224 protein-coding genes, 3 tRNA genes and 1 pseudogene (1 of these 228 running past the window's edge) are annotated in these 227,978 nt (G+C 60.6%); 88 read left to right on the top strand and 140 right to left on the bottom strand.

The annotated features are described in order from the left end of the window. Positions 1-454: the end of a M48 family metallopeptidase gene (locus H5P28_RS12630; RefSeq protein ID WP_185676068.1), read on the top strand. Its footprint begins 1,478 nt before the window's first position; the window shows 454 of its 1,932 coding nt (coding positions 1,479-1,932); its start codon lies off the left edge, out of view; the stop codon is at positions 452-454. A gap of 56 nt (positions 455-510) precedes the next feature. Here the strand turns inward: H5P28_RS12630 and H5P28_RS12625 are convergent, their stop codons facing one another. Next, positions 511-966 (bottom strand): abscisic acid-deficient protein Aba4 family protein, encoded by a 456-nt coding sequence (locus tag H5P28_RS12625; RefSeq protein WP_185676067.1) that lies wholly within the window; start codon positions 964-966, stop codon positions 511-513. A gap of 126 nt (positions 967-1,092) precedes the next feature. Beyond that, positions 1,093-1,704 carry a thioredoxin family protein gene (locus tag H5P28_RS12620; RefSeq protein ID WP_185676066.1) on the bottom strand — a complete coding sequence of 204 codons (612 nt, stop codon included), beginning with the start codon at positions 1,702-1,704 and terminating at the stop codon, positions 1,093-1,095. A 115-nt stretch (positions 1,705-1,819) separates the two neighbouring features. Here H5P28_RS12620 and cysE point away from each other — a divergent pair, with 115 nt between their 5' ends. Next, positions 1,820-2,599, top strand: coding sequence for a serine O-acetyltransferase (gene cysE, locus H5P28_RS19895; protein WP_185676065.1), 780 nt, complete (start codon positions 1,820-1,822; stop codon positions 2,597-2,599). Positions 2,600-2,709: 110 nt separating this feature from the next. On the opposite strand, the gene H5P28_RS12610 is transcribed toward cysE, so the two are convergent. Then, on the bottom strand, positions 2,710-3,546 hold the full coding sequence (locus H5P28_RS12610; RefSeq protein ID WP_185676064.1) for an AraC family transcriptional regulator: 837 nt from the start codon (positions 3,544-3,546) through the stop codon (positions 2,710-2,712). A 177-nt stretch (positions 3,547-3,723) separates the two neighbouring features. On the opposite strand from H5P28_RS12610, the pseudogene melA reads away from it, so the two are divergent. Then, a pseudogene (gene melA / locus H5P28_RS20170) lies at positions 3,724-4,998 on the top strand (alpha-galactosidase); the annotation flags it as partial. 1,272 nt (positions 4,999-6,270) lie between these two features. Then, on the top strand, positions 6,271-7,020 hold the full coding sequence (locus H5P28_RS12600) for a sigma-70 family RNA polymerase sigma factor (RefSeq protein ID WP_185676062.1): 750 nt from the start codon (positions 6,271-6,273) through the stop codon (positions 7,018-7,020). Positions 7,021-7,144: 124 nt separating this feature from the next. Here the strand turns inward: H5P28_RS12600 and H5P28_RS12595 are convergent, their stop codons facing one another. Continuing rightward, positions 7,145-7,522, bottom strand: a complete 378-nt coding sequence (locus H5P28_RS12595) for a pyridoxamine 5'-phosphate oxidase family protein (RefSeq protein WP_185676061.1) — start codon at positions 7,520-7,522, stop codon at positions 7,145-7,147. 239 nt (positions 7,523-7,761) lie between these two features. Between H5P28_RS12595 and H5P28_RS12590 the strand changes: the two genes are divergently transcribed. From H5P28_RS12590 to H5P28_RS12570, 5 genes are read left to right on the top strand one after another with little or no spacing between them, the layout of a single operon-like run. After that, positions 7,762-8,409, top strand: coding sequence for a CerR family C-terminal domain-containing protein (locus tag H5P28_RS12590; protein ID WP_185676060.1), 648 nt, complete (start codon positions 7,762-7,764; stop codon positions 8,407-8,409). Further along, positions 8,402-9,880, top strand: a complete 1,479-nt coding sequence (locus H5P28_RS12585; protein WP_185676059.1) for an efflux transporter outer membrane subunit — start codon at positions 8,402-8,404, stop codon at positions 9,878-9,880. The genes H5P28_RS12590 and H5P28_RS12585 overlap by 8 nt, the downstream gene beginning before the upstream one ends. 22 nt (positions 9,881-9,902) lie before the next feature. Beyond that, complete coding sequence (locus H5P28_RS12580; protein ID WP_185676058.1) at positions 9,903-11,135, top strand: efflux RND transporter periplasmic adaptor subunit; 1,233 nt, start codon at positions 9,903-9,905, stop codon at positions 11,133-11,135. Then, entirely contained in the window at positions 11,132-12,325 is a 1,194-nt protein-coding gene (locus tag H5P28_RS12575; RefSeq protein WP_185676057.1) for an MFS transporter, read from the top strand. The genes H5P28_RS12580 and H5P28_RS12575 overlap by 4 nt, the downstream gene beginning before the upstream one ends. Before the next feature lie 35 nt (positions 12,326-12,360). Beyond that, entirely contained in the window at positions 12,361-15,501 is a 3,141-nt protein-coding gene (locus tag H5P28_RS12570; RefSeq protein ID WP_185676056.1) for an efflux RND transporter permease subunit, read from the top strand. A 99-nt stretch (positions 15,502-15,600) separates the two neighbouring features. On the opposite strand, the gene H5P28_RS12565 is transcribed toward H5P28_RS12570, so the two are convergent. Then, on the bottom strand, positions 15,601-16,491 hold the full coding sequence (locus tag H5P28_RS12565; RefSeq protein ID WP_185676055.1) for a helix-turn-helix transcriptional regulator: 891 nt from the start codon (positions 16,489-16,491) through the stop codon (positions 15,601-15,603). A gap of 194 nt (positions 16,492-16,685) precedes the next feature. Between H5P28_RS12565 and H5P28_RS12560 the strand changes: the two genes are divergently transcribed. Together H5P28_RS12560 and H5P28_RS12555 are read left to right on the top strand one after the other, a co-directional pair. Beyond that, positions 16,686-17,927 carry an L-rhamnose isomerase gene (locus H5P28_RS12560; RefSeq protein WP_185676054.1) on the top strand — a complete coding sequence of 414 codons (1,242 nt, stop codon included), beginning with the start codon at positions 16,686-16,688 and terminating at the stop codon, positions 17,925-17,927. Between the two features lie 121 nt (positions 17,928-18,048). Then, positions 18,049-19,299 carry a zinc-dependent alcohol dehydrogenase gene (locus H5P28_RS12555; protein ID WP_185676053.1) on the top strand — a complete coding sequence of 417 codons (1,251 nt, stop codon included), beginning with the start codon at positions 18,049-18,051 and terminating at the stop codon, positions 19,297-19,299. A gap of 198 nt (positions 19,300-19,497) precedes the next feature. Here the strand turns inward: H5P28_RS12555 and H5P28_RS12550 are convergent, their stop codons facing one another. Genes H5P28_RS12550 through H5P28_RS12535 form a run of 4 tightly spaced genes read right to left on the bottom strand, consistent with a single transcriptional unit; the run spans position 19,498 to position 23,228 of the window. Continuing rightward, a complete protein-coding gene (locus tag H5P28_RS12550; protein WP_185676052.1) occupies positions 19,498-20,229 on the bottom strand; it encodes a PqiC family protein in 732 nt (243 codons plus the stop codon). A 3-nt stretch (positions 20,230-20,232) separates the two neighbouring features. Then, positions 20,233-21,261 carry an MlaD family protein gene (locus H5P28_RS12545; protein WP_185676051.1) on the bottom strand — a complete coding sequence of 343 codons (1,029 nt, stop codon included), beginning with the start codon at positions 21,259-21,261 and terminating at the stop codon, positions 20,233-20,235. Positions 21,262-21,321: 60 nt separating this feature from the next. Next, positions 21,322-22,095: an ABC transporter ATP-binding protein gene (locus tag H5P28_RS12540; RefSeq protein WP_185676050.1), complete on the bottom strand. Its 774-nt coding sequence runs from the start codon at positions 22,093-22,095 to the stop codon at positions 21,322-21,324. Then, entirely contained in the window at positions 22,092-23,228 is a 1,137-nt protein-coding gene (locus H5P28_RS12535; protein ID WP_185676049.1) for an MlaE family ABC transporter permease, read from the bottom strand. Before H5P28_RS12535 ends, H5P28_RS12540 begins: the two co-directional genes overlap by 4 nt. Before the next feature lie 132 nt (positions 23,229-23,360). Here H5P28_RS12535 and H5P28_RS12530 point away from each other — a divergent pair, with 132 nt between their 5' ends. The 5 genes from H5P28_RS12530 (at position 23,361) to thiC (ending at position 29,912) form a co-directional block, all read left to right on the top strand. Beyond that, positions 23,361-24,038, top strand: a complete 678-nt coding sequence (locus H5P28_RS12530) for an HAD family hydrolase (protein ID WP_185676048.1) — start codon at positions 23,361-23,363, stop codon at positions 24,036-24,038. A gap of 51 nt (positions 24,039-24,089) precedes the next feature. Beyond that, positions 24,090-26,333 (top strand): SF1B family DNA helicase RecD2, encoded by a 2,244-nt coding sequence (gene recD2, locus H5P28_RS12525; RefSeq protein ID WP_185676047.1) that lies wholly within the window; start codon positions 24,090-24,092, stop codon positions 26,331-26,333. Between the two features lie 326 nt (positions 26,334-26,659). Continuing rightward, positions 26,660-27,121, top strand: coding sequence for a hypothetical protein (locus H5P28_RS12520; protein WP_185676046.1), 462 nt, complete (start codon positions 26,660-26,662; stop codon positions 27,119-27,121). A 176-nt stretch (positions 27,122-27,297) separates the two neighbouring features. Further along, positions 27,298-27,954, top strand: coding sequence for a hypothetical protein (locus H5P28_RS12515; protein WP_185676045.1), 657 nt, complete (start codon positions 27,298-27,300; stop codon positions 27,952-27,954). 41 nt (positions 27,955-27,995) lie between these two features. Then, entirely contained in the window at positions 27,996-29,912 is a 1,917-nt protein-coding gene (gene thiC, locus H5P28_RS12510; protein ID WP_185676044.1) for a phosphomethylpyrimidine synthase ThiC, read from the top strand. A gap of 114 nt (positions 29,913-30,026) precedes the next feature. Here the strand turns inward: thiC and truA are convergent, their stop codons facing one another. The 3 genes from truA to H5P28_RS12495 all read right to left on the bottom strand — a co-directional run bounded on the left by truA (position 30,027) and on the right by H5P28_RS12495 (position 32,607). After that, positions 30,027-30,803 carry a tRNA pseudouridine(38-40) synthase TruA gene (gene truA, locus H5P28_RS12505; RefSeq protein WP_185676043.1) on the bottom strand — a complete coding sequence of 259 codons (777 nt, stop codon included), beginning with the start codon at positions 30,801-30,803 and terminating at the stop codon, positions 30,027-30,029. Beyond that, entirely contained in the window at positions 30,800-31,276 is a 477-nt protein-coding gene (ruvX, locus tag H5P28_RS12500; protein WP_185676042.1) for a Holliday junction resolvase RuvX, read from the bottom strand. The genes truA and ruvX overlap by 4 nt, the downstream gene beginning before the upstream one ends. 242 nt (positions 31,277-31,518) lie before the next feature. After that, positions 31,519-32,607 carry a mannose-1-phosphate guanylyltransferase gene (locus tag H5P28_RS12495; protein ID WP_185676041.1) on the bottom strand — a complete coding sequence of 363 codons (1,089 nt, stop codon included), beginning with the start codon at positions 32,605-32,607 and terminating at the stop codon, positions 31,519-31,521. An 80-nt stretch (positions 32,608-32,687) separates the two neighbouring features. Here H5P28_RS12495 and H5P28_RS12490 point away from each other — a divergent pair, with 80 nt between their 5' ends. Genes H5P28_RS12490 through moeB form a run of 4 tightly spaced genes read left to right on the top strand, consistent with a single transcriptional unit; the run spans position 32,688 to position 36,655 of the window. After that, positions 32,688-34,010 carry a C39 family peptidase gene (locus tag H5P28_RS12490; protein WP_185676040.1) on the top strand — a complete coding sequence of 441 codons (1,323 nt, stop codon included), beginning with the start codon at positions 32,688-32,690 and terminating at the stop codon, positions 34,008-34,010. 20 nt (positions 34,011-34,030) lie between these two features. Continuing rightward, positions 34,031-34,747, top strand: coding sequence for a hypothetical protein (locus H5P28_RS12485; protein WP_185676039.1), 717 nt, complete (start codon positions 34,031-34,033; stop codon positions 34,745-34,747). A gap of 4 nt (positions 34,748-34,751) precedes the next feature. Beyond that, positions 34,752-35,495 carry a hypothetical protein gene (locus H5P28_RS12480; RefSeq protein WP_185676038.1) on the top strand — a complete coding sequence of 248 codons (744 nt, stop codon included), beginning with the start codon at positions 34,752-34,754 and terminating at the stop codon, positions 35,493-35,495. A 5-nt stretch (positions 35,496-35,500) separates the two neighbouring features. Continuing rightward, entirely contained in the window at positions 35,501-36,655 is a 1,155-nt protein-coding gene (gene moeB / locus H5P28_RS12475; protein WP_185676037.1) for a molybdopterin-synthase adenylyltransferase MoeB, read from the top strand. Between the two features lie 232 nt (positions 36,656-36,887). Here the strand turns inward: moeB and H5P28_RS12470 are convergent, their stop codons facing one another. Next, the gene (locus H5P28_RS12470) at positions 36,888-37,583 is read right to left on the bottom strand and encodes a metal-dependent hydrolase (RefSeq protein ID WP_185676036.1); all 696 of its coding nucleotides are present in this window, start codon (positions 37,581-37,583) and stop codon (positions 36,888-36,890) included. Between the two features lie 142 nt (positions 37,584-37,725). On the opposite strand from H5P28_RS12470, the gene H5P28_RS12465 reads away from it, so the two are divergent. Then, on the top strand, positions 37,726-38,187 hold the full coding sequence (locus tag H5P28_RS12465) for an SRPBCC family protein (RefSeq protein ID WP_185676035.1): 462 nt from the start codon (positions 37,726-37,728) through the stop codon (positions 38,185-38,187). A gap of 54 nt (positions 38,188-38,241) precedes the next feature. Here H5P28_RS12465 and H5P28_RS12460 read toward each other — a convergent pair whose 3' ends face one another. From H5P28_RS12460 to H5P28_RS12420, 9 genes are all read right to left on the bottom strand, one after another. Continuing rightward, positions 38,242-38,646 (bottom strand): GFA family protein, encoded by a 405-nt coding sequence (locus tag H5P28_RS12460; RefSeq protein WP_185676034.1) that lies wholly within the window; start codon positions 38,644-38,646, stop codon positions 38,242-38,244. A gap of 70 nt (positions 38,647-38,716) precedes the next feature. Beyond that, positions 38,717-39,448, bottom strand: a complete 732-nt coding sequence (pgl, locus tag H5P28_RS12455; protein ID WP_185676033.1) for a 6-phosphogluconolactonase — start codon at positions 39,446-39,448, stop codon at positions 38,717-38,719. 117 nt (positions 39,449-39,565) lie between these two features. Beyond that, positions 39,566-40,564, bottom strand: a complete 999-nt coding sequence (locus tag H5P28_RS12450; protein WP_185676032.1) for a glucose-6-phosphate dehydrogenase assembly protein OpcA — start codon at positions 40,562-40,564, stop codon at positions 39,566-39,568. Positions 40,565-40,605: 41 nt separating this feature from the next. Continuing rightward, on the bottom strand, positions 40,606-42,150 hold the full coding sequence (gene zwf, locus H5P28_RS12445; RefSeq protein ID WP_185676031.1) for a glucose-6-phosphate dehydrogenase: 1,545 nt from the start codon (positions 42,148-42,150) through the stop codon (positions 40,606-40,608). A 111-nt stretch (positions 42,151-42,261) separates the two neighbouring features. Then, positions 42,262-42,678, bottom strand: coding sequence for a YraN family protein (locus H5P28_RS12440; protein ID WP_221773419.1), 417 nt, complete (start codon positions 42,676-42,678; stop codon positions 42,262-42,264). A 45-nt stretch (positions 42,679-42,723) separates the two neighbouring features. Further along, the gene (gene rsfS, locus H5P28_RS12435; RefSeq protein WP_343075478.1) at positions 42,724-43,098 is read right to left on the bottom strand and encodes a ribosome silencing factor; all 375 of its coding nucleotides are present in this window, start codon (positions 43,096-43,098) and stop codon (positions 42,724-42,726) included. Next, a complete protein-coding gene (gene nadD / locus H5P28_RS12430) occupies positions 43,091-43,699 on the bottom strand; it encodes a nicotinate (nicotinamide) nucleotide adenylyltransferase (RefSeq protein ID WP_185676029.1) in 609 nt (202 codons plus the stop codon). The genes rsfS and nadD overlap by 8 nt, the downstream gene beginning before the upstream one ends. Further along, a complete protein-coding gene (locus tag H5P28_RS12425) occupies positions 43,692-44,738 on the bottom strand; it encodes a sigma-70 family RNA polymerase sigma factor (RefSeq protein WP_185676028.1) in 1,047 nt (348 codons plus the stop codon). Before H5P28_RS12425 ends, nadD begins: the two co-directional genes overlap by 8 nt. 79 nt (positions 44,739-44,817) lie before the next feature. Continuing rightward, complete coding sequence (locus H5P28_RS12420; RefSeq protein WP_185676027.1) at positions 44,818-45,018, bottom strand: hypothetical protein; 201 nt, start codon at positions 45,016-45,018, stop codon at positions 44,818-44,820. On the opposite strand from H5P28_RS12420, the gene H5P28_RS12415 reads away from it, so the two are divergent. Both H5P28_RS12415 and H5P28_RS12410 read left to right on the top strand, forming a co-directional pair. Next, positions 45,017-45,682 (top strand): exopolysaccharide biosynthesis protein, encoded by a 666-nt coding sequence (locus H5P28_RS12415; protein WP_185676026.1) that lies wholly within the window; start codon positions 45,017-45,019, stop codon positions 45,680-45,682. The two genes, H5P28_RS12420 and H5P28_RS12415, sit on opposite strands and share 2 nt — an antisense overlap. A gap of 148 nt (positions 45,683-45,830) precedes the next feature. Then, positions 45,831-46,889: a LacI family DNA-binding transcriptional regulator gene (locus H5P28_RS12410; protein WP_185676025.1), complete on the top strand. Its 1,059-nt coding sequence runs from the start codon at positions 45,831-45,833 to the stop codon at positions 46,887-46,889. Between the two features lie 152 nt (positions 46,890-47,041). Here H5P28_RS12410 and H5P28_RS12405 read toward each other — a convergent pair whose 3' ends face one another. The 14 genes from H5P28_RS12405 to H5P28_RS12340 all read right to left on the bottom strand — a co-directional run bounded on the left by H5P28_RS12405 (position 47,042) and on the right by H5P28_RS12340 (position 64,708). Continuing rightward, positions 47,042-48,607, bottom strand: coding sequence for a sialate O-acetylesterase (locus H5P28_RS12405; RefSeq protein WP_185676024.1), 1,566 nt, complete (start codon positions 48,605-48,607; stop codon positions 47,042-47,044). 146 nt (positions 48,608-48,753) lie between these two features. Then, positions 48,754-49,593, bottom strand: a complete 840-nt coding sequence (locus H5P28_RS12400) for a hypothetical protein (protein ID WP_185676023.1) — start codon at positions 49,591-49,593, stop codon at positions 48,754-48,756. Positions 49,594-50,375: 782 nt separating this feature from the next. Continuing rightward, entirely contained in the window at positions 50,376-51,080 is a 705-nt protein-coding gene (locus H5P28_RS12395; protein ID WP_185676022.1) for a c-type cytochrome, read from the bottom strand. Positions 51,081-51,086: 6 nt separating this feature from the next. Further along, positions 51,087-51,797 carry a cbb3-type cytochrome c oxidase subunit II gene (locus tag H5P28_RS12390; RefSeq protein ID WP_185676021.1) on the bottom strand — a complete coding sequence of 237 codons (711 nt, stop codon included), beginning with the start codon at positions 51,795-51,797 and terminating at the stop codon, positions 51,087-51,089. Then, positions 51,798-53,294 carry a cbb3-type cytochrome c oxidase subunit I gene (locus H5P28_RS12385; protein ID WP_185676020.1) on the bottom strand — a complete coding sequence of 499 codons (1,497 nt, stop codon included), beginning with the start codon at positions 53,292-53,294 and terminating at the stop codon, positions 51,798-51,800. A 20-nt stretch (positions 53,295-53,314) separates the two neighbouring features. Continuing rightward, the gene (locus H5P28_RS12380) at positions 53,315-53,590 is read right to left on the bottom strand and encodes a cbb3-type cytochrome oxidase assembly protein (protein ID WP_185676019.1); all 276 of its coding nucleotides are present in this window, start codon (positions 53,588-53,590) and stop codon (positions 53,315-53,317) included. Between the two features lie 2 nt (positions 53,591-53,592). Then, positions 53,593-54,108: a hypothetical protein gene (locus H5P28_RS12375; protein ID WP_185676018.1), complete on the bottom strand. Its 516-nt coding sequence runs from the start codon at positions 54,106-54,108 to the stop codon at positions 53,593-53,595. 2 nt (positions 54,109-54,110) lie between these two features. Continuing rightward, complete coding sequence (locus H5P28_RS12370) at positions 54,111-55,430, bottom strand: hypothetical protein (RefSeq protein ID WP_185676017.1); 1,320 nt, start codon at positions 55,428-55,430, stop codon at positions 54,111-54,113. 1 nt (position 55,431) lies between these two features. After that, positions 55,432-56,088 (bottom strand): c-type cytochrome, encoded by a 657-nt coding sequence (locus H5P28_RS12365; RefSeq protein ID WP_185676016.1) that lies wholly within the window; start codon positions 56,086-56,088, stop codon positions 55,432-55,434. A gap of 1 nt (position 56,089) precedes the next feature. Then, complete coding sequence (locus H5P28_RS12360; protein WP_185676015.1) at positions 56,090-56,632, bottom strand: DUF3341 domain-containing protein; 543 nt, start codon at positions 56,630-56,632, stop codon at positions 56,090-56,092. Further along, positions 56,632-58,122, bottom strand: coding sequence for an NrfD/PsrC family molybdoenzyme membrane anchor subunit (gene nrfD, locus H5P28_RS12355; RefSeq protein ID WP_221773418.1), 1,491 nt, complete (start codon positions 58,120-58,122; stop codon positions 56,632-56,634). Before nrfD ends, H5P28_RS12360 begins: the two co-directional genes overlap by 1 nt. 50 nt (positions 58,123-58,172) lie before the next feature. Then, positions 58,173-61,661 carry a TAT-variant-translocated molybdopterin oxidoreductase gene (locus H5P28_RS12350; protein ID WP_185676014.1) on the bottom strand — a complete coding sequence of 1,163 codons (3,489 nt, stop codon included), beginning with the start codon at positions 61,659-61,661 and terminating at the stop codon, positions 58,173-58,175. Then, positions 61,658-62,311: a cytochrome c3 family protein gene (locus H5P28_RS12345; RefSeq protein WP_185676013.1), complete on the bottom strand. Its 654-nt coding sequence runs from the start codon at positions 62,309-62,311 to the stop codon at positions 61,658-61,660. The genes H5P28_RS12350 and H5P28_RS12345 overlap by 4 nt, the downstream gene beginning before the upstream one ends. A 342-nt stretch (positions 62,312-62,653) precedes the next feature. Continuing rightward, a complete protein-coding gene (locus H5P28_RS12340; RefSeq protein WP_185676012.1) occupies positions 62,654-64,708 on the bottom strand; it encodes a heavy metal translocating P-type ATPase in 2,055 nt (684 codons plus the stop codon). Positions 64,709-64,953: 245 nt separating this feature from the next. Here H5P28_RS12340 and H5P28_RS12335 point away from each other — a divergent pair. Continuing rightward, a tRNA-Ala gene (locus H5P28_RS12335) sits at positions 64,954-65,029 on the top strand. A 355-nt stretch (positions 65,030-65,384) separates the two neighbouring features. Here the strand turns inward: H5P28_RS12335 and H5P28_RS12330 are convergent. From H5P28_RS12330 to H5P28_RS12315, 4 genes are read right to left on the bottom strand one after another with little or no spacing between them, the layout of a single operon-like run. Continuing rightward, positions 65,385-67,793 (bottom strand): FkbM family methyltransferase, encoded by a 2,409-nt coding sequence (locus H5P28_RS12330; protein ID WP_185676011.1) that lies wholly within the window; start codon positions 67,791-67,793, stop codon positions 65,385-65,387. A gap of 25 nt (positions 67,794-67,818) precedes the next feature. Further along, the gene (locus H5P28_RS12325; protein ID WP_185676010.1) at positions 67,819-68,592 is read right to left on the bottom strand and encodes a tetratricopeptide repeat protein; all 774 of its coding nucleotides are present in this window, start codon (positions 68,590-68,592) and stop codon (positions 67,819-67,821) included. Next, on the bottom strand, positions 68,589-70,925 hold the full coding sequence (locus tag H5P28_RS12320) for a tetratricopeptide repeat protein (protein WP_185676009.1): 2,337 nt from the start codon (positions 70,923-70,925) through the stop codon (positions 68,589-68,591). Before H5P28_RS12320 ends, H5P28_RS12325 begins: the two co-directional genes overlap by 4 nt. Beyond that, positions 70,919-72,496 carry a methyltransferase domain-containing protein gene (locus tag H5P28_RS12315; RefSeq protein ID WP_185676008.1) on the bottom strand — a complete coding sequence of 526 codons (1,578 nt, stop codon included), beginning with the start codon at positions 72,494-72,496 and terminating at the stop codon, positions 70,919-70,921. The genes H5P28_RS12320 and H5P28_RS12315 overlap by 7 nt, the downstream gene beginning before the upstream one ends. A 148-nt stretch (positions 72,497-72,644) precedes the next feature. Here H5P28_RS12315 and H5P28_RS12310 point away from each other — a divergent pair, with 148 nt between their 5' ends. Together H5P28_RS12310 and H5P28_RS12305 are read left to right on the top strand one after the other, a co-directional pair. After that, on the top strand, positions 72,645-73,760 hold the full coding sequence (locus H5P28_RS12310; RefSeq protein WP_185676007.1) for a flagellin: 1,116 nt from the start codon (positions 72,645-72,647) through the stop codon (positions 73,758-73,760). A 178-nt stretch (positions 73,761-73,938) separates the two neighbouring features. Further along, on the top strand, positions 73,939-75,057 hold the full coding sequence (locus H5P28_RS12305) for a flagellin (RefSeq protein WP_185676006.1): 1,119 nt from the start codon (positions 73,939-73,941) through the stop codon (positions 75,055-75,057). A 204-nt stretch (positions 75,058-75,261) separates the two neighbouring features. Here H5P28_RS12305 and H5P28_RS12300 read toward each other — a convergent pair whose 3' ends face one another. The 50 genes from H5P28_RS12300 to H5P28_RS12055 all read right to left on the bottom strand — a co-directional run bounded on the left by H5P28_RS12300 (position 75,262) and on the right by H5P28_RS12055 (position 118,736). Beyond that, positions 75,262-75,585, bottom strand: coding sequence for a hypothetical protein (locus H5P28_RS12300; protein ID WP_185676005.1), 324 nt, complete (start codon positions 75,583-75,585; stop codon positions 75,262-75,264). Between the two features lie 38 nt (positions 75,586-75,623). Further along, positions 75,624-77,195: a hypothetical protein gene (locus tag H5P28_RS12295; protein ID WP_185676004.1), complete on the bottom strand. Its 1,572-nt coding sequence runs from the start codon at positions 77,193-77,195 to the stop codon at positions 75,624-75,626. A 32-nt stretch (positions 77,196-77,227) separates the two neighbouring features. Further along, entirely contained in the window at positions 77,228-78,229 is a 1,002-nt protein-coding gene (locus tag H5P28_RS12290) for a flagellin N-terminal helical domain-containing protein (protein WP_185676003.1), read from the bottom strand. A 20-nt stretch (positions 78,230-78,249) separates the two neighbouring features. After that, positions 78,250-79,710 (bottom strand): flagellar hook-associated protein FlgK, encoded by a 1,461-nt coding sequence (flgK, locus tag H5P28_RS12285; RefSeq protein WP_185676002.1) that lies wholly within the window; start codon positions 79,708-79,710, stop codon positions 78,250-78,252. A gap of 4 nt (positions 79,711-79,714) precedes the next feature. Further along, complete coding sequence (flgN, locus tag H5P28_RS12280) at positions 79,715-80,233, bottom strand: flagellar export chaperone FlgN (RefSeq protein WP_185676001.1); 519 nt, start codon at positions 80,231-80,233, stop codon at positions 79,715-79,717. Next, positions 80,230-80,559, bottom strand: a complete 330-nt coding sequence (locus tag H5P28_RS12275) for a hypothetical protein (RefSeq protein WP_185676000.1) — start codon at positions 80,557-80,559, stop codon at positions 80,230-80,232. Before H5P28_RS12275 ends, flgN begins: the two co-directional genes overlap by 4 nt. Next, on the bottom strand, positions 80,556-81,647 hold the full coding sequence (locus H5P28_RS12270) for a flagellar basal body P-ring protein FlgI (protein ID WP_185675999.1): 1,092 nt from the start codon (positions 81,645-81,647) through the stop codon (positions 80,556-80,558). Before H5P28_RS12270 ends, H5P28_RS12275 begins: the two co-directional genes overlap by 4 nt. Positions 81,648-81,668: 21 nt before the next feature. Continuing rightward, the gene (locus H5P28_RS12265; protein WP_185675998.1) at positions 81,669-82,307 is read right to left on the bottom strand and encodes a flagellar basal body L-ring protein FlgH; all 639 of its coding nucleotides are present in this window, start codon (positions 82,305-82,307) and stop codon (positions 81,669-81,671) included. Further along, a complete protein-coding gene (flgA, locus tag H5P28_RS12260) occupies positions 82,294-83,130 on the bottom strand; it encodes a flagellar basal body P-ring formation chaperone FlgA (protein WP_185675997.1) in 837 nt (278 codons plus the stop codon). The genes H5P28_RS12265 and flgA overlap by 14 nt, the downstream gene beginning before the upstream one ends. Beyond that, on the bottom strand, positions 83,127-83,915 hold the full coding sequence (gene flgG / locus H5P28_RS12255; protein WP_185675996.1) for a flagellar basal-body rod protein FlgG: 789 nt from the start codon (positions 83,913-83,915) through the stop codon (positions 83,127-83,129). The genes flgA and flgG overlap by 4 nt, the downstream gene beginning before the upstream one ends. 29 nt (positions 83,916-83,944) lie before the next feature. Then, positions 83,945-84,676, bottom strand: a complete 732-nt coding sequence (locus H5P28_RS12250; protein ID WP_185675995.1) for a flagellar hook-basal body protein — start codon at positions 84,674-84,676, stop codon at positions 83,945-83,947. Continuing rightward, positions 84,673-84,984 carry a hypothetical protein gene (locus tag H5P28_RS12245; RefSeq protein ID WP_185675994.1) on the bottom strand — a complete coding sequence of 104 codons (312 nt, stop codon included), beginning with the start codon at positions 84,982-84,984 and terminating at the stop codon, positions 84,673-84,675. Before H5P28_RS12245 ends, H5P28_RS12250 begins: the two co-directional genes overlap by 4 nt. A gap of 8 nt (positions 84,985-84,992) precedes the next feature. Then, positions 84,993-85,724: a flagellar motor protein MotB gene (locus tag H5P28_RS12240; protein WP_185675993.1), complete on the bottom strand. Its 732-nt coding sequence runs from the start codon at positions 85,722-85,724 to the stop codon at positions 84,993-84,995. A gap of 13 nt (positions 85,725-85,737) precedes the next feature. After that, positions 85,738-86,601 (bottom strand): motility-associated protein, encoded by an 864-nt coding sequence (locus H5P28_RS12235; RefSeq protein WP_185675992.1) that lies wholly within the window; start codon positions 86,599-86,601, stop codon positions 85,738-85,740. Between the two features lie 24 nt (positions 86,602-86,625). Next, positions 86,626-87,447: a sigma-70 family RNA polymerase sigma factor gene (locus H5P28_RS12230; protein ID WP_185675991.1), complete on the bottom strand. Its 822-nt coding sequence runs from the start codon at positions 87,445-87,447 to the stop codon at positions 86,626-86,628. Then, the gene (locus H5P28_RS12225) at positions 87,437-87,658 is read right to left on the bottom strand and encodes a hypothetical protein (protein ID WP_185675990.1); all 222 of its coding nucleotides are present in this window, start codon (positions 87,656-87,658) and stop codon (positions 87,437-87,439) included. The genes H5P28_RS12230 and H5P28_RS12225 overlap by 11 nt, the downstream gene beginning before the upstream one ends. Then, positions 87,655-88,749: a hypothetical protein gene (locus H5P28_RS12220; protein WP_185675989.1), complete on the bottom strand. Its 1,095-nt coding sequence runs from the start codon at positions 88,747-88,749 to the stop codon at positions 87,655-87,657. Before H5P28_RS12220 ends, H5P28_RS12225 begins: the two co-directional genes overlap by 4 nt. Before the next feature lie 12 nt (positions 88,750-88,761). Continuing rightward, positions 88,762-90,948, bottom strand: coding sequence for a flagellar biosynthesis protein FlhA (gene flhA / locus H5P28_RS12215; protein ID WP_185675988.1), 2,187 nt, complete (start codon positions 90,946-90,948; stop codon positions 88,762-88,764). Between the two features lie 2 nt (positions 90,949-90,950). Continuing rightward, positions 90,951-92,045 carry an EscU/YscU/HrcU family type III secretion system export apparatus switch protein gene (locus tag H5P28_RS12210; protein ID WP_185675987.1) on the bottom strand — a complete coding sequence of 365 codons (1,095 nt, stop codon included), beginning with the start codon at positions 92,043-92,045 and terminating at the stop codon, positions 90,951-90,953. Beyond that, positions 92,045-92,821 (bottom strand): flagellar biosynthetic protein FliR, encoded by a 777-nt coding sequence (locus tag H5P28_RS12205; RefSeq protein ID WP_185675986.1) that lies wholly within the window; start codon positions 92,819-92,821, stop codon positions 92,045-92,047. The genes H5P28_RS12210 and H5P28_RS12205 overlap by 1 nt, the downstream gene beginning before the upstream one ends. A 2-nt stretch (positions 92,822-92,823) precedes the next feature. Then, a complete protein-coding gene (locus H5P28_RS12200) occupies positions 92,824-93,093 on the bottom strand; it encodes a flagellar biosynthetic protein FliQ (RefSeq protein WP_185675985.1) in 270 nt (89 codons plus the stop codon). A gap of 4 nt (positions 93,094-93,097) precedes the next feature. Next, on the bottom strand, positions 93,098-93,865 hold the full coding sequence (fliP, locus tag H5P28_RS12195) for a flagellar type III secretion system pore protein FliP (RefSeq protein ID WP_221773417.1): 768 nt from the start codon (positions 93,863-93,865) through the stop codon (positions 93,098-93,100). Beyond that, positions 93,862-94,140: a FliO/MopB family protein gene (locus tag H5P28_RS12190; protein WP_185675984.1), complete on the bottom strand. Its 279-nt coding sequence runs from the start codon at positions 94,138-94,140 to the stop codon at positions 93,862-93,864. The genes fliP and H5P28_RS12190 overlap by 4 nt, the downstream gene beginning before the upstream one ends. Before the next feature lie 107 nt (positions 94,141-94,247). Next, positions 94,248-94,523 (bottom strand): FliM/FliN family flagellar motor switch protein, encoded by a 276-nt coding sequence (locus H5P28_RS12185; RefSeq protein WP_185675983.1) that lies wholly within the window; start codon positions 94,521-94,523, stop codon positions 94,248-94,250. Then, positions 94,513-95,547, bottom strand: a complete 1,035-nt coding sequence (locus tag H5P28_RS12180) for a FliM/FliN family flagellar motor switch protein (RefSeq protein WP_185675982.1) — start codon at positions 95,545-95,547, stop codon at positions 94,513-94,515. Before H5P28_RS12180 ends, H5P28_RS12185 begins: the two co-directional genes overlap by 11 nt. An 8-nt stretch (positions 95,548-95,555) precedes the next feature. After that, positions 95,556-96,131: a flagellar basal body-associated FliL family protein gene (locus tag H5P28_RS12175; protein ID WP_185675981.1), complete on the bottom strand. Its 576-nt coding sequence runs from the start codon at positions 96,129-96,131 to the stop codon at positions 95,556-95,558. Between the two features lie 3 nt (positions 96,132-96,134). Beyond that, positions 96,135-97,517, bottom strand: a complete 1,383-nt coding sequence (locus tag H5P28_RS12170; RefSeq protein WP_185675980.1) for a flagellar hook-basal body complex protein — start codon at positions 97,515-97,517, stop codon at positions 96,135-96,137. Between the two features lie 13 nt (positions 97,518-97,530). Then, entirely contained in the window at positions 97,531-97,959 is a 429-nt protein-coding gene (locus tag H5P28_RS12165) for a flagellar hook capping FlgD N-terminal domain-containing protein (protein ID WP_185675979.1), read from the bottom strand. Between the two features lie 20 nt (positions 97,960-97,979). Further along, positions 97,980-99,041, bottom strand: a complete 1,062-nt coding sequence (locus H5P28_RS12160; RefSeq protein ID WP_185675978.1) for a hypothetical protein — start codon at positions 99,039-99,041, stop codon at positions 97,980-97,982. Next, positions 99,038-99,601, bottom strand: coding sequence for a MotE family protein (locus H5P28_RS12155; RefSeq protein WP_185675977.1), 564 nt, complete (start codon positions 99,599-99,601; stop codon positions 99,038-99,040). Before H5P28_RS12155 ends, H5P28_RS12160 begins: the two co-directional genes overlap by 4 nt. A 41-nt stretch (positions 99,602-99,642) precedes the next feature. Continuing rightward, positions 99,643-100,089, bottom strand: coding sequence for a hypothetical protein (locus tag H5P28_RS12150; RefSeq protein ID WP_185675976.1), 447 nt, complete (start codon positions 100,087-100,089; stop codon positions 99,643-99,645). Beyond that, positions 100,086-101,411 carry a FliI/YscN family ATPase gene (locus tag H5P28_RS12145; RefSeq protein ID WP_185675975.1) on the bottom strand — a complete coding sequence of 442 codons (1,326 nt, stop codon included), beginning with the start codon at positions 101,409-101,411 and terminating at the stop codon, positions 100,086-100,088. The genes H5P28_RS12150 and H5P28_RS12145 overlap by 4 nt, the downstream gene beginning before the upstream one ends. Continuing rightward, on the bottom strand, positions 101,408-102,007 hold the full coding sequence (locus tag H5P28_RS12140) for a FliH/SctL family protein (RefSeq protein ID WP_185675974.1): 600 nt from the start codon (positions 102,005-102,007) through the stop codon (positions 101,408-101,410). Before H5P28_RS12140 ends, H5P28_RS12145 begins: the two co-directional genes overlap by 4 nt. Beyond that, entirely contained in the window at positions 102,000-103,016 is a 1,017-nt protein-coding gene (fliG, locus tag H5P28_RS12135; RefSeq protein WP_185675973.1) for a flagellar motor switch protein FliG, read from the bottom strand. Before fliG ends, H5P28_RS12140 begins: the two co-directional genes overlap by 8 nt. Continuing rightward, positions 103,006-104,580, bottom strand: coding sequence for a flagellar basal-body MS-ring/collar protein FliF (gene fliF, locus H5P28_RS12130; protein WP_185675972.1), 1,575 nt, complete (start codon positions 104,578-104,580; stop codon positions 103,006-103,008). The genes fliG and fliF overlap by 11 nt, the downstream gene beginning before the upstream one ends. A 15-nt stretch (positions 104,581-104,595) precedes the next feature. Continuing rightward, positions 104,596-104,997, bottom strand: a complete 402-nt coding sequence (gene fliE / locus H5P28_RS12125; RefSeq protein WP_185675971.1) for a flagellar hook-basal body complex protein FliE — start codon at positions 104,995-104,997, stop codon at positions 104,596-104,598. Between the two features lie 36 nt (positions 104,998-105,033). Continuing rightward, a complete protein-coding gene (gene flgC / locus H5P28_RS12120) occupies positions 105,034-105,438 on the bottom strand; it encodes a flagellar basal body rod protein FlgC (RefSeq protein WP_185675970.1) in 405 nt (134 codons plus the stop codon). Positions 105,439-105,457: 19 nt separating this feature from the next. Further along, complete coding sequence (flgB, locus tag H5P28_RS12115) at positions 105,458-105,841, bottom strand: flagellar basal body rod protein FlgB (protein WP_185675969.1); 384 nt, start codon at positions 105,839-105,841, stop codon at positions 105,458-105,460. Between the two features lie 439 nt (positions 105,842-106,280). Beyond that, positions 106,281-108,422 carry a chemotaxis protein CheA gene (locus H5P28_RS12110; protein ID WP_185675968.1) on the bottom strand — a complete coding sequence of 714 codons (2,142 nt, stop codon included), beginning with the start codon at positions 108,420-108,422 and terminating at the stop codon, positions 106,281-106,283. A gap of 33 nt (positions 108,423-108,455) precedes the next feature. Continuing rightward, complete coding sequence (locus H5P28_RS12105) at positions 108,456-109,556, bottom strand: response regulator (RefSeq protein WP_185675967.1); 1,101 nt, start codon at positions 109,554-109,556, stop codon at positions 108,456-108,458. Positions 109,557-109,564: 8 nt separating this feature from the next. Continuing rightward, entirely contained in the window at positions 109,565-110,116 is a 552-nt protein-coding gene (locus H5P28_RS12100; protein WP_185675966.1) for a chemotaxis protein CheX, read from the bottom strand. Positions 110,117-110,149: 33 nt separating this feature from the next. Continuing rightward, positions 110,150-110,431 carry a hypothetical protein gene (locus H5P28_RS12095; RefSeq protein ID WP_185675965.1) on the bottom strand — a complete coding sequence of 94 codons (282 nt, stop codon included), beginning with the start codon at positions 110,429-110,431 and terminating at the stop codon, positions 110,150-110,152. A 106-nt stretch (positions 110,432-110,537) separates the two neighbouring features. Then, positions 110,538-111,221, bottom strand: coding sequence for a hypothetical protein (locus H5P28_RS12090; protein WP_185675964.1), 684 nt, complete (start codon positions 111,219-111,221; stop codon positions 110,538-110,540). Then, on the bottom strand, positions 111,139-113,337 hold the full coding sequence (locus tag H5P28_RS12085; RefSeq protein ID WP_185675963.1) for a two-component system sensor histidine kinase NtrB: 2,199 nt from the start codon (positions 113,335-113,337) through the stop codon (positions 111,139-111,141). The genes H5P28_RS12090 and H5P28_RS12085 overlap by 83 nt, the downstream gene beginning before the upstream one ends. Before the next feature lie 23 nt (positions 113,338-113,360). Continuing rightward, positions 113,361-114,434, bottom strand: coding sequence for a protein-glutamate methylesterase/protein-glutamine glutaminase (locus tag H5P28_RS12080; RefSeq protein ID WP_185675962.1), 1,074 nt, complete (start codon positions 114,432-114,434; stop codon positions 113,361-113,363). Next, positions 114,431-115,234, bottom strand: coding sequence for a CheR family methyltransferase (locus tag H5P28_RS12075; RefSeq protein WP_185675961.1), 804 nt, complete (start codon positions 115,232-115,234; stop codon positions 114,431-114,433). The genes H5P28_RS12080 and H5P28_RS12075 overlap by 4 nt, the downstream gene beginning before the upstream one ends. A gap of 451 nt (positions 115,235-115,685) precedes the next feature. Then, positions 115,686-116,048, bottom strand: coding sequence for a hypothetical protein (locus H5P28_RS12070; protein WP_185675960.1), 363 nt, complete (start codon positions 116,046-116,048; stop codon positions 115,686-115,688). Further along, a complete protein-coding gene (locus tag H5P28_RS12065; protein WP_185675959.1) occupies positions 116,045-117,454 on the bottom strand; it encodes a tetratricopeptide repeat protein in 1,410 nt (469 codons plus the stop codon). Before H5P28_RS12065 ends, H5P28_RS12070 begins: the two co-directional genes overlap by 4 nt. Further along, entirely contained in the window at positions 117,454-117,894 is a 441-nt protein-coding gene (locus tag H5P28_RS12060; RefSeq protein ID WP_185675958.1) for a hypothetical protein, read from the bottom strand. The genes H5P28_RS12065 and H5P28_RS12060 overlap by 1 nt, the downstream gene beginning before the upstream one ends. 317 nt (positions 117,895-118,211) lie before the next feature. Next, entirely contained in the window at positions 118,212-118,736 is a 525-nt protein-coding gene (locus H5P28_RS12055) for a chemotaxis protein CheW (RefSeq protein WP_185675957.1), read from the bottom strand. 328 nt (positions 118,737-119,064) lie between these two features. Here H5P28_RS12055 and H5P28_RS12050 point away from each other — a divergent pair, with 328 nt between their 5' ends. The 12 genes from H5P28_RS12050 (at position 119,065) to H5P28_RS11995 (ending at position 134,422) form a co-directional block, all read left to right on the top strand. Then, complete coding sequence (locus tag H5P28_RS12050; RefSeq protein ID WP_185675956.1) at positions 119,065-121,161, top strand: PAS domain-containing hybrid sensor histidine kinase/response regulator; 2,097 nt, start codon at positions 119,065-119,067, stop codon at positions 121,159-121,161. Between the two features lie 160 nt (positions 121,162-121,321). Further along, positions 121,322-122,593 carry a P-loop NTPase family protein gene (locus H5P28_RS12045; RefSeq protein WP_185675955.1) on the top strand — a complete coding sequence of 424 codons (1,272 nt, stop codon included), beginning with the start codon at positions 121,322-121,324 and terminating at the stop codon, positions 122,591-122,593. Next, positions 122,586-123,281, top strand: a complete 696-nt coding sequence (locus H5P28_RS12040) for a hypothetical protein (protein WP_185675954.1) — start codon at positions 122,586-122,588, stop codon at positions 123,279-123,281. Before H5P28_RS12045 ends, H5P28_RS12040 begins: the two co-directional genes overlap by 8 nt. Beyond that, a complete protein-coding gene (locus H5P28_RS12035) occupies positions 123,274-124,200 on the top strand; it encodes an HDOD domain-containing protein (protein WP_185675953.1) in 927 nt (308 codons plus the stop codon). Before H5P28_RS12040 ends, H5P28_RS12035 begins: the two co-directional genes overlap by 8 nt. 125 nt (positions 124,201-124,325) lie before the next feature. Then, positions 124,326-125,198 (top strand): flagellin N-terminal helical domain-containing protein, encoded by an 873-nt coding sequence (locus H5P28_RS12030; RefSeq protein ID WP_185675952.1) that lies wholly within the window; start codon positions 124,326-124,328, stop codon positions 125,196-125,198. Between the two features lie 3 nt (positions 125,199-125,201). Beyond that, the gene (locus H5P28_RS12025) at positions 125,202-125,591 is read left to right on the top strand and encodes a flagellar biosynthesis repressor FlbT (RefSeq protein WP_185675951.1); all 390 of its coding nucleotides are present in this window, start codon (positions 125,202-125,204) and stop codon (positions 125,589-125,591) included. Further along, positions 125,581-126,006, top strand: coding sequence for a flagellar biosynthesis regulator FlaF (locus tag H5P28_RS12020; RefSeq protein ID WP_425504459.1), 426 nt, complete (start codon positions 125,581-125,583; stop codon positions 126,004-126,006). The genes H5P28_RS12025 and H5P28_RS12020 overlap by 11 nt, the downstream gene beginning before the upstream one ends. A gap of 16 nt (positions 126,007-126,022) precedes the next feature. Beyond that, positions 126,023-126,532, top strand: a complete 510-nt coding sequence (locus tag H5P28_RS12015) for a chemotaxis protein CheD (protein WP_185675949.1) — start codon at positions 126,023-126,025, stop codon at positions 126,530-126,532. A 2-nt stretch (positions 126,533-126,534) separates the two neighbouring features. Then, positions 126,535-128,439: an asparagine synthase (glutamine-hydrolyzing) gene (gene asnB / locus H5P28_RS12010; protein ID WP_185675948.1), complete on the top strand. Its 1,905-nt coding sequence runs from the start codon at positions 126,535-126,537 to the stop codon at positions 128,437-128,439. A gap of 24 nt (positions 128,440-128,463) precedes the next feature. Next, a complete protein-coding gene (locus tag H5P28_RS12005) occupies positions 128,464-129,918 on the top strand; it encodes a sigma-54-dependent transcriptional regulator (RefSeq protein WP_185675947.1) in 1,455 nt (484 codons plus the stop codon). A 211-nt stretch (positions 129,919-130,129) separates the two neighbouring features. Further along, positions 130,130-132,379 carry a methyl-accepting chemotaxis protein gene (locus H5P28_RS12000; RefSeq protein ID WP_185675946.1) on the top strand — a complete coding sequence of 750 codons (2,250 nt, stop codon included), beginning with the start codon at positions 130,130-130,132 and terminating at the stop codon, positions 132,377-132,379. A gap of 666 nt (positions 132,380-133,045) precedes the next feature. Further along, entirely contained in the window at positions 133,046-134,422 is a 1,377-nt protein-coding gene (locus tag H5P28_RS11995; protein ID WP_185675945.1) for a hypothetical protein, read from the top strand. 261 nt (positions 134,423-134,683) lie between these two features. Here H5P28_RS11995 and H5P28_RS11990 read toward each other — a convergent pair whose 3' ends face one another. Both H5P28_RS11990 and H5P28_RS11985 read right to left on the bottom strand, forming a co-directional pair. Continuing rightward, entirely contained in the window at positions 134,684-136,495 is a 1,812-nt protein-coding gene (locus tag H5P28_RS11990) for a DUF1858 domain-containing protein (protein ID WP_185675944.1), read from the bottom strand. A gap of 57 nt (positions 136,496-136,552) precedes the next feature. After that, positions 136,553-137,002 carry an Rrf2 family transcriptional regulator gene (locus H5P28_RS11985; RefSeq protein ID WP_185675943.1) on the bottom strand — a complete coding sequence of 150 codons (450 nt, stop codon included), beginning with the start codon at positions 137,000-137,002 and terminating at the stop codon, positions 136,553-136,555. A 107-nt stretch (positions 137,003-137,109) separates the two neighbouring features. On the opposite strand from H5P28_RS11985, the gene H5P28_RS11980 reads away from it, so the two are divergent. From H5P28_RS11980 to H5P28_RS11970, 3 genes are all read left to right on the top strand, one after another. Further along, a complete protein-coding gene (locus H5P28_RS11980; RefSeq protein ID WP_185675942.1) occupies positions 137,110-139,479 on the top strand; it encodes a nitric-oxide reductase large subunit in 2,370 nt (789 codons plus the stop codon). A gap of 45 nt (positions 139,480-139,524) precedes the next feature. After that, the gene (gene ric / locus H5P28_RS11975; RefSeq protein WP_185675941.1) at positions 139,525-140,250 is read left to right on the top strand and encodes an iron-sulfur cluster repair di-iron protein; all 726 of its coding nucleotides are present in this window, start codon (positions 139,525-139,527) and stop codon (positions 140,248-140,250) included. 303 nt (positions 140,251-140,553) lie between these two features. Then, the gene (locus H5P28_RS11970; protein WP_185675940.1) at positions 140,554-142,143 is read left to right on the top strand and encodes a sulfatase family protein; all 1,590 of its coding nucleotides are present in this window, start codon (positions 140,554-140,556) and stop codon (positions 142,141-142,143) included. 223 nt (positions 142,144-142,366) lie between these two features. On the opposite strand, the gene H5P28_RS11965 is transcribed toward H5P28_RS11970, so the two are convergent. The 3 genes from H5P28_RS11965 to H5P28_RS11955 all read right to left on the bottom strand — a co-directional run bounded on the left by H5P28_RS11965 (position 142,367) and on the right by H5P28_RS11955 (position 145,008). After that, positions 142,367-143,734 carry a purple acid phosphatase family protein gene (locus H5P28_RS11965; protein ID WP_185675939.1) on the bottom strand — a complete coding sequence of 456 codons (1,368 nt, stop codon included), beginning with the start codon at positions 143,732-143,734 and terminating at the stop codon, positions 142,367-142,369. Positions 143,735-143,959: 225 nt separating this feature from the next. After that, complete coding sequence (locus H5P28_RS11960) at positions 143,960-144,697, bottom strand: hypothetical protein (RefSeq protein ID WP_185675938.1); 738 nt, start codon at positions 144,695-144,697, stop codon at positions 143,960-143,962. A 62-nt stretch (positions 144,698-144,759) separates the two neighbouring features. Next, positions 144,760-145,008: a hypothetical protein gene (locus H5P28_RS11955; protein ID WP_185675937.1), complete on the bottom strand. Its 249-nt coding sequence runs from the start codon at positions 145,006-145,008 to the stop codon at positions 144,760-144,762. Between the two features lie 206 nt (positions 145,009-145,214). Between H5P28_RS11955 and H5P28_RS11950 the strand changes: the two genes are divergently transcribed. Together H5P28_RS11950 and H5P28_RS11945 are read left to right on the top strand one after the other, a co-directional pair. Continuing rightward, the gene (locus H5P28_RS11950; RefSeq protein WP_185675936.1) at positions 145,215-148,811 is read left to right on the top strand and encodes a hypothetical protein; all 3,597 of its coding nucleotides are present in this window, start codon (positions 145,215-145,217) and stop codon (positions 148,809-148,811) included. An 85-nt stretch (positions 148,812-148,896) separates the two neighbouring features. Beyond that, positions 148,897-149,604: a hypothetical protein gene (locus H5P28_RS11945; RefSeq protein ID WP_185675935.1), complete on the top strand. Its 708-nt coding sequence runs from the start codon at positions 148,897-148,899 to the stop codon at positions 149,602-149,604. Between the two features lie 413 nt (positions 149,605-150,017). Here the strand turns inward: H5P28_RS11945 and H5P28_RS11940 are convergent, their stop codons facing one another. From H5P28_RS11940 to H5P28_RS11900, 9 genes are all read right to left on the bottom strand, one after another. Continuing rightward, positions 150,018-151,472, bottom strand: a complete 1,455-nt coding sequence (locus H5P28_RS11940; protein ID WP_185675934.1) for a hypothetical protein — start codon at positions 151,470-151,472, stop codon at positions 150,018-150,020. A 47-nt stretch (positions 151,473-151,519) separates the two neighbouring features. Then, entirely contained in the window at positions 151,520-152,992 is a 1,473-nt protein-coding gene (locus H5P28_RS11935) for a sulfatase family protein (protein ID WP_221773416.1), read from the bottom strand. Between the two features lie 67 nt (positions 152,993-153,059). Next, entirely contained in the window at positions 153,060-153,848 is a 789-nt protein-coding gene (locus H5P28_RS11930) for an alpha/beta hydrolase (RefSeq protein ID WP_221773415.1), read from the bottom strand. Positions 153,849-154,001: 153 nt separating this feature from the next. Further along, entirely contained in the window at positions 154,002-154,667 is a 666-nt protein-coding gene (locus H5P28_RS11925; RefSeq protein WP_185675931.1) for a hypothetical protein, read from the bottom strand. Between the two features lie 119 nt (positions 154,668-154,786). After that, positions 154,787-156,244, bottom strand: a complete 1,458-nt coding sequence (locus H5P28_RS11920; RefSeq protein WP_185675930.1) for a sulfatase-like hydrolase/transferase — start codon at positions 156,242-156,244, stop codon at positions 154,787-154,789. A gap of 23 nt (positions 156,245-156,267) precedes the next feature. Further along, positions 156,268-157,659, bottom strand: coding sequence for an MFS transporter (locus tag H5P28_RS11915; protein WP_185675929.1), 1,392 nt, complete (start codon positions 157,657-157,659; stop codon positions 156,268-156,270). A gap of 189 nt (positions 157,660-157,848) precedes the next feature. Beyond that, entirely contained in the window at positions 157,849-160,179 is a 2,331-nt protein-coding gene (locus H5P28_RS11910) for a glycoside hydrolase family 2 TIM barrel-domain containing protein (RefSeq protein WP_185675928.1), read from the bottom strand. A gap of 195 nt (positions 160,180-160,374) precedes the next feature. Then, complete coding sequence (locus tag H5P28_RS11905) at positions 160,375-161,364, bottom strand: LacI family DNA-binding transcriptional regulator (protein WP_185675927.1); 990 nt, start codon at positions 161,362-161,364, stop codon at positions 160,375-160,377. A 311-nt stretch (positions 161,365-161,675) separates the two neighbouring features. Further along, complete coding sequence (locus H5P28_RS11900) at positions 161,676-162,806, bottom strand: 6-phosphofructokinase (protein WP_185675926.1); 1,131 nt, start codon at positions 162,804-162,806, stop codon at positions 161,676-161,678. Positions 162,807-162,914: 108 nt separating this feature from the next. Between H5P28_RS11900 and H5P28_RS11895 the strand changes: the two genes are divergently transcribed. The 3 genes from H5P28_RS11895 to H5P28_RS11885 all read left to right on the top strand — a co-directional run bounded on the left by H5P28_RS11895 (position 162,915) and on the right by H5P28_RS11885 (position 164,899). Beyond that, positions 162,915-164,246 carry a PQQ-dependent sugar dehydrogenase gene (locus tag H5P28_RS11895; RefSeq protein WP_185675925.1) on the top strand — a complete coding sequence of 444 codons (1,332 nt, stop codon included), beginning with the start codon at positions 162,915-162,917 and terminating at the stop codon, positions 164,244-164,246. A gap of 185 nt (positions 164,247-164,431) precedes the next feature. Beyond that, positions 164,432-164,508, top strand: a tRNA-Arg gene (locus H5P28_RS11890). 139 nt (positions 164,509-164,647) lie between these two features. After that, the gene (locus H5P28_RS11885; RefSeq protein ID WP_185675924.1) at positions 164,648-164,899 is read left to right on the top strand and encodes a hypothetical protein; all 252 of its coding nucleotides are present in this window, start codon (positions 164,648-164,650) and stop codon (positions 164,897-164,899) included. A 34-nt stretch (positions 164,900-164,933) separates the two neighbouring features. Here H5P28_RS11885 and H5P28_RS11880 read toward each other — a convergent pair whose 3' ends face one another. The 31 genes from H5P28_RS11880 to H5P28_RS11735 form a co-directional block, all read right to left on the bottom strand. Next, positions 164,934-165,188, bottom strand: a complete 255-nt coding sequence (locus H5P28_RS11880) for a hypothetical protein (protein WP_185675923.1) — start codon at positions 165,186-165,188, stop codon at positions 164,934-164,936. A 40-nt stretch (positions 165,189-165,228) separates the two neighbouring features. Further along, a complete protein-coding gene (locus H5P28_RS11875) occupies positions 165,229-166,746 on the bottom strand; it encodes a hypothetical protein (protein WP_185675922.1) in 1,518 nt (505 codons plus the stop codon). 348 nt (positions 166,747-167,094) lie between these two features. Further along, positions 167,095-168,054, bottom strand: coding sequence for a hypothetical protein (locus tag H5P28_RS11870; protein WP_185675921.1), 960 nt, complete (start codon positions 168,052-168,054; stop codon positions 167,095-167,097). Positions 168,055-168,057: 3 nt separating this feature from the next. Beyond that, positions 168,058-168,663 (bottom strand): hypothetical protein, encoded by a 606-nt coding sequence (locus H5P28_RS11865; RefSeq protein ID WP_185675920.1) that lies wholly within the window; start codon positions 168,661-168,663, stop codon positions 168,058-168,060. Positions 168,664-168,746: 83 nt separating this feature from the next. Then, the gene (locus H5P28_RS11860) at positions 168,747-170,195 is read right to left on the bottom strand and encodes a phage capsid family protein (protein WP_185675919.1); all 1,449 of its coding nucleotides are present in this window, start codon (positions 170,193-170,195) and stop codon (positions 168,747-168,749) included. A gap of 36 nt (positions 170,196-170,231) precedes the next feature. After that, a complete protein-coding gene (locus tag H5P28_RS11855) occupies positions 170,232-171,416 on the bottom strand; it encodes a hypothetical protein (protein ID WP_185675918.1) in 1,185 nt (394 codons plus the stop codon). Between the two features lie 38 nt (positions 171,417-171,454). Then, on the bottom strand, positions 171,455-171,619 hold the full coding sequence (locus H5P28_RS11850) for a hypothetical protein (protein ID WP_185675917.1): 165 nt from the start codon (positions 171,617-171,619) through the stop codon (positions 171,455-171,457). Beyond that, positions 171,616-171,897 (bottom strand): hypothetical protein, encoded by a 282-nt coding sequence (locus H5P28_RS11845; RefSeq protein WP_185675916.1) that lies wholly within the window; start codon positions 171,895-171,897, stop codon positions 171,616-171,618. Before H5P28_RS11845 ends, H5P28_RS11850 begins: the two co-directional genes overlap by 4 nt. Further along, complete coding sequence (locus tag H5P28_RS19890; protein WP_281398185.1) at positions 171,894-172,016, bottom strand: hypothetical protein; 123 nt, start codon at positions 172,014-172,016, stop codon at positions 171,894-171,896. The genes H5P28_RS11845 and H5P28_RS19890 overlap by 4 nt, the downstream gene beginning before the upstream one ends. After that, entirely contained in the window at positions 171,995-172,588 is a 594-nt protein-coding gene (locus tag H5P28_RS11840; protein WP_185675915.1) for a hypothetical protein, read from the bottom strand. Before H5P28_RS11840 ends, H5P28_RS19890 begins: the two co-directional genes overlap by 22 nt. 12 nt (positions 172,589-172,600) lie before the next feature. Next, positions 172,601-173,125 (bottom strand): hypothetical protein, encoded by a 525-nt coding sequence (locus H5P28_RS11835; protein WP_185675914.1) that lies wholly within the window; start codon positions 173,123-173,125, stop codon positions 172,601-172,603. Between the two features lies 1 nt (position 173,126). Next, positions 173,127-173,339 carry a hypothetical protein gene (locus H5P28_RS11830; RefSeq protein WP_185675913.1) on the bottom strand — a complete coding sequence of 71 codons (213 nt, stop codon included), beginning with the start codon at positions 173,337-173,339 and terminating at the stop codon, positions 173,127-173,129. A 96-nt stretch (positions 173,340-173,435) separates the two neighbouring features. Continuing rightward, positions 173,436-175,109 carry a hypothetical protein gene (locus H5P28_RS11825; RefSeq protein WP_185675912.1) on the bottom strand — a complete coding sequence of 558 codons (1,674 nt, stop codon included), beginning with the start codon at positions 175,107-175,109 and terminating at the stop codon, positions 173,436-173,438. A gap of 18 nt (positions 175,110-175,127) precedes the next feature. Then, complete coding sequence (locus H5P28_RS11820) at positions 175,128-175,466, bottom strand: hypothetical protein (protein ID WP_185675911.1); 339 nt, start codon at positions 175,464-175,466, stop codon at positions 175,128-175,130. A gap of 48 nt (positions 175,467-175,514) precedes the next feature. Further along, positions 175,515-175,829: a hypothetical protein gene (locus H5P28_RS11815; RefSeq protein WP_185675910.1), complete on the bottom strand. Its 315-nt coding sequence runs from the start codon at positions 175,827-175,829 to the stop codon at positions 175,515-175,517. Continuing rightward, entirely contained in the window at positions 175,826-177,889 is a 2,064-nt protein-coding gene (locus tag H5P28_RS11810; RefSeq protein WP_185675909.1) for a portal protein, read from the bottom strand. Before H5P28_RS11810 ends, H5P28_RS11815 begins: the two co-directional genes overlap by 4 nt. Before the next feature lie 38 nt (positions 177,890-177,927). Beyond that, complete coding sequence (locus tag H5P28_RS11805; protein WP_185675908.1) at positions 177,928-185,019, bottom strand: LPD38 domain-containing protein; 7,092 nt, start codon at positions 185,017-185,019, stop codon at positions 177,928-177,930. Between the two features lie 189 nt (positions 185,020-185,208). Then, positions 185,209-186,396: a hypothetical protein gene (locus H5P28_RS11800; RefSeq protein ID WP_185675907.1), complete on the bottom strand. Its 1,188-nt coding sequence runs from the start codon at positions 186,394-186,396 to the stop codon at positions 185,209-185,211. 50 nt (positions 186,397-186,446) lie between these two features. Then, complete coding sequence (locus H5P28_RS11795; protein ID WP_185675906.1) at positions 186,447-189,311, bottom strand: LAGLIDADG family homing endonuclease; 2,865 nt, start codon at positions 189,309-189,311, stop codon at positions 186,447-186,449. Then, positions 189,312-189,698, bottom strand: a complete 387-nt coding sequence (locus H5P28_RS11790; protein WP_185675905.1) for a hypothetical protein — start codon at positions 189,696-189,698, stop codon at positions 189,312-189,314. Between the two features lie 383 nt (positions 189,699-190,081). Beyond that, positions 190,082-190,540: a hypothetical protein gene (locus tag H5P28_RS11785; RefSeq protein ID WP_185675904.1), complete on the bottom strand. Its 459-nt coding sequence runs from the start codon at positions 190,538-190,540 to the stop codon at positions 190,082-190,084. A gap of 927 nt (positions 190,541-191,467) precedes the next feature. Continuing rightward, positions 191,468-191,671, bottom strand: coding sequence for a hypothetical protein (locus H5P28_RS11780; RefSeq protein ID WP_185675903.1), 204 nt, complete (start codon positions 191,669-191,671; stop codon positions 191,468-191,470). Continuing rightward, a complete protein-coding gene (locus tag H5P28_RS11775) occupies positions 191,668-191,850 on the bottom strand; it encodes a hypothetical protein (RefSeq protein WP_185675902.1) in 183 nt (60 codons plus the stop codon). Before H5P28_RS11775 ends, H5P28_RS11780 begins: the two co-directional genes overlap by 4 nt. 71 nt (positions 191,851-191,921) lie before the next feature. Continuing rightward, on the bottom strand, positions 191,922-192,143 hold the full coding sequence (locus H5P28_RS11770; protein WP_185675901.1) for a hypothetical protein: 222 nt from the start codon (positions 192,141-192,143) through the stop codon (positions 191,922-191,924). Beyond that, positions 192,140-192,697 (bottom strand): hypothetical protein, encoded by a 558-nt coding sequence (locus H5P28_RS11765; RefSeq protein WP_185675900.1) that lies wholly within the window; start codon positions 192,695-192,697, stop codon positions 192,140-192,142. The genes H5P28_RS11770 and H5P28_RS11765 overlap by 4 nt, the downstream gene beginning before the upstream one ends. Positions 192,698-192,699: 2 nt before the next feature. After that, the gene (locus H5P28_RS11760) at positions 192,700-192,918 is read right to left on the bottom strand and encodes a hypothetical protein (RefSeq protein ID WP_185675899.1); all 219 of its coding nucleotides are present in this window, start codon (positions 192,916-192,918) and stop codon (positions 192,700-192,702) included. After that, complete coding sequence (locus H5P28_RS11755; RefSeq protein WP_185675898.1) at positions 192,911-193,273, bottom strand: hypothetical protein; 363 nt, start codon at positions 193,271-193,273, stop codon at positions 192,911-192,913. The genes H5P28_RS11760 and H5P28_RS11755 overlap by 8 nt, the downstream gene beginning before the upstream one ends. Beyond that, a complete protein-coding gene (locus H5P28_RS11750; protein WP_185675897.1) occupies positions 193,270-193,704 on the bottom strand; it encodes a hypothetical protein in 435 nt (144 codons plus the stop codon). The genes H5P28_RS11755 and H5P28_RS11750 overlap by 4 nt, the downstream gene beginning before the upstream one ends. Next, positions 193,701-194,309: an ATP-binding protein gene (locus tag H5P28_RS11745; protein ID WP_185675896.1), complete on the bottom strand. Its 609-nt coding sequence runs from the start codon at positions 194,307-194,309 to the stop codon at positions 193,701-193,703. Before H5P28_RS11745 ends, H5P28_RS11750 begins: the two co-directional genes overlap by 4 nt. Next, positions 194,245-195,339: a hypothetical protein gene (locus H5P28_RS11740; RefSeq protein ID WP_185675895.1), complete on the bottom strand. Its 1,095-nt coding sequence runs from the start codon at positions 195,337-195,339 to the stop codon at positions 194,245-194,247. Before H5P28_RS11740 ends, H5P28_RS11745 begins: the two co-directional genes overlap by 65 nt. A 28-nt stretch (positions 195,340-195,367) precedes the next feature. Continuing rightward, on the bottom strand, positions 195,368-195,991 hold the full coding sequence (locus H5P28_RS11735) for a hypothetical protein (protein WP_185675894.1): 624 nt from the start codon (positions 195,989-195,991) through the stop codon (positions 195,368-195,370). A gap of 99 nt (positions 195,992-196,090) precedes the next feature. On the opposite strand from H5P28_RS11735, the gene H5P28_RS11730 reads away from it, so the two are divergent. Both H5P28_RS11730 and H5P28_RS11725 read left to right on the top strand, forming a co-directional pair. Continuing rightward, positions 196,091-196,492 carry a hypothetical protein gene (locus H5P28_RS11730; RefSeq protein WP_185675893.1) on the top strand — a complete coding sequence of 134 codons (402 nt, stop codon included), beginning with the start codon at positions 196,091-196,093 and terminating at the stop codon, positions 196,490-196,492. Positions 196,493-196,497: 5 nt separating this feature from the next. Then, positions 196,498-197,124 carry a hypothetical protein gene (locus H5P28_RS11725; RefSeq protein ID WP_185675892.1) on the top strand — a complete coding sequence of 209 codons (627 nt, stop codon included), beginning with the start codon at positions 196,498-196,500 and terminating at the stop codon, positions 197,122-197,124. Between the two features lie 108 nt (positions 197,125-197,232). On the opposite strand, the gene H5P28_RS11720 is transcribed toward H5P28_RS11725, so the two are convergent. The 3 genes from H5P28_RS11720 to H5P28_RS11710 form a co-directional block, all read right to left on the bottom strand. Further along, a complete protein-coding gene (locus H5P28_RS11720; RefSeq protein WP_185675891.1) occupies positions 197,233-197,691 on the bottom strand; it encodes a hypothetical protein in 459 nt (152 codons plus the stop codon). Then, entirely contained in the window at positions 197,691-197,897 is a 207-nt protein-coding gene (locus H5P28_RS11715) for a hypothetical protein (protein ID WP_185675890.1), read from the bottom strand. The genes H5P28_RS11720 and H5P28_RS11715 overlap by 1 nt, the downstream gene beginning before the upstream one ends. A gap of 175 nt (positions 197,898-198,072) precedes the next feature. Further along, positions 198,073-198,753 (bottom strand): hypothetical protein, encoded by a 681-nt coding sequence (locus tag H5P28_RS11710; protein WP_185675889.1) that lies wholly within the window; start codon positions 198,751-198,753, stop codon positions 198,073-198,075. 128 nt (positions 198,754-198,881) lie between these two features. Between H5P28_RS11710 and H5P28_RS11705 the strand changes: the two genes are divergently transcribed. From H5P28_RS11705 to H5P28_RS11695, 3 genes are all read left to right on the top strand, one after another. Next, positions 198,882-199,223 (top strand): hypothetical protein, encoded by a 342-nt coding sequence (locus H5P28_RS11705; RefSeq protein ID WP_185675888.1) that lies wholly within the window; start codon positions 198,882-198,884, stop codon positions 199,221-199,223. A gap of 389 nt (positions 199,224-199,612) precedes the next feature. Further along, positions 199,613-199,792, top strand: coding sequence for a hypothetical protein (locus H5P28_RS11700; protein WP_185675887.1), 180 nt, complete (start codon positions 199,613-199,615; stop codon positions 199,790-199,792). Beyond that, a complete protein-coding gene (locus H5P28_RS11695; protein WP_185675886.1) occupies positions 199,785-200,195 on the top strand; it encodes a hypothetical protein in 411 nt (136 codons plus the stop codon). The genes H5P28_RS11700 and H5P28_RS11695 overlap by 8 nt, the downstream gene beginning before the upstream one ends. A 43-nt stretch (positions 200,196-200,238) precedes the next feature. Here H5P28_RS11695 and H5P28_RS11690 read toward each other — a convergent pair whose 3' ends face one another. Continuing rightward, positions 200,239-200,424 carry a hypothetical protein gene (locus H5P28_RS11690; RefSeq protein ID WP_185675885.1) on the bottom strand — a complete coding sequence of 62 codons (186 nt, stop codon included), beginning with the start codon at positions 200,422-200,424 and terminating at the stop codon, positions 200,239-200,241. A gap of 277 nt (positions 200,425-200,701) precedes the next feature. Between H5P28_RS11690 and H5P28_RS11685 the strand changes: the two genes are divergently transcribed. The 34 genes from H5P28_RS11685 to H5P28_RS11520 all read left to right on the top strand — a co-directional run bounded on the left by H5P28_RS11685 (position 200,702) and on the right by H5P28_RS11520 (position 223,842). Next, a tRNA-OTHER gene (locus H5P28_RS11685) sits at positions 200,702-200,782 on the top strand. Positions 200,783-200,954: 172 nt separating this feature from the next. Continuing rightward, a complete protein-coding gene (locus tag H5P28_RS11680) occupies positions 200,955-201,164 on the top strand; it encodes a hypothetical protein (protein WP_185675884.1) in 210 nt (69 codons plus the stop codon). Between the two features lie 3 nt (positions 201,165-201,167). Continuing rightward, positions 201,168-201,368, top strand: coding sequence for a hypothetical protein (locus H5P28_RS11675; protein WP_185675883.1), 201 nt, complete (start codon positions 201,168-201,170; stop codon positions 201,366-201,368). Positions 201,369-201,431: 63 nt separating this feature from the next. Next, on the top strand, positions 201,432-202,472 hold the full coding sequence (locus tag H5P28_RS11670) for a recombinase RecT (RefSeq protein WP_185675882.1): 1,041 nt from the start codon (positions 201,432-201,434) through the stop codon (positions 202,470-202,472). Positions 202,473-202,509: 37 nt separating this feature from the next. Then, positions 202,510-203,799: an AAA family ATPase gene (locus H5P28_RS11665; RefSeq protein WP_185675881.1), complete on the top strand. Its 1,290-nt coding sequence runs from the start codon at positions 202,510-202,512 to the stop codon at positions 203,797-203,799. Then, complete coding sequence (locus H5P28_RS11660) at positions 203,796-204,233, top strand: hypothetical protein (protein ID WP_185675880.1); 438 nt, start codon at positions 203,796-203,798, stop codon at positions 204,231-204,233. The genes H5P28_RS11665 and H5P28_RS11660 overlap by 4 nt, the downstream gene beginning before the upstream one ends. Continuing rightward, complete coding sequence (locus H5P28_RS11655; RefSeq protein ID WP_185675879.1) at positions 204,212-204,538, top strand: hypothetical protein; 327 nt, start codon at positions 204,212-204,214, stop codon at positions 204,536-204,538. Before H5P28_RS11660 ends, H5P28_RS11655 begins: the two co-directional genes overlap by 22 nt. Beyond that, positions 204,535-205,695 carry a DUF2800 domain-containing protein gene (locus tag H5P28_RS11650; protein WP_185675878.1) on the top strand — a complete coding sequence of 387 codons (1,161 nt, stop codon included), beginning with the start codon at positions 204,535-204,537 and terminating at the stop codon, positions 205,693-205,695. Before H5P28_RS11655 ends, H5P28_RS11650 begins: the two co-directional genes overlap by 4 nt. A 5-nt stretch (positions 205,696-205,700) precedes the next feature. Further along, positions 205,701-205,916 (top strand): hypothetical protein, encoded by a 216-nt coding sequence (locus H5P28_RS11645; protein ID WP_185675877.1) that lies wholly within the window; start codon positions 205,701-205,703, stop codon positions 205,914-205,916. A 23-nt stretch (positions 205,917-205,939) separates the two neighbouring features. Beyond that, positions 205,940-206,617: a hypothetical protein gene (locus H5P28_RS11640; protein WP_185675876.1), complete on the top strand. Its 678-nt coding sequence runs from the start codon at positions 205,940-205,942 to the stop codon at positions 206,615-206,617. Between the two features lie 6 nt (positions 206,618-206,623). Beyond that, complete coding sequence (locus H5P28_RS11635) at positions 206,624-207,172, top strand: RuvC family protein (RefSeq protein WP_185675875.1); 549 nt, start codon at positions 206,624-206,626, stop codon at positions 207,170-207,172. Positions 207,173-207,190: 18 nt separating this feature from the next. After that, positions 207,191-207,928, top strand: a complete 738-nt coding sequence (locus H5P28_RS11630) for an Acb2/Tad1 domain-containing protein (protein WP_185675874.1) — start codon at positions 207,191-207,193, stop codon at positions 207,926-207,928. 86 nt (positions 207,929-208,014) lie between these two features. Beyond that, entirely contained in the window at positions 208,015-208,218 is a 204-nt protein-coding gene (locus H5P28_RS11625) for a CopG family ribbon-helix-helix protein (protein WP_185675873.1), read from the top strand. 3 nt (positions 208,219-208,221) lie between these two features. Then, a complete protein-coding gene (locus H5P28_RS11620) occupies positions 208,222-208,383 on the top strand; it encodes a hypothetical protein (protein WP_185675872.1) in 162 nt (53 codons plus the stop codon). 2 nt (positions 208,384-208,385) lie between these two features. Further along, the gene (locus tag H5P28_RS11615) at positions 208,386-209,135 is read left to right on the top strand and encodes an RsmD family RNA methyltransferase (protein ID WP_185675871.1); all 750 of its coding nucleotides are present in this window, start codon (positions 208,386-208,388) and stop codon (positions 209,133-209,135) included. Between the two features lie 2 nt (positions 209,136-209,137). Next, a complete protein-coding gene (locus tag H5P28_RS11610) occupies positions 209,138-210,433 on the top strand; it encodes a hypothetical protein (protein WP_185675870.1) in 1,296 nt (431 codons plus the stop codon). After that, positions 210,430-211,059, top strand: coding sequence for an ASCH domain-containing protein (locus tag H5P28_RS19610; protein ID WP_221773414.1), 630 nt, complete (start codon positions 210,430-210,432; stop codon positions 211,057-211,059). Before H5P28_RS11610 ends, H5P28_RS19610 begins: the two co-directional genes overlap by 4 nt. Then, positions 211,056-211,424 carry a hypothetical protein gene (locus tag H5P28_RS11600; protein ID WP_185675869.1) on the top strand — a complete coding sequence of 123 codons (369 nt, stop codon included), beginning with the start codon at positions 211,056-211,058 and terminating at the stop codon, positions 211,422-211,424. Before H5P28_RS19610 ends, H5P28_RS11600 begins: the two co-directional genes overlap by 4 nt. Continuing rightward, positions 211,421-212,086: a hypothetical protein gene (locus H5P28_RS11595; protein WP_185675868.1), complete on the top strand. Its 666-nt coding sequence runs from the start codon at positions 211,421-211,423 to the stop codon at positions 212,084-212,086. The genes H5P28_RS11600 and H5P28_RS11595 overlap by 4 nt, the downstream gene beginning before the upstream one ends. Further along, complete coding sequence (locus H5P28_RS11590) at positions 212,079-213,074, top strand: phage Gp37/Gp68 family protein (RefSeq protein WP_185675867.1); 996 nt, start codon at positions 212,079-212,081, stop codon at positions 213,072-213,074. Before H5P28_RS11595 ends, H5P28_RS11590 begins: the two co-directional genes overlap by 8 nt. 107 nt (positions 213,075-213,181) lie before the next feature. Further along, positions 213,182-213,472 (top strand): hypothetical protein, encoded by a 291-nt coding sequence (locus H5P28_RS11585; protein WP_185675866.1) that lies wholly within the window; start codon positions 213,182-213,184, stop codon positions 213,470-213,472. Further along, positions 213,465-214,112, top strand: a complete 648-nt coding sequence (locus H5P28_RS11580) for an HD domain-containing protein (protein WP_185675865.1) — start codon at positions 213,465-213,467, stop codon at positions 214,110-214,112. The genes H5P28_RS11585 and H5P28_RS11580 overlap by 8 nt, the downstream gene beginning before the upstream one ends. A gap of 1 nt (position 214,113) precedes the next feature. Further along, positions 214,114-214,482 carry a hypothetical protein gene (locus H5P28_RS11575; protein WP_185675864.1) on the top strand — a complete coding sequence of 123 codons (369 nt, stop codon included), beginning with the start codon at positions 214,114-214,116 and terminating at the stop codon, positions 214,480-214,482. Next, positions 214,475-214,714: a hypothetical protein gene (locus tag H5P28_RS11570; protein ID WP_185675863.1), complete on the top strand. Its 240-nt coding sequence runs from the start codon at positions 214,475-214,477 to the stop codon at positions 214,712-214,714. Before H5P28_RS11575 ends, H5P28_RS11570 begins: the two co-directional genes overlap by 8 nt. Continuing rightward, positions 214,707-215,201: a DUF1643 domain-containing protein gene (locus H5P28_RS11565; RefSeq protein WP_185675862.1), complete on the top strand. Its 495-nt coding sequence runs from the start codon at positions 214,707-214,709 to the stop codon at positions 215,199-215,201. Before H5P28_RS11570 ends, H5P28_RS11565 begins: the two co-directional genes overlap by 8 nt. 3 nt (positions 215,202-215,204) lie before the next feature. Next, complete coding sequence (locus tag H5P28_RS11560; protein ID WP_185675861.1) at positions 215,205-217,136, top strand: DNA cytosine methyltransferase; 1,932 nt, start codon at positions 215,205-215,207, stop codon at positions 217,134-217,136. A 184-nt stretch (positions 217,137-217,320) separates the two neighbouring features. Continuing rightward, positions 217,321-217,800, top strand: a complete 480-nt coding sequence (locus H5P28_RS11555; protein ID WP_185675860.1) for an XF1762 family protein — start codon at positions 217,321-217,323, stop codon at positions 217,798-217,800. Continuing rightward, a complete protein-coding gene (locus tag H5P28_RS11550; protein WP_185675859.1) occupies positions 217,797-218,837 on the top strand; it encodes a DNA-methyltransferase in 1,041 nt (346 codons plus the stop codon). The genes H5P28_RS11555 and H5P28_RS11550 overlap by 4 nt, the downstream gene beginning before the upstream one ends. A 73-nt stretch (positions 218,838-218,910) precedes the next feature. After that, the gene (locus H5P28_RS11545) at positions 218,911-219,204 is read left to right on the top strand and encodes a helix-turn-helix domain-containing protein (RefSeq protein ID WP_185675858.1); all 294 of its coding nucleotides are present in this window, start codon (positions 218,911-218,913) and stop codon (positions 219,202-219,204) included. Further along, a complete protein-coding gene (locus tag H5P28_RS11540) occupies positions 219,204-220,565 on the top strand; it encodes a replicative DNA helicase (protein ID WP_185675857.1) in 1,362 nt (453 codons plus the stop codon). The genes H5P28_RS11545 and H5P28_RS11540 overlap by 1 nt, the downstream gene beginning before the upstream one ends. 48 nt (positions 220,566-220,613) lie before the next feature. Further along, positions 220,614-220,973 (top strand): DUF3127 domain-containing protein, encoded by a 360-nt coding sequence (locus H5P28_RS11535; RefSeq protein WP_185675856.1) that lies wholly within the window; start codon positions 220,614-220,616, stop codon positions 220,971-220,973. 3 nt (positions 220,974-220,976) lie between these two features. Next, on the top strand, positions 220,977-222,218 hold the full coding sequence (locus H5P28_RS11530; protein WP_185675855.1) for a hypothetical protein: 1,242 nt from the start codon (positions 220,977-220,979) through the stop codon (positions 222,216-222,218). Positions 222,219-222,313: 95 nt separating this feature from the next. After that, entirely contained in the window at positions 222,314-222,772 is a 459-nt protein-coding gene (locus H5P28_RS11525; RefSeq protein ID WP_185675854.1) for a hypothetical protein, read from the top strand. A gap of 146 nt (positions 222,773-222,918) precedes the next feature. Continuing rightward, positions 222,919-223,842 (top strand): hypothetical protein, encoded by a 924-nt coding sequence (locus tag H5P28_RS11520; protein ID WP_185675853.1) that lies wholly within the window; start codon positions 222,919-222,921, stop codon positions 223,840-223,842. A 202-nt stretch (positions 223,843-224,044) separates the two neighbouring features. Here H5P28_RS11520 and H5P28_RS11515 read toward each other — a convergent pair whose 3' ends face one another. Beyond that, positions 224,045-225,433: a tyrosine-type recombinase/integrase gene (locus H5P28_RS11515; RefSeq protein ID WP_185675852.1), complete on the bottom strand. Its 1,389-nt coding sequence runs from the start codon at positions 225,431-225,433 to the stop codon at positions 224,045-224,047. Between the two features lie 578 nt (positions 225,434-226,011). Here H5P28_RS11515 and H5P28_RS11510 point away from each other — a divergent pair. The 3 genes from H5P28_RS11510 (at position 226,012) to H5P28_RS11500 (ending at position 227,928) form a co-directional block, all read left to right on the top strand. After that, entirely contained in the window at positions 226,012-226,296 is a 285-nt protein-coding gene (locus H5P28_RS11510; RefSeq protein WP_185675851.1) for a hypothetical protein, read from the top strand. Between the two features lie 76 nt (positions 226,297-226,372). Further along, complete coding sequence (locus H5P28_RS11505) at positions 226,373-227,461, top strand: hypothetical protein (RefSeq protein ID WP_185675850.1); 1,089 nt, start codon at positions 226,373-226,375, stop codon at positions 227,459-227,461. Between the two features lie 200 nt (positions 227,462-227,661). Continuing rightward, entirely contained in the window at positions 227,662-227,928 is a 267-nt protein-coding gene (locus H5P28_RS11500; protein WP_185675679.1) for a hypothetical protein, read from the top strand. Positions 227,929-227,978: the final 50 nt, after the last annotated feature.

Genomic DNA, 227,978 nt, shown 5'->3' with positions numbered 1-227,978 from the left:
GGTGGAGATGGACGGCAAGGTGACGGTTTTCGAGTTCGTGGTCACGCGGCTGGTCCGCCGCCACCTCACCCTGCGCAACACACCCAAGGCCCCCCCCTCGACCTACATCTGGAGCGCTTCCGTGCTGGCCGCGCCTTTTTCGCAGTTGCTCTCCGCCGTCATTTACCTGAGCACGCAGAACCCCGCCGAGGCCGAACGCTTCTTCACCGAAGCCGCCCGCACGTCCCCCGTTTTCAAGGACCACCTGAAGCTCGTTCCCGCCGCGCAGCTCAACTTCGCCGGGCTAGACCAGTCCCTCGACCAACTCGCCCGTGGCGCCTACGGCCTGCGCAAGCAGGTGCTCACCGTCTGCGCGCACGCCATCAGCGCCGACGGTAAAACCAGCACCGACGAGGCCGAACTGTTCCGCGCCATCGCCGTCTCCCTCGACTGCCCGATGCCCCCGCCCGCTTGACGCCGGGGCGAGCGTGCTCCGCCCGCGTTGCCACAAGCAATCCCGGCCTGACAAGATCAGCCCCGCTTGAGCCGATAGACCAGCAGCCGCCCGAGGTAGGGCAGCAAGCCGACCGGCCCGAGCACCCAGCAGACGATCAGTTCGACGGGGATGCGCAGCCCCAGCCGGGAGGCATGCTGGTAGATGACCAACCCGAGAAACAGGTGCATGATCTGGATCTGGCACCACAGGATAAGAAAGCCCATCGGATGCAACACGACCGACTGCGCCTCGGTGTAGCCGATCCCGCCCGGCCAGACAAAGCCGCCCAGCCCCCAGGCTTGGTAGTACAGATACAGCAGCGCGAAAACCAGAATCGTGGGGGCCACCAGCGGCTGGCAGATGTGCCGCACCACCCGCGCGGACGGGAAAAAGATCACCGCCAGCCAGAACGGCGCGGGCAGCGCGAGAATGATCCAGAAGGCGCGGGTAATCCGCTCCCCGGCCAGTAATTCTATCGTCCACCCCGGCATGATGCCCCTGACAATACCCTGCCCCTTCCCTCTGAAAACAAAAAAAGCCCCCGGAACATGCGCTCTGGAGGCTTTTGAAAAATTGAGCGGCGCAACGTTTTTCGATGCGCTCCTGATCCGTAACAATCAGTTCGGATACTTCACGCCACAGCCGTAGGGCTGGGTACTGGCCTGGGAAACGGGCTGCCCGGCTTTCGCTTCGGCCATAGCGGCGTTGACGTAGTTCTTGGCGTCCTTGATGTCGGCCTGGCTGGCCGAGCTGATGCTGTCAATCGCCCCGTGGTAAACAATCTCGCCTTCCGGGTTGATGATAAACATCTCCGGCGTGCGCTTCGCCCCGTACTCCTTGCCCACCTTGCCGGTCGGGTCGAGGAGGATGGCGCTCGCCTTCGAGCCCTTGGCCTCGGCGGTCTTGAGCGTTTGCTCCGGCGTTTCGTAGCCCTGCTTGCCGGGCGCGGAGGAGACGATGCTCAGCCAGACCACGCCGTCGGCCGTCTGCTTGGCCTGGGTGGCGGGCATGTTGCCGCTGTCGTAGTGCTTTTTCACGTACGGGCAGCCGTGGTTGAGCCATTCGAGGATTACATACTGGCCCTCATAGTCGGAGAGCGTGTACTCCTTACCGTCGGCTCCTTGCAGGGTAAAGTCCGGTGCTTTGTCACCGGGCTTGGGCGCCCCCTGCGCCGCGAACGCGGCCCCAAGGAAGGCGATAACAATCAGAGGATAGGTCAGGATTTTCATAGTGAATAAGGATGAGAGGGTTACCTTTAGTTTGTCGCAGGGGGCAAAGGTTCCCCGGAAAAACTTTGCTGTCAAATCCCTTGCTCAATCCGCAAAGCGCGTTTAGCTAGCCCACATGGAAAACGATCAGGTCTGGGAACAGATGCGAACAGAAGCCGAGGAAGCCGCCCGCAAGGAGCAGGCCCTGGCCAGCCTGTTCGAGGAAGTCGTGCTCAGCCAGGACAGTCTGGAGAGCGCGCTGGCCGTGCGCCTGTCCCGCAAACTCGCCTACCACGCCACCCCGGAGGGTTACCTGAAAGAAGTTTTCTGCGAGTGCTTCCGCTCCAACCCGAAGATCGGCCAGAGCATCCGCCATGACATCCTCGCCATCAAGCAGCGCGACCCGGCCTGCAGGAACTACCTGGCCCCCCTGCTCTACTTCAAGGGCTTTCAGGCCATCACCTGCTACCGCGTCGCCCATGAGCTGTGGACCAACGGACGCGAAGAGCTCGCCCTTTACCTCCAGAGCCTGATCTCGGAGGTGTTCGCAGTGGACATCCACCCGGCAGCCCGCATCGGCTGCGGCATCCTGCTCGACCATGCCACCAGCTTCGTCGCGGGCGAGACCAGCGTGATCGAAAACCACGTCTCCATCCTGCACGAAGTCACCCTCGGCGGCACCGGCAAGGTCGCGGGCGACCGCCACCCGAAGGTGCGCCACAACGTGCTCATCGGGGCCGGGGCCAAGCTGCTGGGCAACATCGAGATCGGCCAGGGCGCGCGCATCGGCGCAGGCTCCGTCGTGGTCGAAGATGTGCCCCCGCACGCCACCGTGGTCGGCGTGCCCGCCGTCGTCGTCGGCTTTACCAAAGACCCCGACCCGGCCGAAAGCATGGACCAGTGCATCCGCTCCTGACTCCGGCTGGAGCAGCCATCATGGAGCTGCGCTCCGGCTGGAGCAGCAATCATGGGGCTGCGCCCCATCGGAGCCAGAAAGGCTCCTGCCCCCTTGGGAAGCGATGACTCTCAACGCGACCGCAGCGTGGGATCGCTTGGGGTGGGCCTGTGGCCGGGCATAGCGAACTGCTGGAATTGTTGAGGCGAAACCCCGTTTCGGCGGCGAAAGGCGCGGGCGAAGCTGTTGGCGTCGGTGTAGCCGCAATTGGCCGCGATCTGCGAAACGGACCGGAATTGCAAACTGAGTAATTCGCGGGCCTTGCCCATGCGAAGATCTTCGCACAGCCGGGCGGGAGTCGTCCCGAAGCGCTGCCGGAAGGAGCGCGTCAGGTGCTCCCGGCTCAGCCCCACGTGCGCGGCGACTTCCTGCTGGGTGAGCGGCTCGCTGTAGTGGTTTTTAATGTACTCACGGGCGGCTGCCACCGGGTCGTGCAAGAGGTCGCCCGTCCATGCCTGCCGCAAGAGCGCGATCAGTAGTTCGTACCCGCACAGCGATTCGTGAAAGCGGTCCCTGAAGCGGTGCTCCCGCACATGGAACGCCAAAGCCTGAAACGCCGCCAGCGATTCCGAATGCGCCGCGAGTGCCACCCGCGAGCCGGCCTTTTGCCGCACGGCGTCAAACAGCGACCGCTCCCCCGTCATGGCCAGAAACTCCAGTTCGTAAGGCTCGGTCGCATCCTCGGGGTAGCCGTAGCAGGAGTCCTCCCCGTGGCAAAAGAGCATGGCCTGGCCCGGCCCGACGCGCACATGCTCCCGCCGGTCCCGGTAAAAAGCCGCCCCTCTGATTGTCCGCTGAATCACAAACACCCCATCCGATCCGTCGCCGCGCGTCTTATTGTCGTAGAAGTAGCGGTTCGATGAGTAGCTCTCGACACCGTAATAAATGCACTTCAGCAGGTCTGGCATGCGGGTACTTTCCTGCGATCCGTTGAAAGCGTCCATCACAAATTGCATATCATTGGTCACAACCGACCGCTTGATAAATGGCCTCAACCGAGTCTTAATGTCAGGCAGTGAATTCATGACCAACCGGCACCCTGCCGCCCATATTTTCTTTTAAACCAGCAATCCATTCCCAGACCCATGTCCTGCAAAATCACCCTCATCGGAGCCGGCTCCGTCGTCTTCGCCAAGACCCTCATCGGCGACATCCTGCGCTTTCCCGAACTGGCCGACGCCACCATCTGCCTGATGGATATCTCCCCCGAGCGCCTCAAGGTCGCCGACATTATGATGCGCCGCATCGCGAAGAAGCTCGGCGTCCCCGCCCGCATCGAGGCCACCCTCGACCAGAAGGCCGCCATCCGCAACGCCAACTACGTCATCTGCACCGTCCAGGTCGGCGGCTACAAGCCCTCCACCGTGCGCGACTTCGAGATTCCGAAAAAGTACGGGCTTGAGCAGACCATCGCCGATACGCTCGGCGTGGGCGGTGTCTTCCGCGCCCTGCGAACCATCCCCGTCATCAACGGCATCGCCCGCGACATTGCCGACCTGGCCCGCCCCGGCTGTCTCCTGCTCAACTACACCAACCCGATGGCCATGAACTGCTGGGCCGTGGAGGAAGCCGTCGGCATCCCGCACGTGGGCCTGTGCCACTCGGTCTTTGGCACGGCCAACCTTCTGTCCCGCTTCGCCAACCTCCCGCCCGAGGACGTCAGCTACCTCGTCGCCGGGATCAACCACATGGCGTTTTTCCTAAAATTCCAGTACAAGGGGCAGGACGCCTATCCGCTGCTGTTCAAGGCGCTCGAAGACCCTGAGCGCACGCACGAGCTTGTCCGCTTCGAGATGATGCGCCGCACCGGGTACTTCGTCACTGAGTCGAGCGAGCACCAGAGCGAGTACGTCCCGTATTTCATCCACCACGGACGCGAACTGATCGAGCGTTTTAACATCCCGATCGACGAGTACATCCGCCGCTGCAAGGCCATCATCGGCTCCTGGCAGGAGACCGAGGCCGAGCTGCTGGGCAAGGACGGCGACATCGACCTGCGTCCGCAGTCTCACGAGTACGGCTCCTACATCATCCACTCCATTGAGAGCGGTCAGCCGCGCACCGTTTACGGCAACGTGCCCAACCGCGGCACCATTTCCAACCTGCCCGCCCGCTGCAATGTCGAAGTCCCCTGCCTCGTGGACGGAACCGGCCTGCACCCGGTCCGCATCGGCGACCTGCCCCCGCAACTGGCCGCCCTCTGCATGACCAACATCAACGTGCAGGAGCTAACCGTCCGCGCCGCTCTCACCGGCAAGCGCGAACACATCTACCATGCCGTCATGCTCGACCCGCATGCCGCGGCCACGCTCCCCCTTGACCGGATCTGGGCCATGTGCGACGAGTTGATCGAGGCGCACCAGCAGGACGGTTTTCTCGGCGAGTTCAGCCCCGTCCTCAAGAACACCGGACGCGGTTTCGCCGGGCTGGGCGACCGCTTCATCGCCCGCCTCCAGGGCAAGGGCGCTTTCGCCATCGGCGAGGGCGAGAGCAACACGCTGCGACTCAGCGTCGAAAACCCCACCGCCCAGCCCGCCGAGCTGACCTTCCGCCTGCGCCCACAGGACGAACGCCTCAGTCTGCCCTCTGGAAACGAGCTGACCCTCTCTGTGCCTGCCAACGGCACTGCCGAGGTCGAGCTTGTCGCCGTCAACAACGCAGCCTTCGAAAACGAATACCGCGTCTCCCTGGAATGCGACACCGATCAGGTGCTGGCCATCGGCGCTGTCCTCCGCCCCCGCCACCAGCTTGATAAAAACGCCGCGGGCGAGGTCCTCTTCGCCATGAAGCTGGCCGGTTTCGACGCGATGGAAGGAGCCCTATCCAGAGAGGGCGATAGCCTGCGCATCCGCGTAAAAGTCAACGACTCCGACATCAAGCGCAACCCGGACGAGGTCACCTACGGCTCCTGCGTGCACCTGTTCTTTGCCGCGCCCGAACACCCCGAGCGCATCCAGGAAGTCGTCCTCCAGCCCGCCCGCAACGACTGCGAAGAGGCTGTCCTTTATCAGCGTGGTAAGCCTGTCCCCGGCTCCAATGTCACCCAGCGTACGACCCCGATCTACTACGAGGCCGACATCACCCTGCCCTTCGCCGCTCTCCGCCTGGAGCCGGACGCCGGAGCCCTGCTCTTCGATAGCGCCTGCAACATCGGCGCGCTCGGTGACGCTCACTCCGGCGGTAAAATCAGTCTCTCCGCCGACAGTGGGCAGTTCGCCTGGATCGGCTGGTAAAGGTAGCCCGTGAGCACATAACATCTACCGGAGTCCTGCCTCAAGCCTCACGCTGACGGCCTGAACAAGGCCAGGCACTGTCCGACATCTCTGGTTACAGACAAAAACAAGGTCCGCTTCAGGCCCGTGGCAGAACCGAATGGTCCGGTTTTCACCACGGGCCTTTTACCTATAAACCAGAAAGTTTTTCCCTGCCCAACAAATAGCATTATAAATGCAATGCAAAATACACAATTTGCACTGCAAAAGAATAGCAAACACTTAGGGCTCAATCTTTTGTTTTTTATATTTATATATATATTCCTAACAGACAGATACTTACAAAACACAAAAAACAAATGGCACGGCATGTGGTTCAAGAACAAGCGAAACAACGCTACTCTTCTACAATACAACGCTATGAAACCACACACCACCGCCTCCAAGAACAAGCCCCGCGTCATGGATGTCATCCAGAGCGAGCTGCTTGAGGAGCACTACCCGCTCGTCAATACCGTGGTGAAGAGCATGCTTTCATACCTGCCGCGTTGCGCCGATTTTGAAGAACTTCACAGCGTCGGGCTGACCGGCCTGATTGCCGCTGTCCAGAAGTTCGACCCCGAGCAGTCCGGCACCTTCAAGGCCTATGCCTCCCTTCGTATCCGCGGTGCCATCCTCGACGAACTCCGCCGCATGGACTCCCTCCCCCGCACCCGCCGGGCCAAGGTCCGCGAACTGGGTAAAGTGGTCGAAGAACTTGAGCAGAAGCTCGGCCGCGCCCCGCGCGATGCCGAAATCGCCGATGCCATGGGCCTGACCCTGGCCGAACTCGAACGCTACCAGCAGAAGGCTCGCCCGGTCGTCCTCGTCTCTCTCGACGGAGCCCCCGGCCAGGACGACGACACGGACGCCAACCTGCACGAATCCATTCCCGATCAAAACAGCCGCCCGTGCTACGAGGATCTGGAAAAGAGCGAATACATCGATCTCATGGCCGACATGATCGCCGAACTCCCGGACCGCCAGAAGAAAGTCCTCGCGATGTACTACTACGAGGGCATGCGCCTGGCCGAAATCGCAGAAATCTTCGGTGTCTCCGAAGCCCGTATCTGCCAGATACATACACAGGCTCTCGGCATCCTGCGCCGCAATATCCAGCGCGTAAAATAATTTTTCAAGAGGTCAATACGAACAGCAGCAGTAGAGCCCGGATGCGTTAGCGCGTCCGGGCTTTTCTGTCTTCATGAACCATCAACGAAGATCTGTTCGCGCCCCGCGCCGCCCAAACGGCCCCTCAGACCAGTTGCTCGGCTCCGCTGTAGATCGATTCGACGGTGAAAAGCGCTGCCGAGTGGCCGGGGTACTTGTCCGGGTTGATCGCTTTCATCGCGTCATAGACTGGCCCCTCGGTGTGGAAGCTGACCGTCCCCTTGATCTGATAGGCCTTACGCTCCTTGGTGAGAAAAAGCAGCGACGCGTGCGGGTTGGCCTCCAGGTTTGTCTTTGTCTTGTTAAAATAGTTGTTGGCCACAAAAAAGCCCTCCGCGCAATGCCCCACGATGCCCACGTAAACGACGTTTGGGACGCCTTCGGTGCTCGCGGTAGCCAGACAGCAGACCCCTTCGCGGTCTTCGGCGAAGGCTTTGAGTATGGTCTCGGGAATTTCTTTCATGGGCGCTTTGGATAAATCATGGCGGTGGGTGGCAGTCGCCGCCCTTCCGGAAAAAGGATTCTGGCCACGGCTGGACGGACTTGTCGAGAAACCAGCCCAGCCGAGCCGCCGTTTTAAGCGCAGCCACAGCCGGTTAACAGTTCCGCTTAAGCGGTGTGCGCGGCGCGCTTTATTAAAATAAAAATTTCAAATGTTTATTTGAAACCTTTATTGGAATCTGGCGTTCTATCCCGCAGGACATGAGCCAGCATGTAAAAAAAGCCTGCGAAACCCGCGAACGCCTGCTCAAGGCGGCAGCGGAGACTTTCGCCGCGCACGGGTACAACCGTGCCACCCTGGCCGTGATCTGCCAAGAGGCCGGGGCCAACCAGGCGGCGGCCAACTATCACTTCGGGGACAAGCTCGGGCTCTATGCCGAGGCGCTCCGCTACGCCTTCGCCGAGGCCCAGCGCGAGTATCCCCTGCCCGACATGGGCGAAGCGCCTGCCGAGGATCGCCTCCGCGCCTACCTCGCCACCCACTGCCGCCGTATTTTCGACACCGGGGCCGGGAGCCTTTTCCCGCGCATGTTCGTCAAGGAAATGGCGGACCCCACCGAGCAGTTGGAGTATATCTTTTCCGAAGTGATCGAATGCGAACGCAGCGCGCTGATCGACATCGTCCGCGAACTGCTCGGCGAACAGGCCACGGAGGAAGACCGCGCCCTGTGCCGCCTGTCGATCATAGCTCTGTTTCAATTCTTTAATTTCAGCCGGGCCATCCGCGAAATGGCGATCCGCACGAAACGCCACCGCCCGTTCAATGTCGATACCGTGATCGAGCACACTGTCCGCTTCGCGCTGGCCGGTGTCCGTGAAAAACAAAAGGAGATCAGAGACCGTGAATAGCTTGTTCCGCATGGGAGTGACACTCGGCGCCGCGCTGGCGCTGGCCGGTTGCCAGTACACGGCCCAGACCCCGTCCGCCGACACCACACAGCCGCTTCCCTCCACCTATGGCGATACCGACGAGGTCTCCGCCGCAGCCAAACAGGAGCAGTGGTGGACCGCTTTCAACCGGCCCGACCTCAACGCCCTCGAAGACCAGGCCATGAGCGGCAACCTCGATCTGGCCTCTGCCTGGGCCCGCCTGCGCCAGGCGCAAGCCGAGGCGGTCATCGCCGGAGCCGACCTCTACCCCTCCGTCGATGCCAGCGGGTCCTGGAGCAAGACGCGCACCTTTGGGAGCGGGTCGGCCACTACCGACGGCTGGGGACTCGGGACCGGCATCGGCTACGAGGTGGACCTGTGGGGTCGCATCCGGGCTGGCTCCGAAAGCGCCCAGGCCCAGGCCGAGGCGAGCAGCTTTGACGTGCAGGCCACCGCCCTCACCCTCAGCGGGGATATTGCCTCGACCTGGATCGGGCTGCTGGCCTACCGCGAAGGCCTGCGCCTGCTGAACGACCAGGTAGCCACCAACCGCACCCAGCTTGAACTGATCCTCCTGCGCTTCGCCAACGCCCAGTCGAACGCCCTCGCCGTTCTCCAGCAACGTCAATTGCTCGCGGCAGCAGAGGCCCGCCTGCCCGAAGCCGAGCGCCAGATCCGCCTGCTCCAGAACCAGATGGCGCTCCTGCTCGGCGTCCCCGCCGATCAGGTTTACGATCTGGACGGCAACCACGAACTTCCCGCGCTGCCGCCGACCCCGTCGACCGGCATTCCCTCCGACCTGCTGACGCAGCGGCCCGATGTCCGCGCCGCTTACTTGGAGTTGGAATCGGCCAGCTGGAACGTGGCCGGAGCCAAGGCCGACCGCCTGCCGCGCATTTCACTTAGCGCGGATGCGACCAGCACCGCTCAGGCCTTCAGCGACGTGTTCGACTCGTGGTCCGGTTCGTTCGTCGCCTCGCTTGCGCAGCCGCTTTTTGACGCCGGAGCGCGCCAGGCCGAGGTCGAGCGCCAGCTCGCGCTCGCCCGCCAGGCCATGCTCCAGTACCGATCTATCGTCCTGACCGCCTACAAGGAAGTCCGCGACGCGCTCGCCAACGAGTACTGGTACACGCAAGCGCTGGCCGCGCTCGATGTCGAGCTGGTGGCCGCGAAGCAGGAATTCACCGAAGCACAACTGCGCTACATCAACGGCCAGACGGACTACCTGGATGTGATTTCCTCCCTCTCGACTCTCCAAGGGCTCCAGCGCGAGCGCATTGATGCCGTCTCCCAGGTTCTCCAGTCCCGCATCGACCTCCACCTCGCCCTCGGTGGCAACATCCCGCTGGAAAACCCGCAGCCCGGCCCGATCCTTTCACCGGAAGACACCATTCCCTTCGTCCCCGCCATCGCCGAAGTTTTCAATGGCGACAGTTCAGACGCCCAGTAACCAAGACTTTCCCACCACACCCATGTCAGACGAACAAGCATCCCGCGCCGAACGCCGCTTTCCCTGGCGGCGAACGATTGCCCTCCTCGTAGTGGCCCTGATCGCCGTTGGCGGCAGCTTTCTGTTGATAGAAACCGGGCCGGCGACTTCCCGCCGCCCTCCCGCCCCGATGCAGGCCAACGTCGAGGCGATAAAACTCGCCCGCACCGATGCCCGTGTTGTGGTCGAGGGCATGGGCGCGGTCATCCCGCAAAAGTCCGTGGAAATCCGCGCCCAGGTCGGAGGTGAAGTGGTTGAGATGGGTGAGCACTTCTCCGAAGGCAGAATGCTCGAAAAAGGCGAACTACTCCTGCGCCTGGACGACCGTGACTACCAAATCGCGCTCCAGCAGGCCGAGGCCAATCTCCTCCAGGCCCAGAGTTCCCTCGCCATCGAAGACGGCAGCCAAACCATCGCCCGTCGCGAGTGGGAGCTAATCAAGGAAGCGGCCGAAGTCTCCGGTGCCAACTCTTCGCTCGCCCTGCGCGAGCCGCAGCTCCAGTCGGCCAAGGCGACGGTCGCCACGGCTCAGGCCAACCTCGACGACGCCAAGCTCGACCTCGAGCGCACCCGTATTGTCGCCCCCTTTAACGCCATCGTGCTGGAGAAAAACGCCGACATGGGCTCCTACATCCCTCAGCAATCGACGGTGGCCACGCTGGCCGGACTCGACACCTACTGGGTACAGGTGGCCGTGCCCGAGTCCCAACTCGGCTGGCTGACCATCCCGGCTCCCGGTGAAACCAGCGGCAGCCGTGCACGTGTGTATCCAAACTCCACTACATCCCGCTACCGCGAAGCCTATGTCGTGGCCCTGCTGGGCGACCTCGACCCGGCCGGGCGCATGGCCCGTCTGCTCGTGGCGGTGGAAGACCCACTCGCGATCAAGCCCGAAAACCGCGGCCAGCCCGCTCTCCTGCTGGGCGATTACGTACGGGTGGAGATCGACGGCACCGAGTTGAAGGACATTTTCCAACTGCCCCGCGAAAGCTTCCATGAAGGCAGCCGCGTGTGGATCGTCGGAGACAACGACCAACTGGAGATCCGCCCCCTCTCGCCAGTCTGGATGGGCGACGAATCCGTCATCGTGGCCGACGGGCTAGAAGTGGGCGAGCGACTCGTATTAAGTAACCTCTCCATGCCCGCCCCCGGACTCAAGCTGCTCGTGGCCGAAGTGGAAAACCCGCTCTCCACGAACGGGGAGGCCGCCCCGTGAACGAAGCTCAACAGCAACAGCAACGCCCCCGGCGCCTGCTGGTCCTTTTTCTGGCCATGCTGAGCGCGACGCCGCCCTTGTCCACGGACATGTACCTGGCAGCGATCCCCCACATCGCCGAGCAGTGGGACGCTCCCATCAGCCAGATCAATCTCTCGCTGGTGCTCTGGTTTGTCGCCTTCAGCGTGAGCCTGCTCTTCTTCGGCGCGCTCTCCGACCGCGTGGGCCGGCGGCCCGTCCTGCTCGGCGGGCTGTTGGGCTTTTCAATCGCGTCCGCCCTGTGCGCCATGGCGACCGGACCGGTCTGGTTTATCCTCGCCCGTATCCTTCAGGGGGTGACGGCAGCGGCCCCCTCTGCCATGACGATGGCCTACTGCCGGGACTGCTTCGAGGGACGCGTACGCCAGCAGATGCTCGCCTGGATCGGCATCATCATTTCCATCGCCCCGATGGTCGCCCCCAGTGTGGGAGCGCTCATCCTGCGCGTAGCAACGTGGCGCATCATATTCCTGTTGCTGTCGCTGGTCGGACTCGGACTGCTGGCGATTGCCGCGTTTTATTTTCGCGAGAGCGCCGCCAAGCTCGAAGGCGGCGGCGTGGTGGCGGCAGTGAAGCGCTACGCCCGCCTCGCCCGCAACCGCAACTTCGTCCTGGCCAACAGCAGCATGTGCCTGCTGGCCGCCCCCATGCTGGGCTACGTCGGTATTGCCGGAACGGTTTACATGGAAAGGTACGGGCTGAGCGAACAGACCTTCGGCCTGCTCTTCGCGGTGGCTCCGCTCCTGTCCATGAGCGGGGCGTTTACCTGCACCCGCCTGCTCCAGCGCTTCAGCGACCGGCAACTGATCTTCGCCAGCCTCTGCGGCAGCGTCACCATGTCCTTCATCCTCCTGGCCCTGGGCAACTGGCACTTCGCGTTCTTCACGCTGGGGGCCTCGGGCTTCGCGTTCTTCGCCGGGCTGAGCCGGCCGCTCAGTAACCACCTCATCCTTGAGCAAGTGCGCGAAGACATCGGCGCGGCCTCCTCGACGATCATTTTCACGCAGTTCATGGCCGGGGCCATTTGTATGGCGATCACCACGGCGGGCTGGTCCCGCCCTGTCATGGCCTATGCCCTGTGCATCCTTTTCATGCCCGGCCTGATCCTGGCTCTGTGGCCCTTCCTGATGAAGCGCCTGCGTTTCCAGTAAGCGAAAAAACCCACCAACCACTTTAGTATCCAAACATGAATACACCTGACAAACTCCGCCGTCGTGGCACCATCGCCTGGATGGCCGGGCACTCAGTGACGGCGAACCTGCTCATGGCGGTTTTCATCGTGGGCGGGCTGATCTTCGCCCTGCGGGCGAAACAGGAAATATTCCCAGAGTTCGAGCTGGACATAGTCAACATCAGGGTGAGCTATCCCGGCGCCAGCCCTGAGGAGGTCGAGCAGAGTATCATTCTGCCGGTGGAAGAGGCCGTGCAGGGGCTCGACGGGGTCAAGGAAGTCACCTCCACCGCCAGTGAAGGCAGCGGCTCGGTCCAGGTCGAGCTGATCGAGGGCGAGAACCTCCAGCAACTCGCCGCCGACATCAAAAACGAAGTTGACCGCATCACGACTTTTCCCGACGAAGCCGAAGAACCGACCGTGTCCATCGTCAGCCGCAAGCGCGATGTGGTCACGCTCGCCATCCACGGCAACCTGGACGAGTGGACACTGCGCTCGGTAGCGGAAACCGTCCGCGACTCACTCTTGTCCAACGGCGGCGTCACCCAGGTCGAGCTTTCGGGGGCGAGGGACTACGAGGTCACGATCACCGTCCCGCGCGAGACCCTGCGCCGTTACGGGCTGACGCTCGGCGACGTGGCCGACGCGATCAATAATTCCGCGCTCGACATGGCCGGGGGCGGGGTTGACACCGTTTCGGGGGAAATCCTCGTGCGCCTCAAGCAGCGCCGCGACTACGCCCGGGAGTTCGCGGATATCCCCATCGTCAGCGGCAACGACGGGGTGCGCGTCCTACTCAAGGATATCGCCACGATCGAGGATGGTTTTGAAGATACCGACCAGTACGCCTACTACAACGGTGACCGCGCGGTGCTCATCGACGTGTACCGCATCGGCGACCAGACCCCCATCGGCGTGGCCAGCGCGGTGAGGGACGAGGTGGCCAAGCTGAAGGAAACGCTCCCCCACGGCGTTTATATCGATGTGCTCGACGACCGCTCCGAGATCTACTCCCAGCGCGCCGAGTTGTTGTTGAAAAACCTCATGATGGGCCTCGTCCTGGTGCTGCTCGTGCTGGGCGTTTTTCTCGAAGCGCGGCTGGCCTTCTGGGTCATGCTCGGGATTCCCATTTCGTTCCTGGGGGCGTTCCTGTTCTTCCCCATGTTCGACGCCACCATCAACATGATTTCGATGTTCGCGTTCATCATCACACTGGGGATCGTGGTGGACGACGCCATCGTGGTGGGCGAAAACATCTACAGCCACCACCAGTCCGGCAAGCCCTTCTTCCTGGCCGCCATCGACGGGACCCGCGAAGTAGCCATGCCCGTGGTCTTCAGTGTGCTGACCAACATCGCCGCCTTCATGCCGCTGTTCTTCGTGCCCGGCATGATGGGGAAAATCTTCGGCGTCATCCCGGTGGTCGTCATCTCGGTTTTTTCCGTCTCCCTGATCGAGTCGCTCTACATCCTGCCCGCCCACCTCAGCCACCAGAAGGACATCCACCCGCACGGCATCGGCGGCAAGCTCCACCACCTCCAGCAGCGCTTCGGCAAAGCCTTCACCCGTTTCGTGAACAACCGCTACCACCCGTGGCTGAGCCGTACCCTGCGCTGGCGCTATGTGGTTTGCGCCATCGGCCTGTGTGCCATGTCGCTGATCTTCGCCTGGGTGGACAGCGGACGCATGCGGATGATCCTGATGCCGCGCGTCGAGCAAGACTTCGCCTACGCCTCGGTCGAGCTGCCCTATGGCTCCCCCGTGTCCCAGACCGAACGTATCCGTCAGCAAGTGCTTCAGGCCGCCGAGGCCGTCGTTGCCGAAAACGGCGGCGACCAGTTGAGCAAGGGCATCTACTCCGTGGTCGGGAGCGGCGGCAGCCACATTGTCACCTTTCGTGTTTACCTGACCGACGCCGACACCCGGCCCATTTCCACACTGGAGTTTACCCGAAAATGGCGTGAAAAAGTCGGCACCCTCTACGGGGTGGATACCTCCTCCTTCGCCTCGGACCGGGGCGGTCCGGGCTCCGGCCAGGCCGTCACCGTGGAACTGAGCCACCGCAACATCCCCACCCTGGAGGCAGCCGCCGAAGACCTGGCCAACACCCTGCTCGAATACCCCGAAGTCACGGACGCCAACGACGGCTTCCAGCCGGGCAAGGAGCAGTTCAACCTGCGGCTAAAACCCGAGGGCCAGAGCCTCGGCCTGACCGCCCGCAACGTGGCCCGGCAGGTGCGCGGATCGTTCTACGGCTCAGAGGCGCTGCGGCAGTTGCGGGGCCGCCACGAGATCAAGGTCATGGTCCGGCTGCCCGAGGCCGAACGCAGTTCGGAAGCCGATGTGGACTCGCTCATCCTGATGACGCCCAGCGGTGGTGAAGTTCCCCTGGCCGATGTCGTCACCATCGAGCGCGACCGCGCCTTTACCAGTATCTCGCGCCGCGACGGCCGCCGCGTGCTCTCCGTCACCGCCGACACGGCGGACCCTGCGGACGCGCCGCTGATCACGGCGGACCTCTCCGCGCATGTCCTGCCCGACCTGGTGGCCCGTTACCCCGGACTGAGTTATTCCTATGAGGGCCGTCAGGCTGACATGAACGACAGCGTACAGGCCATGATTATCGGCCTCGCAATGACGCTGCTGGCGGTTTACGCGCTGCTGGCCATCCCCTTCAACAGCTACCTGCAACCGGCTATCGTCATGCTCGCGATTCCGTTCGGAATCGTCGGGGCTGTCATCGGGCACATCATCATGGGCTACAACCTCTCGCTCATGAGCCTGTTGGGGATCGTGGCCCTGAGCGGCGTCGTGGTCAACGACTCGCTCGTGCTGATCGACTTCACCAACCGGCTGCGCAAAGAGGGTCGTAACGCCGCCGAAGCCGTCACGGGCGCGGCCACCGCGCGCTTCCGCGCCATCGTGCTGACCACCCTGACCACCTTCGGCGGGCTCTTCCCGATGATTCTGGAAACCTCGCGCCAGGCCCGGTTTATGATCCCGATGGCGATTTCACTCGGTTTCGGCATCCTCTTCGCGACTCTCATCACGCTTGTGCTCGTGCCGTGTTTTTATGTCATCCTGGAGGACCTGCGGGGCCGCACCCATCACCGCCCCGGCGAGATCGATGGCGAAGCTCCCGCCAAGACGGTTTAAGTTTTATTTTAACCGCAAAGACGCAAAGGCACAAAGGCTTGAGCAAGCAAAAGTCTTTGTGCCGTGGTGCCTTATTCGCGCCCGTTGCGACTGAATTGCTTAACTGACCATGCCCCGCCGCTCGCGCCACTGCTGCGGAGCTTGGCCGAACTGCCGCTTGAACGCCCGCGAGAAGTAATGCACGCTGGCGTAGCCGAGGTTGGCGGCGGTGGCGGTGACGCTTTCGCCCGCCGCCAGCAAATCCCGCGAACGGTTGAGACGGATCAAGTTCTCGAATTGCCGGGGCGAATGGCCCGTGTGCCGCCGGAACAACCCCCGCAGCAGGGAGTAGCTCACGCCCAGCTCTGCCGCCAGCGCGGGCAGGTCGGCGCGTTCAGCCGGATCGGCCATGAGACGCGCACGCACGGCCATGACAAGCTCCTCCTCTCGCCCCCGATGCGTGCCCGTGCCCGCACTTCCGGCCCGGAGCAAGGCCAGCAGTTGCGGAATAAAGCTGGCCGTCACCTGCTCCCCGCCGGGGCGGGGGTGGCGCAGCCAGTCCATCAACTGGTCAAAAATCCGGATCGCCTCGGCGGTGTAGGCCCCCGGCTGGACTGGCTGACTGCGGCTGAAAAAAGTTTTCATGATGCGGGCCGCCTCCTCCCCTTCGAAACCGAGCCAATACTCCGTCCACCCGGTACGCGGCGAAGGCCCGTAGCGGTGCCATTCGCCGGGAAAAAGCAGCAGCGTATCTCCCGCGCCAACGGTGCGCTCCGGACATGACCGCGACTGAAAATGCCCGCTCCCGGCGGTAATCATCACGAGCTGAAACTCTGGCAGCGTGCGGCGACCATTTTTATCAAAAAAGTACGCCAGCGGATGTCCGGCCAACGGATAGTCCCCGCCCGCAGGAACCTGCTGCCGTCCGGCGTCGATCAGTCGCCAGCCCCAGCGGGTGGACTGAGGGTCGGGCGGCAGGTAACGGCTGAAAGTATCCAGGCGGGCGGGCATGGCGTGAGAACACCCTCCGAAATCCTGTCAAAAAGTGCAAACAAGAAGTCAGCCCGTGCATGGCGATTTCCGGCCTTACCTGCTATACTGCCCGCCATTCCCCCTCCCCCAACTCATCCCCCAAAAAACTCTCAAACCCCAAACTTTCAAACTCTCAAACTCCCAACCCCAACCCCTTAAACTTACGGATACCCATGTTTGACCAGGTAAAAGACAAATACGCCAGCCTCGGCGTCGATGTGGAAAAAGCGCTCGAAGCCATGACTTCGACCCCGATCTCGCTGCACTGCTGGCAAGGGGACGACGTGGGCGGTTTTGAGGGCGGCGACGGCACGCTGGGCAGCGGCCTGGCCGTGACCGGTAACTACCCCGGCAAGGCCCGCTCCATCGACGAGCTGCGTCAGGACCTGGAACAGGCGCTTTCGCTGCTGCCGGGGAGTCACCGGCTCAACCTGCACGCCATGTACGGCGACTTCGGCGGCAAGAGCGTGGACCGCGACGCCATTGAGCCCGCACACTTTCAGAGCTGGATCGACTGGTGCCGTCAGCAGGGCTTGGGCATGGACTTTAACCCGTCCTGCTTCTCCCACCCCAATGCCGATGCGGGCTTTACGCTGAGCAGCCCGGACCAGGGCATCCGCGATTTCTGGATCGCCCACTGCCGCGCCAGCCGCCAGATCGGTGCCGTCATCGGCGAGCAGCTCGGCAGCCCCTGCGTGACCAACATCTGGGTTCCCGACGGCATGAAGGACCTGCCAGCGGACCGCCTCGGCTTCCGCCAGCGTCTGGAGGCCAGCCTCGACGCCGTGCTGGAGGAGAAACTCTCCCCCGCCCACAACATCGACGCCGTCGAGTCGAAGCTGTTCGGCATCGGATCGGAAAGCTTCGTCGTCGGCTCGCACGAGTTCTACATGGGCTACGCCTTCAAGAACCAGACGGCCCTCTGCCTGGACGCCGGGCATTTCCACCCGACCGAGAGCATCGCGGACAAGATTTCCTCCGTCCTGATGTTCGTGCCCGAACTGCTCCTGCACGTCTCCCGCGGCGTCCGCTGGGACAGCGACCACGTCGTGCTCTTCGACGACGCCACCCAGGCCATCATGCAGGAGCTTGTCCGCTGCGACGCCCTGCCCCGCACCCACATCGGGCTGGACTTCTTCGACGCCTCCATCAACCGCATCGCCGCCTGGGCCATCGGCACCCGCGCCGCCCAGAAGTGCTTGCTGCTCGCCCTGCTCGAACCCCGCGAAAAGCTGCGCCAGGCCGAACTCGAAGGCGACTACACCTCCCGCCTGCTGCTGCTGGAGACCGCCAAGGCCCTGCCCTGGAGCGTGGTTTGGGAGGAGTTCTGCCGCCGAAATAATGTCCCGGGAGAGCTTGCCTTGGCCGATTCCATCCGGCAATATGAGCGCACAGTTCTGGCCGGGCGTGCTTGATTTTTTGCATAACTAAGCCTGATCGTGGACTTCGGTGCGCCTGTCCCACCGTGGAGAGGCGCGCCGGAGCACCACTTTCAAAATCTGGCATCCGTTGCCGCTTTTTTCGCTTTCTTTGCCCATGCAGTTCACCCGAGATGACATCGACCGCATCGTCCGCGAGGTCGTAACCCAATCCCGCCCGGCCACCACTGCCGGAACACAAGCTGCGGCCAGTGAGCGAACTTCCGCTCCAGCCAAGACACGGGGCACCGTCCCGGCTTACGCGCGGGCCGCTGTCCTCACCGGACCCAAGCAGGTCGAGATACGCGAGTTCCCGCTCCGCGCCATCGGGCCAGACGAAATTCTGGTCAAGGTCGAAGCCTGCGGCGTCTGCGGCACCGACGTGCACTGCTACAACTCCGACCCTTTCGGCCTCGCCCCGGTCGTGCTCGGGCACGAGGGCACCGGCGTGGTGATAGAAGTCGGCAAAAACATCAAAATGGACAGCGTGGGCAAACCCATTGTGCCCGGTGACCGGATCGTTACCAGCCTGATGGAGACCTCCGAGGCCTGCATGATCGCCAAGTACAACCCGCTCAAGGCGAACTTGTGCGACGACATGCGCATCTACGGGCTGCTACCCGACGAGCCCGACAACCATTTCAACGGCTACTTCGGCGAGTACCTCATCATCCGCCCCGGCTCCTCCGTCTTTGTCGTCAACGACATGAGCCTGGAGCTGCGCACCCTGATCGAGCCCGCCGCCGTCGGCTGCCACGCCCTGGAACGCGCCAAGAGCTGCGGGGCCACCCTGAATTTCCGCACACGGGTCATCGTGCAGGGCTGCGGCCCCATCGGGTTGATGATGCTCGCGGTTCTGCGCACCTATGGGATCAACACGCTCATCGCCATCGACGGCAACCCCGGACGCCTCGAACTGGCCCGCAAGATGGGCGCGGACGAAACGCTCAACTACCGCGACTTCGCCGGGATCGACGAGCTGGCCGATGCCGTCAACGGCATGACCAAGGGCGTAGGCGCGCACTTCGGCTTCCAGGTGACGGGCGTGCCCGCGGCTTTTTCCAACCTCTTCAAGTGCATCCGCCGGGGAGGCGGCATTTGCGAGGTCGGGCACTTTGTGGACGGTGGCGAGTGCAAGATCAACCCGCATCTCGACATCTGCCGCAAGGAAATCACCGTGACCGGCAGTTGGGCTTACAACAGCTTCGAGTACCCGAACGCCTACCACTTCCTCCAGCGCGCCGAGCGCATCGGCCTGCCCATGAGTTCACTCATCACGCACCGGTTCCCGCTCGACCAGATCGAGGAAGCCTTTGCCACCAACATCCGCCAGGAAGGCGTCAAGATCATGGTCGAAGCCGGGTCTTGAACCTCGCCCAGAAACGGCACAGACCGTTCACAACAAGACAAATAACGAGCCGGTAAATAAAGAGCCTCACACGGAGGCACAGAGGCACGGAGTTTTGTGTAACAGGAAGACCGGGAAGTGAGAAAGGAACGAAGTTCCGTTTTCAAAACGACTTAAAGCCGGTAATAAATCTCTGCTCCCCTGGCGGGAAAAGCGGGACTACTCCTTATCCAGACCACGGAAGTGCGGCTGAAGCATGCCCTTGCCTGCTTCGGTCGTCTCGGTCTTGGGCGCGTCGGCGGACTTGTTTTCGCCTTCGGTCTCGTCCTGCTGCTGTTCGAGCTTCTGGATTTCGGCGGCAATGTCCTGGCTCAGACGGGCCACGGTCTTGCTGAGGGCATCGACGATATCATCGAAGTTCTGCGTCTCCCCGGCGATGGGCTGGTTATAGACGACTTCCGCCACAAATACCGTGTCACGCTTGCCCTTGCCCACTTCCTCGATCCGGTACACGGCGCGGAGGATGACTTCGTTCAGATAGGTGTAGGGACCGAACTCCTGCACGATAATCTGCACGTTGTAGTCACGCGGAAAGGTCTGCATCCACGGGAACGCGGACACCTTGCCCGGCCCCATGAGCACAAGCAGATTGCGGCGGACGGTCTCGCCGATGCCTTGCGAGAGCGGCTCGCTCCAGCGGTTGAATTCGTTGTAGTTGACCTCGTTGGGGGCCGTAAAGACAACCATCTGCGGACGGTCCAGCGTGGCCGGAATCTGCACGCGAGTCAGGCCAACCGAAGGTGCCTCGCCCTCGAAGGAAACCGGCTGGGTCCCCTCGGGCAGGGGGGTCAGCACGTAGAAGCGCGAAGGCGAGGAAGACTCGCCGATGGAGCAGCCGGACAGGGCGAGCAGGCAGGCAAAGAGCAGCGGTGCAAGGATGAGTTTACGCATGGTTTACTTGTCTGAAGATGAATTATTCTGCTTACCGATGAGCAGCGCACTCGGATTACGCTCCAAGTAGTCGGCCAGCACACGGATCGAGCGCAGCGCATCAGACAGTTCGCTCAGCGAGCTTTCGAGCTGGTAGCGCAACGGGGATTCCGGTTCGAGCATGTTATTCAGGTTGTCGGCCACCACATCGATCTGCCCAAGCGTGCTGCGGGCACCGTTGAGTGTGATTTTCAGGTCGGAAATCACACCGTCCATGCTCTTGTCGAGGGTGGCGATGAACTTGCGTCCGTCATCAAGAGTAGCATTGAGGTTACCGGGGAGCTTCTTGAACTCGGGATCGCCGCTGATGCTGTCGAGATTGTCGAGCAGGGCGACGGCCTTGTCGTTGATTTCCTTGAACTGGATTTCGGCCATCCCGTCGTCAAGCCGGGTCAGGATGTCGTTGGCCTTTTCCCCGATGGACTGGAAGTCGATCTTGCTGATCTTGTCCACCATACCGGTGACTTTCTTGATAACTTCGGTCAGGCCGGAGGAGACGGTGGGGATTTCCTTGTAATCATAGTCGTCGTCTTCGTTCTTCAATTGAACGAAGTAGGCCGGGCCAGCGTTGGGATCATAGTCAAGCTCGATGAAAAGCATCCCGGTGACAAAGCTCGCCTGCTGCAGCTTACCCCGCAACCCGAGGATATCGACCTGTTCTTCGAAGATCTTGTCGTTGCTCAGGTCAACGTCCACGCCGAGCGAGTTCTGGAGCCGGTCGATGTCAATTTGGATAAAGACCGGCACATGCGGCGACTCGTCGTCCTGGTTGAAGCGAATGCGGATGTCCGTCACTTGGCCGATACGAACGCCCTTGAACTTGACCGGAGCGCCGACCTCCAGCCCGTTGATCGAGTCCTGAAAGTACAGCAGAAAGGTCTCGGTCTTGCGAAAGAGCGTGCCGGAGCCGAAAATGACCAGAGAGACGACTGCCAGGATGACGGCCCCCACCACGAAAACCCCAATGGCGGCTGGATTGGCTTTTTTGCTCATACGGTTTATTAGAAACGTTAGTGGATTAAAAAGGTTGGGCAATGGCTTTTTTCATGCCGTTCAGACGACCTCGGGGATCTCCTCCTCGCCCCGGCGCAGAAAAGTGCGCACAGCCATGTTCTCGGTCTGGTCCCGCAAGTCGTGCGGGTTGCCGATCGCGCCCTGGGTGCGCGTGGCGGCGTCGAGAAAGATCGCCTTGTCGGCAATCGCGAAAATACTGGCCAACTCATGCGTGACCACCACGACCGTCGCCCCCAGGCTGTCGCGCAGCTCCAGGATCAGGTCGTCCAGACGGCGCGAGCTGATCGGGTCCAGTCCGGCGGAGGGCTCGTCGAAAAAGAGCACGTCGGGGTCGAGCGCCATCGCGCGGGCCAGGCCGGCGCGCTTGCGCATCCCGCCGCTGATCTCTGACGGGTAAAAGTCCTCGAACCCGCGCAGTCCGACCAGCGAAAGCTTCAGGGTGGCGATGTCGCGGATTTCCTTCTGCGAGAGCGAGGTGAACTCGCCCAGCGGCAGCGCGACGTTCTCGGCCAGCGTCATCGAACTCCACAGTGCTCCGCCCTGATAGAGCACGCCGAACTTTTGCAGCATAAGGAGCTTTTGCTCCGGCTCGGCGTGATTGAAGTTCTCCCCGTCGTAGTAGATTTCGCCTTTCGCCGGGTCTTTCAGCCCGATCAGGTGCTTGAGCAGGGTGCTCTTGCCGCAGCCCGACCCGCCCATGATGACGAAGATCTCCCCCTTTTTGATCTCGAAATTCAGGTCGTTCATGACCACGAACGAACCGTAGGCCATGGTCAGGTGCTCGACTTTGATCTTTGGCGGCTCCTGGCTCATATCCCGAGAATGTTAAAGATCACGGCAAAAACCGCGTCCGCCACGATGATGCAGGTGATACCCGTGACCACGGCGGAAGTGGCGGCCACCCCGACCGCGGCGGAACTGTCCCCGCACTGCATGCCGCGCAGGCATCCGGTCGAGGCCACCAGCACGCCGAAGAAGACGGACTTGATCAGACCGCTGGAGAAATTGGCCAGGTCGATGGCCGCGATAGTCCGGTTCACAAACTGCTGGAAGGAAATATCGAGCGTGGTGATGCTGACCACCAGCCCCCCGAGGATGCCGATAAAGTCGGAAAAGAGTACCAGCAGCGGGAGCATGCAGCACAGGGCGAGCATGCGCGGCAGGACCAGGAACTCCATCGGCGAGATGCCGAGGGTCTGGAGCGCGTCAATCTCCTCAGAGACCTTCATCGTCCCCAACTGAGCAGCAAAGGCCGCCCCCGTCCGCCCGCACATGACAATAGCCGTCATGATCGCGCCCATTTCGCGGACCATGGCCAGGCCGACCAGGTCGGCCACGTAGATGGTCGCCCCGAACTGCGCCAACTGCACCGCCCCGACATAGGCCAGGATCAGGCCGACGAGAAAGCTGATCAGCGCGACAATGGGCAGGGCCTCGGCCCCGGTCTGCTGGACCACAACCCACAGGTCGCTCCAGCGAAAGCGCGCCCTTCCGGTAAAAAAGCGAAAGAAGGCAATAACCGCCTCGCCCAGAAACGTAAAAATCTCCTGCGCCTCCTCGGCCAGCGCGATGCTCTGTGAGCCGACCCGGTAAAAAAGCGAGCGCGTGGTTACCCCGCGTCCGGTGCCTTCCTTCTCGGGGACGGCGGTGGCGAGCTTCATCAGGCCATTGACGCCTTTGGGCAGCCCCTCGGAGTCGATCTGGATTTTGTTCGCACCCGCCAGGTCCCAGCAGCGCAGCAGAAAGGTCATCAGGCCGCTGTCCCAACCGCTTACGCCCTGAGCGTCAAAGGCCAGCCGGGACAGTCCCGGGGCCAGCTCCTGCTGCACACGGTCGGAGTCCGGAAGTTGCTGCTGCATCTTCCAGGTACCGCGTAGAACAATCGTCAGGCAGTCGGAGCCATCACGACGAAAGTCCAGTTCGGGAGGTGCGTCCTGTTCCGGCATAGTTTAGCGAAGAGGGGAGACGGATATTATATCCGGCAGGTCTGAAAGTCGGGGGACAATCCCCCCGGGTCAAGCAAAAGGCTGGCCATATTGCCCCGGATGGGCAAATTCTATGCTACTTACGCTAGAATTATGGGGCAGGATACACAGACCATTCTCTTCGATCTGGACGGAACCCTGATCGATCATTTCATGACCATCTACCGATGCTACCGGTACGCACAGGACGTGCTCGGGCTCGAACCGGCGTCCTACGAGACGGTCCGGGCAACCGTCGGCGGCTCCGTGCCGATCACAATGGAACGGCTCGTGGGCAAGGAAAACGCCGAGCGGGCGGTCAAGCTCTTCCGTTCGCACTACGCCGAAATCTGGAAGGAGGATCTGGTCGCCCTCCCCGGCTCCCTCGAACTGCTCAAAGCCCTCCACGAACGCGGTTTCAAGCAGGCGATCTTTACCAACAAGGAGGGCAACAACGCCCGCCTCGTCGCCGATTACCTCGGCTACACCCCTTACCTGGAGAAAGTCTTCGGCACCGGCGACACCCCCTGGCGCAAGCCGCAGCCGGAGTTCACCCGGCATGTCATGGAGACGATGCAGGCCGACCCGGCCACCACTCTCATGATCGGCGACTCCCCCTGGGATATTGCTTCCGCCGCCACCGCCGGGCTGCGCTGCCTCGTCGTGGCCACCGGCAGCCACTCCATCAAGCAACTCTCCGCCAACGACCCCGCCCCCCTCGGCGCCTACGCCGACCTGGCCGAACTGGGCCTCGAATTCTTCGGGGTCGAGATCGAAGCCTGCCCGGCCTGAACGCCGCCGCAAGGCCGGATTTCCACGGAGGTAAAAACTCTCACCACGATTTTGCCCGACCCCAACGACAGTCCCGACACCCTGACCGGCACGCTGGAGCGGATCGTCTTCGCCAACGAGGAGAACCACTACACGATCGGCGAATTCCGCCCCAACGGCCAGCGCCAGTGCGTGACCATCGCCGGGAACCTGCCCGGCGTCCAGTGTGGTGAGACCCTCGAACTGCGCGGCGAATGGCAACGCCACCCCGTCCACGGCCCGCAGTTCAAGATCAAGGGCTTCACCAGCAAGCTGCCCTCCACCGTCCACGGGATCAGAAAATACCTCGGCTCCGGCATGATTCCCAATATCGGGCCGAAGTTCGCCGAAAAGATCGTCGAGCACTTCGGGGTTGAGACCCTGAAAGTCATTTCCGAGGAGTCGGGCCGCCTGCGCGAAGTCCCCGGCGTGGGCAAACAGCGGGCCAAGGACATCAAGCTGGCTTGGGAATCCCAGCAGGCCCAGCGCGAAATCATGCTCTTTTTGCACACCTACGGGGTCAGCACCGCCCTGTGCACACGTATTTACCGCAAGTTCGGCAACGAGGCCCGCACCATTCTTGAGCGCGACCCCTACCGCGTCGCCCGCGACATCCAGGGCATCGGCTTCAAAACCGCCGACCAGATTGCCCGCAACCTCGGGCTCCAGAACGACAACCCGCGCCGCCTGGAGGCGGGGCTGATCTTCGCGCTGGAGGAGGCCGAGAGCGAGGGGCACACCGCCTTTGCCACCCCGGACCTGATCGAGCACGCCACCCGTCTGCTCGACGTGGACCCGCACCTGCTCAACACCCCGCTCAAGAGCCTCGTCGAACAGGGCGCGCTCATCCCCTCCGGCGCGGCGGCGACGGATCCGGCCGAGCTTTACTCCCCGCAAACGATCCTCCAGCTTCCGGCCTCTCACCGGGCCGAAGTCGTCGTCGCCCACGCCCTGCGTGACCTGCTCGACACCCCTTCCTGCCTGCCCCCCATCCTCATCGACAAAGCCGTCGAATGGGCGCAGGAGCGGGCCGGGTTTGAATTCGCGCCCGAGCAGGCCGCCGCCATTTCCGCCGCCCTCGCCCACAAGGTTTCCATCCTCACCGGCGGCCCCGGCACCGGCAAGACCACTATTCTCAAGGCCCTGACCGAAATCCTCCGGGCCAAAAAAGTCCGGCTCCTCATGGCCGCCCCCACCGGGCGGGCCGCCCAGCGGATGGGTGAGACCACCGGCGCGCAGGCCCAGACCATTCACCGGCTGCTCCAGTTCGACCCGGCGGCGGGCGGCTTCAGCATCAACGCCGACAACCCCCTGCCCTGCGACTTCGTGGTGGTGGACGAGGCTTCCATGCTCGACAGCAAGCTGGCCGCCTGCCTCTTCCGGGCCATCCCCTCGCGGGCTCACCTCCTGCTCGTGGGCGACGCCGACCAGCTCCCCAGCGTCGGCGCGGGCAACGTCCTGGGCGACCTCATCGGCCTGGCCGAAAAAAGCGGCGGCCTGCCCCATGTGCCGTCCGTCACGCGACTCTCGCAGATTTTCCGCCAGCAGGCCCGCAGCCGGATTGTCCTGACCGCGCACGCCATCCTCCACGGCGAGGCCTCGCCGCCCGGCCCGGCGGAAGACCCCGCCCACGTCGATCCCTCGGAGGATTTGCACTTTATCGCCGCGCCCGAGCCCGAACGCTGCGCCGAGGCCGTGGTCAGCCTCTGCCGCGACTGCATCCCGCGCTGGTATCCGCACCTGGACCCGGTCATGGACGTGCAGGTGCTCCCGCCCATGCACAAGGGAGCGGGCGGCACGCTCAATCTCAACGCCGTGCTCCAGTCCGCGCTCAACCCCGGCCAACCGGGCGTGACGCTCGGCCCGGTCCGCTTCCACCGGGGCGACAAGGTCATCCAGCAGCGCAACAACTACGACAAGAACCTCTTCAACGGCGACCTCGGGCGCATCAGCCATATCAACGCCGAGGCCGGAACCATCGCCGTGCGCTTTGACAACGAGATCCACGACTTTACCCGCACGGAGATGACGGACCTCTCCCTGGCCTACGCCATCAGCATCCACAAGAGCCAGGGCAGCGAATTCCCCATCGTCATCATCCCGCTGCTCAAGCAGCACTTCGTCATGCTCCAGCGCAACCTCCTTTACACCGCCATCACCCGCGGGCGCAAAAAGGTCTTCCTCGTCGGAGACCCGGCGGCCTACTCCATGGCCGTGCGCAACCGCGAAAGCGCTCGCCGCCTCACCGCCCTGCGCGACAAGATGGAGCAACGCTGAACAAAGCATCCAAATGCATTGCAAGAAATATCACAGCCACAATATCGCATGGTTAAATGCCTGATTTCTAATGGTTTAATATTGACCCCAGGAAACAACCATTAGCCATTTTAACCATTTTCTCCCCTCCGTGCCTCTGTGCCTCCGTGTGAGCCTCTTTTTCTTAACCACGGATGACACGGATACGATCCTTCCCGGTAGAATAAGGCCACTAAATACCCTCAACAAGGGTTACTGCAAAACACGGTTCCTTCTTGTAAAACAACTGAAGAAAACCCGCCATAGGTTATAAAACAGGCGAACATACCCTTTACCCCATCACCCCGATGAAGAATAAAAACCCGCTCCTCCTGCTGGGTCTGCTTGGCATTCTCCTGCTCGTCGCTTTTTCCACCCCGGACATCACCCAGGCGTCTTCCCCCGCCACCGCCGCCAACCGTGGCACCATCGTCGGCCATCCGGACCGGCCCTCCGAGTTCATCAAGCACGACCCCGACGGCAACGTCATCCTGCACGGCTACTACGAGCGCAACGCGCAGGGGCTCGCCACCCGCTACACCGTTTACGACGGCAGCGGGGAGTTGCTCTACACCATGCTCCCCTACCCGGGCCTCGATAACCGCTACCTGCGTTGCGACCAGTTCTCCCCCTCCGGCCAACTCGAAAAGGTATTCGTCGGCATCGGTGACAAAATCGTTGTCCTCGGCCCCGACGGTAACGTCCTCGAAACCATGCCCGGTAACACCGACTTCGCGCCGGAGACCTTTTTCGAAGTCACCGCTCAGTAAAAAGCGCTTCCCCCCTTTCGCCTTATCCCCCGGCGCACACCTGAGGATAATCGCTTTAAGGGGTTGCGAAACACGGGTTTTTCCCCTTTAGTGCGCTTCACAAACGGGGGGCTCCGCGCGCGGGGCTGAGAGGAGGGCACGAAACGGCCTTCGACCCGAGGAACCTGCTACGGGTAATGCCGACGAAGGGACACATGCACGTTTTTTCCACGCTTTTTCGCAGACACAGAGGACTCAGGAGCACGCGGACTTTATTTTCCGCTCTCCTGCTGGCGCTTCCGGCGATCACCTTATGCGCGGTTGATGAGAGAATTCAAAATCCACAGGATGCAACCGCTATACGCACGGTTCCCGACATACCAGACCCTTCTGGCTCCCCCGCGATCAACCATGCCGGCGAGACAGTCGAACGCTATCGCTTCGTCGTAGACCTCGACCAAGACGGCGATAACGACCTGCTGCTCTCGGGCGGCCCCGAAACGTTTGGCACAGGTGGGGGTTATTTCTGGTGTTTTCTTAATGATGACGGCACCTATCGCCACATCGGAAGCATAGATGGACACCCGAAGGCTGTCGCGCTGGAACCGCTATATAAACGCACCCGAATTTGGGTCTATCTCCATGGAAGCGCAACCAGTGGAGTCGTCGGCTATTACGAGATCAAAGACGGAGCAATCAGCGAGCCCCGATTTATTGAAATCAACCCCGAGCCACTACCTGGTAATCTCAGCAATCAGATTTACACATCCATCTTTCAACCGCCATATCTGCTGACAGCGGAAATGTCTACCACCAGAGAAAATGGGGTCACTTGGGGACCTCTGCCTTTCTGACCAACTTAGCCACCACCACATAACCACCCACCAAATTTCTTATGAGCGACACACCCACCACCGGCCAACTCTTCCCCAAATCCACCCGCGTGACCATCCCCGGCAGCCGCGAAGACATCCGCGTGCCCATGCGCGAGATCGCGCTCTCGCCCACCCGCCTGCCCGACGGCACGCTGGAGGAAAACGCTCCCATCCGCGTTTACGACACCTCCGGCCCCTGGGGCGATCCCGAGTTTCACGGCGACGTAACCAAGGGCCTGCCGGAAATCCGCGCCGCCTGGATTGACGAGCGCGGTGACACCGAAGCCTACACCGGACGCGACGTGCGCCCCGAGGACGACGGCTACCTCTCCGCCGTCCACGCCGAAAAGGCCCGCCACCGTGACGGCAAGAACCAGCTTTTCGCCTTCAACCGTGAGGGACGCCAGCCGCGACGCGCCAAGCCCGGCGTCAAGTCCGTCAGCCAACTGCACTACGCGCGCCAGGGCATCATCACCCCGGAAATGGAGTACGTCGCCATCCGCGAGAACCTCAAACGCCACCAGATTCGCGAGGAGGCGCTCTCCTCCGCCGAGGCCGCCGGCCTGCCCTCCAACGACATCCGCAAGCAGCACCCCGGCCTGTCCTTCGGCGCATCCGTCCCCGAGGAGATCACGCCCGAGTTCGTCCGCGACGAGGTGGCCCGGGGCCGCGCCATCATCCCGGCCAACATCAACCACACCGAACTGGAGCCGATGATTATCGGCCGCAACTTCCTCGTCAAAATCAACACCAACATCGGCAACAGCGCCGTCAGCTCCTCCATCGACGAGGAAGTCGAAAAGATGCGCTGGAGCGTCAAGTGGGGCGGCGACACGCTGATGGACCTTTCCACCGGCAAAAACATTCACCAGACCCGCGAGTGGATCCTGCGCAACTGCCCCGTGCCCGTGGGCACCGTCCCGATCTACCAGGCGCTGGAAAAGGTCAACGGCAAGGCCGAAGAGCTGACCTGGGAGCTTTACCGCGACACCCTGATCGAGCAGGCCGAGCAGGGCGTGGACTACTTCACCATCCACGCCGGGGTGCTCCTGCGCTACATCCCGCAGACCGCCCGGCGCATGACCGGCATCGTCAGCCGCGGCGGCTCCATCATGGCCAAGTGGTGCCTCTCCCACCACAAGGAAAACTTCCTCTACACCCACTGGGACGAGATTTGCGAAATCTGCGCCGCCTATGACATTTCCTTCTCCATCGGCGACGGCTTGCGCCCCGGCTCCATCGCCGACGCCAATGATGCCGCCCAGTTCGGTGAGTTGAAAACGCAGGGCGAGCTGACCACCCGCGCCTGGGAGCACGGCGTGCAGGTCATGAACGAAGGCCCCGGTCACGTGCCCATGCACATGATCAAGGAGAACATGGAAAAACAGCTTGAGTGGTGCCACGAGGCCCCCTTCTACACGCTCGGGCCGTTGACGACCGACATCGCCCCCGGCTACGACCACATCACCAGCGGTATCGGCGCAGCCATGATCGGCTGGTACGGCACAGCCATGCTCTGCTACGTCACCCCGAAGGAGCACCTCGGACTGCCCGACCGCAACGACGTGCGCGAAGGCGTCATCACCTACAAAATCGCCGCTCACGCCGCCGACCTCGCCAAGGGCCACCCCGCGGCCCAGGTCCGCGACAACGCTCTGTCCAAGGCCCGCTTCGAGTTCCGCTGGGAGGACCAGTTCAACCTCTCACTCGACCCGGAAAAAGCCCGTTCCTTCCACGACGAGACCCTCCCCGCCGAGGGGGCCAAGACCGCGCACTTCTGCTCCATGTGCGGGCCGAACTTCTGCTCCATGAAGATCACCCAGGACGTGCGTGAGTACGCCGAGAAAAAGGGCATCACCGAGGAGCAGGCCCTCGAAGAAGGCATGCAGGAAAAGGCCGACGAGTTTAAGCAAAAGGGCGCGGAAGTTTATTCGTAAACTTCCCGGGCGTGTTTTTGTTAACCGCAAAGGCGCAAAAGGCGCGGAGTTCTCCCCTGAACCTCTGTGGCCTTTGTGCCCTCTGTGGTTAAAAGAAGGCCAACCCGTAATGGGCTACTTTCGCTTGCGCTCGCCGGTGTAGTACACCCGCTCCATCCACAAGCCTTTGGCCGGGGCGGTGGCGACCTGCTCGACCCGGCGACGGTTGGCCAGAATCGCGGCCAATTCGTCGGGACTCATTTTTCCCAGCCCCACTTCGACCAGCGTACCGGCCATGCTGCGGGCCATTTTGTATAAAAAACCGCTCGCCTCCAACGTGACGGTGATGCGCGGCCCCCGCCGGATCACGTCGGCCCGGCGCATGTCCTTGACCGGGTTGTCGGCGGAGCCGTCCCGTCGGTTGGCCCCAAAGGCGGTGAAGTCCTGCTCCCCGACAAAGTACCGGGCGGCCTCGGCCATAGCGGCGGTGTCCAGGCGGCGGTTCCCCAGTGACCAGCAATAGCGGTTTTCCCAAGGCGGGGCGTAGCCTTCAAATAGGCGGTAACAGTAGCGCTTGCCGGTGGCCGAGAAGCGGGCGTGAAAGTCCGGCGCGGCGCGACTGAGGCGGCTCACCTGGATGCCCGCCGGGAGGCCGCAGCGCAGGGCTCGCAGCAGATGCGCGGGCGGGTGTTCCCAATCGGCCTCGAAGTGGAAAACCTGCCCCTTGGAGTGAACCCCGGAATCCGTCCGTCCGCTGCCGTGGATGCGCGTCGGGGTTTTTAAAATAGCCGCCAGCCGCGCCTCGATAAAGTCCTGCACCGTGTTTCCGCCCGCCTGACTCTGCCAGCCGAAAAAGTCCGTCCCGTCGTAGGCACAGACGGCCTTGAACTTTTTCAGGGCCGGGGCGGTCATTCCTCGTCGTCCTCCTCGGGGAGAAACCCACCCTCCCCCACGACCCGGCTATCAAGGTAATCCTGAAGGATGAGGGCGGCGGCGCGCGAATCCACTTCGCCGCTGGCGCGGGCGGCGCGCTGCGCCTGCGGGGTACGGCGCTTGCGACCGGGCATGGCGGCCATGCCGCGCTCGACCTGCTGCGAGGTCAGGCGCTCGTCGCCACGGGTGACGGGCAACCCGAAGGCCGCCTCCAACTCCGCGATAAAAGCGTCGACTTCCTTCGCCTTGAAACCGACCGAGCCGTCCATGTTATACGGATAGCCCACCACGAGCGCGTCGATCCGGCGGCGCTTGATCTCCTCGCCGATCCGAGCCAGACGGGCCTTTTTCGAGGGTTCGACTGCCGCCGGAATGGGCACGGCCACACCGATGTCGTCGCCGAAGCTCAGTCCGACACGCTTTTCGCCATAATCAATGCCGAGAAAATTCACGGGATTTTGGGTTAATGGTTATTCAGTTCTCAGTAGGTCGGTAAAGGCCACACCGGGCACAACCGGCAACCTGCCACGGATCGGCTATGCCTTCCCGGCCCGACCAATGAACATCCCCAATCCGCCCCCGGCGGCAACCTCAAAGCGTCGCCCACTTCAACTAACATTTTTGTTAATAACAGAATTGTAACTCAAAAAATCACCAATCCCGCCTCCTCAAACAGACCAGGTCTCAGTATGGCTCAGGTCAGACGCTTGAGGGCTTCGTCGGCGCCGAGGCGTTTGACGAGGGCCTTGATTTCCTGGGCGCGGGACTTGGGACAGACGAGGGTGGCGTCGTCGGTATGGACGACGATCAGGTCGTCGGCCCCGACAATGGCGGTCAGGTGCCCCTTGGAGCTGACGATGATGTTGTTCGCCCCGGCCTCGACCATGGCCTCGCCCTTGAGGACATTGCCGTTGGCGTCGGCCTCGTGGTGGCGGGCGATAGCGGGCCATTCGCCCACGTCATCCCAGTCGAAGGCCGAGGGGATCGTGACCACGTTGTCGGCCTTTTCCATCAGGGCGAAATCGACCGAGATTTTTTCCATCTTCGGGTAAAAACGCTGCATGGCCGCGTCGAGGGATTCGCCCGCGTCGAGCGCCGCGTTCATGGCGGAAAAGTCCCGGAAGTGGCCCGGGGAGTGTTGTTCAAAGGCGGCCTCGACCGTCGGCACCGCCCAGATGAACATCCCCGCGTTCCAGAAATACTCGCCGCTGTCCACATAGGAGCGGGCCGTCTCCAGGTCAGGCTTTTCGACGAAGCGGCGCACGCGGTAGGCGGGCAGATCGTCGAACTGCGTCCACTCCTGCCCCTTGTGGATGTAGCCGTAGCCGGTGGCGGGAAAGGCCGGCTGGATGCCGATGGTGACGAGCACGGGCTCGGCGGAGGCGGCGTCAAACCCGGCCCGCAGCACCCGCTGAAAGCCGGCCGCGTCGTGGATCACGTGGTCGGCGGGCAGGATGGCAAAGACGGCCTGCGCGTCGCGGCGCTTGACCAGCAGCGCGGCCAGGCCGACTGCCGGGGCGGTATCGCGCCCGACGGGTTCGCCGATGACGTTCTCCGGTTTGAGCGCGGGGCAGACTTCCAGCACGGCGTCGCGCTGTTCGGCGTTGGTGATGACAAAGACGTTCTCCACCGGGACCAACCCCTCCAGGCGGTCAATGGTCTGGCTGAGCATGGAGGTTTCACCCACGATGGGCAGGAGGTGTTTGGGCTTGCGCAGGCGGCTTTGCGGCCAGAAACGCTCACCGCGCCCACCGGCCATAATGACAACGTATTTTTCCGGCATAGGCGGAACATGTTTGATTTTTAGGCTCCGGACACAATAGTGAATATCACCGTTGTCCAATTAACCCCCGAAAAACCGCCATGCCTACCGCTGTCCGCCAGTACCTGCTCCTGTGCCTGCTGACTGCGTTCCTGCCCACCGCCCGGGCCGCTTACTCGCCGCTCACGCTTCCGGAGACCTGGACTTTTACTGTCGCCACCCCCGCCTATAACCCCGAAACCGGTGAACAGCTCGGCGACTTCCAGCCAGGGATCAAGGTCAACGTCGTCAGTGAATCAACATCCGCCAAGGGACGCTTCTGGGATGTCGAATATGTCCGCTACGGCGCGCCCCCCATCCAGGCGCAGATCCACGTCCCCGACCTGTCCAAGGTCCACCCTCGCGCTTACGCCAGCGTGCGCGAGGACATTGACTCCTTTCCCCTGCTGAAAAAGCAGCTCGAAGCCGAGACCCCCTGGAGCATCGAACTGCTTGAGCTTCGCAAGCGCCTGCTGGGCAAAAAAGCCATCCTCATGGACGGCACCGAGGACGACCCCATGAGCATTGCTTCCAGCCAGCCCCGGCAGGACGGGTTCGCCTGGGACCAGATGCCGGTCGAAGTGCGCCTCTCGAAAAACACCGCCCGCTCGGCGCGCATCGTGATCAACTTCTGGAACAAGGGCGACCGCCACAGCGTGGTGGACCCCCGGCGCGCCTACCCGATTCTTCGCGACAAGCTCGCGCGGATCGAGAAGGCGTTTGGGACAAACCAGTTCGGCTCCGACCACGACTCCGGGCCGGGTATCAATGCCCTGCGCTACGGCGAAGAGCTTTATTACCTCCCCAACGAAACGGAGGCCCGCCTGCGTTACAGCTCCGACGAGTACCTGATTCTCGAACTGAGCGAATACGGGATTCGCCAAGGCAATTCCCCGGCCTCCGGCCAGGACCTCATCGGGCATGTCAAAACCTCCGAAAACGGCGAGCTGTACGTCGCCGACATCCCCATGATCTCGCAGGGCGAAAAAGGCTACTGTGTGGCGGCCACCCTCGCCCGCGTCTTGTCCTACTACGGCTACCCGGTCGATATGTACAGCGTGGCCAAACTGGCCGAAACCGAGCGCTACGGCACCTCGCTGGACAACATGACCACCGCCATGCGGCGAGTCAGCGGCACCGCCCCACTGCGGGTGAAAGAGCTCGGCAGCAACGAGCCAGCCAGCATCCGCTCCGTCATCGAGCAGGGCTTGCCCATCGTCTGGCTCGTGCCCGGCCACTGCCGCCTGATTATCGGCATCCACCCCGACACCCGGGAGATTGTGTTCTCGGATTCGTGGGGCCCGGATCACGCCTACAAGACCATGCCCTACGACGAGTTCCTGTCTTTGAACCGGCACATGTATGTGCTTGAACCCGCGCAATAACCGAAAAAACTCAATACGCCATGCCACTGTATCGACTATTCCCCGCCCTGTTGTTTTGCCTCGCCGCCGCGCTCGCGCACGCCGAGTACCGCGAGTTCACCGCCAAGGACGGGCGCACAATGAAGGCCGAGCTGATCAACGTCGTCGGCGACAAGATCCGCATCAAGCGCGAGGACGGAAGCGCCTTCAACGTCTCCCCCTCCGCCTTTAGCAAAGAGGACCAGGAATACATCACCCTGTGGATGCTCCGCGAACTGAGCGGACGTGACTCTTTGCTCGACATCCAGGCCAAGTCCTCCGGCACCACTCCCAAGGAGGTCAACGTCGGCACGGGCATCCTCGCCGAACGCTGGGACGGGTACTACAAGATCAAATTAACCAATAAAAGCGACCTGCCCCTGGAAGGCATCCAGATCATGTACGGCTTCTGGGCCTTTCACATGGAGCTCGGCGCGGACCGTCGCCGCGAGGGCAAGACCGAGATCGTCCAGGGCGAGCTAACCATCCCGCAGATCAAGGCGCGCAGCGATTTCGAATTCGACTCCGTCAAGGCCGACATGCTCTCGACCGAACTGGCCAGGGGCTACGTCTGGGCCGACGGCGGCAAGGACAAGAGCCTCGACAAGCTTGAGGGCATCTGGATCCGCGTTTACTACGATGACCAGCTCATTCAGGAATGGTCCAACCCCTCCAGTCTTAAGGAAAAAAACGACTGGTCCAAAGTTTATAAAAAGTAATCCCGTGCCCCTCCTGCGCACCAGCCTCATTCTCTTTTTTCTCGGGTTCCTGAGTTTGGCCCGGGCGCAGGAGTTCCGCACGTTCAACCTGACCGACGGGCGCACCATCGACGCGCGTATCATCGAGATCACGGACGGAAAAATCGTCCTCCAGCGGGCGGACAAGCTCACCTTCAAGCTTCCCGTGGAGGCTTTTTCCAAAAACGACCTCGCCGTCATCCGCGAGTGGCAGCTCGCCGACATGCAGGAAAAGGGCACGCTCATCAAGCTGGCCGGGAACAGCGCCACCGCCGACCTCCAACGCCAGCCCGAGGACGGGCTCGTGCTTTTCACCTGGTGGCACGTTTACAAGGTCACCGTTACCAACCAGTCCCCTTACGAACTGGCCGACCTGGAGATCGCGTACACTTTTACACGCACACCGGCCAAGCTCGCCCAGGCCAAGCCGAAAGCCGAAACCGAGACGCCTCAGCCGCTCCCGCAAAGTGAACGCAAGAAGTTCACCCTCCCGGCGGGCGAGCATTTCACCCTCAGCAACAGCAGCCAGCTCCGCCGGACCGAATTGGAACCCGGCTGGACCTGGCCCGATGGCGGAAACGCCCCCCTCTCCGACACGCTCAGCCCGTTGACAGCGACCGTCACCTTCAAAGGGGAAATTATCGCCACGCTGACGATCGAGCCCACGGCCCCGGATTTCTCAAAAGCCAAAGACAAGACCTCGACAGCGCCCACCGAAGCTGAACAATAGACGGAATGGGCAACGAGTCACTTTCTCCTCAAGAGCTGTCCCGCTACTCTCGGCATATCCGCCTGCCGCAAGTCGGCATCGACGGGCAGGCCCGACTGCGCAAGGCGCGCGTCCTCATCATCGGTATGGGCGGGCTGGGCAGCCCGGTTTCGCTCTACCTGGCCGCCGGGGGTGTCGGCACGCTCGGGATGGCCGACTTCGACAAGGTCGAGGAGCACAACCTCCAGCGCCAGGTCCTGCACACCCAGGCCGCTGTCGGGCGCCCGAAGCTCGACTCTGCCGCCGAGCGCCTGCACGCGCTCAACCCAAGCTGCAACCTGGAGCTTCACCGCGGTGGCATCACCCTGGACAACGCCGTCGAACTGATCTCCGGCTACGATATCGTGGTGGACGGCTCGGACAACTTCCCCACCCGCTACCTGGTCAACGATGCCGCCTTCTTCGCCGGACGACCGCTCGTTTACGGGAGCATTTTCCAATTCGAGGGGCAGGTCTCGCTCTTTAACCCGCGGGCCGGAGGCCCCTGCTACCGCTGTCTTTTTCCGCAAATCCCCGCCCCCGGCACCGTCCCCAACTGCGAACAGGCCGGGGTCTTCGGCGCTCTGTGCGGGATCGTCGGCAGCCATCAGGCGATGGAAGCCCTCAAGCACCTGCTCGGCGTCGGCGAGAGCCTCCAGGGGCGCTTGCTGGTGATCGACGCGCTCAACGCCCGTGTGCGCACCCTGAACGTGAAAAAAGATCCGCAGTGCCCGCTGTGCGGGAGCGAGCCCGCGATTTCAGGGTTGCACCAGCACAACTACGAGTTTTCCTGCGAAACTGACGAACCGCAGACTGAAGAGACCCTGATGGAAATTGATATTCACACCGCCAAGGCTAAAACCGAATCCGCCGACAAGCCCGTCCTGCTCGACGTACGCGAAGGCTTTGAACGCGAAATTTGCCGCATCGACGGCTCCGCTCACATCCCGCTGAGCCAGCTCCCCGCGCAGGCCGACGCCCTCCCCCGCGACCAGGAGGTCATCGTCTATTGCCACCACGGCGCCCGCAGCCTGCGCGCAGCCAAGTTCCTGCGCGAACGCGGCTTCGACAAGGCCGTCAGCATGTGCGGCGGCATCGACCAGTGGGCCCGCGAAATCGACCCCGCCATGACCCGCTATTAGAGCAAGCGTTTCAAAGTAGCTTTGAGGGTTTTATGCGAGAGGGTGTTTTTTGAAAAAAACACCCTCTCGCGCTCTCCCTAAAAAACTTTTGAGACATTGAACCAGCAATCAGGGGTAGCGGCCTTTTTGGACGCGTAGGGGCAGCGCCCCTCAATGTCCAGTGCGGTCACGCACCGGGGCTTGGGGGTGCAGAGCCCCCAATATTTTGTGCAAGGACTTAGCTAGCACCACACTAGAACCGGAGCGACTCGCCGGGAGCGAGCACGTGGCCTTCGCAGACGATGTCCTCGGTTTCGGCCAGTTTGCTGACGAAGGCCATCGGATCGGTCTCGATGGGCGGAAAGGTATTGTAGTGGCAGGGCACTACACGCTTCGGCTTGAGGAAGCCGACGGCCTTAATCGCCTCGAATATCCCCATCGTGAAGTGGTCGCCGATCGGCAACAGCGCAAGGTCGATCTCGTGCAGTTCGCCGGTCAGCTTCATATCCATCGTCAGGGAGGTATCCCCGGCGTGATAAAAAGTCTGCCCTTCGGACATGACGAGGATGCCCGCCGGTTCGCCCATATAGATAGGCAGTCCGTTCGGCCCCGGATAGCTGGAACTGTGGTGAGCACTGGTCAGCTTGACCCGCCCGAAGGGGAACTCTGCCGAACCGCCGATGTTCATGGGAACGGTTCGCAGCCCCTTGGAGCCGCAGTAGGAGGCCAGCTCGAAGGTCGCGATGACAGGGGCGTCATTAGCCCTGGAAATACTCTCGGTGTCGCCGTAGTGGTCGCTGTGGCCGTGCGTGAGCAGGATGTAGTCGCACTGGATATCTTCGAGTTTGACTGTGCACAGGGGGTTGTCGGAAATGAAGGGGTCGAACAGGAGCTTGTGCTCCTCGGTTTCAAGCAAGCAGGCGGAATGGCCGAAATACGTCAGTTTCATGCTGCCCAGTTTAGAAAGCCTAACCACACTTGAACAGGAAAAAGGAAAGCCGCCCCGCGATCATCACGCCCGGACGGAAGAAAATCCTGATGAAAAAGAGCCCGCCACTTTATTTCGGCGGGACAACGGTATAGGCTACCCCATGAAGCACCGTCTGCACGCCGAGCTGGAACTCCCCCTCCCTGTCGAACGAGTGTTTTCGTTTTTCGCGGACGCCCGCAACCTGCAACGCATCACCCCCGACAACCTCGGCTTTGAAATCCTCACCCCGGAGCCGATCACCATGTGCCCCGGCACGCTGATCGACTACCGGCTGCGGATCTCCGGGTTTCCCATGCGCTGGCGCACGCGCATCCCCGTCTGGAACCCGCCGCACCACTTCGTCGATGAGCAACTGGCCGGGCCTTATAAAAGCTGGGTCCACCATCACCATTTTGAGTCGTTTGACGGCGGCACGCGAATCATCGACGATGTGACCTACGAGCTACCACTCACCCCGCTGGGCGACCTCGCTTACCCGCTGATCCGACGACGGGTCGAGGCAATCTTCTCCTACCGCAACACGGCCATCCCTGCCCTGCTACTGGCTGACACCGAGGCCTGAAGCCGCCCGACTGCCAGCCAAACCGTACCAGGCAGCCGACGTTCCTTGTCGGGCTCAGCCCTCCGGCAGTCCGTCCAGCATTCGGACCTTTTCCAGCGCCTCGTCCCAGTTCGCCCGGTCGGCCATGCAGATATGCGCGTCGGGCCGCAGCGGGACATCCGTATCCAGGCTCCCCGCCGGAACCACCAGCAGCGCTCCGTCCTCTTGCAAACACGGCAAGGCCGAGCCGCAGTCCGAGCAAAAGCTTTTCATGTGCCGCGTGCCCGGAAGATGAAAGGTCTTCACGCGGGTCTCGCCCGTCAGCCATTTCATCCCGGCCTGCCAGGCAAACAGGTTAGCTGCGTGCGCCGATCCGGTGTCCTTCCGACAACGGTCGCAATGGCAAAGGAAGAAGTGACCGAAGTCGCCTTCGATTTCATATGTAACCTCTCCGCAGAGACAGGAACCGTAGTGCTTCATGAATACATAGCTCTGGAGAGCATCCGAGAGCGGCCTCGCAGCCCCCTTCCCCTCCGCCACAAACCTGGCCTTAAAGCAGGGCGGCAGCGGCCTCGTCCACCAGCCAGACGGTCTTGTCGGCGTGGGCGCGCAGGAGCTGGATCGGTTTGCTGGTCGGGTCGAAATCACCTCGCAGGGCGGCCTTGAGCGCCTCGGCCTTACCCGCGCCGGGGCAGGAAACCACAATGCGCTTGCACAGGCTCAGGCCGTGCGGAGTCAGGGTCACGCGCCAGCCGCGTTCGGGCCAATTGGTGGCGGCAAAGCTCTCCGTCAGCCCCGCACCGATCAACGGGCAATGGGGGAAAAGCGACAGGGTGTGGTTATCCCCGCCCATCCCGACGAAGCACACATCGTAGGCGCGGTCCTTGCCCACGCGCTCGTTCCAGGCCTTGGTGTAGGCGTCGGCGCAGGCGGCAGGTTCCAGCTCGGTCGGCCAGGGGAGCTTGTTCTCCGACGGTACGCCGAGCGGGCTGAGCATCTCGCGGTCGGCGTGACCGAAGTTGCTGTCGTCGTCACTCTGGGGGACGCAGCGCTCGTCGCTGGTCGTCCAGAGAATCTTCTTCGCCACGTCCAGCGAGAGGGCTTTCTTCTCCGTAACCCACTGGTAAAACGCCTTCGGGGTGGAGCCGCCGGTCAGCCCGATGGGGGCCAGCCCGGAGCCCGCATTTTCCGCCGCCTGGCGGATGTAGCGAAGCGTTTCGAGATAGAGTTCTTCTTCGCCGACGATGTGAACCTGGCCGTAATCAGTGGGGATGGACTTCATGAGAGCGGTTTGAGCGTTTTAAAATTTGAGAGATTGAGAGTCGGGGAAAATCCGAAAAAGCGTGCGTTCTTCCTGCCCGCCAAGACCTGAGCCGGACGGGCAGGATACGCATAAATCCTAGTTGAAGAACAGGGCCTCGGCCAGGGCGTTGACCGGTTCGAGGAAGCCGACCTGCATGGGCGAGCTGACCCGCCCCGCGCCGAAGTCGGCCGTGACGCGGGCGTCGAGCCCCTTCGACTCGTGCGTCCACAGGAAGTGCCGCGAGTCATCGTAGCTCCACTCGATTTCGAGGCAGTGGTCGCAATCCGCCTTGTGCAGCGTAAACTCCGCGTTGAGCGAAAGTTTGGCGTCCTTCGCGCAGGCTTGCAGACAGGACTCGGTCCACTTGAGCAGGTTGCGGGCTTCGCCCTCGCGCCCTTCGGTGTAGCGGACCTGCACCGAGAGGAGCCCCCCGGCGAGCTTGGACGTGTCGTAACGACTGAGGAACTGCCCAAGCGACTGCCGGATGGGCAGGATGCGTGCATGAGCGAGGTCCACCGCCGCCTCGGGGCGCGGCCACTTCACGTTGAGAATGTCCGCCTCCTCGATGTCGGAGTCGTAGATGACACGGCGGCAACGCTTCACGAAGTCCATGTGCATGGTCGTGATGCGCTCGGCCGGGATGCGGTTGAACCAGTGGTAGGTCGGCAGGTCGTTCTCCAGCCAGATCGAGACCTGGTTGGAGAGGAAGCCCGCCTCACGCGTCGGGTAGCCGAGCATGAGCGCCTCGCAGCAGCACATCTCGCGCATGCTGGAGCCGACGTAGCACTGGGCGAAGAGCTTGCCCTGGAGCAGCCGGTCGCTTGACTCCCGCCCCATCGGGCACAGGACCACGATGCGGCACGGATAGCGCTGAGCAAAGGCAATGGCGGTATTGAACCGGTCGAAAGCCTCGTCGGGCGAGGTTTTCAGGCCGAAGTGCAGCACGATGTTCATCTGCGAGGCCCGGAACTCGGAGGGAGCCTCCTGATCGAGGCTGGGCGTACCCGCCCACATCTGGGTGAGCGAGTGCGTCACCTCGGAGACATCCATGAGCTGTCCCGGCAACGCGTCGAAAATGGTCATATCCTCTGTCATAAAACAGCCTTTGTTTGGTGATTTTCCGGCAGGGTGCGAACTCAGGGACCGGCGCGGCGCCACTCGTGGTTGCTCTCCCACAGCAGGCGGTCGGCCGAAAGCGGTCCCCACGAGCCGCAGGCGTAGGAGTCGAGCCCCTTGCGCCCGCATTCCTCCCAGTACTCAAGCAGCGGCGTGTAGAGCTTCCACGAAGTCTCAGTCTCGTCCCCGCGAATGAACAGCGTGGAGTCGCCGACCATGGCGTCGAGGATGAGTCGCTCGTAAGCCTCCGGCGTGTTCGAGCCAAAGGTCGTGGCGTAGCGGAAGTGCATCTTGACCGGCTGAGTACGCGTTTCCAGGCCAGGAATTTTCGAATTGAGCAGGAAGGTCGTGCCTTCGTCCGGCTGGATCTGGATGACGAGGGTGTTCGCGGCCATGTCGAAGCGCGACGGGTCCGTGAACAAGCCGCCGGGCGGCTGCTTAAACTGGATAGCAATCTCGGAGACGCGGCGCGCGAGGCGCTTACCCGAGCGCAGGTAGAAAGGAACCCCCTGCCAGCGCCAGTTGTTGATCGACATGCGCAGCGCGGCAAAAGTCTCGGTCGAGGAAGTCGCCGGGATGTCCTTCTCCTGCAGGTAGCCGGGCACCTTCTCGCCGCCGATCAGGCCCTCGGCGTACTGGGCGCGCACGGCGTCGCCGTCCTTCGGATCGAGCCTGAGGGGCTGGATGGACTTGAGCAGCTTGACCTTCTCATCGCGGATGTCCTCGGCCCCGAGCGAGACCGGGGCCTCCATCGCCGTGAGAGCGAGAAGCTGCATGGTGTGGTTCTGGAGCATATCGCGGGTCGCCCCGCTGGTGTCGTAGTAGCCCCCGCGCGTTCCCACACCGAGGTCTTCGGCCACGGTGATCTGCACGCAGTCCACGTAGCGACGGTTCCAGATCGGTTCAAAGATAGTGTTGGCAAAACGCAGCACCATGAGGTCCTGCACGGTTTCCTTACCCAGGTAGTGGTCGATGCGGAAGACCTGATGCTCGTCAAACTGGTTGGCTATGATCTGGTTCAACTCCTGAGCGGTGGCCAGGTCGCGCCCGAAGGGCTTCTCGATAATCATCTTCGAGGCCAGCGGGGTGCCCTTGCCGTGAGCGGCCAGGCCGCTGGAGCCGAGGTTTTCGAGGATCGGCTTGAAAACCGAGGGCGGGGTCGAAATGTAGAACACGAATTGGAGGTCGCGCCCGGCCTTTTTCTCGATGTCGAGGCACTTCTCGCGCAGCTCGGCGAAGGCCTTGGGGTCGTCGTAACCGCCCGCGTGGTAGTGGATGTTGGCCTTGAGCTGGGGCCAGATGTCGGGGTTGAGCGGGCGGCGGGAGAACTCGTTAACGTCCTTCTCCGCGTCGGCCTGGAATTCCTCGTCGGGGATCGGTTTGCGTCCGTAGCCGATGAGGTGGAAATCGCCCGGCAGCAGGTTGTCCAGGCCGAGGTTGTAGAGGGCGGGGATAAGCTTGCGGGCGGTCAGGTCGCCGGAGGCCCCGAAAATCACGATAATCGTGGGCGGCGCACCGCGGTGCTTGCTCAATCCCTGAAGGAACGGGTGACGGTCTTCGCTCATAAAATCAATGCTGAGGTTAATCCGCACGCACGCAAGAGCCGACTCCACCCACGAGCCGGAACAGCCCGGTGGATCGGTTGGGACAGCCTTGCGAGCATGTGAGAGTCAAATCTAGGTCTGGTTAAACAGAGATACGTTCGGGTGATGGTATAAAGCGAAATCCCCCCGCTGGCCAAGCCTAAGTTCCACAATATCAAAACGTGTGTGGGCGGGATGTTTCCGAAGTTGCTTCAGATAAGCCCGGCAGGCACGCCGCAGGCGCGTTTTTTTCTCCTCTGTGACGGAGTGGAAACCGCCCACCAGCGCCGACTCGTCCCGCGTGCGCACCTCGACGAAGACCAGCACCTCGCCCTCCTGGCAGACCAGGTCGAGTTCGTCATGGCCGGCCCGCCAGTTGCGCACGAGGACACGGTAGCCCTTTTTGCGTAAAAACGCCGCCGCCTTGCGCTCGCCAAAACGCCCCCTGCCCGCCCGGTCAGACGGTGCCCGCAGGCCAAGTTTTTCAAGCATCATGCGCCGCAGGTCCATGATTTGTCTGCTTGCGAGGCGGTAGGCCTCAGGGCGTCAACCGCCTCAGATCTCGACTTCGACCGCGTCTTTCCAGAGGGACTCGAGCCGGTAATTACCGCGCTGCTCGGTCGTAAATAAATGGACCATAATGTCATAGGCGTCCACCACGAGCCAGCCGCTTTCGGGGATGTTGTCCACCCCGAGCACGTCCGCCCCCTGCTCCTTGAAGGCTTTTTCCGCCGCTGTGCGCAGGGCACGCAGGTGCGGTTGGGAATTGCCCGTGGCCAGGATCAGGTAATCGGTTACGGTGGATTGCCCGCGAACATCGAGGACTTTCAAGTCCTCCGCCTTGCGGTCTTCGAGCGCGTCCAGACATTGCCGGATGCGCGATTTGTCCCCTGCGGGGATGGATTGGGTGTCAGTTGCGGATTCAGTCACAATAAAGTCTGTGAGTTTCGATATAGGCCTCAACCGTGGGCGGCAAGAAAAACCTCGCACTCTTCCCATCGGCAAAACGCTGGCGGATTTCGCTCGAACAAACCGCGAAGGGATGCCCCAGGACCAGGTGGAAACGCTCGGAGGGGAACCCTTCCGGCACGGCCAGTTCGTCTCCCGGCCGGGACACGACAATGATCTCCGCCAACTCCAGCAGTCGCTGTGGTTCGTGCCAGCGGGCGAACTTGGCCACATGGTCCGCCCCCACGATCCAGAACAACCGGGCATCGGCATGCTTGCGGCGCAGGCGCGTCAGGGTATCGACCGTGTAGGAGGGTTCTGGCAGGCGGATTTCACATTCCTCGACCTGCAGACGCTCGTCCCCCTGCAGGGCCAGGTCGAGCATAGCCACGCGGTGAACACTGTCCACCGACGGGGCTTCATCCCGCAAGGGCGTATGCGGCGAGGGCACGAAGTAAACTCGGTCCAGGGCCAACTGCTCCTGAGCGTCCTGAGCGATCAGCAGATGCCCGTAATGAACCGGGTCGAAACTGCCGCCAAGAAATCCAATGCGTCGGGGTTGGGGGGCTTGCGCCTCAATCATAGATTTCTTGATACACCGGCTTGAGCGCGGATTCAAGCTTCTGTAGTGCCCGTTTTTCACGCATGCTCACCTGCTGGTGCGAAATTCCCACCTCCGAGGCAATACTGGCCAGGGTGCGCGGATCGGTCCCCGGCTCCAGTCCGAAGCGCAGGGCCAAGACTTCGCGCTGCTTGTCCGTGAGCCCGTCGAGCACCTCCAGAAGCGTGCGGTAAAGGTCTTTCTCGGTCAGCGAATCCGAAGGGGCCACCGCCTCCTCGTCGCTGAGGTGGCGCGGGGTGTTGCCCTCGGAATCGTCCGCCATGTCGTCGAGCGAGAGGCGCGGCTTGAGCAGGCCCTCGTACTTGGAGGGTTCGCGCGCCTTTTCCTGCTCGGGGGTGGCCCCGCCCTTGCTCGATTCGGTCAGGATGCGGGAGGCAAGGTTGATCGGCACATGCACCGGGAAGTGCTCTTCCATCAGGTAGTTGCGGATGTGCCGGGAAATCCAGGTGCGGGCGTAGCTGCCGAAAGAGGCCTTGTTGTCCTCCACCTTATCGATGGCGTGGATGAGCCCGATGCTCGCCTCCTGAAAGGCGTCAGGACGCAGGTTCGGGTCGAAGACCTGGCGGTTGACCAGCTTGTGGGTCAGGGACTGGTAGCGGCGGAAAAGCACCGTCTGCGCCCGCTTGTACTGGCGGTGCCGGGTGCTCATGGTAAAGAGAACCTTTTCGCGGAACTCGGCCCACTGGGCCTGGCTCAGGTACACATCCAGCGAGCGGCTGCTCCACAAGTCCAGGGCAAAACGGTCATCAAAGGCCAGCGCGACCTTCGAGGGGAAACGCCCCTCGAAGCGCTCCATCAGCCAGTTGATCAGCTCATGCTTGTTCTCCAACAGGAGCGAATCCACCACCGCGCGCAGGTTAATGCCCCGTCTCGGCTGCGGCAGCCCGAGCTCGCGCAGCCCTTGCTCGTCCAGTCCTTCCCAAAGGGGAAGATGCAATACCCAGTCCAGACTGCGCCGGTACGCCGCGATAATTCCCCGGCAGGCTCTTTCGCTAAGCACACGATCTTTCCCCGTGATTCGCGGTAATGCAGAATCGTTTTTTCGGGAATAAACTGTGGCGTCCTGAGCCATAGGCGATTTATTCAGTTAATGAACTAAGACTGCAAAAGTTAATGATTTTTTGCGACTGCGCAAAGAAAAATTTATGCTTATTAGCAGTAATATGCACAAAAAAGCCCGCCCACGCTGCCTCCGCATGGACTTTAGCGTCTTTTTTACCGGGGTAGAACGCCACTGTCTTGTAATTATCCCCTTTTTCTCCATTTTTCAAGGCCAGCATGACAAGCGCTGACCACCAGGAACATTCCAGCCTCTCCGCCAATCTCCAGTCCATCGTCTCCGGCCAGAGCGAAAAGGTCAGCCTCGGCGAGATCGTCGATGCCATCAAAGACAAGCAGTTCGGGATGCTTCTTGTCCTGCTCTCCATCCCCAGTGCGCTCCCCTTGCCCGCCGCCGGGTACAGCACCCCTTTTGGCATCGCCATCCTCATCCTGGGCCTGCAAATGCTCCGGGGGCGGCGTACGCCGTGGCTGCCGCAGAAAATGCGCGACAAGAGCTTCACTCGCGCGAAGCTGGCCGGTATGGTCGGTAAAGCCAGTGTCTTTTTCCGCTGGGTCGAGAAACTCGTCCGCCCGCGCCTGCGCTGGATCAACAGCAGCGGCGGCTACCGCCTGATGGCCGTCCTTGTCATCTTCATGAGCTTGCTGATGTGTCTGCCGATCCCCTCCACCAATACCGCCCCGGCCATGGTTATTTTTCTGATCGGTGTCGGGCTATGCGAAGACGACGGGCTGTTCGCCATCGGCGCATGCGCCCTGGGGCTGGTGGCGGCACTGATCTATGCTGTTGTTATCTACTTTGTCATCTTGCTGGTCCGCGAGCACGGCTGGGAAGCCCGAGACCAGATCGTGAGCTTCATCAAGCAACAGCTGGGCCTCGAATAAACACCGCCACCGGGCTGCTTGCCACCACAGGCCCCAGGGATCACTCATCGCGTCGGCCTGTTGCGTGCTTTCGGGCATCTCCCTTCTTGCCTGCTACGTGTTTTTGTTTAATAAGTATTTATAAAAATAGAACCGCAAGCTGGAGAGTATGGGAAAGAGACTATCGCAGAAAAAAATCGCGGAGGACCTGGGCGTCTCCCAAACCCTGGTCTCGATGGTGCTGAACGGGCGGACGGAAGGGATTGCAAAATCTTCCTACGAGAAGATCTGGGAATACGCCTTGTCGCAGGGGTACTCCCCCCGCGGGATGAAGATGGAGGTGGATATCTCCAGCCAGATGCAAATGGGGCTGCCGACCGTCGGCTACATCTTGCGGGCTCCGCTAAGGCTCGCCAACAAAAGTAACTTCTATAGCCACGTCCATCAGGGACTCCACGATTACCTGACCGAAAGTGGAGCCAAGACCGTCTTCCTCGGCTCGGAGGATTTGCTCACGGATGAGGACTTCGCCCAATTCAAAAAGATCCGTTTGAGTATGCGCGGCCTCGTCATCATGGGGGAAATCAATACCGAGCTCGTCCGTCGCCTGTCGGATATTTTCGGGCACGTTGTTTACATCGCAGCGCGCCTTCCCGGTGTTTGCCACTCGATTACTTCCAACGATGTGGACGCTACCCGCAAACTCGTCGAACATCTCAGTGATCTGGGGCACCGCTCCTTTGCCTGGATCGGCGGCTCGCCCGGTACCATGCGGCACAAAAGCCGCCTCGAATCGCTGGAAGCCGCGCTCGCCCAGCGCAACCTCCCCCTCCTGGCCAAGCAGCTTCCGGCCATCGGCGGTGCCGACTGGAAAGAAGGCTACGAGTGCGCCGAACAACTCCTGGCCAACAAGAAAAACAAACCGGCCACCGCCTGGGTCTGCTTCAACGGCCTCATGGCCCGCGGCACCATCGCCTATCTGCACAAGCAGGGCTACGAAGTGGGCCGCGACATCAGCGTGTGTGCGGTGGACTGCACCCGCGTGCGCGACTCGGAGTGGCCGACACTGACCGCCTCCGGAGCCATCCCTGAAGAGATGGGGCGTCTCGCCGGGGAGTTAATCATGGCTGAAAAACAGCCCTCCTTTTTTCAGGACATTGTCGTCCCCGCGAGCTTCTTTGACGGCCAGAGTACCGGTCCCGCGCCTGTTAATACCCGGAAGCGGTAAAGGAACGCGCCGTCGGTCGTGACATGCCCGGTGTCGGCTCCGGCGAGAACCGATACCACCCCTGCGGTATCACCACCCCGGTCTAATAGAAAATCAGATATAAGATGAAATGACCCTGGGTTGCGTACATGGCACTAAGTCGTGTCTTCAAATTATCTCACCTCGTCCACTTTCGCACGAAATGGAGTTACCGGCAATCCCCCAACCCAGTCACGGAGGTTGCCATCAGGGTTGTTCCCCCAGGCATAGCGTACTTCCGTTGGGTGCGGAACCTCCGGGTGGGACACAGTAACCTTGTCTTTGCCGGTTATCTTTGCCTCTGCCCAATAAAATTTACCATCAGCGCCGGCGATGGAAAAGCCCTCTACTTCGTCGACATCGAACGTGTACAGCCCGCGCTTGCCCACATTATCAAAGCTGACCAAGACCTTTCCGTCCTTCACTTCTAAGGATTTAAAGCGGGGACTCTCCGTCGCCATCGGGATGCCGTAGTCTTTGGCGAGGGCATGGCGGGCCAGGCGGTCAGCAACCGTCTGTTTGTCGCGCGGGTGAATTTCTTTGACCTCACCGGTCTCGAAGATAACAGCTTCTCCGGTATTTGGCAGCGAGAGCGTCTCAGTCTGAGATTCCCTCAGTACTGCCCAACTACGCGCGGGCGGCTCCCCTTCCGGTTCTTCCAGCTTCGGGCCAAAGCCTGCAAGCTGAACCCAATAGAAAGGAAAATCTCCCTGCCCCCAGATGTCGCGGTAGTACTCGATCAATGCGGGGAAAAGGCGCCTGTACTCTTCAGGGCGGTCAGCCATGGCATTGGACTCCCCCTGATACCAGATCATACCGCGCATGCCGTATCCAATGGTTGGATACACCATGCCATTAAAAATCGTCCCCGGCCGGCGCTGGCAGTTACGCGGATCAAAAGATGGGTTGGGGCGCACTCCCTGTTCACCGTTTTCCTGCCAAATCGCAAGGCGGCGCTCGTACTCTTCGGCCTCTTTTTGCACCCGTTCATCGGTGTACTCGGCCGCCAACTTGTCCCATTCTTCGACGACTTCGGCGCTCTCCGGGTCGGCTTCAAGAAATTCCCGGGGCAACCAGGCCTCGGCCGAAGAGCCTCCCCAACTGTTGGACACCAGCCCGACAGGAACTCCGAGTGCATTATGGATACGACGCCCGAAATAATACCCAACCGCGGAAAACGGCGGGACCGTTCGTGGGGAACAAACGAACCACCTGCCTTCAAAATCATCCGTGGGTTCAAGCGTGCCACGGCGCGGAACCGTTAGCAGCCGGATCTCAGGATAGTTCGCCGTCGCGATATCCAGATCCGCATCATAGGCATGGACGACGGGATTAAACATATTGGACTGCCCCGAGCAGAACCAGACTTCCCCCACAAGGACATCCTCAAACCGCTTGGTATCACTTTCACCCTCGACCACCATCTCGAAAGGCCCACCAGCGGCAAGCGGATCAAGCTTGAGCTTCCAGTTGCCAGCCGCATCGGCTTGTGTCTCGTGCCTCTGGTCCGCAATCGTCACCGAGATATGCTCACCAGGGTTGGCCTTGCCCCAGACGGGGTTATCCAGGTCTCGTTGCAACACCATGTGGTCACCGAAGATACTCGGCAGCGTCAACTCGGCACCCGAGAGATCCTTGCCGGGCAACATTAATACAAGCCCCAAGACAAGGCTAAGAAACAACGATGAGGTATCTTTCATGACAACAAGCGGTATAATAGTCTTTCTTTGCACAACGCGGGCCGATATTCACCCGAAAGGGCTGCCCCAAAAGTCCCGGACAGACCCCGCGCTTTTGTGCCGGCAAATTCGGCAGGCAAAAGCAGGGGGCCGTCCATCAATGCGGACTAGGATTGTCGCGGAGCCTTGCCTTGACGACGCGCAAAACAGACAAAGCCGATCAGCAAAACCCCACCAATAATACCAAACGTCGCAGGCTCCGGCACTGAGTTGACCGTCACTGTCAACGGGCCGTGATAGCTGCCATCCAGGGTGCTGGTGTCATAGTCGATCAGACGCTGTGTGATACCAATAGAATCGACATTGTAACCTCCCTCCGGGTCCTCTCCCATCGCATAATCCGAAATCACGATAGTCCCATTGAGGCTGAGTGAAATTTGCTTATTCACGGTATCCCAAATGAATTCATAGCTAACAACCTCGTTCCCCATAATGCTGGGGCTGGTATAAGTCACGAGGTTGTTGGTGCCGAGCGTATTAATCCGTACCGACATTTGGTTCGCAGCATTAGCAAAGAACTGAAGGCTGGGTGCATAGGATGTATAAGTACTGAGGATAGTGCTATCCGTGAATCCGACGAAAATAAACGCTCCCTGCTCTGGAGTTGTCAGCGTAGCGACTCGCACCGTCCCGCTGACGGTAACCACATCCGTCCCGAGGTTGACCGGGCTGCTCAGAGGTGCATAGGCACGAAGATTTGCAGCAGGCGCGCCGGGATCGCTGGAATTGACGAATACCTTACCCTCGCCGTCAAAAGTACCATAGGAAATGGGCGCATTGGTAGAGTTGGAAAAGGTCACCCAATCTCCCCCGACTATAGGGCTGCGACCTTGTATGCTCTGGGCACCGGTCCCGGCAAAATCATCGTAAAAGACCGTGGTTTGGGCAGACACATGGGACATTACTGCCAGGAGAATGAACGCGAGGATCACAAAAGGATTTTTCATAGGTATATAGGGTTACGGAAACAGGATGAAGAAGAAAGCCACGTAAATGGCCGCTAAATATGACGGTGGAAAAAGTAGATAAAGAACCAGGCCTCAGTCAAGCATAAATGACCATAAATGATATTTTTATAAAAAAATAATGCTCGATTCTAAAAAAATCCATGACCGTAAACATATCATGCCCAAAATTGGCGTGAAAGCCACTGAAACCAATGAATCAGTACAGGACTAGTCGAGGTTTACAGCCATGAAACTTCATGCGGTCATCAAGATTGATCTCACCCGATCATGCAAATTCCTTGATCAGGAAACGTTGAATTCTCGCCACACAAAAATCATTAAAACACTAACTGAAAACAACTTACTCAACAAAATCCTGAATTAGCTATTCAATCCCGTCCGGCGGGAAAATCATACCCTACATTGACACGCCAAGCTCAAATCAGGATCAAAAGTGAGCATTTTAACGCTAATTCGTTCAAACGCGTGTCAGAGAAAGACACATATTCGCCCAATTGCGTAATCCCCTAAACTGCAATGTCTAAGCTCACGAGTACGACGATTTCCAAAGGCCAAAGCAAATCTCCAGGCCATGCCTTCAAGCTACGGAAGGCAACAGCTCAGACAGGTTTTAAGGTCGTTATTCAACTGCCGGAGCGAGACCAATCTTAGAGTTGTCGAGCTGAGGAAACGCAAAAGAGCCAAACTCTGGTCACATGAGGCGACCAGAGACAACTTGGAGACATCGACTGCCTGAGCCCAACAAGCGGACCGTTCGGCCCTTATTCCATCGGGTGCATGTCGAGAAGTTCCTGCGAGCTCCAGGCTCCGGACTTGTCTGCAATGGATGAGCGGACTTCAGCCACGAGTTCCTCGGCTACAGCAGGGGCCTCGTTGCTCCAGGACTGGCGCACGTAAGTCGTGATCGCGGCAATGTCCTGGTCGCTCCAGTCGAGACCGTTCTCGCCGTACGAGGGCATATTACCGTTATAGGTGTTGCCATTGACTTCAACCGGTCCTTGCAGGCCCCGCATGACAATCTTTACAAAGCGCTCAGGAGCACCGACTACCCAAGGGGAGCCGTCCAGCGGGGGGAAGGCCCCCGGAACGCCCTTGCCATCGGCCTGGTGGCAGGCAGCGCAATTATTGCGGAAAAGCCGGTCGCCACGCTTGATCGGGTCAAAGGCCACTTCGGCCTGTTCACCACCACCGCCGGGGGTCCAGTCCGGGTTGAATACGTCAGGGCGGAAATCGCCGTTGTACTTGTTGAAGTACATGCCGGCCCAGAAAAACAGCAGGCCAAAGCAGACCATGAGCACCATCGGCACGGGCGTGAAGCCTTCTTCGGGCTCGCCGTTCTCGCGCTCAAGCTGCTTGTGGACGTGCACGATTTCCTCGTCTCCGTAAGCGGCCGCCTCATGCTGCACGTGCCCGGGCTTGCTGGCCGGGTCATCAGGATGGGATAAAGATTTTTCCAGGTCGCTCATGGACGGCTATTGGGAGAAACGGGATTCGGGAAGTTCGTAGTTGAGTTTAAGACTCAGCATGTAAGCGACAAGTGCTTTGCCACGGTCGGTCGGGACAATCTCGTAGCCGGGCGGCGGCTGGTCGTCGGGAAACTCGTCGGGGATCTTGAGCGCGTCCGGCGAGGGTGTGTCGCCGATCTTCTGTGTGCGGTACAGGAAACGAAACGGCGGCATGATTGAACCGGGCGAGGTGATCTGCGGATTAAACAGGTGCAGGTTGTGCCATTCCGCGCTGGGCTGACGCATTCCGATGGACATGAGGTCCGGGCCGGTGCGGCTGGTGCCCAGCAGCACGCGCTCCTGGAGGATGTAGTCGCGGGGAACCGTTTGGCGCTCGCCCCAGCCGCGCTCGAAGTCGGCCCCGAAGCCCTTCCGGCGCACCTGCTGCGAATGGCAGTACAGACAGCCCATCTCGATGTAGATTTGCTTGCCCTGCTGGGCCAGGCCCACGCTCGGGATCGGGAAGGTCTGCTCGTCGGGCTGATTGACGCCCTCGACCCAGTGGCCGCCGATTTCGACGAAAGCGCCGGGGATCTGTTCTCCGCTGTCGGGATGGTTGACAAACTCGGTGACGGGCTCCAGGTGCCCGTACTGAATGAGGCTACTCAGGATCAGCCCGCTGAAGGAAAAGGCCAGGCAGAAGAAGATCCCGGTGAAAAGGAGTGGCAGGTTTTTCATTTAGCGAACCTCCTCCTCATTTTCCTTAAGCAGGAGGGTCGGCCCCTCCTGAGACTTGGCCGAACGGCGGCCAGCCAGCATCCAGAAGAAGTTCACCAGAAACGCCAGGTGACCGATGGCCAGGAGCATCCCCGAGACCGAACGCGAGAACAGCCACGGCACGAGCATGGCCACGATTTCGAGGAAGGCGTACTTGGGGTTCCCGTCGGCGTCGAGAGCGATCATCATTTCGCCCTGAATCCAACCGCCCACGTGCAGCGCGACCATCATGATGGTGATGCCAATCGCCGCGCACCAGAAGTGCGTGCGGATGAGCGCGGCCGAGGGCCATTCGCGGTTGAGGATGCGGGGCATCATAAAGTAAATACCGCCAAACATCGTCATGGTGAAGAAAGCGTATACCCCGTGGTGGGCGTGCCCGATCGTGAACTGCGTGAAGTGCGTGATGACGTTCACGTCGCGCAGGGCCATGGCCGAACCGGCCAGCGAGGCCAATGTGTACGACATGCCGCCAAACACGATGAACCGCAGCGTCGGGCTGCACCAGACGGCACGCCAGTTACCAGCGGCGGTCATATGGTGATTGATGGCCGTGACCACAACGGGGATGACCATCATAATGCTGCCTACGATACCTGCCGAGACGAGCCAGACCGGAATCGGCCCGCCGATCAGGTGGTGGACACCGGCCCAGTTGTAAAACAGCGCCAGCGACCAGAAACCGAGTACCGACAGGTAATAGCTGTGGATCGGACGCCCCAGCACTTTGGGCAGAAAATAGTAGATCGCGCCGAGCCCCATCGGGGTCAGCCACAGACCGAGCACGTTGTGCCCGAACCACCAGTTGGTGATGGCCTGGACCGTGCCGCGCGCGGGCACCCACAAGATCAGGGTCTGGGCGATGATGTAGAGCCAAGGGAACCAAAACAGCGCCCCGAGGATGTACCACTGGGAAACATAGACATGCCCCATCGCGCGGAAGCGGAACATGATTACGCCCCAGACCGCGACCAGCACGTAGGAAATCCCCAGCAGCGGAGCCACCTGTGGCGGCATTTCCAGCCACTCAACCGAGGTCAACCCGCCGGTCAGGATGCCGACGATCCCGGCTGTAACTCCAATATTCCAGAAAGCTCCCGCCACCACGAGAATGCCCCCGTGTTTGACGGAGACCTTGCTCAGCCGCGCCATGATCCACAGGGCAACGGCGAAAATCGCGTTGTTGCCCCAGCCAAAGGCCATGGCGTTGAGGTGGGCCGAGCGGGCGCGCCCGAAGGTCAACCACTCAAAGCCCTGAAGGAACTCCGGGTTGTGCAGCTTGATCGAGGCGATCATGGCGAAGATCGTCCCGACCTGGAGCCAAAGAATGGCCGAGGTGACAAAGAGCACGACCGGCACGCGCATCTCGCGGTCGATCTCACTCAACTGCACCTTGAGCGGCACCCCGGTTTTGGGCCGGGGGTCGATGGAGGTGAAAAAGGATAATAGCGGGCTCATTGGGCTGTGATCCGAAGCGGTCAGGCGTTCAGGCGGGGGGCGTTGGATTGGCCGGTCTTTTTGGCCTTTGGCTTGCGGCTGCTGGCGAGTTTGCGGCGCATTTTCTCGGCTTCGCCGGGGAAGTAGTCCGTGTGGACGCCTTCGGGCTCCTCCTCATCGAAAATCTGTCGCGAGGTTTTTTCCAGCTTTTTAAACTCACCGTGCCGAACCGCCCAGTACAGGGCTCCGACCGCAGTGAAGAAAAATACGCACCCCAGCGCCGCGATAAAGATCAGATAACCGCTCCACTGCTGCATTTTTACTTGGCCTCCTGGGCGCCCTCCCCGGACGCGCTCTGGGCGGCCGTGTCAGCAGCCGGTTTATCCCCGGAGGTTTCCTCGGCGGCGGACTTGGACTCATCGGCGGGTTTCTCGTCGCTCGAGCCTGCGTCGGCGGATGCCTGCTCAGCGTCGGCGGACGCCTTGTCATCGGAGGCGGGCGCGGGAGGAGTGGCCTCAGCCGGGGGGAAAATACCGTCGGGCTTGGCGGCGATTTCCTTCACCGCGAGCTGCATCGCCAAGTCAACCGGGACACGCACGATGCCTTCCTTCTGGTTCACCCAGGCGTACTGCGTGGTCAGCGCCGTCTCCTTGGCGGTGACGTCGGCGAACTTGGCCAGGCGGTTGTCAATCGTCTGCTGATCGACGGGCGAAGGCCGCTGCATGTACACATACGCGATCAGGATGATGATGAAGAACAGCAGCATGCTCCCCAGTGCCCCGAAGATGGAGAACAGGTAGTTGGAGTGGCTGGTTTCCGGTGCCGTGTTGGACATGATTACTGAACGCTGGCGATGGACTCGCGGATGCGCGGGTCGTGGATAGGAATGGGATAGGTCGTGGCCATGCTACGCAGGGCGGCCCACAGGACGATCCCGCCGACGCCGATCAGCGCGGCCAGGTCGAAGAACATGTAACCGCTCAGGAAGGGCGTGACGTAAAAGCCGAGGATGTTATCCGCGGGCTTGGCCGTCGGGACGATGTTAAAGTACAAGTCCACCACCGCAAAGACCAGGATCCACACGCTGATGAAGACCATGTTACGCGGGATGACCTTGTTCTTGTAACGCAGCAGGAACAGGAACGGGAACAGGAACATGCAGAAGATCAGGCTCAGGCCGACCCACCACCACTGGTTGTAGGTGCCATCCGCGTTGAGCTGGCGCATGTTGTACCAGAAGGTTTCTTCCGGGATGTTCGCGTTGTAGATCAGGAAGAACTGCGAGAAGCTGATGTAGGCCCAGAAGATCGTGAAGGCCAGGAAGATACACCCGAGCATGTAGAAGTGGCTCTCATTGAGAATGCCCTTGAGGCGGCCCCGGGTGCTCAGGAAGTATAGCGTGATTACGATCACGGCCAGCGCGATGCGCATCGACACGGCGAAGAACCACACCCCGTACATGGTCGAAAACCAGTGGTAACTCAGGCTCATCAGCAGGTCGAAAGCCGCGAAAGTCAGCGCCATCGGCGTCAGGAACAGACCCGCGCCCGACCACTTGCGGCAGGCGATGTAGTGCTTCGGGTCCGGATGCAGGTCGTTGGTGAAGGAGTGCTTGCGCAGGACACGGGACAGCCCGCAGAAAATCGCGAAGTAGATGCACAGCCGCACGATAAAGAACGGTAGGTTGAGCAGCCCGGCCTTGTGCAGGTAGAGCGGGTCATCCCCCACCCGCACCGGATGGGCACCGGGCAGGATGTTGTCGAGGTTCATCCACTTCCACAGCGCGCCGGGGTTGTCCCCGACGAAGAAGGGCAGCGCAACCATCGGGATCAACAGCAGGAACATCCACGGGAACGCGGCCAGGAAGTGCTCCAACTGGCGGCGGATGATGGTGGACCAGCCCGCATCGAAGATGTAGGAAATCTGCACCAGCAGGAGCATGCCGATAAGCATGCCGAACCAGAAGGTGTAGCCCACCAGCCAGCTCATCACGGGACGGCCGTTGGGGGTGTCCTCACTCAGGCCCATGACCATGCCCACCAGGGCGACGACCAGGCCGAGAATACCGATGATAAGGAAAATCGTAGCCAGAGGCTTGCGACCGCCAGAAGCGGCCGCCGCGGCAGGCACGGATGCTGTTGCGGCGTTACTGCTCATATTACAATCCAAGCTCCGGTTTAAATTGTTCGGGCACGTCCTCGATGCTGACCTGGTGGGAGAGCTGGAGAGCGCGCACGTAGGCGATGACGGCCCAGCGCTCCTCGGGGCGCAGCTTCATGCCGTAGGCGCCCATCAGGTTCTTGCCGTGCGTAATGGTGTTAAAGATTTCCCCTTCGGCCATGCCGCGGATGCGGTCGTCGTGGTAAGTCGGGGTGGCGGCCATACCAAACTGCTTGGTGATGCCGTTACCATCACCGCCGGCACCGTGACAGACGGCGCAGAAGATGGTGAACTTCTGCTGGCCCAGGTGCATGACCTCGTCCGTCACCTCAATCGGGAAACCGCGATGCCATTGGCCGTCCGCATCCTTGCCGGAGTACAGGGTCGGGTTCAGGCTGACCGGGTCGGTGTAGTCGGGGCTGAAGACCTCTTTAATGTCCCAGCCATAACCACGACCAGCGGTACCGGGGATGACGGGACGGTCGTTGCGACCGTCGGCGAAGAACTCGTTCTGGCCCTGGGGCAGATACTTGGCCTGCCAATCCATGTCCGGAAAGACATAGATCGGGTTGCGGGTACTTTTGTCCCCGCGAAAGCCCAGGATCGAGACCACGGCCACGATCGAGAAAATCCATATGGCGAAGAAGTAGCGCATATCAGGCTTTCAAGACCTCCACTTTGGTGCTCCCGAGGCTTTCGACAAAGGCGAGCGTTTGCTCAAGGTCGAACTTGGGATCAGCTTTTTCAATCACGAGAAAGAAGGTGTCGTCGCCGCACTTGATGTAGTCCTCGTACTCGAAGACCGGGTGGTTGTGGCGCGGCAGCAGGTTGGTCGCGAACATCCCGAAGAGCGTGCCGAAGGCGGCCAGCAGGATAGTCAGCTCGTACATGATCGGGAACGGGAAAATCGGGCTCCAGAACGGCTTGCCGCCGACGATCAGCGGGTAGTTGAAGCCGTTCATGTACCAGGTGATGAGCATCCCGGTGCAGAAACCGGTCACCCCGCCGATGGCGGTGAAGATCGGAACCTTCGAGCGGCCAATGCCCATCTGGCCATCCAGCCCGTGAACCGGGAACGGCGTGAAGCAGTCGAATTTCTTGTAACCGGCATCCTTCACCTTGCCCACGGCCTCGTAAAAGGCGGGCGTCTCGGTGAACTCGGCCAGGATACCGTAAGTGTCGCGCTTGTGCTCTGACATTAGTGGTGCCCTCCCCCGGTGGTTGAGTGCGGAACGGCCTGCGTGCCGGTGCCGTGCCCGTGGGCGTCGCCCGCCTTCATCACGGCCTTGATTTCACCCATCGGCATCATGGGCAGGAAGCGGATGAACAGCAGGAACAGCACGGAGAACAGCCCGAAGGTGCCGAAGAAAGTAAAGATGTCGATGATCGTCGGCGAGTAGTAGCCCCAGCTCGACGGCAGGAAGTCGTTCGCCAGCGAGGTGACGGTGATGACGAAGCGCTCGAACCACATCCCGACGTTGACGAAGCCGCAGATGATCCACACCAGGGCGGTGTTTTCGCGGACTTTCTTGAACCAGAACAGGTGCGGGGTGATGACGTTGCACCCGACCATGATGTAGTAGCTCCAAGCGTACTGGCCGAGTGCGCGGTTGATGAAGGCGAAGCCTTCGTAGGGGTTCGCGCCGTACCAGGCGATGAAGAACTCCATCATGTAGGCGTAGCCGACCATCGAGCCGGTCGCCAGGATGATCTTACACATGCAGTCGATGTGGTACTGCGTAATCAGGTTGTGCAGCCCGAAGAGCGCCCGCAGCGGCAGCATCAGGGTCAGCACCATGCCGAAACCGGAGAAAATGGCCCCGGCCACAAAGTACGGCGGGAAAATCGTCGTGTGCCAGCCCGGTAACTGCGAGGCGGCGAAGTCGAACGACACGATCGTGTGCACGGAGAGCACCAGCGGGGTGGACAGACCGGCGAGCAGCAGGTAGGCCATTTCGTAGTTGCTCCAGTGGCGGTTGCTCTGCCGCCAGCCCATGGCGAAAGCGCCGTAGGCCCAGGCTTTGATCAGTTTGCCGGCCTTGAAGGCGCGGTCGCGCATCGTGCCCAGGTCGGGGATCAGCCCCATGTACCAGAACAGCACCGAAACCGTCCCGTAGGTCGAGACCGCGAACACGTCCCACTCCAGCGGGGAGCGGAACTGCGGCCAGATCCAGTTCGCGTTCGGCAGCGGGAACAGCCACCAGGCGAACCACACGCGGCCGACGTGGAAAAGCGGGAAGATACCCGCGCAAACCACGGCGAAAATCGTCATCGCCTCAGCCGCCCGGTTAATGGACACGCGCCACTTCTGGCGCAAGAGGCATAGAATGGCGGAAATAAGCGTCCCGGCGTGGCCGATACCGATCCAGAACACGAAGTTCACGATGGCCCACCCCCAGTTGATCGGGTTGGCCAGGCCCCAGACACCGACGCCGGTTGAGACCAGCCAGACCAAGCCGAAGAGCGTGAAGGTGGCCATACAGCCCGCGACACAGAAGCACACCCACCACCAGCGGGGGGTCTTGCTTTCGGGGATGCCGCAGATCTTTTCCGTGACCCAGTGGAAGTCCTTGTCGCCGGTGACAAGCTCCTTCCGCGGCACGTCCACCGGCTTGACCTTGGCGAGCAACTGCTCGCGCGAGGCCGCGTCGGTGGCGGCAAAGGACATGTCTGGTGAGATTTCGGCCATTCCTAGAAGTTTGAGAGTTTCAAAGTGTGAGGTTCCTTACAGTCGATAGATCAATGGTGCGCGGGAGGCTCGGCGGCACCGTGGCCACCGGAAGCGCCCTGCGGGGCTGCCACCCCGGCGGTGTCATGGCCGGTCGGGAGCGTGTCGTGCGAGTCGCCGTGCGCGGAGCCGTGCCCCTCGTCATGGTGACCGCCGCCGTGGCCGTAGCGCGCCTCGTAGTCAGCGCGGCTGAGCGGCTGCTTATAGGCGTCGGGCATGGCCGGGTTCGGGTTACGCAGACGGGCCAGGTAGGTGGTGCGCGGACGCACGTTCAGGTAGCCCAGGACCGAGTAGTTGCGGTCGTTCTCTGTCTTGATCTTGGAAACCTCGGAGTTCGGGTCGGCCACGTCGCCGAAGACAATCGCCTCGGTCGGGCAAACCTGCTGGCAGGCAACCTTGATCGTGCCGTCGGGCACCTTGACATTCGGGCTGGCACCGGCTTTGACCTTCTGGTCGATCTTGGCCTGCTCGATGCGCTGCACGCAGTAAGTGCACTTTTCCATCACCCCGCGCATGCGGACGGTGACGTTCGGGTTCTTCTGCATGCGGGTGAGCTGGGAGGCTTCCGTCTTGTTGCGGTCGGTCCCGAGCGGGCCCTTGTAGAGCTCGCCGCGCTCGCGCTTGTTGTAATCAAAGAAGTTGAACCGGCGGACCTTGTACGGGCAGTTGTTCGCGCAATAGCGCGTCCCCACGCAGCGGTTGTAGGCCATGACGTTGAGCCCCTGCTCGTCGTGGACGGTCGCGTTGACCGGGCAGACGCTTTCGCAGGGAGCTAGTTCGCAGTGCTGGCAGGCCACGCCCATGAAGGAAACCTGTGGGTCCTCGGGGATTTCGGTCGTCGGGTAGTCCGGCTCGACCGAGTAGTAACGGTCAAGGCGCAGCCAGTGAAGTTCACGGCCACGCAGGACCTGATCCTTGCCGACAATCGGAATGTTGTTTTCGCTCTGGCAGGCAATAACGCAAGCGTTGCAGCCGGTGCAGGAGTTGAGGTCGATGCTCATCCCCCACTGCTGTTCGGCCTTGAACTCCGGCGTCTTGTACATGGAGCCGCCGCGCGGGATTTCGCGAACCACCTCGGCCAGCGGGTCCTTGCGGGCGTTCCCCAGAACGGGCGGCGAGTGCGCCTCGGCCCCCATGCGGCTGACGAACTTCGGGTCGTGGGCGAACTCGTCGGCGGTGCCTTCGCGCAGAATGGCGCGGCCTTCCATCGACCAGTGCTGCTGGGTATTGGCCAGCGGGTAAATCTCTCCAGTCACGCCGATGATGCCGCCCAGCGCGAGCGCGCGGGAGGCCAGCGTGGTCAGCGGGTAGGCGTCGAAGCCGATACCGGGGCCGAAACCGGGATAATCCGGCAGGCGGGTGCCGACGCGGCCCGTCTTGCGGCGGCCAAAGCCGAGCGCAATGACGACGGTGTAGTCAGCCAGTCCGGGCTGGATGTGGATCGGGCCGGTAATTTTCTTGCCGCCGACGCTCAGCGTGGCGACGGGAGCCTGCTCCTGGCCGCGCTTGAACTGGTTGGCGTCCATGTGAAGCTGGCCGATCTTGTCCATCGTGATCGGCTTCGGCGTGACGCCGAGGTGCTTGGCCAGCTTCGGGCTGATGGAAATCGTGTTGTCCCAGGTCAGCTTCGTCATCGGGTCCGGCGCTTCCGCCAGCCAGCCGTTGTTGTTGTAACGGCCGTCGTAGAAGTGCGAGCTGGGAACGATGCGGACTTCGAGCGACTCGGCGCTCAGGACCGGGGCCTTGAGCTTGCCGCCGCTGGCGGCGGTGCCGACGGCGACCCAGAGTTTTTCTGAGGCGGGGAGCTTGGCGGTCTTGAACGCGCTGTCCTTGAGCACGCCCTCGGTCAACCAGGCGTTGAAAGAAACGTCGTCCGTCTTGCCGGAAAGCTCTGAAAAAGCCTTGCGTACGCGCCCATAGCCCTGATCGCCCGTGCTCTGGCCGGTGGCGACGATTTCGAGTATCTCGAGTTCGCTGAAGCCGTCAAAGAGCGGCAAGATCATCGGCTGGACCGGCACGTAAACGCCATCCAGCGTGCGCCCGTCACCCCAGCTTTCGAGATAATGGGCAGCGGCCACCGTCAGGTCGGCCAGCTCCGAAGTCTCGTCGGCATAATAGCCGTAGCGGACGACCTTGCCCGCCTTTTGCTGGAGCGTGGGCCAATCGAGGTCGGCCGGGGCGTCGTAGGCGGGGTTGCCGCCGAGAATGACCAGCGTCTTGACTTCGCCCGCGTTGAGCAGGTCGGCCACTTGCTTGATGTCGGCCACATCTTCCTGCGCGGGCAGTTCGACGTAGTTGACGGTGTGGCCGGAGGCCTTGAGCAATTCGTTGATCGCGGCCACCATGGCGTGAACGCCCACCGGCAGGTGTGAACCGGCCACGACGAGCGACTGATGCCCGGCGGAAGCGGCCACCAGGTCCTTCACGCACTCGGAGATCCAGGCCGGGTCAACTTCGACCCCGGCGGCCTGCTCACGCAGGGAGCTGGCAATATCGTTGGCGCCGTCGGTTTGCGTAAGCACTTCGGCCAGAATGAGCGCCGTGATGGCGGGCATCTGGCTGGTGGCGGCACGCAGGCGGTGGTCAGCCTGGCCGCCGGTGACGGTGAAGTTCGACTCCACCGCGTAGAGGCGGCTCATTTTCTCGGCCTCGTCCTTGGTCTTGACCTTGCGGCCCTTGGCGAAACCGCGGGAGTTGCCAAGGTGGCCGGGCTCGGAGCCGAGAAAGTCGGAATCCAGCGCCAGCACGCGCTTGGCTTTAGAAAGATCGTAAACCGGGCGCAGGTTTTTGCCGGAAATATCCTTGAGCGCGCGAGCCGGGTTTTCCGTATCGACGGCCTCGTACTCGGCCCAGACGGCTTCCGGCATGGCCTCGCGGATCTGTGCCACAAGCTTGGCGCGGCTGGGCGAGGTGGACGGCTCAGCCAGGAAGACCAGCCCCTTGCCCTTGTTCTTTATATAAGCCTTGTTGACTTCGGACAGGGAGGTGACGACCGAAGCTTTGTTGAGCTGGCGTCCGTCCTTGGCCTGACTTTTTTGCAGGCGGTCCGGGTCGTAAAGATCAAGCACGCTCGCCTGGGCGTAGCCCGTGGTGCCACCGCCGTAGGGGAGGTAGCTGGGGTTGCCCTCGATCTTGGTCGGGCGGGCGTCGTGGGTCTCGACCACGAGCGGGATGTTCCCGTGCGCCTCCGGCTGTGAGCTGGCGTAAAAGATCGGCACGCCCGGCACCATGCGCTCCGGTGACTTCGAATACGGCAGGATGTGCTGGGTGGGCTGGCGGCAACCGGTCAACCCGAGGCCGGCGAAGGCGGCGGACGCCCCCATCAGCTTCAGGAAGGTGCGGCGGTCGGCTTCGGTCGTCTCGGAAGCGCCTTCGGGAAATTCACGCTCCAGCAACACGCGGAACTCGGGCGTATCGGCCAGCTCGTCCGGGCTGCGCCAGTAGCGCGGTCCGGCCAGTTCGCGTGCGGTGGGCTCGGGGTGCTGTACTTTGCGTTTCATCGGTGGCAGCCGGAACAGCTCTCAGGCGGCTGAACCTTCCAGTCGTGGACAAATTTTTCGCCCATTTCAAGCTGGGCAGTGGTGTTTTCGGGCTTCCAGTTGAGGTTGTAGACCTCATCCGGGGGCCGGAGGAAATTCTCGGGGTTGCGGTGGCAGTCCAGGCAGAAGGCCATGCTCAGCGGCTGGCGCTGCTCGACGATCTCCATCTCGTTGACCTGCCCGTGGCACTCCACGCAGCTCACGCCGCGGTTCACGTGTACGGAGTGGTTGAAATAGACGTAGTCCGGCGTGTCGTGAACACGGACCCACGGCACCGGCTGGCCAGTGTCGAAGCTCTCACGCACCGGGGCCAGGCGGTCGTCGTTGGCCAGCACCTGGTTGTGGCAGTTCATGCAGGTGTTCGCTCCGGGCACATTCGAGTGCTCCGAGCGGTCCACATAGGTGTGGCAGTAGCGGCAGTCCAGGCCGATCTGACTCACGTGAAGGTTGTGGCTGAACGCAACCGGCTGGATCGGCTGATGACCGACCTCGGTCCACTTCGGTGTAGCGTAATAGGTGACGCCAAGCACCACCGTCCCCAGAACCAGCAACGCGCACGCTGCGATTTTAAGGGGCGCCGTATTCGTCCACTTGGGGTAAATATTGGCCATAGTCCCGTACTGATGACAACCGTAACGAACTTCAGGCCCGGGTCCTGCCGCGAGATACGGCCTTTGGCGCCTTGTGGGCGGCCATCGGCAGTTTCACCTCACCGTTACCTTTTTCCTCGCGAGCCTGCAGGCCCGAACGAGGAAACAGGGCAGTCGCAAGTGCGGCAAGTCCCAATCCCTTCAGAAAAGTCTTACGTGTCGTTGATGTGTCCCTCATTTCAACGCTGCTTATGAAAGGTGAAAGCCCTGCTTTAGCAAAGAAAAAAATGGAACAAATTCATAAAACTTATTTTTCGGCTTTTTCATAAGTATTTGTTTTGTCGGCCATTAGAAAATCGAATGCTATTTGTCATCTATTTCGATCATGGCTGCGGGTTCTTCAATACGGGCCGAACGGGCCGCCCGCCACGAAACAAAAACGCTCGACCCAAGCATAAGTAGGGCGGCCACAACGGGATGCAGGACGCCCGCCGCCGCCAGTCCCATGCCAAGCACGTTGTAGGAGAAGGCGAAAACCAGGTTTCCGCGCACCGCCTGGCGGATACGACGGCAGACGCGGATCGCCGCCGGAAGCGCCCGCAAGCTTTCCCCGGCCAGCACAGCCGAAGCGGCCGCCTTGGTCAAATCCGCCCCCGCGCCCATGGCAATTCCGCCCGAGCTCACCGCCATGGCGGCAGCGTCGTTGACCCCGTCTCCGATAAAAATAACCGGCTCATGGCGAGCTTCCAGCTCCTGCACAAAGCGTACCTTGGCCTCCGGTAACATCCCTCCCATCACCGTGACCCCAGCCAGGTCTTTCCAGCGCGGCTGCGGGTCCCCGCTGACAATGGCCAGACCCGTGCCGAGCTCGCGCAGCTCCCCGATCATGGCCTCGGCGTCGGCCCTAAGCTTTTCCTCCAGCGCGATGATCGCCGCCGCCTGTCCATCACAACTGACAAAAACCAGCCGCTTGGCCTCAAAATCCACTGCCTCTTTATTAAAGACCGCGCGCGCGGCCTCGGACATCAACTCCAGGGTGCCTATTAACAGTGAATGCACCTTCCCGTCCGGCCCGTTCACCACGGCCTTCAGCCCGAGCCCCGGCACAACCTGCGAATCCGCCACCGCGCAGGCCGCCACCAATTCCGGCGACGCGCCCAACTCCTTGAGTGGCTCGGCTACCGGATGGCGAATGGGCCGCTCGGCCGCTTCAATCAATGCGCGCAGGCGTTGCTCGTCCGCCCCGCCCAGCACCCGGAACGCCGCCAGCGAAAGGCGTTCTCCCGAGAGAGTGCCGGTCTTATCAAAGACCAGATGCCGCGCCCCCGCCATGACATCGAGAAAATCACCCGAGCCACAGACCAGCCCGAGCCGGGACAGATTCATCAGGCCGGTCCAGACCGCAATGGGCGTGGCCAGCCCGAGGGCACAGGGGCAGGCCACAAGCAGGACTGCCATCGAGTCAAAGAGCGCCTTTTGCCACGAAACATACGCCGACCAGCCCAGAAAAGTCCCCACCGCCACGGTCAGCACGAAGGGCACGAAGTAGCGGGTCAGGCGGTCAGCCTGGGCCTGGAGCCGCGACGGACGCAGGCGGGCGGATTCAATCGTGGCCAGGATCGCGTCGAGCTTGCGCGCCCCGACCAACCCGTACGCCTCAATCTCCAGCATCGCGTCCACCGCGTAGCTGCCCGCGAAGACCTCCTGCCCCACCCCGCGACGGACCGGCTCGGTCTCGCCGTTGATGGCGGTCTCGGCCACATAGCCCCCGCCCCGGACGATGTGGCCGTCCACCGTGACTGGCTCGCCCGGCGCGACCAGCACGCGCTGGCCGGGCTTTAATTGCGCCAGCGGCACCCGGCGACGGCCTTCCGGCCCGCAGGCCGCGATCCAGGCGTGGTCGAAATCCGTCCGCAGACGCTGCGCCGCCTCCAGCGCCCGCTGCCGTGAGCGGGCGCCCAGCGTCTTCCCTATTGTATATATAGACAACACGATGGCCACGACCTCGTAATAGAGGTTCCCCTCGCCTGTCAGGGTGGACAGCAGCGACCCGCCAAAAGCCCCGAGCATGGTCAGGGTAAAGAGTGACTCTACCGTCAATCTCCCCCGGCGAAGCGTTTGCCAGGTCTCGGCAAAAAGCGGCGGTCCAAGCAGGGTCATCACCACCACTGCCGAGAGAAAAAGCCCGCCATTGAGCAGCCAGTAGACCGGCGTCCCGAACTCCGGACGCGGGTCGGCGGTATTGTAGCCGAGCCCGAAAATCATCCCCTGACCGGCAATAACAAGTGCAATCGCGACCTTCAGCCAGGTCCGGCTCCAACGCTCGTCAGACACCCCTAGCCCGGGCGCGGCATCATCATGACAGCAGCAGGATGTCGTGGTGCCGGTGGGCGAAGCGATTTGAACGGTAGCAGGCAAAACAGGCCGCAGTGTAAACACCCGCCCATAAATTTCAAGCGGGATGACAATTAGTCTCCCTCCCCAGCCCGTCCACTCGCAACAAATATTCAGCGGGAGCAAACAACCGCACCACATCAGTCCCCAGAGCCCATGCCTACGGGAAAAACAACCTAGCCAAAGCCCGCCCTGTTTTTTTCAAAAAAGTGCGGCATATAAGGTTGACTAGAGGCGGACAGATGGTTTGCCTATCCGCTTTCTCTGATGGGGCCGTAGCTCAGTTGGAAGAGCGCTTGCATGGCATGCAAGAGGTCGTCGGTTCGATCCCGATCGGCTCCACCATCACTTTTCGCCCTCCCTGCCCGGGAGGGCTTTATTTATGCCTAAATGTCAGGATTTGAGCGGGTTACGGTAGGTTTTTCCAGACGCTGCTTCGCAGTCAACTCCAGCCGGTTACAGCGAGTTTCAAGGATTTCTTGGAATTAAACCACAACGTTGCGGGATACGCCGGAGGAGGCGAATCGGTTCGTAACTATTTCCCTGCAGCCCGAGCATGTGCTTCGCGTAGAAGTAAGGAAATATCACCACCTCCCAGGTATTCTCGGCGATAGGCAACTGCGCATGGCGGTTTCCTGCGGCGCTGCTCTCGCCCTTCCATCACGTCACCTGTCCTCCAACCTACCCAGCTGGCTATTGCTCAATGGCCTTCGTTTGCCTCCAGCCACGCCCGGTAAGCGGAAGCACTGCCGGGCAAGGGCTCGCGCTGGTCCAGAATCTGGAGGACTTTGTGGCACAGATTGTAAGCGCGATAAACATCATGAAGGATCAGCGCGAGTTTCTTTAACCGGGTTGGCGGCAGTCCCCGTAACCGGCGGAAATCGCGAACGTACAATGCGTCCGACCATAGCGCCTGCGTAATGCCTTTGGGGACTTGCGGACGAGCAAGCGGGGCGAAATAGCCCGGTGCGATATCCACAAACGTGTGCAAGAGAAAACCCTGCCCACGCAAGAAAGTATCGATGTCCGCGAACAGCGGCTGCCCCTCGTAAAGGGGAATAAACTCGACCTCAACCTGAATCACCAGGACATCGGAAAGCACGCGCACCCCGTGCCGCAGAGCGTCCAGCTCGCCCCCCTGGATGTCGAGTTTGAGCAGGTCGATCTCACCGAGATCGGGCAGATCATCGAGCGCGTGCGTCGTAACGGGATGGGTTTGCTTGAGCTGAACGAGCTCACGCAAGCCGAACGCATCGATGATTTCGGCGTCCGGCCGATAAAGCGAACCCGTCTGTACCCAGTGGGTCTCGTGGTAGGTGGCCGGACCACCCGCCCCGATAAAGTAAGGCAAAAAGCGGTGGCCGTCACCGTGGAGCGCCTGCACTTTGGCGCACTCTTCCGGGTTCGGCTCAAAGCCGGTCACAACCGCCAGGGAGCGCTTCACGAGCGGAGCATAGGGTTCAGTGCCTTCGCCGTGACTGCACGCGCCGACATCGACCACACGAACGGTTTCCAGTGGGGCGGGCAACAGCTCGGCCAGGCTCTCGAAACTTCGGGGCGCGGCTGGCGGCCTCGGCGTTCCGGCGGAGGTTTTTCTCAGCGCGGAGGACTTCCACGTTTTCGCCAGCCATTCCCAGCTCGCGGCGTTACGGTGCTCCGGGCCGACCTTCAAAAGGCGGCTGTCGGGACGCACATGGATGGATCGCCCGGACAGGGCTGAGCGCAGGGCGAAGCGGCGCTCCATCTCCACCCCCCTGCTCTCTTCGCGCAGGACCTTTTCCATTAGGCCGGTATCCGGCGTGAAATAACTGGAGAGCGTACGAATACGCTCAAGGAATTGGAGGCACTGCGTGCGGAACCAGGATTCGAGCGAGCCGGCGGGAACGGCGACATCACTGGCCGGGTCCGGGGGCAAAAACGGCTGAGTCAGGTCCGCCGGCATCACCTGCATGAGTCGCTCAAGGCTTCCACCCATCACGTTGACTGCCCCGGTGCGGTAGCCGAGGCTCCGAAGCACCCGCGAGTACGTGGCGACCATCGTCACCGTGCCCTGACCGGCGGCGAATTTCTTCTCAAAAGCCAGTTTCGCCCGCCTCCCCGCCTCCAGGCGGTAGCCGAGGTCGAACTGCGGGTTTTCAAAATCCAGAGCGAGGGCCAGCGTCTCCGCGTGGAGAGCGAGGGCGGCACGGTCCTTCAGCGTCCGGGCCCATGCGGCGGCCATCGGGCGGCCGAAGGGCTTGCCCAGGAGCTGTTCGCTCCAGTCAGGCCGATCTCCTTCCTGCGGGCCGACCACCGTGTCGCCTTCGTACAGAAGTCCCTCTCTGGCGAGCTGCGCGGCACGTTCAGGGCGCGCGGCAAAGAGGTTGAGCACATACCCGTCGAGAGTCTGAGCGTCCTCCACCGGGACGAGCGCCCGGAGTCCGGGCAGGTATTGATAAACGGTCATCCCGAGAGCCTTGAAGGCATCGATCAGCCCCCAGTTGATCGTGGACGAGTGCTTCAGCTCGAACATGACCAGCGGCGAATGGCGAGCGAAGAACTCCCGGCCTCCGGCCAGCACCCGTAACTCCTCACCCTCGGCATCCAGCTTCATAAAATCGATCGGCTGATCGCCAATATCCGGCAGCAGCGAATCCAACGTTCGCAGCGCCACCGTTTCGGTTCGGCGTCCGCCGCCATTGCCTTGCAGGCTGTTCAACTCGCTGGAATCCCCCAGAGTCAAAGTTGCCTCACCTTCGTGGTCGGAGAGTGCAGCCCGAACCCAGCTCATCACCATCCCGAATCCATTCTCCCCGATGCTCTGCTGGAGCAGCGAGCCCGGCTCGGAAGCCGGCTCGACCGACCAGATACGCCCTTCCCCGTTGAGCTGACGGGCTACCGTGAGGCTGTAAACGCCGTGATTGGCCCCGACATCGAGCATCCGCATGCCCGGTTTGGCCAGGCGCCGGACGAAGGCCATCTCGTCTTCGAACCAGTCCTCCTGCTCCAGGAGGACGAAGGTCGTCATCTGGCGGATGTCCGCGCGAACGCAGATCTTGACATCGCCGGGCAGAGTGAGGGTCAGCGTTTTGGCCGGGGTTGCTGGGCCGGGAGGACATGGAGGTTTCATAGGGCAGACATGTTCGGCGGTTAAACTAGAGGACGACGTCGTATTGAGCTTCAGCAGCTTCTTTCTCGGCGGCGAGCGAGGCCAGCGCCGCCTCAGCCTTGAGATGGCCATGCGCGGCGGCGGCGGCAAAAAGTTCCTGTGCCCGATCACGGTCTTCGGGTAACCCGCCCTGGCCGTAGTAATAGTAAAGGCCGAGGTTGAAGGCGGCATTCACCTCGCCGCCAGCGGCGGCTTTTTCGTACCACGCAACCGCCTGAACCTCGTCTTGTTCCACGCCGTGGCCGAGACTATAGCACACGCCGAGGCTGTAGCAGGATTTTATATGCCCGGCATTGGCCGCGTTTTCAAAAAATACCGCCGCCACCGCATGGTCCTGCTCCGCTCCGCAGTCGCCGCTGTAGTGGAAAATGCCGAGATTATAGAGCGCGTCCGGGTGGCCCATCTGAGCCGCCTTGCGGTAGAGCCCCAGCGCCGTGGGCAAGTCCTTTTTGACACCGCTGCCGGCGACATAAAAACGCGCCAGGTTAAACATCGCCTGTGGCAGCCCCTGCTGGGCGGCAGCCAGGAAATAGCCGGCGGCCTTGGCATGATCGACGGGCACGCCGTCGCCAATGGTGTGGAGGAATCCCAGGTTGCACTGGGCCATGGGGTGACCCGCTTCGGCCGCCTTGAGAAAGAGTGCGGCGGCTTCCTCGATCTTGCGGGCATCGCCGCTGGCGCGGGCCAGGGCCAGACCTTGCTCGTAAGCTTCTACGGCTTCAGCGGGTAACCCGCTGACAGTGTTATTATCGGTTGTCATAATTTATCAGCTTTAGGGGTGTGAGGGTCCGTGGATACAGCCTCGCACCAGCGACGCCACATCCGGCGGTAAGCAAATTCGAGGTCCCGCGCCATCGAGGCTCCGTCGCTCAGCGGGGAGGCCAGGAACCGGGCTCGCAAGTCCTGCCGCAACTGAGCAAGAGCCTCGGGGTTTTGCGCAGCAAGGGCCCCGATCTCGATAAAGTGCTCCTCATCGCGTGCCACCCACCCGTCGAGACCGACGCGGTGCATCAGGCTGGCCGACACGCGCGAGGCATGCGTACGACCGGGCAAGGTCAGTACCGGAACGCCCATCGTCAGCGCGTCGCAGGTCGTGGTCGTGCCGTTGTAAGAGAGCGGGTCAAGGGCGATGTCGATCTCCTCATAGGAGCGCAAGTGTTCCTGATGGCCGGCGGTGGTCTCTCGCAGATCGACGCGCCAGGCCTGGATCCCATGCATGGCGAAAAGAGAGCGCAGAGACTCGCGGTTGTCCAGGACGGCCAGGGTCGAGTGCTTGATCAGGATGCGCGAGCCGGGCGTTTTCTTCAACAGCCGCGCCCACAGCTCCACGCTGGCCGCGCCCAGCTTATTCATATTGTTGTAAGTGCCGAAGGTTACGTAGCCCCGTTTCAGGCAAGGCGGCGACGCAACCTCGGGCGTGTGCGCGGGTAGTGCAAAGACGTGAAAGCCGTTGGGCAGTCGGTAGATTTCCTCCGTGCTGCGCTGGTCCGCCTCACCCGGGGGCTCGACGATGGCGTCGGAGAAGCGGTAGTCCACGCGGGTCAAGCCGGTCGTGTTCGCATAACCGAGCCACGAGACCTGAACGGGCGCGGCCCGGCGGGCCAGCACGTCCAGCCGCGAGTGCGAGGTGTGCCCGGCCAGATCAATAAGAATATCTATACGGTCACGCCGGATACGGCGGGCCAGACGCTCGGCTGAGAGGCCCCGCGTCCACAGCCAGTGGTCCTCACCCGCGATCCGACGAAACTCCTGCGAGCGGGGATCGTCCCCGTCCTGCGCGTACCGGTTGGAGTACAGGAAAACTTCCACCGCTGCGGAATCGTGCTGAGGGAAGATGTTGATGAAAAAGGTGCCGACCGGATGGTATCCCAGGTCCGGCGAAAGGTAGGCGATTCGCAACCGCCGCTCCGGGTCGCGGTCATTTTCGAACGGCTCGTCCATCACGGGGTTCGCCTCCTCAAATCGCTCGCCCCAACTGCGGTGCGCCTCGAAGATTTCCTCGGGGCTGCGAGCGTCGTCATAGTTGAGGCTGAACAGGCGGGACGCGCGCAACGGGTGATCGGGATTTTTTTCAATGAGCCTGTCGTAATACGGCAGGGCCAACTGGGGCCGGGACGCGCCCATAAGCACGTTGCCCATCGTGGTCAGGGCATCGGGGTCGTCCGGATTACGCTGAAGAAGGATACGCGCCAGATCGCGGGCTTCGTCGAACTTGCGCGGGGTTTCGTTCTTGGCCTGCAGGAGCAGGTTCTCGATCAAGCGGCGCAGACGGGCATCGTCGAGCGGGGCCTTCTCGGCCTCGGCCCGCAAGAACGGCTCAGCCGCTCCGGCCAAGTCCTCTCCTTGAAGGATGAAGCCCAGGTTCTCCGCTTTGAGAAGCGTCTGTGTCGGGTGGAGCCGGCCCAGCCGCTGGAACGCGGCGATGGCTCCGGCGGGGTCTTTTCGCCGCGCGAGGGCGCGGATGTAGAGGGTCTGTCCGCGCGCGTCCGGCAGTGTATCCATGAGCGCGAGCAAATCGTCGCCCGGCGTACGGATGAGATGAAAGAGGTCTTCAAAATAGCGGAGAGCGTCCGCCTGCCCCGGATATTCGACGAGGAATCGCACGCACAGCAGCATCGCCTCGGGCGCGCGGTTCATTTCCTTGAGCGCGCGGATGCGGAAGCGGAGGATCTCCGCGTCGTCCGGGTGCTTGTCCGCCGCCTCGTCGGCGAAGACCGCGAGCGCTTCCCAATCGCCCTCAAGCTCAAGGATAGCGGCGCTACCGCGGGCGGCAGGAAGGGAGTTCGCATCGAGCTGAAGCGCGTGCGCATAGGCGACGTGCGATTCTTCGTACCGCTCGAGCCCCCCCAAGGCTTCGCCCAGAGCGCACCAGGTCGGGGCATGACCGGGACGCTGCCGCCGCATTGTTTCCAAAGGTTCCAGCGCTTCGGCCTCCTGACCGCTTTGGATCAAAGCTACACCCAGCAAATACGGCGCGTGCGGATGCGCCTGGTTCGCCAGCAGTTGCCGGTAGCCGGCGATAGCACCAGCGATATCGCCGCTCTGGTGCAAGAGCCGCGCTTCTTCGAAAAGATCCGGTTTCGCCACTAACATCCGTCGCCCTCCTTTGTGCTTTTGCGTTTAAATTCCAAGAGGTAGCGATCCTCGTCGCACATCCCGAGGGTTCGCTCATGAGTGAAGCCGGGAAACAGCCGCTCCAGTTCGTCCACCAGTGCTTCCGTGTCCGGGAACGCCCACGGCTCCAGTTTCACGAAGCCTTGATTGACCCACTTGTAGCCGTCTTCAGCCAAAGCGGCCTCGACGATCAGCCGGTGCGTGGTGGCGGCAGCCAATTTAGCACAGGCCTCTTCACGCCGGCGCAGATGTGGCAGCAGCCCCAGGGCGAACGTGGTCCGGAACGCCCCCGGCACCTCGTCGTAGTCAAAATCGACTTCGAGATACGTAACATCGAGTCCGGTGATGTTTGCGACCATCTGGCAGCCGTGCATCAGCCGGCGGTCCACATCAGCGGCCACGACACGACACCCCCGACGCGCCAGCCAAACGCTGATCTGGCCACCGGCACAGCCCGCGTCCAATACGCTTTCGTCCGGCTCAAATGCGATCTGCTCAAGCAGCGCCCGCCGCTCCACTGACAGCTCGCGCCCGCCGGTAATGGCCACGTCCCGCTCGGTCACCGTATGATAAACCCGGCGCGGGCAGCCCGTCGTCCATTGCGGGACGAAAGCATGGGTGCGAAACAGGTCGAGGGCGTCGGCGGCAAAATATTCCGCCCATCGTCCGTCCTGCTCGATGCCTTGCAGGGTGGCACTGAAACTTTCCTGTGAGCACTCCGAAGCTTGCCGGGCCAGCTCGCGGAAAAATTCCCGGGCAGGCAGTGAGCGAAGTTGCTCCGGAGCCTGCTGCGCGCCGGCGAATCCCGCAAAGCCGCAAACACCGGCCTCCGCATCGTAGCGGATATCGGCGGCGGTAAGGCCGGGATTGATAATTCCGCAAGCGCGTAGTTCGAGCATCGCCAGGGCAACATCCGCGAAGTTCCAGCCCGCGTCCTGTTTCTGGAAGCTGTGGATAAGAAAGGAAAACTTTTCCGTACCTGCCGTCCGCAGGATTGCCCGGCAGGCCTCGTCGAGGGTGTCCGGCAACTGCGTGCCGGAAACTTCTCCCACGGCTAACAGCCGAGGGGCCGCCAGGACCTCCGCACGGTTGAGGATTTTCAGAGTCCTGGCCTCGCGAGTAACTGTTTCGCGACCTTCGGGATTCAAATAAAGTTTGAGCAAGGCCTGTCCGTCAGCACTTCGACCTTCGAGGATGAGCCCGCCTGTATGGTGGATCAGGAGCCTCGGGAACGCATAGCCACCAAGCGTCAAAACCTGACCGGGAGTGCGCGCGGCTGCTTCAAGGTCCATGAGTCTGGCCGCTCCGTCCGAGAGCTTCCGCTGGACGGAGTACTCCTTCAACTGCAAAGCGCGCTCGAAGGCTACGATAGCTTCGCCCAGGTGGCCGGCCTGCTGCCAAGCCTCGCCGAGTTCCGCGAAGGCGACGTGATCGAGAGACTCGTGTGTGATCCTCCGCTGCAGGCCGGTCACAGCGGCATAAGTGTTCTCCGCATCGGCAGACACTGCCGAGTCTTCCGGAAAATTTTGCCTCTCTTCGCGTTTAATCATCTGCATGGCCCTACTAATCAATTCCCATGCCAAAAACTTTTTTCGGGCTTTCCGCATTCGTTCTAAAGCCTCCTGAACGCCCGTCGTAGAGGGATGTGTCGGCCGAAGAATTCAGCCGGCATCAACAAAAAACCAGAAAGGTATCACCATGTCAGAAATCTCAATCACCGCGGGGATTCGTTCGAATCTTACCCGTCTGCAACAGAGCTCCAAACTGTTCGACCGCACGGCTGACCGCCTCGCTTCCGGCAAGCGCGTTAACTCTGCTATCGATAACCCGACCAACTTCTTCGCCTCGGTCAATCTTCAGGACCGGGCCAGCAGCTTGAACGCGCGCCTCGACGGCTTGGGCCAGGCGGTCCAGTCGATCAAAGCCGCCGACAACGGTATCTCGACCATCCGCAGCTTCGTCAGCTCGATGAAGGGTGTGGTCAACAACGCGATTGGCAACACCGATGCCAGCGCCCGCGACGACCTCGGCAAACAGTTCAACGAACTGCTGGTGCAGACCAGTGAAATCGCCAAGGACTCCGGCTACCAGGGCATCAACCTGCTGGAGCGTAATGAAACCCAGACCGTACAGTTCGGCGAAAACCACGACGACTCCGTCCTGCAGGTCAAAGGGTTCAACCTCCAGGGTGCCGGCACCGACGGGCGCGGACGCCTCGACACCAACGGCGAAATCGCCTCCAACAACCTGACCGCGAGCGTCACGGTCAACTCCACCAGCTCGGTTTCGGCCAGCGGCTACACCGCGACCTCCGCCGGGAACACGACCGTCTCCTTCAACGGAGCGAGCGGTTACAGCGCACTGGCTGCGACCGAATCGGCCGAGATTGGCACCGCCCAGAACACCAACACCACGGTGTCCGAAGGCTACGCCATCGCGATCGAAGACCAGGACGGCAACATCAGCGGCATCAAGGGCGCCAAGTCCGGCGGCGGCGACGGCATGATCGACTGGGGTGGCGATGATTACCAGAGCTCCCTGGCCGGCCTGACCAAGGACCTCGAGCAGTTCGACGCAGCGCTCAAGAGCCAGGCCAGCGACCTCGCCCAGAACCTCGCCACGATCACCGCGCGCGAAGACTTCTCCAATGAGATGATCAACACGCTGGAAGAAGGCGCGGACAAGCTGACCCTGGCAGACCTCAACGCCGAAGGTGCCAACCTGCTCGCCCTGCAGACCTCCAACCAGCTCGCGACGACCTCGCTCTCGCTGGCCTCGCAGCAGTCCCAGACCGTGCTGTCTCTGGTCGGCTAAAAAAGCTGATTTCACACTCAACCCACATGCAAGGGCCGGGCAACCGGCCCTTTTTTTTATCTCTGGCACGATTTTTGATTAGAAGGGGGTGAAACAACAAAACAGGCCACAGGTAGGCAAAAAATTCCTCCGGCCTGATTTCCCCATACCCACCGATAATCTCAACACAGGATAAGCAATGGCAGAGATATCCCTAAGTGCCGGCATTCGGGCCAACCTGAATCGACTGCAGCACTCCTCAAAACTGTTCGAGCGTACCGCCGACCGCCTCTCGACCGGTAAGAAAGTCAACAGCGCGGTCGAGAACCCCACCAACTTTTTCGCAGCTGTGAACCTCCAAGACCGGGCCTCGGCCCTGAGTTCCCGACTCGACGGGCTTGGACAGGCGGTGCAACAGATCAAGGCCGCTGACAACGGCATCAGCACCATCCGCAGCTTCATCAGCTCGATGCGGGGGGTGGTCAACAATGCGCTCGGTGACTCCGATGCAAGCTCACGCGAAGGCCTGGGGCAGCAGTTCAACGAATTGCTCGTCCAGGTCAGCGAAATCGCCAAGGACTCCGGCTACCAGGGCATTAACCTGCTGGAGCGTAACGCCGTGCAGACGGTGCAGTTCGGTGTCCACTACGGTGACTCCGAGCTGAAGGTGAAGGGCTTCAACCTTCAGGGCGCCGGCACCGACGGGCGTGGACGTCTCGACAGTAATGGGGAAATCGCTTCCAATAACCTGACCGCGAGCGTTACCGTCAACTCCACCGCGGCGGTTTCCGCCTCGGGCTACACCGCGACCTCCGCCGGGAACACCTCTGTCGCCCTCACCGGCGGAACGGGTTACACCGAACTCGGTGGCGACACCAACTCGGCCGTCATCGGCACAGCCGCCAACTCCGCAAGTAGCGCGTCGGAAGGTTTCGCGATCGCTATTGAGGACACCCAGGGTGCCATCTTCGGCATCAAGGGGGCGAAAGCTGGTGGCGGGGACGGCATGATCGACTGGGGCGACGACGACTACATGGCCACGCTCACAAGGCTGACCGAAGAGATTGAGGCCTTTGACGCGGCGCTCAAGGCACAGGCCACCGACCTGACCCAAAACCTCGCTACGATCAGTACCCGCGAAGACTTCGCCAACGAGCTCATTAACACCCTCGAAGAAGGCGCGGACAAGCTGACGCTCGCCGACCTCAACGAGGAAGGTGCCAACCTGCTTGCCCTGCAAACCTCCAACCAACTCGCCACGCAGACGCTCTCGCTGGCCTCTCAGCAGTCCCAGCAGGTGCTTCAGTTGCTCGGCTAGTCATCAGGGTAATCAAACATTCCTCATTAGTTCGCCCTTCCAGCGCTCAGGCGTTGCTTAAGAAGGGGCAGCATCACCGTGACCCGGCTGGATGCGTCAGCGAATCGTCTGCCGCAAACCTGCCGGCATGAAGGCGCATCTGTTATGGTGCACAGCTCTATTCATCCCGTAATTGGGATGAGAGCTTTCGCGCGTCCCTGCACGCTATTCGCCGCGATGGGGAGCGATCAGGGCATGGTCCAGGCGGGCACGAGCATCCCAGAGACCCTTGAGCGATTCCAGGCTATGCGCCGCTTCCGCATATTGACCGGACCGGGCGGCGCGCTCGATATCGCCGTATAATTCGTGCAGGCTGAGCGCCAGGTCGAGCCCGGCGATTGGGTTCAGCCCCGCCCGTAGAATATCCAGGCAATGCACCAAGTCGTCGCACCGATGTTCCTCAGCCGCACGGATGGCTAATGCGTACAGACGCAACAAACGCTTTTTACGGGCCTCGGGCTTGTCGGCCTGATGGCGGCGGTAAATCATAGAAGCACGTTGCGAATTTTCCTGTCCCATGAGTGATCTCAGCCGCTTGCGAACCACCTGCCATTGGCCGCGGAATTTTCCAACTGCGCGAGTGTGGACTCATCGAGCCCGCGCTGCACGGCGAAGGCGGAGGCCGCGCTAAAAATCTGATCGCTGATAACGCCGAGTCGCGCCTGAGAAGTGGTGGAGGCAAAAAAGCTATCGGCGCTCGCCCCCCCGAGGATAGTCGAAATCCCCGATAGATTAAGCGGAAGCACCTGCCCTCCGGCCCCACCCGAATTACGGGAGCTGTAGCTTTGCTCGATCTGCGCCTTGGCGGTATCAATCATCTCGCGCTGCGCCTGAATAATCTCGATCGCGTCCGCCAACTGATCGGCGTAGGCCTTGAAATCAAACTCTTCCACCGGGGGCTTCGCCAGCCGGTAATCGAGGAAAGCGGTCAAGCTCGCCTTCTGATCGCCAAAGCCCGTGTTCTTCCAGTCGAAGGCCAGGCCGTTGCCGAAATCGACCTCAGTCGTGCCCTCGGCTGAAAGGTCCACATCGAAGAGGTATCTCTGCAATCGACCCAGTTCGTCCTTGAGGCGCACCCGCGACTGCGCACCGTTGTAGTCCACCTCCACGGTGTAGCGTCCGCCCTCGGCAGCCGTGACCCCGGTGGCGATCGGGTTCATGTGCGGGGCGAGCGCCTCCAGGCTGGTGCTGCCGATTCGGATTCTGCCCGGAAAGGACATAGTAACCGAGTCTTCAGGCGGTTCATCGCCGGTGCGCAGGATGTACTCGTCGATGCGCCGGTAGTTGAGCGTCGCCGAAAGCTTCGCCGGCCCGTTGCGCTCGTAATCGTATTTATCGTAGGTGGCGAAGAGGTTGAATTTTTCAAAGGAAAGGCGTATGCCCGCGTCAAAATCCACCCACTCCCGCCCGTCACCGGAGAGGTCCACCCCGTCCTGCTTTTCGATCAGGTTCCCTTCGAGGTCGCGCAACTCGACACTGGAGTTCGCCCCCTGATAGGTGATGCCGAGCTTGTAGGCGCCGCTCTCCAATTCCAGAGCGGGATTTCCGCCGGGCAGGAAAGCGGCGCTTTCGATGTCCAGACCGACGATGTCATAGGCCTGGTTGACGATCGCGTCCTCCAGCCCGTAGCTAACCGCGACTTCGGCCCCGACCCGGGTCTGGGAAAGGTTCAGCGAGTCCTCGCCGTACGTCAGGAGCTTGTCGGGATTGAGCTGGATATCTGAAAAACCCTCCCCCAGGCTCAGAGAGATGGGGTCGCCGGTGAACACCGCCCGGTCATTGAACCGGATCGCTTCCACCACCTGGTCGAAGCCCGCGCCCAGGCTGCGCAATTGCCCGTAGATATCCTGCCGCGCGCGTTCGGTACGGGCGGACGCGCCCTTTCCCGCCAGCTCCAGCATGGTGAACAGATTCCCCTCAAGCGTTTCGAGACGCGTGGAGGCCCCGGTAACCAGCCGATACGAAGCCTCGATATCCGGACTGCGGATCGTGCCGGTCTCTTCTCCCAGTTTCGACTGTCCGACACGGTTCTCCCGCGTCCGGGCAAATGCCAGCGGATTGAGAAAATCGGCGATTTGCGTCGATGAGAGAGAGTCCATCGTCGGTTTCTACGGTTGCGGGGACAAAATATTTAGCGCAGATAATCAAGCAGCGAAAGACCCATGATCCGTGAGCTGGAACTGAGAGCCGCCTCATAGGCGCTCTGGCTGTTTCGAAAGCGGACGATTGTCTCCGCCAGGTCGATATCGAGTTCCTTTGAGACGGTATCCTCCAGTTGCTGAAAACGGCTCGCGTTGATGCCTTCGAGCGTTTCGATCCCGTTGATAAGCGTGCCGGTTTCGAGCATGCCGAGGTTCAGCGCCTCCTGCCCATCGTCAAGGCTGTCGGCCATGCCTTCCAGTGCCGCGTGGTCTTCCTGAAAGCCGGCGTCGCGGGCGGCAATCATCCGATTAAAATACGCCGCCTGCTCCTGGCTGGCGGTCACGTCTGGAAAAGGTGAAAGCTCCGAGCGTTCCCCCACCCGGTAGGTCAGTTCCTGCCCGGCCTGCGCGGTGCCGGTGAAACGCACAAAGGCGATCCGCCCCACCAGTTCGTCCGGCACGGTAACGGGCCCCGACTGCGCTGGTGGCAGCCCGGTGGCCGGGTCCACTGGTTGAGTCGCGTCCACAAGCACGTCACCCGCCTGATAACGTACCACCGTGTAAGGTGGTACGGACGCGTGCCCGCCGCCGAAAACATACTGGCCATCGACATCGGTATTGCCGAGAGGAATAGCCTGCTCAAGCAGTTGGTCCATCTGCGAAGCCTGGCCCGCCAGTTCGGTGGCGTCCGTCATTTCGGCCATGCGTTGCAAGCTGCCGATAGCCTTGTCCGCCACGGACTTGAGCTGCTCCATCGCGAACAAAGCTCCCTCTGCGACACCGCGGGCTTGGTTCAAGTTATTGGATAAGGCCTGCAACTGTCCCTTGCGGCTGGAAATGCCCATCACCCGGTCGGCTGTGGCGGGCGCCTCAGCTGCGCTCTGGATGCGCTGACCACTGCTGAGCTGAATCTGTAAACGGTTCTGCTCCTGATTGAGCCGGCTGAGCTGGCCGATCAGTTGGTTATTGTTCTGGTTGTAAGATATTCTCATGGGCAAGAGAGGCTGGAGAGTCAGCTTCTAAGCTGGTTAATGACGGTATCGAGCATTTCCGAAAGGGTGTTGAACACGCGCGAACTCGCCTGAAAGGCCTGCTGGTACTGCACGAGGTTGGCGACCTCCTCGTCCATGGAGACACCGCTTTCACCCGCCCGACGAGACAGCAAAAGCTCTTCGATGTCACCTTGGGCATTCAGGCTATCCTGCAACTGGGACGTCTGCACGGCGAGCTTGCTCACCAGGCTACGCGGAAAGTCTCCCAGGCTGTTCCCGCCCAAGGTCGATGGCCGGGCATCGCGCAGGTCCGCGAGGGCTCGGGCGAGGTCGTTACCGCTCTCACCGGTGGCGCTGCGCAGGCTGGACGCGCTGAGGGCCTCGAAGGCCGGCGAGTCGCTATGCTCAAAGAGTGCGATCGAGGCGGCGGTAACCGCGGTTCCAACGCCGGGCGGCGTGGGCTGGCCAAAAAAGTTGGCCTCGGAAACCTCGCCAGTGGCCGGAGGTCCGGCGGTGGCGGCCGCATACGGACGATGGTACAGAGTGTTGACCTGCTCCGCCACCGAAGCGGCCAGCGCGTCCAGGTCCGAGCGGGCCTGGCCTGTCACTTCTTTCAGCGAACGCGAAAGGGCCCCCAGCCTGCCCTGTTCGGGCTGAAAAGCCTCCCCCCCTCCCGGAAGCTGGTAACGGTCAGACTCGGCATCGTAGCTCAGAGTCCGGGGGCCAGCCGCGTCCAGCAGAATCCGGTCCTCGCCAACGGAGGTCGTCAGGCTGAGAGTGACGGTCCCGTTGGCCTGCTCGTTCGCATGGATCCCCGCGCTCTGGGCCAGGTTCTCCAGCAGTTGCTGTCGGCGGTCACGCAGGTCCGCGGCCGTTTCCCGCCCGCCGCTTTCCACGCGGGCGATGCGCAGATTCAGCTCATGGACTTCGGCGAGCTGCCCGTTGAGCGACTCCACCTCCGAAGCCGCGCTCTGGCGTGCGTTTTTCTCGATCTCTCCAAGTTGCTGATCGACGCGGTGAAAAGTGTCCACGAGGGTTTCGGCGCTTGCCATCACCTGGGTGCGACGGGCGGCGTCCCCGGGGTTGGACGACCACTCCTCGAACGCGTTGAAAAAACCATCCAGGGCGCTACGGATACCGTTCCCTCCCTCGGCGGCATCATCAATGAACTGCGGATCGTCGAGCCGGTCGATGGATTCCCCCAGAGCCGTCAACGTCTGCGAGGCGATGTCCGCCCGAACCTCCAGCCCGGCCCGGGTGCCACCCTGGGCCGCGATCTGGGCATCCAGCAACCTGTTGCGGACCTGCTCGATGGAGACGGATGCCCCTCCGGTGTAAACATTCGCCCCTGTCGTGACCCGCTGCCGCGCGTAGGCGGCGTTGTTGACATTGGCGATGTTCTTGCCCGTCAGTTCAACCGCCAGTCCGTGAGCGCGCAGAGCACCTGCGGTCGATGACAAACTGGAGAAGAGGCCCGACATAGGTTTAAGCGTGTTGGTTGGTTAAGCTCCCCGCTGCTGCCTTTGGGGCACTGGCGACGCCTCCTTGCGAGTAGAGGGAGAGCGACTGTTGCTGGAAACCGGCGGCAGCCAGAACCGCCTGCCCGATTTCCCAGGCCTTACGATAAAGCACACGGCTAGAAGAAAGATAGCGGCGAGTCTCCCGAATCAGGCGGTTGACCTCGCGCAGCCGCTCCTCGATCAAGGGGGCGTTTTCAGGGAGCGCCGCCTGGGTCATCTCGATAATGCCCATCTCGCCGGACAGCCCGAGATCCTCCCGCAAAGCAGTGACCAACTCCCCGCGCCGTTGTTGTAATTCGTTGAGCACGACGGCCTGTTTTTCCAGTTGCACGTTTAATTCGAGAATGGCGGGTGGGTCCTGAGCGATCAGGGCGGCGCGTTGATCTTCGAGGTGCCGAAAAAGCCGCCCGTACTGAGCCACTTCTTCACGCAACAACTCTGCCAGCTCATCCCAGCCGGCGATACATACCTCATTATTGTTCATTGGTTGTTCTGGTTAGATGGCGATGGGTCCTGTTCGGCAAATCCGGAAAGCTGGTGCTGGAGCAGTGTGGCCAAGCCGAAGACCTCGCGTTCCGCGAGACTGTCGGATAATACTTGGGTCACCATGTACTGGTACACGTGCGCATTGCCGCCCTCGCCTTCCGGGGTGGCCGAGAGCAGGGGCTTGAGCGCGTCCCCGAGAAACTGGCGCAGGAATACGGCCTCGAACTGCTGGGAGGCCTCGGCCAAATTGGTTACAGGTGGCCCGTCACCCGGCTGAGAAGCCGGAGCGGACGACGCGGTGACACTGGGTGTGACAGGGTTCATTCGATGATAAGTTCGGCCTGGAGGGCGCCGGCGGTTTTCAGGGCCTGGAGGATAGACATCATGTCGCGGGGACTGACGCCGAGCGAATTCAGAGCCGTCGTGAGGTCTTGAAGGGTCGGCGCTTTATCCAGATAGCGGAATCCACCGGCACGCTCGGTTACGTTCAGGTCCGTGGAACTGGTGACAACCGTCTTGCCGTTGCTGAAGGCATTGGGCTGGCTGACGACCGGCGTACGCGCCACCGACACGGTGATATTGCCGTGGTTGATGGCGACCTCCGAAAGGCGCACCTCCGCCGTCGCCACGATCGTCCCGCTGCGCTCGTTAACCACCACCCGCGCGACCGTGTCCGGTTCGACTTCGATCGACTGCACGGAGGCGATAAACGTCATCTCCTCGCCCTGGTACTGAGCGGGCACCTGCACCCGAATCGCGTTGGGAGAAAGCGCACGGGCAGCAGCCGGAAAATACGTGTTGATTTTTTCAGCCATCGATACGGCTGAGACATAGTCAGGATTTTGCAGAAAAAGGGTGAACGCCTGGTTATCGAGCACGCGCGTCTGAATCTCCCGTTCCACAATCGCCCCTCCGGGAATAATACCCACCGTGGGATGATTCTGCTGGACGGATGCCTGCTGGTCACCGACGGAAAAACCGCCCACCAGCACCGCACCCTGCGCAACCGCGTACACCTGCTCATCCGCACCCAGCAGCGGTGTCTGCAAGAGCGTGCCGCCGTAAATACTGTCGGCGTCACCGAGCGAGGAAACGAGAACATCGAGCCGCTCGCCCGGCTTAACGAAGGCGGGAATGTCCACCGTGATCATGACCGCGGCCACATTCTTGGACCGGAGTTTGTCGGCGGGCACGGACACTCCGAAGCGCTGGAGCATGTTGGCAATGCTCTGCACGGTAAAGGTGGACTGCTGGCTGTCGCCATCCCCGGCCAGCCCAACGACCAGCCCGTAGCCGACGAGCTGGTTCTCGCGGTCTCCCTGCAGCGTGGTGACGTCCTTGATGCGCGAGGCCCCGGCGGAAGCCGTGCCAGCCAGCATCAAAAAGAGGAGGATGTACAGGCGCTTAACCATGGTGAGAGTTACACGAATCGGTTAAAAGGGGCTGAGGTAATCGTAGATGCGGTTGAGCCAACCCTCGCGCTGGGCCTCGGTAAGCGAACCCTCGGCGACAAACTCGACCTCAGCGTCGGCGATGCGCGACGAGCTCACCATGTTATCCGGGGAAATGTCATCCGGACGAATCTGGCCGCGCAGGACCGCGTAGTTGATCTCGTTGGCGAGAACGACGCGACGCAATCCCTCGACCACGAGCACGCCGTTGGGCAAGCGGTCAATCACCACCACGGAAATATGAGAGTCCACCCGCTGCTGATCGGTGATCGAACCGCCGCCGGAGAATTCGCGGTTGGCCCCCCACCCCAGGGCTGGCAACTCGCCTCCCATAGTCAGAGCCGGGTAAACGGCGGGCGAGTAAAAGAAGCGGGTGATCCCGTCGTTGACCGAACTGCTCTTGTCCACGTTGCTTTCCTTCTTCGAGGATATGGCGGCCCGCTCCTCGATCACCACCGTCACGATGTCGCCGATGTTGCTGGCGATGCGGTCGGCAAACATATTCCTGGCGCCCACGCGGGCGTTCCAGAGCGAGCCCGTGCGCCCGTCGATAGCAATCGCGGAGACCGGCAGGCAAAGTAGAACCAAGGCTGAAGCTGTAGGGATATCAGGGAGTTTCATGATTTTTCCGAAGCTGGATGTTTACTTTTTGCGACTCTGTGACGGTACCTGAAATCTCGCGGCTGGTATCGATGTTGCGCAGGCGGACCTGATCGCCGACCTGGCCGTCCTCCAGCGCTACCGCCGGCATGCGGATGGACAGGGCGCCGTGGTTGACATTGACCTGCACAATATCGCCGCGCCGGATTGCCGGGCGCACCCGCACATCGTCCCAGGTCAGGACGCGGTTCACGGACACCGGACGGGCCAGCTCATAGCCGCTGAGGTCAGTGGACGCGGCGATGGCCTTGTCCGGCAGGCGCGCATCCAACATCTCGACCGTGTAAATCTGCGGGGAGACGGGCACGGCCTCGCGCCCCAGGCTTTCGCCCGCCATCCAGACCTTGCGGGTATGCGTCGTCTGCATCGGCAGCCGCCAGTTGCCTACGGCCTCGCCGTCGATTTTGATTCCGAAGTGCGCCGTCCAAAGGCCCTGATAGCTGGGCGCGTACGAGTTCTTTAAAGACAGCTCCCAGGCCGCGTCGGGCTCCAGGGGAAGCGGCGTCCAGGCTGCGGTGCTACTCATCTCGATACGCTCGTCCTCCGACAGGTTCCGGTTCAGCGCGCCGGTCAATGCCTCCACGACATCGGCCAACGCGATGACGCGTCCCGGTGCCTTCGTCGGCTCAACCGGCGGTTGTGGCGGCTCCGGCGCGGGCGTTTCACGCTGGATCAGCGGACGCAGAATCTCAGCCAGACTCGGAGGGGCGACGGATTCGGCGTAAGCCGAAGCCGCCAGTGCCACGACTGACGCCGCGGCAAGAATCGGGCAGGCGTATCTCATCGCTTCAACTGGCTGACGATTTTCATCATTTCTTCAGAAGTCTGGATGGCCTTGGAATTGATTTCGTAGGCCCGCTGCGCCGTGATCATGTTCACCATTTCCTCGACGACGTTGACGTTGGAGCTCTCCACGTAGCCCTGGAGCAAGCGGCCGTAGCCGTCCTGCGCGGGTGTTCCCTGCACCGCTGTGCCGCTGGCCTCCGACTCTTCGTAGAGGTTCCCGCCGATGCTGCGGAGTCCGCCGGGATTGTTGAAGCGGACCAGTTGGAAAGTGAACAGCAGGTTCTGGTTACCCTGGCCATCGGTCACCGTGACCTCTCCGGTCGGCGCGATCGTGACCGCTACCGTCCCCTCCGGGATGGCGGCGGCACCGCTGAGGATGGGGTACCCCTGGCTGTTGGTGATCTGGCCGTCCGAGGAGACTTTCAGTGAACCGTCACGCGTGTAGGCGGTACTGCCGTCCGGCATCTGGACTTCGAGGAAGCCCTGCCCGTCGATGGCAACGTCCATGCGCTCACCGGTTTCACGCATGGTGCCCTGCGTGAAGACGCGGGAGGTGGCCACGACCTGAGCGCCGTTGCCCATCTCCACGTTGGAGGGCAAGACACCGCCGTCGGCAGTCTGGCTCCCGGCCTCGCGCTGGCGCTGGTAGAGCATGTCCTGAAACTCGATCTTACCGCGCTTGAACCCCGTCGTGTTGGCATTGGCGAGGTTGTTGGCAATGGTGTTGAGCTGGAGCTGCTGGGCCTCCATCCCACTGGCCGAACTGTGCAACGAGAGTAACATGGTCTGTCCTTTTTTTTGGGGGGGTAAAGTTATTCTGAGAACGTGCGGATCGCCTGCTGAGCCCGCTGGTCTCCCTCTTCAATCAGCTTCTGGATCAACTCGTAGGAGCGGGCGGCATCAATGAGCCCCACCATCTCCTGCATGGGCTGCACCTGGCTTCCGGCCAGGCTTCCCTGGACCACGGAGGGGTACTCCACCGGGAAGGCCCCGGCCTGCCCGGAGGCATCACTGAAGAATCCTCCGCCCTGAACCAGGAGCGCGTCGGGATTCTTGAAATCGGTGACTCTTAATTTTCCGACCAGTTCGTCGTTGACGGTAATGGCGCCGTCTCGCGAGACGGAAAAAACCGCCCCGTCCGGCGGGATTTCGAGCGGGCCGCCGTCACCGAGTACTTTGTATCCAAATTTGTTCACAAGGAAGCCGTCGGCGTTGATGTGAAACTCCCCGTCGCGGGTATAAAGGGTCTTGCCGCCACCGTCCTGCACGGCAAAAAAGCTCCCGTCCTCCAGGGCGAAATCGTACGGGCTGCCCGTGGCCCGCATCGGCGATGGACCCTCGGTGATGCGGGTGAGCGTATGCATCGGCAGCAGCGCCTGCGGGGCATTCGCCCCCATATCGGCCTCAAGCGCCTTGCCTTCCACCACAAAAGTTTCCGGCCGGTAACCGGGCGTGGTGAGGTTGGCCAGGTTGGTCGCCAGCACTTGCTGGTAGCGCTCCAGGGAATAGAGCCGATAGGCGCCGGTATGGAGTCCGATATTCATTGCTCCTGCATCTGAGCATCCGCCGTACCATTCTGCTGAACCAGGTCGTAGGAACAACGAATCTCGGTGACTTCACCGCACGCGCACCGCACGCGAATGAGTTCTATTACGCCATTCTTTTCAATGACTTCCAAATCCTTCTTGCTATCGAAAGAACAGGCATTGGCCAGCGGCATGGGCGGTTCATTTTCATTGTTTTTTCCGGTCAGGTAAGTCGCCAGGCTCTTGAACCTGGAGGAATATTCTGCCGGCACGGAGGAGGTTTTTTCCGCGATCTTTTGCGATGAATGAAGGGGGTAGCTATCCATCTTGGTAACTATTTATTGTTATCTTTTTCGGGCTTATTATCGTTCAAAGAGAGCGACAGGGAAATACGCTGCGGACGGGTATCCGGGTTGCCATCCGCCGGCAGTTTGCTGTCTCCGTAACCGCTCACGCGCGAAAATTTCAGATCGCCGCCGGAGTAAAAGTCCAGCGCCCGGCGGATCGCGTTAGCCCGGTCGGCGGACAACTCCCAAACGCTGTAGCCCTCCTGCCCGGGCTTCATGTCGGCGGGGACCACATGTCCATCGATGACAATGGAGAAATTGTAGCGAACCAACAGCCAGGCCAGGTTCTGGACCAGGAACGTCCCCCAGGGAGTCAACTCGTCGGTGCCTTGTTTGAAAAGCGAGACCTCTTCGCGGTCGAATATTTTCATGCGCAGGCCGTCATCGGTCAGGGAAATCTCGACCGGGGATTTCTCCAGCTCGCGATCGATCTCCAGCGCGCGATAGAAGTCCCGCACGATGCTTTTGAGGATGGCTGGGTCCACCCGGTCGAAGAATGCCTCTTCATTCATCCGCTGGCCGCGTCCGTCGTAATCTCCCAAGTCTATCTGCGAGCGCCCGGACTCGCGGTCGAAGGGGCTGGGAGGATTTCGGAAGTATTCTTGCAGATGTTCCAGCAAATCTTGCTCGGAGCCCAGTATCCACAGCACCATGAACAAAGCCATCATCGCCGTGATAAAGTCGGCGTAGGCCACTTTCCATGCTCCACCTTTTGCCATCGAAATATCCTCTTTAACGTGCGCTCATCATTTCCTTGAGCCGGACCTCAAGGTCGTCCGCCTCCGGGCGCTCAGAGCTGAGCAGCGCGCGTCGGGCCATTTCCACCGACATCAGCGGTGCCAGTCCGTTGGCAAAGCCGACGAGGCCATTGCCGATGAGGCGGTAGTAGCGCAGTTCGGTCTCGTTATTGGTTTCGATCAGGGTCGTCAGCGGGTTGATAAAGCCGTAGGCGCCCAGCACTCCCAGAAAGGTTCCGGTAAGCGCGGCTGCCACCTTATGACCGACCGTCTCGGCCCCTTCGGCCACGCTGCCCATGGTCAGGATGATGCCAAGCACCGCCGCGCAAATCCCGATGCCCGGAAACGAGTCGCCGACCATCTGGAGAATGTGTACCGGTTTTTTCTGCTCTTCGCGGATGGTCTCGATCTCCGCATGCACCATTCCCTGGACCTGCTCGGGCTTGATGCGTCCATCGACGATCGGGCGCAAGTTGTCGAACAGGAACTGAACCGCGCGCGGGTTCTTGTAGAATGACGGATACTTTGAACAGATACTGCTTTCCTCCGGGTTGGCCAGATGCTCTTCCAGCGCCAGGAGCCCGTCTTTGCGTGCCAACATGAAGAACTGATAGAGCATCTTCATGATGTCGTCGAATGCGCGCTTGGGGACCGGACCACCCCTGAAAGCCTGGAGCACCTTCACCATGATTGCCTTGAGGACGGACAACGGACTGGCGATGATCATCACTCCCAGGCAGATCCCCAGCACCGTGATGAACTCGCTGATGTGCCAAAGGACCAGTACGTTCCCGCCCCCGATGGACAGGCCCGTGTAGATCGAGCCGAGCACGACGATGAAACCGATGATGACAATCATATCAAATGGGATGTTGGGGGTTCGCTAGGAAGCTTTGAGGTCCGCCTTTGTCAGGTCGTTCATGTAAACGCGCAGGCTTCGGATCGCCTTGGTGTGAATCTGACAGATCCTCGATTCGCTCAGCCCGAACGCCTCCCCGATTTCGGACAGGCGGAAGTCTTTGAAGTAATACATGTGCAGGATCTTCCTCTCCAGATCGGGCATCTGATCGAGGCGTTGGCGTAACAGCTTGATGAAATCGTCTTTTTCCAGACGCTCTGCCGCCGAAGTCTCGTTGGGGTCGTCGATCGTCTCGCCGATGGTGCCGCCATTGGAGTGATCACTCAGCGGCTGGTCGAAAGAAAGGAAACTGACCGGCCGCAGTTGGTCCAGCAAGACATTGAAGCTTTCGCGGTCCAGCGATAACTCGGCGCGGATCTCCTCCTCTGTCGCGGGCCGCCCGTGGTGCTGCTCGACTTGGAGGACGGCGGCGTCGTACTGACGTTTCTTTTTGCGAACCGAACGCGACATGACGTCGAGTCGGCGCAGTTCGTCCACAATGGCGCCCCGCACGCGCAACCGCACGTACCCGCCGAAGCTCTCGACCGTGTCGTCGGCCTTGAAGCGCTTGAAGGCCTTCATCAAGGCGCATACGGCGACGCCGTTCAACTCCTCGCTGTCGATGAAGTCGGGCAGATAAACACGGGCGCGGGTAATCTCCTCACGCACGATGGGCAGGAAATCTACTGCATAACGACGCGCGTCGGGAGAGTCGCCAGGCAAACAGGTTTTACTCTGATAGGCCTGCGTCACACTGTGGGCCAGTTGGCCGCTACCAGCGGTATTCTGATATGTCTTACTGCTCATCTACCTGCTCCTTTCTCTTGTGACGTTTCTGGGCCACTTCTATCAACGCCTGCATGAAGACGCGTTGGAGGTTTTTAAATAAAAAGGCCATCACGAGACATCCGATCATCCCATCCCGGAGCGCGTCATCGATCTGACCGCTGCGAAAGAAAACGACGAGGAAGCTCATGCAAAACCCGATCAGGCCACCGACTAGGAAAAAATTGCTCATAGGGGAAAAGTTTTGGATAAAAGGTAATCGAAACGCTCATCCACGTAATCGGCCGCTACGTTGGGCCCGGTGGAGAAGAACAAGATCGGACGCTCGATATCCAGAAGCGGTGTCCACAGGTCGCCAAAGTAGACCAACTCGTCCAGGTGTGTATAAACCTGGTGCGTCACATTGAGGAGTCTGCCCACCTCGCTGAAACGCTTGTGCACGGAAGGGCCGTAGGCAGCGTTTTGCACGAAGATGCGCCCAGTGATCCCAAAGTCGTCGAGCACCTCTCGAATCCGCCCCTGTTCGGCCTCGGATTGCAACGCGAAGCCGGGAATATCGATATAAACGGGCTCCTGCCCCTGGGGATCGATGTCCGCCGGGGAGGGCAGACACTCGACGCCGAAGATGTCGGCGTAGAGGTTAAGGCCATTGTCCAAATGCGGCTTGTCCACTTCGAGGCGCACGACCTGCGGCTTGATACCCTTTTCGAAGACATCACGCGCGAGCAGCTTACAGATGGCTGTCGTCTTTCCCGCGCCTGCTCCACCGATAAAGGCCAGCACGCGTGGCACGCGCGGACGCCCCACCCGCTCAGCATACCGCCGCAGCCAGGCCGCCGCCTTCGGAAGCCCTTCCTCCGGCGAAAGTTCTTGCAGACTGCGCCACTCGGGCGCCCCCTCCAGCCGGGCCAGTAACTCAGGGGCGAAGCCCGCCTCTTCCAGAAACTGGCGGCAGGACCTGGCCGTCTTCCGGCGTCCGTTCATCCAGGGCTTCCGATCAATGGCGGGAGAGGTTTCGCCCTCGCTCCTGCGCGCTCGTCCATCGGCGTCTTCACGCGAAATCTCAAGGGCGGAGGCCTCCGCGGAGGGGCCGGTCTCCGCGCGGCTCAGCGACGGTGCAGAAGGTGCAGCCGGACGGCGCCGGGCGATGACCTCCAACTGTGGAGCTGTCAGGAGCGAACGCAGTCCGCTGGAGCGGACCTGCTTGACCGACAGGACCTCGCCCTCCTCGCCGAAGCGTTCCCGCAGGCGGGCGACGGCTTCCTCGGCGTTGCGCACGACAAACCGGATTTTCTGGTTCTCTTCTATTGGGGCAAGGCTCATGGCATTTTCGCGTTAAGCGCTGGCGAGCATTTCCTCTGCGGGGATTTTGAGTCCGGCTGAGCTGATCAGCCCGTAGCTCTCCAGCTTGGTTTCCGGCGGAATCTCCTGATAGGCGAGCACGGCAAGCCGACTGATCGAGGATTCGAAAAAGTTTTTCAGCGCCAGGCGCAGTTCCTGCATGGTGACGAGCACCGGCTCGTATCCCTCCCGTGTCAGTTCAGATGCGAAGTGTTCCAACTGCCCGAGTACGTGCTGGGCGGTGGACGGGTCGAGGGCGAGCCCGACTTCAAACTTCGTACGCTGGATACGGGCGCAGAGGTCACGTTCGAGTCTGGGCTCCAGCGTCATGACTTTCATCCGGCCCGGTTCATATTCAAAGCGCTGAATGAAGTATGGGGCCAAACGGCGGCGCGCGTGCTCGGCCAGCTCGTGCGGAGCTTGTGTGTGCGGTGCCAGGTCGCAGATCGCCTCAAGGATCAGCTCCAGGTGGCGGATGGAAATCCCTTCCCGCAGCAGAAGCTTCAAGACCGCCTGCACGGTGCCGAGCGAGATCTGGCCGGAGAGCGTCTCGTTCACCAGGACCGGGTGCGCTTCCTTGCGCTCGTCGATCAATGACTGCGTCATCTGACGATCGATCAGCTCGTGCGCGTGTTTACGGAAAACTTCGGAAAGGTGCGTGCACAGGACCGTCGCCGCATCGACTACGGTGTATCCGTTCATCTCGGCGGTGGCGCGGGTCGCCTCATCTACCCAGGTTGCATCCAGTCCGAAGACGGGCTCGCGTGTGCGCTCGCCCGGCAGCTCGACTTCACTGCCGGAGACGTTCATCGCCAGGAAGCGGCTTGGCGCCACGCTGCCACGGGCTACGGCCCGCCCGCGCAGGAGGAAGCGGTAGTCGTTCGCCTCCAGTTCGAAGTTGTCGCGCACGGCGACCGTGGGAAGCAGCACGCCCAGCTCCTGGACAAAGCTCCGTCTCAGGCCAGCGATCCTATCCAGCAAGTCTCCACCCTTGTTCTTGTCCGCCAGCCGCAAGGCCGAGTAACCGAGTTCGACAGCGAAGACATCCTCCCGCAGATGCTCGGTCAGCTCTCTGCCTGGCTGGGAACCCTCGGCCTTGTCTGCTCCCGGGGCAGTCTGCGCGGCACCGGTGGCAGCGTCCGCGAGCTGCTTGTCCTCGGGCCAGAGCAACTCCTCGGAATCGTCAAGCAAGCTCTCGAAGTTGACTGCGTCGAGTTTCGCTCGCTTGAGCATCACGGCGAAAAATCCGCTGGCCACGGCCAGGACGGAAAAAGGCAACAGGGGCATTCCCGGCAGGAGTCCGAAAACCAGCATGATGGCTGAGATCGCCGCGAAGGCCCGAGGGTAAAAGCCCAACTGGCGCCCCATGCTGCTGCCCAGGTTCTGGCTATTGGAGGCGCGCGTGGTCAGCAGACCGGCTGCCAGCGACAGGACTAGCGCCGGGAGCTGGGAGACCAAACCGTCCCCGATAGACAGGAGCGAGTACCAGCGCAGGCTGTCGGCCAGCTCCATGCCACGCTGCAGCATGCCGATGGAAATTCCCGCCACGACGTTGATCAGCGTGATCAGGATACCGGCTACCGCGTCGCCGCGAACAAATTTGCTGGCCCCGTCCATCTTGCCGTAAAAGTCGCTCTCGCGCTGAATGCGCTGGCGCCGCACGGTGGCCTTGGCCTCGTCGATGATGCCGGCGTTGAGCTCGGCATCGATAGCCATCTGCTTGCCCGGCATGGCGTCCAGTGTGAAGCGGGCGGCCACCTCGGCGATGCGTCCGGAGCCCTTCGTGATGACGACGAAGTTGACGATGACCAGGATCAGAAAGACGACCGCGCCCACAATGTAGTTTCCGCCCACTACAAATTCACCAAACGAGGCGACGACCTTTCCGGCGTCGCCATTGAGCAGGATGAGCCGCGTCGTAGCGATATTGAGGGAGAGCCGGAACAAGGTCGCGATCAGCAAAATAGAGGGAAAAACCGTGAAGCTGATCGGGTCGCGCACATAAACGATGACCAGCAGGACGAGCGCCGAAAATGCCAGGTTGAGCGCGAGCAGGCTGTCCATGACAAAGGTCGGCACGGGCAGGATCATGATCACGACGACCATGAAGAGCACCCCCGCCAGGACAAAGTCGCCGTTGCGGATCAGGCGCGGGATCACGTTGTTTGAGGCCGCTTGCATGGTCAGACGTTCTCCATCCTTCCTCTGACCAGGCCCCGGCGCTTAAGCCGGTAAACCAGGGACAAAATTTCCGCCACGGCCTGGTAAAGCGCGGGAGGGATCTCCCGCCCCGGCTCTCCGACCTTGAAGAGCGCCCGGGCGACGGGTTTGTTTTCGATGATAGGGACGGCGTGCTGCCCGGCTATCTCGCGGATACGCCCCGCCACCAGGTTCATGCCCTTGGCCAACACGATGGGGGCGGCGTGCCGCTGACGGTCATAGCGCAGGGCCACTGCATAGTGGGTCGGGTTGACGATGACCACGTCGGCGCCGGGGACTTCCGTCATCATCTGACGCTGGGCGAACCGCCGCGCCATTTGTCGCCGCATCTGCTTCATATGCGGGTCGCCCTCCTGCTGCCGGTGCTCGTCCTTGATCTCCTGCTTGCTCATCCGCAGGCTCTGCCGCGTGCGGTGCTTCTGAAAGAGGAAATGCAGTCCGCCGATAGCCCCCAGGCCGAAGATCAGGAACGCCAACATCGTAAGCGTCGAAGAAAGCATAAACTGCGGAATCCGCTCGGGCTCGACTACGGTGAAGAAAATTGGATCGTGGGAGAGGCGCTCAAAGCCCTCGTAAACGACCCCGGCGACCACGAACAACTTGAGCAGATTGAAAGCGAAATTCGCCAGCGCCTGCCCCGAGTACTTCTGCTTGAGGCCGTTGACGGGGTGGAGCTTTTCGAACTTCACCCCGAACGCCTTCGGGGTCGGGCGAAAGCCACTCTGCAATCCGCCTGCCAGCAGCGCGGCAACCAAAGCCGCCCCCAACAGCGGTGCCAGCAGCCCGCCCATGTAACCTAGCCCCGCCCAAGCCTGATCGACGACGAGACTCGGCGTGATCTCGATCTCTCCGCAGTGACTGAACATCCAGACGGCCATCCGGCGTATCGAGATCGCCGCATCCTTACCGTACAGAACGAGCACGGCGAACGCTGCCGCTAACCCCAGCACCACTCCGATCTCCTCGGCCCGGGCGAAGTTTCCCTTTTCGTGGGCGTCCCGCAGCCGCTTGTAGGTCGGCTCTTCGGTTTTTGAGGACTTGTCTTCGTCACCAGCCATTACTCAGCCCTCCCGTTGTGCTCGACGTTGATCAGCCGGATCATATCACCGGGCACGTTTTGCAAGTGCATGAGGATTTGCCGCCCCAGGAAAGGCGTCAGTGCGGCCAGCAGCAATAGTCCGACCAGCAGACGCACCGGAAAACTGACAAAGAGGACATTGATGGCGGGCGCCGCGCGACCGAGCACACCAAAGGCCAGGACGACAATGAAGTTCATCGCGATAAAGGGAGCGGCCATCTGCACCGCTGATAAGAACAAGCGACTGAGCGTTTTGAGCACCTCTTCGGCGGCACCCGAACCGAGGATATTCATGGGAGGCAGCAGCCGCAGCGACTCAAGAAAAGCCGAGATAACCTCCCGGTGCAGTCCAAGTGAGAAAAGCAGGACGATCGCCAGCAGGTTCATGCCGGAGCCCACCAAACTCTCCTGCTGGCCCAGCAAGGGATTAAAAACGCCCCCCTGCATCAGCCCGATCTCCTGCGCGATCATGATGCCGGCGATCTGACAGATGATGAAAATTTTCTGAACCGCGAAGGCCATGGCCAGACCGATAAGGGCCTCCACCAGCACGAGCGGGAGCAGCGACAACAACGGCCCCTCAGGAACCGACATCCGCGGCAGGGTCGTCAGCGCCACGATGGCCATGAACAGCGCGAGGGCCACGCGCACGAATACCGGGACCGGACGCCCCGTGAACGGCACGAAGGCGAAGAACGCACCGGCCCGCAAGAAGACCGCGCCGCCGACCAGGATCATTCCGTTGACGTCGCCCATTTTCAAAATCCTCCGGCGGCAACGCGATCGAACATCGCCTGGGTGAACGCTAAAATCTTCTCGATCGTCCAGTAGGCGGTAAACAGCATGACGCCCACCACCGCCAGCAGCTTGGGGACGAAGGAGAGTGTCTGCTCCTGCAGGCTGGTGGCCGCCTGCACGACGCTGATCAGCAGCCCCACCGCCATCGCCGTGAACAACAGTGGCGCGACCATGACCAGCGCGGTGTAGAAGGTCGCCTGAAGGAGTTCGACTGCTGCTTCGATGCCCATAGGATTAAAAACTGGAAGCCAGACTGCTCAGGACGAGGAACCATCCGTCAGCCAGGACGAAGAGAAGGATTTTAAACGGCAAGGAGACGATGACCGGGGGCATCATCATCATGCCCATGGCCATCAGCACCGTGGCCACGACGAAATCGACGACCAGGAACGGCAGGAAAATCAGGAAGCCCATCTGGAAGGCCCTCCGCAGCTCTCCCACCACGAAGGCTGGAATCACCACCCGCATGGGGAGATCTTCGGCCATGGTCGGGGGCATGCTCGCCAGTTGCATGAAGTATTCAAGATCATCGGCGGAAGCCTGCTTGAGCATGAACTCGCGCAGTGGCTCCTTGGCCAGCTCCAGGGCCTCCGTCGAGCTGATTGCTTTATTTTCCAGGGGAATGAGCGCCGTCTGGTTGATCTTCTCGGCAATCGGCATCATGAGGAAAAACGACAGAAAGACCGCGATCCCGACCAGGACCTGGTTCGGCGGGGTGGACTGGAGGCCGAGCGCGTTGCGCAGGAAGCCCAGTACGATGATGATCCGCAGAAAGCTCGTCGTCAGCATGACCAGGGCCGGTGCCACCGCCAGAAGCGTCATCACGATCACGATCTGAATGGCCACGCCGATATCGAGGTCGCCGGCTTCGTCTCCCAGGCGCAGGCTCAGGTTCAGCCCACCGGGGTCAGTCGCTGCCTGGGTCTGGGCCTGAAGCGTGCCGGGCAAGCCAATCAGACAAACCAGAATAACCATCCCGAGGATGTACCGCCAGCGGTTCACCGATGTTCCTCCCCATAGAGCCGCCCGGTGGGCGGTATTGTTTCGGATGGCTCGACGTCCTCCGGTGATTGCAGTGTCCCCAGATAATCGATACGTCCGGGACACACGCCCAGCAGGAAGCGCTCGTTGCCGTAGGCAGCAACCACGATGAACTGCCGCCCGCCCAGGCTGCGACTCTCCAGCAGCTTGAGCTGCCCCGGGCGTGTAAGCATGCTGCCGCGGCGCTTGAAGAGCCAGATAGCCAGCGCACCGATAAGAATCAGCCCCAGGAACATGAACGGCAACCCCAGCGATGCGGAAGGGAACAGCGGCGCCGCCTCTTTCGCGCCTCCCTCCCCCAGTAGTTGAGCGAGTGACACCAGTGTATATTCGCCGGATTGCATCATTCGCACAGTTTGGTGATTTTGATTCCGAAGCACTCATCCACGACGACGACCTCGCCGTGGGCGACCGCCCGCCCGTTCAGACAAATGACGATGGGGTCCGTGGCCCGTTGCTCCAGTTTCAGGATGGTGCCCGGCTTAAGCTCCAGCACGTCTCGCATGGCGACCTTGCATGTACCCAGCAGCGCGGTGACTTCCACCTGAACATCCATAATGATGCCCCAATTTTTATCTTCAGCGCTTCCGGGCGCTCCAACTGATGCTTCATCGGACATGGCTCGTCTCCTTAATCGTATCTTTTAAAGCTACTGCTACCGCTCCGTCCTGGACACCGGCTTCCCCCTGGAAGAGCGCGACATTCGAGAGCCATAGCGTGACATCTTTCAAGGCCTTCGCGTCCAGCGGGATAAAAGTGCCGGGCTGCCACCGGGCGCAGTTACGGGCCGGCATTTTACCCACCTCGAAGGACGCCTTCACGGTAACGGGAAGATTGCTGTACCCGCGGCGCCAGGTGATGACTTTTTCCCCGGTGTCGAAGTTCTCCTCCCGGCGGCGCTCCTCCTTGAGGTGCCGAACCATCGGCTCGATCATGTAGAGGGGGACGCCGACCTGGATCTGGCCGGAGCAGCCGCGCACCTCCGCCTCCATGACCAGCAGGAAGAGCACCGTGTCGGGCTCGCAAATCTGAAGCACCGAGGCGACCACCTCGTGGCCTGTGATCTGCGGTTCCAGATGCTGCTTAAACTTCCACTGCGAGCACCACTCCTGCAGGAAGATAAAGAGAAACTCCTCGATCAGATCGATCTCGATCTTGGTCAGGAATCGGGCCTCGTTGGGTGCCTGGCCCTTGCCGCCGAGGATGCTGCTGGCGACCGTCAGGGCCAGCCGCGGGCTGATCTCCAGAAAACCGATCCCCGGCAGCGGATTGGCGCGAAAGAGCGCGAGGTGCGCCGGGCTCTCAATCGTGTCCAGCGCGCGGGTGTAGCTGAGGGTTTCGAGCTTGAGCATTTTCAGGCTGAAGTCCTTGCGCAGAAACAGCGACAGGCGGGCCTCCAGAAACCGGATGAAGTCCTCGTGCATCAACCGCAGGCGGCGCATTTCCGTCTCGCCCATAAAGGTGGGCTGCCGGAAGTCGTAGACCTCCACCGTCGAGGCGGGCGTGCTCTTGCCGATAATGCGCGTCGAACGCCCGGCCTCCACCGCCTCCGGACTGAAACGCTGGAGCAGCAGGGAATCGATGTCGTCCTGGCTCAGAATCTCGCCGGGATCGTCGAGGTTGAATTTGTCGTCGTTGTCCACAACTACGGTTATTGAATGATGAATTCGGTAAAATAGAGATGGTCGGCAACCTGTTCGCCCAGAGCTTCGTTGATAGCGCCCATGAGGGCCAGCCGGAGGCCGTCGCGTCCGCCGACCGCCTCGATCTGCTGAATCGTGTGGCTGGAGAGCGTGGTAATGATGGCGTCCTGCACACGCGGACGGTGCGCGGCGACCAGTTCGCTCAGCCGTTGATCGCTGCTGCTGATCTCGAAGCTGACCTTGATGAAACGCGTGCCCATCGTTCCCGACAGGTTCGAGATCATCTCCTCAAATGTCACTGTTCCGCCTTTGTTTTTACCTGTGGAGTGATCACCGGTTTCGGCAGATTCGGTTTTGGCGGCATGAGCGTCGCTGCTTTCCTCCTCCGCAGCCGGAGGCTCGGGGGCTTCCGCCGAAGCGGGCCTGACCTCGGCGACGAGGCTGGACTTGAGCCGCGGAATGACGAAGAACTCGGTCAGCAGCAGTGTGATGACGGGGATAATCAAGAGCACCAGTCCAAGAGGTAGCCAGGGGATCGGTGCCTTAGCGGGCGCGGGGGGCGGATTTTCTGTGTCTTCTGCCATGACTTATCGTTTGAGGTTCACCGTTTCCTGCATCATTTCGTCGATGACGGAGATGATCCGAGACCCGGCCTGAAAGGCCCGCTGGGTGGTGATCATGTTGACGAACTCACGCGTCAGGTCCGTATTGGATTGTTCGAGCGATTGGGCCTTGATCACGGCGTTGCCGCCGGTGTCGGGCAGATGGTCGCGCAACTGATCGGCGCTGACCGACGATCCGACTGCCCAGTCGGTCATGCCCAGCGCGCCCGCCTGAGCGATCGCACCGAACTGGTTGTCCCCGAGAGTCTGAAGCATCTCGGGCGCCTGTACCTGTTGCAGCAGGACTTGCCCGCTCTTGAAGCTGGTCCCGTCGCTCAGGTTCATGATCAGCGAACCATCCCGGGTGAAGTTCCAGGAGTCCAACGAGAGGACCACCTGGTTCGTGTCGGTCGGGTCCGGCAGGGCGGCGGCCTGCCCTGCGAGGGGGTTCGCCGGGTTCCAGGTGGCGGCGGAGGCCACGGCATCCGTGGCGACGGCGGCCGGAAGGTCGAACGAAGACCAGCCCACTCCCTGCCCCGCGAGTGAGACCGTGGGGTCGAAGGCAAGAGCCTGCGCACCCGCCGTCGCGGAGTCCGCATCGAGTTCGGCCCCGTTGGCATCGACGAGATTGCCGGCCAGGTTTACCAGGTAGCTGGTTCCGTCGAGTTCGTGGTAAACGGCCCGCAAATCGTTACCCGAAACCGGGCGCAGCACCACTGCGTCACTCGGGGCGAATGTCCCTGTGGTGTCGAGCAGGTGACCGTCCGCATCCGAGCGGAAGTAGCCGGTGGCCGATGACGGACTGGCCAGCGCCCGCGAGCCATCCGCCAGAACGAGGCGGTTGGAGCCGTCGATGGGTTGGCCGTTCGCGTTAACTTTAACCTGATCGGTGTAGCTGACCCGCATGCGGTCCAACTGCGCGGGATCGGACAGCGGCGTGCCCCCCGTCAACCCAAGGAGATAGCCCCCGCTCTGCGACACCAGGTAGCCCTCCGGATCGACCCGGAACGAGCCGTCCCGGGTCAGGTACTGCACGTTGTTCGTCTCGTCCAGCAGCCGAAAGAAACCGTCACCGGCGATGGCGAGATCCGAGGAGACGCCCGTATAGTCGATCGGGCCTTGTTTAAAGAACTGCCGGGAGGCGGTGACCTTGACCCCGTCGCCGATCTGGATGCCGCCGTGGGCGGTGCCGTTTCCGTTCACAGTGGCGTCGCGCAGGGCTTCCCCGAAGGAGTCGCTGTAGTGCACGTCCTGCTTTTTATAGCCGATCGTCTTGGAGTTGGAGATGTTGTTGCCGATGGCCTGCATCCCGTTGGTGAAGGACTGCATGGCGCTGGCGCCGATGTATAAATTGTCTGTCAATCCCATGATGTTTGCGGGGTTAAGCTTCTGATTGCACGGGGGCATTTCCCACCGCGACGAGTTCGGCGTAGGAGAATGAAATGTCGCCGATGAACGGGCGCGGCTCGCCGTCCACCCACTCCACGTGGTCCACGACGCCCTGGATATAGGCGCCACCCGCCGTCAGGGCGGTAACGTCGCGACCGATCAGACTCTGGACGGCGAGTCCGTCCTGCTGACTGCGGAGAGCCTGAAGGTTGTCCGAGACCGCTTCCATCTGCGAGAGGCTGCTGAAGTTCGCCATCTGGCTGATGAATTCGGTGTCCTCCATCGGCCTGAGCGGGTCTTGCGCGGTGAGCTGCGCGGTGAGTAATTTAAAGAAATCTTCGATCTGAAAAGCGTTGCCGGTCGAAGCGGCCTGGGCGGAGGAAGCCCCGGCGGCTGAGGAGGAGGTCGTTGCGTCGATCATGGTAGGGGTAGGAGTTAAAATTAATGGAACACGGGTGAGCGGACGGAGAGTCCAGAGGTTGAAAGTTTGTCTTCGAGTTCCTGCCACCCGCGACGGAAGGCGGACTCGAGCGCGGGCGAGGTCTCGGAAAATACCGCGTGCAGGACATTGCGCCGCAGGGTAAGCGTCACGCGGCCCTGGCCCCCGTCGAGGGAGGAGAGGTCCAGCTCGGCGCGGTTTTGGCCGAGCTTGCGCAACCGGTCCGCATGATCGAGCAAGGGCGCGATCACCATCTGCTGCCGAAGGAGGGACGAAGCGTCAGTCACCGGGCGACCCGCCCTGCCCTCGGCGGGCGAGACAACAGCCCGCAAAGGCTCCACCGCTGCGGCTGTCTCGGCCCCAGCGGAATCAACGCTCCGGGCTTGGAGCATCGAGGCCGAGGTCGTGGCCGTCGGTGACGAGCCGGAGTTTTTCAGTGAAGACGACTGGCTGGCAGAAATCCGGGCGGCGGCGTTACGCGGGGACAAGCTGCCGCTGGTGACAGCTTTCGGCGAGGGTTGCCGGATGGACCAGGCAGGGGAAATATTTACCCCGGTCGAGGCGCGAGCCGCTCCCCCCGAAACGTTCTGTGCGGGTTCATCTGACCGGACGGCAGGAGTCGAACGGGGGGCGGCTGATGAGTCTGCCGGGGCCTGCATTTTTTTGCCCCCCGGCGACTTGGAACCTGTCGCACTGGAGGCTCCTTCATCCTGGCTGCCACGGACCGGAGTATCAGCATCGCGGCGTGACGCGGCGGAAGCCATTTCCGGGGTGCCGGGCTGGAAAAATTGTTCGTCTGGAGGCATGGCTGGATACTTAGCACCGGCCATGACATATCCATAACCACCTGACCCCAAGCATTTTAAGAAACCAACCTGAATGTTGGTCAGCCAAGACGCACATCCATCGGCAAAAATTTCCGGCTGTTTCCGGTCTCGCTTTTCCTGGTTAAGGAAATGCTCGAAGTCGTCCGCCGGGGCGTCCTTGTCGGGGGCGCGGCCAGGGTTGCCACCGGCGGGGCCGGGGCGATCAGGCACCGGGCCTGTGGAATTAAGGGGGTTCATGGCTTCAGCCTCCGGATTTCGTCGCTGATTTCCGCCGCGCGTTGGGTGGATGCTTCGCCCCCGGTCACCATGACGCCGAGAATGCGTGAGGAGACATCCTCGGGCATGAGGGCGATGATCTTGACGGCAACAGGAATCTCCAGCCGACTGATAATCTGTTCGGCCTCGCTCGCTTTCATGCCGGCATATACCTGGGCAAGCTTCTTCAGGTTGTCTTTTTCTCCGGCTTCGATCACGACGAGGTGTTTGCCGATGTCGTCCTGGAGTTGGCTGATGTCCTGACGGATGCGTTCAAGGTCTTCTTTTTCGGCGCGAATACGGGCAGCTTCCTGGGCGAGCCGGGTTCGCTCAGTTTCCAAGGCGGCTCGCTCCTCCTCCATCTTTTTCCGGAGTGCCTCGACCTCGGAGACATGGAAGTCCCATTCGGTAAAAGCCATGGACATACCCGGCAGCGGTTCCTTCGGCAGGGCGGTCGGATCTGTCGTACCGGGAACGGGCACCGGGGGCATCCAGGCCTCGCGACGTAACCAGAGCAGACCGGCTGACCCGGCAATGCTCATGAAGGTGGCCAATAGTAAAATGGGCCAATATCGGAGCAGCATCATTGTTTATCCTCCGCGTTTGCCCGATAATACAGGGCGTTGACAAAATCATCGGCCGCCAGCCGGTCCACCGCCTCCTGGTTGCTCAGAAAAAGGACGTGCTCGCGCGCCTGGAGCTTTTCCAGTGATTTCTCCCGGCGCCACGCTTCCTTGACTGCTTCGCGGGCTTTTTTCTCGGTCTCATGGGCTTCTTCCAGCCCGGCGCGCGCCCGCTCGCCCCGCTCACGCAGCACCACCAACGCCTGGCGATGACGGAGGGCGTCCGCCGCCGAGGCCGCCCTCGCGGCCAGCTTGTCGTCCTGCTCAAGCTGGTCCCGGAGGGTCTCGAATGTCCGGCAGGCCGCAAGCGTGGCGCAGGAAGCCTCCGCCAGCTTCTGGGCCTGAAGCATCTTCTCGAAACGCCGGACCCTTAACACAGACTCAAGACTGAAGCGGTAGCCTTTCATGCCAACACCTCCGCCATCTTCTTGAAGGCTTCCATACGGTCGCCTTTTTCATGGACGGCTTGCCGGAGGAACTCCTCCAGCGCCTCGCGTTTGGCGATGGCTTCATCGACGCGGGGGTTGCTGCCCGCCACATAGGCCCCGATGTTGATCAGGTCCTCGTGGCTGCGGTACAGAGACAAAAGATTACGAGCCCGGGCCATAAGCGTTAGCTCCTTTTCCGAGCAGACCCGGGTGGTCAGGCGGCTCACGCTTTCGAGCACATCGACCGCCGGATAACGGTTGGCGCTGGCAATCGCACGGGAGAGCACCACATGGCCGTCGAGAATCCCGCGGACGGCGTCGGCAATGGGTTCGTTCATATCGTCGCCATCCACCAGTACGGTGTAAAAAGCGGTGATGGTGCCCTCGGCCGCATTGCCGGTGCGCTCTAATAATCGTGGCAACAAAGAGAAGACCGACGGTGGATAGCCGCGGGTGGCCGGAGCCTCGCCCACCGACAGGCCAATCTCGCGCTGAGCCATGGCGAAGCGCGTGACCGAGTCCATCAGGAAAAGCACGTTCGAGCCGCGGTCCCGGAACCACTCGGCAATGCCGGTGGCCAGGTAGGCGGCACGCAGCCGCACCATCGCGGGCTGATCCGACGTCGAGACCACAATAACGGAACGCGCCCGAGCCTCGGGCGTGAGACAGTGCTCGATAAACTCCCGCACCTCGCGTCCGCGTTCGCCGATCAGCGCGACGACATTCACGTCGGCCGCGCCGCTCTGCATCAGCATGCCCAAAAGGGTGGATTTACCAACGCCGCTGCCGGCAAAAAGTCCCAGCCGCTGGCCCACACCGACGGGTGTAAAGCAGTCCAGCGCCCGCACACCCGTTGCGAACACACGCTCGATCGGTCGGCGCGAAAGCGGATCCGGCGGGGGCCGGCGCAGGGGCAGGCTGTAGTCGTAATCAAGCGGAGGCCCTGCGTCGAGAGCGCGGCCCATGCCGTCGATGACGCGCCCGAGCACACTCTTGCCCACGGGCACAGCTTCAGCATGCGGAGCCGGCACGACCTTGCAGCCCGGCCCGATGGACCGCAACTCGCCCAGCGGCATGAGGAGCATGCGATTTTCGCGGAAACCGACGACCTCGGCCAACACCGGCTCCTCTCCTGTGTCACTGAGGAGGTGGCAAAGTCCGCCCAGCGAAGCCTGCGGACCGTGCGCCTCGATGATAAGCCCGCGCACCTCGCTGACCGCGCCCGCATGGGCGACCGTCTCGGCTTGGCGCAGCCGATGCCGCAGACGGTCAAAGTTCAAAACTGTCGGGGAAGGAATCATACAAGGACTTTGCGCAGGTTCTCCACTTTCGTCTCGAAGCGCCCGTCGGTCTGGCCAAAGCGGCTTTCCAGCACAAATTCACCAGAACGCAGTTCGGCGTCGGCGAGGAGGGTCAGATTCGGATAGGACTTGCGCAGCGAAGCGTCGGCGGCTTCGAGCAGATCGAGATCGCGCACGGATATCCACAGCCGGGCAGCCTGGTGGCTCTCTGCGTGCTCAGCCAGAATCTCAACCACGAGTTTGCGAACGGTGTCGGCGTCTGGCTGCCAGGCCTTCAACACCCGCCCCACCCCTTCGATAATCAGCTCAGGCAAAACCGCTTCGACCTGGCCGGCCAAGTCGGCCTCGACTTCAGACAGCCGGGCCAATAGCCCCTCGCGCAGGGCGTTCAGCGCCTCGCGCTCGTTCGCCAACTCGGCCTCGACCTGGCGGCGCTCCTCCTCCCGGGCCTGCTTAACGGCGGTCTCCAGACGCAGCTGCGCCTCGACCTCCGCAGTTGAGACCTCGTTGGTCGTCGGGCAATCGGACTGGTCCTGCGGTGCCGCAGCCAGCCAGGCACCGCGCAGCGGAAGCCTGAAATCAAGCGTCCTAGACATAGGTAGTGGCCTCCCCAACTCCGAGGTTGATCTCTCCCTCTTCCTCCAGCCGGCGTACGGCCTGGATAACCACATCCTGCGCGGCCTCGACTTCCTTCAGGCGAACTGCTCCGAGGAAATCCAGCTCCTCGCGCAGCGAGTCGCCGGCACGTTTCGAGAGGGCGGAGAAAATCTTTTCCTTCAGCGTCGCCGAAGCCGGTTTCATGGCGAGTACCAACGTCTGCGAATCGATCTCGCGCAGGATGCGCTGCATGTCCACAACGTTGACGTTAACCAGGTCGTTAAAGGAGAACATCTTCTGACGGACGAGGGCGCCGAGCTTGGGATCGCTTTCCTCCAGTTCCGCCAGTACGTTCTTGCTGGTGGTCTTGTCCACCAGGTTCAGCACCTTGGCCACGCGCGCGGCCCCGCCGAAATGCGTGATCGGCTGCTGTCCGCGGGAGTCGAGGTGGCGTGAGAGGTTCTTGACGACCTTGTTGAGGATGGCCTCGGGCGTGGGTTCCAGGGAACCCATCCGGCGAACGACCTCCCCCCGGACCGACACACTCAGCAGTTGCAGAATCTCGGCGGCCTTATGGACATCCATCGCCCCGAGCAGGAAAGCGATCGTCTGCGGCTGCTCGGCCTTGATCAGGTTCGCGATCTGGCGGGCCTCCATCTCTGTGATCTCCTGGATAATGTCCTGGGAGTCGCGGGCGGGCTCCATCTTGCCGACCAGGTTACGGGCCAGGTACGGACCTTTGGCCTGCTCCAGCGTGCGCAAGGCGGCCTCGTAGCCACCACGCACAGAAGTGATGCCCTCCACCAGCAGTGAGGCGAACTCATCCGAAACGGCCTGTTGAAGATCCTCGTGGACCAGGTCCAGCGCCACCATTTCACGACTGATCGCTTCGAGTTCCTGCTCGTCGAAATCCCGTAGGAGCATCGCCGCCGTCTCCGGCTCGATCATCAGTAAAAAGATGGCCAGCCGCTTGATCTTCGGGATTGAGTCGTAACTGTCACGATCCATTGCCGTTGGGGGTCTTGCTTTGATTTTCGAGCCAGTTACGCAGCATGGCGCTGGCGTTGGCGGGTTTCTGCTTAATCATTTCGTTGAGCAGTTCGGGCGTAACCGTCTGGTTCTGGTAACCCTCCGGGATATTCGGGGCGTCCTGGGAGCGCTGAAACTCAGCCCAAGGGTTGGGCTCATGGCGCATGCGCTTGAGCAGCCGCAGAAAAACCAGAAACAGGACGATGGCCAGGATGGTACCACTGAGTTCGCGACCGAAAGAGAGCAGGCCGGATAAGCTGAAGTAATCCAGCCAGCCGGGCTCCGGCGGGGGCTCCTCCGAGACGAACGAAACCTCCTGCACGGTGACCGATCCCGCTTCCGGACTGTCCAGCTTGATGCCGAGGGCGTCCGCCACGACCTGACGCAGGCGGTCAATCTCCTCTGGGGTGCGCGCGCGGGGGGCGGCGACACCATCCGCACCCGCTTCCATCCGGGGCTCAACCAGAACGGACACCGTGAGGCGCCGTATCGAGCCCGCCGGGCGGGTGATACTGGTCACGGTGCGGCCGACCTCGTACTGCTGCTGCTTCGTAATTGTCTCCTGGCGCGAACTGCCGGAGACGCCCGGCGCTGTCGTGCTTGCCTGCCCGGCCTCCATCGACACCGCCTGCACGCTCTTGGCCGGATCAACGCTCTCGTCCGTCGCCTCCTCCGTGGTTTGTGAGCGCACGACCGTCCCATCGGGATCAAAGCTTTCTTCCTGCCGCGAGACAGCCTCGGCGTCCACGTCGGCGGAGACCCGCACGACCACCCGGTCTTCTCCGAGAACCGCTTCCAGCATGGATTCGACCTTCTTGGAAAAATAATCCTCCAGCATCCGGCGGTACTCCACCGCCCGCGCCGAGGCCGTGAGCGGCCCGCTCTCGTCCTCGCGTCGGGAAAGCATCTGACCGTGGTTGTCCACGACGGCCACGTTTTCGCGGGAGAGACCCTCCACCGAACTGGCGACCAGAGCCTGGATGGCCTGAATAGCCGACGGACTGAGCGACTGCCCCCCCACCTCGACAAAGACCGAAGCCGTCGTCTGGACATCCTTATTGCGCAGAAGCATGCGGTTGTCGGGCATGACGACCATGACCCGGGCCTGGCGGACGCCGCTGAGCTGCATGATCGTCCGCGCCAGCTCGCCCTGAATCGCACGTACATAGTTCGTGCGCTGGATAAAGTCGCTGGCTCCGAACGAAGAATTATCGAAAAGCTCGAACCCAACCTGACCACCGCTGACCAGTCCCTCCGACGCGATGCCCATCCGCGCCGGGTAAACCTGATCCGCCGGAACATAGATAGCGTGGCCCCCCGAGCGGATCTCATAGGGCGTCCCACGCCCTTCCAGGTACTCGACAATGCCGGCGGCGTCTTTCTCCGAAAGCGAATTATACAACAGGCGCATCTGAGGGCGCTGAGACCACCACAGTAATAATCCGGCTCCCGTCAGGACGACCACCAGGGCCAGAATAAGGGTCAGCTTCTGCCCCTGCTCCAGCTCTCGCCATAAATTCAGAATTTCATTTTGTTTGGTCATGTCGGGAAGTCGGTGTTAAACTTGCAGACGCATGAGTTCCTGATAGGTCTCGAGGACCTTGTTGCGCATTTCCACCATGAGGGAAAAGCTGACGTTGGCCTCCTGGGCGGCGATCACGGCCTGATGCAGGCTGGTGGCGTCTCCGGCGATAACCTGCTGACGCAGCTCGGCACTGACCTTGTCCTTGTGGTCCACCTCCCGGACGAAATCACCGATGCGGGTCAGTATTCCGCTCTCCCCCGTCGGCTCCGCTCGCGCCGACTCGGCGGCGGCAGTCGTGCGCTGGAGGCTCTCGGCGAAGGGCTGGCCCGCCTCGGCGGCGGTGCCGCTATTCTGCTGGCGCAACCGGGCCAGGAGCTTTCCCGGGTCGTAGCTCTGGGTGATTTGCGAGTTGAAAGATACGGGGGACAGAGCCATCGGGAAGCGGGGTTAGTAAATTGGCGGTCCGAGCGTTCAGGCTCGACCGATCTCCAGGGTTTTGAGCGCCATTTGATGGGCAGTTTTGGCCACGGAAAGATTGGCCTCGTAAGCCCGCGAGGCAGCGATCATATCGACCATCTCAATGGAGGGGTGCACGTTGGGCATCTGCACCATGCCGTTCTCATCGGCGTGAGGGTGGCCGGGATTGCTCACCAGAGTGCCCGGGCTCCGGTCCGACTCGACCCCGGCGATTTTCACACAGGTCTGGCCAAAGGCGTCGAGTTCGGACTCGAATGAAACCATCTGGCGTTGATAGGGTTTGCCGTCGGGGCCGCGGGTTGTGTCGGCGTTGGCGATATTCTGAGCGATCGTTTCCAGCCGCACGGTGTGCGCCTGGAGGGCGCTGGCGGTGGCGGAACTGCCGGGGATGAGGTTCATGGGTCAGGGGTGTTGAGGGTTAAATTTTTCCGGAGATAGCGGTCTTCAGGCGCTGCAGGGAGCCACTGACGAATTGCCCCATCGCGGCGTATTCCAGCGCATTCTCACGAATCAGCATCAGTTCACGGTCAAGGCTAACGGTGTTACCGTCGGGCCGTGTGGGCGCCAGCCCACGTTCCGCGCTGACGGGGATGGATTCCGGGATCAGGGACTCAGACCTATTACCGGTGCGGATCTGCGTCTTCAGCTTGGCCAGAAAGTCGCTGTCAACATCCCGGCGCTGGAATCCCGGCGTATCGACATTGGCAAGGTTTCCGGCCATGATCCGGTGCCGAAACTCTGTGACATCCAGCATCGCCTTGGCCGTCTGGTAATTACTTCCGCTAAACAAGGACTCGATCATGCTGGCTGCATAGCAGTGCAGATGCCAGAAACGCTACACCATCCATAAGCAGCTCATCTCCAGTGCTTTGAAAACAAAAAACAAAACAAAAAAAACCTATATATGCCGCCCGGACAGGCTGTGACGGAAATATTTTCCGCCACAGGCGGAGCTCACGCTGGGTGCGGCGATTTCAAGCGCCTGATCTTCCTCGAGTGATGCCGGACTCATAGGCCAAAGATCGCTGAGTTGATCCCTGAAGTTTCCATCCTGAGCGAGCGTGCGAGTCAAAGGTTCTCCCGACCCGAGGCAGCGCGGATTTTCACCACAAGCTCGCGGCCGGAGATACTTCGATACGCCAGCCAGGGGACGCACTGCGAATGACAACGGCAACAAGCGACAGCTTGCTGAAGTCTTGATGCGCAAGGATTCCTGTAGCCTGGCAACTTGAAGCCACCGCCTATGCAGTCCGCTTGTCCCTGACACGGTCGCCCAGGGGGCCGGGGTCGATGACCAGGGCCACGGAACCATCTCCGAGGACGGCGCCACCGGATACACCATCGGGGTTGGCGAAGCAGCCGACGAGTTTTTTGATGACGATCTCCTGCTTGTGCATGAGTTCATCGGCCACGAGGCCGAACTTGAATCCGTCCGACTCGACCAGAATCACGACGCCTTCGGTCAGCGACTTGCGCGCGGTCCTGATCTGAAAATAGGTGGCCAGATCGACAAGCGGGTAAAGCGTCCCGTGGTGCTTGAGGAGCCGTCCCTGCCCCGCGATCGAAAAGATGTCTTCGGCCTTCGGCTTGACGGTGAGCAGGACGCTGCCGATCGGCAGGACATAGCGTTCCTCTTCGACGCGCAGGAGCAGCCCATCGATAATCGCCAGCGTGAGCGGAAGATTGATCCTGACGGTTGTGCCTTTGCCGCGAAGGGTGGAGACATCGATGGTTCCGCGCAGCTTGGTGATGTTCTTGCGCAGGACATCCATCCCGACACCACGCCCGGACAGCTCGGTGATGTTCTCCGCCGTGGAGAAACCGGGTTCGAAAAGAAAGTCGAGAATCTCGCGCTCCGAATATTGCACGCCGGGACGGGCAAGCTCCCGCTCGATTGCCTTCTGCAAAACACGATCCGTATCGACTCCGCGACCGTCGTCCTTGAGTTCGATCACGATGGAGTCACCATGATAGCGTGCGCTGAGGCAAATTTTTCCGCCCGCATGCTTGCCGGCTTTGATCCGCGCCTCGGGCATCTCAACACCATGATCGATCGCATTACGAATCATGTGGACCAGCGGGTCGTTGATCTCCTCGACCACGTTGCGGTCCATTTCCGCATCCTCCCCGATGCATTCCAGCTCGACCTGCTTACCGTTCTTGACCGCCAGATCCCGGACCAGCCGCTGCATCTTCTGGAAGAGCCCGCGCAGGGGGACCATGCGGAGGGAGAGACCCGTACGCTGAAGCTCCCGCGTGACCCGACCCAGCTGCCCGAGGCTCCGCTCAATAAAGGCACTGGGGATACCGCTTCGATCCAGCGATTCGCGCAACTGGCTCTCGACGATCACCAGTTCCCCGACCGCGTCCACGATGGAGTCGAGCTTGTCCGCATTGATGCGGATAAAGACATTCTGCGCCGCTCCGGAGCTTTTCTTGAGCAGGGATTCCACCGCGACATTCTGGACAGCGTCCGCGCTTTCCTCGGGGGCACTTGCCGGAAGGCTGCCCGGCATGGGAAACGGCAACATCTGCGACGCGTCGGCTGGGTCGCTCACATCGTCCGTGCCGGTCTCGTCGGCGATTGCTTTGGCCCGATTGATCAGGTCCTCTACGGGGATCTCCGACGACGGACGCCGCCCACTGGCCATGAACTCCGCCAGCGCTGCCAGCAATCCCTCCAGACGATCCCGGCTCTCCAGTACGAGGCTGGCCAGTGCGGGCGTAAAGGCAATGTAGTCGCTGCGTAGCAGATCCAGCACCGTCTCAACCTGATGAGCAAGGCCCTGGATCGGAAACAAATCCAGAAACCCCGCCACGCCCTTGATGGTATGAAAGGAGCGGAATAGAGCGCTGATCGCCTCGCGGTCTTCGGCCGCTTTTTCCAGCGTCAGCAAGGCGCTTTCGATCTGATCGAGGTGTTCCTGCGCCTCGGCGAAAAACTCTTCGAGAATGTCGCGGTTTTCTTCCAGATGCGGTCCGAGCCAGTCCGCTTCCTGCGCATCAGGAGCGGGAGCCGGTCCTTGGGGGATCGTCTCCGCCGCAGTCGCCGGAGGAGTCCACTCAAGTTCGCTCCAGGGCACTTCGATATCGGCCCTCAAAAAGCGCAACACCGTGCGGATCGTATCAACGAAGGCGGTCAACTGGACCATCAAGTCCATAGAGGTGACACCGTTGCAGTCGAGGAGCCTACTGATGCGCTCTCTGAGGGCTGTCAAGGGGGTCTCTACCTGCGGATAGTCGTTCATGGCTTCCGCCAGTTCGCTCATCAGGCTGTAAGCCGGAACCAGCCCGTCAGCGGAACCGCATTCCATTAACGCGAGCTCGGCGGCGAGACTTTCCACCAATGCCTGAGCGGTGTCCAGCGGATCGGTTGCATCCATGATAAGTTCCGTGTGTAGATCGACGGGCGCAGCCTACTCGGCCGCAGCCAGGATCGTTTCATCCACAAATTTCCATGATTTCGACTCTTCGAAGCCGTCGCACTCCTTGCGCAGGCGCTCGCTGGCCAGGATCTGGCAGTTCATGTCGATGCGCTCACAGGCGTTCATCAGTTCGATGAGGAACTTGATGAGATTGACATCCATTTCCGTGACCTGCGAGCCATCAATGAGGACAGAGGTGTGGCCGGAGTCCACCGCCTCGGTTACCTTGCGCTCCATAAAGGACCGCATCTCGATCACGCGGGCCTGCGTACAGACATCGGGCGCGACCACGCGCATGCGTCCGTTCTCGAAGAGGTAATACCTCGGCGAGGTGTCGATACCCATAGAGCGGCAGGCGCGCGTTTCCAGCTCGGCCTGATCGATCGGTTTGGTGATAATGGAGTCGAAGCCTGCCTGGAGCGCCTTGTGCTGGCGGTCGGTGTCCGTCTTGACCACCAGGCCCACGATGGGAACCTTGCTGTTGTGCGCCTTCATCTTTTTGAAAACTTCGAAGGAGATATCGCCATCGAAAGAGAGGCTGATGATGACCAGGTCGTACTCACGATCCACAAAGCGGTCGATGGCGTCGTAGGCGCTGCCGGCGGCCATGATTTCCCAGGGAGTCCCGGCCAGCCCCTGGCGAACCGCCTCCACGATGGCCGGCTTGTCCTCCACAAGCAAGACCCGGGCGGGATCGAGAATGGTCTTGCGGCGGCTGTCCTTGCTCAGGTCGATGATGCGGGAGACCTTATCGATGAGGACGCCTTCCTTGAAGGGCTTCACGATGTAGTCGCGGATGCCGAGCTTGGCGATGCTCATGACCTTCTCGCGTCCGCCTTCGGCCGTCAGCATGATGACGGGGATGCCCTTCAGGGCGGGGTCGCCCTTGAGGCGGGTGAGCATTTCCACCCCGTCCATAACGGGCATGGTCACATCCAGCAGGATCAGATTTGGAATCTCCTTGCTGGCCGCCGAAAGACCCTCCACTCCGTTGGGAGCCTCGATAATGTCGATTTCAAAGTTGCTGAAGGCCTTCTTGACCAGAGCCCGGACGGCCTTGGAGTCATCGACTGAAAGAATCTTCTTTTTCATGAGAGGAATCAGGAAGCTGGTTTTTGACGCTCTTCCGGTGTGGTACGCATCAGCAGCTCAAGGCAGATGAACTTGTCCATGCACCGGAAACGGTAAAAGTGGCGAAGGGTGGCCTTGGCGGCCTCCACGATGAAATATTTGCCGCGGATGATCGAGGGGATCGTCAACCGACAGGAGTAGTTAAAGGAATCAAACTGGTTTTTAATCGTGCCCGCGGACATGTTACTCAGCTCGCCAATGACATCGTTGATCATTTCGTGGTCCTCCGAAAGATCTTCCAGGGGCAAGCCGAGCATCCGGTGAGAGATGAGGGCGGCCATGGAATCGGGCATGATCAGGTAAACCATCCCGGTCACATCCCCGACGAACCCGACATTGCCGACGACAACGCCCTCCTCGATCTGGGCCAGTGGCGAAACTGCGTCAGCCTCTTCGGGCTCGCGGGCACACGCCTCGAAATCGGGTTTGATCGATACCATCGTCGAAAACACATTCTGGATGCTCTCCACGACAATATCCTGGATAATGTCGTGGCTAAGGTTGGCAGGGGCTTCTATCATTGGGCTGAGATGAAGGATTAATCGTCAGTCGGTTCACACGTCCGTCTCTTTATCCGAGGCGGCCAACAGATGCGCGAGATCATCAAGATCCTGCGAAGACGGATAGGCGGGGTCATTGGCCAGGCGCCGGGCTTCGAGTACCTTATCCGGGCGCGGCGTAGCCGTATCTCCCAGTTCCGCTGCCAGCTTTTGCGATAGATTTGCCGCCACCGCATCCCCGCTCACAGGCCGGGGAGGAGGCTTGGCGGTGGATTTCCCCGGATGGGCATCCGGGGAGGCGAATTGCTGAGGCGGAACGTATGGATTGATTTGCATGGCGTTATGGTGTCTTGCCCACTACCTACGGCCAGCCCGGACCCGCCTTTAATGAAAAAATGCACTTGTTTTTTCACCACCCGCAATCGGAAAAACACGCCCGGCGTCACGGTTCTTGCGGCTCGCGCTCCGGTAAGGTCGAATAAAGCGAATGGGCGACATAGGCCGCGAAGCGGCGGGGGCTGATCAGTACGCTGTAGCTGCGCTGCAGCGGATACTCCTGCTCAAGATAGCGCTCGGCATACCGGCGGGCCCCCACCTCGACCGCCTCATTTCCGGCATCATAAACCTCGTCACAGGCCCAGATCACTTCCTGGTCACGCAGGCTGACCAGGCGGGAGCGAACCCCGAGCATGAAAGGTTTGTAGGGGCGGTAACTGGTGATGTCCGTCAGCAGGACGGCGTCGGCCCTCCACTGCTCCCGCAGGCGAGCGGCAACAGCGGGCGGAATCATGTCCATCGAGGCAAACGTCGGCCTGCCCGCCAGTTCCATCACTTCCCCACGCTCGAGCGTGACGACCTCGAAACGACCGGTGGACAGCAGCGAGGGCAGCATGGCCTTCTCCAGCGTCGCCGCCTCGGCCTGGTTATCCGGCTGGGTGTGGAAAGGAAAGACGAGCACCCGCCGGATGTCCGGGGATAAGGGCTCAGCATAGACATTGTCCGGCTGAAAGGAGGGGCCGAGCGGAATGTCTTTCAGCTCGCGTTCAAGCCGGGGACTGGTGCAACTGCTCACCAGCAGCATGCACAAGCCGGTAAGGACAGGTGTGATAAGGGCAATGGGCTTCATGGGATAAGTGGTGTTTGAGGCAATTGAGCCGGCAAGCCGGATCGTGGGTCGCACAGTGATACATCCGCTCAATCAGCGGAGAGTGGTCACCCAGAACGACGGGAGCATTTCGCCCGGAGCGGTCTTCGAGTAGATCATGCGCTCCCTTCAGCAGAACCATCCGACGCGTTGAGTTCGGCGTGTTCCTCAACAAGTCTCGCAGTTGTGACGGCACAGGATGCTCCATGTCGCTCACGATCAGCAGCAACCGCTCCTGGTCCGCATCGTGTGCGAGCCAGGCCTCCAACTGGTCAAAGGAGTCAAGTCGATCCACCGCGGTACCGAGAGGCGTCGGCGCGAATTGCTCCTCCGGCACCAAGCTGTAGATGCCGATATGAGGAACCGGGGCCGACTGGCCGGGAACCGACTGCCCTGCCCTGGAGTTAGCCTCCTCGATCACGGCACCATCTTCGGCCTCATTAAAGGGGATCAGCAGGAAAATCGTCGTGCCGGAGCTGGGCGTGCTGCGGACACCAAAATCGATGCCATTCTCCTCGGCGAACTGAACCAGGCTGTAGAGTCCCAGCCCGGTACCCCCGGAATGCTGCTTGGTGGTAAAATAGGGCTCGAATACCCGCTTCAGGATTTCGGCGGGGATGCCGCACCCGTTATCCCGCACGCTCAGCTCAGCCGCCCGGCCTCTACGGGGGACGCGGCTGGAGATCAGGTGATCGCGGGTGTAATTTTCCAGTTCCACGTGCCGGAGCTCAAGCGTCACCCTCCCGTCGGTCGAGGGAAAGCCGTCTTCCTTTTTGAGCGCGTCCCGGGCATTGCTGATCAGATTGAGCAAGACCCGCCGGAATGAAATCGAATCGATCATGACAGGGTATTCCGCCTCTGGCAGCTCCACGTGGAGCTGGGCCTGCTTGGGAAGAACGGCCCGCATCAACCGCTCCTGATCGCGCACCAGGCCGATCAGATCCTGGAGCCGCTTCTGGCCGGAGCTGTCGCGATTGAGCGCCATAAGCCGGTCGGACAAATGCTGGGCCTCGTCGATAGCGTGGCGGATCACTTGAAAATCTTCCCGGCGCTCGGAGTGCTGCGGCTCAGAATCCATGAGCAACTGGGACAGTGCCCCGATGCCGGAGAGCAGGTTGTGAAAGTCATGCGCCAGCGTCGTGGAAATGTCCGCCATGTCCTGGCGCCAGGCGAACTGGAAAAGCTGCTGGCGCTCACGCTCGTGAGCCGTCATGTCGAGCCAGGCACAATCGTAGCCCTCCATTTTCCCGGAATCGTCGTAGAGCGGATGCCGCATCTCCAGAACGTGGCGGGACCGTTCTTCGCCGGGCAACTTGATCCGGTAGCGCACGGATACCGATGTGGCGCTGTTCTGACAGTCCGCCAGGGCCGCCTCGAAGGTGGGTAGATCTCTCGGGTCAATCCAACTCAGCCAGTCCGCCCCATCCTTCAACAGAGCGGCCGCCTCCGCCGACAGGAAATTGCGCAGGTCCGGATTGATCACCTCGAAATCCAGGTGGGGGTCCTGAATAAAGTGGACCCCGGGCAGCTCCTTGGAGCTTTTCAACCCCCGAGATCCAACACTCATCTCGCCCTGGAGCTGGAGATATTCATGGTGTTGCTCACGCACGGGCGAAGATGCCTCGCCTCCGGACCAGGCAGGCCGCGGCACAAAGTCCGACGGAGAGGACATGGCCCTGTCCGACGGAGCCACACAACCGACAATACGCACGAAGACCGGCGCACCCGGCTCGGCACTGGAAGAAAAGCAGCTCAGACTCCATTTATCGAAGACGGGGGCTCGATCTTCACCGGTCTGTGTGCATCTGCAGCCTTTGCCAGCTATGCGGGGCAGCACGCTCTCCAACTCCGGATCGAGCTTGACCAACAACTCGCGCAGCGACCGCCCGTTCAGGTTAGCCGGACCGTCGGGGTCCAGGACATAGGCTTCGGCGCAATGATTGATAATGCACCAGTCGGGCTGCACGCTGAAATGCAGAATCTGCGGCTCGCAGTGCAAAACGGGGTTGGATTGGCCGGTGCCATGAAGAAAAGGACCGGCGGGGGTGGAATTGCCCGCATAGCAGGCTAATCTCAAAGAGTTGTCAGGGTGGTTCATAAGAAAGTAAAAGTGGATAGTGGTTATCGCAAGGTGGGTTTGGAAAGTTGGGCAACAAAGGAGTCCAGCATGGCCGGAGCGATTCCGTGCAAAGGCAGCGCACGATCCGTCCCGCCGCACTCAAGCGCCATCTTCGGCATGCCGTAGACCACACTCGTGGCCTCGTCCTGAGCAAAGGTCACCGCGCCCTTCTGACGAAGCTCGCGCAGGCCCTCGGCACCGTCCCGGCCCATGCCGGTCAGCACGGCGGCCGTAAACTGCCCGCGCGACAGCGACGCTGCACTGCGGAAAAGGACATCTACGGAGGGACGCTGATACCAGATTTTCGGGCTCTGGCGCAGGCGGATGAAAAAGCCATGCCGGTCTTCGCACAGTGCCATATGCCAATCCCCTGGTGCCACAAGCGCCAGGCCGGGCCGCAGCCGGTCGCCATTTCGCGCCTCACGCACCTCCATGGCACAGCACTGATCGAGCCGCTGGACAAACGTTGTCGAAATAAAAGCCGGCATATGCTGGACCAGACACAGCGGAGGGATGTTAGCCGGCAGTTGCTCAAGCACCAGGCGGATGGCCTCAGTGCCCCCGGTGGAGGCACCGATGAATCCCACCTGCTCGGGGTTCCAACTCAGTTGAGAATAGGCAGCTCCTGTCTGTGTGCGGCCTTGACGGGAAGGCAGGGAGCGAGCAGACACACGCGCCGACGCGGCCATCCGCACCGTGTCAGCCAGGATGCGCCCGGTCTCCCCCAATTCAAAGGCGACCTTGGGCTTGGCCAGGACCTCCACCGCCCCGCGTTCCAGGGCCGCCAGAGCCGCGCGGGAGCCCTTCTGGGTCAGGGAACTGAGCACAATGACTGGCATTGGGTGCTTGCACATCAAATGCTCCAGAAACGTGATCCCGTCCATCCGCGGCATCTCCAGGTCCAGTGTGATGACATCCGGCCGCAGTTCCAAAATCTTGTCCCGCGCATCGTAGGGGTCCACGGCCGCCGCCAGCACCTCGATATCGGGCTCCTGATTGAGCAGCCCGGTGATGGTGCGCCGCACCACAGCGGAGTCATCGACCACCAGTACGCGAATCTTCGGGCGGCTATTCATGATGCGATCCTTCTATAGATAGCCGGCTGGACCCGCTCCAGTGGGGCGTCGACGCCGCTCAGGGATTCCGAGTGTCCGACAAAAAGGATGCCGCCCGGGCGCAAACGCCGCACGAGGGACTGTGTCAGCTCCGTGCGTGTCTCGCCATCGAAGTAGATCATGACGTTGCGACACACAATCAGGTCAAAGTTTTCCCTGATCGTAGCGTGCGGGGCAAAGAGGTTCATCTGGAGAAAGCGGATGCGCCGGCGAATGGCGTCTACCACCCGGTAATTTCCCGAGGGCTCCTGCTTCAGATGGCGGAAAAGCCGCTGGGGCACTCGCGTCAACGCCGTGGCCGGGAACACACCCAGCTCAGCCCTGGCCACCACATGATGGGAAATGTCGGTCGCCACCATCTCCCACTCGAAACCGCGCTCGTACAGGCGCTGCTCCTCCAGCACCATGGCGAAGCTGTAGGGCTCCTCCCCCGTCGAACAGGCCGCGCTCCACATGGAGAAGGGACGCTGCACAGAGCGGTCCGCGCCGGCGAGGATGTGCCGGGTCAGATAATCGAAGTGCGGACTTTCCCGGAAAAAATACGTGTGGTTGGTCGAAATCGCGTCGATCAGCTCGCTCAGTTCCTGTTGGCCCGAGGGGCGGCGCAGCAGATCGCAATACTGGCCCAGTGTCGCACACCGCAATTCCCGCATGCGTTTGATGATCCGCGATACGACTAGGGTCTTTTTCTGCGGGCCGAGCGAAATCCGGGAGAGCTTATAGACAAGCTCCTGAATGTATTGGTAATCGCTCTCCGACAAAAGAGTCTCATGCGTGCCCGGAGCTTTTCCGGGACCTTGGCGCTCGCCAACAGAATCTTTAGCAACAATTTGCGAGCGGGGAGCCAGTTTTTGGGGGGATAACATGGCCTAAACAAGTAGGGGTTTTATACTAGAAAGATAAGAGAACAACCTTAGATATCAAGTTAAAAACGTTTTTTCCAATCGCCTATTATTCAAATCGCTTAGCAGTCCTATTAGTTTTATTTAAGACGACCATCTCAACGACAGGCCAAATCACCCTTTAAATGATACAATGCATTTATTAAAAATAGCTTATGCATTTAGCTCCGGATTGAGAAAAAGAAGGATTTCGACGCGAATATTTCAGGAGGCGGTAACGTGTGCGATGATGCTAAGCCTGATCGAGATCGACCAAAGGGAGTGCTTGGCTGCTAAAATACCGAGAAAAGAAAAAACGTTTGTTCCAGCCTCATCCGCTCCAGCTCGCCGTCCGAGTGGGCCCAACGCGGCCAGCGCTTTGAGCAGCACCCACGGAGTGTGAAACCCGAAACATACGCTCGGTTTCACCGAGGATATGAAGCAGGGCCAGGTACCTCTGCTGGACAAAAATGAGACGATCCTGGTCGAGCCGTGAAAACGACTTCTCCTCGATCCGCCTGCGACGCAGGGTCTGCAGGACGTCGTCGAGTATAACGACGATCTCGCGGACCTCTCCCGTCGTTCGGTCGGGGTCGAGGTTTTCACCCCCGCGCAGGGCAGCTCGGTGTTCTTCACAGATGGTGCGAGCGCGCACACCAACCGCATCCAGTTCATCAAGGACATCAATGATCATTGTTCGATACGTTTTGGGGTTAGTTCATCCTGCCTGGCGGTGGGCGTACCCACCCAGGACCGATAGCGGGTGTCCGTCCGGTCCACCCAGTTCAGGAGTTTGTAGCGCCAGTGTGCGCCAGCCGTCAGGGAGTGCAGAGCATCGGCCTGCTGGGCGCTCATGTCCTCCGTGGCAGCAATAATGTAAGCGTAGGATTCGCGCGCGCGATCGTACAGGTGAAGGCGTTCAAAGCAGATGCCGATCTGATAAATGACTGGCAATTGCCAGAAAAGATCGGGATTGAGTGAAGCCAGCCCCTGGTAAGCGCTCAGAGCGGCAGCGTAGTCGCCCTTATGAAAGAGGTAATTAGCGATCAGGTTCCCAGCCTGTTGCTTCCACGGCAGCCATCCGGCAGTTTCTTCATCGTTCTGACGCTCAGCCGTCTCCAGAAGATCGACGAGAGCCACAACCGCCTCATCCGGACGCTCCAGCTTGAACAAGAGCTGCCCCCGGGCGTACATGATCTCCGGTAACAGAGGGCTTTGGGGGTAGTCCCGGGCAAAGGCCGAGGCCGTTTCGAGCGCTTCCTGGTGACGGGCCAGCCGAACTTGGCAGACGAACGAATAAAAAGCGATCGTTTCCCGGTCTTGGGGGTGCATACGGATGATGTCAATGCGCTCGAAATGCTGAAGCGCCACCTCGTAGTTCCTCAACTGGAAATGACTGCAGGCAATCTCAAACATGACCAGCCGGGCGAGATCGAGATAGCGCTCGAAATCCGTCTCGCCCTCTGAGACGATGGCGCTGAGTACCTGGTAATAGGTGGTGATGGCATTCTCGTGCAGGCCGATCTCCCGGTACAGCAGAGCCAGACGGAAAAGCAGTTCCGGACGGTTTTCATCCTTGGGATACGCGCGAAGGTAATTCTTCAGAATACTCACGCAGCGCTCGGGCTCTTTCGCGCTGAAGTAGGTTTGCGCCATGCCCAGAAGCGCTCCCTTTTCCAAGAGTTCATCTCCCTGAGCCCGTTCCAGAACCCAGGTGTACCGTTTGATAGCTGCCTGGGTGTTTCCCGCCTTACGGTGAGCATCGGCCTGTTGCAGTTGCAGTTGGAAATACGAGGGCTCCTGTCCGGCGGTTTGCCCCGTCGAGCCGGATGGTCCAACTGTCGGTTCCACTGGAGCAGAGGACAACTCTTCCTGTTCGAGTTGCTCACGCAGCTTGTGAGCGAGCCCTTCCAAAGACCCCCACTCTTTCAGGTCGGGCGGATCCACGTACGGTCGATCTGGAGTGGTCTGAACCGACGCGGAAGCCGCGGGCATCGGTTCAGGAAAGGACTCGCCGGAAGCCTCCGAAACCGCTTCTGTACGCGCAGCCAGAACGCCCAACAGTAAAAAAACAAGAAAGCCTGTCGTTACGTCTCGCATCAGGGTTTAATTTCGAAGGTTGCCTGACTCGGGATGACCGGGGCGGGTGGCTGGAAAGTCTGCGATACCGGCAGGTCGATAAGAGCCCGGGGGGCTCCAAACGCCTCCATGTCGATCGGCATCAATAATCGCGTATCATCCAGGAGAGGCGAAGAAAGGCGCGGGTACGGCAGAACTGGAGCGACGACCGAAGACGGGCCGCCCGCCGTAGACACGATCCCGGAGTGGACCGGGGTTTCGGCTGGGACCGTTGACTCCGGTACAGCGGGGGCTGGACGGGTCTCGGCCACCGGCGCGGTGGGCGCGGACGAGATTGCGGGTTCGTCTTTTTCCCCGACGCCATGTATTGTCTTGAGGAACAGGCTGAGCGTCATCCGCTCTTCGCACGGAGCCGGACCGGCCGGGGACAAGGTCGAGACCGGAACCGGAACCGGGAGCAACCCTGCCTCTAGATAAGGCGTCGAATCAGCATCGAAAGAAAAAAACAACCAACTGCCGGACGAACGCGACCCAGGCGAAGTGTGCCGGGTACGCGAGGAACCGGTAGCTGGGAAAAAATTGCCGCCCTGATCTGCGGAATTTTCTGCCTGTGAATCCGCTCCACTTGCCGAGGAGGCCAGTGATAATGAGGAAAACCAGGTAAAATATGCAATGAGAAGGGATCGGATAAGCATGAATAAAGAAGGCATAGCAGGACCGCTGCCAGACTCTCCCACTGTCCTCTTTAGCGTGACTGGAAAGCGGCCTGCCATGCCTCTCATGGTTGGTTATCCTCTACTATCCTCTCGAGCACAGACGCGGCTACCGCCTGATCGATGTCCAGTAGCATAGCTACTGTGTCCCGGATCTTGGCGATACCATCGATGTACTCCATCGAAATTGAAGAATCGGAGAAACCTGGCGTGTTCTCAATCTGTCCGGCCTCGATGTGCAAAACCTCCTCCACGGCGTCCACGATAAGCCCGGTGAGGGCATCGCTGCCGTCGGAACGGACAATCGCCACGACGATAATGCACGTGTGCTTGCTGACCTCGGTCTCGCCGAAGTCGAACTTCAGCCGCAGGTCCACCACGGGGATGACTTTGCCGCGCAGGTTAATGACACCCTTGACGTATTCGGGGACGCAGGGCACGCGGGTCACCTTCTGCATCTGGATGATTTCCCGGACCTTCAGTACGCTGATCCCGTAAGATTCGCTTCCAAGGTTAAAGGTCAGGTAACGCCCTGCGCGACTGCGGGTGGTTTCCTGAGTGGCGGTGATGTCTTCTGCGGTTTCGTCCATAGGAAATAACAGTTGATCGTTATGGGCCCACGGCAATCTCCGGGGCTCGTGCGGGTAACATTAGCTTGCTCGGCCCTTTTCCACGGGTCCACTTACCCGCGCCCGGCTGTCCGAAATTCATACGGCAACTCGACCGCGCGTCTCGTATCACCGATGGGGCAAAGCTCATGATACGCACTCTCTACGGACGTGCCACCCCCGGCTTTAACGGCTGGCGGGATTTATTCGCACGAAAACTTTGCCCCGTGTACGCGCGCGGAAAATTGGGTCGGGCTCGTTTTTTGCCATCAAGCCAAAGACGCCGTGGCCGTAACCAAAGGCAGCCTTTATGTTTTCACAACCGCCGCATTTTAATGACCACGACTCCGGCCATGCCAAGGAACCGGATACGCGTTTGTTGGACCAGACACCCATCGGCGCCTTTATCACCGACAGCCACGGCCATATCAGGTACGCCAACCAAGCTCTCCTGAAAATGACCGGTTGGAGCCAGCAAGAACTCCTGGGCCGGACACCCGCAGTCTTCAAGTCCGGACGCCAACAGCGAGCTGACTATGAGACCCTCTGGAAGACCATCAAGTCGGGCACTCCCTGGTTCGGCCGCCTCGTCAACCGACGCTTTGACGGCAGCCTCTACGCCGCCTCCGTAAAGATTTTTCCGCTCATTTCCAAGGACACACTCACCGGCTTCCTCGCTTGGCAGGAAGATGTCTCCGAGCGCGAGCGGCTACAGGCGACGGTAAACCGCCAGAGCGGGCTGCTGGTCGATCTTTCCCAGCGCCTGCCGGGACTCATTGTGCAAATTCACTTCGGTCCCGAAGGCAATAGCTGGGTCCCCTTCGCCAGCCGACTTCTGCCGGAATTACTCGGCGTGGACGCCGGTGACATGGCGCATGACGCCAGCAGGCTCTTCCAATGCTGCCCCCCGCATGAAGAGACGCGTGTCTGGCAACTGATTCATCAAACACTCCCCGTGGGCGGGCAGCTCACCGAGGAGATCGAGGTACGCGCCCCAGATGGCTCTCCTCGCTGGCTCAGCCTCACCGCGAGGATCGAACGCCTCGACACGGGCGCAGCGCTGGCGCATTGCTACCTGTGCGACATCAGCGACCGCCGACTCGCGCAGGACAAGCTGCGGGAAACCCTGAAGGTTCTCCAGGAACAGAACGACCAGCTTCGCCTAGCCCAGCACGCCGCGGGACAGGCCGCCCGCGCGAAGAACCGTTTCCTCGCGACCATGTCGCATGAATTGCGCACCCCTCTCCATGCGATCATCGCGGGCGCTGATCTCCTGGCGACGAATAGCCTCTCCGGGGAAAACCGGGAAATCCTCGAACGCATAGCGAGTGGCGGACGCTCGTTGACCGCGATCATCGACCGTATCCTGGAGTTTGCGGAAAACAGGACCCGGCGCGAGAGCGGCGAGCCCGGCCGCTTCTGCCTGAATGACCTTTTCCGGCGCGTCACCGATAACCTCCAACCGATCAGCACGCAAAAGGAAGTCCGCCTGCATGTGCGCAACCCCCTCAACGGAACTCTCCTCCACGGCCCGGACATCGCTATCGAACAGGTCTTGATTACCCTCGGTGAAAACGCCCTCAAGTTCACCAAAGCCGGCAGCGTCATCTTTGCGGTCAAACGCGAAGTAACGACCGACGGATCGGACCGCTTCCGTTTTTCCGTCACAGACACCGGTATCGGCATCCCCGAAAATAAAAAGGAGATCATCTTTCAACCCTTCGCCCAGGTGGACGACGGCGACGACCGGGCCTATCAGGGCGCCGGGCTCGGCCTGGCAAACTGTCGCCAGGTCATCGAACGTCTGGGCGGACAGATCGGCTTCGAGAGCGAGGCGGGACGAGGCTCGACCTTTTGGTTTACCCTTAGCCTGGAGGAGCTTCCCACCGCCACCGAGGCGCCATCCGCTGCCGAGACGGCACCGCACCCGTTACACATCCTGGCCGTCGAGGATGACCGGACGGCCCAGTTCCTCATCAAGCATGTCCTCAAACGCCTGGGCGCGGAGGCCAGTATCGCCCAGCACGGGAGCGAGGCACTGGACCTGATGCGGGAGAAGCACGACTTCGACCTGATCTTGATGGACTGCAACATGCCGGTAATGGACGGCTTCCAGACCACCCGCAAGATCCGTGCCGGCGCCGGCGGGGAAGCGTACCGCACCATCCCCATTGTCGCCCTGACCGCCTTGGTAAGCCCGAAAGACATCCAACGCTGTTACGATGCCGGGATGAACGCCTACCTTGCCAAGCCGCTCACGCTGATCTGCTTCCAGGATACCCTGGAGCAGTTTCTACCGTGGTGGAAACAGAAAAAAGATGAAACCGCAAAGGACACGGCAGCGCATGCCTCGTCCAAAGCACGCTCAAGAAAGGAACCCATCGGCCCCAGGCACGAGCCCGTCTGAATGCTCAACCACATTCGAAGTCCGCTCAATCTCATGCCCCTAAACCCTCCTTTTCAACGCTGCGCCGCACCAGGCGCAGCGTTTTCCAACGGATTGCCGTAACCGCTCGACGGGGCATCGCCCCACCCGCGTTACGCAGCCCGACCGCCCCCTGCACACCATGCTCACGACTGATAAAAAAATCTTTGGCCGAAAGATCGAGGCCACCTCTCTCCTGGAGAAAGGCTGGGATATCCAGCATCCGAGAGATTGCCCCCGGGTCGTGCTGCTGCATGGACCACCCGGCAGCGGAAAGCGAACCCTGCTTGAACTCATCTCCCGCCAGTTGTGGGAAGAGCCGGGAGCTTACCCGGCAGCTCTGTTTTCCAACCTGCATTTCAAATACCCGGGTCGCGTTGAGACTGCCGCCAGAATACTGCTCGAGAGTGGTATCTCCCCCCGTTTTCCCCAGGTACGACCGACTTTCCCCAAGCTGCCGGCCCCGGAGGCAATCCGCGGTAGCCGGCCACTTCCGCCGCTCTACCAGCAGGCAGAATTCGCTTCTCTTCCAGAGCAGGAGCCAACCGGCTCTCATGGCTACGAAAGCCTCACGCGCCACTTCCTCGACGGGCTGCTGCCCTGGGTCAAATCGATCCCCCTTCCCGTCCCCGCCGCACGTTTTCGGATTATTTTCCTGCTGGCGGACTTCGATCAATTTCCGGCGGCCTTCCAGACCTGGGTGGGCACGTCCCTGGCCCGCGCCCTCAACCAGAACGTCGAACTGCCCCCGCAGGTGTACCTCCTCTCCGGCATGGAAAGCTGGGAAGAGGGCAAACAGGCGGACCCCTGGATGCTCCCGCCCGCCGCGTTCACTCAGAGCCCCATCCAGCCGCTGGGGCGGGAGGCTTGCGCCGAATGGCTGATGGCCTGTGGTCGCCCCGTCGAAAACGCCGACCACTTACTGGAGGAAACCGACGGCATGCCCGGACGCATCGCGGAGCTGCTCAACGGCAGTTTCACCCCGGACATCTCCACTGAGGACACGACCGACAACTGGGACAGGCTTTCGGCCCGTCAACGTCGCTGGCTGCATGCGGCGGCGCTTCTGGAACCTGTCAGCCTGGAGGGGCTCAGCGTGATCCTTGGGCGCACGGAGGGAAGCTCCGCCTTTGACTGGCTCTACCGTAAAGCCGCACTGCCCGGCCTGAGCGCATTTCCCCTCGACGGGCAGTCCAGGATCTCCATCACCGAACAGGCGCGCCGCCAGATCATCGAGCGCAGTGGCCAAAAGGTTCCGATCCTGCATCAGTCGTTCAAGGAACGCGCGCGGCTGCATGCCGAAGTCCGCCGCAAGGTGCCAGCGGCCGACGCGCGAGCCCGCCTCCGGCAGTTGGTCGCGCTTCAGCCGTTCGTGGTCTCAACCATCCAGGAGATCTTGCCCCCCCATGAGTGACTCAGACGCAGATTTCATCCGCCAGCATCCGGAATACTTCGAAGCCCACGGGTCGTACCTCGTGCTGCGCCACGACCTGAGCCCCCTGATGGAGAAGTATGCCCGGGCCATCGACAGCGAGGAGTTCGAGCGGCTGCGTCAACAGGTCGAGGCCATCCACCAGCAGGAGCGCACGGGGCTTCAACAGCAACTGGACGACTTGCGCCAGCAGCACCAGAACGCCACAGCCAGGCAACTCCAGCTCCAGAACAATCTGCATAGCCTGGACCGGGCAATTGCCCAGACCCATTACGCCGCACGGCTCTCCTCTCTGTCCACCCTGGAGGACATGACCGGGAAATGGTACCGCAGCCCCACCCTGTGTCTCACCATTGACATCTTTGGCTTAATCATGCTGTATATCGGCCTTATCATGGGAACGACGATTTCGCTGAGTTCGACGGTCCTCGGGATCGCCTGCATCGGCCTTGGGTTCACGCTCTATGAACAGCCCGCCTCTTTCCGAAAAATTCCTTCCATGAACCGCTTTGGGACGATGAGCCCGCTAGACCGGGAAAACATGGACAAGATCACGCGGATCAAACGTATCACTCTGGTCGAGGAACTTAGAAACGAACAAAAACGGGTGCGCTTTCTCAACTCGCAGATCGAGGCCTATGAAAATGCACTGCACCAACTTGATGCCTGACGCATTCACAGTAGGCAATTACTGCCAGGCGCGGATAGCTTCTTATCCCGAGATCGAGCGGCGGCTGCGGGAATGCCCGACCATCGCTTCGTTTCAGGGCATCAGGTCTTCCCTGCTGGCCCTTTCTGCCGATACGAATGTCCCGGTGCAGGAAATCGCGCATCTGCTCGGAAAGGACCAGGCGCTCACCGCCCGGCTGCTGCGCATGGTCAACTCCGTTTTCGGGGGACTGACCGTCAAGGTTTCCAACATCGAAGAGGCGATTTTTTTCCTCGGTTTACGTCAGGTCCACGACCTGATCCTCTCCGCCCAGGTATTTGAACAGATGCGCAAGCCGGTCGGCAATACCGCGTACCTGAACTGGGAGGACATCATCCGGCACTCTGTCGCCTCCGCCATCCTCTGCCGTGAAGTCCTCTCGATCAGCACCGGACTGCGTGAAGACGATACCTATTACCTCATTGGGCTGCTCCACAACATCGGCAAGCTCGTCATGCTCCATGTCTTTCCAGAAGAGCTGGAGGTCTCGATGGGCTTCTGCGAAAGTGACCCCAGTCACTTTGAGCAACACGAGCGCAGCGCTTTCGGCTGGTCTCACGCCGACCTCGGCTCCCTCTACCTCGCCCACAATGGACTGCCGAACGACATCGTCGAAGCCGTGTGCTTCCATCACGCCCCCGATCAGGCACCGGCAAACTCCAAGCTCGCTGCCGGCGCTCAACTGGCCGATATTATCGCCCGCCAGGCCGGCTTTTGCTGCGGCTTCGAGCCACCGCCCACTCAGCCCTGCTGCCAGTGGGAAGAAGAACCCGCCTGGACACTGCTGTTCGGTAACGATCCGGCCGACTGGAAGCGGCCCCATTCCGCTGTCACTGAGTGTCTGAAACGGCTCCCCGCCCTGACCCACGGCCTGACCTGAGCACGGGAATTTTTTTCCTCACCAACCGGTCAACCCTCCGCGAACAAAGTATTATAACTAATTATACAAAAACGACTTAATTATTTAAAAAAAAGATAGGCCCGGGAGATGCTTAGCCTCCGGGCATGCAGATACCCGTTGCATCTACCCTCGCCTCCCTGTCCCGGCTCCAGACGGTTGACCGAAAACTTCAACGAAGCCTGGCGACATTGAGCGAAGGCCAGCGCATCGACACGCCAACCACTTCTCCGGTCCGCTGGATGCGGCTTCAGCATTTGCAGGAGCGCATTGATTCCCTCAACACCGCGGACGAATCCCTCAGCCGCGCAGCCACCACGGTCCGCCTCGCCCAGACCACGATCGACCTGCAAGCCGACACGCTCGGGCGCATGCGCACCCTCCTCGACACGGCCCGGGCGGAGCCGGAAGGTTCGCCCGCCCGGGCAGACGCCCTCGCGGCCTTTGCCGAGCTGCGCCAGCAGTTGGAAGGCAACCTTAAGGTGCCCGACGAGGGCGCGCGCCAGTTGCTCGCACCCGCCCAGGGCGAAGGTTCCCTACGCTTTTCCACCGGAGTGGGGAGCTACACGCTGGAGTTGGAGCCGCTCCCAATCGGTCCCGGCGCGGAAGGGCTCGACATCCCCCTGCCGGGAGATCCCCTACCCAGCGACCCCGCCGGATCGCCGCTGGTCGCTGATGTCACCGGGGCCACGGACGGGGAAATTGACGCCATGATCGAAAACCTGACTGCGGCCCAGGAACAACTACAGGCCCGCCGGGAGGGGGTCGCTAATTACGTCGGCAGCATTGAGCGGGCCGCGGTTCAGAACACCGCCAGCCTCGCCTACAGCGAGCAAGGACTCGCCCGTTTACAGGAAGTTGACCTTAACGCGGAAGCAATGTTGGTCCAATCCCTCAACCTGCGCACCTCTTTGGCCGTAGAAGGGCTCAACGGAATGGAGGAAACCCGCAACCTGACACTCCGCCTGCTCAGCGATTAAGCCATGCCCCTCAAACTCAAACTCGCGCCCGGAGAACGGGTTTACATTAACGGAGCCCTCATGCGCAACGTCGGTGGCACCTGCGAAATAGAAATGATCAACCAGGTCCCCCTCCTGCGGGAAAAGGACCTGCTGGTCGAAAGCGACGCGCGCACCCCCTGCGCGCGGCTCTACCTGCTGATCCAGACCCTCTACCTCGACAGCCCGGAAGACGAGCGGACCTACGCCATGGCGGCGGAACTCATCAAGGCCATTATACAGGCCGCGCCGAGTACAGATAGCTATTTTGACGAGATTCTGCTCCGCCTCAACAAGCGCGAATTTTATCACGCCCTGCGGGCAACCCAGAAACTCTTAGCCTATGAACGCGAGCTGTTGAACCATGCGAAATGAACTAGCGAGACTTTACGGACAATCCCAAATGGCCAGCGCGCCTTCAGGCCGACAGGTCGAAGTCACGGTCCTGCGCGCCGCCTCGGGCAAAATCCGCGCCTGCCTGGGCACAGAGGGTCCGGTCACCTGGAGCCAGAGACTCGGCGAAGCGCTACGCTTCAACCTCAAGATCTGGGATGTCTTCATCGCTGATTGGTCGGCGCCGGAGTGCCAGCTCCCGCTGGAACTGCGGCAAAACCTGCTCAGCCTGGGTGCCTTCATCCGGGCGAAGTCCTTCGGCCAGATGGCCAACCCCGAACGCGCAACGCTGGAAACACTGCTGAACATCAACGAAAACCTCGCCGCTGGCGTCGCCCAGGGGCCCGCCTCCACCTCCTCCGCGCCTGAATCTGTCGAGGCCGGCCAGGCTGTCTGAACTTTTTCCTCTTTCAATGAATAATCTGCTGGGCATTACCCCAAAGGTCGTCGTCGGCATCTCGGACAAAGCGGTCTCCAACCACCCCGACATCGTTGTGTTAACCTACGCGCTCGGCTCCTGCATCGGCTTGCTCGGTTATGACCCCGAGGCGCGCGTGGTCGGGATGATCCACTATATGCTGGCCGACTCCAGCTCCTATACGGAAAAGGCCCGCAACAGCCCCTGCATGTTCGCCGACACCGGCCTGCCAATGCTGATGAAAGACCTCATGAGTTTCCGGGCGAGTCCCAAACGGCTGATGTTTGCCATCGCCGGGGGAGCTTCGACCAACGAGCAGAGCGACTTCTTTAAGATCGGGGCCGCCAATATCCAGGCCGCCGAGGATTTCATCTCCCGCAACGGCCTGCGCCTGAAACTGCGCGACGTGGGTGGCTCCCACAACCGGACGCTGAGCTTCTCCACGTCCAGCCAGACCCTCTCCATCAAAAGCCCCAAGGGAACCACGGAACATCTCTTACGCTGATCATGTGCGGGATCGCCGGCATATTTTCCTCCGTCGTCGGCGACCAGGATCTCCGCGCCATCCGGCGGGCAACTACGGCCATGACCGGGCGCGGCCCTGACGGAGAGGGCATCTGGCACAGTAGATCAGTCGTACTGGGGCACCGGCGCCTGGCCATCCTCGACCCCGCCCACGGGCAGCAGCCCTGGATCGATCCGGAGACCGGCGTCGTAGCCGTCTATAACGGCGAGTTATACAACTACCCGCAACTGCGCCGGGAGCTTGAGCGGCATGGCCAGGCGTTGCGCACGCAGTGTGACACCGAGGCCGTGGTGAAAAGCTACAGCGTCTGGGGCCACGAGTGCATGAAGCACTGGGCGGGCATGTTCGCCCTCGCCCTCTACGACCCCCGCAATGAGAGCCTCTGGCTCGTCCGGGACCGGCTCGGAATCAAGCCGCTTTTTTACACCGTCGGGAGCGGGCGTTTCGCCTTCGCCTCGTCCGTCGCCGCCCTGATGGAGATGCCCGGCCTGGAACGCCGGATCGATCCAGCCGCGCTGGCGCATTACCTGGCCACCGTGCGTGTGAACCTCGGCGAGCAGACCCTCCTGCGCGGCGTGCGCCTGCTTGAACCGGGCGGCAGCCTGTTCCTCGCCCGGCCGGGTGAGACGCCCTTGCCACACAAGTGGTGGACCCCGCCAGTGCTCCCCGAAGAGGAGAAGCCGGCGGTTGAATTCGACGAGGCGGCTGTCGAGATCGGCCACCGGGTGCGTCAGGTCGCCCATGAGCACCAGCTCAGCGACGCACCCGTGGGCGGCTTCCTCAGCGGCGGTCTCGACAGCAGTATCCTCGCGGCCACTGCCCTGGCGGCCAATGGCCGTCCGGGCCGTCCTGTTTACAGCACCGGTTACCGGCGGGAGGATTACGGGGAGTGGCCCTACCAGCGCCAGGCGGCACGCCACTTTGACCTGGAGCTGACCGAGGTCCCCCTCGAAGAAGCCGATTTCCTGTACGACTGCGAAACGCTCATCGCAGCCAACGGCCTCCCTCTTTCGACCCCGAACGAGGTTCCCATCTACCGGCTATCGCAGGCCTTTGGCCAGCGCTATAAGGTGGCGCTGACCGGCGAGGGAGCTGACGAGGTCTTCGGCGGTTACGCCGGACCAACGTTCTGTGCCTTCGACTTCGACCGTTCCGCGGGGAGCCAGGGTGGCATCGATCCGCGCGCACTCCTGCGGCATTATGGACGCAGCCATTTCTCCTGCCGCCGCGCACACTTCCGGCAATGCAACAGTTGGATAGATGCCGCCGCCCGTCGGCAGTTACTGGGCGGTGACCAGGCCGCGCTTGAAGCGGAGGCGGGCGTGGAAGCTTATTACGATGGGCTCTTCGCTGAGACGAGCGCATGCAGCACGCTGGAAGCCTATCTGCACGCGCACCTGCGTGTCAACCTGGAGGGCCTGCTCCTGCGGCTGGACAGCAGCACCATGGCCGCCTCCGTCGAGGGGCGCGTCCCTTTCTGCGACCACCGGCTGGTCGAGCGTCTCTTTGAAATGCCGGCCCACTACAAACTCGCCCTGCGCCCCGGACTCGACCCTGCGGCTGTACGCCGCCTCAACAGCTTCGAGCTGACCGGGGCCGACTCCGTCGAAACCAAGCGCCTGCTGCGGCACGCCTTTGCCGCAGAGTTGCCGGAGGAAATCGTACGGCGCCCCAAGCGGAGCTTTCCCGTCCCGTTTATCGAATGGTTCCAGGGGCCGTTACGACCCGTGTGGGAAGCGTGCTTGTCGGATTCCGATTTTCTTGGTAACATGCTCCCCGTTACAACCCGACAAAAACTGTTTGAAGCTGAACATACAAATGCCATACTAGCCTGGCCGCTCATAAATCTCGCGTTATGGGCCGACCATTGGAAAATCTCTGTTTAAACCATTCCCTTCCCCAAAAAAAGCATGCGTTTCGAAAGCGCCCTGGTCGTTGACGACGAATTGATCATCCGCCGGACTCTCCAGCAGTTCTTGCAACGCAAGCGGCTGAAGGTCAAGACGGTCGCCTCCATCCAGGAAGCGCTTGAGCAGTTGGGGAACGATCACGACTTCGAGGTCATGTTCCTGGACCTGAACCTGCCCGACGGGTTGGGGACCGATTTGCTGGAGCAACTCGCGGCGCGTGGCACGATGCCCGTAACCATCATGATCACCGCCCAAGGCAGCATCGAGAGCGCCGTCAAGTGTATGAAGCTGGGCGCCTTCGACTACCTGCAGAAGCCTTTCTCTATCGACGAACTCGACCTCGTCCTCTCCAAGGCCGATCGCTACGAGCACCTCCAAGCCGTCAACAAACAGCTCGCTGGAGACTCTGCCCGTTGCGGGCCGCGCATTCTGGGCAACTCGCCGCGTATGGCCCACATGCGGGAGATGATTGACAGCGTCGCACGCACCGATGCCACGGTGCTGGTCCACGGGAAGACGGGCACCGGCAAGGAACTGGTCGCCCAGGAAATCCACCGCCAAAGCATGCGCCGGGACAAACCCTTTATCCGCGTCAATTGTGCCGCCGTCTCCGAATCGTTGATCGAGAGCGAGTTCTTCGGCCACGTCAAGGGCGCCTTCACCGGCGCCTTCGAGAACCGCATCGGGCGCTTCGAGCTGGCCCACGGCGGCACCTTGCTACTCGACGAGATCAGCGAGATTTCCCTTCCCCTCCAGGCCAAGCTGCTGCGCGTCCTGCAGGAACGGGAGTTTGAGCGCGTCGGGTCCAGCAACGTCATCCAGATTGACACCCGCATCGTCGCCACGACCAACCGCGACCTGCAGCAGTCGGTCGTAGACGGGGACTTTCGCCAGGACCTTTACTACCGCCTGAACGTTTTCCCCATCGAGAGCCCACCCCTCCGCGAGCGCGAGGGTGACATCCCTCTGCTTGCCCAGCATTTTCTGGAAACCTACACCCGTAAGCACCGCCGCAACCTCACCCGGTTCCACCCGGACAGCCTGCACCTCATGCAGGCCCACACCTGGCCAGGCAATGTGCGTGAGTTGCAGAACATCGTGGAGCGAGCCGTCATCCTTTCGACCAAAGGCCCGCAGGTCACGCCGAACGCCCTGCCCCTGGAGCTGCAACTGCTGGCCAAGAGTGGCACAGCTCCCCCCTCCGTCGCCCCCAATACCACCGCGCCCGCGCCAGTCGCAGTCGCCGTCTCTCCACCAATCTCTCCCGAACCCGAAGAAATCTGTTCCCTCGAAGATCAGGAGCGGAGGTTGATCCTCCGGGCCCTCGAGCACACCGGCGGCAACCGCACCACCGCCGCTGAGAAGCTCCAGATCAGCGTGCGCACCCTGCGCAATAAGCTCAGCCTCTACCGCGAGCAAAACCGCACGGAGTTCGAGCCCTTTTTCAACAACTGAGGCTCCCCTCCATGATCATCGTGCCCCCTCCGTGTCCGGAGACCGGGGCAAATCCTTATGTTTTGGCGGGCAACCGTTCAAAATCGCGCCCGGTCGCTAAAGTCGGCCGTCCCGCACCCGTAGGCAGAGTACAAATATTGGTTTAACCGGCGCGGATCGCTACCCTCTGTCGCTAAGCGCGCCCGATGATCACTCTAACGTTCTACACATTATGAAAAAGTTCGGATTGAAGGGAAAACTCCTGACAATAGGCCTGGCAACAGTGGTCGTACCCCTCGTGGTCGTCTGCGTCCTCATAAGCCTCGAAGACCAAAAAGCCGCCCACGCTACCAACGCGATGGTGGTAAACGAAGCGCACCTGAAGCAGCGCGAGTTGCTCCCCGCCCTCCTCGACACCGTCGAGATCAGCGCTGACCTGCTGGAAATCGATGCCGACAAAGTCATGGGCGTGGCAGCAGCCGCGGTCAAAGAGCACGGCGGGATCCAGTTTAACGCCAACGACAAGCTCGTCGAGTGGCAGGCAGTCAACCAGTACAACGGTCAGGCCCGTAAAGTTTCTCTGCCCCAGGTCAGCTTCGGCGACGGCAGCGCCATCGACATGGTGAAAAATCCCGAGACCCCCGTGCCTGTCGTCGATAAGGTCGGCGAGATCACCGGAGACATCGGCACGATTTTTCAGCGCATGAACGACGCGGGCGACATGCTGCGCATCGCCACTAATATTACCGAAAACGGCGAGCGCGCGGTCGGTACCTTCATTCCGGCGGTCAACCCGGACGGCCACCCCAACCCGGTGATCAAAGAGGTACTCGCGGGCCGTAACTTCCAAGGCCGGGCCCTCGCCGTGGGCCAGTGGTACGTCACCATCTACCAGCCCCTGATGGACGCCCAGGGCAAGGTCCAGGGCTTACTCTGCGTTGCCACCCCTGAGCGTGTCGCCACCGAACCGATCCTGAAGGATCTGGCCAAGATGAAGATCGGAAAAACCGGCCAGGTCTTTATCCTCAACACCCAGGGCGACAGCGCCGGCAAGTACGTGCTGAGCCCGAGTCGCGCCCGCGACGGCGAATCCATCAAGGACGCCCGCGACGCCGAGGGCCGCGCCTTCGTGGCCGACATGCTCCAGAAAGCCTCCTCCCTCGAACCCGGCCAGGTCGAGCAGTTCGATGTGAGCTGGAACGAGGGAGACGGTGACGGCGAACAGGACATGGTCATAACCTATGCCTACTATGCACCCTGGGACTGGCTGATCGGCCTGCAAATCGAGGCACGGGAATATCAGGAAGAGGTTGCCAAAATCGAGAATATCTTCGCCCGCATTGCCAAGGTGCTCATGGTCACCGTCGTGTTGGCCATTGTCGTTGCCGTGGTGGTCTTCTCGCTGCTCACCCGCAGCATTACCCGCCCCCTGCACAGCGCCGTCAACAGCCTCGCTCACGGAGCCGAGGAAACCCGCTCCGCCGCCGATCAGGTCGCTTCCGCGAGCCAGAACCTCGCCGAGGGCTCGAGCGAGCAGGCCGCCTCCCTGGAGGAAACCAGCTCAAGCATGGAAGAGATGACCAGCATGGTCGCCCGCAATGCCGAAATCGCCCAGCGCACCAACCAGCATGCCAAGGAGGCCCGCGAGGCCGCCGCGACAGGTTCGCGATCCATGGGACAGTTGCGTGAATGCGCCGACGCCGTCAGTGTCTCGGCCGAAGAGATGGAAGAAGCCATGCAGGGCATCCAGCAATCCAGCGACTCCATCTCCAAGATCATCAAGACCATCGACGAAATCGCCTTCCAGACCAATATCCTGGCTCTGAACGCCGCGGTGGAAGCCGCTCGTGCCGGGCAAGCCGGCGCCGGTTTCGCCGTCGTGGCCGACGAAGTGCGCAGCCTCGCCCAACGGGCGGCCCAGGCCGCTCGGGAAACCGCCGCCATGATCGAAGATTCCGTCGAACGCAGCGAACGGGGCGTCAAGGTCAACCAGGAAGTCGGCGCGAACCTGCGCAAGGTTCTGGAGAAAGCCTCCGAAGTCGAAAACGGGCTGCAATCGATCAACTCCACCGTCGGTGAGGTCAATACCGCGATGGACGAACTGGAGTCCTCCGTACGCGAACAGCAGGAAGGTATTGACCAGATCAATACCGCGATTTCTCAGATCAATCAGGTCACCCAGAGCGGAGCAGCCACCGCAGAAGAAACGGCCGGCGCCTCCGAGCAGATGAGCGCGCAGTCGAGCAACCTGTTGCAGATCGTCAGTGACCTCCGGGCGATCGTGTCAGGTGGCGACAAAAAGGATGCCATGCCGGGCAGCGCTTCCGCCAAGACAGGCGGTGGCAACAAAGCCAGCTACACCAGAAAAGACAACGCTGACCCTCAATACTATCCCATCGCCCACGACACGGCTGCGCACCTCCAGAATGGGAATCACCATGAAAGACAGAACGCTTTCAGCCTTCCAGGCGATCACCGTTAATCATACGGTCATATACGAACAAGCGATACATGGGCATATAAACGATCATCACTGGCATCGACATAGCTCTAACCGATATAGCGTTTAAGACTACCACTAGATCGATGCCTTGATGTGACAAGAAGGGATAAAAGTGGTGCCGCGCACGGTGGGGTGAGAGCCATAGGCGCGGCACTACGTCGTTATTATCTCAGCACGCGCCCACGCCCCATCCGAGGCGTCCGCAGCAAAATTCCTCGTGCGCACGAGTCCCTCGTTTCAAGTGCGTAGCATAAGTTTAGAGCGTTTAAAAAAATACTGTAGCCACATACTTTGAATAGCTAAATGGCTAATTGTTAATTGTTGGATTCCGAACGTAGGAAATAACAATTAACCATTTAATCATTTAGCCATTCGGCCATTTTGTGACGGCTACGACTTTATTTGAAACGCTCTAGGCAGGCGACGTTCCGTGGGAGACGCGCGGTGGCGATTGACTCCACGACCGTGGTCTGCCCAGTCGAATGACCGGGTGTTCCTAGTTACTTTATCCCTCACTTTAGGCTAAATCTCCTCCGTCTCTGACCGGACTAATAGGATGACACTTCGCTTCCCATCATTCGACACACGGCGAGCGTTGCGTGCTTAATCATTTACTCCACCCGCCCCCCAAATAATAGCCTCCACATGCATACCAAAACCTTACTCATTACGCTTGTGACAGGGCTATTTCTAGCCGCCGACCTCAGCGGCGAAACCGCGACAGCTGGCGCGACCACGGATGAAGAAATCCTCGCCTTACGCCAGGCCCTGCAAACCCAGCAAGCTGTGATCAACGAGCTGCAAGGGCAGATGGCAATGTTGCGCAGCCAGTTGGACAACATGGAAAACACCCGTGCGGCAGGGACGGGAGAAAGCAGCATTGAACTGCCCTCCACCGCCACCAGCCAGTCTGCCTCCGCGTCCGTAGCGAAGTCCAGTCCCGACATCAGCTTCGAGCATAAGGGCTGGGCCTTTGAAATTTACGGCTACATCAAGCTCGACGCGGCCTACGACACGCAGCGCGTCTTCAATGGCGATTTCGCCCGCTATGTCATGCCCAGGACTTCCGGCGATGACAACCAACTGAGCATAACCGCGCGGCAAACCCGTCTGGGTCTGAAAATCCAGGGGCCCGAATGGGAGAGCTGGACGCCCGGCGGGCGAATCGAGGTGGATTTTTACGGGGATTACAACAGCTCCACTCCCCTTCCCCGGCTCCGACTGGCTTACGCGCAGATGGAGAATGAAGAGTGGCTCATTCGCGCCGGTCAGGACTGGGACGCCCTCTCCGTCGTCCTCCCCCGCACGCTCAACTTCGCCACCTATGCCAACCAGGGAGCCCTCTGGTCGCGTCGCCCACAGGTAAAGGCGCAATGGAACAATACCCATGAGAATGGCAAGCTAAGCATCACGGGCGCCATCGCCCAGGCGGTGAGCACAGACATCGACGGTGGCGGGCAGCCTGACGGTTCAGACTCGGGCGTGCCGAACTTCGAAGGCGCGATTGCCTACACCTGGAATATCTCCGACGAGTGGGTCCTGATGACCGCGCTCAGCGGCCAGTGGGGCCAGGTGGCGATTGACCAAACCAGCGGTACCGAGAGCGTATTCGATACCTACGCCGGCATGTTCACAGCAACCCTCGACTGGAATAAACAGATCAAACTACTGGGCAGCGTCTGGTATGGTACCAACCTGGGCAGCTTCAACGGCGGGATCGGTCAGACCATCAACCTAACCCAAGATGTTCCCATCCGGGCTCGCGGAGGCTGGATCCAGCTTCAGACTTTTCCGTGGAGCGATTTGAACTGGAATATCGCCTTCGGTATCGACGATCCCCTTGATTCCGATCTGAGCACGGGCATGCGCTCCATCAACCTGAACGCCTCGACATCTATCTATTACCAGCTCACGTCCTATCTGACGCTCGGCATCGAATACAGCTACATGCAAACCGGCTATATGAACCAGCCCGATGCGAGCAACAATCGCATCCAGACCAGCGTGATTTTCGAGTTTTAGCAACAGACGGGCAGATTCCATCAGAACAATGGAGCACCGGCCTATGCGACCATCCGGGCCTGCAAGGAACGTCTGGGTGCGGACAGCGTGCTGGCGGTGGCAAGCTGCACACGCTGAAACGAGCCGAGCAGTTTCTCGTACCGATCTTGAATCTTGCCCAGGTCGCTGGTCGGAGAGGAAGGGGATGTTTCGGTTTTTGTCATGTTATTTGGATACGTCTGTTTTAAAGAATAGTTGCAGGGAGATGCCTTCAGACACGGTTCAATGCTCGGAGCAGCAATCAGAACACCCACGATGCTCGACTGCCCGGTTCAGTGCCCGGAGAAAAGTTTCCGGATCGACGCCCTTCATCCGACAGCCCTGGCGGATCGACACCTGGCGGGCGACGGTGCGGCGGAGCACGGGTCGCTTGACCAACCCGAAGCCGTGAGCGACGAAGACCTCCTCCAGTTCGGGGAACCAGCTCAGCGCGGCGGCCACTTTGTCATCCGGGCCGATGCGCTCGGGGGCGGGCCCCCAATCCGGCTCCGCCGACTGGCGGTAGCGGCCCCGTCCGAGCATGACCCGGACAAGGTGCCCGGCCCAGATGGCCAGGCCGGTCCACTCCAGCATGCCGCTGAAGCCGATGACCTTGAAAAAGGCCGGGTCCCAGTCGGTCCCGATCTGCGCGACCACCCGGAAGAGACAGCCGAGGTTGATCAGGATAAAGGGCCAGTACAAGCGCGGCAGTTTTTCCGGCTCAATACCGCAGAGCGTGGGCACGACCTTGGCCGCCATGCCGACGATGGTCAGCGAGATGAAGCCCACCGTGATAGCGTGCCGGATCGCCCCATAGTAGGCATGGCTGAACTCGATCCCGCTCACCATCCGGTACACGGGTAAGAAGAGCAGCATGGCAAAGGAAATGAACAGCCACAAAAAGGCCACCCGGACGAACTTCGCGCTGCGCTCGGACCCGACCGGCAGTGGACGCCACAGACGCCAGGGCACCACGATCAATCCGGCTCCAATCGGGAGCAGCAGCCACGGCAGCAGGAGAGCCGCCGCCAGGGCGTGATTACCCGTCAATCGGTAGGCCAGAAACAGCCCCATTTCCAGCCCGAGCGCGACCAGCAGGATGCCCAGCGCGGCCCAGCTCCGGCGCGCGGGGATCTCGGGCAGCCCGAAAATAGCGGGAAACATGCGCAGGCCGACCCCGAAGATCATGAGCATGGCCACGCCCTGCACCTGCAAATCGCGCAAGGGAGCCTGAAAGGTCGCAATCTGCGCGAGCAGGTCCGGACGGTTGTCCGCCCGCAGGAGCTGATCGATGTGCCAGGTGCCGTAAACCGCCTGCGTCAGAAAGCAGGCCAGCGCCGCGAAGATGAAGCCGACGTAGGGCTTGAACGACTCCTCACTGCGACGGAACGCGCACAGCATTTGCGCGCCGAAGGCGCTGACCGCGAGAATCTCCAGCACACCGCCCGCCTGATGGACGGGCAGCGCCCAGCCCGAGTCCGCGAACATCATGGCGGTGCTGCGCATCGTGATTCCCGCGAGTGTGGCCAGCCAGGCGACCACGGCCAGTCCAGGCGCGGGCAGCTCCACCTGCCACATCCGAGGAAAAGCCTGGTAGGCGAAGCCCATGATGAACAGCCCGACCCAGCCCATGATCTGCGCGTGCCCGTGGGCGTTGACCTCGTGCACGGAGACACCGGTGAAGGAGCCGCCGAGGCCGATCTTCCACAGCAGGAGCACGCCCCAGGCCGCGCCCGCCGTCAGCACCACCGTCATGGCCGCGAGGAAAAAGGGCCGGTAAATGGCATCAGCCAGGCGCGGAGCGGCGTCGGCGCGTAGTTGTTCGCGCGCCTCGCGGCGGGCCTGCTGGTTGTCCGCCAACCGCCGGATTTGCGCGATCAGTTCATCCAGCGCCACGCCGTGGGCGGAAGCGAAGAGCCCGAGCGACTCCGCCGGGCCATGCGCACCGCCACAGCCGCGCAGGCCATAGCGATTAAAAACGGTCCGGGCCTCCGGCAGTGCACGGAACAATTCGGGCAACGAGGTTTCGCTGTTAATGGAGTTGAGGGCGTTCATTGGAGCTCAAGGAATAAGAAGGTTGGAAGGGTAAAGCCGTCGCGCCGCTCCTCACCCCTATGCCTGACTATCGACGGTGAGCGCGTCGCACAGGGGGCGGGAGGGGCTCTTTTCCGCTAGGAGGTCGGCGATGGTGGAGGCGCCGAAGCTCTCCTCGATCGCGGCCATGGCGTCGTCGATGCGCCTGTGCATCGGACACAGGCAGGTGCCGTGCGAGGCCAGCCCGAGTGGGCAGGTGCGGATGCGCTGAATGGGATCGACCGCGTTGACCACCTCCAGCACGGAAATCTCCTCCGGGTCGCGGATGAGGGTAAAACCGCCGTTGCTGCCGCGCTGGGCCGAGAGCACCCCGGCCTTGGCCAGGCTTTGCAAGGCCTTGATCAAATAACCGGGAGCGGCACGGGTGCCGTCGGCGATTTCCCGCAGCTTAAACGTTTCGCGCGGCTGCTGGGCCAGCCAGACGACGGCCCGCTGGGCGTATTCGGAAGCGTCGGAGAGTAATTTCATGAGCTTGTGCGGAAAATTTATTGACGAGACCGTATCTCAAGCCCACAAAGAAGTAAAGAAAGCTTTAATGCTTTAATGCCTTTTAACAAACAAACCCTCCCTTCGCTATGAAAAAGAATCCCTATTTAAAGCTCTGGCTGGTTTTTGCCGCTGTCTTCATCGGTTCGTTCGCGGTGCTCGGCTATTACGGCACGGAAATCTACCGCAAGGCCCCGCCCTATCCGGAGAAGATCGCCACGCCGGACGGGACCGTCGTCACCACCAGCGAGCAAATCCTAAAGGGGCAAGCTGTCTGGCAGTCTATCGGCGGCCAGCAGCTCGGCAGCGTCTGGGGGCACGGCTCCTATGTGGCCCCGGACTGGTCGGCGGACTGGCTACATCGGGAGATTCTCTACTTCGCCGAACGCCTCTCCCAGCGCAGCTACGGCAAGCCCTTCGCCCAGCTCACCGGCGGTGAACGTGCCGAGATCGAGCAGGCAGTGAAGGACGAATATCGCACCAACACCTACGATGCGACCACCGACACCCTGACCGTTTCCGCTGACCGGGCGGCGGCCATCGACGCCATGAACCGGTACTACGCGGCCATTTTCGGCGATGCCGAGAGCTTTGACGCGGATTTGAAATTCCTGGCGGACGGTGAAATGAGTCCCCCCGAACTGCGCGACGCCTACGCCATCCCCGCTCACACGGTCAAGGACGCCGACCGTCAGGCCGCGATGAACAGCTTTTTCTTCTGGGCTGCCTGGGCCTGCGGTACAGAACGCCCGACCGACGGTGAAGTGGCCGCCGGGGACTCCGATCCCATCACCTACACAAACAACTGGCCTCCTGAGCCGCTCATTAAGAACCAGCCCTCAGGGTCTGTGGTCGTATGGTCGGTGCTGAGCTTTGTCTTCCTGCTGGCCGGGGTCGGCGCGCTGGCCTGGTACTACGCCGTGGCCAAACACCGGGAGGAGCCAAACAGCGAATTACCGGGAAGCGATCCATTGCTGGCCCTGAGCCCCACTACGAGCATGCGGGCCACCCTCAAGTACTTCTGGGTCGTGGCGGCGCTGATCGTCGTCCAGGTAATTCTGGGGGCCATCACCGCGCACTACGGCGTTGAGGGCGAAGGCTTTTACGGCTTTCCGCTGGCGGAGTGGTTGCCCTACTCGGTGACGCGCACCTGGCACACGCAATTGGGTATCTTCTGGATCGCAACCGCCTGGCTGGCGACGGGGCTCTATATGGCCCCGGCGGTCTCCGGCTACGAGCCTAAGTTCCAGCGCACGGGGGTCAACCTGCTCTTTGTCTGCCTGCTCATCATCGTGCTGGGCACACTGTTTGGCACCTGGTACTCGACCCGCCAGGAAATGGGCCTGACGGCCAGCTACTGGTTCGGCCATCAGGGGCTGGAGTACGTGGACCTGGGCCGCTTCTGGCAGTGGTTCCTTTTCGTCGGGCTGTTCCTGTGGCTCGGGTTGATGACCCGCGCCATGTGGCCGGCCTTCCGCCAGCCCGGCGAGCACAAGAACCTGCTCGCGCTCTTTCTCATCAGTTCGCTCGCTATCGCCGGGTTCTACGGCGCGGGCCTGATGTATGGGCAGGGCAGCCACTACGCCATGATCGAATACTGGCGCTGGTGGGTCGTGCACCTCTGGGTCGAAGGCTTCTTTGAAGTGTTCGCCACCGTCGTGATCGCCTTCCTCTTTACCCGGATGGGCCTGCTCAGAACCGGTCTGGCCACCGCCGCCGTGCTCTTCAGTTGCAGTATCTTCCTTTTCGGAGGGATCATCGGCACCTTCCACCACCTGTACTTTACCGGAACGCCAACCGCCGTGCTCGCGCTGGGATCGGTCTTCAGTGCGATGGAAGTCGTGCCGTTGGTACTGATCGGCTTCGAGGCCTACGAAAACCTCACCCTCTCCCGCGCCAAGCGCTGGGTCTCGGCCTACCGCTGGCCCATTTACTTTTTCGTCGCGGTGGCGTTTTGGAACCTGGTGGGCGCGGGGCTGTTCGGCTTCCTTATCAACCCGCCTATCGCCCTGTACTACATGCAGGGGCTCAACACCACGCCCGTACACGGCCATACCGCGCTCTTCGGGGTCTATGGCATGCTCGGCATCGGCCTGACGCTCTTCTGCCTGAAAGGGCTGACGCAGCACAAGCAGTGGAAAACCGGCACGCTCAAGTTCGCCTTCTGGACGCTCAACTGGGGACTGGCCCTGATGGTGTTAATCAGTGTCCTGCCGGTCGGGCTGCTTCAGACCGTGGCCAGCGTGGACCACGGCATGTGGTACGCCCGTTCGGCGGAGTTCCTCCAGGGGCCAGGCATGGACACGCTGCGCTGGCTGCGCGTGATCGGCGACACCATCTTCGCCGTCGGCATCCTGGCACTGGGCTGGTTCATCGCCGGGCTTCACTTCGGCTGGTCGGTTCGTAGCGAGGACGACCCCGCCTTTGCCGACGAAGTTTCCGCTACCTCCGGCCACTGACCCTCATTCATCTCCCATAGCTTCTCACTCAACCCAAGTAAAACCATGACCAACCTTAACGCCCAAACCACTGTCGGCGAACTCGTGCGGGAGCGTCCCGCCCGTTCGCGCGTCTTTGAACAACACCGCATCGACTATTGCTGCGGCGGCAAGCGCCCGCTGGCCCAAGTCTGCGCCGAGCGCAGTCTCGACCTCGACAAAATCCTGAGCGAGCTTCAGGCCTCAGATCAGGCGGACGCGCGCTTCGTGGACGCCGATACCATGCGGCTGACCGAACTGGCCGAGCACATCGTGGCCACACACCACGCCTACCTGCGCGAGGAAATGCCGCGCCTCGATTTCATGACGCGCAAGGTGGCCGCCGTCCACGGCGACACCGAGCCGCGCCTGCGCCAGATACGCGAGGTGTACGTCGCCTTTCAGGAGGAACTGACCGCCCACATGATGAAGGAGGAACAAATCCTCTTCCCCATGATCCGCGAGATTGAAACAGCCACCGCCGCGCCACAGTTCCACTGCGGCTCGCTCGCCAACCCCATCGCGCAGATGGAGAGCGAGCACGACAGCGCGGGTGACGCCCTGGCGCAGTTCCGCTCCCTGACTGACGACTACACGCCGCCCGAGTGGGCTTGCAACACCTTCCGCGCCCTCTATGACGCGCTGGCCGCCCTGGAGCAGAACATGCACCAGCACGTCCACAAGGAAAACAACGTCCTCTTCCCCAAAGCCCTCCGGCGTGAAGCCGAACTGACCAACCCTGCCCTGGCGTAAGCGACGTGCCGCCCTCAGACCTGAGCGTATGAGGGCGGTGTGTCCACCTTTCGAAACGCGCAGAGCGTTAACGCTGCGCGAGGCTTCGTGCGTAGCCCGGACTGCCGCTGCCCCTCATCCGCCCAGACGCCACATTTCCCCATGAGCGCCGCCCGTACCGGGCTGGCTCATATTACGATTGACGCATTTTGGCAGGCGCTGCATTTTCATACTGTTTTACAATAAAATAAATAGTGCACAAAATGTGCTCAATGATCTGTTATCAGATCGAGCCCATTACTACTCAACCCAGTCCCCAAAGCCATGAATTCTCTTCGCACCCCCTTCCAAAGCCAGTGTGGTATCCACCCGGCAGCCATACTCCTTCTATCCCTGGCCCTGCTGACGACTTCGCTTTGGGCTCAGAGCGAGTCGAGCCCCGGGAAAACCAGCCGGCCCAACATCCTCCTCATCGTAGCCGAGGATATGAGCACCGACATCAACCCGTATCGGGACATGCCCTTTGACACACCGGGGATTGATGAGCTGGCCGATGCGGGAGCAGTTTTTGAAAACGCCTGGGCCGCACAGGCCAGTTGCAGCCCATCGCGGGCCAGCATGTTCACCGGCCTCTACCCGCACGCACACGGCCAGATCGGGCTCAAGGGCCGGGGAAGCCGCATCCAACCCGGCACACCGACATTCATGGACGCCCTCCGCGCCGCCGGGTACTTGACCGCCGTCACCTACAAGCTGCACGTTGAGCCGGAGCCGGCCTTTGACATCGGGCCGAAAAACACCGCCTGGGGCGACCCGGAAAAACTCGCCGCCGTGGCCGAGCGCACGATGGACGAGGCGGCGGAGCAAAACCGCCCCTGGTTCCTCATGCTCAACACCTTCGACACCCACGGCATCGATAATAAATCCGCCAGCAAGCTGAAAAATCTCTGGCGTAACCAATACGCCGGGAAGCCCGCCGATCCGCTCACTGCCGAGGAACTCCCTCTCCCGCCCTATCTGGCCGACTCCGAAGTAGCAGCCCCCAACCCGAACCTGATGGAAAACCTCGCCGCCTACTACAACTCCGTCCGCCGGGTGGACGACCTGGTGGCGCGGGCACTCAAGGCCCTCGACGAACGCGGCCTGCGCGAGAACACGATCATCATCTTCACCTCAGATCATGGTCCGGTCTGGCCCCGCGGCAAACAGATGGTTTACGAAGTCAGCCTCCATGTGCCCCTGATCGTGGTGGCCCCCGAGGCCGAGCCCGGCTCGCGACGGACGGAACTGGTCAGTCTCGTCGATATCATGCCCACCATCACAGAACTGGCCGGAGGACAAGCTCCGGAGCTGCCCAGCGACGCCCGCTCGCTGATGCGAACACTGAGCGGAGACGCTCAGCCCCGCGCGGTGATGGGCGGCGAATTTTTCCAGCACTGGGGCCCCAAGGGCTTTTTCCCCAGCTACGCCATCCGCACTGAACGCTACAAGCTCAACCATAATCTATACCCCAAGTGGAACCGCCCCTGGAAGGAGTACCACGACATTCCTTTCATGAATGCACTGCCCGCAGGTACGGACGAGGCCTTTGCCACCGCCTTCCGCCACGCGCTGCGGCCGCCCGAGTTCGAACTGTATGACCTCGAATCCGACCCCTGGGAATACCGTGACCTCTCCGCCGATCCCCGCTACGCAAACGTCCTGAGCGAGCTCAAGCAGCAACTCGCCGACTGGCGTGCGCTTACCGGCGACCCATTCCTGGATCAGCAAGTGCTCGACCAGGCCATCGCCCTGCACCGGGAAACCGCTCGCCAGACCGACAGCCTCGCCCCCGCCGAAGCCCAAGCCGTCCTCGACCAGATGGCCGTGGACCTGAATGCGCTGATGCGCACCGAAACGCCTATCGCCCCTTAGTTGTACCAGCCAGTGTCCCGAGCCTTAAGTCCTCGGCATAATAATTGCGAGCTTACGCAGCCCGCACCCGCGGCAGGCAGATTGCTGGTCCAGCCGGACCCTGCACTTTCTGATGCTGCGCATCCCAGAATCAAAGCATCGAAAATGGACCAGCAATTATGCCGAAAACTTTAAACTCACCACAGCTAGGCCACGTGGACAAAATACCGGGGCTGTGCGCCGCTTATAAGGGCTCAAATGTGAACAGACTGGATGAGAGGCCTTTGTTGAGATCGTTTATCGAGCCGTCTGGCAGAACTTCGAATCGATCAAAGACGGTTCCGTCTTCGCGTATGCTTTCCAGAAAGAGCCTCTCTTTTTCTACTGCAACTTTAAGCCCTGAAGTCGGCAAATCACCTTCCGGCCCATTGAACGTAGGTCCATCGAGCGTAACAACCGGGAAACTATAGCGATCATCGCGATAGAATTTTTTGATCGGTTGGGACAGGGCGTATGCCTGTGTTGTCCCTGGAATCGTGCGTGCATAAAAATGGGTGTGCCCGCTAATCCACAAGTGAATACGATTATCGGGAGCATCACTTGTAAAAAAATCTTCGACGAGATTATTGACCACCCTGCTCATGTAACGCCCGGCGTGAGAGTAGGGGGCAGAGTGTGCCAGAACAATCCTGAACTTGGCTGCCTTAAACTCCTGTGATTCCACAACGGATGTCAGCCAAGCCTTTTGGCTGTCCATAAATTCCTGCTCAGCGATGTTCGCAGTTGTATAGTGGGCGGTGAATGGGTAGGGCGGCTTGTCCTCTCCGGTATCCAGCACGATGTAGAATGCGTCGCCGCAGCGAAATGCTGCGTAGGTAGATCCCCCCGGCATTGCAAAGTAGGATGTCCACAGATCGGACTGCAGGCCCCTCCACTCATGATTGCCGCGAATAAAGAGGTGGGGTTGTGATGCGCCGCCAAGAGCGGTTGTCTTCTCAATGATTCCCTGAAGAATATCAGTCTCGATGTTGTCTATGGAATTTGTAAGGTCTCCCAGCAGGACGACAAAGCGGGAATCTTTCATTCCAGTGTCATGGTAGTTCTGCAAAATTTGGTGACGGCGCTCTGTTGGAAATTGTAAATCGGAGACAACAAAGAAGGAGTACGTTTCCTCGGTGGAAAACGGGCGAAAGTTAAAGGCGTCGTCTTCGATCTTTAATGTGCGAGGCAAGCGCAGTTCGGACTGGGCGCGGAATTTATTGTCTCCTTCCTGTTTTTGTGGAGGTATGAACAGTACGATACGGTACTCGTATTGGCTCTCGGGATCTAGTCCTGTAAGACGGATCGCATGGCGATTGCCAGTGCTGATCAGTTGGCCCGCCTCAGTGTGCCAGCGGCTGGACCATTCGTTGTCAGATCCTTTGATTCGATATTCGATCCCGGCTCCGGTGTTTATGTCAGTTACAAACCCGATTGTGACGGCGCCGATATCGGGTGTGGTAACCCATGGGCCGTACGTTATCATTACAGGGGGAAGGTTGCTTTGCGCCTCGCTGAAGGCGGCATAAGCACATCCACTGATGCACAGGAAGAGGAAGAGGCTTTTTAACATATTCCTGTTATTGGGGGAACGTGCAATGTTGCTATACGATGAGGGGCGAGCGACAAGTTTTGAGAATTTCCGAACCGGGGACACGGAAAACGAACCAAAATCCGCTCCAGTGGGCGACCTGGGCTATTTTACCCACGCGGCCCAGTCTTTAGAGTATTCCGTGGGAAGTAAAAATTGTACTTTAGCCGCACCCTTTCGAGTGCGGCTAAAGCACAGAAAACAAAGCTAGCGGCGGCGGCGATAACGCATCAGCCCCATCACGAGCAGCACAACCGCCCCCAACATCATGGCCGATTCGGCAGGCTCGGGGATCGCCGTATAAGTGATCTTGAACCCATCCGTTGCGATGTAGGTGCTAAGTCCCGGCTCCGAAGACCAACTCGACCGAATATCAACAAAACCGCCCAGCGACTGCCCAATCACATTGGCACCACCCTGAGTCACCGTATCCTCATCAATGACAAAAGTAAAAGTCCACTCCTGCCACTCAGCCGCGCCCGGAACAGGTGTTTTTACGCTGGAAGTCGCAGCGATGCGGTCATCAACAGTGCTACCGCCCGCCGTCAGGTAAGCGTTGTAGCGGCTGGCTCCTGCAAACGGGGCAGCCTCGGCCGCTCCCACATACACACTGACCGTATAGGTACCGGCGATAATCTTGTAGTCATTCGAACCACCGAAGATAGCCTGCCCTTCTGCCGTAAAATTAGCCGAAGTGAAGGTCTTGGTCAGGTACTGTCGGTCCGGATTCGCTGTCATGACAAAAAAAGAAGTTCCCACCACCGGGGTCAGCCCCGCGTTTCCACTGGCGTTCGGCCACCAGCCACCAGGCTTGCCATCCGGATTGGTCTTGGCCCAGCCATCACTACTGTCGAAAACATCGTCAACAATGACAGTAGCCATCGACTGAGACACGATAAGGGAGCCCGCGAGGGCGAGAGCAAGGGATAGGAGTTTGGTCTTCATGGATATGATGTGTTATAGAGTTTTCATAGAAAAACAATTTTATTTTTTAAAAAACAAAATATTTATAAAATCAATAAACCAGCAAATACACCGACACTCGCTACGTAAGAAAAATTAATCAACCCATCGCCCTCCTGCCCCAGTGAAAGGTTCCACGCGATCCCCGAGGCCAGTAAAACACGGTCAAAACCGAGATATCCACGCTTCATCATCGCCGCGTTCTCCGGCCCTGGAGCGGCGATTACACTTGAACCGGAAGCCGAAAAAGATTCTTTTACTACCGGCGCTTCACCCCGCACCGTTGCTCTCACCTCACCCCCGCGGGGAGCCTTTCCCCTACCCTCCTCCCCCGCACTTACCCTATAGCACAGGCCCATAAATCCTACACCAAAGCCAGCCCGCCGGTCATCTTAGCGGTTGACTTGTTTGTAAGTTTTTCCATAAATAAAACTATTTTACCAAAGGAGTGTAGCACCTCTCCCCCGATTCCCCTTCCCCCTTTAGACCCCGCAGGCCCATGAGAAACTGCCTTCCCCTTGCCCCGCTCGCGCCGTCAACCAGGACACACCGGCAGGGCTTTGCCGCAACGGTGACAAGACCGGGCCCGGCCCATCGAGACAATCGGCGACCCGACTCAGGAGCCGCTTCCGGTTTCGCGCTGGTCATCGCCTTGACCCTGATGTCGTTCCTGCTCGTGCTGACGGTGAGCCTGTCGGTACTGGTGCACGTGGACTTGGCCTCCACCAACCAAAGCTTTACGCACCTGCGGGCGCAGCGGGCGGCAGTCCTTGCCCTCGAAAGCGCACTGGGAGAGCTCCAGAAATCAGCCGGCCCTGACCAGCGGGTAACGGCGCGGGCCGACATCCTTGAGGGCGGTTACAGCGGGCTCACGCCCAATGCGGCCAAGGCACACTGGACCGGCGTGTGGCGCAGCGACCATGCCAACCCGCTGGCCCCTGACTCAAAAACCTTTGTCGGCTGGCTCGCCTCCATGTCCGCGAATAACAGCCAGTTGGGCGCGATCACCGGCACCGTCTCAAACCCGGTCACGCTCGTGAGCAAACGCACGGACAGCGCGGGCGCAACAATCCCGGCGGTAGAGGCCGAAAGCATCGCGGTGGACGGGGCCGATGTCGCGTACGCCTGGGTCGTGCTCGACGAGGGCATCAAGGCCAAACTCAATCCCCGCACCTGGGAGGAAAACGACGCGATCTACACCGCGACCGGCCAGCTTTCGCAGGCCTTGCGCTTTGGTCCCTCCGAGGGGGGCAAGATCGACGCCCTCGACGGACTGGAGACGTTTAGCCAAAAGGTCAGCGCGCGACAGCGCAGCCGCTTCACCAGCCTGGCGGAGGCCGACATCTTTTACGAGACAGACCCGGCCAGCGGCTACTTTCACGACCTGACGGCTTCCGGCTACGGCGTGCTCACCGATGTGAAAAACGGCGGCCTGCGCCGCGACCTCACCCGCGGACTCAGCGACCAGTTAGCGGAGCTGACCGGACGGCAGGTGCTGGACGTTTTCCCGATCCGCTGGGACAGCCTCGCGGCCTGGTACAACCTTTACCACTTACTCAGCAACCCAGACGGCACGCTCCCCGTGCTCGACCCCCGCGACACACTCCCGGCGGACTGGACCGGTTCGCGGGAGGAGTTCGACGTGGCCGACATAGAAACCGTGCCGCTCGCCAACGGCGGCATCCGCGACTGGCAACTGACCTCGCACCCGATTGCCCCCGTCGTGCAGCAGGTCATCTGGCGTTTCGGAGGCGTCACCTCGGACTACAAGGCTGGCCAATCCACCTGGGCCTGGCGGGACGACCGCCCCTCAGGTGACAGCAACCAGGAGAAATGGGCCTACCTGAAATCCGGGCGGCACGTGGTCAGCCCCCTCGTTGTCCTGTGGAACCCCTACAACATCGCCCTCGACGCCAGCGACTATCGCGTCACCTACGATCCGGCCGTCAAAGCTCAAATCGTGGCCCGCAACACCGACAGCACGGAGGAAAAGGATCTGTTCTCCGTCGGCATGACCGACCTCGTGGACCTGTGGCAGAACAGTAATTCGACCACCCGCACCGGGCACTTCACGCTTGAGCTGTTTTCCACCTACAACCGCAACGACCGGACCATCTCCGACCAGACCACCCTCCAGCCCGGCGAGATGAAGATATTCGCCCTGCGCTTCGAAGACACCGGCGGCTACAACGCTGAAAACTCCTACGGAGGCGGCTTCGGCGGATGGGGCAGTAACCAGACTCCGGTTCAACTGGTTGGCCCCGAAAACGGCGACGCCCATATCACATTCCGCGGGGCCATTTCCTCACAGGGGATCGCAGCCCCCAACGTGAACCTCGACTGGATACAGGATCGGCTCGAGCTAGACTTCGGCACCAACACCGCCAGCACCGACCCCAATGACTTCCGCCTCACTCTCTCGCTGGCCGAGGCCAACTACGGCGGTGCTCCCGAAGACGGCTTCGTCCTCCGCGATGTCTGGGGCCTGCGCCCCCCGGACTCAGCCTCGGGCAGCTATCCCTTCGCAAGCCTCTGGACCCGCAACGCCAGTTCCCCCGGCGAGGACCTGACTCTCTATGATTACTACGATATCCTGCTCAAAAGCAACCTGATGACCAGCCCGAACAATGCGGACATCCTCTATGCCGCCAACCTCGTTGCCCGCCTCAAGACCGGTGAGACCGAACTCGGCGCGGACTCGCTCCCCTTCATCGCGCACTTCAATCCGCTGGCCTGGCACACCCGCGCCGGGCACCCCGACGAGGTCCACTCGCCGATCTGGGATGTCTCCGTCCTCAACCGCTCCGACTGGAACTCCCGCAAACCTCTTAACACGGCCCTGAGCGGGACAACCACCTGGGGCAACTCAGTATCAAACTCCGGCCAGCGGCGCGTCGTGCTCAAGGAAATCCCCCGCCAACCGCTGTTTTCCGTCGGGCAGTTCATGCACGCCGATATCGGCGTCTTCGACACGGCACCGCTCTACACCGTGGGCGGCTCCTACGCCCCGCCCTTTGGCGGGCTGACCGAGCGCATTTACACGGACGGTGCCACCATCGACGGCAACGACACCGCCCTCGAAGCCATCGACTTGTCATGGTATTACAATGACGCGCTTTTCGACGCGTGGTTTTTCTCCACCGTCCCCACCCCTACCCAGAGCACGCAGTATCCGCCCTTCGAGGACTTTAACCTGGACTACATCCGCGACGGCAAGCCCCTCCCCAACAGCCGCTACCGCTACTTCTCCGACACGGGGACTTTCGACAGCGACTACGAGGACCGCCTGCGGGACATTGATACGGCCGCCGCTTCGCTCATGGTTGACGGGGCCTTCAACGTCAACTCCACCTCCATCCCCGCCTGGAAGAGCATGCTCTCCTCCCTCCAGCAATCGGCGGTCTTCCGCTACTACAATGTGGCCGGTGGCAGCGACAGCGAAGCGCAACTGGAGCCCGCCGAAATGGAGTTCCCCATCCCGCGTTTCCTGCACCCGATGGCCTCCAGCCGCAACGCCCAAGACAGCGACGAGCCTCAGGCCTGGGCCGGATTCCGCTCTCTAAACGGGACCGAACTCGACGCGCTCGCCACCGCCATCGTAGAGCAGGTGCGCCTGCGCGGCCCCTTCCTCTCGCTCTCGGACTTCGTCAACCGCCGACTCGTCGATGGCCCGACGGGGATCAGCGGCGCCCTCCAGACCGCACTTGACCAAACGGTCAACAACGCGGACAACTTCGGCGGCGAACCCGAGCAGGACTCCATCTGGGGCGAGGCCGTTAACTGGGAGCAGCACGCGCCCGCCAGCGCCGCCGGTGCTCCCGGCTGGGTGCTCCAGAACGACATCCTCCAGATGCTGGCCCCCGTCCTCAGCGCCCGCTCCGACACCTTCCGCATCCGCGCCTACGGAGCCGCCCTGAGCCCGCTCACCGGGACGACCGAGGCGGAGACGTGGTGCGAGGCGATTGTCCAGCGTGTCCCGAACTGGATGGACGCTACCGACGCCCCAGAGGATTCCCCATCCACCGCCGCCAATAACAACTTCGGCCGCCGGTTCGTGCTGGTCAGTTTCCGCTGGCTGCCTCCGTCCGAAATCTGAAATCACCTCACGGCACCTTCGCCGCCGTTTCCCTTCTCCATCGTTTCCTGTCCCGCCCGACACATCTTTCCCAAAGCCGCTGACGATGAACATTCCCTACTCCCGACTCGCTCTCCTTGCCTGCCTTGGACTCTCGCTTCCCCTCGTATACGCGCAGCCCACGGATGAAACCTTCAGGGCCAATCTCCGCTTCTTCAATCCCGTCAGCGACACCCGCCAGTTGTACTTCATGAGCGCAAGCCATGACCGGGAGATCCGCGCCACCTTCAACGGCCCCTCTGGCCGCTACAAGTATGAAGGAGAATCCCCCCGTCTCGTCCTCTACCGCAAGAGCGGCAGCGGGGAGAATATCCAGCGAACCCCCGTGGGCACAGCTACGCTTCCCTCCTCCGGGGGCGATTACCTCGTATTTCTCGTCCCGGAAAAACCGGACAGCAACAACCTGCTCACGCGCGTTTTCGCGGACGACACCCGCAACTTCCCCCGAGGCCATACCCGCGTCTATAATCTCTCCTCCGAGCCTGTCGCCATCCAGTACGGCACAGCCCGCCTCATGGTCGCTCCCGGCTCAATCGAGATGGTTGATAACACCGACGCGGACCTCCCGGCCCTGGGGAAAAACGGGGCACCCCCCGAGCGGGGCCTGGATACTCCCATACGCGTCGGCGTCAGCAAAAACGGCGAATGGAAAATGATCTACCGCGCCATCTGGTACCTATCCCGCCAAGCCCGCCACAGCATTTTTATCCTGCCCCAGAACGGCGGTTTTCAGGTGCTTCAGGTTTCTGACTGAGTACCACGTCTCACCTGTTTTGAGGCTCAACAAGCATTAGCAGGAAGGACGGGAAGTGAGGCAGGAGATGGTCAAACTCCCTTGCCTGCGCAAGATGTTTGCAAGAAATGACTCACCTTCTTTCAGTTAGAGCGGTTTAAAAAATACTGTAGCCACAATCGTTAGATGGTTAAATGGCCAATTGTTAATTGTTGGATGTTCAGCGTAGGAAATAACAATTAACCATTTAATCATTTAGCCATTCGGCCCTTTTGCGTCGGCTACGACTTTATTTAAACCGCTCTAAAACGACCTAAGGCATAATCCCGCCCATTCGCTTCCTGTTTTGCGTATCCAAATCTGGATACACTGAACTTTCTCGCCGCGTTCCCCGCTCAAACTGAAAGCAGGGATCGCCGGCGAGTGTCCAGGGATCAGCGCGCGCCAGGGGCGATCTCGACGCGGGTCAGCGAGTACCCCGGGAGCACCAAGCCCTTTGACGGATCAACCGCCCCCGACTTCCGCTCCTCCAGACTGATCTGCGCGAAGCGGCTCGTGCGCCCGGCGAAGCCCTCCAGCGCCAGCGGTTGCGGCTGGCCGGATTTATTCAACACCAGTACAAGGCTTGTGCCATCGTCGAGGAGATAGGTCTGGCGATAAATACCGGGCTGTTCAAAGACCGACTCAAGCAGGCGGCTGCCGGGCACCCCCGCGAAGAGACAAAACATGTCGTAAACCGGTGTCGTCGCGTAGGGCGGACGAGCCTCAAAAATGCTGCGAAAGCTGACATCGCTTACCGTAGCCTGGGGATTGGCATCACCCTCCGGCGGCGTGACTTGCCAGAACGTCGGCCAGATCGCCGTCATGAGGACGCCACTGTCGAGAAACTGCATCAGCATCTCCGACTGCATGAGCGCAGTCTGCCGGGGAGTCGGCGGGACTTCTCCGCTTTTGGCCGGGGCGATGTTCCATTCGAGCACCGCCAGGTCGATCTGCGGATAGCCGTAATCGTGGATAAGCTTGCGCAGGGCATCCAGATCCTCACTGAAGGTCTTGGTTTGCTTCGGGGCGCGCCACTGGCTGCTGTTCAGCATCGGTTGTTGGCTGATCCACATCTCCCAGGTCGAACGCCCCCACTCCCAGTAATAATGCAGCTCGATCACATCGACATCATCCCCGGCAATGTCCAGAAAACGCCGAACCTCATTCGCGTTGCGGGCGCTCCCGGCCTCGAACGCGTTGGCGATAAACTTTAAGTCCGGATCGACAGCCCGCATAGCCTCGGCGTAGAGCACGCACAGCTCTGCGTAATCGTCCTTGGGAAAGAGGTAGTAGTTGCTCGAATGCTTGTGCCAGGGCTCGTTGTCGAGATAGACGTAAGTCAGCGGATAACCTTTTTCGCGGACGTACTCGATCAGCGCGACCGCCTGCGCAATGCCGTCCTCGCGGCGCTTGTTGACCTCGCCCGCGCTCATGTTGATCCCCAGCAACGGCTCCGTGCCAAGCTGCTCGCAGTAGGCAAAATACTCATCCACGTCCATGAACGCCTCGTTCTGCGCCCACTGTTCCTGCGGGAACCAGGTCGATTGCCAATTCTGCTTGAGGTGGTTCGGATTCCAGACATCCACGTAGCCGTTGACACCCGGCTGGTCCCAGTGCCAGCGCGAAGTCTCCTCGCCGCCCGGATAGCGCAGCACGCGCACGCCCATCCGCTCCAGCTTTTCCGGTATGCCGTAGTTTTCCCAGATCGCATCCAGGTCGTTAAAATACGAGAGGTTAATCCCCACCGCATAGGGACTGACCCGATCCTTCGCCTCCGCACCAGAACAGGCGGCGACCATCGCCAACAGGGAAAAGCCCAGGGCGCACAATCGGCCTAAAGCGGTCAAGGAAGGAAACGTGCAGCGCAAAGAGGAGCAAGGAGAGAAGTACGTCATCATGAGTGAGGGTAAGCGTGGTGAGTGTCGGCCTGGATGGCGGCGAGTTCCTCCGCCAGCGATTGCACCCGCGCCGGGCAGTAACTGGCAAGGTTCTCACGCTGGCCGATGTCGGTGGTCAGGTCGTAGAGTTGCGGCTCGGGCGAGAAACCGCTCTCCGTATCCTTGTCGGCAAAACGGGCCGGTCCCGGATGTGGAGGAATATAAATCCAGGTGCCGTGCCGAAGCACGGTGCGAGCGCCGATGCCTTCGGTCACCAGCGACTCGCGCCCGACCTCATCCTGCCCGGTCAGCACCGCACTCATGTCCACCCCGTCCACACAGGCGGCCTGCTCCGGCGCGATCCCGGCCAACACGGCGAGGCTGGTCGGAAGGTCGGCGTGGCTGAACAGAGCGGCAGACTCCTGACCTGCCGGGGCAAGCCCGGGCGCACGGAGAATCATCGGCACGCGCGCCCCCCCGTCGAAAACGCTGTACTTACCCCCACGCAGGGGACCGGACGGACGATGGCAACCACACAGTTCCCGCGCCTGGTCCGCATAACCGTCATCGAGGATGGGGCCGTTGTCGCTGGAAAAGATCACCAGTGTATCCTCGTCCAGCCCCTCGGCCCGCAAGTGCTCGAGAAGCTGCCCCACACACCAGTCGAGCTCGGCGATCACGTCCCCGCGCGGGCCGAGCGCCGTCGCGCCGCGGAAGCGCGGGCTGGGGATACGCGGGACGTGCGGCTGGTGCAGCGCGTAGTAAAGGAAGAAGGGCTGTTCCTTGCTGCGGCTGATGAAGCCCTTGGCGCGTTCGAGGAAAACCTCGGCCATTGTCTCGTCATCCCACTGGGCGGACTTGCCTCCCCGGCAAAAACCGATGCGGCCCACGCCGTTGACAATCGCGTCCCAGTGCTGGCTGTCCGAATGCCACGTAGTCAGCAACTCGGGGTGAGTCCGCCCGGTGGGGACTTCGGAAAAGGGATTCTCCTTCGCATAACGAACCTCCAGCGGGTCGGAGGGATCGAGGTTGGCCACGCGGCGGCCATCCACGTAAACGCAGGGCACCCGATCATTGGTCGCCGCCATGATAAAGGACTCGTCGAAGCCGACATCCAGCGGCGTCGGGCGAATGTCGGCGTTCCAGTCAATCGCCCCCTCACCCAGCCCAATGTGCCACTTACCCACGACCGCGGAACGGTAGCCCGCGCGAGCGAGGATGCGCGGCAGCGTCGGCTCGTCCTCCGTGATAATCATCGGAGCGTCCCCGGCGAGGATCTTCGCCCCGGGATTGCGCCAGGGGTAGGAGCCGGTCAGCAGGCTGTAACGCGACGGGGTGCAGGTCGCAGCCGTCGCGTAGCTGTTGGTGAAGCGCAGCCCCTCGGCGGCCATGCGGTCGAGATTCGGAGTGGGAATACCGGAAGCGCCATAGCACGCCAGGTCGCCGAAGCCCAGGTCGTCCGCGTAGATGATGACGAAGTTTTTAGCCATTACCGTGTTTGTTTCGCTTAACAAGATAGCCCGACGCAGCACCGACCGCAGCAGCATCCGTCGCGCATCAGGGAGCCTGTTCCGGGACCAGCACGCGCTCGACAAAGCCAGGGATCACCTTGCTCGCTCCGCCGCTGACGGTTCCGTGATTGAGCCCCGGCAATTCGTGAAATTCGACCAGGGGGTGCCCGAGGTTCCGCAGGCTGACTGCCATGAGTTCATTCTCCTCGACACGGTTTTTGTACTCAATTTTGCGGTCACCGACAATCAGGCAAACCGGAGGCAAATCCTTGGAAGCGTAGGTGAGGGGCGCGTATTCATCAACCACTACACGGAACTCAGGCCCGGTGTCTCCCCGGAGTTTCTTCACCTTAAAGTGAGTGCTCATCTGCCCGCTCACGCAGATAATCCCGGCCAAATCGTCCGGCGAAAGCCCGTAGGGGGCGAGCCACTGCGGATCCATCCCAACCATCGCCGCCAGGTAGGCTCCCGCCGAGTACCCCGCGAGGAAGACCTTGTCAGGGTCACCGCCGTAGGAGGCAATATTCTCGATCGTCCAGGCAACGGCGGCTGCCGCATCCTCCAGGAATGCCGGAACGTCTGCCTGCGGGGCAAGGCGATACCCAACCGCCACCAGCCCGATCCCCTGGCCCTTGAGCGCGGGAAACGATTTTTTCCCCTCGGTCAAACCTCCCCCATGCAGGTTGATGATGGTGGCAAAGCCCGGCTCACCATCAGGCACATAGACATCGAGCGTGCATATCGTGCGTTGGTAATTGTCGGCAGGCAGTTCCAGGTCGGAAGCCCGGTACTGGATATTGCTTTCAACACGGTCAGCCACAGCTTCGACGCACATGCACAGGGGAAGTGCCAGGGCACTCAGCAAAAGAGTTTTTTTCGTTAGCATAATTTTCATTCAATTACATTAAACACACCCGGACTCAGAACATTTAAACCGGGAGCCAGCATCGATGTTATCAGGAATAACAGCGACAATTCAATCACGCACTCAAAGCTTCGATGAACCGGAGGGCGGCGTGTACTTAAGCTTAAAACCGTCCGCCGCGATGTAGCCGTTTTCATTTCCATTTTTTGACCATTTTCCCCGCAGGGCGATATGCGCGCCCAGCGGCTGCCCGATAACCACATCCCCATTCTTCGTCCGGGTGTTCTTGTCGATGACAAAGGTGAATGTCCACTCCACCCAGGCACCGGAGCGCGGAGCAGGTTTCTTGACGCTCGATGTCGCAGCCACCCCGGACTTCCATTCGTCACCGCCCGCGGTCAGAAGCACGTTATAGTTTTCCGCCCCGCTGAAGGAGTAATCCCCGTCGCCCAGCCCGACGTACACCGTCAACTCGTAAGTGCCGGGCAAGATCGCAAAGTTGTTGCCACCGCCGAACTGCTTCCGTCCGTCCGCGGTGAAACTGGCTGCGTCGAAACGCTTTACCAACCGCTGCCACTCGTTGTTATAGGATAAGGAAAAAAAGCTGCTCCCCGCCTTGGGCGTCAGCCCCGCGCTGCCTTTTTCACCCGGCCACCAGCCCTGAGGATCGCGGGACAGATTGGTCCAGCCGCCTTTGCTGTCAAAAGGGTCGTCAACGATCAGGCTTTGCGCGGACAGCGCGGGAAGGAGCGCCGACAGCGCAAGTAAAAGGGTCAAAGCAGTCTTCATTGTGGGTCTAAATATAATTTTATTATTTAGAAAACAGTTTTATTCTGATTTTTAAAGGCTCGTTCTGTCAAGGGGAAATCACCCGGCTATTGGACGGCACGCGGGGGGCGGTCCAAGATTCACTGCGCACCGGCGGCTTCGACGGAAAACTTCTTGCCGGTCCTCCAGTTATAAACCGGCCAGGCAGGCGGCGGGAGTTGCTCGTTCCACTCCTCGACGGCCCCCTTCACAGACTCCGCCCCGGAAAGCTCGGTTAGCCGGGTGGCGTCATCCTCCGTAGCGGACCCGCTCAGGTCATAGGCGCGGGGTTCGTCCCACTTGCTGGCCGCGATGTATTTGACATCCCCGACCCGCCCCCAGAGGGCGTCTCCCTCGGAAGTCTGTTCGCGCCAAAAGAGCGCCCGCTCCCCCAGTGAGGTATTGGGGTCGGACAGGCAGGGCCACAAGTCCACACCGTCGAGCCCCTCCGGTCGCTCGACACCCGCCAGCCCGAGAAAAGTCGGCAGCAAATCCAGCGCGGAAATCACCTGATCCGACTCCGTGCCCGCCGGAATCCGCCCCGGCCAGCTGATGACAAACGGCACTCGAATCCCGCCCTCGAACGGCGTCCACTTGTGCCCGGTCAGGGGGGCGTTGTCACCGGGGCCTTTAGATGTCGCGCCATTGTCGCTGAGGAAGACGATCAGCGTGTTCTGAGTCTGCCGGTTTTTTTCCAGTTCCGCCAGAATTCGCCCGACGCCATCGTCCATGTTCAGGATCATGGCCAGGTAGGTCGCCCGTTTCCTGGAAATGTCCGGAAAGAGCGCGTCGATGCGGGCGAGGTCTTCCGGCTTCGCCTGATAAGGAGAGTGCGGAGCCGTGTATGACATAAAAAGAAAAAAGGGCTGATGCTCCTTCGCGGCCCGGTCAATAAAGGCCACCGCCTGCTCCGTGAGGTTTTCGGTCAGATAAGTGATCTCGCTCTCGGGCACAATGACACCGTTTTCCTCGATCGACCGCCACTTATCCGGTATCTTGTCGGTCGTGTTGTAGTCCGGAGTGGATACATAGTTCCGTCCGCCGCTGCGCATGCCGTAGAAGTAGTCGAACCCGCGCGCCGTCGGGTAGTACTGCTCGTCATAGCCCAGATGCCACTTGCCGATGACGCCCGTCAGGTACCCCGCGGACTGGAGGTAGTCGCCAACCGTTTTCACCTCCGGGGGAATGCCGAACTCCGTCCACGCGCCCCGCTGCCAGTCCATGTGGGGCGGGTTCGTCCAGTCCGGCGGAAAGTTTTCCTGAAAGCCGAACCGCTGCTGGTTCATCCCCGTGATGAAGCCCGCCCGCGAAGGCCCGCAAACACTGGCGCAGGCGTAGCCCTGCGTAAAGCGCATACCCTGCTCCGCCAGGCGGTCGATGTTCGGGGTCACCTCCCGCAGCTTCCCCTGCTCCTGAAAGCCGACATCATCATAGCCAAGATCATCGGCCATGATGACCAGGATATTCGGGGCGGACGGCTCAGCGGCTCGCGTTGTAGCGGCGGGGCAAACGCCCGCGATCAGGCCAAGAGCCACAGTAAGCGCAGTATTCTTTCGCATATGAAATATATTCAGGGTTAAATTCAGACCGCGCCTCGACGGGCTTCAAGCACCCGGCGGGTTTCATTGGCCCGCTCCTTGGTGATCGGGTACAGTTGCAGCAGGAGCAGGGCGATCAGGTTCGGAATCATGCCGCCGATCACCATGAACAGGCGCATGCCCAGAAATGTCTCCTCCGACTGCTGGCCGCCGTTTTGCGCGTCGAAGCCCACGAAGACCAACACCAGTCCGCCCGCGAAAAAACTCAGCGACACCGCGGTCTTCGTCACCCACCCGAAGACCGCGCTGAACATCCCCTCGCGACGCTCGTGGTGGCGCAGTTCGTCCTCATCGCAAATATCGGCCATCATCGACTGCTTGACCGTGGACACCGCGATCCAGTACAGGGAGCCGAAAATCGCATCGAAGAAAATAAATATATGGTTGCCCGGCTGATAGACAAACCAGCGGATGACGCCATTGAGGATGACGAGGGTGTAAACAATGCGTAGTGTGATGAGTTTACTGGTCCGGCGGGAGAGCCAGAGGATGGCCGGGATCGACATGATGCCGCAGCCTGCATAAGCCGAGGACAGCGCCCCTTTCCAAACCGACCCGGCCACGACATCGCCGTCGAACATATAGTACACCAGCAGGTAATAATCGAGACTGCTGCCCAGCATCCCGGCCACGATCTGGAGCAGCGTCAGCCCGATCAGCACGACGAAGGCCTTGTTCTGAAACGTCTGCCCAACCGTTTTCCAGAACCCGGCGGACTCGTGCGCGGCCACCTCTTTGGCCTGCACCCGGTAATAGCGTTCGCGCCCCCAGATCGCGGGTGCCACCCCAAAGCCCGCAATGAACACCACGGCCACGACCCACATGACTGCGCGTATCCCCGCCACCTGATCGGAGCAAAGCCCCCAGACCAGCAGCACACCGGCGGCGGGAATCAGCCACTGGTAGGTCAGCTCCGAGAGCTTCGTCCAGATCGTGACGTGCCCCATGATGGTCGTGCGCTCATCATAGTTCGGGCTCATCTCAAAGGTCAGACTGGTGTAGGGCACCGAGAATACCGTGAAGCAGGTATAGAAGACCAGCGAGGTAATGATGAACCACGTCATGATCCCGCCCTCGCTCCACCCCGTCGGCACCATCCAAATCATCCCGAAGGATAGCCCCATGAGCAGTGCCCCGCAGAAGATAAACGGTCGGCGACGCCCGTAGCGGGAATGAAAGCGGTCGGAGATGCGCCCCATCACCGGATCAGTGAAGGCATCCCATAAGCGAGGAATCGCCAGCGCCAGCCCAAGCAGGGCCGGGTTCACGCCGAGGATCATGTTGAAAAACGGCATCGCCGTCGCCTTGACGGTCGAGTTACCGTGAAACATCGTCATCCCGCCCAGCCCGACGGCGACCTTTTCCCAAAAGGGCACAACAGCGTTTTCCCGCGGCTGAACGCCGGAATCGCCAGCGGATTGAGCCGGCACATCTTGGGGTGGGACAATTTCCATGAAACAAAGGGGTACAAGGTTGATTCATCATCGCGCACGGCGCCTGTCACGCCTTTTCACCGGGCGCGGACGGAGCATACCGAAAGTGGTTTCGCGACGAGAATAAAAAGATTACGATGAAAGCCGATGGTGAACGGGAGCTTCGTCCGCCAGCGGACACGGTTTTATTTCGTAGTTAAAAACGGATACATCAAGCCCCGTCACCTCCGCGCTGATCATCAGGGTGCCGGGCTCTCCGGTCGTCTGCACCAGAAAGCTGAAAATCCCTTCCTCGCAGTATGGGGGATGGCCGCCTATCAATCGGCCCGGCCCGCTGAGAATAACCGCGATCCGCAGATCGCTCAACGGACAAACCGTGCCTTGCGCATCCACGATACGGCCATGAACAATCAGCAGATCCGGTTGACCGCTTACCGACGGCACGCCTTCCTCGTCCACCGTCCACTCAACCGCGCGCGCCCGACCCGCAGTCGAGACCGTGTGGCTGGCCACCACGCGCCCACCGATCAGCCCGCGCGCGGCCAGCGTCCCAGGTTCAAAGCGCTCCAGCGTGAAAAGACGCGGAGGATGCGGCAGATGAGGATAAGCCTCAGGAACGGACACCGGAGCTACCGGACGGCCATTGAGTGTCAACTCGACCGCCTCGCAGTTGCTGAGCACGTGAACCGTGAGCGGAGATTGCTCCGTCCAGTGAGAGGCAATGAAAACCATCGGCTCCATCACGCCAGTTCCCATCGGCTCACCCGCGTCGCGCTGACTGCGGTAGAAATAATGCGTGAACTTCGGGTAGCGGAAATAATCGCGTACCCCCATGGTGGACAGTTCCGGTGAAAGGCTGCGCGCATGGTCGCAAAAGGCCCATTGCCCGCAGGCAATGGCGCGGGTGGTCAGATTCTCGTCCAGAGCCTCCATGAAGTTGCCCATCTTGCGCAACAGGCCAGCATCGCCGTCCTTGCGGGTCTTGCGGCTGTTCAGACACTTCTCCTTCAGACCCTCGCCGGTTTCCTGGGAAAAGCCCTCGTTGGCCGCGTAGTATTCCCAATCCCCGTATTCGGAGATAATGAGCGCCTTCTCCCCGTTGCGATACGTGTGCAGGCCGCCGTGCTGACGGGCACGCAGATAGATGTCGTAATAGTCCATCCAGCCGCAGGTGAGAAACTGGTCGCCGGGATACTCCTCGTGCCCGATCCGGTCCAGCGCAGTGGCGAAATCCTCCGGCATGTCCGTCTCATTCAGCGACAGTTCCCAAAAGCAGACACTCGGGTGGTTGCGGTCGCGGCGGATCAACTGGCGTGCGTGCTCGTAGCAATTTTCACGAAACCGCTCCCCACCCATGAACTGCCATCCGGGGATGCAGTCCATGACCACGATTCCTAGTTCGTCACAGGCATCCAGAAAGCTGACAGACTGCGGATAATGCGAAAGCCGCACATAGTCGAACCCGCTTTCCTTCAGGCGGCGTGCGTCCCGCACCTGGGCGGCGTCGGGGACAGCATTGCCGACATAGGGGTGGTCCTGATGCCGGTTTGTCCCCCGCAGGCGGTGGACCTTTCCGTTGATCCGGAAGCCTCCTGAACGCGAAGCCTCGATCCGGCGGATGCCGATGCGCTCGCCCACCCGGTCAATCACGGTGCCGCCTTCAATTAACTCCACTTCCAGGCGGCACAACTGCGGAGAGGCGGGCGACCATAAACGTGGTTGGCGGACAAGCAGATCCATCTCCACCTGCTTACCCGTGCCCGCCTCCACCCTCACCTCTTCCGAATCCGAGGTGGCGCACACGCTCCCATCTGGGCCAAGTACCGAGCAGCGGACCACGCACGTACGTGCGCTATCCCCGGTATTCGCCACGTGTGTCCGGGTCGAGACGATGGCCGTGTCTTCTTCCGCCACCGGATAACTCACCAACACCCCGCCCCCGGCGAAGTCTCCCGTCAGGTTCGGGCTGGTGATGTGCAACTCGTTGCAAATTCGCATCTTCGCCCCGCGATACATACCGCTGTACAGGCAAAAATCCTGGCTTTCGTAAGGCTTGCCGGGCGGAATGTCGGGGTTGTAGCGGTTGCTGAGTCTCACCGCGACGAGAGGATTTTTTCCCGGCACGAGCCAGGGAGTCACATCCAGCACCAGCGGCAGATAGCCAGAGCAATGATGAGCCACCTCCACTCCATCGACATACAGCCATGACTCCTGCATCAGCCCCTCAAACTCCAGATAACAGCGCTGGCCGGGGCACCAGTTCGCCAGGTCGAGCTGCCGCCAATACCAGCACTCCCCCACCCACATATCCGCGGCATTGAGCTTATGCTGCCGGGGAATGTGCGGCAAATCCACCCGGACCCCCTTGTCTTCAGCGGCGGGCACACGGCCAAGGCTCCCGCTCTCCCGGGCCAAGGCAAATTGCCACCCCCGGTTCAGGTTACGTTCATTTACCGCATCCATTATGCCCAGCGTTACCATGTATTACTCTTTATTCAATAATTAATTTTATAGTAAAATTGTTTTATTATTGAAGCCTAAAAACTCCTCCCCCTACAAATGGAAGCGAACGCCCCGCCTTCACCACTCCCTATCAGGGCCTGCCGAACCTAACCAGACCCGTGCGGGCTGATCGCCAATCCCGCCGAAAAAAAGGGATCAGACGGATTCGCGCACGATCAGCTTGACCGGCAAGGTGTAGTGTCGCGGCTCGACCTCCACCCCGTCTGCCAGCTTGATAATGAGGTCCGCTGCCAGCCTGGCCATGTCGCGCAGCGGCTCGGCCACGGTCGTCAACGGCGGATTCTGAAAAATCGAAACCCCTTCGTTCTCCCCGCCGATGACGGACACGTCCTTCGGAACCTCCTTGCGCATCACATACTGAAGCACGTGCATCGCCTCCACCGCCTGCATGCTGGAGCCCGGCACAAAAAGCGCGTCCGCCCCGTTACGCAGGGCGCGGGTCAGGGAGGTATAGGCCAGACTGCCCTCGGGGTCGAGTTGGAGCAGCCGGGGATTCGGCTCGATTCCGGCCTTTTTCATGACAGCCGTATAGCCCTCCATCCGGACGCGGTTCGGCGGGCAATCGTTACCGATAAAGGCCAGCTTGCTCCGCCCGTGCTCCAGAAAATGCTCCGCAGCCAGCTCGCCGCTGCGGTAGTGGTCGGAGTTGACAGTGTACTGCTCGGCCGTGGCCTCGAAATGGTCCATGTACACGACAGGGATTCGCTTCTCGACCGACTTGAGCAGTTCGAGGATCTCCTTTTCCGCCGACACGGTAATGGCTCCGTCCAGGTAGTAGTGGGGCAGCATCTCGACCGGATTTTCCGGCAGCAGCACCCCCACATTTTTACCCGACAGGTTAAAAGTCGTGAAGGCCGAAAGACTCGCCGAATAGCCCCCGATGCGGTCCTGAAAACTCGGCTCGGTAATGATCGCCACCTCGCGGTTGCGGACCGACGACTGCGGGTTCAACCCGATTTTGTGGGCCAATTCCAATACCTTCTCACGGGTCTGAGGGTGAACTTTGTCCCGGTTGTTCAGTACCCGGCTCACCGTCCCGGGTGAAACATCCGCTAGCCTGGCCAAATCATAAATGGTCAGCCGTTTCGCCTTTTTGGGCGATTGTTTAGATGTTTCTTTTTTCATTAAACTTCTATCATCAAAAAGCAGGGCACATGTCAAACGGGTTTAAAGGTGCAATCTCCGATAGACTCTGCCTCCGCGTGCCACCTACACCTCTTTCGGCCTTCGATTGGCCTTGAACAGTATAAGCAATATTGTGCGACAAGCGTCAAAGAGTTTAATCAACCGGCCCTTTCATTCGGCGTCTCTTTACGGTTTCATGCTCCGCATCCGGTCACTCGCCGGTTGTGGGCTTCGTGAGCATGAGTCCTGTGCACTAGCCGCCTCGCCAACGCCAGGCTCACGCAAGTCTGAAGTTACCCCGCCTCCCAAGCCTAGCGATCCCCGAGGCAAGTCTCAACCAGCATGGCGGCCTCCAGCCAGCCGTGATCGCGGGGAACGGTTTTGATGACCCCGGCCACTTTTTCCAGCGGCACCGGCACGGCCTGTGTGCCCCTGACAGCGACCATCTTGTTATAATGGCCTTCGGCCAGCAGGCGGCCAGCCGTCGTCCCGAGCAGGGTGCATAGCAGGCGGTCGCGCGCGGAGGGGGAGCCACCCCGCTGGACGTGGCCGAGGGAGGTGGTGCGCGCCTCCAATCCGGTCAGTTGCTGGAGTTCGCGGGCGATGCGGCTGTCGAGTGATTCCTGCACCAGATGCGGCTCGCCCGGCTTGTGCTTGCGCTCGGCCACCTTTTTCTTGGCCTGCTTCTTTTTCTCCCGCTGCTCCTCGGACTGCGTGGCCTCGGCCTTGGAAACGGCCCCTTCGGCCACGGCGATGATGGAAAAGCGCTTGTTGTGCTTGCGGCGCTCGATCAAGTGCTCGGCTACAATGTTCAAATCATAGGGGATCTCGGGAATCAGCACCACATCGGCACCACCAGCGACCCCTGCCCCGAGGGCAAGCCAGCCGGCCTTGTGCCCCATGAGCTCGCAGACGATGACCCTGTGATGGCTGGTTGCGGTTGTGTGGAGCCGGTCAATCGCGTCGGTGGCGATGTTCATCGCCGTGTCGAAGCCGAAGGAAACATCCGTCTCGGCCACATCGTTGTCGATCGTCTTGGGCAGGGTGAGCACGTTCAGCCCGGCCTTCTGCATGCGCAGGGCGTTTTTCTGGGTGCCGTTGCCCCCGAGGCAGACCAGGCAGTCGATCTGCTGCGCCTTGGCGTTGGCCACGGCGACCTCGGTCATGTCCAGCACCTGATCGCCCATCGGCATCTTGTGCGGCTTGTCCCGACTGGTCCCCAGAAGCGTGCCTCCGAGCGTCAGGATGCCGGAAACCTGCGCATCCTCCAGATGCACAAAGCGGTTCTCGACCAATCCGCGGAAACCGTCCATCACGCCAAGGACTTTGATCCCGTGATGCATGGCGGACTTGGCCACTCCGCGGATGGCTGCGTTTAACCCCGGGCAATCCCCACCAGAAGTGAGAATGCCGATACACTTGGTTTTCGGCTTACGGGCCATAGATGTGGAAAGTTATACCGGAGCACACATGCCTTTGACAAGTTAACTCTCAGCAACGACATTAGCGGCCCCGCACCGCTCGATAAAAACAACTCATACGCAGTCGCCATGAACCCAGTTCGCAACCTCCTTCTCAGCCTCCTGCTCCTGCCTTTGCCGCTGACCGCCCAGCTCCCCAACCAGAACCCCGCCCAGCCTCCGCTGGCTCCCGCCGCAGACGGGCTGAGACTTCCCGCCGGATTCAAAGCCGAAGTCGTCCACCCCGGCGTCGGCCCCGCCCGCCACCTCAGCGTCCGCGCCAACGGGGACATTTACGTGCGCCTGAGCAAGGAAACCGAAGGCGGAGGCATCGCCGCCCTGCGCGACACCAACGGCGACGGTACTTACGATCAGGTCGAGTATTTCGGCCCCGGTACCGGGACGGGTATCGCGCTGGCCACCGTTCCCACCACCGCCGGTGACATTGAATACCTCTACTACTCCACCGCAACCGAGGTGCTGCGCCAGGAATTCGCCGGGCGCGAACTCGTCCCCGCCGGGCCGGTTGAAACCGTCGTCGAAGGCTTCCCGCGCCAGCACGCCCACAACGCCAAATCCATCGCGCTCGACGGCGAGGGCCGGCTCTTTGTCAACTCCGGCGCCCCCTCCAACGCCTGCCAGGAACAACCTCGCACCCCCGGCTCAAAGGGCATCGTCAACTGCCCCCAGCTTGAACAGGGCGGCGGCATCTGGGTCTTTGACGCCGCCACGACCGACCAGCGGCAGACCGACGGGAAACGCTTCGCGACCGGCCTTCGCAACTGCGTGGCCCTGGCCTGGAATCCGGCCGCCAACCAGCTCTACACCGTCATGCACGGGCGCGATCAACTCGATTTCCTGTTCCCCAAGCTCTTCTCCCAGGAAGACAACGCCCGCCTCCCCGCCGAGGAAATGCACCTGCTCAAAGAGGGCAGCAACGCGGGCTGGCCCTACACCTACTGGGACCCCTTCGCCAACCGGCGCATGCTCGCTCCCGAATACGGCGGCCAGCCGGACACCGCCTGGAAACCCGGCCTGATCCGGGGGCTCGACGGGGGAGACGACTTCCAAGCCCCCGTCATCGCTCTTCCCGCCCACTGGGCCCCAAACGCACTCGTCTTTTATACCAGTTCCCAATTCCCCGAGCGCTATCAGGGCGGCGCGTTCATCGCCTTCCACGGCTCCTGGAACCGTGCCCCGCTCCCGCAAGGCGGGTACAACGTGGTCTTCGTTCCCTTCGACGGCGAGCAAGCCTCCGGCGGTTGGGAAAACTTCGCTGACGGCTTCGCGGGCGAGCCCGAAGTCATCAGCCCCGGCTCAGCCCGCGCGCGCCCCTGCGGCCTGGCCGTGGGCCCCGACGGCAGCCTCTACATCAGCGACTCTCGCCAAGGCCGACTCTGGCGTATCAGCTACGAGGATTAAAAACTGCGCACATCCCGCTACCACTTCAAAGCGGCCTAACTCCCAACCCCCGGTTTCTGAATATGCAGCCCGCCGCTGTTCAACCGCGAGCATTTCTGCTCCGAAAAAATAAATGCGTTTTTTGTGAAAGTTCTGCTTGCCAAGCCCCCCTCCCCTCCTTTGAATCCCACGCTTTCCTCAAGCGTGCACCCGTAGCTCAATTGGATAGAGCGCCTGACTACGGATCAGGAGGTTAGGGGTTCGACTCCCTTCGGGTGTGCCATTTGAGTTTCAAGCACTTACGAGTGCGCTTGGCCTAAGATTGACTTTTCTTAAAAGCCGCTTATGTATCTCTTATGTAAATTCAGTCATACGAGAAGCGGGAGGGTCAAATGGAGCGGTCGGATCAGGAAAAATTTCTCTTGAAGGTCAAAAACCACCGGGAAAAGATCAGGGATGAACTACACGAGACGGTTGGCAAGGTGCTGGACCGCGAGTTGAATACGGTGCTCATGGCCGCTTCCCTGAGCCACAAGAATACCGCCTCCATGCGGATTGATCTGGATTGGGACTTCTCTAAGGGAAAACTCTCCGTCGCTGCCGATGTGGTTATCCCCTCCACCATTGCCCGCTATCTTCACACCGACGTGATTACCGGTTTTAATGGAAGGTGACATCAGCTTTACCCCCGTCCTGCAGGCGCTTGGCCTAGACCGGCGTCAGGTGCTCAAAATGCTCGGGAAAGACCCCGACGAGCCGCTGGCCGCGCAGGAGGATTACCGGCGGGACTGCGAGTCCAGGTATCAGAGCCTGCAGGGCAACAACAACGTCTCTGGCGTCGGCATCATCAGCCTGGCCGACATCTGCATGATGCACGCCCTCAAGCCTTCCATGCGCTCCCGCCAAACCCTGATCGGCCTCTACGGAGTCACCCACGAGGCCGTAAACAAGAAGCAGCGGCATCTGGGAATAGAATCCCCCAAGTACAGCCGCTATTTAATGGCTAGCGTGCGACCGAACGGGCCGGGACATACCCAATCGAGAGCGAACGCAGGACAAACGGCTTGTCCAGAAAGCCAATCAGCACGAGCCGAAGCTGTATGCGCTTCCCTCCCGCGTTTGTCGATAACACGCACTGAGCATTCGGGTAGAGCAGCCCGCGATGAATTGTACGCTCAAAGCCATCATCCGAGCGCACGCTCGCGTAGGCGTAAACGTGCGGGTTGCGGTCGAAGGTCAGCCTGATCTGGCGAAACATCTTGCGGATGCTGGGAGCTCCAAGGTCGAGCCAGGGCGTTTCCAGCACCGACAGCGAAGCGTTGCGAAAGAACTCCCCCTCTATGATGCGTTCGGTAAGCCCGACGACTTTCAGTTGCGAATAGGACTCCAGCTTTAGCTGCCAGGTATCGATGCCGGATGCTCTCCGGTTGATTGCAAATTCGCCATCGCCGACGACCACCGTCGGGTTAAAGCCGCCGACGGCTTCAGCATTCGTGTAGGCACCGCCTATTGCCGTTCCAATCGGCTCCACCGTTTCGGGCGAAATATCGTCGGTCAAGCCGAGGTCGGCGTAAATCAGGTAGCCCTCCGAGTTGAGACCCACCAGATAGCGGTTGGGCGTGTCGATAGACCCCACCAGCGTCATGCAGCGCAGATTTGGGCAGAGCATGGGGCCTGTCACCTGCTTGGTCTGCTCGTTGTAGCACCATAACCCCATGCGGATTTCCGACTCATGATCTTCCCCGGCTTCGCTCTGCGCACGTTTCGGCATCCGTCCGAGCATGTACACGAGCCCGCGGGAGCGGTCATAGGCGATGTCAAAGAGGTGGGCCGTTGCAGGGGTAGCCGCAAGCTCAACATCCATGTCCCGGTTCCACTGACCGGCAGCGTGCGCGGTAGCCGTGTCCACCTGCTTGGCGAAGCGCTTTTCCGGCGGTCCGGTACGCACGGCTTCATCCCGGTAAAGCTCTCCGTCGGTCCCCAGGTAGTAGCTGGAAAACCCGTCACGGTCTTTCACGCAATGCGGGTTGATCGCTCCGGCGTTGGCTGTGCTCGGGCGCTGAATGGCCGTCCACCCGTCATTCGTGTTTGTAAACCCGAACAGATCGACAACCCCGGCGTCCGTATGGACGCTGTAATAGTCGTTCATGGCCGAAATCGCCGTGATGCGGGTTGCGCCCGTCTGGACGATGTCCACGTAGGAGGTATCCAGCGATTCGACGCCAAAGAGCAGCCCATGCTGGTCGGTGGCCTGTGCGCCGATCCAGACACGTAAGGGCTGAGCGGCGTTGCCAGCGGCCAAGATGCGGCGATCAGCCGTCAGGGCAAAGCAGGTACACGGCGGGAAGTTTTCAACGGCCTTGTCGTAAAAGTCGCCAGGGGTGCCTACGCCTAAAACGCTAACCCCACCAACCGCAGCCGTTGTGATATACCGGTTTGATAGAATTCCATTGCCCAGGAGCAGATAAGGGCCGATGCGTGAGGCATACCATTTCTCAGTCGAAGCGTTAGTGATAGCCATTCCACTGAGCCCCTGCGGAGTAACTGCCTGAGATGTATCTACACTTGATCCATTCAAGCAGTAATCCGTCAAGCAATGAATATCCCCTGACGACGACATAAATACAATGCGGGCAGATCCAATCTCGGCATTATAGGCAAAAATACGGCCTAAGGGATTATAAATTGTAACCTTTAAGGGCTCTCCGAACCCATCCTTGAAATATCCCCACTTCGGCCCGCTCGATAACGCTCCCGCCGGATACGGCATGACGCCGACGGCCCGCCTGAAAGTCCCTGCTCCTGCTTCCGTGGAGTCCTGTTGCGTCGATACGCCGAGCAGATTCGTGATGTCGAAGTAGTTCATGGTTTACCAGCCCGGCGGCATCCGGAGCGTTCCCTTTCTCACGCGCTGGGTCTTGGACAGGCTCTTGATCTGCGCCCGGCCCCGCGCTGCCTCCACCTGCAGCCCCTGGACATTGCTCACCGGGTAGTCCTCAAACACGTTGGCCATCGACTCCTGAGCCAGCGCCCGAAAGACCGAGTCGTTCACGCCGGGAGGAAGCGGGATCTGGTCAGCGTCAGAGGCTACCTGAGGCACCACGTTCACGCGCAACTGGATCGAGACAGCCACATCCGGAAGCGGGTAGATGAAGAGCCGCTTGCTCACGCTGAGGTTTGCCAGCGGGCTGAAAGCGGCGTCGTCGATGAAGTAGAAATACGGATCGCCCAGGTCGTACTCGTTTCCGCGCTCAAAGGTCCGGCGCGGATAGTCGTAGGCCCGGTAGTAGTTGCGCAGATCCGTAAAATCCGCCGTCCAGTAGGCGCGGTAGAGCGTTTGCTCGTCCACCCCGCTGATCGCCTCAAGCGGGCCAATACCGACCGCCTGCGGCACACCGATCACGCCGACAACATCGTTCTCCAACGTGGCGCAGCAGAAATACACGGTGCCCTCGACCGTCCCGCTCGGCCCGTTGTAGGGCTGGGTAAAGCAATCGGCATTGCTACCGTCCTTCCCGGCGTAGTTATACCAAGACTCGCCCGTCTTGATGACGCAACCGGCCTGCGAATTGTCGAAGGTGTGCCCGACGGCCGTAAAGGTAGCCGCCCCCTCCGTCACGGTCAGCGTCACGGACTTGGGGGCGGGCATCCGATAACCGCGGTTGCGCTCTGACCATTTCGGCCGGCTGCCATCTTCCGGGGCGTAGATACGGGAAAGAACGCCGTTGACGACGCTCCTGATCCGGTTCCGCGAAGATTGCGGAAGCTCGCTGACGGACTCCACTCCGAGCGGAGCCGCCAGCATGTCTTCGATGTCGCCGACCGTCATGGCTTAGGCCTCCGCCTTCGGGCTGTCGCCTTCCTCCGCCTTGGCGTCTTCAGCTTCGGGCGCGGTACCCTCGCCTGCTTCCGCTTGGGCGTCGGTTTCAACATCAGCCTCCGGGGCTTTGTCGGCCTCCTGATCGCTGGCGGCGGCGGTCTTCGGTTCCACCTCGGCCTCCGCCTTCGGCAGGTCGTAGGCGTTGATAAGATGTTCCTGCGCATCGTAGTAGATGTCGAGCAGCTTGCGCATGCTGCTGTCGGTGTTGCGCCCGTCTACCTCGATGCCGAGCGACTTGCACATGTCAACGAGTTGATCCTTGGGCAGCCTGCCGTAAGAAGGGCGGCTCCACTCGCCCGTTGCCTTACGCGGCTGCGCGGTCAGGGCGTGGAAGGCGTCCTTGTCCACCACCAGCGAAATCTTGGCCCCGTTCGTGTTGTTCACGATAGAGTCGATTTCCGCCTGGAGCTTTTCCGGCGAATCGGAAGCCAGTTCGTGCGTGTAGCAACGCAGCTTCTGGTCGGCCTTGAAGGGGTACAATTCCTTGCGCAGGCCGTCGAGCTTGCGGAACTGCCGGTGAGTGATCGTCTCGTTCAGGATTTTCAGGATAATTTTCATGGTGCGTCTTGGCTTTAAAAGGAAAGGCCCCCCGCCTTTGCGGGACGGGAGGCCTTGTTTGCGTTGTGGATTGGTGGAGAGGATTAGGCGGACATGTCCACCAGACTGACCCCCGGGATTTCGACCGCGTGTTCGAGCACCTGGAAGTTCGGGAACCGCCCGATGGTGTCCTTCGGCGAGCCGTAGCCGCGGATGCCGTGGATGCCCCGGCCCTTCACCCGATCGTAGTCGTCCGAGTGCTGGATGGGCTCGGCATCGTAAGCGCCCTTGGCCAGGAGCAGCGCTTCCGCGCCCATGGCGATGGACCAGCCCAGCGGAACCCCGTTCTTGGTGCAGGGGATGATGAGCGAGTCCGAGGGGTGAGCGTTGGAGTACCGCGCATTGTCCGTCGGCAGGATCGTGGCCACCTCGCGGGTCACGCTCGCCAGACGGTTGCCGTTGTTGTTGGCCGCCGTGTAGCTGATGCCCTCGTACTTGCCATCGGTCAGATTGTAGATGATCGCGTAGTACGTGTTGGCATCCGCCGGGGTCGATTCGCCTTCGTAGAAGGTCCAGCCAAAGCCGGGGAAGTTCGCGAAGTAGTCGAACAGCGCCGGATCGGTGCGGGAGGCGTCCGAGTTGCGCAGACCGCCGCCGGTGATGGTCGTGGCGCTTTCGTCCGCCAGCGCCTGCCCGAGGTGGGCAATCGGCTGAATCGGACGGGCCAGACGGCCGGTCGAGGAGCTGATGACGACGTTATCGCGCAGAACGACCGTGTTCTTCCACTGCGGCAAGCGCCCCGTGAAATACGGGTTCTTGTCACCGCGGGCAGCCGCTTCGCGCATGACATCGCGGAACTTCTGCTCGTCCTCGAGGGAGGCGGCATTTTGCCAGGTGGAGAACAGGATGTACTGCGGCACTTCGCCACCGTACTTTTCCTTTTCCACGTAAATCGGCGTCGCGCCATTGGTAATCAGCGCCTGCTGCATGTACTCGATGCCGCCGGTGTTGAGGGTGTCGGCCAGCGTCAGGTCGTCCTGGCTGGTGCGGTTGTTCACCCGCTTCATGTTGCGGGGCGCAACCAGACGGGCGATGCGCAGGAACATCTGCTGAATGTCGTCCGTCTCCATCTGTCCCCACCAGTTGGCGCAGACCGAGTTGGCGAGCTGTTCGACGCTCATGTCGTCCCCGCGCAGGCGCAGGAACTGCAGGAGTTTGTTGTAGGAAACCGCCCAGGCCCGTTCGCCGACCGTGACCCCGTAGGTGCCGAAGTCGAAGATATTGGTGTGGGTCTTGAGTTCCTCTTCACCCTTGCGCCCCTGCCCGCCGAGTTCGGCGGTAGTCGTAAAGGTGACGGTCTCGCCGCCCATCTTGTTCAGGTCGGTCTTCTCGCAGATGGGCATACCGGAGCCGTCCTGGCCCATCAGCGGCTTGAAGGGATTCTTGTTCCTGGCGTCGTGCTTGATTTTACGAGACCAGATTTTCTTGGCGAAGTTGGGGTCTTTAGCCTTCAACTCGCTCAGGAGAGTGACTTTATCGAGTTCGATACTCATGATGTGAAATGATTAATTGGTTGCGGTTGAGTGTGGTCAGCGCGTGCCCATGACCTGCTTTTTGCCGCCGAACAGACGTGCGGTTGCCCGCGTACGCTCCCCGGGAGGGAGCCTGTCGATTTCCTCGAGCGCCTGGTCGATCAGTGCCTCTTGCTCTGCCTCGGACTTCGGCAACTGGACTTCCGGGGGCTTGGTGCCGCGCTGGGAGTCCAATAGCTTTGCCTTGGAAAGCTGCTGCTTGCCTTGGGGCTGTCGCTGCGGTTTGGGAGCATCAGCACTTGCCTTGCGGCCCTCGTCCTTGGCGGGGCTTGTCGCGGGGGTGCCGTACTGCTCTGCAAATTTGTCGGCCAGAACTTCGATCCAGTTCGGGCGCATAAAGACCGGGTCGTCTGCCCGGTGCGTGCTGATGAAGCCCTGAAAGGCCAGCGATTCGCGGCCCGTTTTCCCAAGTTCGGGATACTTGCCGATCATCCGGTTACGGGAGTCGGCGGCTTCACGCTCAAAGCTGTTCTGCTTTCCGGCCTCGTAGGCCTCGATCCGCAGTTCGATCCGGCCCTTTTCGAGCATCTTTTGGGTGAACTGCTTGGACAGCTTCATCGCCGTGGCCGTCTCCAGGTCTTCATTCGCCTGGTCGATCTGCTTTTCGAGTTCGGCCATTTCTTCGTCGAGGGTGGCCATCTCCTGATTCCAGCCCTCAACCTTGGTATCCTTGACCGGTTCGGCCTGAGCCTGCTGCTGCGGTTGCCCATTACCGGAAGCCGGTTGCTGCTTGGCCCGCTGAAGCTCGAAATACTCGGTGATCGAAATGCCCAGTTCCTTCGCCGCCAGCACGATGTTGAGGTCTTCGTCAGAGGCGATACGCACACGCGCCGAACGATGCTGCCCCTTGTCCTCTTTCTGGGGTTCGCCCTCGGGATTGTCGTCGCCGACCGGTGTTTCTTCCTCTTCGTCCCCTGCCGCTTCTTCTTTGGCGGGCGGTTCGTCGTCTCCTTCAACGACTGCTTCTTCCTTCGGGGTTTCCGGCGGCGTTTTGCCGAATTCGGCGATGATGTCCTCCACGGACTTGTCACCCAGCAGGGCGTCCTGCACGGCATCGTCGGAAACATCCACCCCGTACTCTTGCAGAGTTTCAAGGGCGGATGTGGTGTCACCGCCAGCTTCCGGGCGCTCGGGCTCCTGGACGTTCTGGCTATCGGTGGGCTTGTTGGCTGCGTCTGACATTGTGCCCGAAATGTAGGCACAACGGCTTTTCCACTGTATCAGTTGCCAATCTTCGGAGGGCCGTAAACGTCGATGTACGCCTTCGCGTATTCATCCTCGGCATCCTCAAGATGTTGCCCACAGGCGGCCATGTGCAGACGCGCCTGATCTTCTCCGCTCAGCGGTTCGCCCTCGGGCCGAAGATCTACCGTAGGCTCTTTCATTTTCCGTTTCGCTCCGCGACTTTCAGGCGTTCGTCGATGCGCCCGAGCAAAGCGTTTTGCACGTTAAGAGCCGTATTGAGTCGGTCCACCGATGCTGACAGGCTATCCACGTCCGAGAGCCGATCCTCGACGAGCGTCAGGCGCACCTCGTGCTTGTCCACGATGGCCAACTTGCCATAGAGCCATGCGCCGCCGATAGTCGCGCTTGTGACCACGATGAAAGCAGCGGCCATAATCAGCCCCTTGGATATTTGCTCTTTGGCTTCAGTGATGCTCATTCGGAAAGTTCCATAAATTCAGGTTGGGCAGGCTCAAAGGTGTCCACGTCCTGCGGGGTGGAACAACCGGCCAGGAAGAGCAGGAGGATCAGGAGGATCAGCGAGCATGCACGTGCCATACGCTCTCCCATTCTGTTTTGGTGTGGGCCATGAAAGTGCCTGTCGCCTGCTCAAAGGGCCGGAGCGTGCCCGGCTCACCGTTGGGGTCGCGCTCATCAACGAGGCAAACCCGGAAATGTCCGCCCTCGCGCCGGTCCTCGAATTTCGCTTCCGCCACATAGGACAATCCGAGCAACCCGAACCCGAATCTCCGGATGCCGCGCTTGCGAGCCGTGAAGGCGTTCATGCGTCCGCAGAACGTGATGAAGTCGTGTCCCTGGTTCTCACAGTCGCCAGCATCCTCAAGCCATGTCGGATACCAGCCATCCCCACGCGGGCAAAACTGCATGCGGTCCACTGACGAGTAGTCCTTGGTCCGGCGGTATTCTTTTTCTCCGGCCTCCGCACTCAACGAGGCTACCCATTTTGGCCACAAGCTGCTCTCAAGCTCGCTCGCATAGCCGCGCTCAAAAGCAATGTCCCCCCAATCCACACCCCAGTAATAGGGCCTTGGTTGGTCAGAAACATAAGGCTTCCAGACCCCTGCGGCTTGCAGGAGGTCGTCGAGCCTGTCTTGTCCTACGGGGAGCATCGCGGGCGGATGTTAGTCGGTCAGCAAAGATGCGGAGCTGGCCGGATTAACCCCGGCCACAATCGCTTCGGCAATTTTCCCGGCGATCTCTGAGGCGAGCGCGGTATTGTTCTCGCTGATCGCCTTGTTTAGCTCGACCACCAGCGAAATCACCTCGGGGTTGTTCGCCTGGTTAATGTCCACCATCGTCACGCGGAAGCCCTGAAATTCCTTCTCCAGTACGGGCGATCCGTCCGCGTAACCACGGATGTCGTTAATCATGCTAGCCGTGGTCGGAGCCGTCGAGTCGGGCACCTTGGCCCCGGCGTCCACGATGTCGGATGTGCGCTCAAGCGAATTGGCGACCGTGTGTCCCTCGATGACGAAGGCTTTCCCGCTCGTGTCCTTGGGCAGCGCAATGTCCAGATCCACCTCGGATTCGCCGAACTGGCCGGAGTAGCTGATGCGGTCGGAAGCCGGATCGCTCGTGGCACAACCGGCAAAGAGAAAGCTGGCGGCAGCCAGCACAGAGAGGAAGATGAATTCTCGGGTTTTCATGTTATTGATCTTGGTTGGATTTGATGCGCACGATGCGCTCGATAAAGACGCCCACCAGGGCGATCCCGGCCAGCCCGGCAATCAGGTACTCGCCATAGGGCTTGTTCAGGATCGGCAGCACCAGCTTGTCCACGGCGAAGATCACCGTGCCGGTGACGCCGCCCCCCACGAGAGCGCCTGTCTTGGATACCTGTTTCTTTTCGTTCTCGGGCATGGCTGCTAGTAGTTGGCGGCGATAAACGCTGCGTCGATTTCGGCAGGTGTGTTGTGGGCGTAGTCCCCGCGTTTGAGCTTGCGCACTTGCATGATATTAATAGCTGTAGGCCGACCCACCGCCGGTGAAGTCGGCGGGCTGGAAGTTGCAGTTGCGCACGCGGACGGTACCGTCGATGACCATCAGAGGATGGAGCGAATTTCCGAATCGGACACAGCGATCCAGCCATGCAGTGACGCCCCCTCCGGTGAAGCTCACGAACCAATCCACAGATTGATCGGCATCGGTTAGGTCGGTGGTGGCATCTCCAGCGGCGCAGCCAATGGCCCAGAGTGTCGATGTCTGCACGTAGTGAACGTTGCGGTTAAGGTTTTTATAATACTGGCCGGACAATAAGAGAGCACGGATAGCACCGTGGCCCGTGGTGCCGTTGTGCGCCGTCCCCGCGACATCAACGCCGTTACTTCGGCCAATATTGCGGACTTCGACCACCGTGTTCGTGCCGCTGTAGGAGAAGCCGTCCTTCCATGCTTTCGTCGCGATGCTGTCCCACCCGATACAAAGACCGTTCGGGGACGGGGTGAAGTTCATCGCATTTCCAGACTGCACTCCGGCGGGATCAGGAAAGGTAGAGGTGAATTTACAGCGACGGTAAAAAAGGGACTGCATCGTCGTTGACGAGCCGGTGATGATGGAAGCCCAACCGCCTTCGATCGTGATGCTGTCCAGGAACGTCTGCGCATTTGTGCCCAATGCCAGCCCGCAACGATCCACGCTCACGGCTGCACTTGTGCTGGACGGATCGGTGGCGGTGTGGACATAAAACTTCGAGTTTACCGTGTCCAAGAAGAAGCTCTGCGGCGACGCTTGACACTCTTCAATGCTTTCGGCTGAGCTATAGCTTGTGTAATCCCCGAAGGCATCAAGCTGTCCGGGGTCATAGACGCCATTAGGTGTGCGTGCGCCCACCGGAGCTGATTGAGCAGAATAGTCAAACCCCCAGACATCCGTGTTCGGGGAACTCTCCTGCGTCCAGGTGATTGTGCTCGCAGCGACTGAGACCGCAACCCGAGCCTCTCCGTGGCCGCGCACCATGAGCGGCTTCGCGGGATCGACTCCAGTGATAGACCACATCGCCAGCCAGTCGAAAGTGCCGCGAATGTTAAGGATCACCGCCTGAACGCTTGTCCAATTTGAAGTTTCAGCGCCCGGCTTGGCTAATGTTTTCCATGCCGTTCCCCATGTCAGGCCATCGCCAGTCACGTCATCGCCGTTTTCGGCGTCGATGAAAAGCTCAGTGACCGTTAGTCCGCGCGTGGCTGTTTCCCAGTAGGCATCGAAATCGCGGGCCAGCTCAAACGTTCCGTCTGGCCGCCTGATGACCTGATTATCGAAATTCCCCGGAGTCGCCCACCAACTGCCAGCGGGAGGCGAGACATAAGGCGTCCAATCGGCCATGAGCCCCGCTTCCGGTTTGCTGTACACGTCGAGGGCGGTGCGGGCGGCGAGCTTATCAGGCAAGTCGGACAGGTTGAGCGCCTGCCGCAGATAGCGAGCGTCGGCAGATGAAATATAAAGCGGTTCGGACTTAAGATCTACACCTCCCTTCGTCGCTCCGTCACCGCGATACCAGCGATCATTGGTCAGGTCGAAGACGAATGTCTTGGCATCAAAAATGCGGTTGCTGCGTTTGTCTCGACCGATCTCCGGGCGGACATACCCCTGCTCGGCGCTGCGAACAGGAAACAGGATATATTGCGGCTCGTTCATAGCTGGAAATGTTGATGGTTAGGCGGCGGGCGGAGACTCAAAATGCCAGTCAAGCGGTACGCTGGCGGCTTCGCTATCGACCGCCGTGTTTGCCGTCACCTTCATGCGCAGTGAGCGAAAGCACCGGTTGGGGATTTCAACGATGGCCGATTCAGGCTCTTCCGCGCTGACGGTGATCGCGTCTCCATAATCCGCCCACCGTCCACCGATGCAGGCCTGCGGCTGCACAACGATGGTTCCACTTGCGATGGTGGCAGCGGCGACAAGCACAAAGCTGGCACTGGGTCCAAGCTCGACCGGCTGGGACGCTCCGGCCCCGGCGATGGTGATCTTCTGCGAAGAGGTTGAACGTCTCATTGCGCCGATACTGCCCGCAGACGGTTTTCGGGCGTATCGGTTGCCAATCTAGTCAAGACTCGCTTGACGCAGGCGGTTGCGCTCTGTCTCGGCCACCTTAATCCCGGTTCGTACAATCGCCTCCGGGTGAAAGGTCGTTTTGGCCTCATGGTAGGCTGTCACCATCCGCTCGCGCCTCTCCGTTTCAAGGTCGATCCCAAGCGCCTTTTCTGACATCGCCCGGAGCGCGTCCTCGTACTCGGCCACAAAGATTTCCCATCCGGGGTGGGTCTGGAGCGCGGCCAGATGGGCGTGACGCTCCTGTGGGCTGAAGTCGGACGGCTTCAGCCGGACCCCGTTCGTAAGAATGCGTCGGTTGCTCATGCGCTCATCGGTTGGGCTTCACCCTCTTGCGGCAGCCGGTCGGCCATATTGGCCTGCATTTGCTGGTAGGCGGCGATTTCCTGCTCGGTCGGCATGGGAAGCATCTGGTCAACCTCGTCGTGGCCGAGCGCGATCAGCGATTGCTTGAGCGGCAGGCGGATGCGCAGACGCATGAGCGGGTCGCTCGCCGCGTACTTTTCGATGATTTCCAGCACCAGCCGGTTCGCCTCAACCGTCGTCTGCGTGTACTGCTGGCTGACTACGACCTGCACATCCCAGTCGATGATGTTCGCGCCGTTGGTCTGGAGGGAAGCCCGCTTCATCCAGCCGATAAACTCCTCGTTGCCTTCGGTGTAAGCGTAGGCCATGACTTCATCCATCGTCGCTACCTCAATCATCACCAGCTTGCGGATGTGCGAGGTCAGCCCGCGAATGATGCGGCGCGTCCACCGGCGGGAAAGCTTTCCGGCTTCCCGTAAAGTCGCGTCCACGCCATAGGCCGTTGTGTTGGTCTTGGTGTTCGAAAGGTCGCCCTGGGCAATGTTGCTCACCCCCAGCCAAAGCTGAACGGCCTGGATAATCATGCCCATCAACTCAGCGGTCCGGGCATCGGTCTGGGGAAAATTCTTGATCTGGAGCCAGTCGTCGATGTTCGCGTCCGCCTGCAGTTCCACCGTCTCGAAGGGCTGCACATCCTCAGGCTTCACGCCACCAATCGTCTTGTCCGGTTTGACGCCTATCAGGGAACCGTTCTGGATCTTGCTGCGGAACAGCCAGGCATTGAAAATTTTGTCCACCTGGTCCTGATACTGGTCCAGCATTTCCGGCAGCGAGTAACCCCACCAGTATTCCTCCTGCTTCCAGATAGCGATGGCGTCATAAGGGATGCGCCCGCGCCGGTCCGGCATGACTACCGCGGCGAACTCAACCAGGATGATTTCGCCGCTCTGCTTCTCGCGCCAGACAACCAGCCGCTGCGGCTTGCCCCACCCCAGCACATCGCGTTCGATCCACCATTCCTGAATCCTAAACGGGGTTTCCTCGGCATCTTCGATTTGCGTTTCGCCCTCCTTGTCGGCCTTGTCGCGGAAGGTTTCCCCGTTGATAGCGTCTTCGCCGCTGGTGCCCGTCTGGCCCTGTGCTTTCAGGTTGGCCTCGAAGCTCGCCCAGTCCATGCCCTTGCGTTTCATCCACCGGTCGCGAATCCAGTGCAGCGGCTTGTCGTACTCTTCGAACAGCGCGTCGGCTTCCGTCAGACAGCGAATCTTGCTCGGGGCAAAAAAGCGGTCGTAGTCCACCTGATCGCTACGCGGCCCGGCAAAAGCATACTCGCGGAAGCGGATAGGCTCATCCAGCGCGGCCCACTGATAGGGGGAATCTTCCCACGCGGGGTCTCCCGGGTCGGCTTCGTACAACTCGGCCGGGATTTCAATTGAGGGGTCAATGGCAAGCCGGTACGAGGTCACAACAGGCTCTTGGCCAGGCTCCATTATCACCGGCTCCGACTGCGGAACCCACTCCTCATCCCCGAAAAGGATGTAACGGGTATCGTCAATGCCGCGGTCAAGCACTTCAATCGGGCCATCCGCGTCATGCAGAACCAGCCGGCCCCGCTCTTCCCACTCGTCGTAAATCTCCTCGTAGGTCGCTTTGAATATCGCGGCCCGCTGCGTGAAAATCGGGAAATATGCGTCCTCAATCCGGGCCCGTAGCTGCCCCATCTTGTCCAGGCGAAAGCGGAAATACTTGTCGGCAGCCAGCGCTTTGTCCGCATCCGACATCCCCTCAGGCTTGAAGTTGAAATAAGGGGCGGTACCGGTTATCTCGTCCTCCGTACGCACGATGAAGTGGTCAACCACCATCGAGAGCAGCGGCCAGGACAGATTTTCCTTCGCGAACACGCCGCTCTTTCGGTCCTTGCAGTTACGGTAATCGAGGATGCTCTTGCGGTCCGCGTTGATCCGCTGGCGGTTGTCTGTGCGCAGCGAGGTTTCCCGACGCTCCAGGTACGCCTTCAGCCCCGATAGCTGCGTCTCGCTGATCTGTACGTTCGATTTCACGTGCTAAGGGATGTACCCGGAGCGCCGAATGGCCCCCATCAGTTGCCGACTTCCTTCACCGCCTGCTTCGCCAGTTCATTCCGCTTGCGCGTCAGTTCGTCCATGGCGGCTTTCTTGTCTTCAGCGCTCATCACCGGGTCCGCCATGATGTCTTGCTGCGCCTCGCGGATGTCCGCGATGTCAGCATAGGCGTTCTTCAGGACGGTTTCGTTGTCCAGCACCAGCAGGTTTTCGTCGATCACCTTGCCGAGTTGTTCCACCTTGCCCGCCCGGCGGTAGTATTCCGCCCGCTGGGTAGCCTCCTGCAATACGTTGTACATGTCGTAGAACTCCCCGACGTAGCGATTCGGGCGGGGAGTCTCCGAGCGCCAGAATCGGCCAACCATACCCGACAGCACCGGCCAGTCTTTCCAGTTTTTGGCAGGCGAGTCAGGCATGTTTGCCGCTTTTCGCACCAGCATGTCGGACATATCCATGGCATACATGCCGAGCGTCCCCGTGTATCCCTGCCAGAGGGCCTCCAGCCGCTTCGGGCTGCGCATCCACTCGGGCGCATTGTCGGGCATGGCGTCGGCGACGACACGCGCCGTCTCGCTGGTGAACTCGTTGTACTGGTCTTCAGGCAGCTTGAACTGGTCTCCAAGTCCGAGAATGGGCGCATCCGTGAACGACTTGCGGTTTTGCCACATTTCCACGAACGGCTTGACCACCTGCGGCCAGTCCAGGGCAAAGGTGCTGGTAATCATCCGCTTGATTCCGCCTGTCAGGTCGCTGTCCTGCTTGGAATGGCCTTCAGACATCAGCAGTTCGGGGATGGTCGAGAAAATCGCGCCCACCTCAAAGGCCTTCGGGATGCGGAAATGCTCCTTGCCGATGAAAATGTGGTGGTACTGCTCGCGCTCCCACTGGGGAAGTTCCCAGTAGCGTTCATCATCCCAGTTCAGCGCCAGCAGGATCATGCTCGCACCCATAATCATCAGTCCGTGCGTGGCAAACTCGCGACGCATCCCCAACAGCTTCCGGTTGCCGGGCGCAGTTTTGCCGCCTCGGGCCAACCGCTCAAGCCCCTGAATGCGGGCATTGAGGAAGGGAATCGTCTGGGTCAGGATTTGCACGGCGACACTCCCGCCCTTCGAGGTAAAATTGATGACATCCTTGGCCTGGAAGGCGGCCTCCAGATTCGACTTGCCCTCCTGCATCACCCGCTTGGCCACAGCATAGCGGTTCGCGTTCTCGGAGGCATGCACGAGCCGCATAAAGAACGCTCCCACCTTCTGCGGCGTGTCCAGCAGACTGGACCGGTAGGCCTGCCGCTGGCGCTTGGTCATCTTCGCGATGGCTTTTCGCGCCTGGCTGGTCGTCAGCGCATGGTAAGTCCCCCCGCCTGCTCCGGCCCCTGAAAGAGTATTGGCCAGACGGCCCTCTTTTTTCATGGCCTCGGCCCAGCCCTTGGCCGCATCGACGCCGAGCTTCATCTTCTGATGCTGCTGTACCCAGACTGCCACCGTGTCACGTGCCGGATTAGACACGAGGAAGAACCCCGGATTCAGCGTTACCATGTTGGTCAGTATCTTCTTGGGGATGCCCAGGTACTTGAGCACCTTATCGAGAAACTTCTTGTAATTCTCCGGCCCCATGGCGATGACCGAGCGCAGTAGCATCGGATCGTTCACCTTGAAGTACTGCGGCTTGCCCTTAACCATCACCGTCATGATGTTGGGCGCGGTCGGGGCCTGCGCCCGCCATAGGCTGATCTGCGCATCCAGCGTCCCGGCGTCAATGCCGAGCGCGGCGAAGTCTCCGGCCATCGCTCGGCTTACGATGTTCTTGACGAAGTCGCTCTTGCCCTTCCAGCGGGCCGGGAGTTCACCGGCGGCTTTCAGTTCTTCATAGCGCTCTTCCGCCAGCCGCGTCAGCAGTTCCTTCTTGTCCGTCTTGAAGGCGGTCGGCTTCACCGGCTCGCGCTCGATAAAGCGGTTATCACGCACGCCCAGGTCCGCCACCTTCTGCTTGGTCTGGTTCACCAGCGAGGATTGCAGCAGGTACTGCATGTTCATCGTGATGTTCTCCAGTACTGCCACTTGTCCGAAGCCGCCCTTCAGCCGCTTGGGATAAATCCGGTGGCGGAGGGTTTCCCGCCCCTTGGGGCCGGTCACCTTGCCGGTTCTCACCATTTCGGCCTCAACTTCCGCCTCTTCGGCCACCCGGAAGAACGGCACATAATCCTGATTGTCCCACTGCTTGCGCTTCTCCGGATCGATGATCCCGGCGGACTCCGCGAAGTCGAGCAGGGCCTTGTTCCACTGCGCGTATTCCTTGCGCACCTTCTCGAGGACCGGATAGGTTTTGGCCAGGCTCAGGGCGGCGTCTATCTCTTCACGCGCCCGCTTGGCGTCCCAGAATTGAATCGGCTCCACATCCTTGCCCTCGGCAATCGCGGCATCGTAGCCCGCCCGGTCAAACCCGAAATTATGCTCCCGCCCCTCTTCCAGCAGCCGGTCGGCCCGGTAGGCCGACACGTACGACTCCCACGAGGGCAACAGGTTCAGCTTCTCGGCCTTGCCCGTCTCCGGGTTCTTGTGCTCGTAAGCCTCGAGCGGTTCGATGATCTGCGCAAAGCCCTTGCTCTTCTCGTTGTGGGAAATATCGCCGGATTTCTCCATGCGGTAGGTGCCGCGCTCCATCCAGGCGCTCATGATGTCGCCCAGTTCCCGCGTCAGATGAGCCATCTTCCAGGGGTGGTCAATCGCATCGAGGTGGAAATCGGCTCCCTCCCCGTAAATTTCCCGCGCCATCCGGCGGATGCCGTGCAGGTCGTCCACCACCTTTTCGCGGAACAGGTCGTAGTTCAGCACGCGATTGCGCCAGTCGAGGAACCGCTGGCGATAGCTGCGCTTGTCCTCAAGGCTGGCGTTCACCCGCTGGTAAACCGCCCGTTGCTCCTCCGTCATGCCGTCCGACGGCGCAAAAAGGGCTACGCCTTCGCTGCCTTCGCTGCTTCCATCGCGTCCAGTTCCCTTGCCCTTGCCAGCGCTTGATGCGTCCGCTTCCTCAAGTATTCGATCTCGGACGCGGTCAGCCTGTTTGAACGTCGCGAGATAGCGGGCTTCGGATTCGCTGAGGGCGTCGAATCCGTAACCGGTGGCTTGCCTGAACTGGGCTTCGAGGTCTCCATACTTCTCGCGGACTTTTTTGAGGACGGGGTCGGAAAGCTGCAATCTCCGGCTGTATTGCTTCCCTGTCAACGTAAATGCGCCGATGACCTCTCCGCCGTTGGCCTCGATGTGCGAGGCCAACCCCATAAAAGTGCCGCCCTGCGAAAGGGTATCGTCCACCATGAAGTATTTCCCGTCTTTTACGACTGGCCCGGCAAACTCAACCTGGCTGAATATCCGATCAAGCCCGTCTTTCTTTGTCCGCTCCGGGCGATTGCTCTGATAAATCGAAGAATCCAACTCAAGCCCGAGTGCCTGCGCCAGACGATCAGCGACCATCAGCGGAATCATGTTGTCACCCTGCCCCTCTTGCGCTCGAACCCCAATAACCGTCGAGTCCAGATTGCTCCCCAGGCTTTCACGAACCCGCTCAATAACCGTATCGTCAACCAGATCCCTCGCCAGTCGATAGGCCGCATCAATATCCCCCAACTTCGCCGCCTTATAATCCGGGTGTGCGGTCGCTGTCGCCAACGGGTGCGCGATAATCACATCCGGCAGCTTTTGGCGAGCAATCCGGATCGTAGTCGGCTCGTTGGCAGAGGGCGCGTTGGAAGCGGCGCTGTCAGGCGAGCGAAGCTCTTTCATGGCGGTTGAGGTGGAAGAAGGCTTACCCGCTTTGGGGGATACCTGCTTGCGCCCAGAAACGGAAGAAGCCGCCTGTTTGGCGGCGGGCTTGGGCTCACGCATTGACGGCTTTCCCGTCTGTCGCTCGCCAGCGGGCGCATTCTGCTCCGCCAGGGTGCTCTTGTAGTTCCCGAGAATTTCCCGAATCCGCTTGTCCAGCGCTTCGGTCGAAAGGTTCGCGTCCCCGATCCAGTCTTTCACCAGTGCCCGGAACTGCTCAACCAGTTGTTGCAATTTTTGCACAAACTGCTTCGGGTAGCCCTCTTTGGCCAATTGAGCGGCGTTCACTTCCCCGGTCGCAAGTCGGTGCCACTGGTAGGTGAACCACTCTTGCCGGGCCTGATAGCTGTCGGCCAGTTCCGCCTCCGGCATCTCGGAGAGTGCCTGGCTGTACTGGGCTGCCGCCGCCTTGCGCTGCTGCGCCGACAACTTACCCCACTCCTCGGCGATAAACCCATCAAGCGCCCGTCCGACCACATGCCCCGTTTCATGGAAGACGGACGTTACCGCCTTGTCCCCCTGCATGCTGGGATGCTCGCGGTTCAGCACAATCGACACCCCGTCGCCGTCAGACTCAACCTGCACTCCTGCTGACGATTGCCCGAACCGCTGCTTAAAGTCAGCATCGCTCACGAGTTCCACATTCAGGCTGTCAGCCAGTTCGGGGCGCTCCTGAAACACAATGTCGAACGCCTGCTTCACCGCCCGCTGGCCCTGCTCAGACAGCCCGACAGCCTCCCCGATGGCAATCGTGCGACGCCCGGACGGGGTGGCCGGATCGACCGCCGGGACAAAGCCGGACTGCTCGTTCGTCGCCATTTCTGACTGAGCGACTTCCTGCGTCGCCGGAGCTACTTCTTGCGTAGCGGGGTCCGGCTCAACCAGTTCTGACTTGATCGTGCCCTGAATCGTCAGCCCCTGCTCGGTCGCCTGACGGTTGATGTCCATCGGGCTGTCCAGCGATTCGAGCGTGACGGTCTGGCCGTCCGCCGTTTGCGCCTGCGCGAAGTAGCGCTTGGCCGGGAGCTCGCCGTCGTTGCTCATGTCCTCGTCGGTATCAACAGGAGAGGACGGCTGCTGCCCGCCGGTGGCCTCCTGCTCGCCCTGCGGCGGTTGGGCTGTCGTATCGCCATCTGCCGGGACCGCAGTGTCATTACCGGCAGGCGCTTCCGGCGCGTTTTCAGCCGGAGTAAAAGGATCGGCCTGGCCCTCGGCGGGCGGGGTTGCCTCGGCGGGCTTTCCCGTTTCTGCTCCCTCGCGCTTTTTCCGGATACGCTGTTTCCCGGGCAAAGCCTGCGAAATTGCCGATAGCAACGCACCGGTCACAAAGCCGACCTGCCCGCTCTCGACCGTCTGCATATCGTAAATCTCGCGGTCCTTGTCCCAGCCATCGGCCAGCGGCAAGTCACCCCGGGCGACCAGGTTGTTCAGCGTGTTAGAGAGCGCTTCCTGCGTAAATTCTTCCGTGCCTTCGAAGGATGCCTTTAATGCCTTAACTCCCTGCTTTTTCATCCAGGTGGCCGCAGGCGTCTTTCCCTCGGTCACGACTTTATTCAGGTACTTGCCGACGACCGTATCTGCACCACGCACTTTGGCCAAGCGCCCGGCAATCGTGCCCAGCGGAATAGCCTCCGTCGTGCCAATCACCGCGCCCCACGCCTCAGCCCCAGCCGCCTGCCGTTCAACCTGGGCCATGATCGCGTCGTAATCGCGCTGCGTGATCTGCTCATTGGCCAGCATTGACTCGGCCCGCTGCATGATTTCCGTGTTGGCATCCAGCACCTCATGCCAGAGTTGATTGCCATTTACAGCCGCACCCTCCACAGCCACGGCCCCGTGCGTCAGTAACTTAATCGCCTTGTCAGAGAGCCCGGCGACCTTGGACAATCGCCCGACAGCAGCCCCCGGCAGCATGAATCCCGCTGCCGACCCCAGCCCTTGCGACAGGTCACCGGTTACAAAATCGTCCTCAAGCTTCTTTCTGACCGCATCGGGCACATCCGGGCCCCACTCGGCGGCCACTTCGCGCATCGCCTGCATGTAATTGGCGTAGTAATTGTCCTTCAGGTCGATCTCGGCCCCGACCGCATTTGCGCCTCGAGCCACTTGACGCCCGGCAAAATCCAGCGTGTCCACCAGAGTGTTGCCCAGCCCCTCGGCAAAGTTGGAAGCCCCCGCATGCACCTTTTCCCCAAGGGTGGGATCCCTCGTCAGGTCCACATACCGCTGGCGCAGGCGCGGATCAGCCTTGGCCGTTTGCCGATCAAGAGCTTTTTGCAGGAACGCCCGCTCCTTGGTCAGAGAGTCACGCACGCCCGCGTGCATGCCATCGCCCTCATAGTCAAAAGCCGCGTCGATTTCACCGATGCGCCCGTTCATCTTCACCCAACGCTCCAGGCGCTTGACATCGCCTTCATTGTCCGTCCCGGCATAGAGGCGGATCATTTTGTCAATCGGCTGGGAACCGACGTGCGTCACGCCCTCGGCCTTCATCCGTCGCAGCATACCGAATTCATCCCCCCGCGGTTTGGGTGTGGCCCCGGGGGTTCCGCTCGCCGCGGTCACAGCCGCCTGCCGGGGCTGCTGAGCATTGGCTCGCATCTGCGCAAAAGAAACCGGCTGGGCGGGCGGCACATCCTTCACCTGCGTCGAGCCATCAGGCTGCCCCTCCACGACACGGTGATAACCCTCAGGCTGGCCTGCGTGAGGCATCTGACCCGGCGCGAAGACATCGTTGACCGGGTTCACCGGCTGGCGGTTGGCCTGCAGGCGATCCATCGCCGCCGCTGTTGCCGCCGTCTGTTGCTGCTGCATGACCTGCGCCGGGTCGGGCAGCAGGTTCAACGGTTGGCTTTCGCTCGGACGCGGCATACCCGGCGTGTTGATACTCCGGGCATTTTCCAGCATTTCCTTGCGCTGAATCCCGATCAGTCGCTTGTCGAAATAATCGATGTCGTCCTGATACCGAGCATGCGTTCCAAGCAATGCCTTCTTCTCGCGTTCTAGTTTTGCCACCTTCGCATCCCGATCTGGATCGCGGTTAGTGATCTTGCTAAGGTCTCTGATGGAACGGGCAAACGGGCTGTCACCATCAGGGTCAAATTCACCCTGTCGGTTCAACAGCTTCCGCCCTTCGCTTTTGAGCCAGGCATCACGCTCCTGCGTCCGCTTTTCAATCGCGCTGCGTAAAGCATCGGCCTCGCTCGGGGCCGTCGGCGTCTGAATCTGCTTCTCGCGTTCAGGCTGAGTCGAGCGCATCTGCTTACTAATCGATTGAGGGTCTGGCACGTACCCTGGGAAATACGTCGGCACAGCCTTTGCGGGCTGAGAGTAAGAAACCGCCTGACTCGGAAGTGAAGGCGGCGGGTTCGGGTTGGAATAATCAGGGTCGGTATAAGGTTTCATCGTGCTTAGCCCTTGATGCGGAGTTTACGGAAGCGCGGTTGGCGCGGTGTCGGGTGGGGTATAGCTGGCCGGTTATCCTCCCCCGGCGATCACCTGACGGCGCCGGGTTTCTCGTCGTTTTTCTCGTCGGTTTTGGCCTGAATAAGTTTTTGCGGGCTCCTCGATGGGTGGCACATATCTGGGGCTGTTTTTATAGGTTCTGCTATTTCGATAACGGACGCTGCCTGGCACTCTGTAGTTTTGAGTTGTTGCTGGCCCGCCACCTCCGGCGAGCACCTGATTCTTTGTAGTCTGGTGGTTGCCCGTCTGCATGCCATGAGTGATTTGAACAGTCTTTCCGACGGCCGGTATAGTAGCTGACGGCATCGTTTGAGCGGCAAGAATCTGATATGCGTTACGGGGCTGCTGAGAATCGGCTGTGCTGTTGCTGTACACATTGGTTCGTCTCTCAACGGGATACATGTTCCCGTCAGGGCCTCGCTGCATCCCGCCCTGCACCTCCTGAGTGTAGCCACCCGGCTTGGAATAACTCATAGCCCAGTTTCCACCCTGGTAGGGTTGAGCCGATGAAGGCGTTGCGTTCGCCTGGAGCCTGTTGGCCGCCTGGTTTGTCCGCGCATCCTGCACCGTCGGCAGACTCATCAACTGATCGTAGTAGCTGCCCGGCTGGCCGTCAGTCCGAGCCATTCCCTTGGCCTGCTCAATGTTTTCCTCACGGGTGGTCCCCGTGAGTCCGTAAGCGTTCTTTACCCCACTGGATGCCGGAGTATTGGTAGCCGTTTGCTGTGTCGGCTGCTGCTCAGTCCCATCCCCCTCTCCCGGTGCCGTAAAGACAACTTGGCCCGAGGCATCTGTCGGCTGCTGTGGAGATACCTCAATCCCATTGCGCTTTCTTGCGTCATCAATCCCATTTTGAGCACTTATTCGGGCCTGCTCTTCGTTGAAGGCGTTGCGGTAGTACGGATCATCCTCGGGCTTCGCCGCAAACTCAGGATTCCCACGTTTGACGTAAGAGTTCGCACCAAACCCACCTTCAATGCCGCCTCCCCTCGGACCAACCGAAGCGGCTGAAAGTGACCGCGAATCCGGAGTAGCATGACGGCGCTTCAATTCTCCGTCCCGATTCAAACGATAATTTTCGTCAACGATGGGATTACGAGCGACTCTCTCCCTTTTGTTGCTGTGCGCAGACTCCCGCTGTTGATTGGTCGGGTGAATCGGGGCCTGATACCCCGGTTGGTTTGGATACTGAACGGCCATGACGTTCTTATCCTACCCGCCACGGACAAAATGCCCGTATCGGTTGCCAATCAGACGACACGCTGCCAGCCACGCGGCGTCTTGTACCGCGGATCGCTTGCCAGCCGTCGCAAATTTACCCGCTTCGGCCTGGGCGGCTTGTACTCGGTCGCCAGCTTCAGATTGTAATGCCCGATGCAGGCCGACATTACCGCATCGTCATGGTGCCCGGGCATCGCCTCCGGTTTGCCATTCTTGTTCACGATGAACTTCTGGAATTGCCCGAGGATACGAGGATGCGACAAATCGCATTCTTCATTACGAACCGTTGGAACCATCTGGTCGATGATGTACTTGCGAAGCGCAGAAGTCGTATTCCACCCATATTGCCCCAGCCGCGACTGTTCGTCTTTCTCATGCGCGTTAGGATCGCTCTTCGGCTTTCGGCGGAACATGTTCACATTCCGCTGCTGCAACAGCTTCACCAAAGCCAGCCCGCAGTTATTCACCTCAGGAATCACCAGACACTGACCATAATACAGCCACATACCGACGACAACCTCGGCCAGCAGGTCAATGTCGATCCGCGAATAGTGATAGCCCACCACCTTCGGGAGAATCATCTTCTCCGGATCGTAAATGTCCAGATACCCGGCCCGCCAAACCTGAACATCGTGATAATCTGGATCGGCCGTCTTGCTCGCGGACTGCTGGTCTTCACCGGTACACACATCTACCGAAATCAGGTATTTAAGCCCAAACTTTGGCTCCTCGAAAATTTCCACCTCTCCGGTCGGATCCGGAATGAGGTTCACACCCGCATCATGGTCCTGCACCACCATGTTCCCTCGCTGAACCACACGTTCATGATCCTGCTTTGCTCGGGCACTCATGGTCACCAACGCACGCGCACTGAATTTCATGCGGCTACTGGCAAGGAAGCAATTATGCACGGAAATACCGTTTGCCCCGAATACTGGACGCCCACCAATTTGGATATCGTACACTTCTCGGCTTTCGCCGGGAACCACACTGGCAACCCGGTCCGTGAAGTCGAATGTATCAGCGCATCGTCCGTTCGCCGGGCGAACATAATCCTCAGTGTTCATCCTGGAGCGCTTGCGCTCTGATAAAAACCCGATCTGCTGGCAGAATTTGCGCGACTCGTAGGGATTTAACACGAGTTCCATGCCGGGGTAACTGTTACCATTCAGCGCCTTTACGACAGAAACCAGCTTGGCGTGAATGCCATACCCCATAAGCAGCAACTGAATATCGCGCATGAAATTCTCATGCTTCGAGAACAGCTTTACCATATTCCCGTTCGCTTTAATCCATCCGTCGCAATCGAAGAGCGCCCGAAGAAACTCGGTGATAACAGCCTTCGGGCTAATCCAGATGCACCTTGGCACGTGAACCCGGCGGCGGTGCGTCATATTTGAACGGTTGTAGTCCCTGACCTCTTCAATCAATCCAAGCTCGTTAAAGAGTGCCTTGAATTGAACATTCGAACTTCTGAGGTACAGGCCGCCTCGCTTGCTGCCAGTGGCCTTCGACGACAATGCTAATCCGAACAACCTGCCAAATAGAGCCCGGTAATCTTCTTCGATATCGGTATCCCGACCGTCCAGGCAAATGCCTACAGTATTCCCGTAGAAGTCGCCGTCTCCCATGAAATATCCAAGGAAACGTCCCCAATCCTCCGTAATGGTCAAACTATGCCGCTGGCACCCAAAGCCGGGCCAGCAGACCGTATGGTATTCACCGTCAGGGGCAAACTTGGGCTGAAATAATTTGACCGTTCTGCCGACACAATCTTGCGCCTGTGAAAACCCACCTTCTCCAAGCTCAACCCTATGGTCAGGCGTGCATTCGATTCGTATCCCACGGGCTGTGGTAAGAATAACCGTCTCCTTAGTGCCCATGCACTGGTGAGCAAGGACTGGTCCATTGGGTGTCGGCGTCCCTACCCTGATTCCCTTGATCGGGAGCATCCCGTAATCGGTCAGCACTAAAGTTTCGCCAACCAGGCATGTCTCGGCATCGGACGGGTATTCCTGCTTGAAGCGGTTGACATCACCCTCGCACTTAACCCCGATGGTGTGCCGACGCCATTTCAGGTTCTCAAGCGTGATCTGCGGGTACAGCGACTGCTCTTCAAGCTCGTCGTCGCGCAAGCTCAATTCAAAAGCCTCCCGCTCCTCCGCGTTACGGAACGGCATCACGCTATCCCAAAACTCGAACCAGGCCGCAAAAATCTTGATCCACCCGTTGTCCTCGTCGTTCCAGTAGTTGTAGAACGTCCCACTCGCCCCATTCGGCGTGCTCGTGATAAAGGCCAGGCTTCGCTCACTCTCCGAGTACAGCGAGTTGAACAACGCCAGCGCCGGATCTCGGGATTCCGATTTCGGATAAAAGGCCGTCTCATCCGAGTGCAAGACCTGCACCGTGCCAGAACGCCCGGCATTACGGCTGCCCGCCGTCTCCTTCGAGTACCGGCTCCCGTTCGGCATTTCCAGATAATCGACCTTGTTGACCTTCCAGCCCGATCCATCCTTCCACCGGTAAGAGTCCTCATCCCCATACAGGCGGTACATTTCAAAAACCTTGTCCGACGTGCTCTCAACGTCGCCCATCAGCACCCCGTTGAGCCCGTCATAGCGCCGGTTATGGTGGTAAATCAGTGCCTCAGCCCCCGTGCTCGCCCCTTTCTGACGAGGCTTGAGAATCTGAATCAGGCAAGGCTTCTTCTCTAACTGACACTGACGATATGCGCTGAAGACACGTTCCTGGAGAATGTTGCTCGTCGGCGTGACAATCCGCGCCTCCTTGTCCCGAATCTTCCCGTATGTGTTGAACCAAAGCTCCGGGTCTGTGCCGACCAGCCCCTGCACCGCCGCCAGCGAATGACGATCACTGATGATTTCCCCGGCCATCTACTTGCGCCCCCTCATTTTGGGTGTACCGGGGGGTATTTCACGCTCGCCAACCCAAATTAGCCGCCCCTTCGGAATCCGGTTTGAAACCCGAACCTCGCACATCCGTGTGCCTCGCGTCGGCAGGTAATGGACCTCATCAGAGTCCAGCAAATACACCTCCCACAGGTCATAGACGCCCGGCACCTTGAAAATCCCATGAGAGTAGTTCCACGCCGTCGCCGCCGTCGTCCCAAGACAAACATACCCCGCCAGCCATTCCGTCCCGTCATCGTTTAACAAGGGCCCGTTAATGCCACGCTTTCCCGGCACAAGCCCCTTACGCTTGATCCCGCCAAGCCTGCTCCGCGGACTCCAATGATAAAATGGATTAATCTCGATGCTCATTTTTGTACCAAGGGGTGGCTGTCAGCACGTGAAGGGGAGAGCGCGGGGGAGGTAGTGTTATGATTCCTGAACTGCCAAGTAAACAAGGGGGGTCGTTTTTGGGTGTGGGGGGTGGGTGGCACCTGGTCACGGCCAGCGGGCCCATGCTCGAACGCTTTGTAAATTCTGTGATTTGCGATCTGCTCAACCTTGCGAATCCTTGCCCTCCGCTCACATCCAAGCGTCGATGGACCTACCGACCTCGGCTTCATCACATACCCCTCCACTGCATAAGAATCGCATAAGGACGGCAGACAATCCCCTAAGTCGTTGATTTTACGAACAAAGTAGCCACAAACCTCCTGACCGCCACTCACTTGCTTTTTTCGCGTAAATTCCATAACTCACTGCTCCGCATCGGCTTCTTCGATTTCTTCGACATCGACGGCCTTCTGCTGAATGAGCCGGGCCTTGTAGTCCTCAAGAATGCGCACGAGGAGCGCCGGATTGCCCTCAATCGCGGCCATCAACTGATCCGGCGACTTGCTCGCCTCAGGCTCGGACTTGTCCGTGACGATGTGCGCCTGGGAGGCCACACGCTGCACCGGCGTTCCGTGGGCATAGGCCAGCACGAGCTGAGCCGCCCGTAGCTGCGTGGGGAAGTCCGGATGAAACTCAACCTTGTGGTTTCGCCCCCGACCGACCAGGACGCTCTTCTCCGCCTTCAGGGCGCTTTCGAGTACCTTCTTGGCCCGTTCGACTGCCCGGCTCTCGAAAACCGGCGCTGAGGCGGCAGCAAGCACCCTCTCGGCGCGGCTGAGTTCCTTGCTTCGTTCGGCGGTGATGCTGGTGTTTGACGACATGGCTGGGAAACGCGCCCTCCTCTCCCGGGATTTCGGGCCGCGCCTCGGACCCTCGCCCCGGAAATCCCTCCTCTCGAACAGTTGCCAATTTCCTGAGACTCGCTTTCAGGAGGCAAGGGAGGCTGGTTGAGTGGGTTTTTATGGAGAGATGGGGGCCAAGAGGTAAAGCAATGGACTGCCCCCGCGTGCGCACTCCCCTATCTCTCGCTTCCCTTCTCTGCGTTCCCTTTCCTTCTCCTCCGCCCTGCGGGCGCGGGTGGTGTTCTCTTTACGGTTCTGTGGGATTGGGCGGTCTGGGTTTGGCGGCGATCTGCGTCGGGGTTGGCACTCTGAGACGGCTTCTGGCGGGTTTTCGCGAATTGTCGGTTTGCCTTGATTTCGGCCCAAACCGCTTAAAATGGGGGGGGTTGCGGGCGTTTTTTACAATTGGCGGGGCGTTCTGAGGCACCTCTGAGTCGTTTTGACGGATTGGCCTGACACCTGAGTCGGGGGCAAATGGCGGTTTCGGGCGCTCAGTGATGCGGCTGGGGAAACCTTCATCCTCCACTTAATGAGGTTCATGCGCCACGCCGTCGGTTCTCCCGCGCTGCTGGCTCTTCCGTCCTTCCCCTCCTCCGGACGGTTCTCCGCTCTCCCGCCCCTGCGGGGCCTGCCCGTTACCTCTATGGCGGCGCTTCTCTCCGGCAGGACGGTCCTTGCCTCCTTGCTGCGCTTGGGGGGTTATCCTGTAATTCGGTCCTGCTCCCCGAAAATCGGGATTTTGCGCCTTTTTCCCGAAAATCGGATTGCTGTGCGGGCGCGTGAGCGGCTTTCGGTTTCCGGCCGGACCCATGACATGGGGTCAAATCGGCCTTTCCGCGATATACTTCGCAATCGCCGTGTTAACTTTCCATCCCTCAAACGAGGCGGCAAAAATTAACATGCCCCTTACTCTGCGCTGCTCCCGGCTCCCTCGAACTGCTCACGAGTTAGTTCTGTCTGCACGCAATCGAGCTCTCCGTTTTTGACCTCGAACGCCACTCGATACCGGTAGTGATCCCCATAGTCGATGATGGCGATCACGACCCCGGGTTCTCCCTTGGCGCGGTGAAACACACGCTCACCGATATGGTACTCCGGCAGGTCTTTCATGGCTGTTGATCTTCTCCGATGGCGGGGGCGACTCCATCGGTTGCTTTCAATCCTTCCGCCCACTTCGAAAACTCAGCCCATTCCTTGCCGTAGTCGAGCGTCGCGTCCAGATCATACGGGGCCATCGGCCTCCACCCCTGTCCCGGAATGTACTTGAGCGGGATCGGACTCGCGTTCACGTACAGATCCCGGAACCGGTTCGTTCCAACAAGTTCCGACGAGGAAAAGTAAAGCACGCTGCGGCCCTTGCTCATTCCTCGCCCCCTTTCACCGGCCCCAGTAACCGGAAAATCACATTCATCAGCATACCCAACGGCCACAGCAGTGACAACAGCGTGATGATGACGACATGCCCGAGCGGCCATTGCGAGGCCGGATAGCCGACTTCATCCCCGGCCCTGATCGCCCCGCGAAAGTCAAAAAAGGCAAACCCGAGGTACACGCCGACGATGACGAGCGTCCACGTGCTCACGGCTCAACCTTCCCCTCGAGGGCAAAGGCCTTTCTGCGCCAGGCAGCCACCTGCTCTTGCAGTTCCAGGCAGTTCGAGCGCAGACTTATCCCCTCGATTTCAAGATACTCGCAGAATCTGCGCACCTCATCGGCGCAATCCCGGTCGTCGAAGAATTCATCGGTGCGCGGCGTCGGAGCCCAAATAATTTCGGCGGGGGAATCGTCATGCTGGACGCTCACCCGGCGCGGACTGATGTGCATGCGGACACAGACAAACGGGTCGTCGTCGGTATCCTCTTTTACGACCATTCCTGCATCCAGGAGGGCGGCGGCCAGGATCGGGCACGGGTTTTCCTGCCAGACCAGCACGCGATGGGATTCCGCGTACCCGCTCGAGGAAATCGCCCGTTCCCACCCGCGTAGCCGGAGAAAGCCCGGCAGCCGGCGGCTAAGCGAATCCTCAAAGGCCCTGAGCGATTCGCGGTCAATGCGTCGCCCGTCCGCCTTCGCATGCGCGTGGTGGCGCAAATACCCGCTCCACCATTGGACGGCTGCTTTAATCTGTGTTTCCATAGTTACTCCGTGTCTTGTAAATATCGAATGATGCGCACGCCGACGCTCCAGCGCGGCTCGACCGCCCCGGCGCTTCCCTTCCGGCCGTCGGCGTAGTGCTGAATGTGGGCAGGTGAGACGCCGACCGCCCGGGCAAGCTCAGACTTGTAGCCATACCTGACTTTGGCCCGCTTCCGGATTTCGGCGGCGACGCCTTCCCAGTCTTTGAAGCCTTTACCCATTGCTTGCCCCGTCCATTTTCTCGCTGCCGGGATAAATCCGCTCGATCACGAAAACTTTGTGCATAAGGCCCTTGAGCCACGGTGCATCCTGCGCTGGGTCAAAGGGCCTTAGCTTAAATCCCCAGCGCAGGATCGGCACGCCTCGCCAGCTAACGATTGAAAACGAACTATGGGGTGGAGTTGCTATCAACGCATACCGTTTGACCTCTTCGTTGGTCGGCACCCGTCCCTCGATTTCCTCCACGGCTTTGATGAGCGCGGCCTCCTGCGCGGCCACGATGGCCCGCGCACTCTCCTCACACTTCCGCTGAAGCCATACTCGAAAGTCGTTGTCGTCTTCGGGCATGTCGCTCATCTCCCTGCCTCCGTCGCCCGGTTCGCATCCAAGCTCGGGATACGGGCAACGCGGTCAAACCAACCGCCTTTCGCCATTCTGTAGTGCAGGCGCAGCCCCCTTGTCGGGACGGGGTCGTGGTCGATCCCGGCGATGATCCCGACGAACCGCTGGCAAGGATTATCGCTATACCAGCCGATGACCGGCTCAAAGGCGTGCATGCACTGCTCCGCCTCCTCCAGTGAAAGCGCGGGAAGTTCGGCGCAGGTGATCCGCTGAATATCCCCATTGAGCCGGAGTATCATGTCATGGATGTTCTCGATTTGCTCTTGGGTTCTGGCTTCGCGGCGATTCAGGTCGGCAATCTGCCGCAGCCCTCTCCGCAAGGCCACAGAGGCAAAGGCTACCTTTACCAGAAGCGCGATAAGCATCAGCCAATAAACCGTGCTCATGCCGCCCCTCCCTTCGGCGCATACCAGTCGGTCGCGTTGCTCTCGAGCAGGACGTTGCGCCCCCGCCACAGCCGCGAGCGGATTCGCTCGTCCAGCCGCTCCGAGATCTGGTCGGCAGACAGGTTGGTGGTGATAACGGTCCACTTGCCCAGCCGGGCGTTGAGCAGCGCATACCACTGCTCGGCCAGGTAGCCGTTGGGGTCGCGCTCGGCCCCGATGTCGTCGAGCACCAGCAGCCAGACCCCGGCCAGCTTCTCGATCAGGTCGTAATCGCCGTCGCGCAGCCGCCGGGCCAGCTCCGAGCAGGCGTAAAAGCGCACGCTGCGGGTCTGCATGATCTCGGGCGGGCTCTTGCGCCGGTAGCAGCCGTGGTGCCGCTCGGCCCAGACGGCGATTTCCCGCGCCAGGTGGGTCTTTCCGCATCCGCTGGCCCCGGCCAGGGTCAGCCAGCGGCCCTCGCCCTCATCGTCTCCGCTCACCGCCTGCTCAATCTCGCCGCAGAGCTCCCCCGCGGCGACGTACAGCGCCACCCGTTCGGGCTCAGTCGCAGATTTTCGAAAGGTCGTGGCGGCCGAGAAGGTCGCCGGAATTGGAGGAATTTCCATACTGCTTGCCGGTGTTGAGCGTGCCGGCGTTGCGTCCTTGTTGCTGGGGTCGTTGTCCATTGTTTTGCCTTGGTGGTGAGTTCGTTAAATTTTTCTGGCTGGGCAGGTGGCCAGCCGCTTTCCAGGCCACGACTACGGATTTCCAGTTCGCGATTTTCTTGCCGCCGCGGGTCCAGTCGTTGCCCTCCCAGTTGTGCCACAGGTAGACCGCATCGGAGGCAGGGAGTCCGAGCGTGGCGCAGTACGCTTCCACCTCGGCCAGTGAGTTCGCCCGGCCCTTGTTGGCCTTGGGCTTCGGTTTGGGCGGCTCCAGCAGGTCCGTCTGTTGCGGCTCGGTGTCCGCCGGATCTGGCGGCTGGCCGGGGGGTGGTTTGTCCGGGCTGTTCGGACTGTCTTGGGGTGGTTTTTTTTCGGCTGTTACTGCCTGTGTTTCGTCACGCTCTCCTATAACGTTATCTTTAGGTAACGTTATATTCTTATCTCCTCTTATCTTATCTACGTGACGTGACGTGACGTTCGTGACGCGCTTTTTCTTCGGGGTTTCTTCGTGCCCTTCTTTCTGTTTTTGACGCTCCCGGTAAGCACGCGCCCGCTCGGCTTGAGTCATAGGCTGTCGGCGCTCTGCCGTTGGCGTGTTGTTTTCGTTAAAGTTTGGGAGATAGATAGTTTCGTCATTTCCAATTAAAATCCACTGGACGTGAAGCATGGCTTTTCCAAAGTCTGGCACGCCTGAAATCTCGTCGATATCGTCCACTTTAAGGCACGGCACGCGCCCGTCTTCCTTCACCTGTTTATTCAGCACAGACCACACTTCAAGCAGTCCTCCGATTGTAAGCAGCGTCACGGCACGAAGTGACGCAATGTGACGAGCGTCACGTTGAGTTTGTGACGCATCACGCTTATTTTCGTGACGACTTTCCCCAGCTATCCAGCCGCAAAAATCAGCCTGCTCAGACAGATAGCGAGCCATATTGATCGCCTTCGGGTCGCGGGCCAAATCGCACCGCATTTTTATCCAGTCTCCTGCCATGGTCGGGTAAAAAGTGTGATTGTCAGGCCTACCCGCGCAGGGTCGGCCTCAGGTTAAAGTCGAAATACGGGCGAAGTTCCGGCACGAGCCGGCACGCGGCGTGAACGGCCAGCGCCAGCGCCCAGAACCGGCTGCTGATAAAACGGTGTTCCTGCCGATGGATAGCCCGCACAACACGGTTACATTCCGCCATCCATTCCGGTGACAACAGAAGAAAACCGTGGCTCAGGCACGATAGCCAGTCGCGGGCCAGTTCATCCATGTGCGTGCGCTCCATCACAAAGGCATGGACGACCCCATGGGGAAACCGCCCCTGCCAGTAATGTGTCTCCAACTGCGCCCGCCCTTCCGGCCCGAGCGCTACCAGCGCGAGCGTCACCGGACGGTACTCGTCGAAAAAGCTCTGCATCCGGTCAAGCTCCCAGTCGCGTTCATCCCGGGGCCACGGCATGTTATCACGCCGGTAGGCTTCATCCCGGACGACCAGCTTGCCGTCGGCACACTCCAGCAGCACCAATGAGCTCCGGTTGCCGCTGAGGTCAGGGTAAGCGCCCATGTCCACCCCCAGGAACCGCCGAGTGGGCTGGAGGCGTTCGCGCTCGCTCACCGCCAGCGCCGTCTCGCCCCTCTCCGATCCACTTCGCAATTCCATGTTGGCATATATTTACACCCCAGAATATTTGGCAAGAAAAATCGCCTCTTTGACGATTCTCACCTTGCACTGTGATACACGCGGATTATTGTTCACACCATGAAGCTGGTTGCCGTTCTGGGCTTTGTGCTCCAGTGTGCCGTTTGTGCGGGCACTGAGCCGGAGGCATTTTATGCCGAGTGGGCGGCCAACCAGCTTCACGCGTCCCGGGAGGTTGTCCTTGAGGACCGCACCCGCTGCGACCTGCTCACCGAGGACTACGCCATCGAGATAGACTTCGCTCCCAAATGGGCCGAAGCCGTCGGCCAGTCCCTCCACTACGCCAGCATGACCGGTCGCCGCGCCGCCGTTATCCTCATCCTCACCCGGCCCGGAGACACCCGCTATGTGCAGCGCGTCAGGCGCATGGTCGCCCATTACAACCTTCCCCTCGACCTGCTCACCCTCGATGCCACCCAGATGCAGCTTGACCAGATTTTAGATCTGCGTGTCATCCAATAAAAGCTATGGAGAGATTCACGACTGTCATTTTTGGATTGGCCTACATGGCCATTTCCATCCTCAAACTCGTTGCCATCTATGCCGGGCTTCATGACGAGCTCTCCTGGCATTGGCTCGGGGCCGGAGCATTGGCCATCTTCACGGCCTTAATCCCCGTTGTCGGCGAGCTTCTGGCCATATGGGGGGCTATCTATGGCTTCGGCTGGGGTATGTGGTTCTCTGTTATCCTGTTCACCCTGCCTTATCTCGTTTACGGGCTGCTGATGGCCATCGGCATTTTGGCCGCTCTGCTGTCAGCTTTATTTTCGTGGATAACTCGGCAACCTAAAAACTATTCCAGCCCATCAATCCCGAATCCTTACCATATCACTGAGCCGTCCTCTCCTGTTGATGCCGAATCGGACATGAGCAACGACGGGGAACTCCCGGCCAAGCGCTACTTCGCGCAGGCGCAAACGACGGACGGCCAGACCGTCACGCTCGAATCGCTCGACAGCCCGATGGACATCAACCGCCAGGCGACCGAGCAGGGGCTGACGATTCAGGGCACGATCAAGTCAGAACTGGTTGAGCCGGACCCCGCGCCAACCGCCGAACTCACCGACGAGCAGAAGTACGGCCCGAAGGCGTGACGGGTATTGCCGCGTACTTACGGTTGTGCCAGAGAACTCGCCCCCCCCAAAAAAAGACCCGCGTGCAGGCGGGTCTTTGGGACTATTGGCTTACTTTATTTGAGATGTCTAATTCCGGCCGGCAAGCCGGGTTTTCATCTTCTGGGCACAATGAAAGGCGGCGTAGAGGCCGTTGCGTCCGATCCCGTGGTCCGTGTTTCCACTCAGTTCGTTTTTGAGCAGGTCCGCGATGTAGCGCATGGTGTCCGTCTCCAGCCCGATTTCCTTAGGCGTTTCTTCCAGTAGACACGCCCCCAAGGCCGCGACGATGCACTCCGCGATCTGTTGCAGCCGGTCGTCATCTTTCCCCGCTAAGTCAACCCCAAACCACGTGATAACCTTGTACGGGTCGATCGTCTTCTGGTTAACCCCGAGTTGCCGAATATGCCGGTAATGATGCCCGATGCAGGCCTGCAGGGATTCATTGACATCGCTCTCCGAAAAGTAGATGTCCCGCTCGTTCAGCGTGATGCGCAGGGAATTCAGCGACAGTACGAGGTCATCGACCTCGGCATCAGTAAGTTGCATCAGTGAGCAAAGACGGAAAGGGTTTCATTGATGCGGGACTTCACCCGTTCCTCGCTGGATAGGAACGCGCGGACCGACTCGGTCATTCCGTTATTGTAGGCAGGGGCGACGGGGGCGTCGCACACGCACGTTTCGGAGGGCACACGATTGGCAGCAGCGCGGATTTGCTCAGCGCTGATGGGCGGAATTGAGTGACGTTGTGACATGACTAGGACTGTGATGAGATTTATTAAACACAGTTAAGTAGGTTGATATCTCTGCTTTCTGAGCACAGAGTCAAGACATATTTTTTAAGTCTGGAGTACGGATGCGGGGCTTTTATTCCGCTCAGGGCACGAAAAAAACACCCTGTACAGACATCTGCCATCCCATTTTATCGATTCACTTCCCCGCGGACTTCGCCAGCTTGCGGCAGGCCTTCAGCAGGACGCCCCGCTCGTAGTCCTGGAACTCCCAGCCAGCCGCTTCCGCCGCTGCCAGCATCCCATGCTCATCCCCGTTTTGCGCCGCTTCGGTCAGGAGCGCATACAGGGCAGGCGCTTCCTGCTGCAGGTGCGGCATGACATCCTTCATCCTCTTCCCGCGCAGCCCCAGGCTCTCCGGCAGGCGAAAGGTCCGCTTGCCCTTGAAGGGCGCGTCCGGCTCGGCCGCTCCCGCAAATTGAATCGGCGCATCCGGCGCGAATAGCGGCATTGTCTTGGCATCCGCGCTCTTTTTCTGGGCTTCCTCATCCTCCAGGGCGATCTGCCCAATCCGGCGAATCAGGCTGCGCAGGTCCGGGTCCTTGGCAAACATCCGCTGAATCGCCGCCAGATGCTCGTCAATCGGGTCGCTCACCGCCGGACCGGCCCCGAGCGTAAACTCGTCCAGGCTCCGCCCGCCGCGAAGAATCTCATCCTTGAGGTGAGCTTCCATGATGGCCACCCCCGTTTCCTTTGAGGGCCAGCCAGTGCAGAGGGCTGTCAGGATTTTTTGGTCAGGATCTCCTGCGGTTCCATTGATGACCTTGGACATGTAGCCCTGGGAAAACCCGAGCATAGTCCCAGCCTCGGCTTGGTTCATTCCGTGGTGTTGGATAGCGGCCCGAATGGCCCTGCCTAGATGATTCATTATTCCACCGTGTGATTTTTTTACGACACAAGCAAACTTTTTTCTTGCGCATTTATTCTGTTTTGTAATTTTATTCTCACATGGAAACGACCGAACACGTTGCGACCGAGCCTGCCAAAGCGGAAAATACCCCTGCCTATCAGGCCAATTTCGAAGCTGCCCTGGCCCGCTCCAAGGAGGAAGCCTACGCCATGCTGAAGTACCACCTGCGCAAGGGCAAAGACCCGGTCATGCGCTGCGTCACTCAGGCCATGCTCGATCACGTGCAGTCCGCCACCCTGGCAGACCTCTTCCCGGCGGGACTCCCCGCCCTTGAGTCATACTCGCGTGCCGATCTGGCCACGCCGCCGCCCATTGACGGCCCCGCCAACAGCAACCACGCCTCGACCGACGCCGCTCAGGCTCCCGAGGCCAGGAACTGACCACCCTTTACCCCCTTCCTGTCATGTCTGTCCGCCTTTCCCAGCCCCGCCCCCTCGGCGCAGTCCTGCTCTCCGCCTTTCAGGAAATTTCCCGGGCCAGGGTACCCCGGGATGGAACGAGACAGGAAAACGCCGCCCCCGCGGATATTCTCCCAACGGGGGCGGCCACCTTTTTTGAAGATTTCTGGATGCCGGGACAGGAGCCCGGCGAACCGGAAGGGTATCGCGGCGGAGCAGGATGTGCCTCTGGTCAATTTCATCGCCCGGCCCGTAACCGCGTAAAAGCGGGCCGCTGATTTTCTCTCTCTTTTTCCAGTCGTTTTTCACGCCCCCGCCTGAATGACAGGCGCTTACGGCGTCACCATTTGCCACCGAAACCACCGTTTACCATGAATGCCATCAACGAATGCCAACAGCGCCACCTCCTCAAGCACCGCTTCGGGGTCGAACAGGCGCACCTGGTCTTGCTTCGTCGCCGTCTCGCGGCCCTCAGCCGCCATGCCGAGCGTCAGCAGGCGCTGGTTAATGAATTGTCACTGGCGATCCGAACGGAGGTTCCCCGTGGCTAAAACCCCACCCGCCTATATCGGGGCCGAGTTCGAGCACATGAACCGGCTCAAGGAATTGGCCGACGAGGCCGCCACCGCCCAAAGACGGGCCGAGGGCAACCTCGCCCGCTACGCCGAGGACATCGCCGACAGCGTGGGCCACATGCAGACCACCCTGAAAAACCTTTCCGACCTGATGACCTCCAACACGCTCGCGCTCGTCTCGGATGAGCCGCTGCCCGTGCGCTGGTACAAGTCCCTGGCCAGCCGTTCGACTGTCCGCAAGTGGATCAAGGATGGACTGCCCGCCGAGTACGTGGGCCGCGACCTGTGCGTGCGCCCGAAAGACTTTTTTGAATGGCGGCGCAACCACGTGGCCCAGGCCAACACCGACAACCTCATTTTTAACCGGGAGAGCAACTGACATGTCCCGTCAGCCCCATCACTGGATCGAGGAAATGGGAGGCTCACCCTCCCCGCGCCCGTCGGTAACCCTGATGGTCCTGGTCGCCCTTTTTGTGGTCCTCGTGCTGGGCTTTGCCTCCTTGCTCATCGCCCGCGCCATCGGTAACAGCGAGCGCCCCGTCTCCCCGGACGAAATCACTTTTAATCTTCCCCGACAGACAACCGGGGACGGACGCGTAGCAGCACATGGTGAATGCAACAAGTCCCGGGCGGTCGGCCACACCGCCGCCCGGGCAATCCTTACTGGGAGTCCTCGATTTGGAGGCATCGGTCCTTGTGGCCGTGAAGCGTCTGCCCACGCGGCAGAATCGGTTCAAGTCCGTGCTCCCAACATTTTCTCCCGGGCTCACTCCCCGGCAACCAGCGGAAAACGTGAGGGCATCGGCCTGATTCACGCTTCGTGGGCGAGCCTCGCCAACGGTTGGAATTATCGGAGGTCCGCCGCCGGGCCTCCAGCCACTTTTCGGGATGGAAGCTCAACGGTAGAGCGGCTGAAGCATGCGATAACACGCCAGACGGTAGCCGGTTCGACTCCGGCCCATCCCTTCAACTTTGCACAGGCGGTGTGGAAGCCAGACACGCAGCCGGGATATGGCGTGCCTTTCAGGCATGAAGGTGGACGGCGTGACGTAAATAACTGCCTGCCATCATCAGCCACTCGCCGGAGTAGCGCCCGGCCCCGCGCAATCCTTTAACCCAATAACCCGAAACAAACCCAATGTCCTACGCCTACCGCCAGCGCAAGAAGCGCACCACCCGCGAGCAGCGCCACGCCGCTACCCGCCAGACCGACGCCCTGAGCCCCTGGCTCGGCGAAAAGCTCACCCGCCGTCACTACAATCAGATGCGGCTTGCCGACCAGCGCGAGGAGCGCATGCGCAAGCAGGCTGCTATCCTCTCCAAGTGGCGCTCACGCTTCGGCGTCTAGACCATGTCTGACTACGCCCGAGTCCCTGACGCGCCTTGGATCGGCATGGACCCCGCCGACCACGAACGCGAATGCCTGATGCGCCGGGAAATCAACATCGAGGCCGCCCGCCGACGCGCAGAGCTCGAACGTGACGAGCAATCCGAATCCGCCCCCGGGAGCAACGAAGCCCCGGCGATCAAACCGGGGCTCCAAGGCAAATAATGGAGTAAAGATCAACTCCAACCCCGGCACCCTTTCACCACCCTTGAACCAAGTCAAGCAATCATGAGCGAAGCAATCACCACCACCACCGGCAACCGTCAGCCGCTTTCCGCCGCCAAAGGCGTGCAAGCCCTCTGCGAAAGCCCGGCCATTCAGGCCCGCATCAACGACATCCTGGGCAAACGCGCCCCGCAGTTCGTGTCTTCCATCGTCCAGTTGACCCAGACCAACACGATGCTCATGCGGGCCGAGCCCAAGACCATCATCGCTGCCGCCATCACCGCCGCGACCCTCGACCTGCCCATCAATCAGAACCTCGGTTACGCCTACGTCGTCCCCTACAAGACCGACGGCAAATATCAGGCCCAGTTTCAGCTCGGCTACAAAGGACTCATCCAGCTTGCCCAGCGCTCCGGCCAGTTTGCCCAGATGAATGACTTCGTGGTGGCTCATGGGGCACTGGTGGAGTTCGACGAAATCACCGGCGTCCTGCGGGTTGATCGTGCCCGGGGCGACGACAGCAAGGAGCCCGACGGCTACGGCTTCTACTTCAAGCTGCTCAACGGCTTTGAGAAAACCGTCTTCTGGCCGCTGGCCAAGGTGCAGGCGCACGCGCAGCGCTTTTCCCAGGCCTACAGCCGTGGCTACGCCTCGCCGTGGAAGAGCGACTTTGACGCCATGGCGCGTAAGACCGTCATCAAGCACGCCCTCAGCAAGTACGCCCCCCTATCGGTCGAAATGCAGCAGGCCGTCAACCACGATCAGGCCGTGATCGACCTGGACACCGGCCATGCCGCCTACCCGGACAACGGCCAGCCCGACTTTCAGGACACCGACATCGAGGTGGCTGAGCCGACCGACATCGACGTTCCCGCCGAGGACGAGGAGCAACCTGCCGCCGCTGAGCCGCCCGCTCCCGAGGCTTCCCCCGTCGAATCCCTCTACGCCCGCCTGAAGAAGGAGAAGATCGACCCCGACCTGGCCCGCGCCTGGGCCGGAGAGCGCGACCTGGACATCGATACCGAAGCCGACGCCGCGAAGATCCTCAAGGGCATCAGCAAGCTGATTGAGGACATCAAGCTCGGCCCGGCCAAGAACAAGTAACCGCCCCTTTCCCTTTCAACCATCCAAGGCAAATACCATGAACGAATCAGACTCTACCCACCCGCTCCACATTGTGGGGCTGTCCGTCCAGAATGTGCTCGGCGTCAAGGCTGTGGACATCCGCCCCGAAGGCCAGGCCGTTGTCCTGACTGGGGACAACGAGCAGGGCAAAAGCTCGCTCATCAACAGCATCTACATCGCCCTCACCGGCAAGATGCCCGAGCGCGTCATTCGCGACGGCTCCAGCAAGGCCCGTATCAGCCTCGACATTGGCGAGTTCATCGTCGAGCGCACCATCACCCAGAAGAACGCCAGCCTCAAGGTCATGTCGGCGGACCAGAAGTCCACCTTCTCCAGCCCCCAGAAGATGCTCGACGGGCTGCTGGCCTCGCTCACGCTGGACCCGCTCGACTTCGCCGGGCTCAAGCCGAAGGAGCAGCGTGAAATGCTCCTGCAGGCCGCCGGGATTAACCTCTCCGCGTGGGAGGCCGAATACATGGCCGCCTATGAGGCCCGCAAGCTGGCCAACCGCGACGAGGCCACCGCCAAGTCCGCTTACGACAACACGCCCAAGCCCGAAGGCGACGACATCCCCGCCGAAGAGGTTTCCCTCTCGGACGTGATCGACGAGCGCGACCACCTGATGGATATGCGCGAGGCCGCCGAAGCCCACGCCGAAGCCATCAACGAGAAGCGTAATAATCTGCGCACCCTCGCCGAGCAAATCGAGGAACTGGAGGTGGCTCTTGAGCGCAAAAAGACCCACCTTGAGGCTTACAAGAAGCAACTCGAAAACCTCGAATCGACCAAGATTCAAAATCCCACCGACGAGGATCTGGAAGCGGCCCGCGCCAAGGTCAACCAGGTTGAAAGCATCAACCGCGCTGTCCGTGCCAGGCAGGCCAGCCGCGCAGCCTCTCAGGCGTGGACGAAGGCAAAGACTACCGCCGAAGAGGCCGACAGCGCCGTCAAGGCCGTCCAGCAAAAGAAGATCGACCTGCTGGCGGCGGCTGACTTCGGCGTGCCCGGACTGAGCGTGGACGACGAGGGTGTCGTGTACGAGGGCATCCCCTACTCCCAGCTTTCGACCGCCCGCCAGATCGAGGTAGCGATGCTCATCGCCATGCGGCTCAACCCCAAGCTGCGCATCATCATCATCCGCGAGGGCGCTCTCATCGGCTCCAAGATCAAGCAGAGCATTTTCAAGCTCGCTCAGGACAACGGCTATCAGGTCTGGATGGAGCAGTTCCAGGAGCAGGCCGGTCCCGTCGGCCTCCATATCGAGGCGGGCGAAGTCGTGGCCATCGACGGAAAGGCCGTGTCGTGAAAGTCATCGCCATTGTCGAGGAAGGACACAACTCAACGCCAAACTTCATCGCGGAGGTCGGGCATACGGAACTGGAAAAGTTCATGGACCTCTTCTATGGCAAGATGAGGGCTCCGAAGGTTGGTGACATCATCGATCTTGGGAAAGGCCATGATTTCCATGGTGATACCTGTGAGGCTCTCAGTAAGACTGAAGCGTTCATCGAGTCCAACAAAAAGGTCATTAATGGTATCATGTCAGGCTTCTCAGTGCTGGGGCATTCAGCCGCCAAGCACCTTGACTATACGGCAGCCAAATCAGCCCGAGACAAACTGCTCGTTGAACTGAAGAAGTGCATCGCGCACCTCGAAGGCCAACCAGACCCCGAGCACATTACCGAGTGCCTGGCATCCGCCAAAGCTGCGGTCGAAGAATGCGAAGGATGCCAGGCGTGAGCACCGCAATCAAAGCCAAGCCCACGCCGGGACCATGGGCATACAACGCAACTAGCGAAGGCTGGTTTGATGTTGGCCCTATCGGCGGACGCTACAGGGGCTGCACGGCAAACGTATTTAATGCGGAGTGCATCGGCGGCATCACCAACGCCGAAGCCGAAGCCAATGCGCGGCTGATCGCTGCCGCCCCAGACCTACTGGAGGCGCTGGAAGACATCGTTGACGTGCTAGACGCACTGGGCGAGGCACTCGCCAAAGTCAAGGACGCCCGTGCCGCCATCGCCAAAGCCAAGGGGGAAGCATGACCCCGCTTCCTGAAACCCTCGAGGAAATCCGGGCCGCGCTCGCCGCTCGCGATGAAGAGCGCAAGGGCCTGCCGTCCTTCTCGGCGGCTCCCCGCTGGCTCTACTGCGACGGTTCTCACCTGCACGAGGCCGCGTCTGGCCCGAATCTCTCCAGCCTGCCCGCCGAAGAAGGCGAAATGCTGCACGCGGTCATGGAGCACGAGGAGTTGGACCCCGAGAAGTTCGACGAATACCAGATATGGTCTGTCACCGAAGCCGAGCGCATCCAGGTCGAACTGGTGGAAAAGTTCATCGGCACCCCGGAGCAGACCTTTGCCGAGCAACGCCTGTGGCTCTACGACTCGGGCACCTCGACCGAGTACGACGAAGCCAGGAAGCCCCGCGCCTCCGGTCGCTTCGACAAACTCTTTGTCAAGGGCAAGACCGGCCTGCTCATCGACTACAAGTTTGGCCATCGCATCGTCGAACACGCTGTCGTCAATGAGCAAATGCTCTGCAACGCGCTGGTGGTGATGGAGCAGTACGGGCTGGAAAAGGTGATCGTCGCCATCATCCAGCCCCGGGCCGAACGCCATCTGCGCAAGACCGTGGCCAAGTTCACCGCCGCCTATTTGCGGGTCAAGCGTCCGTGGATTATCCATCAGGCCCGAGTCAGCATGCTCCCCGGTATGCCCCGCCGGGCTTCCGCCAAGGCCTGCGAGTGGTGCCGGAGCCTCAAGAATGGCACCTGCCCCGAGGGGGTCACCTTCGGACTGGTTTCCCGCCTGATCGACCGCGAACTCCCCGGCGAGGATGCCGCCCAATTGATCGAACAGAGCACGCTCGCCGCCAAGTCCTCCGAGGCCATCACCCGTCACGCCCTTGAGCAACTGGTGGAAGCCCCGCACAGCATCCCCCGCTACACCACGAGCGAGCGCGTGCCCTCCATGACGGACGTGGAAGCCCTCTTGCGCTCCAAGTACACCGACAAGAAAGCCTCCGAGGTCAAGGCCATGCTCCCCGACCTGTTGGAAGGCCTCTGTCGCGAGAGCGAAGTCCAGTTTACCAAGAAGACACTCAAGGACGTGGAGACTTTCATGCAGCGCCTGCGTGACTGGCACGGCATCGACGAGCACGAGGCCGCCATGCTCACCCACAAGATCAGCCCCGCCAAGTAACCTTTATGAAAATCCGTATCATCAACCGCGGGATCGACAACCGCCGTCTGGCCGCCGCTTACCCGCTCAAGCAAGACCCCATCAACGGCGGCTTCTACATGCAGGCCGAAAGCCCCGAGCTTGCCGCCCGTGTGCTTCAGTCCCGCCTCAATGGCTGCCGCATCAGCCACTTTCGCGAAGGCGAATCCGGCCCCCGGGTCGTGATCGAGCCTTCCAAGTAACCACCAACACCATCATCGCAATCATGAGTGAAAACAACGGCATCAAGCCTTCGCGCCGGCTGACCAAGGCGCACATCAGTTCGGAGGGCACCGTCTCCCTCCAGTGGCAGGAGTTCAACGAGTCCACCAAAGACTGGGCCAAGCGCCAGTTGGAAGAAACCGAGCACGCGCTCGAAAGCTTCCAGGAGTCGCTGGACGCGCTCGCCCCCGCCGTGCGCCGCTACCGTGAAGAGGGCATGCTCGACATCAACAAGTACAAGGTCAACGGCCTGTGCCTGTTCTACGGCAAGAGCGAAGTCCCCGGCGGCGAAGCCCTTTCCATGAAAGCCATGGTCACAGCCAGCCGCAAGCTGGAGAACTGGGGGCCGGCCAACGTCAACACCCCGCGCCTGCCCATCACCTGCGAGGACGAAACCGCCGATACCGTGGACGACGCCACCGCTCAGGCCGTCGAAAAGGTCTGTGCCGAGGCCTTCCGCTACATCGACGGCGAGCGCCAGCAAGGCGAGCTTAACCTCGACGGCTCTGATTCCGACGAGGACGACGACAACCTGCTGGATTTCTCCGAAGACAACGGCGAGGGCGCGGACTCCGACGACACCGACGGCGAAGATACGGACCTTGGCCCCGACGAGGACATGGAAGCCGGGGACGAGGATTTCGACGAGGACGGCGACGGCGACGAAGAGCCCCGGGACTAATTCGCCATGGAGCACGCCCCTTCCATCGCCCTCGACCTGGGCACCTACATGGGCTACGCCATCCGCACGGCTGGCGGCTCTGTGGTGTCCGGGGTCGAGGTTTTCGCCTCCCGGCCCGGCGAGGATACCGATGTCCGTTTCTGGGCATTCAGGAAGTGGCTCATCAAGGCGATCACCCAGTACGAGCCGAAGCGCATCTACTACGAGCACGCCTCCTTCCAGCCCGGCAACGCTTCGGAGGTCTGGTTCGGCTGGCTGACCATCATCAAGGAAGTGCGGATTCATTACGGGCTGGGCAGGCAGGGCTTCAACGCCGCGACGATCAAGCTGCATGCCTCCGGACATGGCCACGCCGGGAAAGACCGCATGAAGGCCGCCGTCCGCGACCTGTTCCCCCAGCTTGGCCCCATCGACAACGACAACCAGGCCGACGCGCTGGCCGTGCTCTATACCGGCGAATGCTGGAAGGCTGGAAAGCTCAATCGCGCCCCCAAGCCCACCCGCAAGCGCAAGCCCGGCAAGCGCAGGCCCAACCCCCAGAGCGAACTTTTTTAACCACGAATCAAAACCATCATGAAGTTCAAGAAAAAGCCCATTACCATCGACGCCATCACCTTTGACGAGCTCGTCGAGCATGGCCTCAAGTACGGCGGGAACACCGTTGAAGGTGTTCCGTGGTCATTCCAATACAACGGCCACGCCGTCACGCACGAGACGGATGATTGCTACATCATTTCAACGCTTGAAGGCGACATGAAGATGACCCGTGGCGACATGCTCCTCATCGGTATCACCGGCGAGATCTACCCCTGCAAGCTCGACATCTTCGAGGCCTCCTACGACCCCTGCGATGATGCCGAAGAATGCCTTCCGCCGCACCCCATGCGTCCGATCCACGACCATGTGGTCAACGGCCTGAACGAAGCGATCGATGTTCTGGCAGTGGACGAGCCCGGCCCCGGCGGCGCGAACCACGAGTACGCGCTCCGGCTCAACCGCGACCGCGAAAAGAGCCTGCACGACACCACGATCATTCGCTTCCAAAACGGTCCCATTCAGGAGTCCGGGTTTAACGGCCTGAGCAACGAGGCTCTGCTCGCCGTCTTGATCGACCGGATGCGCGGATTCCAGCATCAGCGCGAGGGGGATAACCCGGAACGAGTGCCCGGCTTCAACTTCGCCAGCCGCGGCAAGTACGCTTGCAAGGAAAACGCCTGCGCCCTGACGCACCTCGAAGAGGCCATGATGTGGCTCCAGAAGCGTACCCGTGACCGCATGGCCCGCGGCGTCGAAGGCACGCACAAGGTTTAGCGCCTAACCCTCAACCGGGCCGCTGTGACGAGCGGCGGTCCCATTGAGGCTTAGGCCCATCAAATAACCATCAAATAAGGCAAATCATGAACACAAAGATCAACTCCAAGAAACAGACTCACGGCCGGGCTCCCGGCAAGACGCAAATCTCGATCAGCCTGCCGGAGAATCTGGTGGAGCGTATCGACAAGCTCGCCGAAGAGGAGAATCGCAATCGTTCCAACTTCATTGCGACCCACCTCGAGCGCTTGGCCGACGGCGAAGTCTTCACCACCAATGGGAGCAAGTAGGCTATGAAGGAGCCTGCCAAGACCGGGGCCGAGGAGGATGTCATCAGTCGCTGGCGGCGGCTGTACTGCTACCTGATAAACCACAGCCCGACCGCAAAAATCAAGCGTCAGATACGCCGCCGCCAGCGCCGAAAGATGAACCAAGAAATCAACAAAGCCAAGTAGCCATGCCTATCACTCTTACAAACGACGTTCGCGCAGTTCTCGAACGCTCAACCATCACGGCGGATAGCCTGACGCTCCCGCCTCAACAGCTTGACCGCAAGCTCTACGAAGCCGTGAACAAGGTGCTCGTCGCTGCCGGTGGCAAGTGGAACCGGTCGGCGAAGGCTCACGTCTTTGCCTCAGACCCGCGTGAATGCCTTGGCCTCGCGCTGAAGTCTGGCAAAGTGACCAGCAAGAAGCAGAAACTACAAGCGTTCTACACACCTGCTGATCTTGCGGCCCGCGTGGTGACTCTGGCTGACGTGTCCGGTTGCACGGTGCTTGAGCCGAGCGCAGGAGCCGGGGCGCTGGCGAAGGAATGCAAAGCCCGGGGTGCCAGCCACATTGACGCCGTCGAAATTAACCGCGACTGCGAGAAGCAACTGGATGAAGTCTGCGACGACGTGTTCCTGATGGACTTTCTAGAGATGGAGCCGCCGCCTGTCCTCGAACATGACCGCGTGGTGATGAATCCTCCGTTCACGAAGAATCAGGACATCGCCCACGTGCGTCACGCTCTCAAGTTCCTCAAGCCCGGCGGTCGGCTCGTCGCCATCATGGCCGGAAACACCGAGCGCAAGGCTTTCCGTGACATGATGGACGCCTTTGCCCAGTCGTCAGCACACCCGATCATCTTTGAACTGCCTGCAGGTGCCTTCAAGGAGTCAGGCACGAATGTGCAGACCATCATCTTAACCGTCACCAAGGGATAGCCATGAGCACCGAGACAACGACAAGAATCAAGGACGACGAACGCATGTACGTGCGCTCGTTCGAGGGAATCACGCCAGGTCAGGGCAAAGATCACGTCGGTGAGGAATGCGCGTTTTGGCGGGGAAACTTTAATGAAAAAATAACCGGTACGCTTATTGGCATAGCTTCAATAGAGTCTATTGGCGACTGTGACGGCATCGAACTACACCCGCCTTTTCGGGTTAGGTACCAAAACGGTGTGCTAGCCTGGGTTGAGCACTGCGCCCTTATCCACGACCTGGACCCAACGAAAGCGCCGGAGAACCTGCCCGAGCTGCCGGAGGGGGTGGCATATATTGGACTTGGTCCGCTCTCAGATGAAAAGCATGCACACGGCTTAGGCCATTGGGCATGTTTATGGGGCTGGAGCGATCAGGCCGGAACTGGCGATGGATGGGTTAACAATAATCAAGGACACCGCCAAATCCACTATGCCTTTACCGCGTCTAGCGCCTACGCCAGGCAGCACTGGCCCCACCATTACAAGGCGTACCTGCACAACAAAGCGCTGGAAGACGCCGCTCCCGAGCCGAGGTTCAAGGTCGGCGATACGGTCGAGGTCAACGGAACATCTGAGAAGGGGATTGTAACGCGACCCGGAAAGTATGCGTCCAAAATTAAGATCACTTCAGCGGGAAAGCCTTCAACCGAAACATTCCCCACGGAAGACCTCAAGCCTTGGGACGCATCGAAGGAATATGGCTACCTGCCCAACGGCGAGCGAATCATTCCAGAGGATGGGTTCGAGATAGTGCCGAAGGGGCACAGCGCCGACAGCCCGTTGCGGGTTTGTGAACGTGACCTAGGCTGGGTTGATTACATCTATCCTTCGATTGAGAGTGCTGAAGCCTCGGGGAACATTATCGCCTACGCCCGCCGGAAGCAGCCAACCGTTGCGGAAAATGCAACAGTTCAGAGCGTCGAGGAAGCCTTCGACAGACTCTCTAAGGAGGGCATTAACGAAGAGGCATTGGCTATCGCCAAAGACCGCGTTGAACTGTTGGCCAAGCGCTACTTTATCGAGGGAGCCAAATGGCAGCGGAAGAATGGAAAACTTCCCGAAGCCCGCCAAGCGCCTGCTGTCGATTCTGACACATGGGCCGTCTGCGATGCTCCCAGCCAGTTTTTCAAGGACGGAATGGAGGCCATCGAAGGCGCAAGGCGTCTGACCATTCACCGGGGGCGCAAGCAGATCGTTTGCCGGGTCACACACCGCGTTACGAAATCCGGCATTGAACGGATCGGAGGCCCCAAGTGAAGCTGGCCGAGAAAGACGTTATCCAGTGGAACGCCCGCTATCCTATCGGCACGAAGGTCACGCGCTACAAGCTGATTAATCCGCTGCGTGAGCCGGAGGAAACGGAGACACGTTCAACCGCATGGGTGGCAGGCGGCCATAGCGCCCTTGTCAAAGTCGAAGGCGTGGCCGGTGGTGTTCTCATCGAGTCGCTTGTCCCTGTCGTCTCTCCCGAGGTACAAGTCTTGTTGAGGCAAAAGCCGGTCATCCCGGCGCTGTCTATCCGTCAACCGTGGGCCTGGCTCATCGTGAACGGGCACAAGGACATTGAGAATCGCGATTGGACGACCAACTACCGCGGCCCGGTCTTCGTTCACGCCAGCAAGACGTTTGGCCCGAGCGAACGCGAAGACTGTGAGTATGTCTCCGAAGACTACAAGATCGACATGCCTGCCGATTTCGCCCTGGGCGGCATCGTCGGACTTGCGCACATCGTCGATTGCGTGGACAGCCACGAGTCGCCTTGGTTCTTCGGCAAGCATGGGCTGGTCTTGAAGGACTCGCGCCTGCTTCCGTTTACCGCCTGCAAGGGCTCGCTCGGTTTTTTCACACCCAAGATCGACGCCATACTGGGAGGTGAGCGATGAGCGCGGGAGAAGACCAAATGCTGGCTATTGAAGTACGTCTCAGCGACGTGCAGATGCTAGCCAACTATATGGGTTGCAATTACCCGCCCATGGAACTGGCGATAGCTTCTCGCAGCCACATGCTTTACCGGGGCACTGACATGGAAGCTGCCTTTCCGCCGACGTGCGCGAACAACATCATTAACGCCACAAAGGAAGCGCTTGAGAATCCGAAGCCGGACCTAAGCGCGGAGCTGGCCGAGGCGCTGGAAAGGCTTGCAGTAGATTCCCATCATTGCGCAGGGGTTGATTGGATGGGCGACGACCCAAGCCCCTGGGACAACGCCGTCGCCGTTCTCGACAAGTGGAAGGAGGCGCAGAAATGAGCCGCTGCCTTCTCCACAAAAGCAAACTCGACGCTTTCAAGGCATGGCTTGACCAAGAGGGCATCCCGAACCACCCCGGAAAAGGCGACTATCAAGTTCTCCAGGTGCAGGTATCAGACTGGGGATGGCGAGGGATCTACGACCGCTTAGACGCCAAGGTTCATTACACCGTCGAAGGCCCAATGGAGTCCCTTGTCCGCCGGTTCATTAAGGCAACGCGCAACCAACCAAAGGAGACGATTATGAGCCATGACAGTACGAATCCAGTTGTTGCAAAAAGCGCAACGACTGAAACGCCGTGTGATGGGCGATTTGACATTATATGGCGTGACGGGGTTTACCATGTCAGTAAGCCGAACGTGGGTACGTGTACAGTCGTACCGGTAACGGAATGTGACAGGCTAGAGGCCGAGAACGCCAGCCTGCGCGAGGAGCTGATCGCGTTGCGTGATTTTAAGCGTAGGTACGACGAAGATTTTAAAATCCTGCATGGGTCTGTATCTGAGGCAGCTATAAGGGGCCAAATTACTATTGGAGTTGGCGGTTTGTCCGAGAGACTAGCCCGCTTCGACGCAGCCCGGAAGGAGGCCAGCAAGTTTACCAAAAAGCGGACGCACAAGCTTGAACGACTCGAAGCAAAAAGAGAGGCCGCCAATGGCTGAGAACACCAAAATCGAATGGTGCGACCACACTTTTAACCCGTGGATGGGTTGCACGAAGGTTTCCCCCGGCTGCGCTCACTGCTACGCGGAAACGCGAATGGACAAGCGCCTGCACAAAGTCCGCTGGGGCAAAGGGCAACCCCGCCAGCGTACTGGCGTTGCTAACTGGAAATTGCCGCTGAAGTGGGACGGTGAAGCTCAGAAAGCAACTGGCGCTTTTGATGAAAGCTTTTTCAACCAGGCCAAATTGTCCCAAAAACGCCCCCGCGTGTTCTGTGCCTCGCTCGCCGACTGGCTCGACCACGAGGTTCCGACGCAGTGGCGGGTTGACCTCCTTAATCTCATTGAGCAAACACACAATCTCGACTGGCTCCTGTTGAGCAAGCGACCCGAGTCATGGAGTGCACGGTTGCATGAAGCAATGGGTGGAGGCTCAGAGTTGGCGCGTAGATGGCTTAATGGCGAGCCTCCCGCAAATATTTGGGTCGGTACAACGGTCGAGAATCAGTTGTTGGCCGACGAGCGTATTCCCGCCCTGTTACGTATCCCGGCGAATGTTCGCTTCTTGTCCTGCGAGCCGCTGCTCGGGCCGGTCAATCTTTCCGCTATACCCACAGGTGAAGGCCACGGTCTAAATGAGGCTTTCCCGCGCATTACGATGAACCCGCTTCGCCGGGCATTACGAGATGCGCCTCATGTTCATTGGGTCATAACCGGCGGCGAGAGCGGCCCCAACGCCCGCCCGATGCACCAGGACTGGGCACGTTCACTACGCGATCAATGCGCGGCGGCGTCGGTCCCGTTCCTCTTTAAACAATGGGGCGAGTGGCGACCAGCGGACGACAGGGATTCAGATCGCCCGCATTGGGTCGGCATCCCAGACGGCAGCGAGGAAGACTTCTCGGACTCGCCAATGGTGAGAGTCGGCAAGAAAGCTGCCGGTCGCCTCCTCGACGCCGTCGAGCACAACGAGTTCCCTCAGCCGTGACCCTCTGCGTCCTCATCCTGTTCGCGCTCTGGTGGCTCTCTGAGTCGTCAGATTAACCCAACTGTCAAGGAATCCTTTACAACTCGAAATTTAACCAAGGCAAAATAATGAGCAAGAAATCAGGACCGTGCATGGTCATCTTTAACGATAATCAGGGGCTGTGCGACCCCTATGGGTGGGACAGAGAATGCAAAGGCGCTCTTACCTCCTACGACAAGGACACGCCTCCCGTGGTGTTTCCCAATAGGCAACAGGCACGTAAGGCCATCACAGTCAGCCGCCGCTATGCCGAGCTTCAGACGGCCCAGGGCGAACCGGCCAACACAGATTTTATCGAAGCGGTGCGGTGCATCAAGATTGTGCCGGTCGATATTGTGAAAGAGGCCGCCGGTGAATAGCCAACGCAAGGGCGATTGGATGCAGACCTGGTCCGGTATCCGCTTCTACCCGCTCGACCCGCGACCGGAGGACATCCTTATCGAGGACATTGCCCACGCGCTAGCCCACATTTGCCGCTTCGGTGGCCATGTGTGCGCGTTTTACAGTGTGGCCCAGCACTCAATCATGGTCAGCGATGCCCTGCCAGATGAGCTTGCCTTGGACGGCCTGCTTCATGACGCAACCGAGGCTTATCTCGGAGACGTGGTTCGCCCGCTCAAGCTCAGCCTGCCGCAGTACGTTGAGGCAGAGCAAAAGCTTGAGGCCATGATTGCCGAAAAGTTCGGGTTGAAATTCCCAATGCATGAGGCCGTCAAGGATGTCGATAACCGCGCCCTTTTTGCTGAACGCCGCGACCTGTTCAAGATTCATCGAGACTGGGGTTGGAGCGTTGAACCGCTTCCAAGGTTGATACTTCCATGGAGCCCCGAGGAAGCCGAACGGGAGTTCCTCGGGGCCTTTACGGCCCTGACGTGCGACCACGAATGGGAAACCATCGACGGCTCGTTTAGCCATGCCTTCGGCACCGAAAGCATCGTCTACGAGCGCTGCAAACTCTGCGGGAAAGAGCGCAGCCATGAACCCCCAACTGATGAGTGAGATGAGCGACGATAACAACAAACCAGATCTGAGGCTCCGCGCCGAAGTCGCAAAGATCGACGGGTGGGAACACCTTGGCAAGCGGCATGGATGGAAAGGTTTGACGGGGACAAAGAATAGAGGGCATCGGGCTTTAGTCCCTGCTTACGAGCTTGACCGCAACGCCATCGTCGAGGCCATAGGCCGATGGACAAAGGACAATCCGTCAAGGTTTGATGCTTTTGCTACAGCATTGGTTGGACGTAATTTAACAACAAGCCAAGCTGACGTGTCGGAGTGGATAAGTCTGTTTATTATGGCCACCGCCCGCGAGCTCTGCCTTGCGCTGGTTGCCGCAGACAAGGCCACGAAGGGAGGCAATCATGTCTGAAACGACAAACCTGCGTGCGGCCAAGCGCGACTGGAGGCGTAAGGCAACCGGCTATTTCTCCAGGAGCCTGCGCGGCGACTGTGTGATCTGCGGCTTCCGCGAAGACACGGCCATTCATTCTCGGGACTGGAAGCCCGGCCAGTTGATTGCCTTTCACGCATACACGCCTGCCCTGCCGCAATATTCAAAAACCGCCCATCGAGGCCACCAACCCAAGCGATCCCATGAATAACCCCTGCATCTTCTCCCCTGGGCGCAAATACCGCTACATGCTCAAGCATCGCTGGGACGAGCTCATGCCCGAAAACACCCTGCTATGGATCGGACTCAACCCGTCCACCGCCGACGAGAACGTACTCGATCCCACCTTGCGCCGTATCAAGGCCTTCTCCGTCCGCGAGGGCTATTCGGCCTTCATCATGTGCAACCTCTTCGCCTTTCGGGCCACGAACCCCAAGGACATGCTCGCCCAGTCTGATCCGGTCGGCCCGTGGAATGACGGCCATATCCTCGATTTTCTGGCTGCCTGTCGGGGTAAGGTCGTCGCCTGCTGGGGTACGGACGGCAATCACCACAACCGAGCAGAGATCGTCATGCGCCTGCTTCGCCTTCACAGCGCCGAGATTCTTTGCCTCGGCCGTAACCTCAACAAGACGCCCAAGCATCCGCTCTACGTAAAGGGCGATGCGCCGCTGGTGCCCTACAAGCTGGGGAAATAATTTATGGAATCTGCCAAAACATCATCATACCGAAATGGCCAGTTGCCGCTGGACCTTCACGCCGAACTGATCGTGGACAACTTCGCCGGTGGCGGGGGTGCCTCGACCGGCATCGAGATGGCATTGGGCCGCTCGCCGGACATTGCGATCAATCACGATCCTGACGCACTCGCCATGCACCGGGCCAACCATCAGGAAATCCGCCACCTGGCCGAGGATGTGTTCGCCGTCGATCCGGTCAAGGTGACGCAGGGTCGGCGCGTGGGGCTGGCGTGGTTCTCTCCCGACTGCAAGCACCACAGCAAGGCCAAGGGCGGAAAGCCGAAGGACAAGCGGATTCGCGGGCTGGCGTGGGTGGTCCTGCACTGGATTCACCGGCTGGGAGACAACAAGCCGCGCATCATCTGCCTTGAGAACGTGGAGGAGTTTCAGCAGTGGGGGCCGCTCGACCCGGACGGCAAGGCCAAGCCGGAACTGAAAGGCTTCACCTTCCGCTGTTTTGTCGGGGCCCTCCAGCGGCGCGGGTACGCGGTCGAATGGCGCGAATTGCGCGGCTGCGACTACGGGGCACCGACCATCCGCAAGCGACTGTTTCTTATCGCCCGTTGCGACGGGCAGCCGATCGTCTGGCCCGAGCCGACGCATGGCGCTCCCGACTCGCCCGAGGTGAAGGCGAAGCAGCTCAAATCGTGGCGAACGGCGGCGGAGTGTATCGACTTCTCACTACCGTGTCCGAGTATATTCGAGCGGGCCAAGCCGCTGGCGGATGCGACCTGCCGACGGATCGCGAAGGGCATTTTCCGGTACGTGGTAGATACGAAGGAGCCGTTTATCGTCAGCTACTACAATCAGCGCGGTTTTCGCGGGCAGCCTGCGGACGAACCGCTGCGGACCCAGACCTGCGAGAATCGTCACGCCATCGTCACGCCGACGCTCGTCAACACGGCGAACACGAAAACGACGGGCAGGGGCCCTAATAACTGGCCGCTGACGGAGCCGGTGCGGACGCTGACCAGTTCACCTGGATTTGCTGTGTGCGCCCCCGTCCTGACTGAGCACGCGAACGCGAGCAATGAGCGAGTCTTTGACCCGGACGCGCCGCTGCGGACTCAGTGCGCAGAGGTGAAGGGCGGGCATTTCGCGCTGGTCGAGGCCTTTCTGGCCAAACACTACGGCGGGGTGGTCGGCTCGAAGTGTGAGACGCCGCTGGGCAGCGTGACGGCAGTCGATCACCACTCGCTGGTGTCGGCTCATTTGACGAAGTTCCGCACGGGCGCGGTCGGCAGTGAATGCAAAGACCCGGTTCCCACGGTGACCGCCGGTGGTGACACGGCTCGGCCTGCCGGTAACGGGCACGCGCTGGGTGTCGTCTCGGCTAATCTCGTGCGGCACTTTGGGCAGAGCGTGGGGCAAGGGTGTGACTGTCCGGCCCCGACCGTCACCAGTGGCGGCGGCGGCAAGACGGGCGTTGTCACCTCGCAACTGGCAAAGCTTCGGGGTACGAATGTCGGGCAGGATAACCGGGAGCCACTGCACACGCTCAGCGCTCAAGGGACGCACTTTGCCGAGGTGCGGGCGTTTCTGGTCAAATACTACGGCAACGAAAAGGATGGCGTCGCGCTGAATGAACCGATGCACACGGTGACGGCGCAGGATCGGTTCGGCCTAGTGCAGATCCACGGCGAAGATTACGCCATCGTGGACATTGGCCTAAGAATGCTCCAGCCCAAGGAACTATTCGCCGCTCAGGGTTTCCCGAAGAAGTACATCTTTGAGCGCGGGCTGTACCCGGCGCTCGGCGGCAGCTTCCAGTGGCGACCGCTGACCAAGACCCAGCAGGTCCGCATGTGCGGGAACTCCGTCTGCCCGGATCTGGCCTGCGCGATTGTGAAAGCAAACGCCCCCGAGCTTTCGGTGAAGGGGGTGGCCGCGTGAGCTGGACACGGGCAACAAGAGTCACCATTGCTGGCATGGGCAAAGAGATCAAATGTCCCCGTTGTGGCACTTATGCGAACACGGCGAACGCCTTGCATACCTGTGCTGGTTGCGGGGCTCCATGGCGTGAACACAGGGGCCGTTTTGAGTTCTTGGTTGCGAATGAAATTGAAGGAGGTAAGCGGTGAGTGCTTTGTCCCTGAAGCCTATTTCTTTAAAGGAGGCAAATGCATATGTTGCAATGCGGCATAGGCACCATGGTCCGACGCAAGGGCATAAATTCTCTGTTGGCATTACCGACGGTGAGAAACTTCGGGGCGTTGCCATTGCTGGTCGCCCTGTCGCCAGAAAGCTGGATGACGGGCAGACGCTAGAGGTTACTCGTTGCTGCACTGATGGTGTTAAAAATGGCTGTTCCATGCTCTATCGGGCTGTGTGGAAAGCTGCTGTTTCAATGGGGTACAAGCGCATGGTTACCTATACTTTAGAATCAGAGCCAGGGCGCTCACTGCATGCATCTGGCTTTAAACGCATAGGTCTTTCAGGTGGTGGCGAATGGTCAAGGCCATCGCGGAAGCGAAACAAAGCCGAAAATGCTCAACCAAAAGTGCGCTGGCAGATTCAAAAACGTACATATTCCGACGAAAGCGAGGCCTCGGAATGAACCCGCTGACCATCCTAACGGGCGATAACACGCAGACGCTGCGGCAGATCCCTGATAGCTCGGTGCGCTGCGTGGTGACGAGCCCGCCGTACTGGGCTTTGAGGGACTACGGTATCCCGCCGACTGACTGGCCGGAGGTGACGTTTGTGCCGGTGGCCGGGCTGCCGCCGGTAACGATTCCGGCCATGTCGTCTTGTCTCGGCCTCGAGCAAGACCCGTGGGCCTTCGTCGGGCACATGGTTGCGGTCTTCCGTGAGGTCAAGCGTGTGTTGGCCGATGACGGCACCTGCTGGGTGAACATGGGGGACTCGTATAACACCGGCGTACTGGCGCATGCGACCCTGAGGCCCAAGGATATGGTTGGTATCCCGTGGCGAGTCGCCCAGGCCCTGCAGGCGGATGGCTGGATACTGCGGCAGGACATTATTTGGGAAAAGCCCTCGCCGATGCCGGAGAGTGTGCGGGACCGCTGCACGAAGGCGCATGAGTACCTGTTTCTGCTGGCCAAGTCACCGCGCTATTACTGGCACGCCGAAGCCATGAAAGAGCCCGTTTCCGGCGGCGCGAATCCCCGCGGCAAAGGGCTGCATCCCAAGGTTAACGGCTGGGCTACAGGAGATACCCCGCATAACGCGCTCGAGCACAATAAGCCAGGGGGCAGCTATAAGGGGTCCATTCCGGGCCGGAATGGCGGACCCGGTCAGGAGCGTAGATCCAAACGCCCGAGGCAGAATGCGTCATTTAGCGCCGCCGTGTGCGACTTGGTAGAAACGCGCAACAAGCGCTCGGTCTGGACAATTCCCTCGCAGCCGTTCCCAGAAGCCCACTTCGCCACTTACCCTGAGGCCCTGCCGCGCCTGTGCATCCTCGCCGGGACGCAACCGGGCGACACGGTACTCGATCCGTTCGGGGGGAGCGGGACAACCGGCAAGGTCGCGCTCGAACTGGGGCGCAAGGCCATCCTCTGCGAAATCAACCCCGAGTACGTCAAGATGACGGAAGCCCGGACGAACACCACTTTAGGACTAGGAATTTAAAATGAAAACTGTCTCCACTCACCCTTACCACGGAAAGGCGTTTGCCCTCATGGCAAAGGCAACCGATTCAGACATGCGAACCGTTCTGCGCATCGTGTGCCAGATGACCCATACCCGTCAGCGTGACATTTACGCCCGTGTGCGTACGCCGGATATTGCCTTGGCTCGCCAGACGGCCATGACGCTTTCGATGAAGATTGCCAAGGCTCGCCAGTTGGACGTAGCCCGGTTCTTCCGCCGCGATCCGGGCACCGTCAGCCATGCGGTGAAGGTCGTTCAGAACGTGCTCGATACCGAACCGGACTATGCCGACCTGTTTGCCCAGCTCGAAACCCTCATCCGCAACGAAATCAAGCAACCCGCTTAATGACCCCTACCCGTAAAATCCCGTATTCCATTGAGGTTGAGCAGGCGCTATTGGGCGCGGTGTTCGTCGGCGGCGAAGAGGCCATGCTCGAATGCTGCGAGGCCTGCGTTTGCTCGACCTGGTTCTACAATACCCGCCATCAGCTTGTCTTTGAGGCCATGCTTGCCCTCATCGGCAAAGGCGAGCCGATTGACGAAATCACCGTTGGGGACAAACTCAAGTCCACCGGCAACTTTGAAGCCGTCGGCGGCGACGCTACCCTGCTGGAGCTTTCCAACGCGGTCGATACCTCCAGCCACCTGCCCTACTACATCGAATCCCTCCGCAAGACATGGCTGCGCCGCCAACTCATCGAACAGGGGAACCGGCTGATCGAATCCGCCTACGATGCGACCAAAGAGCCGGAGGAGTCCCTGGGCACGATCCAGAATGCCGTCTATGCCCTTGGCGAATCCAAGGCCGAGAACCACCTCTCAGACGGGCATGATCTCGCACGCATGGCAGGCATGCAGGCAGACGTGATGCTCAAGCGCAAGGGCGAGCCGATGGGCTTATGTACCGGCCTCGACGACTTCGATAAAATGGTGGGCGGACTGTTGCCCAAGAAGACCTACATCTTTGCCGCCCGGCCCGGCATGGGAAAAAGCGCTATCGGCATTACAATAGCGCGTAACCTCGTCGTTCCCCGGCGCGGATCGGCAATTCCGGCGGGCTATCTCTCGCTCGAAATGGGTAGCGAGGAACTTTCCATGCGCCTGGCCTGCAACCTGAGCCGCGTCGATTACAACATGCTCAAGGAAGGCGATCTATCCCCCACCAAGCGCACAGACTTCAATCAGGCGTTGACCGCGATTGACCGCGCCCCGATCTACATCGACGACAGTTCATCCCTGACGCCGCTTCAGGTCCGCGCCAAGGTGCGTTCGATGAAGCACCGCTATGGGATCAAGGTCATTTTCATCGACTACCTGACGCTCATGGAGCCGACGGACAAGAAGGCTTCCCGCGAGCAGCAGGTGGCCGACATGAGCCGCCAGATGAAGGCCATGAGCAAGGAGCTCGAAATCCCCGTTGCCGTGATGTGCCAGCTCGGGCGCGATGCCCAAGGGCGTCGCCCGAAGCAGAGCGATCTTCGCGAATCCGGCTCCATTGAGCAGGATGCCGACGTGATTGCCTTTATTCACCGCGACGAGGAAGCCGAAGAATCCGAATCCATGAGGTTCGGCAAGCGCACCCTGATTATCGAGAAGCAGCGCAACGGGCCCGTGGGAGATATTCCGCTGACATTCCTCAAGCCCATGTCGCTTTTCGAGAATTACGCCCGCGAAGATGGGCCCGTGCAGGAAGAGTGCGCTTTTTAGGCAACTGATCGGGGGCGGGCCGCTGGCAGGGCTATCTTCCGTCCTGTCATGTCCTGGAAGAACACCGTCAAAGGCGTCGTCGAGCGCATCTTCGAGCCTGAAGATGTCACCGATAAATTCACCAAGCAACGGCTCTGGCTCAAGATCGGTGACAAGTATCCCCAGATCGTCGAGTTTGAGGCCGCCAACGCCAAGATCGAATGCCTCCAGGGGGTTAAGCCCGGCACGCTGGTAGAGATCGACTTTACCCTTCGCGGCCGCACCGGCCAGGGCAAATACAGCGACCGCGTCTTCAACTCGGTTTCCCTTCAGGATATTCGCCTGCTGGACGGGGTTCGCCAATCCAGCCCCCATCCTGCCCCGCAAGCTTCCCCCGGCAACGAGGAAGACGAAGACGTTCCCTTTTAAGCTATGAGCAGAACACTGGAACGCATCGGACGGCCCGACCTGAATTACGACGCAGGGACGGGCCTGCTTGCGGTTACGCGCCGCTACTCGGTCAAGGGCAAGTACACGACCGTTGACCAACTGCCGACGGCGGTAAGGGAGGACTGGGGCACGCCCGACGAGGAGCATACCGACGCGCTCCTCATCAACCAGTACCTGACTGGCACGCAGGAGAAGGACGGCGAAACGAGCGTTCTCATTCGCGTCTATCAGCAGCTTCCAGCTACCGGCTTTGTGCAGGCCGGGAAGGATCAAATCGACTACGATTTTAATGGACTGAGGCGTACCACGCGCAGCTTCATCGGTAAGACGGGTCAATCAATTTCAGATACCATTGGAACCTCTGAGTACAACGGCGACGCATTGGCCCAAATGCAGGTCAAACAGCCCAATGAGGTAGTCACAGAGATCACAAAAATATATCTGGAATCTGGCGTTCTGAGTAAGAGCGAAAGCGGAGGGCCTGATGGTTTGCCAAATACAAAGACCCACACATGGGTGGCGATTGGAGAGACGCCCAGCATGCCAGGCATTATCATTTCCAAGCGCGAAACTGATTACGAGGGATATAAGACGTTTGCCTACACGAGTGTTTCCAGGCTCGATGGGTCAAGCCCGGTAGGAGTTCTTGACGAATGGGAAGACAACATAACCGTCGAGAAGCCTGGGACAATTTCGATTGGAACCTATACCGATCCAAGTAATGCGTCTAACGCCCTTGTGTTTTTAGCCAAGACGGGAAGGACCACAGGACGAGCAAAAGCAGAAATTTCGGTATCACTGACGACAGATAAAACCGTTACAGATCCTTCGACTTACGCCTATAATCTCGATTCGATTTTTGTTTCGGCACGGATTATATCTACACGTAAATCCCCTGTCGGCATGGAGCAGGGCGAAAGCCTTTCGATTGCCGTTTATAATCTAAGGCCGCAAGTCGATACCCCCGAATTCAGGGGTTACTACTATACGGGTGATGCCTCAAAAACTGAAACCTGGGTAAACCCAGCGACTATCGTTCGCGATGACGACAGCATTGTCGGTGAGACGCTGGATGAAACCCTGACTACCGCAATCGAGCTAAGTGGCGCGTCGTCCGGTCCAGCCGTAACTGGTATTTTTGACGAGCAAGTAGACCCTGTTTTCAAGGGTATGGATGGGACTCAATACTTTCGGAAAGTCACGTACACGATACCGGCATCATGATAGATAAGCGTCAGATCGGCGATGGGGATATTCAAAATGCTTCCTTGGATGAGTTCGAGATACCCCCTCTTCCAAGTGGCCCGCGTTCCAATGGATTGCCTGAGCGAGATGACCGGCTAGAGACATACCACTGGGAAGCCCCCGAGCCTCCGGACCTTCCCCGTTTTTCGGGAGCATCCGCAGGGAGCGCTTGGCCACTGAAAGCCGTCAGGTACGACAGCGGCACAGTCAAGGTCCACTACGGAACTGCCGCAGGCGAAGATGTCAGCATGGGCGGCTCTTACCTGACACCGAACCTCGATGACTCTCCGGGGATGTCGGTTGGCTCAAGCGGCAGGCTCTATCTTGATGTGGAGTTCAACAGCAGTGATGAGGTCGTATCGGCCTCAATCAAATGGACAAGCGGCTCTACGCCAGCAAGCACGAGCACGCATGCCTACCGCACGCTCGCCACGGTGTCCGTCGTCAGTGGTACCCTCACGGTCGCACCGGCACTGTCCGGTTCTCAGGAGGTCGTGAAGTGCGGAGAGACTTATACATGGGGAACTGTCTGATGAGTACAGCCGCAATCAGCGTTTTAAGGTGCGGGACCGCCGCTAAAGTATCCAGTCTTGCCGGTGTCGTCTCGGCGCTCAACGGGGGAGCTAGGCCCTCTCAAGACGGACTATCTAGATTCCGCCATATCTGTACGCTTCCCGCCTTGGAGGTGAGCTGGGATTACGCATCGGCGGTTCTCTCTTTGCCCGGGTATTCCTTTGGCCTTAGAGTCCCAAGCGTGGCAGATGAGACGGATGTTGCCCGGTTCTTCAGGGCTGCCAGCATCAGCGATTTTGTGGCTCCGGACGATCGCGACGGCATGTGTGATCTGGAAGAATACTCATGGACATATTATACAGCCTATCGAAATATTCATGCTGATTACAGTTCGTCAAATTTCAGCTCAGAAATTCGTAACTATTCGATTGGAAGACTCGTTTGGGACATCGATGCCCAGGAGTGCGTAGAATCAAACTACGACACGCCATGGACCTCACGCGGCTTCCCGGTAAGCGTGTCATCTGCTCTTGGCAGTTCTACCTTCCCTGATGCCACTCATACAAGTCGTGAAGTATGGTTCATTGAATACGTTGGGAAGCCAGACGTACACGTGACGGTTGTGCTTAGCGACGAGGTCACAGAATCCGATGCCATTAGCGACTGGTCTCCATCCACCAGTACCCTGTCGTCATCTTCCATCGGTACGATTCGTGAGTTTGAAGACGGCACGTTCGACATTCCCACCAGCAGTTCCCTTTTCCCTTCAGTACCATCTACCGTTTACGAAGCCCGCGCCGGTTTTATCTCCAACTTTTCGTATGCGTCCTGCTCGTTCTGGGCCAAAGCCAAGAACCTACGCAAAGGGGCTGACTACCGGGCCACCCTGCTGATTGCCAAGCGTGAAGCTCTACGGAGTTATTCTACGGGCTCGTTCCGCGGAAATTGGAGCGTCCACGCGACTCCGACCTATACCTTTACGGCGACCGATACTGAGCATGACGTGATTACGGAAGCATCCTCCTACAATCTCCCTATTACACGCGGTTGGGAATACCGTTTGATTTGGGCCGGAGTGGAAAAGCTGTGAATGACCCAGCCCCAATAGAATCGCCCATGGACTCCCCCGCCTGGCGGGAGCACTTGAAGCGCCGAGAAGTTTCCAATATATCGGCAAAACCGCCACGCCATCACACGGACGGAGATTCTGTTTTTCTCATCGCATTACTACCGGGCGACCGCGGGTATCCGGTCGTCAGTAAGCGCCCATGCCGATGCAAGCGCAAAGGCCATTAAGCCGCCCCACCATTGCCAACTTCTTCCTTATTTTCCCTGGACTTCGCGTGCTCATCGCCCGTTTCCCACCACCACAGCAGGCTCTTGGGCATCTCCTGATCAGCGTAATGCTTGTTGAGCGTGTCGAGGTCTTTCCATCCCCCCTGTTTCTGCGCGGCCAGCATGCCGTCAATGGGTATCTTTGATTGCGTCCAGATCTTGCGCAACTCGTGAATCGGCTTGCGCCGGTCGATCCCGATCGAGCGCAACCATTCGATCAGCCTCCCGAACACCTCACCATTGGGGTTCTCGTCTCCGTCCAGACGCTCGGTCACGGCTCCCTCGATGATATACCCGTCGGCCTCGGTCCGTACCTCGTGCAGCCATTGATAGACATGGCGCTTGATGACCACCTCCCGGGCATGGGCCCATTTCGGGATGAACTTGCGGTCGAGCGTCAGGCGGAAACGGATTTCGTCGCCCACCTGGAACCACGGCCATTGAGCATGCGCAATCTCCTTGCGCCGTAAGCCGAAGTGACAGGCCAGGATGAGCGCCCGCCAGGCGTTCAGGTCGGTCTTCTTGAGCGCTTCAGCCCCCCGGACGATCTTCTCAATGTCGGCGATGGGGAGCATTTCATAGAAGCGGTTCACCCGCATCTGCTTGGCCTTCAGGAAATCCCATTCGGCCCGCTCTGGCAGCGTCAGGCCGATCTGCTGGTAGTATTCCCAAGGCGTCTCCCCGAAGACCGACTGCACACTGCGCAGGTAGGTATTTGCGGTTGTCTTCTTGCTGTTGAGTTCTTCCTCATCCTCGGCCTCTTCAATAAATTGGTCTTGAACCGCATGGACCATCGCGAGCGTCAGCTTGTTCACGGGCAGCTTGAACTGCTCGGTGTAATCGATCTTGTGGCCAGACAGGTTCTCAAACTTCTTTCCGGATACCGCAGCCATCCCGCGGCGCAGGAACCCCAACAGGCTGGTACGATAGCCCTTGGCGGTATATTCGCTGACACCCCAACGCCGGTGTTTCTTTCCGAATGCCTCCAGTACTTCCTCGATGGTGGCGTACTTCGGGCGAGCCTTGACGACCTGCTCATCCTTCCTGTCCCCGGCGTAGAAGTGATTGACGACATCCGCCAGCGTTCGGTTCTTGTCCTGAACGAAGACGTAAATCTGCTCTGCCCTGGTGGCGGCCGCCCGCTGGTCCGAGTAAAGCCCGTCCCTCGGCTTCTCGTTAGGCTTTCTCGTCAGGCCCGTTCCGACCACAAACGGCTTTCGCTGGCGTCCCATGTTGACCATGTAGTACCAGTTCGGTGAAAATTTCTTCTGGCCTTTGTAGGTGTAGCTCTGCAAATAGACCCGAAGCCCGAATTTCGGGGTGCGAAAATCTGTTTCTCCATCCATAACGCTTGAAAATCCTATGCACTCCTTATGCAAATAATGCAAGGTGTTATTTTCTGCCTATTACGTGGAATGCCGATAAATAAAGGCATCAACCTTTTGCAAACACCCTATATCTGGCATCCCCCAAGCCTACGGATCAGGAGGTTAGGGGTTCGACTCCCTTCGGGTGTGCCATTTGAGTTTAAGCCGATTCCGCTTGGTTATTAGGGCCGCGAACGGAAGCGCCCGAAAAGGGCAAGTCCAAGGAAGTCCACCCAAATATGGGTAAATCCAGAAAAACCCCCTTTATTTGGGCAACGTTTTGGACAACCTTTTTACGACCTCCATCTTTTCCGGGAAAAGTTTGGGCTTTCACGGAAGCAGAGAATCCTGACAATGTAGTCATGACTGCTTCAAAATCTCCGTCAGTCGAGGACGACATATTCGTCAGCCGGGAAATCATCATGGCGTTCTTCTCCCCTGCCCTGAAACACTGAACCTTTCATAACCGAGCAAAGAATGGTGACTTTGTAGCCTGCAAGGGGCTGAGGGGGTACTACGCCCTTAATGCCACCCGTAAGAAGCTGGGTTTACCCCTCGTGGATACCCAGGCCTACCGCAAGGAGCGGGAGGCTCGGCCCGAGGCCATGTGCTCCCGCCAGAAGGTGTTCCTTGCCCTGTCAGCGCTGATCCCCGAAATCACCTTGATCTTTGAGTCTGATGAATTGCCAGAAACCCTCTCTCAGTCAGAAATGCAGGAAATCGTCAAGTACGTCGCCGCCTACCAGCAAGCCCTTGAGGAAGATCATATCACCGAACCCACAGCACGTCTGGCCTTTGCCAGGGGCGTGCTTGAAGCTGAGGGAGGTTCAAGCACCCAATAAGGCCTGACCAACTATTTCGTACCAGCATTTTGCCACCGCTCTATACCAATAAAGAATTTCCTACAATATTATAGCAATGGTCCCCGATACTGTTCACTTTGATCAGGCCCGCTCCATCCTTAAGAACCCGGACTGCCTCCGGTGGACCATCACCGAGTCTCGGCCTTTTGGAGAAACCAGCCCTGCGGCCCTCCCCTCCCTTGAGGCCAGGCACAAAAAAATCCAGCACTTGAAGATGCGCGGGAGTCGGGGGAGCTTCCAAACCGTGTACGTTCCGAGCCTGCCCGCACTGATTCGGGGCCATAACGCCGCCACCCTGCACGGAACGAGAGAGATTCGTCAGGCCTACGAAGTCCTTGACCGAATCCTGCGGGAAGTGTCCGTCCCACAGAGCCGGATCACGGCTTACCGGCGACTGGACGTGGGCTTTCAATTTGAAGGAGATTTTTCCCAGTACCTCTCCGTTCTGCGGGGCTACAAACTCCCCCATGCCCAGAAAGCCCCCTCGATCAAAGAGGAAGAGTCTATCCGTTTCGAACGTAACGGGCTCCAAATCGAGTTCTATGACAAGGCGGCCCAGTTGCGTCGCAAAAGATTCTCGACTCATCCGGAGGACCGGGTCATCCGCTGCGAGGTCCGCTTCATGACCAAGGCGATCATCGAAAAATACTTTGATGACAGACTACTGCAGCAGGGCCCTCTTTTCACTGTCTTGCATCCGGCAGTCTGCAAGGTTTTCGACGAGTGCTTCCCCCTCACAGCCCCCTTCACTCAACCCCAAAACCTGTACGAGTTCCTCGCTCTGGCCTCCGAGAGGGACCGCTCATTGATCGACCTGTACCTCTTGACCTGCCGCAATCGGGGCAGTCGCGATCGCACCAAACGAGAGGTTCGCAAAGCAGCCGGTCAACTCATCCAAGGGAGGTTGAATCTGGCCCAGTTGATCCCCGAGGACCGCCCCCCCTTCCCCTTAGACATCTACCCCTTCAAGACGAGCAGGGGTAAGAGAGGTGAAGCCAAGGCGCTCTATGATTCCTTGGTCAGACGGCTTAACCTGAAACGCCACAAAAAACCGGAAGTGGAATGCGAGTGGGGCATCTCCATGCATCCGTTTACCCCCCTTCCCGATAAAGATGAGACCGCTGCCCCGCCCAACGAGCAGTAAGCGTTCCCCTTGTGCAGAGCCTTCGGCGTCCTGCCTGTGGTGACGCGGCTGGCGAGGCGGGATCCCGGCAAAACGCCCCGTTTCCGGGTTATATATAGTTGATAGCGGAAGGTTCCGTTATCTGAGACCCGGGGCGGATCGACCGCCGCCCGGGTCTTATTGTATCTGGACCGGTCGATGAACCAGGAAAGGAGGCCCTCATGGCAATCGTACTGGAGGCCAACTATTGCAAGAAGCTCGGACTGCCGGGGTACTCGTCGCACCAGTACGGGGTGACGATCCGGGCGGAGCTGGGCGACATCAACCAGGTCCCGGAGGAGTCGGAGCGGGTGTACCGCCTGCTCCAAACCTCCGTGGACCGCGAGCTCCAACAGACCGGCTGGCTGCCGCAAGGCAGGCAGCCGGGACCCGCACCCGGGCCTGTCCAACGGAGCCGACACCTGGACCTGCTCACCCAAACAGCGTGAGCTGATCCTCAGGCTCGTAGAAGAACACAGCCTCGACCGCCGCGAGGTGG

The organism is Ruficoccus amylovorans, from assembly GCF_014230085.1.
In the GTDB taxonomy this organism is placed as follows: domain Bacteria; phylum Verrucomicrobiota; class Verrucomicrobiia; order Opitutales; family Cerasicoccaceae; genus Ruficoccus; species Ruficoccus amylovorans.
The sequence above is the reverse complement of the archived record's forward strand: the minus strand, read 5'-3'. Positions and strand labels throughout refer to the sequence as shown.

Excerpts from the sequence above, each read along its gene's own strand:
- H5P28_RS12625 (WP_185676067.1), bottom strand. The coding sequence starts at position 966 with ATGCCGGGGTGGACGATAGAATTACTGGCCGGGGAGCGGATTACCCGC.
- H5P28_RS12620 (WP_185676066.1), bottom strand. The coding sequence starts at position 1,704 with ATGAAAATCCTGACCTATCCTCTGATTGTTATCGCCTTCCTTGGGGCC.
- cysE (WP_185676065.1), top strand. The coding sequence starts at position 1,820 with ATGGAAAACGATCAGGTCTGGGAACAGATGCGAACAGAAGCCGAGGAA.
- H5P28_RS12610 (WP_185676064.1), bottom strand. The coding sequence starts at position 3,546 with ATGCCAGACCTGCTGAAGTGCATTTATTACGGTGTCGAGAGCTACTCA.
- H5P28_RS12600 (WP_185676062.1), top strand. The coding sequence starts at position 6,271 with ATGAAACCACACACCACCGCCTCCAAGAACAAGCCCCGCGTCATGGAT.
- H5P28_RS12595 (WP_185676061.1), bottom strand. The coding sequence starts at position 7,522 with ATGAAAGAAATTCCCGAGACCATACTCAAAGCCTTCGCCGAAGACCGC.
- H5P28_RS12590 (WP_185676060.1), top strand. The coding sequence starts at position 7,762 with ATGAGCCAGCATGTAAAAAAAGCCTGCGAAACCCGCGAACGCCTGCTC.
- H5P28_RS12580 (WP_185676058.1), top strand. The coding sequence starts at position 9,903 with ATGTCAGACGAACAAGCATCCCGCGCCGAACGCCGCTTTCCCTGGCGG.
- H5P28_RS12570 (WP_185676056.1), top strand. The coding sequence starts at position 12,361 with ATGAATACACCTGACAAACTCCGCCGTCGTGGCACCATCGCCTGGATG.
- H5P28_RS12565 (WP_185676055.1), bottom strand. The coding sequence starts at position 16,491 with ATGCCCGCCCGCCTGGATACTTTCAGCCGTTACCTGCCGCCCGACCCT.
- H5P28_RS12560 (WP_185676054.1), top strand. The coding sequence starts at position 16,686 with ATGTTTGACCAGGTAAAAGACAAATACGCCAGCCTCGGCGTCGATGTG.
- H5P28_RS12555 (WP_185676053.1), top strand. The coding sequence starts at position 18,049 with ATGCAGTTCACCCGAGATGACATCGACCGCATCGTCCGCGAGGTCGTA.
- H5P28_RS12550 (WP_185676052.1), bottom strand. The coding sequence starts at position 20,229 with ATGCGTAAACTCATCCTTGCACCGCTGCTCTTTGCCTGCCTGCTCGCC.
- H5P28_RS12545 (WP_185676051.1), bottom strand. The coding sequence starts at position 21,261 with ATGAGCAAAAAAGCCAATCCAGCCGCCATTGGGGTTTTCGTGGTGGGG.
- H5P28_RS12540 (WP_185676050.1), bottom strand. The coding sequence starts at position 22,095 with ATGAGCCAGGAGCCGCCAAAGATCAAAGTCGAGCACCTGACCATGGCC.
- H5P28_RS12535 (WP_185676049.1), bottom strand. The coding sequence starts at position 23,228 with ATGCCGGAACAGGACGCACCTCCCGAACTGGACTTTCGTCGTGATGGC.
- H5P28_RS12530 (WP_185676048.1), top strand. The coding sequence starts at position 23,361 with ATGGGGCAGGATACACAGACCATTCTCTTCGATCTGGACGGAACCCTG.
- H5P28_RS12520 (WP_185676046.1), top strand. The coding sequence starts at position 26,660 with ATGAAGAATAAAAACCCGCTCCTCCTGCTGGGTCTGCTTGGCATTCTC.
- H5P28_RS12515 (WP_185676045.1), top strand. The coding sequence starts at position 27,298 with ATGCCGACGAAGGGACACATGCACGTTTTTTCCACGCTTTTTCGCAGA.
- thiC (WP_185676044.1), top strand. The coding sequence starts at position 27,996 with ATGAGCGACACACCCACCACCGGCCAACTCTTCCCCAAATCCACCCGC.
- truA (WP_185676043.1), bottom strand. The coding sequence starts at position 30,803 with ATGACCGCCCCGGCCCTGAAAAAGTTCAAGGCCGTCTGTGCCTACGAC.
- H5P28_RS12495 (WP_185676041.1), bottom strand. The coding sequence starts at position 32,607 with ATGCCGGAAAAATACGTTGTCATTATGGCCGGTGGGCGCGGTGAGCGT.
- H5P28_RS12490 (WP_185676040.1), top strand. The coding sequence starts at position 32,688 with ATGCCTACCGCTGTCCGCCAGTACCTGCTCCTGTGCCTGCTGACTGCG.
- H5P28_RS12485 (WP_185676039.1), top strand. The coding sequence starts at position 34,031 with ATGCCACTGTATCGACTATTCCCCGCCCTGTTGTTTTGCCTCGCCGCC.
- moeB (WP_185676037.1), top strand. The coding sequence starts at position 35,501 with ATGGGCAACGAGTCACTTTCTCCTCAAGAGCTGTCCCGCTACTCTCGG.
- H5P28_RS12470 (WP_185676036.1), bottom strand. The coding sequence starts at position 37,583 with ATGAAACTGACGTATTTCGGCCATTCCGCCTGCTTGCTTGAAACCGAG.
- H5P28_RS12465 (WP_185676035.1), top strand. The coding sequence starts at position 37,726 with ATGAAGCACCGTCTGCACGCCGAGCTGGAACTCCCCCTCCCTGTCGAA.
- H5P28_RS12460 (WP_185676034.1), bottom strand. The coding sequence starts at position 38,646 with ATGAAGCACTACGGTTCCTGTCTCTGCGGAGAGGTTACATATGAAATC.
- pgl (WP_185676033.1), bottom strand. The coding sequence starts at position 39,448 with ATGAAGTCCATCCCCACTGATTACGGCCAGGTTCACATCGTCGGCGAA.
- H5P28_RS12450 (WP_185676032.1), bottom strand. The coding sequence starts at position 40,564 with ATGACAGAGGATATGACCATTTTCGACGCGTTGCCGGGACAGCTCATG.
- zwf (WP_185676031.1), bottom strand. The coding sequence starts at position 42,150 with ATGAGCGAAGACCGTCACCCGTTCCTTCAGGGATTGAGCAAGCACCGC.
- H5P28_RS12440 (WP_221773419.1), bottom strand. The coding sequence starts at position 42,678 with ATGGACCTGCGGCGCATGATGCTTGAAAAACTTGGCCTGCGGGCACCG.
- nadD (WP_185676029.1), bottom strand. The coding sequence starts at position 43,699 with ATGATTGAGGCGCAAGCCCCCCAACCCCGACGCATTGGATTTCTTGGC.
- H5P28_RS12415 (WP_185676026.1), top strand. The coding sequence starts at position 45,017 with ATGACAAGCGCTGACCACCAGGAACATTCCAGCCTCTCCGCCAATCTC.
- H5P28_RS12420 (WP_185676027.1), bottom strand. The coding sequence starts at position 45,018 with ATGCTGGCCTTGAAAAATGGAGAAAAAGGGGATAATTACAAGACAGTG.
- H5P28_RS12410 (WP_185676025.1), top strand. The coding sequence starts at position 45,831 with ATGGGAAAGAGACTATCGCAGAAAAAAATCGCGGAGGACCTGGGCGTC.
- H5P28_RS12405 (WP_185676024.1), bottom strand. The coding sequence starts at position 48,607 with ATGAAAGATACCTCATCGTTGTTTCTTAGCCTTGTCTTGGGGCTTGTA.
- H5P28_RS12400 (WP_185676023.1), bottom strand. The coding sequence starts at position 49,593 with ATGAAAAATCCTTTTGTGATCCTCGCGTTCATTCTCCTGGCAGTAATG.
- H5P28_RS12395 (WP_185676022.1), bottom strand. The coding sequence starts at position 51,080 with ATGAGCGACCTGGAAAAATCTTTATCCCATCCTGATGACCCGGCCAGC.
- H5P28_RS12390 (WP_185676021.1), bottom strand. The coding sequence starts at position 51,797 with ATGAAAAACCTGCCACTCCTTTTCACCGGGATCTTCTTCTGCCTGGCC.
- H5P28_RS12385 (WP_185676020.1), bottom strand. The coding sequence starts at position 53,294 with ATGAGCCCGCTATTATCCTTTTTCACCTCCATCGACCCCCGGCCCAAA.
- H5P28_RS12380 (WP_185676019.1), bottom strand. The coding sequence starts at position 53,590 with ATGCAGCAGTGGAGCGGTTATCTGATCTTTATCGCGGCGCTGGGGTGC.
- H5P28_RS12375 (WP_185676018.1), bottom strand. The coding sequence starts at position 54,108 with ATGTCCAACACGGCACCGGAAACCAGCCACTCCAACTACCTGTTCTCC.
- H5P28_RS12370 (WP_185676017.1), bottom strand. The coding sequence starts at position 55,430 with ATGAGCAGTAACGCCGCAACAGCATCCGTGCCTGCCGCGGCGGCCGCT.
- H5P28_RS12365 (WP_185676016.1), bottom strand. The coding sequence starts at position 56,088 with ATGCGCTACTTCTTCGCCATATGGATTTTCTCGATCGTGGCCGTGGTC.
- H5P28_RS12360 (WP_185676015.1), bottom strand. The coding sequence starts at position 56,632 with ATGTCAGAGCACAAGCGCGACACTTACGGTATCCTGGCCGAGTTCACC.
- nrfD (WP_221773418.1), bottom strand. The coding sequence starts at position 58,122 with ATGGCCGAAATCTCACCAGACATGTCCTTTGCCGCCACCGACGCGGCC.
- H5P28_RS12350 (WP_185676014.1), bottom strand. The coding sequence starts at position 61,661 with ATGAAACGCAAAGTACAGCACCCCGAGCCCACCGCACGCGAACTGGCC.
- H5P28_RS12345 (WP_185676013.1), bottom strand. The coding sequence starts at position 62,311 with ATGGCCAATATTTACCCCAAGTGGACGAATACGGCGCCCCTTAAAATC.
- H5P28_RS12330 (WP_185676011.1), bottom strand. The coding sequence starts at position 67,793 with ATGAAACCTCCATGTCCTCCCGGCCCAGCAACCCCGGCCAAAACGCTG.
- H5P28_RS12325 (WP_185676010.1), bottom strand. The coding sequence starts at position 68,592 with ATGACAACCGATAATAACACTGTCAGCGGGTTACCCGCTGAAGCCGTA.
- H5P28_RS12320 (WP_185676009.1), bottom strand. The coding sequence starts at position 70,925 with ATGTTAGTGGCGAAACCGGATCTTTTCGAAGAAGCGCGGCTCTTGCAC.
- H5P28_RS12315 (WP_185676008.1), bottom strand. The coding sequence starts at position 72,496 with ATGATTAAACGCGAAGAGAGGCAAAATTTTCCGGAAGACTCGGCAGTG.
- H5P28_RS12310 (WP_185676007.1), top strand. The coding sequence starts at position 72,645 with ATGTCAGAAATCTCAATCACCGCGGGGATTCGTTCGAATCTTACCCGT.
- H5P28_RS12305 (WP_185676006.1), top strand. The coding sequence starts at position 73,939 with ATGGCAGAGATATCCCTAAGTGCCGGCATTCGGGCCAACCTGAATCGA.
- H5P28_RS12300 (WP_185676005.1), bottom strand. The coding sequence starts at position 75,585 with ATGATTTACCGCCGCCATCAGGCCGACAAGCCCGAGGCCCGTAAAAAG.
- H5P28_RS12295 (WP_185676004.1), bottom strand. The coding sequence starts at position 77,195 with ATGGACTCTCTCTCATCGACGCAAATCGCCGATTTTCTCAATCCGCTG.
- H5P28_RS12290 (WP_185676003.1), bottom strand. The coding sequence starts at position 78,229 with ATGAGAATATCTTACAACCAGAACAATAACCAACTGATCGGCCAGCTC.
- flgK (WP_185676002.1), bottom strand. The coding sequence starts at position 79,710 with ATGTCGGGCCTCTTCTCCAGTTTGTCATCGACCGCAGGTGCTCTGCGC.
- flgN (WP_185676001.1), bottom strand. The coding sequence starts at position 80,233 with ATGAACAATAATGAGGTATGTATCGCCGGCTGGGATGAGCTGGCAGAG.
- H5P28_RS12275 (WP_185676000.1), bottom strand. The coding sequence starts at position 80,559 with ATGAACCCTGTCACACCCAGTGTCACCGCGTCGTCCGCTCCGGCTTCT.
- H5P28_RS12270 (WP_185675999.1), bottom strand. The coding sequence starts at position 81,647 with ATGGTTAAGCGCCTGTACATCCTCCTCTTTTTGATGCTGGCTGGCACG.
- H5P28_RS12265 (WP_185675998.1), bottom strand. The coding sequence starts at position 82,307 with ATGAAACTCCCTGATATCCCTACAGCTTCAGCCTTGGTTCTACTTTGC.
- flgA (WP_185675997.1), bottom strand. The coding sequence starts at position 83,130 with ATGAGATACGCCTGCCCGATTCTTGCCGCGGCGTCAGTCGTGGCACTG.
- flgG (WP_185675996.1), bottom strand. The coding sequence starts at position 83,915 with ATGTTACTCTCGTTGCACAGTTCGGCCAGTGGGATGGAGGCCCAGCAG.
- H5P28_RS12250 (WP_185675995.1), bottom strand. The coding sequence starts at position 84,676 with ATGAATATCGGACTCCATACCGGCGCCTATCGGCTCTATTCCCTGGAG.
- H5P28_RS12245 (WP_185675994.1), bottom strand. The coding sequence starts at position 84,984 with ATGGATAGCTACCCCCTTCATTCATCGCAAAAGATCGCGGAAAAAACC.
- H5P28_RS12240 (WP_185675993.1), bottom strand. The coding sequence starts at position 85,724 with ATGGCAAAAGGTGGAGCATGGAAAGTGGCCTACGCCGACTTTATCACG.
- H5P28_RS12235 (WP_185675992.1), bottom strand. The coding sequence starts at position 86,601 with ATGATTGTCATCATCGGTTTCATCGTCGTGCTCGGCTCGATCTACACG.
- H5P28_RS12230 (WP_185675991.1), bottom strand. The coding sequence starts at position 87,447 with ATGAGCAGTAAGACATATCAGAATACCGCTGGTAGCGGCCAACTGGCC.
- H5P28_RS12225 (WP_185675990.1), bottom strand. The coding sequence starts at position 87,658 with ATGAGCAATTTTTTCCTAGTCGGTGGCCTGATCGGGTTTTGCATGAGC.
- H5P28_RS12220 (WP_185675989.1), bottom strand. The coding sequence starts at position 88,749 with ATGAGCCTTGCCCCAATAGAAGAGAACCAGAAAATCCGGTTTGTCGTG.
- flhA (WP_185675988.1), bottom strand. The coding sequence starts at position 90,948 with ATGCAAGCGGCCTCAAACAACGTGATCCCGCGCCTGATCCGCAACGGC.
- H5P28_RS12210 (WP_185675987.1), bottom strand. The coding sequence starts at position 92,045 with ATGGCTGGTGACGAAGACAAGTCCTCAAAAACCGAAGAGCCGACCTAC.
- H5P28_RS12205 (WP_185675986.1), bottom strand. The coding sequence starts at position 92,821 with ATGGGCGACGTCAACGGAATGATCCTGGTCGGCGGCGCGGTCTTCTTG.
- H5P28_RS12200 (WP_185675985.1), bottom strand. The coding sequence starts at position 93,093 with ATGGGCATCGAAGCAGCAGTCGAACTCCTTCAGGCGACCTTCTACACC.
- H5P28_RS12190 (WP_185675984.1), bottom strand. The coding sequence starts at position 94,140 with ATGTTCCTGGGGCTGATTCTTATCGGTGCGCTGGCTATCTGGCTCTTC.
- H5P28_RS12185 (WP_185675983.1), bottom strand. The coding sequence starts at position 94,523 with ATGTCCGATGAAGCATCAGTTGGAGCGCCCGGAAGCGCTGAAGATAAA.
- H5P28_RS12175 (WP_185675981.1), bottom strand. The coding sequence starts at position 96,131 with ATGGCAGAAGACACAGAAAATCCGCCCCCCGCGCCCGCTAAGGCACCG.
- H5P28_RS12170 (WP_185675980.1), bottom strand. The coding sequence starts at position 97,517 with ATGGGATTGACAGACAATTTATACATCGGCGCCAGCGCCATGCAGTCC.
- H5P28_RS12165 (WP_185675979.1), bottom strand. The coding sequence starts at position 97,959 with ATGATCGACGCAACGACCTCCTCCTCAGCCGCCGGGGCTTCCTCCGCC.
- H5P28_RS12160 (WP_185675978.1), bottom strand. The coding sequence starts at position 99,041 with ATGAACCCCCTTAATTCCACAGGCCCGGTGCCTGATCGCCCCGGCCCC.
- H5P28_RS12155 (WP_185675977.1), bottom strand. The coding sequence starts at position 99,601 with ATGAGCATTGCCGGGTCAGCCGGTCTGCTCTGGTTACGTCGCGAGGCC.
- H5P28_RS12150 (WP_185675976.1), bottom strand. The coding sequence starts at position 100,089 with ATGAAAGGCTACCGCTTCAGTCTTGAGTCTGTGTTAAGGGTCCGGCGT.
- H5P28_RS12145 (WP_185675975.1), bottom strand. The coding sequence starts at position 101,411 with ATGATTCCTTCCCCGACAGTTTTGAACTTTGACCGTCTGCGGCATCGG.
- H5P28_RS12140 (WP_185675974.1), bottom strand. The coding sequence starts at position 102,007 with ATGTCTAGGACGCTTGATTTCAGGCTTCCGCTGCGCGGTGCCTGGCTG.
- fliG (WP_185675973.1), bottom strand. The coding sequence starts at position 103,016 with ATGGATCGTGACAGTTACGACTCAATCCCGAAGATCAAGCGGCTGGCC.
- fliF (WP_185675972.1), bottom strand. The coding sequence starts at position 104,580 with ATGACCAAACAAAATGAAATTCTGAATTTATGGCGAGAGCTGGAGCAG.
- fliE (WP_185675971.1), bottom strand. The coding sequence starts at position 104,997 with ATGGCTCTGTCCCCCGTATCTTTCAACTCGCAAATCACCCAGAGCTAC.
- flgC (WP_185675970.1), bottom strand. The coding sequence starts at position 105,438 with ATGAACCTCATCCCCGGCAGTTCCGCCACCGCCAGCGCCCTCCAGGCG.
- flgB (WP_185675969.1), bottom strand. The coding sequence starts at position 105,841 with ATGATCGAGTCCTTGTTTAGCGGAAGTAATTACCAGACGGCCAAGGCG.
- H5P28_RS12110 (WP_185675968.1), bottom strand. The coding sequence starts at position 108,422 with ATGGATGCAACCGATCCGCTGGACACCGCTCAGGCATTGGTGGAAAGT.
- H5P28_RS12105 (WP_185675967.1), bottom strand. The coding sequence starts at position 109,556 with ATGAAAAAGAAGATTCTTTCAGTCGATGACTCCAAGGCCGTCCGGGCT.
- H5P28_RS12100 (WP_185675966.1), bottom strand. The coding sequence starts at position 110,116 with ATGATAGAAGCCCCTGCCAACCTTAGCCACGACATTATCCAGGATATT.
- H5P28_RS12095 (WP_185675965.1), bottom strand. The coding sequence starts at position 110,431 with ATGCAAATCAATCCATACGTTCCGCCTCAGCAATTCGCCTCCCCGGAT.
- H5P28_RS12090 (WP_185675964.1), bottom strand. The coding sequence starts at position 111,221 with ATGAAGCCCATTGCCCTTATCACACCTGTCCTTACCGGCTTGTGCATG.
- H5P28_RS12085 (WP_185675963.1), bottom strand. The coding sequence starts at position 113,337 with ATGAACCACCCTGACAACTCTTTGAGATTAGCCTGCTATGCGGGCAAT.
- H5P28_RS12080 (WP_185675962.1), bottom strand. The coding sequence starts at position 114,434 with ATGAATAGCCGCCCGAAGATTCGCGTACTGGTGGTCGATGACTCCGCT.
- H5P28_RS12070 (WP_185675960.1), bottom strand. The coding sequence starts at position 116,048 with ATGATCATTGATGTCCTTGATGAACTGGATGCGGTTGGTGTGCGCGCT.
- H5P28_RS12065 (WP_185675959.1), bottom strand. The coding sequence starts at position 117,454 with ATGCGAGACGTAACGACAGGCTTTCTTGTTTTTTTACTGTTGGGCGTT.
- H5P28_RS12055 (WP_185675957.1), bottom strand. The coding sequence starts at position 118,736 with ATGGACGAAACCGCAGAAGACATCACCGCCACTCAGGAAACCACCCGC.
- H5P28_RS12050 (WP_185675956.1), top strand. The coding sequence starts at position 119,065 with ATGTTTTCACAACCGCCGCATTTTAATGACCACGACTCCGGCCATGCC.
- H5P28_RS12045 (WP_185675955.1), top strand. The coding sequence starts at position 121,322 with ATGCTCACGACTGATAAAAAAATCTTTGGCCGAAAGATCGAGGCCACC.
- H5P28_RS12040 (WP_185675954.1), top strand. The coding sequence starts at position 122,586 with ATGAGTGACTCAGACGCAGATTTCATCCGCCAGCATCCGGAATACTTC.
- H5P28_RS12035 (WP_185675953.1), top strand. The coding sequence starts at position 123,274 with ATGCCTGACGCATTCACAGTAGGCAATTACTGCCAGGCGCGGATAGCT.
- H5P28_RS12030 (WP_185675952.1), top strand. The coding sequence starts at position 124,326 with ATGCAGATACCCGTTGCATCTACCCTCGCCTCCCTGTCCCGGCTCCAG.
- H5P28_RS12025 (WP_185675951.1), top strand. The coding sequence starts at position 125,202 with ATGCCCCTCAAACTCAAACTCGCGCCCGGAGAACGGGTTTACATTAAC.
- H5P28_RS12020 (WP_425504459.1), top strand. The coding sequence starts at position 125,581 with ATGCGAAATGAACTAGCGAGACTTTACGGACAATCCCAAATGGCCAGC.
- H5P28_RS12015 (WP_185675949.1), top strand. The coding sequence starts at position 126,023 with ATGAATAATCTGCTGGGCATTACCCCAAAGGTCGTCGTCGGCATCTCG.
- asnB (WP_185675948.1), top strand. The coding sequence starts at position 126,535 with ATGTGCGGGATCGCCGGCATATTTTCCTCCGTCGTCGGCGACCAGGAT.
- H5P28_RS12005 (WP_185675947.1), top strand. The coding sequence starts at position 128,464 with ATGCGTTTCGAAAGCGCCCTGGTCGTTGACGACGAATTGATCATCCGC.
- H5P28_RS12000 (WP_185675946.1), top strand. The coding sequence starts at position 130,130 with ATGAAAAAGTTCGGATTGAAGGGAAAACTCCTGACAATAGGCCTGGCA.
- H5P28_RS11995 (WP_185675945.1), top strand. The coding sequence starts at position 133,046 with ATGCATACCAAAACCTTACTCATTACGCTTGTGACAGGGCTATTTCTA.
- H5P28_RS11990 (WP_185675944.1), bottom strand. The coding sequence starts at position 136,495 with ATGAACGCCCTCAACTCCATTAACAGCGAAACCTCGTTGCCCGAATTG.
- H5P28_RS11985 (WP_185675943.1), bottom strand. The coding sequence starts at position 137,002 with ATGAAATTACTCTCCGACGCTTCCGAATACGCCCAGCGGGCCGTCGTC.
- H5P28_RS11980 (WP_185675942.1), top strand. The coding sequence starts at position 137,110 with ATGAAAAAGAATCCCTATTTAAAGCTCTGGCTGGTTTTTGCCGCTGTC.
- ric (WP_185675941.1), top strand. The coding sequence starts at position 139,525 with ATGACCAACCTTAACGCCCAAACCACTGTCGGCGAACTCGTGCGGGAG.
- H5P28_RS11970 (WP_185675940.1), top strand. The coding sequence starts at position 140,554 with ATGAATTCTCTTCGCACCCCCTTCCAAAGCCAGTGTGGTATCCACCCG.
- H5P28_RS11965 (WP_185675939.1), bottom strand. The coding sequence starts at position 143,734 with ATGTTAAAAAGCCTCTTCCTCTTCCTGTGCATCAGTGGATGTGCTTAT.
- H5P28_RS11960 (WP_185675938.1), bottom strand. The coding sequence starts at position 144,697 with ATGAAGACCAAACTCCTATCCCTTGCTCTCGCCCTCGCGGGCTCCCTT.
- H5P28_RS11950 (WP_185675936.1), top strand. The coding sequence starts at position 145,215 with ATGAGAAACTGCCTTCCCCTTGCCCCGCTCGCGCCGTCAACCAGGACA.
- H5P28_RS11945 (WP_185675935.1), top strand. The coding sequence starts at position 148,897 with ATGAACATTCCCTACTCCCGACTCGCTCTCCTTGCCTGCCTTGGACTC.
- H5P28_RS11935 (WP_221773416.1), bottom strand. The coding sequence starts at position 152,992 with ATGGCTAAAAACTTCGTCATCATCTACGCGGACGACCTGGGCTTCGGC.
- H5P28_RS11930 (WP_221773415.1), bottom strand. The coding sequence starts at position 153,848 with ATGTGCGTCGAAGCTGTGGCTGACCGTGTTGAAAGCAATATCCAGTAC.
- H5P28_RS11925 (WP_185675931.1), bottom strand. The coding sequence starts at position 154,667 with ATGAAGACTGCTTTGACCCTTTTACTTGCGCTGTCGGCGCTCCTTCCC.
- H5P28_RS11920 (WP_185675930.1), bottom strand. The coding sequence starts at position 156,244 with ATGCGAAAGAATACTGCGCTTACTGTGGCTCTTGGCCTGATCGCGGGC.
- H5P28_RS11910 (WP_185675928.1), bottom strand. The coding sequence starts at position 160,179 with ATGGATGCGGTAAATGAACGTAACCTGAACCGGGGGTGGCAATTTGCC.
- H5P28_RS11905 (WP_185675927.1), bottom strand. The coding sequence starts at position 161,364 with ATGAAAAAAGAAACATCTAAACAATCGCCCAAAAAGGCGAAACGGCTG.
- H5P28_RS11900 (WP_185675926.1), bottom strand. The coding sequence starts at position 162,806 with ATGGCCCGTAAGCCGAAAACCAAGTGTATCGGCATTCTCACTTCTGGT.
- H5P28_RS11895 (WP_185675925.1), top strand. The coding sequence starts at position 162,915 with ATGAACCCAGTTCGCAACCTCCTTCTCAGCCTCCTGCTCCTGCCTTTG.
- H5P28_RS11880 (WP_185675923.1), bottom strand. The coding sequence starts at position 165,188 with ATGCCGCTGCTTCTTGTTTACGGCCTCGTGGGTGACTCCGTAGAGGCC.
- H5P28_RS11875 (WP_185675922.1), bottom strand. The coding sequence starts at position 166,746 with ATGGCTATCACTAACGCTTCGACTGAGAAATGGTATGCCTCACGCATC.
- H5P28_RS11870 (WP_185675921.1), bottom strand. The coding sequence starts at position 168,054 with ATGACGGTCGGCGACATCGAAGACATGCTGGCGGCTCCGCTCGGAGTG.
- H5P28_RS11865 (WP_185675920.1), bottom strand. The coding sequence starts at position 168,663 with ATGAAAATTATCCTGAAAATCCTGAACGAGACGATCACTCACCGGCAG.
- H5P28_RS11860 (WP_185675919.1), bottom strand. The coding sequence starts at position 170,195 with ATGAGTATCGAACTCGATAAAGTCACTCTCCTGAGCGAGTTGAAGGCT.
- H5P28_RS11855 (WP_185675918.1), bottom strand. The coding sequence starts at position 171,416 with ATGTCAGACGCAGCCAACAAGCCCACCGATAGCCAGAACGTCCAGGAG.
- H5P28_RS11850 (WP_185675917.1), bottom strand. The coding sequence starts at position 171,619 with ATGAAAGAGCCTACGGTAGATCTTCGGCCCGAGGGCGAACCGCTGAGC.
- H5P28_RS11845 (WP_185675916.1), bottom strand. The coding sequence starts at position 171,897 with ATGAGCATCACTGAAGCCAAAGAGCAAATATCCAAGGGGCTGATTATG.
- H5P28_RS19890 (WP_281398185.1), bottom strand. The coding sequence starts at position 172,016 with ATGGCACGTGCATGCTCGCTGATCCTCCTGATCCTCCTGCTCTTCCTG.
- H5P28_RS11840 (WP_185675915.1), bottom strand. The coding sequence starts at position 172,588 with ATGCTCCCCGTAGGACAAGACAGGCTCGACGACCTCCTGCAAGCCGCA.
- H5P28_RS11835 (WP_185675914.1), bottom strand. The coding sequence starts at position 173,125 with ATGAAAACCCGAGAATTCATCTTCCTCTCTGTGCTGGCTGCCGCCAGC.
- H5P28_RS11830 (WP_185675913.1), bottom strand. The coding sequence starts at position 173,339 with ATGCCCGAGAACGAAAAGAAACAGGTATCCAAGACAGGCGCTCTCGTG.
- H5P28_RS11825 (WP_185675912.1), bottom strand. The coding sequence starts at position 175,109 with ATGAACGAGCCGCAATATATCCTGTTTCCTGTTCGCAGCGCCGAGCAG.
- H5P28_RS11820 (WP_185675911.1), bottom strand. The coding sequence starts at position 175,466 with ATGAGACGTTCAACCTCTTCGCAGAAGATCACCATCGCCGGGGCCGGA.
- H5P28_RS11815 (WP_185675910.1), bottom strand. The coding sequence starts at position 175,829 with ATGAGCAACCGACGCATTCTTACGAACGGGGTCCGGCTGAAGCCGTCC.
- H5P28_RS11800 (WP_185675907.1), bottom strand. The coding sequence starts at position 186,396 with ATGGCCGTTCAGTATCCAAACCAACCGGGGTATCAGGCCCCGATTCAC.
- H5P28_RS11795 (WP_185675906.1), bottom strand. The coding sequence starts at position 189,311 with ATGGCCGGGGAAATCATCAGTGATCGTCATTCGCTGGCGGCGGTGCAG.
- H5P28_RS11790 (WP_185675905.1), bottom strand. The coding sequence starts at position 189,698 with ATGAGCATCGAGATTAATCCATTTTATCATTGGAGTCCGCGGAGCAGG.
- H5P28_RS11785 (WP_185675904.1), bottom strand. The coding sequence starts at position 190,540 with ATGTCGTCAAACACCAGCATCACCGCCGAACGAAGCAAGGAACTCAGC.
- H5P28_RS11780 (WP_185675903.1), bottom strand. The coding sequence starts at position 191,671 with ATGAAAGACCTGCCGGAGTACCATATCGGTGAGCGTGTGTTTCACCGC.
- H5P28_RS11765 (WP_185675900.1), bottom strand. The coding sequence starts at position 192,697 with ATGGAAACACAGATTAAAGCAGCCGTCCAATGGTGGAGCGGGTATTTG.
- H5P28_RS11760 (WP_185675899.1), bottom strand. The coding sequence starts at position 192,918 with ATGGGTAAAGGCTTCAAAGACTGGGAAGGCGTCGCCGCCGAAATCCGG.
- H5P28_RS11755 (WP_185675898.1), bottom strand. The coding sequence starts at position 193,273 with ATGAGCGACATGCCCGAAGACGACAACGACTTTCGAGTATGGCTTCAG.
- H5P28_RS11750 (WP_185675897.1), bottom strand. The coding sequence starts at position 193,704 with ATGAGCACGGTTTATTGGCTGATGCTTATCGCGCTTCTGGTAAAGGTA.
- H5P28_RS11745 (WP_185675896.1), bottom strand. The coding sequence starts at position 194,309 with ATGGAAATTCCTCCAATTCCGGCGACCTTCTCGGCCGCCACGACCTTT.
- H5P28_RS11740 (WP_185675895.1), bottom strand. The coding sequence starts at position 195,339 with ATGGCAGGAGACTGGATAAAAATGCGGTGCGATTTGGCCCGCGACCCG.
- H5P28_RS11735 (WP_185675894.1), bottom strand. The coding sequence starts at position 195,991 with ATGGAATTGCGAAGTGGATCGGAGAGGGGCGAGACGGCGCTGGCGGTG.
- H5P28_RS11730 (WP_185675893.1), top strand. The coding sequence starts at position 196,091 with ATGAAGCTGGTTGCCGTTCTGGGCTTTGTGCTCCAGTGTGCCGTTTGT.
- H5P28_RS11725 (WP_185675892.1), top strand. The coding sequence starts at position 196,498 with ATGGAGAGATTCACGACTGTCATTTTTGGATTGGCCTACATGGCCATT.
- H5P28_RS11720 (WP_185675891.1), bottom strand. The coding sequence starts at position 197,691 with ATGCAACTTACTGATGCCGAGGTCGATGACCTCGTACTGTCGCTGAAT.
- H5P28_RS11715 (WP_185675890.1), bottom strand. The coding sequence starts at position 197,897 with ATGTCACAACGTCACTCAATTCCGCCCATCAGCGCTGAGCAAATCCGC.
- H5P28_RS11710 (WP_185675889.1), bottom strand. The coding sequence starts at position 198,753 with ATGAACCAAGCCGAGGCTGGGACTATGCTCGGGTTTTCCCAGGGCTAC.
- H5P28_RS11705 (WP_185675888.1), top strand. The coding sequence starts at position 198,882 with ATGGAAACGACCGAACACGTTGCGACCGAGCCTGCCAAAGCGGAAAAT.
- H5P28_RS11700 (WP_185675887.1), top strand. The coding sequence starts at position 199,613 with ATGAATGCCATCAACGAATGCCAACAGCGCCACCTCCTCAAGCACCGC.
- H5P28_RS11690 (WP_185675885.1), bottom strand. The coding sequence starts at position 200,424 with ATGTGCTGCTACGCGTCCGTCCCCGGTTGTCTGTCGGGGAAGATTAAA.
- H5P28_RS11680 (WP_185675884.1), top strand. The coding sequence starts at position 200,955 with ATGTCCTACGCCTACCGCCAGCGCAAGAAGCGCACCACCCGCGAGCAG.
- H5P28_RS11675 (WP_185675883.1), top strand. The coding sequence starts at position 201,168 with ATGTCTGACTACGCCCGAGTCCCTGACGCGCCTTGGATCGGCATGGAC.
- H5P28_RS11670 (WP_185675882.1), top strand. The coding sequence starts at position 201,432 with ATGAGCGAAGCAATCACCACCACCACCGGCAACCGTCAGCCGCTTTCC.
- H5P28_RS11665 (WP_185675881.1), top strand. The coding sequence starts at position 202,510 with ATGAACGAATCAGACTCTACCCACCCGCTCCACATTGTGGGGCTGTCC.
- H5P28_RS11655 (WP_185675879.1), top strand. The coding sequence starts at position 204,212 with ATGCGAAGGATGCCAGGCGTGAGCACCGCAATCAAAGCCAAGCCCACG.
- H5P28_RS11650 (WP_185675878.1), top strand. The coding sequence starts at position 204,535 with ATGACCCCGCTTCCTGAAACCCTCGAGGAAATCCGGGCCGCGCTCGCC.
- H5P28_RS11645 (WP_185675877.1), top strand. The coding sequence starts at position 205,701 with ATGAAAATCCGTATCATCAACCGCGGGATCGACAACCGCCGTCTGGCC.
- H5P28_RS11640 (WP_185675876.1), top strand. The coding sequence starts at position 205,940 with ATGAGTGAAAACAACGGCATCAAGCCTTCGCGCCGGCTGACCAAGGCG.
- H5P28_RS11635 (WP_185675875.1), top strand. The coding sequence starts at position 206,624 with ATGGAGCACGCCCCTTCCATCGCCCTCGACCTGGGCACCTACATGGGC.
- H5P28_RS11630 (WP_185675874.1), top strand. The coding sequence starts at position 207,191 with ATGAAGTTCAAGAAAAAGCCCATTACCATCGACGCCATCACCTTTGAC.
- H5P28_RS11625 (WP_185675873.1), top strand. The coding sequence starts at position 208,015 with ATGAACACAAAGATCAACTCCAAGAAACAGACTCACGGCCGGGCTCCC.
- H5P28_RS11620 (WP_185675872.1), top strand. The coding sequence starts at position 208,222 with ATGAAGGAGCCTGCCAAGACCGGGGCCGAGGAGGATGTCATCAGTCGC.
- H5P28_RS11615 (WP_185675871.1), top strand. The coding sequence starts at position 208,386 with ATGCCTATCACTCTTACAAACGACGTTCGCGCAGTTCTCGAACGCTCA.
- H5P28_RS11610 (WP_185675870.1), top strand. The coding sequence starts at position 209,138 with ATGAGCACCGAGACAACGACAAGAATCAAGGACGACGAACGCATGTAC.
- H5P28_RS11600 (WP_185675869.1), top strand. The coding sequence starts at position 211,056 with ATGAGCGCGGGAGAAGACCAAATGCTGGCTATTGAAGTACGTCTCAGC.
- H5P28_RS11595 (WP_185675868.1), top strand. The coding sequence starts at position 211,421 with ATGAGCCGCTGCCTTCTCCACAAAAGCAAACTCGACGCTTTCAAGGCA.
- H5P28_RS11590 (WP_185675867.1), top strand. The coding sequence starts at position 212,079 with ATGGCTGAGAACACCAAAATCGAATGGTGCGACCACACTTTTAACCCG.
- H5P28_RS11585 (WP_185675866.1), top strand. The coding sequence starts at position 213,182 with ATGAGCAAGAAATCAGGACCGTGCATGGTCATCTTTAACGATAATCAG.
- H5P28_RS11575 (WP_185675864.1), top strand. The coding sequence starts at position 214,114 with ATGAGCGACGATAACAACAAACCAGATCTGAGGCTCCGCGCCGAAGTC.
- H5P28_RS11570 (WP_185675863.1), top strand. The coding sequence starts at position 214,475 with ATGTCTGAAACGACAAACCTGCGTGCGGCCAAGCGCGACTGGAGGCGT.
- H5P28_RS11565 (WP_185675862.1), top strand. The coding sequence starts at position 214,707 with ATGAATAACCCCTGCATCTTCTCCCCTGGGCGCAAATACCGCTACATG.
- H5P28_RS11560 (WP_185675861.1), top strand. The coding sequence starts at position 215,205 with ATGGAATCTGCCAAAACATCATCATACCGAAATGGCCAGTTGCCGCTG.
- H5P28_RS11550 (WP_185675859.1), top strand. The coding sequence starts at position 217,797 with ATGAACCCGCTGACCATCCTAACGGGCGATAACACGCAGACGCTGCGG.
- H5P28_RS11545 (WP_185675858.1), top strand. The coding sequence starts at position 218,911 with ATGCGAACCGTTCTGCGCATCGTGTGCCAGATGACCCATACCCGTCAG.
- H5P28_RS11540 (WP_185675857.1), top strand. The coding sequence starts at position 219,204 with ATGACCCCTACCCGTAAAATCCCGTATTCCATTGAGGTTGAGCAGGCG.
- H5P28_RS11535 (WP_185675856.1), top strand. The coding sequence starts at position 220,614 with ATGTCCTGGAAGAACACCGTCAAAGGCGTCGTCGAGCGCATCTTCGAG.
- H5P28_RS11530 (WP_185675855.1), top strand. The coding sequence starts at position 220,977 with ATGAGCAGAACACTGGAACGCATCGGACGGCCCGACCTGAATTACGAC.
- H5P28_RS11515 (WP_185675852.1), bottom strand. The coding sequence starts at position 225,433 with ATGGATGGAGAAACAGATTTTCGCACCCCGAAATTCGGGCTTCGGGTC.
- H5P28_RS11505 (WP_185675850.1), top strand. The coding sequence starts at position 226,373 with ATGGTCCCCGATACTGTTCACTTTGATCAGGCCCGCTCCATCCTTAAG.
- H5P28_RS11500 (WP_185675679.1), top strand. The coding sequence starts at position 227,662 with ATGGCAATCGTACTGGAGGCCAACTATTGCAAGAAGCTCGGACTGCCG.